The sequence below is a fragment of the Mesorhizobium quangtriensis genome (assembly GCF_040081925.1).
GTDB classification, from domain to species: Bacteria; Pseudomonadota; Alphaproteobacteria; order Rhizobiales; family Rhizobiaceae; genus Mesorhizobium_K; species Mesorhizobium_K quangtriensis.
The window spans coordinates 169717-400402 of record NZ_JBEBMF010000004.1; the positions used below are offsets into that span (position 1 = coordinate 169717).

General features: G+C 62.8%; 206 protein-coding genes, 1 tRNA gene and 1 pseudogene (2 of these 208 running past the window's edge). 80 read left to right on the forward strand and 128 right to left on the reverse strand.

Features of this window, described 5'->3' with window-relative positions; genetic code table 11:
- Positions 1–191 carry the 5' portion of a DNA topoisomerase IV subunit A gene (locus ABMA32_RS20405; protein WP_349015641.1) on the reverse strand. Its footprint begins 2164 nt before the window's first position, so only the first 191 of its 2355 coding nucleotides appear in the window; the start codon lies at positions 189–191; the stop codon falls past the left edge of the window.
- Positions 192–385: 194 nt separating this feature from the next.
- On the opposite strand from ABMA32_RS20405, the gene ABMA32_RS20410 reads away from it, so the two are divergent.
- Positions 386–1597 carry a hypothetical protein gene (locus ABMA32_RS20410; RefSeq protein ID WP_349015642.1) on the forward strand — a complete coding sequence of 404 codons (1212 nt, stop codon included), beginning with the start codon at positions 386–388 and terminating at the stop codon, positions 1595–1597.
- Positions 1598–1637: 40 nt separating this feature from the next.
- Here the strand turns inward: ABMA32_RS20410 and ABMA32_RS20415 are convergent, their stop codons facing one another.
- Together ABMA32_RS20415 and aspS are read right to left on the reverse strand one after the other, a co-directional pair.
- Positions 1638–2291 (reverse strand): pyroglutamyl-peptidase I, encoded by a 654-nt coding sequence (locus ABMA32_RS20415; RefSeq protein WP_349015643.1) that lies wholly within the window; start codon positions 2289–2291, stop codon positions 1638–1640.
- 1 nt (position 2292) lies between these two features.
- A complete protein-coding gene (gene aspS / locus ABMA32_RS20420) occupies positions 2293–4083 on the reverse strand; it encodes an aspartate--tRNA ligase (RefSeq protein ID WP_349015966.1) in 1791 nt (596 codons plus the stop codon).
- Positions 4084–4275: 192 nt separating this feature from the next.
- Between aspS and ABMA32_RS20425 the strand changes: the two genes are divergently transcribed.
- Together ABMA32_RS20425 and rnd are read left to right on the forward strand one after the other, a co-directional pair.
- Positions 4276–5523: an MFS transporter gene (locus ABMA32_RS20425; RefSeq protein ID WP_349015644.1), complete on the forward strand. Its 1248-nt coding sequence runs from the start codon at positions 4276–4278 to the stop codon at positions 5521–5523.
- Positions 5524–5604: 81 nt separating this feature from the next.
- A complete protein-coding gene (gene rnd / locus ABMA32_RS20430) occupies positions 5605–6762 on the forward strand; it encodes a ribonuclease D (protein ID WP_349015645.1) in 1158 nt (385 codons plus the stop codon).
- Positions 6763–6793: 31 nt separating this feature from the next.
- Here rnd and guaB read toward each other — a convergent pair whose 3' ends face one another.
- Positions 6794–8290 (reverse strand): IMP dehydrogenase, encoded by a 1497-nt coding sequence (guaB, locus tag ABMA32_RS20435; protein WP_349015646.1) that lies wholly within the window; start codon positions 8288–8290, stop codon positions 6794–6796.
- 269 nt (positions 8291–8559) lie between these two features.
- Between guaB and ABMA32_RS20440 the strand changes: the two genes are divergently transcribed.
- Positions 8560–9969: an MFS transporter gene (locus ABMA32_RS20440; protein ID WP_349015647.1), complete on the forward strand. Its 1410-nt coding sequence runs from the start codon at positions 8560–8562 to the stop codon at positions 9967–9969.
- A gap of 2 nt (positions 9970–9971) precedes the next feature.
- On the opposite strand, the gene ABMA32_RS20445 is transcribed toward ABMA32_RS20440, so the two are convergent.
- Together ABMA32_RS20445 and ABMA32_RS20450 are read right to left on the reverse strand one after the other, a co-directional pair.
- Positions 9972–10667, reverse strand: coding sequence for an RlmE family RNA methyltransferase (locus ABMA32_RS20445; RefSeq protein WP_349015648.1), 696 nt, complete (start codon positions 10665–10667; stop codon positions 9972–9974).
- A complete protein-coding gene (locus ABMA32_RS20450) occupies positions 10664–11998 on the reverse strand; it encodes a Ppx/GppA phosphatase family protein (protein WP_425475570.1) in 1335 nt (444 codons plus the stop codon). The genes ABMA32_RS20445 and ABMA32_RS20450 overlap by 4 nt, the downstream gene beginning before the upstream one ends.
- 247 nt (positions 11999–12245) lie before the next feature.
- Between ABMA32_RS20450 and ABMA32_RS20455 the strand changes: the two genes are divergently transcribed.
- From ABMA32_RS20455 to ABMA32_RS20465, 3 genes are all read left to right on the forward strand, one after another.
- A complete protein-coding gene (locus ABMA32_RS20455) occupies positions 12246–13904 on the forward strand; it encodes a dihydroxyacetone kinase family protein (RefSeq protein ID WP_349015649.1) in 1659 nt (552 codons plus the stop codon).
- A gap of 145 nt (positions 13905–14049) precedes the next feature.
- Positions 14050–14123 (forward strand) — tRNA-Gln (locus ABMA32_RS20460).
- Positions 14124–14360: 237 nt separating this feature from the next.
- The gene (locus ABMA32_RS20465) at positions 14361–15056 is read left to right on the forward strand and encodes a VIT1/CCC1 transporter family protein (RefSeq protein WP_349015650.1); all 696 of its coding nucleotides are present in this window, start codon (positions 14361–14363) and stop codon (positions 15054–15056) included.
- Positions 15057–15077: 21 nt separating this feature from the next.
- Here ABMA32_RS20465 and ABMA32_RS20470 read toward each other — a convergent pair whose 3' ends face one another.
- Positions 15078–16328, reverse strand: coding sequence for a histidine kinase dimerization/phospho-acceptor domain-containing protein (locus tag ABMA32_RS20470; RefSeq protein WP_349015651.1), 1251 nt, complete (start codon positions 16326–16328; stop codon positions 15078–15080).
- Between the two features lie 56 nt (positions 16329–16384).
- On the reverse strand, positions 16385–17044 hold the full coding sequence (locus ABMA32_RS20475; RefSeq protein WP_349015652.1) for a response regulator: 660 nt from the start codon (positions 17042–17044) through the stop codon (positions 16385–16387).
- Between the two features lie 65 nt (positions 17045–17109).
- On the opposite strand from ABMA32_RS20475, the gene ABMA32_RS20480 reads away from it, so the two are divergent.
- Both ABMA32_RS20480 and ABMA32_RS20485 read left to right on the forward strand, forming a co-directional pair.
- On the forward strand, positions 17110–17397 hold the full coding sequence (locus ABMA32_RS20480) for a PepSY domain-containing protein (protein WP_349015653.1): 288 nt from the start codon (positions 17110–17112) through the stop codon (positions 17395–17397).
- Positions 17398–17400: 3 nt separating this feature from the next.
- Complete coding sequence (locus tag ABMA32_RS20485) at positions 17401–17961, forward strand: cytochrome b/b6 domain-containing protein (RefSeq protein WP_349015654.1); 561 nt, start codon at positions 17401–17403, stop codon at positions 17959–17961.
- 126 nt (positions 17962–18087) lie between these two features.
- On the opposite strand, the gene ABMA32_RS20490 is transcribed toward ABMA32_RS20485, so the two are convergent.
- Positions 18088–19785 carry a phosphoethanolamine transferase gene (locus tag ABMA32_RS20490; protein ID WP_349015655.1) on the reverse strand — a complete coding sequence of 566 codons (1698 nt, stop codon included), beginning with the start codon at positions 19783–19785 and terminating at the stop codon, positions 18088–18090.
- A 347-nt stretch (positions 19786–20132) separates the two neighbouring features.
- Between ABMA32_RS20490 and ABMA32_RS20495 the strand changes: the two genes are divergently transcribed.
- Complete coding sequence (locus tag ABMA32_RS20495; protein WP_349015656.1) at positions 20133–22262, forward strand: HAD-IIB family hydrolase; 2130 nt, start codon at positions 20133–20135, stop codon at positions 22260–22262.
- A gap of 8 nt (positions 22263–22270) precedes the next feature.
- Here the strand turns inward: ABMA32_RS20495 and ABMA32_RS20500 are convergent, their stop codons facing one another.
- Complete coding sequence (locus ABMA32_RS20500) at positions 22271–23344, reverse strand: glycoside hydrolase family 68 protein (RefSeq protein WP_349015657.1); 1074 nt, start codon at positions 23342–23344, stop codon at positions 22271–22273.
- A gap of 110 nt (positions 23345–23454) precedes the next feature.
- Between ABMA32_RS20500 and ABMA32_RS20505 the strand changes: the two genes are divergently transcribed.
- Positions 23455–24078, forward strand: a complete 624-nt coding sequence (locus ABMA32_RS20505) for a hypothetical protein (RefSeq protein ID WP_349015658.1) — start codon at positions 23455–23457, stop codon at positions 24076–24078.
- Between the two features lie 84 nt (positions 24079–24162).
- On the opposite strand, the gene ABMA32_RS20510 is transcribed toward ABMA32_RS20505, so the two are convergent.
- The 9 genes from ABMA32_RS20510 to ABMA32_RS20550 form a co-directional block, all read right to left on the reverse strand.
- Positions 24163–24936 carry an SDR family NAD(P)-dependent oxidoreductase gene (locus ABMA32_RS20510; protein WP_349015659.1) on the reverse strand — a complete coding sequence of 258 codons (774 nt, stop codon included), beginning with the start codon at positions 24934–24936 and terminating at the stop codon, positions 24163–24165.
- Between the two features lie 13 nt (positions 24937–24949).
- The gene (locus ABMA32_RS20515) at positions 24950–26650 is read right to left on the reverse strand and encodes a GMC family oxidoreductase (protein WP_349015660.1); all 1701 of its coding nucleotides are present in this window, start codon (positions 26648–26650) and stop codon (positions 24950–24952) included.
- 2 nt (positions 26651–26652) lie between these two features.
- The gene (locus ABMA32_RS20520) at positions 26653–27378 is read right to left on the reverse strand and encodes an SDR family oxidoreductase (RefSeq protein ID WP_349015661.1); all 726 of its coding nucleotides are present in this window, start codon (positions 27376–27378) and stop codon (positions 26653–26655) included.
- 92 nt (positions 27379–27470) lie between these two features.
- The gene (locus ABMA32_RS20525) at positions 27471–28166 is read right to left on the reverse strand and encodes a ribulose-phosphate 3-epimerase (RefSeq protein ID WP_349015662.1); all 696 of its coding nucleotides are present in this window, start codon (positions 28164–28166) and stop codon (positions 27471–27473) included.
- On the reverse strand, positions 28163–28975 hold the full coding sequence (locus tag ABMA32_RS20530) for an alpha/beta fold hydrolase (protein WP_349015663.1): 813 nt from the start codon (positions 28973–28975) through the stop codon (positions 28163–28165). The genes ABMA32_RS20525 and ABMA32_RS20530 overlap by 4 nt, the downstream gene beginning before the upstream one ends.
- Positions 28975–29793, reverse strand: coding sequence for a sugar phosphate isomerase/epimerase family protein (locus ABMA32_RS20535; protein ID WP_349015664.1), 819 nt, complete (start codon positions 29791–29793; stop codon positions 28975–28977). Before ABMA32_RS20535 ends, ABMA32_RS20530 begins: the two co-directional genes overlap by 1 nt.
- Positions 29793–30869 (reverse strand): Gfo/Idh/MocA family protein, encoded by a 1077-nt coding sequence (locus ABMA32_RS20540; protein ID WP_349015665.1) that lies wholly within the window; start codon positions 30867–30869, stop codon positions 29793–29795. The genes ABMA32_RS20535 and ABMA32_RS20540 overlap by 1 nt, the downstream gene beginning before the upstream one ends.
- 15 nt (positions 30870–30884) lie before the next feature.
- Positions 30885–32135: a class II D-tagatose-bisphosphate aldolase non-catalytic subunit gene (locus ABMA32_RS20545; RefSeq protein ID WP_349015666.1), complete on the reverse strand. Its 1251-nt coding sequence runs from the start codon at positions 32133–32135 to the stop codon at positions 30885–30887.
- On the reverse strand, positions 32132–33064 hold the full coding sequence (locus tag ABMA32_RS20550) for a sugar kinase (RefSeq protein ID WP_349015667.1): 933 nt from the start codon (positions 33062–33064) through the stop codon (positions 32132–32134). The genes ABMA32_RS20545 and ABMA32_RS20550 overlap by 4 nt, the downstream gene beginning before the upstream one ends.
- A 200-nt stretch (positions 33065–33264) precedes the next feature.
- Here ABMA32_RS20550 and ABMA32_RS20555 point away from each other — a divergent pair, with 200 nt between their 5' ends.
- Positions 33265–34284, forward strand: a complete 1020-nt coding sequence (locus tag ABMA32_RS20555) for a LacI family DNA-binding transcriptional regulator (protein WP_349015968.1) — start codon at positions 33265–33267, stop codon at positions 34282–34284.
- Positions 34285–34348: 64 nt separating this feature from the next.
- Here the strand turns inward: ABMA32_RS20555 and ABMA32_RS20560 are convergent, their stop codons facing one another.
- The 5 genes from ABMA32_RS20560 to ABMA32_RS20580 form a co-directional block, all read right to left on the reverse strand.
- A complete protein-coding gene (locus ABMA32_RS20560) occupies positions 34349–35095 on the reverse strand; it encodes an ATP-binding cassette domain-containing protein (RefSeq protein WP_349015668.1) in 747 nt (248 codons plus the stop codon).
- Positions 35088–36167, reverse strand: coding sequence for an ABC transporter permease subunit (locus ABMA32_RS20565; RefSeq protein WP_349015669.1), 1080 nt, complete (start codon positions 36165–36167; stop codon positions 35088–35090). Before ABMA32_RS20565 ends, ABMA32_RS20560 begins: the two co-directional genes overlap by 8 nt.
- Before the next feature lie 115 nt (positions 36168–36282).
- Positions 36283–37272: an ABC transporter substrate-binding protein gene (locus ABMA32_RS20570; protein WP_349015670.1), complete on the reverse strand. Its 990-nt coding sequence runs from the start codon at positions 37270–37272 to the stop codon at positions 36283–36285.
- A 74-nt stretch (positions 37273–37346) separates the two neighbouring features.
- Positions 37347–37586, reverse strand: coding sequence for a hypothetical protein (locus ABMA32_RS20575; RefSeq protein WP_349015671.1), 240 nt, complete (start codon positions 37584–37586; stop codon positions 37347–37349).
- Complete coding sequence (locus ABMA32_RS20580) at positions 37583–38422, reverse strand: sugar-binding transcriptional regulator (protein ID WP_349015672.1); 840 nt, start codon at positions 38420–38422, stop codon at positions 37583–37585. Before ABMA32_RS20580 ends, ABMA32_RS20575 begins: the two co-directional genes overlap by 4 nt.
- A gap of 169 nt (positions 38423–38591) precedes the next feature.
- On the opposite strand from ABMA32_RS20580, the gene ABMA32_RS20585 reads away from it, so the two are divergent.
- Positions 38592–39506 carry a tagatose-bisphosphate aldolase gene (locus ABMA32_RS20585; RefSeq protein WP_349015673.1) on the forward strand — a complete coding sequence of 305 codons (915 nt, stop codon included), beginning with the start codon at positions 38592–38594 and terminating at the stop codon, positions 39504–39506.
- Positions 39507–39514: 8 nt separating this feature from the next.
- Positions 39515–40936 (forward strand): ROK family protein, encoded by a 1422-nt coding sequence (locus tag ABMA32_RS20590; RefSeq protein ID WP_349015674.1) that lies wholly within the window; start codon positions 39515–39517, stop codon positions 40934–40936.
- A 38-nt stretch (positions 40937–40974) separates the two neighbouring features.
- Here the strand turns inward: ABMA32_RS20590 and ABMA32_RS20595 are convergent, their stop codons facing one another.
- From ABMA32_RS20595 to ABMA32_RS20640, 10 genes are all read right to left on the reverse strand, one after another.
- Positions 40975–41904: a carbohydrate kinase family protein gene (locus tag ABMA32_RS20595; protein WP_349015675.1), complete on the reverse strand. Its 930-nt coding sequence runs from the start codon at positions 41902–41904 to the stop codon at positions 40975–40977.
- Positions 41904–42398 carry an ureidoglycolate lyase gene (locus ABMA32_RS20600; protein ID WP_349015676.1) on the reverse strand — a complete coding sequence of 165 codons (495 nt, stop codon included), beginning with the start codon at positions 42396–42398 and terminating at the stop codon, positions 41904–41906. The genes ABMA32_RS20595 and ABMA32_RS20600 overlap by 1 nt, the downstream gene beginning before the upstream one ends.
- Complete coding sequence (locus tag ABMA32_RS20605; RefSeq protein WP_349015677.1) at positions 42395–43144, reverse strand: BtpA/SgcQ family protein; 750 nt, start codon at positions 43142–43144, stop codon at positions 42395–42397. Before ABMA32_RS20605 ends, ABMA32_RS20600 begins: the two co-directional genes overlap by 4 nt.
- A 49-nt stretch (positions 43145–43193) precedes the next feature.
- Positions 43194–44576 carry a M24 family metallopeptidase gene (locus ABMA32_RS20610; RefSeq protein ID WP_349015678.1) on the reverse strand — a complete coding sequence of 461 codons (1383 nt, stop codon included), beginning with the start codon at positions 44574–44576 and terminating at the stop codon, positions 43194–43196.
- 48 nt (positions 44577–44624) lie between these two features.
- Positions 44625–45674, reverse strand: a complete 1050-nt coding sequence (locus ABMA32_RS20615; protein ID WP_349015679.1) for an ABC transporter ATP-binding protein — start codon at positions 45672–45674, stop codon at positions 44625–44627.
- Position 45675: 1 nt separating this feature from the next.
- Positions 45676–46674, reverse strand: a complete 999-nt coding sequence (locus tag ABMA32_RS20620) for a dimethylarginine dimethylaminohydrolase family protein (protein ID WP_349015680.1) — start codon at positions 46672–46674, stop codon at positions 45676–45678.
- Positions 46675–46730: 56 nt separating this feature from the next.
- Positions 46731–47528: an ABC transporter permease gene (locus ABMA32_RS20625; RefSeq protein ID WP_349015681.1), complete on the reverse strand. Its 798-nt coding sequence runs from the start codon at positions 47526–47528 to the stop codon at positions 46731–46733.
- Entirely contained in the window at positions 47525–48367 is an 843-nt protein-coding gene (locus ABMA32_RS20630) for an ABC transporter permease (RefSeq protein WP_349015682.1), read from the reverse strand. The genes ABMA32_RS20625 and ABMA32_RS20630 overlap by 4 nt, the downstream gene beginning before the upstream one ends.
- Before the next feature lie 82 nt (positions 48368–48449).
- The gene (locus ABMA32_RS20635) at positions 48450–49547 is read right to left on the reverse strand and encodes an ABC transporter substrate-binding protein (RefSeq protein ID WP_349015683.1); all 1098 of its coding nucleotides are present in this window, start codon (positions 49545–49547) and stop codon (positions 48450–48452) included.
- On the reverse strand, positions 49544–50671 hold the full coding sequence (locus ABMA32_RS20640) for a LacI family DNA-binding transcriptional regulator (protein ID WP_349015684.1): 1128 nt from the start codon (positions 50669–50671) through the stop codon (positions 49544–49546). Before ABMA32_RS20640 ends, ABMA32_RS20635 begins: the two co-directional genes overlap by 4 nt.
- Positions 50672–50938: 267 nt before the next feature.
- Between ABMA32_RS20640 and ABMA32_RS20645 the strand changes: the two genes are divergently transcribed.
- Both ABMA32_RS20645 and ABMA32_RS20650 read left to right on the forward strand, forming a co-directional pair.
- Positions 50939–52555 carry a 5-guanidino-2-oxopentanoate decarboxylase gene (locus tag ABMA32_RS20645; protein WP_349015685.1) on the forward strand — a complete coding sequence of 539 codons (1617 nt, stop codon included), beginning with the start codon at positions 50939–50941 and terminating at the stop codon, positions 52553–52555.
- Positions 52552–53277: an MBL fold metallo-hydrolase gene (locus ABMA32_RS20650; protein ID WP_349015686.1), complete on the forward strand. Its 726-nt coding sequence runs from the start codon at positions 52552–52554 to the stop codon at positions 53275–53277. The genes ABMA32_RS20645 and ABMA32_RS20650 overlap by 4 nt, the downstream gene beginning before the upstream one ends.
- 98 nt (positions 53278–53375) lie before the next feature.
- Here the strand turns inward: ABMA32_RS20650 and ABMA32_RS20655 are convergent, their stop codons facing one another.
- Positions 53376–54707 carry an FAD-binding oxidoreductase gene (locus ABMA32_RS20655; protein WP_349015687.1) on the reverse strand — a complete coding sequence of 444 codons (1332 nt, stop codon included), beginning with the start codon at positions 54705–54707 and terminating at the stop codon, positions 53376–53378.
- Between the two features lie 114 nt (positions 54708–54821).
- On the opposite strand from ABMA32_RS20655, the gene msrA reads away from it, so the two are divergent.
- Positions 54822–55346 (forward strand): peptide-methionine (S)-S-oxide reductase MsrA, encoded by a 525-nt coding sequence (gene msrA / locus ABMA32_RS20660; RefSeq protein WP_349015688.1) that lies wholly within the window; start codon positions 54822–54824, stop codon positions 55344–55346.
- 93 nt (positions 55347–55439) lie between these two features.
- Here the strand turns inward: msrA and ABMA32_RS20665 are convergent, their stop codons facing one another.
- Together ABMA32_RS20665 and ABMA32_RS20670 are read right to left on the reverse strand one after the other, a co-directional pair.
- Positions 55440–56921, reverse strand: a complete 1482-nt coding sequence (locus tag ABMA32_RS20665; protein ID WP_349015689.1) for an NAD-dependent succinate-semialdehyde dehydrogenase — start codon at positions 56919–56921, stop codon at positions 55440–55442.
- A gap of 18 nt (positions 56922–56939) precedes the next feature.
- Positions 56940–58166 (reverse strand): iron-containing alcohol dehydrogenase, encoded by a 1227-nt coding sequence (locus ABMA32_RS20670; protein ID WP_349015690.1) that lies wholly within the window; start codon positions 58164–58166, stop codon positions 56940–56942.
- Between the two features lie 216 nt (positions 58167–58382).
- Between ABMA32_RS20670 and ABMA32_RS20675 the strand changes: the two genes are divergently transcribed.
- On the forward strand, positions 58383–59093 hold the full coding sequence (locus ABMA32_RS20675; RefSeq protein ID WP_349015691.1) for a GntR family transcriptional regulator: 711 nt from the start codon (positions 58383–58385) through the stop codon (positions 59091–59093).
- 99 nt (positions 59094–59192) lie between these two features.
- The gene (locus ABMA32_RS20680; protein WP_349015692.1) at positions 59193–59816 is read left to right on the forward strand and encodes a DJ-1/PfpI family protein; all 624 of its coding nucleotides are present in this window, start codon (positions 59193–59195) and stop codon (positions 59814–59816) included.
- 73 nt (positions 59817–59889) lie between these two features.
- On the opposite strand, the gene ABMA32_RS20685 is transcribed toward ABMA32_RS20680, so the two are convergent.
- Together ABMA32_RS20685 and hemN are read right to left on the reverse strand one after the other, a co-directional pair.
- Positions 59890–60795: a S1C family serine protease gene (locus ABMA32_RS20685; protein WP_349015693.1), complete on the reverse strand. Its 906-nt coding sequence runs from the start codon at positions 60793–60795 to the stop codon at positions 59890–59892.
- A 134-nt stretch (positions 60796–60929) separates the two neighbouring features.
- Positions 60930–62276: an oxygen-independent coproporphyrinogen III oxidase gene (gene hemN, locus ABMA32_RS20690; RefSeq protein WP_425475577.1), complete on the reverse strand. Its 1347-nt coding sequence runs from the start codon at positions 62274–62276 to the stop codon at positions 60930–60932.
- A 165-nt stretch (positions 62277–62441) separates the two neighbouring features.
- Between hemN and ABMA32_RS20695 the strand changes: the two genes are divergently transcribed.
- On the forward strand, positions 62442–63164 hold the full coding sequence (locus ABMA32_RS20695; RefSeq protein ID WP_349015695.1) for a Crp/Fnr family transcriptional regulator: 723 nt from the start codon (positions 62442–62444) through the stop codon (positions 63162–63164).
- Here ABMA32_RS20695 and ABMA32_RS20700 read toward each other — a convergent pair.
- The 3 genes from ABMA32_RS20700 to cydD are packed head-to-tail and all read right to left on the reverse strand — an operon-like array spanning position 63145 to position 67069.
- Entirely contained in the window at positions 63145–63633 is a 489-nt protein-coding gene (locus ABMA32_RS20700) for a hemerythrin domain-containing protein (protein WP_349015696.1), read from the reverse strand. The genes ABMA32_RS20695 and ABMA32_RS20700 overlap by 20 nt on opposite strands.
- Positions 63630–65285 (reverse strand): thiol reductant ABC exporter subunit CydC, encoded by a 1656-nt coding sequence (gene cydC / locus ABMA32_RS20705; RefSeq protein ID WP_349015697.1) that lies wholly within the window; start codon positions 65283–65285, stop codon positions 63630–63632. Before cydC ends, ABMA32_RS20700 begins: the two co-directional genes overlap by 4 nt.
- Positions 65282–67069 (reverse strand): thiol reductant ABC exporter subunit CydD, encoded by a 1788-nt coding sequence (gene cydD / locus ABMA32_RS20710; RefSeq protein WP_349015698.1) that lies wholly within the window; start codon positions 67067–67069, stop codon positions 65282–65284. The genes cydC and cydD overlap by 4 nt, the downstream gene beginning before the upstream one ends.
- Positions 67070–67192: 123 nt before the next feature.
- Here cydD and ABMA32_RS20715 point away from each other — a divergent pair, with 123 nt between their 5' ends.
- Genes ABMA32_RS20715 through cydX form a run of 3 tightly spaced genes read left to right on the forward strand, consistent with a single transcriptional unit; the run spans position 67193 to position 70066 of the window.
- Positions 67193–68773: a cytochrome ubiquinol oxidase subunit I gene (locus ABMA32_RS20715; protein WP_349015969.1), complete on the forward strand. Its 1581-nt coding sequence runs from the start codon at positions 67193–67195 to the stop codon at positions 68771–68773.
- A gap of 21 nt (positions 68774–68794) precedes the next feature.
- On the forward strand, positions 68795–69940 hold the full coding sequence (gene cydB, locus ABMA32_RS20720) for a cytochrome d ubiquinol oxidase subunit II (RefSeq protein ID WP_349015699.1): 1146 nt from the start codon (positions 68795–68797) through the stop codon (positions 69938–69940).
- A gap of 12 nt (positions 69941–69952) precedes the next feature.
- Positions 69953–70066: a cytochrome bd-I oxidase subunit CydX gene (gene cydX / locus ABMA32_RS20725; RefSeq protein WP_292772610.1), complete on the forward strand. Its 114-nt coding sequence runs from the start codon at positions 69953–69955 to the stop codon at positions 70064–70066.
- Between the two features lie 98 nt (positions 70067–70164).
- On the opposite strand, the gene hydA is transcribed toward cydX, so the two are convergent.
- Complete coding sequence (gene hydA / locus ABMA32_RS20730) at positions 70165–71622, reverse strand: dihydropyrimidinase (protein WP_349015700.1); 1458 nt, start codon at positions 71620–71622, stop codon at positions 70165–70167.
- Positions 71623–71824: 202 nt separating this feature from the next.
- Between hydA and ABMA32_RS20735 the strand changes: the two genes are divergently transcribed.
- The gene (locus ABMA32_RS20735) at positions 71825–72130 is read left to right on the forward strand and encodes a DUF982 domain-containing protein (RefSeq protein ID WP_349015701.1); all 306 of its coding nucleotides are present in this window, start codon (positions 71825–71827) and stop codon (positions 72128–72130) included.
- 18 nt (positions 72131–72148) lie between these two features.
- Here the strand turns inward: ABMA32_RS20735 and ABMA32_RS20740 are convergent, their stop codons facing one another.
- The 4 genes from ABMA32_RS20740 to ABMA32_RS20755 all read right to left on the reverse strand — a co-directional run bounded on the left by ABMA32_RS20740 (position 72149) and on the right by ABMA32_RS20755 (position 77857).
- Positions 72149–72457 (reverse strand): hypothetical protein, encoded by a 309-nt coding sequence (locus tag ABMA32_RS20740; protein WP_349015702.1) that lies wholly within the window; start codon positions 72455–72457, stop codon positions 72149–72151.
- Positions 72458–72546: 89 nt separating this feature from the next.
- Complete coding sequence (locus ABMA32_RS20745; protein ID WP_349015703.1) at positions 72547–75675, reverse strand: efflux RND transporter permease subunit; 3129 nt, start codon at positions 75673–75675, stop codon at positions 72547–72549.
- A gap of 9 nt (positions 75676–75684) precedes the next feature.
- Complete coding sequence (locus tag ABMA32_RS20750) at positions 75685–76833, reverse strand: efflux RND transporter periplasmic adaptor subunit (RefSeq protein WP_349015704.1); 1149 nt, start codon at positions 76831–76833, stop codon at positions 75685–75687.
- A gap of 196 nt (positions 76834–77029) precedes the next feature.
- Positions 77030–77857 carry a MurR/RpiR family transcriptional regulator gene (locus ABMA32_RS20755; protein ID WP_349015705.1) on the reverse strand — a complete coding sequence of 276 codons (828 nt, stop codon included), beginning with the start codon at positions 77855–77857 and terminating at the stop codon, positions 77030–77032.
- A gap of 167 nt (positions 77858–78024) precedes the next feature.
- Here ABMA32_RS20755 and ABMA32_RS20760 point away from each other — a divergent pair, with 167 nt between their 5' ends.
- The 15 genes from ABMA32_RS20760 (at position 78025) to ABMA32_RS20830 (ending at position 92493) form a co-directional block, all read left to right on the forward strand.
- On the forward strand, positions 78025–78828 hold the full coding sequence (locus tag ABMA32_RS20760; RefSeq protein WP_349015706.1) for an N-formylglutamate amidohydrolase: 804 nt from the start codon (positions 78025–78027) through the stop codon (positions 78826–78828).
- A complete protein-coding gene (locus ABMA32_RS20765) occupies positions 78825–79370 on the forward strand; it encodes a TRAP transporter small permease subunit (RefSeq protein WP_349015707.1) in 546 nt (181 codons plus the stop codon). The genes ABMA32_RS20760 and ABMA32_RS20765 overlap by 4 nt, the downstream gene beginning before the upstream one ends.
- Positions 79367–80692, forward strand: coding sequence for a TRAP transporter large permease (locus ABMA32_RS20770; RefSeq protein WP_349015708.1), 1326 nt, complete (start codon positions 79367–79369; stop codon positions 80690–80692). The genes ABMA32_RS20765 and ABMA32_RS20770 overlap by 4 nt, the downstream gene beginning before the upstream one ends.
- A gap of 26 nt (positions 80693–80718) precedes the next feature.
- Positions 80719–81783: a TRAP transporter substrate-binding protein gene (locus tag ABMA32_RS20775; RefSeq protein ID WP_349015709.1), complete on the forward strand. Its 1065-nt coding sequence runs from the start codon at positions 80719–80721 to the stop codon at positions 81781–81783.
- A 94-nt stretch (positions 81784–81877) separates the two neighbouring features.
- Complete coding sequence (locus ABMA32_RS20780) at positions 81878–83248, forward strand: glutamine synthetase family protein (RefSeq protein WP_349015710.1); 1371 nt, start codon at positions 81878–81880, stop codon at positions 83246–83248.
- A gap of 87 nt (positions 83249–83335) precedes the next feature.
- Positions 83336–84724 (forward strand): aldehyde dehydrogenase family protein, encoded by a 1389-nt coding sequence (locus tag ABMA32_RS20785; protein ID WP_349015711.1) that lies wholly within the window; start codon positions 83336–83338, stop codon positions 84722–84724.
- 17 nt (positions 84725–84741) lie between these two features.
- Entirely contained in the window at positions 84742–85914 is a 1173-nt protein-coding gene (locus ABMA32_RS20790) for an iron-containing alcohol dehydrogenase (protein ID WP_349015712.1), read from the forward strand.
- Positions 85915–86163: 249 nt separating this feature from the next.
- Entirely contained in the window at positions 86164–87273 is a 1110-nt protein-coding gene (locus ABMA32_RS20795) for an ABC transporter substrate-binding protein (RefSeq protein WP_349015713.1), read from the forward strand.
- A 115-nt stretch (positions 87274–87388) separates the two neighbouring features.
- Positions 87389–88222 carry an ABC transporter permease gene (locus ABMA32_RS20800; RefSeq protein ID WP_349015714.1) on the forward strand — a complete coding sequence of 278 codons (834 nt, stop codon included), beginning with the start codon at positions 87389–87391 and terminating at the stop codon, positions 88220–88222.
- Positions 88219–88998 (forward strand): ABC transporter permease, encoded by a 780-nt coding sequence (locus ABMA32_RS20805; RefSeq protein ID WP_349015715.1) that lies wholly within the window; start codon positions 88219–88221, stop codon positions 88996–88998. The genes ABMA32_RS20800 and ABMA32_RS20805 overlap by 4 nt, the downstream gene beginning before the upstream one ends.
- Positions 88998–90056 (forward strand): ABC transporter ATP-binding protein, encoded by a 1059-nt coding sequence (locus ABMA32_RS20810; protein ID WP_349015716.1) that lies wholly within the window; start codon positions 88998–89000, stop codon positions 90054–90056. The genes ABMA32_RS20805 and ABMA32_RS20810 overlap by 1 nt, the downstream gene beginning before the upstream one ends.
- A 918-nt stretch (positions 90057–90974) precedes the next feature.
- Positions 90975–91460: a MaoC family dehydratase gene (locus ABMA32_RS20815; protein WP_349015717.1), complete on the forward strand. Its 486-nt coding sequence runs from the start codon at positions 90975–90977 to the stop codon at positions 91458–91460.
- A 20-nt stretch (positions 91461–91480) separates the two neighbouring features.
- Positions 91481–91837 carry a putative quinol monooxygenase gene (locus ABMA32_RS20820; RefSeq protein ID WP_349015970.1) on the forward strand — a complete coding sequence of 119 codons (357 nt, stop codon included), beginning with the start codon at positions 91481–91483 and terminating at the stop codon, positions 91835–91837.
- Positions 91838–91902: 65 nt separating this feature from the next.
- The gene (locus tag ABMA32_RS20825; protein ID WP_349015718.1) at positions 91903–92112 is read left to right on the forward strand and encodes a hypothetical protein; all 210 of its coding nucleotides are present in this window, start codon (positions 91903–91905) and stop codon (positions 92110–92112) included.
- 72 nt (positions 92113–92184) lie between these two features.
- Positions 92185–92493 (forward strand): hypothetical protein, encoded by a 309-nt coding sequence (locus ABMA32_RS20830; protein WP_349015719.1) that lies wholly within the window; start codon positions 92185–92187, stop codon positions 92491–92493.
- Positions 92494–92498: 5 nt separating this feature from the next.
- Here ABMA32_RS20830 and ABMA32_RS20835 read toward each other — a convergent pair whose 3' ends face one another.
- The 5 genes from ABMA32_RS20835 to ABMA32_RS20855 form a co-directional block, all read right to left on the reverse strand.
- Positions 92499–93044, reverse strand: a complete 546-nt coding sequence (locus ABMA32_RS20835; RefSeq protein ID WP_349015720.1) for a sarcosine oxidase subunit gamma — start codon at positions 93042–93044, stop codon at positions 92499–92501.
- Positions 93037–96030, reverse strand: a complete 2994-nt coding sequence (locus tag ABMA32_RS20840) for a sarcosine oxidase subunit alpha (RefSeq protein WP_349015721.1) — start codon at positions 96028–96030, stop codon at positions 93037–93039. The genes ABMA32_RS20835 and ABMA32_RS20840 overlap by 8 nt, the downstream gene beginning before the upstream one ends.
- Positions 96030–96425: a sarcosine oxidase subunit delta gene (locus ABMA32_RS20845; RefSeq protein ID WP_349015722.1), complete on the reverse strand. Its 396-nt coding sequence runs from the start codon at positions 96423–96425 to the stop codon at positions 96030–96032. Before ABMA32_RS20845 ends, ABMA32_RS20840 begins: the two co-directional genes overlap by 1 nt.
- Before the next feature lie 13 nt (positions 96426–96438).
- Complete coding sequence (locus ABMA32_RS20850; RefSeq protein ID WP_349015723.1) at positions 96439–97692, reverse strand: sarcosine oxidase subunit beta family protein; 1254 nt, start codon at positions 97690–97692, stop codon at positions 96439–96441.
- Positions 97693–97843: 151 nt separating this feature from the next.
- The gene (locus ABMA32_RS20855; RefSeq protein WP_349015724.1) at positions 97844–99055 is read right to left on the reverse strand and encodes an MFS transporter; all 1212 of its coding nucleotides are present in this window, start codon (positions 99053–99055) and stop codon (positions 97844–97846) included.
- Positions 99056–99303: 248 nt separating this feature from the next.
- Here ABMA32_RS20855 and rpsU point away from each other — a divergent pair, with 248 nt between their 5' ends.
- The 4 genes from rpsU (at position 99304) to ABMA32_RS20875 (ending at position 101755) form a co-directional block, all read left to right on the forward strand.
- Complete coding sequence (rpsU, locus tag ABMA32_RS20860; protein WP_349015725.1) at positions 99304–99564, forward strand: 30S ribosomal protein S21; 261 nt, start codon at positions 99304–99306, stop codon at positions 99562–99564.
- A gap of 150 nt (positions 99565–99714) precedes the next feature.
- Positions 99715–100563: a tetratricopeptide repeat protein gene (locus ABMA32_RS20865; RefSeq protein ID WP_349015726.1), complete on the forward strand. Its 849-nt coding sequence runs from the start codon at positions 99715–99717 to the stop codon at positions 100561–100563.
- Between the two features lie 142 nt (positions 100564–100705).
- Positions 100706–101188, forward strand: coding sequence for a DUF992 domain-containing protein (locus ABMA32_RS20870; RefSeq protein ID WP_349015727.1), 483 nt, complete (start codon positions 100706–100708; stop codon positions 101186–101188).
- Between the two features lie 81 nt (positions 101189–101269).
- Positions 101270–101755 carry a DUF992 domain-containing protein gene (locus tag ABMA32_RS20875; RefSeq protein WP_349015728.1) on the forward strand — a complete coding sequence of 162 codons (486 nt, stop codon included), beginning with the start codon at positions 101270–101272 and terminating at the stop codon, positions 101753–101755.
- A gap of 25 nt (positions 101756–101780) precedes the next feature.
- On the opposite strand, the gene ABMA32_RS20880 is transcribed toward ABMA32_RS20875, so the two are convergent.
- From ABMA32_RS20880 to ABMA32_RS20935, 12 genes are all read right to left on the reverse strand, one after another.
- Positions 101781–102182 (reverse strand): phytanoyl-CoA dioxygenase family protein, encoded by a 402-nt coding sequence (locus tag ABMA32_RS20880; RefSeq protein WP_349015729.1) that lies wholly within the window; start codon positions 102180–102182, stop codon positions 101781–101783.
- A 274-nt stretch (positions 102183–102456) separates the two neighbouring features.
- A complete protein-coding gene (locus ABMA32_RS20885; protein ID WP_349015730.1) occupies positions 102457–103854 on the reverse strand; it encodes an NAD(P)(+) transhydrogenase (Re/Si-specific) subunit beta in 1398 nt (465 codons plus the stop codon).
- 1 nt (position 103855) lies between these two features.
- Positions 103856–104278, reverse strand: coding sequence for an NAD(P) transhydrogenase subunit alpha part 2 (locus ABMA32_RS20890; protein ID WP_349015731.1), 423 nt, complete (start codon positions 104276–104278; stop codon positions 103856–103858).
- Positions 104278–105552, reverse strand: coding sequence for a Re/Si-specific NAD(P)(+) transhydrogenase subunit alpha (locus ABMA32_RS20895; RefSeq protein WP_349015732.1), 1275 nt, complete (start codon positions 105550–105552; stop codon positions 104278–104280). Before ABMA32_RS20895 ends, ABMA32_RS20890 begins: the two co-directional genes overlap by 1 nt.
- Before the next feature lie 90 nt (positions 105553–105642).
- A complete protein-coding gene (locus tag ABMA32_RS20900; protein WP_349015733.1) occupies positions 105643–105870 on the reverse strand; it encodes an aa3-type cytochrome c oxidase subunit IV in 228 nt (75 codons plus the stop codon).
- Positions 105871–105975: 105 nt separating this feature from the next.
- Complete coding sequence (locus tag ABMA32_RS20905) at positions 105976–107301, reverse strand: ABC transporter substrate-binding protein (protein ID WP_349015734.1); 1326 nt, start codon at positions 107299–107301, stop codon at positions 105976–105978.
- 92 nt (positions 107302–107393) lie between these two features.
- The gene (locus ABMA32_RS20910; RefSeq protein WP_349015735.1) at positions 107394–107543 is read right to left on the reverse strand and encodes a DUF3096 domain-containing protein; all 150 of its coding nucleotides are present in this window, start codon (positions 107541–107543) and stop codon (positions 107394–107396) included.
- Positions 107544–107641: 98 nt separating this feature from the next.
- Positions 107642–108361, reverse strand: coding sequence for an N-acyl amino acid synthase FeeM domain-containing protein (locus tag ABMA32_RS20915; protein WP_349015736.1), 720 nt, complete (start codon positions 108359–108361; stop codon positions 107642–107644).
- 241 nt (positions 108362–108602) lie between these two features.
- Positions 108603–110912, reverse strand: coding sequence for a putative bifunctional diguanylate cyclase/phosphodiesterase (locus ABMA32_RS20920; protein WP_349015971.1), 2310 nt, complete (start codon positions 110910–110912; stop codon positions 108603–108605).
- A gap of 141 nt (positions 110913–111053) precedes the next feature.
- A complete protein-coding gene (locus ABMA32_RS20925; RefSeq protein ID WP_349015737.1) occupies positions 111054–114521 on the reverse strand; it encodes an indolepyruvate ferredoxin oxidoreductase family protein in 3468 nt (1155 codons plus the stop codon).
- A 201-nt stretch (positions 114522–114722) separates the two neighbouring features.
- Positions 114723–115268 carry a hypothetical protein gene (locus ABMA32_RS20930; RefSeq protein ID WP_349015738.1) on the reverse strand — a complete coding sequence of 182 codons (546 nt, stop codon included), beginning with the start codon at positions 115266–115268 and terminating at the stop codon, positions 114723–114725.
- On the reverse strand, positions 115261–115866 hold the full coding sequence (locus ABMA32_RS20935) for a CGNR zinc finger domain-containing protein (RefSeq protein WP_349015739.1): 606 nt from the start codon (positions 115864–115866) through the stop codon (positions 115261–115263). Before ABMA32_RS20935 ends, ABMA32_RS20930 begins: the two co-directional genes overlap by 8 nt.
- An 89-nt stretch (positions 115867–115955) precedes the next feature.
- Here ABMA32_RS20935 and ABMA32_RS20940 point away from each other — a divergent pair, with 89 nt between their 5' ends.
- The 3 genes from ABMA32_RS20940 to ABMA32_RS20950 all read left to right on the forward strand — a co-directional run bounded on the left by ABMA32_RS20940 (position 115956) and on the right by ABMA32_RS20950 (position 119299).
- Positions 115956–116867, forward strand: a complete 912-nt coding sequence (locus ABMA32_RS20940; RefSeq protein WP_349015740.1) for a branched-chain amino acid ABC transporter permease — start codon at positions 115956–115958, stop codon at positions 116865–116867.
- 114 nt (positions 116868–116981) lie between these two features.
- The gene (locus ABMA32_RS20945) at positions 116982–117566 is read left to right on the forward strand and encodes a TRAP transporter small permease subunit (protein WP_349015741.1); all 585 of its coding nucleotides are present in this window, start codon (positions 116982–116984) and stop codon (positions 117564–117566) included.
- Complete coding sequence (locus tag ABMA32_RS20950) at positions 117563–119299, forward strand: TRAP transporter large permease (protein WP_349015742.1); 1737 nt, start codon at positions 117563–117565, stop codon at positions 119297–119299. The genes ABMA32_RS20945 and ABMA32_RS20950 overlap by 4 nt, the downstream gene beginning before the upstream one ends.
- A gap of 71 nt (positions 119300–119370) precedes the next feature.
- Here the strand turns inward: ABMA32_RS20950 and ABMA32_RS20955 are convergent, their stop codons facing one another.
- Entirely contained in the window at positions 119371–120480 is a 1110-nt protein-coding gene (locus ABMA32_RS20955; RefSeq protein WP_349015743.1) for a TRAP transporter substrate-binding protein, read from the reverse strand.
- A gap of 265 nt (positions 120481–120745) precedes the next feature.
- Here ABMA32_RS20955 and ABMA32_RS20960 point away from each other — a divergent pair, with 265 nt between their 5' ends.
- Positions 120746–121519, forward strand: a complete 774-nt coding sequence (locus ABMA32_RS20960) for a gamma-glutamyl-gamma-aminobutyrate hydrolase family protein (protein ID WP_349015744.1) — start codon at positions 120746–120748, stop codon at positions 121517–121519.
- A 1-nt stretch (position 121520) separates the two neighbouring features.
- On the opposite strand, the gene ABMA32_RS20965 is transcribed toward ABMA32_RS20960, so the two are convergent.
- The 4 genes from ABMA32_RS20965 to ABMA32_RS20980 all read right to left on the reverse strand — a co-directional run bounded on the left by ABMA32_RS20965 (position 121521) and on the right by ABMA32_RS20980 (position 125132).
- Positions 121521–122498, reverse strand: a complete 978-nt coding sequence (locus ABMA32_RS20965; RefSeq protein WP_349015745.1) for a 2-hydroxyacid dehydrogenase — start codon at positions 122496–122498, stop codon at positions 121521–121523.
- Entirely contained in the window at positions 122495–123517 is a 1023-nt protein-coding gene (locus ABMA32_RS20970; RefSeq protein ID WP_349015972.1) for a LacI family DNA-binding transcriptional regulator, read from the reverse strand. The genes ABMA32_RS20965 and ABMA32_RS20970 overlap by 4 nt, the downstream gene beginning before the upstream one ends.
- 87 nt (positions 123518–123604) lie before the next feature.
- A complete protein-coding gene (locus ABMA32_RS20975) occupies positions 123605–124489 on the reverse strand; it encodes a DMT family transporter (protein ID WP_349015973.1) in 885 nt (294 codons plus the stop codon).
- A 172-nt stretch (positions 124490–124661) separates the two neighbouring features.
- Entirely contained in the window at positions 124662–125132 is a 471-nt protein-coding gene (locus tag ABMA32_RS20980) for a MarR family winged helix-turn-helix transcriptional regulator (RefSeq protein ID WP_349015746.1), read from the reverse strand.
- Positions 125133–125404: 272 nt separating this feature from the next.
- Here ABMA32_RS20980 and ABMA32_RS20985 point away from each other — a divergent pair, with 272 nt between their 5' ends.
- From ABMA32_RS20985 to ABMA32_RS20995, 3 genes are read left to right on the forward strand one after another with little or no spacing between them, the layout of a single operon-like run.
- Positions 125405–126421: a CobW family GTP-binding protein gene (locus ABMA32_RS20985; RefSeq protein ID WP_349015747.1), complete on the forward strand. Its 1017-nt coding sequence runs from the start codon at positions 125405–125407 to the stop codon at positions 126419–126421.
- Between the two features lie 8 nt (positions 126422–126429).
- Positions 126430–126825 (forward strand): Imm45 family immunity protein, encoded by a 396-nt coding sequence (gene imm45 / locus ABMA32_RS20990; protein ID WP_349015748.1) that lies wholly within the window; start codon positions 126430–126432, stop codon positions 126823–126825.
- A complete protein-coding gene (locus tag ABMA32_RS20995) occupies positions 126803–127774 on the forward strand; it encodes a WD40 repeat domain-containing protein (RefSeq protein ID WP_349015749.1) in 972 nt (323 codons plus the stop codon). Before imm45 ends, ABMA32_RS20995 begins: the two co-directional genes overlap by 23 nt.
- A gap of 15 nt (positions 127775–127789) precedes the next feature.
- Here ABMA32_RS20995 and ABMA32_RS21000 read toward each other — a convergent pair whose 3' ends face one another.
- Entirely contained in the window at positions 127790–128254 is a 465-nt protein-coding gene (locus ABMA32_RS21000) for a hypothetical protein (protein WP_349015750.1), read from the reverse strand.
- 164 nt (positions 128255–128418) lie between these two features.
- Between ABMA32_RS21000 and ABMA32_RS21005 the strand changes: the two genes are divergently transcribed.
- The 6 genes from ABMA32_RS21005 (at position 128419) to ABMA32_RS21030 (ending at position 136179) form a co-directional block, all read left to right on the forward strand.
- Complete coding sequence (locus tag ABMA32_RS21005; protein ID WP_349015751.1) at positions 128419–130041, forward strand: ABC-F family ATP-binding cassette domain-containing protein; 1623 nt, start codon at positions 128419–128421, stop codon at positions 130039–130041.
- A 72-nt stretch (positions 130042–130113) separates the two neighbouring features.
- Complete coding sequence (locus ABMA32_RS21010; RefSeq protein ID WP_349015752.1) at positions 130114–131496, forward strand: aspartate aminotransferase family protein; 1383 nt, start codon at positions 130114–130116, stop codon at positions 131494–131496.
- A gap of 31 nt (positions 131497–131527) precedes the next feature.
- Entirely contained in the window at positions 131528–132916 is a 1389-nt protein-coding gene (locus ABMA32_RS21015; protein WP_349015753.1) for a glutamine synthetase family protein, read from the forward strand.
- Positions 132917–132975: 59 nt separating this feature from the next.
- Entirely contained in the window at positions 132976–134211 is a 1236-nt protein-coding gene (locus ABMA32_RS21020; RefSeq protein ID WP_349015754.1) for a putative DNA modification/repair radical SAM protein, read from the forward strand.
- A gap of 2 nt (positions 134212–134213) precedes the next feature.
- Positions 134214–135680 (forward strand): UdgX family uracil-DNA binding protein, encoded by a 1467-nt coding sequence (locus tag ABMA32_RS21025; RefSeq protein WP_349015755.1) that lies wholly within the window; start codon positions 134214–134216, stop codon positions 135678–135680.
- A 115-nt stretch (positions 135681–135795) separates the two neighbouring features.
- Complete coding sequence (locus ABMA32_RS21030) at positions 135796–136179, forward strand: NirD/YgiW/YdeI family stress tolerance protein (RefSeq protein WP_349015756.1); 384 nt, start codon at positions 135796–135798, stop codon at positions 136177–136179.
- A 56-nt stretch (positions 136180–136235) separates the two neighbouring features.
- On the opposite strand, the gene ABMA32_RS21035 is transcribed toward ABMA32_RS21030, so the two are convergent.
- Genes ABMA32_RS21035 through ABMA32_RS21045 form a run of 3 tightly spaced genes read right to left on the reverse strand, consistent with a single transcriptional unit; the run spans position 136236 to position 140084 of the window.
- Complete coding sequence (locus ABMA32_RS21035) at positions 136236–137513, reverse strand: glycerate kinase type-2 family protein (protein ID WP_349015757.1); 1278 nt, start codon at positions 137511–137513, stop codon at positions 136236–136238.
- A 41-nt stretch (positions 137514–137554) separates the two neighbouring features.
- Positions 137555–138865 carry a guanine deaminase gene (gene guaD, locus ABMA32_RS21040; RefSeq protein ID WP_349015758.1) on the reverse strand — a complete coding sequence of 437 codons (1311 nt, stop codon included), beginning with the start codon at positions 138863–138865 and terminating at the stop codon, positions 137555–137557.
- 1 nt (position 138866) lies between these two features.
- Complete coding sequence (locus ABMA32_RS21045; protein WP_349015759.1) at positions 138867–140084, reverse strand: urate hydroxylase PuuD; 1218 nt, start codon at positions 140082–140084, stop codon at positions 138867–138869.
- A gap of 123 nt (positions 140085–140207) precedes the next feature.
- On the opposite strand from ABMA32_RS21045, the gene ABMA32_RS21050 reads away from it, so the two are divergent.
- A complete protein-coding gene (locus tag ABMA32_RS21050) occupies positions 140208–141131 on the forward strand; it encodes a LysR family transcriptional regulator (RefSeq protein WP_349015760.1) in 924 nt (307 codons plus the stop codon).
- A 114-nt stretch (positions 141132–141245) separates the two neighbouring features.
- Positions 141246–141734, forward strand: coding sequence for a DNA starvation/stationary phase protection protein Dps (dps, locus tag ABMA32_RS21055; RefSeq protein WP_349015761.1), 489 nt, complete (start codon positions 141246–141248; stop codon positions 141732–141734).
- 18 nt (positions 141735–141752) lie between these two features.
- Here the strand turns inward: dps and xdhC are convergent, their stop codons facing one another.
- The 4 genes from xdhC to uraH are packed head-to-tail and all read right to left on the reverse strand — an operon-like array spanning position 141753 to position 146822.
- A complete protein-coding gene (gene xdhC / locus ABMA32_RS21060) occupies positions 141753–142598 on the reverse strand; it encodes a xanthine dehydrogenase accessory protein XdhC (RefSeq protein WP_349015762.1) in 846 nt (281 codons plus the stop codon).
- Between the two features lie 9 nt (positions 142599–142607).
- Positions 142608–144974, reverse strand: coding sequence for a xanthine dehydrogenase molybdopterin binding subunit (gene xdhB, locus ABMA32_RS21065; RefSeq protein ID WP_349015763.1), 2367 nt, complete (start codon positions 144972–144974; stop codon positions 142608–142610).
- Positions 144974–146455 (reverse strand): xanthine dehydrogenase small subunit, encoded by a 1482-nt coding sequence (gene xdhA, locus ABMA32_RS21070; RefSeq protein WP_349015764.1) that lies wholly within the window; start codon positions 146453–146455, stop codon positions 144974–144976. Before xdhA ends, xdhB begins: the two co-directional genes overlap by 1 nt.
- A 1-nt stretch (position 146456) precedes the next feature.
- A complete protein-coding gene (uraH, locus tag ABMA32_RS21075) occupies positions 146457–146822 on the reverse strand; it encodes a hydroxyisourate hydrolase (RefSeq protein WP_349015765.1) in 366 nt (121 codons plus the stop codon).
- A gap of 176 nt (positions 146823–146998) precedes the next feature.
- On the opposite strand from uraH, the gene puuE reads away from it, so the two are divergent.
- Genes puuE through ABMA32_RS21095 form a run of 4 tightly spaced genes read left to right on the forward strand, consistent with a single transcriptional unit; the run spans position 146999 to position 150365 of the window.
- Positions 146999–148432 (forward strand): allantoinase PuuE, encoded by a 1434-nt coding sequence (puuE, locus tag ABMA32_RS21080; RefSeq protein WP_349015974.1) that lies wholly within the window; start codon positions 146999–147001, stop codon positions 148430–148432.
- A gap of 9 nt (positions 148433–148441) precedes the next feature.
- Positions 148442–149275, forward strand: a complete 834-nt coding sequence (locus ABMA32_RS21085) for a bifunctional allantoicase/(S)-ureidoglycine aminohydrolase (protein ID WP_349015766.1) — start codon at positions 148442–148444, stop codon at positions 149273–149275.
- Positions 149272–149766, forward strand: a complete 495-nt coding sequence (locus ABMA32_RS21090; RefSeq protein WP_349015767.1) for an ureidoglycolate lyase — start codon at positions 149272–149274, stop codon at positions 149764–149766. The genes ABMA32_RS21085 and ABMA32_RS21090 overlap by 4 nt, the downstream gene beginning before the upstream one ends.
- Complete coding sequence (locus ABMA32_RS21095; protein WP_349015768.1) at positions 149763–150365, forward strand: nucleoside deaminase; 603 nt, start codon at positions 149763–149765, stop codon at positions 150363–150365. The genes ABMA32_RS21090 and ABMA32_RS21095 overlap by 4 nt, the downstream gene beginning before the upstream one ends.
- Here ABMA32_RS21095 and ABMA32_RS21100 read toward each other — a convergent pair.
- The 7 genes from ABMA32_RS21100 to bcoG all read right to left on the reverse strand — a co-directional run bounded on the left by ABMA32_RS21100 (position 150362) and on the right by bcoG (position 158597).
- Positions 150362–151945: an MFS transporter gene (locus ABMA32_RS21100; RefSeq protein ID WP_349015769.1), complete on the reverse strand. Its 1584-nt coding sequence runs from the start codon at positions 151943–151945 to the stop codon at positions 150362–150364. The two genes, ABMA32_RS21095 and ABMA32_RS21100, sit on opposite strands and share 4 nt — an antisense overlap.
- Positions 151946–152114: 169 nt before the next feature.
- A complete protein-coding gene (locus ABMA32_RS21105; RefSeq protein WP_349015770.1) occupies positions 152115–152897 on the reverse strand; it encodes a carnitinyl-CoA dehydratase in 783 nt (260 codons plus the stop codon).
- Between the two features lies 1 nt (position 152898).
- Complete coding sequence (locus tag ABMA32_RS24340) at positions 152899–153240, reverse strand: DUF7683 domain-containing protein (protein ID WP_425475571.1); 342 nt, start codon at positions 153238–153240, stop codon at positions 152899–152901.
- Positions 153237–155363 (reverse strand): acetate--CoA ligase family protein, encoded by a 2127-nt coding sequence (locus ABMA32_RS21110; RefSeq protein WP_349015771.1) that lies wholly within the window; start codon positions 155361–155363, stop codon positions 153237–153239. The genes ABMA32_RS24340 and ABMA32_RS21110 overlap by 4 nt, the downstream gene beginning before the upstream one ends.
- Entirely contained in the window at positions 155360–156523 is a 1164-nt protein-coding gene (locus ABMA32_RS21115) for an acyl-CoA dehydrogenase family protein (protein WP_349015772.1), read from the reverse strand. Before ABMA32_RS21115 ends, ABMA32_RS21110 begins: the two co-directional genes overlap by 4 nt.
- A gap of 5 nt (positions 156524–156528) precedes the next feature.
- A complete protein-coding gene (locus tag ABMA32_RS21120) occupies positions 156529–157665 on the reverse strand; it encodes a carnitine 3-dehydrogenase (RefSeq protein ID WP_349015773.1) in 1137 nt (378 codons plus the stop codon).
- A gap of 14 nt (positions 157666–157679) precedes the next feature.
- Complete coding sequence (gene bcoG, locus ABMA32_RS21125) at positions 157680–158597, reverse strand: 3-dehydrocarnitine:acetyl-CoA trimethylamine transferase BcoG (RefSeq protein WP_349015774.1); 918 nt, start codon at positions 158595–158597, stop codon at positions 157680–157682.
- 70 nt (positions 158598–158667) lie between these two features.
- On the opposite strand from bcoG, the gene ABMA32_RS21130 reads away from it, so the two are divergent.
- Positions 158668–159654, forward strand: a complete 987-nt coding sequence (locus ABMA32_RS21130) for a GlxA family transcriptional regulator (RefSeq protein ID WP_349015775.1) — start codon at positions 158668–158670, stop codon at positions 159652–159654.
- Between the two features lie 3 nt (positions 159655–159657).
- Here the strand turns inward: ABMA32_RS21130 and ABMA32_RS21135 are convergent, their stop codons facing one another.
- From ABMA32_RS21135 to ABMA32_RS21165, 7 genes are all read right to left on the reverse strand, one after another.
- Positions 159658–159894 carry a hypothetical protein gene (locus ABMA32_RS21135; protein ID WP_349015776.1) on the reverse strand — a complete coding sequence of 79 codons (237 nt, stop codon included), beginning with the start codon at positions 159892–159894 and terminating at the stop codon, positions 159658–159660.
- 147 nt (positions 159895–160041) lie between these two features.
- Complete coding sequence (gene xylA, locus ABMA32_RS21140; RefSeq protein ID WP_349015777.1) at positions 160042–161352, reverse strand: xylose isomerase; 1311 nt, start codon at positions 161350–161352, stop codon at positions 160042–160044.
- On the reverse strand, positions 161352–162803 hold the full coding sequence (gene xylB, locus ABMA32_RS21145) for a xylulokinase (RefSeq protein WP_349015778.1): 1452 nt from the start codon (positions 162801–162803) through the stop codon (positions 161352–161354). Before xylB ends, xylA begins: the two co-directional genes overlap by 1 nt.
- Positions 162804–162974: 171 nt before the next feature.
- Positions 162975–164300: a tetratricopeptide repeat protein gene (locus tag ABMA32_RS21150; protein ID WP_349015779.1), complete on the reverse strand. Its 1326-nt coding sequence runs from the start codon at positions 164298–164300 to the stop codon at positions 162975–162977.
- A 44-nt stretch (positions 164301–164344) separates the two neighbouring features.
- Positions 164345–164968 (reverse strand): LysE family translocator, encoded by a 624-nt coding sequence (locus ABMA32_RS21155; RefSeq protein ID WP_349015780.1) that lies wholly within the window; start codon positions 164966–164968, stop codon positions 164345–164347.
- Between the two features lie 69 nt (positions 164969–165037).
- Complete coding sequence (locus ABMA32_RS21160) at positions 165038–165772, reverse strand: MBL fold metallo-hydrolase (protein WP_349015781.1); 735 nt, start codon at positions 165770–165772, stop codon at positions 165038–165040.
- A 77-nt stretch (positions 165773–165849) separates the two neighbouring features.
- A complete protein-coding gene (locus tag ABMA32_RS21165) occupies positions 165850–165972 on the reverse strand; it encodes a hypothetical protein (protein WP_349015782.1) in 123 nt (40 codons plus the stop codon).
- Between the two features lie 223 nt (positions 165973–166195).
- On the opposite strand from ABMA32_RS21165, the gene ABMA32_RS21170 reads away from it, so the two are divergent.
- Positions 166196–166936, forward strand: coding sequence for a L,D-transpeptidase (locus ABMA32_RS21170; RefSeq protein ID WP_349015783.1), 741 nt, complete (start codon positions 166196–166198; stop codon positions 166934–166936).
- Positions 166937–167059: 123 nt separating this feature from the next.
- Here ABMA32_RS21170 and gabT read toward each other — a convergent pair whose 3' ends face one another.
- From gabT to ABMA32_RS21210, 8 genes are all read right to left on the reverse strand, one after another.
- Positions 167060–168346 (reverse strand): 4-aminobutyrate--2-oxoglutarate transaminase, encoded by a 1287-nt coding sequence (gene gabT / locus ABMA32_RS21175; RefSeq protein WP_349015784.1) that lies wholly within the window; start codon positions 168344–168346, stop codon positions 167060–167062.
- A 93-nt stretch (positions 168347–168439) separates the two neighbouring features.
- The gene (locus tag ABMA32_RS21180; protein WP_349015785.1) at positions 168440–169606 is read right to left on the reverse strand and encodes a diphosphate--fructose-6-phosphate 1-phosphotransferase; all 1167 of its coding nucleotides are present in this window, start codon (positions 169604–169606) and stop codon (positions 168440–168442) included.
- Positions 169607–169704: 98 nt separating this feature from the next.
- Positions 169705–170514 (reverse strand): endonuclease/exonuclease/phosphatase family protein, encoded by an 810-nt coding sequence (locus tag ABMA32_RS21185; RefSeq protein ID WP_349015975.1) that lies wholly within the window; start codon positions 170512–170514, stop codon positions 169705–169707.
- Between the two features lie 227 nt (positions 170515–170741).
- On the reverse strand, positions 170742–172262 hold the full coding sequence (locus ABMA32_RS21190; RefSeq protein ID WP_349015786.1) for a phospholipase D family protein: 1521 nt from the start codon (positions 172260–172262) through the stop codon (positions 170742–170744).
- 59 nt (positions 172263–172321) lie between these two features.
- Positions 172322–173176 carry an amidohydrolase family protein gene (locus ABMA32_RS21195; RefSeq protein ID WP_349015787.1) on the reverse strand — a complete coding sequence of 285 codons (855 nt, stop codon included), beginning with the start codon at positions 173174–173176 and terminating at the stop codon, positions 172322–172324.
- 90 nt (positions 173177–173266) lie between these two features.
- Positions 173267–174034 carry a FadR/GntR family transcriptional regulator gene (locus tag ABMA32_RS21200; protein ID WP_349015788.1) on the reverse strand — a complete coding sequence of 256 codons (768 nt, stop codon included), beginning with the start codon at positions 174032–174034 and terminating at the stop codon, positions 173267–173269.
- Between the two features lie 82 nt (positions 174035–174116).
- On the reverse strand, positions 174117–175112 hold the full coding sequence (locus ABMA32_RS21205; RefSeq protein WP_349015789.1) for a substrate-binding domain-containing protein: 996 nt from the start codon (positions 175110–175112) through the stop codon (positions 174117–174119).
- Between the two features lie 50 nt (positions 175113–175162).
- Complete coding sequence (locus ABMA32_RS21210) at positions 175163–176143, reverse strand: NAD-dependent epimerase/dehydratase family protein (RefSeq protein ID WP_349015790.1); 981 nt, start codon at positions 176141–176143, stop codon at positions 175163–175165.
- Between the two features lie 214 nt (positions 176144–176357).
- Here ABMA32_RS21210 and ABMA32_RS21215 point away from each other — a divergent pair, with 214 nt between their 5' ends.
- The 3 genes from ABMA32_RS21215 to ABMA32_RS21225 are packed head-to-tail and all read left to right on the forward strand — an operon-like array spanning position 176358 to position 178910.
- Positions 176358–177119, forward strand: a complete 762-nt coding sequence (locus ABMA32_RS21215; protein WP_349015976.1) for an ATP-binding cassette domain-containing protein — start codon at positions 176358–176360, stop codon at positions 177117–177119.
- 14 nt (positions 177120–177133) lie between these two features.
- Positions 177134–178132 (forward strand): ABC transporter permease, encoded by a 999-nt coding sequence (locus ABMA32_RS21220; protein ID WP_349015791.1) that lies wholly within the window; start codon positions 177134–177136, stop codon positions 178130–178132.
- Between the two features lie 13 nt (positions 178133–178145).
- Positions 178146–178910 carry an SDR family oxidoreductase gene (locus tag ABMA32_RS21225; RefSeq protein WP_349015792.1) on the forward strand — a complete coding sequence of 255 codons (765 nt, stop codon included), beginning with the start codon at positions 178146–178148 and terminating at the stop codon, positions 178908–178910.
- A gap of 61 nt (positions 178911–178971) precedes the next feature.
- Here ABMA32_RS21225 and ABMA32_RS21230 read toward each other — a convergent pair whose 3' ends face one another.
- Both ABMA32_RS21230 and ABMA32_RS21235 read right to left on the reverse strand, forming a co-directional pair.
- Positions 178972–179877, reverse strand: a complete 906-nt coding sequence (locus ABMA32_RS21230; protein WP_349015793.1) for an NAD-dependent epimerase/dehydratase family protein — start codon at positions 179875–179877, stop codon at positions 178972–178974.
- A 68-nt stretch (positions 179878–179945) separates the two neighbouring features.
- Entirely contained in the window at positions 179946–181382 is a 1437-nt protein-coding gene (locus ABMA32_RS21235; protein ID WP_349015794.1) for an aldehyde dehydrogenase family protein, read from the reverse strand.
- Between the two features lie 1159 nt (positions 181383–182541).
- On the opposite strand from ABMA32_RS21235, the gene ABMA32_RS21240 reads away from it, so the two are divergent.
- Both ABMA32_RS21240 and ABMA32_RS21245 read left to right on the forward strand, forming a co-directional pair.
- Positions 182542–183162, forward strand: a complete 621-nt coding sequence (locus ABMA32_RS21240; protein WP_242220731.1) for a peroxiredoxin — start codon at positions 182542–182544, stop codon at positions 183160–183162.
- On the forward strand, positions 183159–183554 hold the full coding sequence (locus tag ABMA32_RS21245) for an ArsR/SmtB family transcription factor (protein ID WP_050746378.1): 396 nt from the start codon (positions 183159–183161) through the stop codon (positions 183552–183554). Before ABMA32_RS21240 ends, ABMA32_RS21245 begins: the two co-directional genes overlap by 4 nt.
- Before the next feature lie 140 nt (positions 183555–183694).
- On the opposite strand, the gene ABMA32_RS21250 is transcribed toward ABMA32_RS21245, so the two are convergent.
- From ABMA32_RS21250 to glgP, 6 genes are all read right to left on the reverse strand, one after another.
- Complete coding sequence (locus ABMA32_RS21250; protein ID WP_050746407.1) at positions 183695–184036, reverse strand: carboxymuconolactone decarboxylase family protein; 342 nt, start codon at positions 184034–184036, stop codon at positions 183695–183697.
- Between the two features lie 73 nt (positions 184037–184109).
- The gene (locus ABMA32_RS21255) at positions 184110–184889 is read right to left on the reverse strand and encodes a sulfite exporter TauE/SafE family protein (protein ID WP_242220729.1); all 780 of its coding nucleotides are present in this window, start codon (positions 184887–184889) and stop codon (positions 184110–184112) included.
- Between the two features lie 3 nt (positions 184890–184892).
- On the reverse strand, positions 184893–185321 hold the full coding sequence (locus ABMA32_RS21260) for a YeeE/YedE family protein (protein ID WP_050746380.1): 429 nt from the start codon (positions 185319–185321) through the stop codon (positions 184893–184895).
- Positions 185318–185737, reverse strand: coding sequence for a YeeE/YedE family protein (locus ABMA32_RS21265; RefSeq protein WP_242223715.1), 420 nt, complete (start codon positions 185735–185737; stop codon positions 185318–185320). Before ABMA32_RS21265 ends, ABMA32_RS21260 begins: the two co-directional genes overlap by 4 nt.
- Positions 185737–187038 (reverse strand): bifunctional sulfur transferase/dioxygenase Blh, encoded by a 1302-nt coding sequence (blh, locus tag ABMA32_RS21270; RefSeq protein ID WP_242220727.1) that lies wholly within the window; start codon positions 187036–187038, stop codon positions 185737–185739. Before blh ends, ABMA32_RS21265 begins: the two co-directional genes overlap by 1 nt.
- Positions 187039–187593: 555 nt before the next feature.
- On the reverse strand, positions 187594–190098 hold the full coding sequence (gene glgP / locus ABMA32_RS21275; protein ID WP_242220725.1) for an alpha-glucan family phosphorylase: 2505 nt from the start codon (positions 190096–190098) through the stop codon (positions 187594–187596).
- A 660-nt stretch (positions 190099–190758) separates the two neighbouring features.
- Here glgP and ABMA32_RS21280 point away from each other — a divergent pair.
- Complete coding sequence (locus ABMA32_RS21280) at positions 190759–190995, forward strand: DUF2934 domain-containing protein (RefSeq protein ID WP_082342741.1); 237 nt, start codon at positions 190759–190761, stop codon at positions 190993–190995.
- 277 nt (positions 190996–191272) lie between these two features.
- Here the strand turns inward: ABMA32_RS21280 and ABMA32_RS21285 are convergent, their stop codons facing one another.
- The 16 genes and pseudogenes from ABMA32_RS21285 to adhP all read right to left on the reverse strand — a co-directional run bounded on the left by ABMA32_RS21285 (position 191273) and on the right by adhP (position 212723).
- On the reverse strand, positions 191273–191833 hold the full coding sequence (locus ABMA32_RS21285; RefSeq protein ID WP_050746385.1) for a DUF1269 domain-containing protein: 561 nt from the start codon (positions 191831–191833) through the stop codon (positions 191273–191275).
- Positions 191834–191923: 90 nt separating this feature from the next.
- Positions 191924–192748, reverse strand: coding sequence for a universal stress protein (locus ABMA32_RS21290; protein ID WP_349015795.1), 825 nt, complete (start codon positions 192746–192748; stop codon positions 191924–191926).
- A gap of 182 nt (positions 192749–192930) precedes the next feature.
- Positions 192931–195336, reverse strand: a pseudogene (locus ABMA32_RS21295) (phosphoketolase family protein); the annotation flags it as partial.
- Between the two features lie 110 nt (positions 195337–195446).
- Positions 195447–196748 carry an alpha/beta hydrolase gene (locus tag ABMA32_RS21300; RefSeq protein WP_242220718.1) on the reverse strand — a complete coding sequence of 434 codons (1302 nt, stop codon included), beginning with the start codon at positions 196746–196748 and terminating at the stop codon, positions 195447–195449.
- Positions 196732–199782, reverse strand: coding sequence for an efflux RND transporter permease subunit (locus ABMA32_RS21305; RefSeq protein WP_349015796.1), 3051 nt, complete (start codon positions 199780–199782; stop codon positions 196732–196734). Before ABMA32_RS21305 ends, ABMA32_RS21300 begins: the two co-directional genes overlap by 17 nt.
- Entirely contained in the window at positions 199779–200759 is a 981-nt protein-coding gene (locus ABMA32_RS21310) for an efflux RND transporter periplasmic adaptor subunit (RefSeq protein WP_242220714.1), read from the reverse strand. Before ABMA32_RS21310 ends, ABMA32_RS21305 begins: the two co-directional genes overlap by 4 nt.
- Before the next feature lie 107 nt (positions 200760–200866).
- Positions 200867–201940: an efflux RND transporter periplasmic adaptor subunit gene (locus ABMA32_RS21315; protein WP_242220712.1), complete on the reverse strand. Its 1074-nt coding sequence runs from the start codon at positions 201938–201940 to the stop codon at positions 200867–200869.
- 201 nt (positions 201941–202141) lie between these two features.
- Positions 202142–202855: a DUF3313 domain-containing protein gene (locus ABMA32_RS21320; protein WP_242220710.1), complete on the reverse strand. Its 714-nt coding sequence runs from the start codon at positions 202853–202855 to the stop codon at positions 202142–202144.
- Positions 202856–203038: 183 nt separating this feature from the next.
- Complete coding sequence (locus tag ABMA32_RS21325; RefSeq protein WP_242220709.1) at positions 203039–203692, reverse strand: SH3 domain-containing protein; 654 nt, start codon at positions 203690–203692, stop codon at positions 203039–203041.
- Positions 203693–203816: 124 nt separating this feature from the next.
- Positions 203817–204587, reverse strand: coding sequence for a Crp/Fnr family transcriptional regulator (locus ABMA32_RS21330; RefSeq protein WP_242220707.1), 771 nt, complete (start codon positions 204585–204587; stop codon positions 203817–203819).
- Positions 204588–204617: 30 nt separating this feature from the next.
- The gene (locus tag ABMA32_RS21335; RefSeq protein WP_349015797.1) at positions 204618–205730 is read right to left on the reverse strand and encodes an ABC transporter permease; all 1113 of its coding nucleotides are present in this window, start codon (positions 205728–205730) and stop codon (positions 204618–204620) included.
- A 3-nt stretch (positions 205731–205733) separates the two neighbouring features.
- Positions 205734–208520: a ribosome-associated ATPase/putative transporter RbbA gene (rbbA, locus tag ABMA32_RS21340; protein ID WP_242220703.1), complete on the reverse strand. Its 2787-nt coding sequence runs from the start codon at positions 208518–208520 to the stop codon at positions 205734–205736.
- Complete coding sequence (locus tag ABMA32_RS21345; protein WP_242220701.1) at positions 208517–209587, reverse strand: HlyD family secretion protein; 1071 nt, start codon at positions 209585–209587, stop codon at positions 208517–208519. The genes rbbA and ABMA32_RS21345 overlap by 4 nt, the downstream gene beginning before the upstream one ends.
- Positions 209588–209846: 259 nt before the next feature.
- Entirely contained in the window at positions 209847–210161 is a 315-nt protein-coding gene (locus ABMA32_RS21350) for a phasin family protein (RefSeq protein WP_242220699.1), read from the reverse strand.
- A gap of 266 nt (positions 210162–210427) precedes the next feature.
- Entirely contained in the window at positions 210428–211624 is a 1197-nt protein-coding gene (gene gltS, locus ABMA32_RS21355; RefSeq protein ID WP_242220697.1) for a sodium/glutamate symporter, read from the reverse strand.
- Between the two features lie 70 nt (positions 211625–211694).
- A complete protein-coding gene (adhP, locus tag ABMA32_RS21360) occupies positions 211695–212723 on the reverse strand; it encodes an alcohol dehydrogenase AdhP (protein ID WP_242220609.1) in 1029 nt (342 codons plus the stop codon).
- A gap of 336 nt (positions 212724–213059) precedes the next feature.
- Here adhP and ABMA32_RS21365 point away from each other — a divergent pair, with 336 nt between their 5' ends.
- From ABMA32_RS21365 to ABMA32_RS21410, 10 genes are all read left to right on the forward strand, one after another.
- Positions 213060–213662 carry a TetR/AcrR family transcriptional regulator gene (locus ABMA32_RS21365; protein ID WP_242220607.1) on the forward strand — a complete coding sequence of 201 codons (603 nt, stop codon included), beginning with the start codon at positions 213060–213062 and terminating at the stop codon, positions 213660–213662.
- A 71-nt stretch (positions 213663–213733) separates the two neighbouring features.
- A complete protein-coding gene (locus ABMA32_RS21370) occupies positions 213734–215455 on the forward strand; it encodes a PHA/PHB synthase family protein (protein ID WP_242220605.1) in 1722 nt (573 codons plus the stop codon).
- Between the two features lie 8 nt (positions 215456–215463).
- Positions 215464–216873 (forward strand): bifunctional enoyl-CoA hydratase/phosphate acetyltransferase, encoded by a 1410-nt coding sequence (locus ABMA32_RS21375; protein ID WP_242220603.1) that lies wholly within the window; start codon positions 215464–215466, stop codon positions 216871–216873.
- Positions 216870–218048, forward strand: coding sequence for an acetate/propionate family kinase (locus ABMA32_RS21380; RefSeq protein ID WP_242220600.1), 1179 nt, complete (start codon positions 216870–216872; stop codon positions 218046–218048). The genes ABMA32_RS21375 and ABMA32_RS21380 overlap by 4 nt, the downstream gene beginning before the upstream one ends.
- Before the next feature lie 720 nt (positions 218049–218768).
- Positions 218769–219221, forward strand: a complete 453-nt coding sequence (locus tag ABMA32_RS21385; RefSeq protein WP_242220598.1) for a phasin family protein — start codon at positions 218769–218771, stop codon at positions 219219–219221.
- Positions 219222–219227: 6 nt separating this feature from the next.
- Positions 219228–219971 carry an acetoacetyl-CoA reductase gene (gene phbB / locus ABMA32_RS21390; RefSeq protein WP_484534582.1) on the forward strand — a complete coding sequence of 248 codons (744 nt, stop codon included), beginning with the start codon at positions 219228–219230 and terminating at the stop codon, positions 219969–219971.
- A gap of 71 nt (positions 219972–220042) precedes the next feature.
- Positions 220043–221227, forward strand: coding sequence for an acetyl-CoA C-acetyltransferase (locus ABMA32_RS21395; protein ID WP_242220594.1), 1185 nt, complete (start codon positions 220043–220045; stop codon positions 221225–221227).
- Positions 221228–221278: 51 nt separating this feature from the next.
- Entirely contained in the window at positions 221279–223624 is a 2346-nt protein-coding gene (locus tag ABMA32_RS21400; RefSeq protein ID WP_242220592.1) for a DUF3141 domain-containing protein, read from the forward strand.
- 81 nt (positions 223625–223705) lie between these two features.
- Entirely contained in the window at positions 223706–225445 is a 1740-nt protein-coding gene (locus ABMA32_RS21405) for a PHA/PHB synthase family protein (protein WP_242220590.1), read from the forward strand.
- 329 nt (positions 225446–225774) lie between these two features.
- The gene (locus tag ABMA32_RS21410; RefSeq protein ID WP_242220588.1) at positions 225775–226710 is read left to right on the forward strand and encodes a LysR family transcriptional regulator; all 936 of its coding nucleotides are present in this window, start codon (positions 225775–225777) and stop codon (positions 226708–226710) included.
- On the opposite strand, the gene ABMA32_RS21415 is transcribed toward ABMA32_RS21410, so the two are convergent.
- The 5 genes in view from ABMA32_RS21415 to trbL are tightly spaced (at most 2 nt apart) and all read right to left on the reverse strand, a layout consistent with a single transcriptional unit that may run on beyond the window.
- Complete coding sequence (locus ABMA32_RS21415) at positions 226698–226934, reverse strand: DUF2274 domain-containing protein (RefSeq protein WP_242220586.1); 237 nt, start codon at positions 226932–226934, stop codon at positions 226698–226700. The genes ABMA32_RS21410 and ABMA32_RS21415 overlap by 13 nt on opposite strands.
- Before the next feature lie 2 nt (positions 226935–226936).
- Complete coding sequence (locus ABMA32_RS21420; RefSeq protein WP_242220584.1) at positions 226937–228094, reverse strand: TraB/TrbI/VirB10 family type IV secretion system protein; 1158 nt, start codon at positions 228092–228094, stop codon at positions 226937–226939.
- Positions 228091–229074, reverse strand: a complete 984-nt coding sequence (gene trbG, locus ABMA32_RS21425) for a P-type conjugative transfer protein TrbG (protein ID WP_242220582.1) — start codon at positions 229072–229074, stop codon at positions 228091–228093. Before trbG ends, ABMA32_RS21420 begins: the two co-directional genes overlap by 4 nt.
- Positions 229071–229760 carry a conjugal transfer protein TrbF gene (gene trbF / locus ABMA32_RS21430; protein ID WP_242220580.1) on the reverse strand — a complete coding sequence of 230 codons (690 nt, stop codon included), beginning with the start codon at positions 229758–229760 and terminating at the stop codon, positions 229071–229073. The genes trbG and trbF overlap by 4 nt, the downstream gene beginning before the upstream one ends.
- Positions 229757–230686, reverse strand: partial view of a P-type conjugative transfer protein TrbL gene (trbL, locus tag ABMA32_RS21435; protein ID WP_242220578.1) — the 3' portion only. It continues 432 nt past the right edge of the window; the window shows 930 of its 1362 coding nt (coding positions 433–1362); its start codon lies off the right edge, out of view; the stop codon is at positions 229757–229759. The genes trbF and trbL overlap by 4 nt, the downstream gene beginning before the upstream one ends.

A 230686-nucleotide genomic window follows, 5' to 3' on the forward strand; every position in this document is an offset into this window, starting at 1 on the left:
CGCAAAAGGCGCATGGCGTGCATGATCCGCCGGTGCACTGGCTTCAACCCGTCGCGGACGTCCGGCAGCGCCCTGTGCATGATGGTCGACAGCGCATAGGCCAGATAGCGCTCCTCGAGCGCCGCCTTCAGATCTACCGGTTCAATGTGGTCGCCGCCATCGGAAGGCGGCGGAACAAGGCGTTTTCCCATGCGGCCGGGTTAGCCGAGCGGCTGATTCGCGGCAAGTGCCGCAAAGTCACCCGCTCTTCACCATCATGCCAGCCGGCAAAGACCGGGAGATTGCCAGAACACCGGTTTTGCGGGCATTGTGCGCCGCGCGCCTCTTTCCGGTCCAGTTCGTGGCTGATTGTCGGGCGGAGGAATCAACTGTCTCAGGGGCAATCATGACCAGACACCACGCGGCCTTTCGCACGCTCGCCTTTTCGGCGGTTCTGCTGGCATTTCCGATCAACGCCGCGTACGCGCAGGATGTAACCTCCATCGGCGACCGCCTGAAGGCGCTTGTCGTCAAACAGGGGTTGGACATAGGCTGGTCGAACATCACCGGCGATGCCTCCAGCATGGTCCTCGAAGGCGTAACGCTAAAGGCGCTGGGCGAAAGCGAAGCTCTCCCTGTCGGCAACGTCACGCTGACCGGTGTCACCGACCTAAACGGCGGATTTCACGTCGATACGCTGTCGACGTCGCCCTTTTCCCTGAACGAACAGGGTCTTGCTGTCGATATAAGCCCGATCGTCTTCAAGGGCCTGTCGCTGCCTGCTGAGAACGCATCCGATGCGATGTCCTCGCTGATGATGTACGAAAGCGCCGCCGTCGACGGCCTGTCGGTCAAGATGGCCGGCAAGACCGTGTTCGAGATGCAGAAGGCCTTCGGCCAGATGACGCCACTCGACGGTTCCAACCCTATGGCATTTTCCGGTGGTGTGGAGAAATTCAGCACTGACCTCTCGGTGATCGAAGATCCCAGCGTGAAGGGATACGTCCAGGCTCTCGGCTACAGCCAGCTTGACGGTGACATCAAGATGACCGGTTCGTGGCAGCCCACGGACGGTCGCTGGGACATGTCGCAATACGACATCACCATCAACGATGTCGGGACGCTCGGCATGACGATCGACCTGAGCGGACTGACGCCGGAATTCCTGAAGGCCGCCAACGAAATCTCTACCAAGATGTCGGAAGCACCGGCGGGATCGGACACTTCGGCTGAGCAGGCCAAGCTCATGGCCATGCTTTCGGACGCGACATTCAACGGCGCGAGCCTGCGCTTTGGCGACGACTCGCTCACCAGCCGGATCATAAACCTGGTCGCGACGATGCAGGGTGCGCAGCCGACCGACGTGGTCAACATGGCGAAGGGCGCGATCCCCTTTGCCCTGATGCAGGCTCAGATGGCCGACCTCGCAGGCGAAATCACCCCTGCCATCAACGCCTATCTCGACAACCCCAACAGCATCGAAATCATCGCTACGCCCCCGAAGCCGGTTTCCTTCGCGGAGATCGGTGCGGTCTCCATGGCATCGCCTGACAACAGCGCCGCGACGGCCAAGGCGCTTTGGTCGCTGCTCGGCATCCAGGTCAAGGCGAACCAGTAGATCGCGCCGGAAATTAGCCCGGGCCTGTCCCGGGCTAATTTTATGCCCGTTCTCGCCACGCCTCTATGCATGCGTCTATGACGACGTGTGCTACGGCCACAAGCGCGTCGAGACTCAGCGTCCCCACCGCCCCATTTTTCTGCAGCAGCGGAACGTGGATAAAGCCTGACATCGCCGGAGCAAAGCCTTCGCATGCATGGGCAACAGACAGGGTGAAGACGGTGTTGCAGAGATAGCCGCCCGCATCATCGGACCATTCGACGGGTTGCCCTGCCTCTTCCAGGCGCGATGCGATAAGGTCCAGCGGCAGTGTCGAGACAAAGGTTTCCGGCCCGGCGCAAACCTGGGCGCCTACAGGCAGGCAGCCGGCCTGATCCTCTCTGGCATTGGCGTGGCTGTTGCGCGCGATCCGTTCCAGCCGGAACCGGGAACACGTGCTCGCCAGGCCGAAATGGATCGCGATATCAGGCCGAAATTCTCGACCGATGGCCGAAAGCCGTTCGGCGACAGCAGCGTACTCGACCGCCAGCACCTCGGCGCGAAACGCCTCTATCCCATTCTCCGGAGGCGCGTCGCGAAGCGCGAACACCAGCGCTTCGGTGGGATTGACCGGAGCGCCCGGGAAAACAGAAAAGCCGGTGACGAGAATGCGCGGCGGTCGGATCGGCGCTGCCGAACCCGACCGCCCAAGCAAATCAGCCGTCCTTCTTTGGCAACGCCGTGCGCAGATGCAGTTCGCGCAACTGCGCCGGCGTCGCTTCCGAGGGCGCGTTCATCAGCAGGTCGTAGGCCTGCTGGTTCATCGGGAACATCGTGATCTCGCGCAGGTTCTTCGCACCTAAGAGCAGCATGACGATACGATCCACACCGGCCGCCATGCCACCATGCGGTGGCGCGCCATACTGGAAGGCGCGATAGAGGCCGCCGAAATTGGTCTCCACCGTCTCGCGATCCAGACCGACCAGTTCGAAGGCCTTCACCATCGTCTCCGGCAGGTGGTTGCGGATGCCGCCCGACGCGATTTCGAAGCCGTTGCAGACCATGTCGTACTGGAACGCCTTGATGGACAGCGGATCCTGCGACGACAGCGCCTCAATGCCACCCTGCGGCATGGAGAATGGGTTGTGGCCGAAATCAATCTTCTTCTCGTCCTCGTTCCACTCGTAGAAAGGGAAATCGACGATCCAGCAAAGTTCGAACCGGTCACGGTCGACGAGGTTCAGTTCCTCGCCGGCGCGGGTGCGTGCAGCACCCGCAAATGAGACGAACTTCTTCGGGTCGCCAGCGACGAAGAAAGCCGCGTCGCCATCTTCCAGACCAAGCTGGGTGCGGATCGCGTCAGTGCGCTCCTCGCCGATGTTTTTGGCGACGGGGCCTGCGCCCTCCAGCTTCTCGCCTTCCTTGCGCCAGAAGATGTAGCCGAGGCCCGGCTGGCCTTCGCCCTGCGCCCACGAATTCATGCGGTCGCAGAAAGCCCTGCTGCCGCCGGTCTTCGCGGGAATAGCCCAAACTTCGGCCTTCGGATCGTTCGCAAGGATGTTCGCGAACACCTTGAAGCCCGAGCCACGGAAATGCTCCGATACTTCCTGCATCTCGATGGGGTTGCGCAGGTCGGGCTTGTCGGAGCCGTACTTGCGCATCGCCGTGTCGTAGGGAATGCGCGGAAAGTTCTGCGTGACCGGCTTGCCTTCGGCAAACGTCTCGAAGACGCCGCGCAGCACGGGCTCCATCGTGCCCAGCACGTCGTCCTGCTCGACAAAGCTCATTTCCAGGTCGAGCTGGTAGAACTCGCCGGGCAGGCGGTCGGCGCGCGGGTCCTCGTCGCGGAAGCAGGGCGCGATCTGGAAGTAGCGATCGAAGCCCGACATCATGATCAGCTGCTTGTACTGCTGCGGCGCCTGCGGCAGCGCGTAGAACTTGCCGGGGTGGATACGCGACGGCACCAGAAAGTCGCGCGCGCCCTCAGGAGAGGACGCGGTCAGGATCGGCGTCGAGAACTCGGTAAAGCTGACCTCGGCCATGCGTCGGCGCATTTCGGCGATGATGCGGGTGCGCGCGACGATGTTCTTGTGCAGCGTCTCGCGGCGCAGGTCGAGGAAGCGGTATTTCAGGCGGATGTCTTCCGGATAGTCCGGCTCGCCGAACACCGGCAGAGGCAGTTCCTTTGCCGTCGAAAGCACCTCGATCTCGCGCGCGAAAACCTCGATCTCGCCGGTCGAAAGGTTCGGGTTGACCGCTTCGGCAGTCCGCGCCTTGACCTCGCCATCGACGCGGATCACCCACTCGCTGCGTACGGTTTCGGCCATCTTGAAGGCCGGCGAATCCGGGTCGGCGACGATCTGGGTCATTCCGTAATGGTCACGCAGGTCGATGAAGAGCAGCCCGCCGTGATCGCGCACACGATGGACCCATCCGGAGAGGCGCACGGTCTGGCCGGCATCGGTTCTGGTCAGTTGTGCGCAGGTGTGGCTGCGGTAGCGGTGCATCGTCATGGCTCGTTCCGGGATATCGCTTCGCCGACGCATGCGCCGGCCCAAAATTCGCGCGGAAAAGCGCATGAGGACCCCGATTTGTCAAGGAGAAGGCGGTTTTGCCAAAGTTGCTGGCGGGATTGCGCTGGCAATCGCCCGCGCTATGTCCCATAAGCGCTTCGCCCCAAAGCGGATTCTTCCGTTGAAATGTCCTCCATCCGCCCGCTGATTCCCCTTCTCATTGCTGCAGGCATATTGCTCGGCGGCAATGGGCTGCAAGGCACGCTGATTGCGCTGCGCGGCGCACAGGAAGGGTTTTCGCCAAGTGTCATCGGCATGACCGGAACTGCCTATTTCGGCGGCTTCCTGCTCGGATGCATATTCATTACGCGCATCATGAACGCCGTCGGCTATGTGCGGTCATTCTCCGCGCTCGCGGCGGTGGCATCATCTGCGACGTTGCTTCTGGTTCTGGTCATCGACCCCGTTTCCTGGTCGATCATGCGATTTGTCAGCGGCTTCTGCTTCGCCGGGCTATTTACGGTGATGGAAGCCTGGATGAATTCGAGCGTGCAAAACCATGACCGGGCACGTGTACTGGCGCTCTATCGCATCATCGACATCGGATCGGTAACGGGCGCGCAGTTCCTGATTCCGTTTTTCGGCGCTGACGGTTTTGCGATCTTCGCCATCATGTCGATTATGATCACGCTGTCGCTTGTGCCGGTGTCGCTGGCCGACCGATCCAATCCGCCAGCACCCGAGCATGTCAAACTCGATCTGGCGCGTGTCTGGCGCATTTCGCCGCTCGCCTCGATCGGATGCATCGCCATCGGCTTGACCAACAGCGCCTTCAGAACCCTGTCCCCGGTCTATGCGGAACAGATCGGCATGTCGGTGACCGACGTCGTCACGTTTGTCAGCATCGGCATCATCGGCGGAGCGGTGATCCAGTATCCGCTCGGCCATCTGTCGGACAAATGGGACCGACGCAGAATCCTCCTGGTCACCACCACCTGCGCAATGCTCGCCGCACTCGCCATCGTATTCCTCGCGGGAACCCGGCCACTTTCCAACTTCGTGCTGGTGTTCATCTTCGGTTCCTTCGCCATGCCGCTCTACTCGCTATCGGCGGCGCATGCGAACGACCGCGCCGGCAAGGGTGAGTTCGTTCTCGTCAACGCCGCGCTGATGATGTTCTATTCCTTCGGTGCCATCGGCGGACCGTTGATCGCCTCGTTTTTCATGCAGAGCTTCGGGCCGCGCTGGCTTTTCGTGTTCTGCGCCACGGTCTATGCGATTTTCATCCTGATCATCCTCTACCGCATGCGCGCCCGCGCGGCGGTGCCTGCCGGCCGGCGTGGCCCGTTCACGGCGTTGCTGCGAACATCCACAATATTCGCGCGATTGACGCGCCGTCACGGCGGGCAGGGCAAGAATACGCCCGAGGAATGATCACACGCGCCGCGCTTGCACCGCTTGACGAATGCTTCGCCGGCTGGAATGAACGGATCACACTGTCGATCGAAGATTTTGATGCATGTGATTACCACCCAGGCGGAACTCGAAGCCGTCATCCACGAATTGGCGAAATCCGAATTCGTCACCGTCGATACGGAATTCATCCGCGAAACGACATTCTGGCCCGAACTCTGTCTGATCCAGATGGCGTCGGCCGATGTGACCGCGCTCATCGATCCGCTCTCGCCGGAAATTGACCTCAAGCCATTCTTCGACCTGATGGCGAACGAGGCAGTGCTGAAGGTCTTCCATGCCGCACGGCAGGACATCGAGATCGTCTTCCACCTTGGCGGGCTGATCCCACATCCGGTCTTCGACACGCAGGTTGCCGCGATGGTGTGCGGCTTCGGTGAAAGCGTCTCCTACGACCAGCTCGTGCAGAAGGTCACCGGCACCCAGCTCGATAAGTCGTCGCGTTTCACCGACTGGCGTCACCGTCCGCTCTCGGAAAAGCAGCTTGTCTACGCGCTGGCAGATGTGACCCACCTCATCGACGTCTACAAGCACCTCAAGGTCGAGCTTGACCGGGAAAACCGCTCGCACTGGCTGAACGAGGAGATGGAGGTCCTGACCTCCCGATCTACCTACGACCCCAAGCCCGAGGACGCGTGGAAGCGCCTGAAGATGCGGCTGCGTAAACCTCAGGAACTGGCGGTCATGCAGGCGGTGTCGACGTGGCGTGAGCACGAGGCGCGCGAGCGAAACGTCCCGCGCGGCCGCGTCTTGAAGGACGACGCCATCTACGAGATTTCTCAGCAGCAACCGCGTGACGCCGCAGCGCTCGCCAAGCTCAGGACGACGCCCAAGGGCTGGGAACGTTCCGGGCCCGCCGGTTCGCTGATCGCCACGATAAATACGGCGCTTTCCCTGCCGAGGGAACAAATGCCGCGTCTGCCGAAGGCGCCACAGCAGGCCGAGGGATCGAGCGCGGCGGCGGAACTCCTGAAAGTCCTGTTGCGGCTGGTCGCCGACAAGGAGGGCGTCGCGGCCAAGGTGCTGGCATCGAGCGACGACATTGACCGAATCGCGGCGGAAGGCGAGGCGGCTGATGTCCCTGCCCTGCACGGCTGGCGGCGCGCGGTGTTTGGCGAACAGGCGCTGCGCCTTGTTCGCGGCGAAATCGCCATAAAATTCGAACGCCGCCGGATAACGGTGTTCGAGATCAAAGAGTAAGCGACCGATCCCGGCCGCTCACCCTCTCCAATCAGGCGGAATAATTCGGGCTTTCGCGCGTGATTGTGACGTCGTGCGGGTGACTTTCGCGCAGGCCGGCTGCGGAAATACGAACGAAGGTGGCGCGATCGCGCAGTTCGGTCAGGGTCTTGGCGCCGACATAGCCCATGGCCGCTTTAAGACCGCCCGCGAGCTGATGAAGCACGCCGGACACCGGCCCCTTGTAGGGCACCTGTCCCTCGATACCTTCCGGCACCAGCTTCAGCGTGTCGCGCACTTCAGCCTGGAAGTAGCGGTCAGCCGACCCGCGCGCCATGGCGCCGACGGAACCCATGCCGCGATAGGCTTTGAACGAACGGCCTTGGTAAAGATGGACCTCGCCGGGGCTCTCGTCCGTACCTGCGAGTAGCGAACCGACCATCGCGCCCGTTGCGCCGGCGGCAAGCGCCTTGGCGAGATCGCCGGAATACTTGATGCCGCCGTCGGCGATGACCGAGACGCCAGCGCGATGCGCCGTCTCGACTGCCGACATGATGGCGGAAAGCTGAGGCACGCCCACGCCCGCCACGACGCGCGTGGTGCAGATCGAACCCGGGCCGATGCCAACCTTGACCGCATCCGCTCCGGCGTCGATCAGCGCCTGCGTCCCATCGGCGGTGGCGACGTTGCCGGCCATGATGCGCACCGAATTGGACAGCTTCTTGACCCGCGCCACCGCGTCCAGAACCCGCTGCGAATGCCCGTGGGCCGTATCCACGACAAGAAGATCGACTCCGGCATCGATCAGGCGTTCGGCGCGCTCGAAACCGTCGTCTCCCACGCTCGTGGCCGCAGCTACGCGCAGGCGACCCTGCGAATCCTTCGAGGCATGCGGGTTGAGCTGCGACTTCTCGATATCCTTGACGGTGATGAGGCCGACGCAGTTGCCAGCGGCGTCCACGACCAGCAGCTTTTCGATGCGGCGCTGGTGCAGGAGGCGCTTGGCCTCGTCCGGATCCACATTCTCCTTCACCGTGACAAGGTTTTCCTTTGTCATCAGTTCGTGGACAGGCTGGTCCGGGTTCGAGGCGAAGCGGACGTCGCGATTGGTCAGGATGCCGACGAGCCGGCCGACGGTCTGTCCGCCCTTGCCGCCGTTCTCGACGACGGGAATGCCGGAAATGCCGTACTGCTTCATCAAAGCCTGGGCGTCCGCCAGCGTGGCATTCGGGCCAATGATGACGGGGTTCACCACCATGCCGGATTCGAACTTCTTGACCTGGCGGACCTGCTCGGCCTGCTCGATCGGCTTGAAGTTGCGATGGATGACGCCGATGCCGCCGGCCTGCGCCATGGCAATCGCCAGCCGCGCTTCGGTTACCGTGTCCATCGCAGCCGAGAGAATCGGAAGGTTTAGTTCGATATCGCCGGCGATGCGCGTGCGGATATCGGTCTCGCCGGGCATGACCTCTGAATGTCCGGGCTGCAACAGCACGTCGTCGAAGGTCAGCGCGGTTGCGCCGGTTGCGGTCTCAATGATCCTGGCCATGCCGATCCCTTCAAATACGAAACGGGCGCGGAACACGCTGGACCGCGCCGACTCGGATATTCCCTTTCAGGATTGGCAGCGGCTGGTACCACGTTCGTCAGGCGAAGGAAAGCACCTCAAAAGGCGATTCTGCCTTGCGTTGAGCGCATGACCGGCAGCGCTCGAACGCACGAAGAATTGCTCGAAACGACTTCGGGACAGACTCGCCAGCCCGTGCTACCGCGCTATTTGCCCTTTGAAACTTGGCTTGCCGATCTACCCGCCTCGACGTGAACCGCACCGTTCCTCTCATCCTCGCCGTCGCCCTGTTCATGGAGAACATGGATTCGACGGTCATCGCGACATCGCTGCCTGCGATTGCAGAGGATATCGGCACCTCGCCCATCGCGCTCAAGCTCGCCCTCACCGCCTATCTGGTATCGCTGGCGATTTTCATCCCGGTCAGCGCATGGGTGGCCGACAAGTATGGGGCCAAACGGGTTTTCCGCATCGCGATTGCCGTCTTTGCCATCGGTTCGATCGCCTGCGCATTCTCCGGTTCACTCGCCGAGTTTGTAGCCGCCCGCTTCCTGCAGGGCATGGGCGGAGCGATGATGACGCCGGTGGCCCGTCTCGTGCTTGTGCGTTCGACCGAGAAGCGCGACCTTGTTTCCGCCATGGCGTGGCTGACCATACCCGGCCTCATCGGACCGCTTGTCGGCCCGCCCGTCGGCGGCTTCATCACCACATTCTTTTCCTGGCACTGGATCTTCCTGATCAACGTGCCGATCGCGCTTATCGGCATCCTCTTGTCCGGGCGCTATCTGCCCCACGTTGAGCCCGCCGGCGTAAAGCCCATCGATGGAACAGGATTCGTCCTGTCGGCACTCGCGGCCTCTGGCGTGGTGTTTGGCCTCTCGGTCGTCAGCCTGCCCGCGCTGCCGCCTGTCGTCGGCGTCATCGTGCTGGCGGTAGGTGTCTGCAGCGCCTTCCTCTACGTTCGCCACGCAATCGGGACCGAGCATCCGATCCTCGATCTCAGGCTGTTCCGCAATCCCGTTTTTCGCGCCGCCATCAGCGGCGGGTCGATCTACCGCATCGGCGCGGGCGCGACGCCCTTCCTGCTGCCACTTCTCTTTCAGCTCGGCTTCGGCCTGACGCCATTCCAGTCCGGCATGCTGACTTTCGCATCGGCTTTCGGGGCACTGGCGATGAAATTCTTCGCTCCGACCTTATTGCGCGTCGGCGGCTTCCGGACCGTTCTGATCGCCGCTGCCGCTCTTTCGAGCTGCTTTATCGCGGCCAGCGCGTTGTTCACGCCACAGACCTCACATCTCATCATACTCGCGGTGCTGGCTGCGTCGGGATTCCTGCGCTCGCTTTTCTTCACATCGTCCAATGCGCTCGTCTTCGCGGAGATCGACAACAAGGAAGCGAGCCAGGCCACGGCGATCTCGGCTGCCCTGCAGCAGATCACGGTCGCGATCGGCGTGGCCGTCGGAGGCGGCATTCTGGAAAGCGTGCACCACATCACCGGGGAACCCATCGGCCCATCGGCGTTTACCATCGCCTTCGTGATCGTCGGGACGATCAGCCTGCTTTCGCTGATTCCTTTCCTGCGGCTACCAGCAGGCGCGGGCGCCGCCGTTTCCGGCCAGCGCGTCCGCAATTCCCCGGATGAGCCGTCCGGCTCGCCCTAACCTCAGGACCGGCCCTTGAAGTCCTTGGCGAGCAGGTAGAGTTCGACCGACTCATCGCGCGAGGCCGGCGGCTTCACGTGATGGACCGAGCGGAAGTGCCGCTTCAGGAGGTCCAGCACGGTGTGCTCGGTTCCGCCCTGGAAGGTCTTGGAGAGAAAATGCCCGCCCGGTTTCAGCACGGAAATCGCGAAATCAGCGGCGACCTCGCACAGATGCTCCGTGCGGATATGGTCCGTGCGGCGGTGGCCCGTCGTCGGCGCCGCCATATCCGACAGCACGATATCGGGTTCGCCGCCCAACACGTCGACAAGCTTCGCCGGCGCGGCATCGTCCAGAAAATCCATCTCCAGGACGGTCGCGCCAGGCACCGCGTCCATGCCCAGATAGTCGATACCGACCACCTGCGGATTTTCGGCGCTGGACTTCGTCCGCGCGGCAGCAACCTGGCACCAGCCGCCGGGGGCTGCTCCCAGATCGATCACCTTCATGCCTGGCTTCAGCAACTTGTAGCGATCGTCGATCTCGATCAGCTTGTAGGCTGCGCGCGAGCGGTAGCCGTCGGCCTTGGAACGCTGCACATACGGGTCGTTCATATGCCGCTCAAGCCAGCGGCGCGACGATTCCTTCAGACCACTCTTCTTCTTGACCTTGGTGCGCAGAACGCGCGTCGCACCGGGCTTTACGGGTTTTTTCGTCACGGGCGTGCGCCCCCGCGCCAGCCGCGCCGCCAGACACCGGCATCGCCCATCAACTCGGACAGGATCCCTTCGCGTAAGCCCCGGTCAGCCACTCGCAACCGGTCCGAAGGCCATTCTGCGCGAATGGCCTCAAGGATTGCGCAACCAGCCAGCACGAGGTCCGCTCTGTCGGCGCCAATGCACGCATTGCGGACGCGCTGCTGGAAATCCCAGCCGAGGAGCTTCTCCACCATCAGGTCGACGCTGCTTGCGTCCATCCAGAGGCCATCGACGCGACGTCGGTCGTAGCGGTCGAGATCGAGATGAACGCCTGCAAGTGTCGTCACTGTGCCTGACGTTCCCAGCAGGTGGAACCGTGCGCTCTGCCTGACATGGTCCAGCCGGTTGCGATCGACAAAACCGTCGAGCAGGCCTTTTACGTGATCGACCATCGCCGCAAACGTCTCGCGCGTCACCTCGCGTCCGCCAAACCGCTCGGCGAGCGTCACCACGCCGACCGGCAGCGAGGTCCAGGCCACGATATGACTGGCCAAGCGCGGCGACCGCTGTCCGCGCACGTCGATCAGCGCGATCTCGGACGATCCGCCGCCGATGTCGAACAGCACGACGCCGTCCGTCTCCCGCTCGACCAGCGAGCCGCAGCCGGACACAGCAAGCCGCGCCTCAGTCTGTCGGTCGATGATCTCCAGGTCGAGACCAGTCTCGGACCGCACGCGCGTCAGAAATTCCTCGCCGTTGGCGGCAGCCCGGCACGCTTCGGTCGCCACCAGGCGCGCATTCTCGATCTTGCGCACCCGCAACTTGTCGCCGCAAACCTTCAGCGCCTCGACCGCCCGCCCCATGGCGGCGTCGGAAAGCCGGCCGCTGGCCGCCAGTCCCTCGCCAAGGCGCACAATACGCGAAAAGGCGTCGATAACCCGAAACTGCCCGGGACGGCCGGGCACGGCAACAAGGAGCCGGCAGTTGTTGGTGCCGAGATCCAGCGCGGCAAAAATCGGTAGGTCGTTCTGTTGCGGCTTGCGCGCCTCACGAAGCGCTACAGGCTTCACGACCGGCTCTGGACTTACACGCTTGGCTTGGAAACCCTGATCGGCCTCCGTCGGCGCACCCGCAGGGCCGTTGACCGGCGGTCCCGCCGCGTCACGCGCGAAAACCTTGCGCCTGCGCTTGCGGCGTCTCTTGCCCCTGGTTTTCGGGTGCTGGCCGCTTTCCGACCCCGCGCCGGGCGAGAACGCCTCGCCAGTCAGTCGAGCTTCTGGGCCATTCGCGGACCGGAAACCTTGACGCACACCCGCCGTCGACGCACTCGCGCCGAATTCGCGGTCATCCACCTTGCAGTCCTCATGCGCCGCGCGAACCCTTCGGACGCTGCAGGCGCTTTATTCTTCAGTTAAGGCAAAGATAGCAGCGGAAACGGCAATCACCAAGCGCCGCCTCGCCGATTTCAAAAATTGTCGGTGCTATCCGATCCGCCGGACACGCGCGATGGCGTCCAGCGCTTGCGCAGTCGCCGCCGATCCGGCAAATGGCGATCTCTAGGGCTCTTTGAGCGTCCGGGTGCCTGTCAGGGAGGACTTCGTGAAGAAACTCATCAACGACCCGCGCCGGCTTGTGCGCGAGCTTCTCGAGGGAACCGTCGACCTCTCCCCCCGCCTGGCGTTGCTGGAGGATGAGGACGTGGTCATAAGCGCCGATCTGGCTCCACTCTCGGAGCGCAAGGTCGCGATTATTTCCGGCGGCGGCAGCGGACACGAGCCGGCGCATGCCGGATATGTCGGACGCGGGATGCTGACAGCCGCCGTCGCCGGCGACGTCTTCACTTCGCCCAGCACCGACGCGGTGCTCGCCGCCATCCTGGCCGCCAGCGGGCCGGCTGGATGCGTACTCGTGGTCAAGAATTACACCGGCGACCGGCTCAATTTCGGCCTTGCCGCCGAGCTCGCCCGCCAGCAGGGCATTCCCGTCGAGGTAGTGATCGTGGCCGATGACGTGGCGCTGCGGGATGTGGTCGCCCGCGATCGCCGGCGCGGCATCGCCGGCACGGTCCTCGTGCACAAGCTGGCGGGGGCCGCTGCGGAACGTGGGTTGCCTTTGGCGGAAGTCGCTGCCATCGCGCGCGCCGCCGCCGCCGGCCTGGGGTCTATGGGCGTCGCGCTCGGCGCATGCACAGTCCCCTCCGTCGGCAAACCCGGTTTCGAGCTCGGCGACGACGAGATCGAGTTTGGCCTTGGCATTCACGGCGAGAAGGGCGTCGACCGCACCGCGATCCAGTCGGCCGCCCGGGTGGTCACCTCGCTGCTCGACGCCATCGTGGCCGATCTCGGCCTGAAGTCGGGCGCAAAGGTCGCTCTGCTCGTCAACGGGCTGGGCGGTACGCCGCCGATGGAACTGGCCATCATTGCCCGCGAAGCGCTTGCCGACCTGCGTGGACGAGGCATTGCCGTGGAGCGCGCCTGGTGCGGCAACTTCATGACCGCGATCGAGATGCCGGGATGCTCGCTGAGCGTCCTGCCGCTTGACGACCAGCGCAATTCCCTGTTCGACGACATCGCCGATGTGCCGGTGTGGCCAGGCAACGGACGCATTACCCAACGCAAGATGGTCTGCAGCCCATCGCAACCTGCTTCTGCAAAAGCGACGCCGGGCCCCCTATCGCCAAAGCTGAAGGCGGTGACGCACGCCGTCGCCGCCGCGCTTGCCGCAGCCGAAGCGGAACTTGGAGACCTCGACGCCAAGTCTGGCGACGGCGACCTCGGAGCCAGCATGGCGCGTGCCGCCAAAGCCTTGAACGCACTCGGTGACGACAGCTTCTCGACGCCCTCTCGGCTCTTCTTCGACGCCGGAAATGCGCTCCGCCGAGCCATTGGCGGCAGTTCCGGTCCCTTCTACGCAACTGCCTTGCTGCGCGCCTCAGCCAGCCTCGCCGACAAGCCTGCTCCTTCTTCGCAGGACTGGCTGCAGGCCTTCGACGCGGGCACAAGCGCCATCATGGAGCTTGGCGGGGCCAAGCCTGGCGACCGGACCATGGTGGACGCGTTGACGCCTGCGGTGGATGCATGGCGCTCGAGTGGCTTCGCGGAGGCATCCGCCGCCGCGGCGGCCGGTGCGCAAGCGACGAGCGACATGTTCCCCGCGCTGGGCCGCGCCAGCTATCTGGGCAAACGCGCAGTCGGCCATCCCGACGGCGGCGCGGTCGCAGTGGCGATCTGGCTCTCGGCAATCGCAAAGGCCTTGTGACGACAACAATCCTCTCAGGCCACCAGCCACATTGAATGTTCCTGCGGGCTTGACTATTTCCGGCGCGCGGCTACAAGGCAGCCGTTCTGGCCGCGCCGACCTGCGGAGCCTCGGCTCCCTGTCACCATTCGTCGCCAGGCCCTGTTGGGGAATAGGTTAACGGTAGACCCACGGACTCTGACTCCGTTAGTCCTGGTTCGAATCCAGGTTCCCCAGCCAAACAAAATCAAGCACTTGAGACAAAGAGCAGCTTGGCGATTTACCGTCATGTCACATTGGCGGCAGAGCGACGTTTTGTTTGGCCGTCGCGAGTGCATCAGAATCGTTCGTGCTCGGAAAGAGGTGGCCGTAAACGTCCATCGTTATCGGAGGCGCCATTGATTGCCAAAGCGTTCTCCCAGCTTGTGAAGGGTCAGAGTTGCTTGTCCGTCTTGATTTTGAATGCAATGGTGCCAAATGATCAGACCGCATACCGAAAACCATATGGTTTCGCGCATCGGGTGGCTACGCGCGGCCGTGCTGGGTGCGAATGACGGGATCGTCTCAACCGCCAGCCTGATTGTTGGCGTCGCTTCAGCCGCCGCAGGCAGCAAGGAAGTTCTGGTGGCAGGCGTTGCTGGTCTTGTCGCGGGCGCGATGTCGATGGCGGCCGGCGAGTACGTATCAGTCAGTTCGCAGTCGGATACCGAGAGCGCAGACATTGCCCGCGAACGGCTGGAACTCGCGACCGAGCCTGAGTTAGAGCGAGAAGAGCTTGCCCAGATCTATGTCCAGCGGGGCATCGCTCCCGACCTGGCGAGACAGGTGGCAGATCAACTGATGGCCAACGATGCCTTGGGCGCGCACGCCCGCGACGAACTTGGAATATCGGACATCACAACGGCGCGGCCAATCCAGGCGGCGCTCACGTCCGCGGCAACATTTTCCGTAGGCGCCGCCATGCCTCTGGCGATGGTACTGGTGGCCCCAGTCAGCTGGCTGGTCTGGGTGGTTTCTGCGGCGTCCTTGCTGTTCCTCGCGCTGCTTGGCGCAATCGGTGCCGCGGCGGGCGGTGCGAACATCGCGAAGGCGACTCTACGGGTCACGTTGTGGGGAGCGATCGCGATGGCGATCACGGCGGGCATCGGCGCATTGGTCGGAACGGCCGTGTAGACTGGCGCGCCTCTCCGACGCCTAGACCGGCGCAAACAGCATTCGCGCTTCGAACCCGTTCTGCTCGCCTTCGGCTGGGGAATGCAGCTCAAGCCTTCCGCCGCACTGGCTCATGATGTGCTCGACGATGGAAAGGCCTATGCCGCTGCCGCTTCCCGTGTCCGTCCCGCGTACATGACGTCGCTTGAGTTCCACCAGCAAATCCGGCGGCACGACTGCGCCTCGATTGACCACCGAAAGCCGAGGCCCGGGACCCGCACGGATATCGATCTGCTGGCCGTCGCCATAGGCAAGAGCGTTCTCAATAAGGTTTCGCAACGCGATCGCCAGGACATCCCGATCGATCCGCACGGTCTTGTGCACATCGTCGCCAACAGAGACCTGGATGTTTGAGCCGTATTCGCGCGCCACAGCCTTTGCCACGTCGTCGATTGCGGACAGGCGTTCGGAGCGCCCATTGTCGGCGCGAGCGAGCTGAAGCAGTTTTTCCGTGACCTGGGAGAGTCGGGTCAGCGACGTATGGACGAGTGCGGCTCGCTTGGCGGCAGTTTCCGCAAGTGGCTGAGCGAGGAGCCGCTCCGTCTGCGCCAGAGCTCCCGCTATCGGCGTCCTCAATTCGTGCGCGGCGTTGGAAGCAAACTCCCGTTCGGACTCGAGCGATTTGCGCAGCCTGGCCATGAGGTTGTTGACGGTTTCAACGGCAACGTCGAGTTCGGCCGGATACTTGTCCGTCTGGATCGGCTCCAGATTGTCGCCGTGCCTCTCGCCGATCTCGGCAAGCAATCTGTTCACCGGGCGGAACGCCCGATTGGCCAGAAGCCATGCCAGGAGCCCGCTCAGCGGAACAAAAAGCGCCAATGGGACAAGGAAGCCCGACGCCGCCTCGAACAGCTCTTCGTCGCGTTGTTCGATGGGTTCGGCAACCTGAATGTACAGCGAACGGCTGACGAGCGGCAGGGTAAAGAGCCGATAGGCATCTGTCGTTGCGAAGCCTTCCAGGATGGCGTCAGTGAAAGGTTCTGCCGGTGCGTCGTGTGACTGCATGAGCACCCGACCGCCGTCATCCCTGACCTGGTAGAACAGGGAGGCGGCAGCCTGTTCCGACGCGCGCGGCGCGGAGATGATGCTGCTTTGTTTCTCTTTCTCGAACAATGTCTCCACGGCGAGCGGCGCAATGCGTCCCGCAGCCTCTTCCATCGAAGCATCCATGGCTTCGTTCAGCTCGTATCGGATTGTCCACAGCCCGAACATCCCGGCGATGATGCTGGACACGACCGTCAATCCCGTCAGCATAAGGACAGCGTGACGGACGAGTGCCGGCGGGGTCCTCAACGGACGTTCCATTTATAGCCGAAGCCCCTCAGCGTCTTGATCCGGTCCTTGCCGATTTTTGCGCGCAGGCGACTGACATAGACCTCTATCGTGTTGCTCTCGATCTCGGCCCCGAATTGATAGAGGGCGTCTTCCAGCTTTCGCTTCTCGAGAATCTGGTTGGGATGGGCGACCAGCTGGTCGAGAATTGCCCATTCGCGCGACGTCAGCTCGATCTCCCGATCTGAGATCGAAACGCTTCTGGCGCCGCGGTCGATGATTAGGTCTTCGAAACGGAGCTGAGAGCTGGGTTGGCCCGCATAGCGGCGCAAAACGGCAGCTATGCGCGCGGACAGTTCCGCAAGGGCAAACGGCTTGACCAGATAATCATCCGCGCCGCTGTTCAATCCGTGAAGCCGGTCTGAAAGCTGGTCGCGGGCCGTGACTATGATGACGGGAACAGACTCCCCGGAATTCCTCATCTTCCAGAGCAGCGCCTCGCCTGCACCATCAGGAAGCTGAAGATCGAGCACCACCAGTTGATAGGGAGCGACGCTCAGGAAGTCCCTGGCTTCCTCGATGCCCCTGGCCCAATCCACCGCGTGCCCTTCAGATGCGAGGTGATCGCAAACGGCGTCGCCAAGGATCTCGTCATCTTCCACAAGAAGCACACGCACGCAGAAAGTCCTCCTGCTTCACCGTATCATTCAGCTTGCCGTCAGCAAAAAGGATCAATCCAGGCTTGCACAGTCTCAAAACGGAGCGAGCAAAGATGAGAATCATGATTGTAGCCGCAGTTTCGCTGATCGCCGCAGGCGTATCACAGGCTGCAGAACGCTGTGATGTGCCAACGGATCAGTGGCAGCCGCGCGAAGCCCTTCAGAAGAAGCTCGAAGCGGAAGGTTGGACGGTCAAGAAAATCAAGACCGAAGACGGCTGCTACGAAGCCTACGCCACCAACGCCGCAGGGGAGAAGATGGAAACCTTCTTCAATCCCAAGACCTTTGAAGCCGTTGGCAACGACGGCTGAGCCATGCGAACAGCCGGACCTCCCAATCACCTCGTCTATGTCTGGAGCTTGAGGGTAAGGTTGTTCCACTGGGCGCTCGCGACTTCCGTCGCGGGCGCCTGGCTGCTTTCGGAAGACGTCCGCTGGCTCCACGAATATTCGGGCTACGCGGCGGTTGCGCTCGTGGTGGTCCGGATCCTTTTCGGATTCTTCGGTACGGGTTACGAGCGGTTTGCAAACTTTGTCCGGGGACCAAGCGCGACACTCGCCTATCTCGGCGATATCGCGCGACGGCGGGAGAGACGGCATCTCGGTCACAACCCCGCCGGCGGTATCATGATCGTCGGCTTGCTATGCACCATTGCCCTGATCGCCCTGACCGGCTGGATGATGACCACGGATACTTTCTGGGGCGACGAACGCGTGGAGGCAATCCACAAGCTGCTGGCAAACGGACTGGTCGTTCTTGTCATATTGCACGTCACCGGCGTCCTCGTTGCGAGCCTCAGTCACAGGGAGAACCTTGTGCGGGCCATGATCACCGGCTGGAAACGGCCCAACCCGGATGATGAACGGAGCCATTGAGATGACCAGGCATTCCCGGGACATGTTGGTGATGACGGCGCGCGTCTTGCTACTTGTGGGTCCGCTGGCCATTGCTGTCCTGACGTTGCATGTAGCAACCTTGTACCGCGCGCCGGCTCATGCGGATTATCGCGTTGAACCAGCGTTGGGGTCGCCTTCCGGGATGTAGGCCAGCGGGCTGAAAGTGGCATCGCTTGCGACCCGGCACTTCCGCAGCGAGTCCAGTGCCGGGTCGTAGACCGCGGTCGATACGTCCATCATCCCCAGGACCGTGTGAAAAAGATTATCATGGGACTGCGGCTCGCTGGCGGCCGCAGCAAGGCAGTCTCCGTCGATTCCCGACCTTGCCGACTGTCCAAGCCATACAAGATAGGGAATGTGGGTCTGCTGTGACGGCGCCATGAAATAGGGGGCTCCATGCAGATAGAGCCCGTATTCCCCGAGCGACTCGCCATGGTCCGAAACGAAGATCAGCGACGGGTCGACAGTCCCGTCGTGCCGCTCTAGTGCTGAAATCGCCGAGGCCACAATATGATCGGTGTAGACGATCGTGTTGTCGTAGGCATTCACGATCTCTTCATGCGTGCATTCCGAGAACTCGGCAGTACGGCAATCCGGCGCGAAACGCCTGAACGCCTCGGGATAGCGATCGTGGTACGACGGCCCGTGGCTGCCCTCGATGTGGAGGACAAGCAGGCTGTCTTGGCTAACCCCATCGAGCCACCCATCCAGATCCCGTAGCAGGATCGCGTCGATGCATTCCCCTCCCTTGCAAAAGTCCGGGTCGTCGGAGGTGTAGTATTGCCGATAGCCCTTCAGACGATCGGCGACGGATTTGCTGCCAAGGTCATTGTCCCACCACGCCACATCGATGCCGGCGTGGCCGAGGACGTCGGTCAGGTTTTCCGTGCGGACGGCTTTGTCGTGGCTGTATTCGCTCCGTGGGTAGACGGAGAACATGCATGGAACCGAAACGGCCGTTATCGTGCCGCAGCTCGACGTGTCGCTGAAGTAGGTGACATTCTTCTTCCGCTGCAATTCGGGATTGGTCGGTTTGCCATACCCGCCTAGCGAGAAATTCTCGGCTCTTGCCGTTTCTCCAACGACGACAACGAGCACCCGAGGCTTCCTGCCCGGGATTTGCGCAACGTGCGCATCCATTCCAAGCGGTTGCACGACGAGCTTGCGTTCGTTGTCCGACCGCAACGCGAATTTGACCACGCTCGCGATCGGCACGACGGGATTAAGCAGGCCGGTCATTTCACGATGCTGTCGAATAGCCCAGAAAAGGGTGCCCGATTGTGAGAACACGGCCCCTGCGGCAACGGCCAGGCACACGGATATGACGAGACTGTTGTGCAGCAGTTTGGCGCCAAAGCGCCGATGATCGATGCGTACCCAGAGGAGCAGCAAAGTGGGGATTCCGGCATAGATCAGCATATGCAGCACGAAAGAACGCGTAAGCAGATTCCCGGCTTCGGCACTGGACGTGTCAAAGGCACTGTCGACCATGTCGACGCCTATGACGGTACCGAAGGAATCCATGAACCATGCCGCTCCCGCTGCGATGAAGACAAGCATGATGAAAAGCGGCCGGATCGCGTATTTCACCGATAGCGAGATGCAGAATGCAACGTAAAGGGCACTGAGCGCCACCGCACCGGCGGCAAGTGCGTAAGGCGAGTCTTGACCGATCTTCTGCGCCATTGCCCAGAAGGCCTGATTGGTGGCGAATAGCAGATATATGGCGACGACGAACGCCAGTACGATGCTGCCTATCCGCGGTCTCCGGAATACAGAGCGAGGCCTTGTGACAAAGTCCATGGGTTCATTCCGTTTGATCCTTTCCGGTCGTTTCGGAAATGAACCTGACGGCTCGCTGAAACATGGGGCTGTTTGGGGTAGCTATTGCCTTCACCTGAGGACGCGCGGCCAGTTTCTGGGTGGCTTGAACGGCAGCTTACCGCTGAGCGCCTCCCGCCCGGAACTGCAACGTCAATCGCGCGTGTAACCTGGTCTCGCAATACGATGATAGAGCGATGCTCAGGCTCGCGGCATCGCCATCAGGACGGCTACGACGGAACCTAGCCGGTTCCGCGGCCTTTTATTCCACCAGCCAACAGGGTTATGAGTGGGCTATTCATAAAATATCTATGGGAGGCAGCGGGTCGTTGGCCGACAATCAATTGTATGTCATGCACCTTTCCATTCACGGACTTTTCCGCGGCACCGAACCGGAGGTCGGAGCCGACATCGATACTGGCGGGCAGGTCCGCTACGTGCTCGACCTGATTGAGGCGATGGGCAGCCACCGCAGCATCCGCAAGGTCGATCTGCTTACGCGCAGGATCACAGATGCCAGGGTCGCTTCCGACTATGCCGTAGACCGCGAATCTCTTTCCCCTAAGGTCAGCATCCGGCGCATTCCTTGCGGGCCCGGCCGCTATATGCGCAAGGAGCTTTTGTGGCCCTATCTCAGCGAGTTCACCGATGGCGCGCTGGCGATGATCCGCGAGCAGGGGGAACTGCCCGACGTCCTGCATGCGCATTACGCCGATGCCGGGCTGGTCGCGGTGCGGCTGAGCAAGGCACTCGGCATCCCCGTGGTCTTCACCGGCCATTCGCTCGGCCGCTTCAAGCTTGCCAACCTGATGGCGCGCGGCATGGAGCGAGAGAAGGCCAACCAGACTTTCAACCTGCCCGAGCGGATCGAGGCGGAAGAAGAAACCATCGAGAACGCCGCGCTCATCGTCGCCAGCAGCAAGAACGAGGAGCTTGAGCAGTACCGGCTCTACGATCATTACGAGCGCAAGCGGATCATGGTGAACCCGCCCGGCTGCGATCTGGCGAAGTTCGGCGAAAAGCCGGGCAAGGCAGCGAACCAGGCGCTCCATAAAACGCTTGCTCGCTTTCTCGACGATCCGGCCAAGCCGGCGCTCATCATGCTGGCACGCCCAGACCCGCAGAAGAATATCCTCGCCGCCATCGAGACGTTTGCCAAAGCGGGTTTGCGCGGCATGTGTAATCTGGTGCTGTTCCTCGGCGCACGCGACGATATCCGCGAGCTCGAGCCGCCGCAGAAGAATCTTCTGCAGGATGTGCTCTACCTCATCGACCGGCACGACCTCTATGGCAGCGTCGCCTACCCGAAGACGAATCCGCCCGAAATGGCCGCAGCACTTTTCCACTATGCCGCGCGCAGCGGCGGCGCGCTGCTTGGACTTTCTCGTCACGAGAATTTCGGCCTCACGCTGGTGGAGGCTGCAGCCGCTGGTCTGCCGGTCGTCACCTCCGGCGCCGGCGGTATGTCGGACATTCTCGACATCTGCAAGAACGGCATTGTCGTCGATCCCGATAATCCGGCGGAAACGGCTGGGTGTATCCACGAACTCCTGCTCGACCGGACACGCTGGAAACAGATGGCCGAAAGCGGCAAGTCGGCCAGCCGCGCGAACCTCAGCTGGGAGAGCCATATAGATCGCTATCTCGGCGAGGTTCGCGAGATCGTGCGGGCGCAGTCTACGCCGGAAGTGCGGAGCGCGCAGCCCAAGCCGCTCTCGAAGAGCACGAGGCTTTTGATCTGCGATATCGACGACACGCTGACCGGCGACCGCGACGCCATCGGCCGGTTGAACAGGATCATCGCGGAGCGCGACGACATCACCTTCGGGATCTCGACCGGCCGCAACCTCAAGGGTGCAATGGAGACGCTGCGCTCATGGTCGGTCATCGAGCCGCAATTCCTGATTACCTCAGTGGGCACCGAGATTCACACCAATTTCGGTGAGCTGATCCTCAATGGCAGGTGGTCGCGACATCTGCAGTTTCGCTGGAGCCCGCAACGTGTGCGCGATGTTTTGGGCAAGGTACCATGGCTGCGCCCACAGGAAGACGAAGCACAAGCGCGCTACAAGATCAGCTACTATTCCAAGGATGCGGACGCGACGACGGTCGTGAAAGTAAAGACCCTGCTTCGGAAAAACGGATTGCAGGCGCGCGTCGTCGTTTCGCGAAACTATTGCGTCGATGTCCTGCCGGTGCGTGCATCGAAGGGCCATGCCCTGCGCTTCCTGGCAGCGCAATGGAGCATCGATCTCGGTAACATCTTCACCGCCGGCGACTCCGGTAATGACCTCGACATGCTTCGCGGACTCGTCAAGGCCACCGTGGTCGGCAACCATAGCGGAGAGTTGGAAATGCTGCGCGACGATCCTAATACCTGGTTTTCATCACGCAACTCGGCGGCCGGCATTCTCGACGGACTGGCGCACTACGGTCTAATTGAGCCGACACAATTATGAAAAAAGAGCTAGTCACGGAGCGGCACACCGTATCTGCTGGCATCGACCCGCAGATAACCTTCCGATGTGGTCCAGAGCCGCATCGGGCTTGTGATCTCGCCGACAAAGCTGCCATCGGGTCGATGATTGAGGAAGGTCATGAGCGCAAGCCGGCCATCCGGACCCTCGATCACCCGACCTCCGTAGAGATGGCCAACGGCGTCGCCGGCGAAGAACAGTTCCTCTGCGAGTTCAAACGGCCCATCGGGTTTGCGCGAGCGGACATAGTGGGTACCAGTGCACATGCCGCATCTGCCCGTAGCCAGGTAGGCGGGATCGCGCAGGCGCGATGAGTTGCTGAAAAGGCAATACCACCACCCGTCGAGCTGAAAGAGTTGTGGCACCTCCATCTCGCCATAATAGCCAATCCGGAAAAGCGGCGGCTCAACCGTCCAGTTGGTCAGATCGGGTGACGAGGCCTGCCCGATCACGCCTGCGCCGCGCGCATTGATGTCGTTATCTCGCGCAGTGAACAACATGCGCCATCCGCCGTTCGCGGCGTCTTCGAAGACCCATGGGTCGCGAAATGACTGGTCGTGCCAGCGCGATGCATTATAGGATTCGTAATATTGGGCATCCGCTTCCAGCAGCGCTTCGGTTCCCAACTTCTGCCAGTCGTGAAGATCGTCAGACACCGCCGCGCCGATGCGCTGGATCTTGCAGTCCTCGGCTTTCTGGGTTCCCGTATAGAACATCATCCATTTGCCGTCCGGACGCCTCACGACCGAGCCCGTCCAGGTCGTGCCGTCATCCCATCCGGGCCCGATCGCAGGTCCCAACACGACGCCATGGTAGTCCCAATCTTCGAGATTGGCCGATGTGGCATGATAGATCCGGGCGTGCGGATGACGGAGATCTGGATGCTCCTGGGTGCGAGGCGCCGTCAGGCAGTAAAGATGGTACGTGCCACTGTCCTTCGCAAACCAGAAGTCCCAGACATAATGCCCGGGTAAAGAAAACCCCATCGCAACAATCCTGTCATTTATGGCGGGAAACCTGGGCAATCTATTCGCCGCCCAATGCGCTTGCACAACGTCGCCCAAGAATGTGCCGAACTTAAGGATGCCGTCGGCGGTAGGAGGGGCCAACCAGAAAGTCTACAACTTCGCCGTCTTATCTGGTCTAACCCGTCACAGCACCACATATTCGGTCCATGCCTGCACGCCGAAAGACCGAGGTACCCGCCAGACTCGTAAAGGAGTGGAGGCTGACGCCGGCTGCGACGCTCGGTTCGACTGTCCGCGCAAAAGGCATCCTTCTGGAGGTTCGTGCGCAGTTGCCGTCAGCGATAAAGAAGCTGGTGAACCTTGAGCACAACATGCTCACCTTGCGTGTGGCCGAGGATGCAGACGATGCGAGTCTCCGCGCCATCGCAGCGACCGTGTCGAAAACGTTGGCTCGCATCGAATACCTGCCGGTCATACCGCGCGAGATCGAAGATATCCTCACAATATCCGCAACCGAGCGTCATCGATGGCTCAAGGACGGCCGCCTCAAGAGCGCCGGCACGCGAACCGTTAAACTGCGGGGGCGCACCAGGAAAATTACCTTTCACGTCTTCGATCCCCGCCATGTCGAAGACGTGCTCGATCGGGACCTGGTCACGGTGTGGCGTCAGGAGGATGCGATGACAGCGGCGGAAAACACGCGACGCGCTGCCGGGAAGGCGGCATTGGCACGCGCCAGAAAATCGGCAGCTGATGGCGATATCGTCGAGCCGTCAGATGAAACACCCGCCGGTTGGGAGGAGTTCGAAAGCGAAGGGTTCCTGAGGTAGCGGTGCTTGCCCCATGTTCACCCACAGGCCGCGCATTGTGGGCTTTGGGCGGCAGACCGATGCCGCCATGCTCTGGTCACCTTGTTACCGAACGCCAATGCCGGCGGTCAGCCCACCATCCACGATGTAGTCCGAGCCCGTGATGAAGGCGGCCTTCGGCGAAGCCAGGAAGGCAACCAGTTCGGCGACTTCCTCCGGCTCGCCGATGCGGCCGAGCGGATGAGCCGCCCCGAACCGCGAAAAAACGGCGTCGATATCGGCGTCAGGCCCATCGAAAGTGCGGGCGGCAAGCTCGAGTATGGGCGTCCGCACCGACCCGGGGCTGACGGAAACGACACGAATCCCGTCGGCGGCGAAATCCAGCGCCATGGCCCGCGTCAGAGCATGGATCGCGCCCTTTGACGCCACATAGGCAGCAACGCCCGGCTGGCAGGCATGGCCCTGGACGCTGGAGATATTGACGATGACGCCGCCACCACGTTTGCGCATCAGCGGGACGCCCCAATGGGCGGTCAGATGGATCGAGCCGACATTGACCGCCAGGCAGCGCATGAAGGTTTCCGGATCGGTGGAAACGGCGTCTCCATATGGATGGACGGCTGCCGCATTGACGATCGCGTCGAGGCCACCGAACTCCTGCTCAACCTCGCACAAGGCCGCTTCGACCTGCGCCGGATCGGCGACGTCGGTTTCACGCACCCGGACTGCGTGGTGCGCGGCGTCGAGTTCGGCATTGCCTTTCCCGTCTATGCCAAGCGCGACAACCGATGCGCCATCTCGTGCAAGGCCGAGCGCCACCGCGCGTCCGATACCCGTTGTGCCCGTGACGAGCGCGACCTTGCCGGCAAAATCCGACATTTTGGTTTCCTCCTCAGGCGGCTTTCAGGACCGCCCTATCTTCAGCTTTTACCAAATCGGCGCCCTTTTCGGCGAGGCAATAGGTGGCCGCGACGGTGTTGGCCGAAACGATCGTCGGCATGATGGATGCGTCAACTACACGTAGACCGGCAACCCCGTGCACCCTGAGCGTCTGTGGATCGACCACCGCCTGCTCGCCGCGACCCATCGCGCAGGTGCCCACGGGATGGAACAGCGTCCCGACCCGCTCTCGTATGAAAGCGTCGAGAGCGCCGTCAGACTGGACATCCGGACCCGGATCGACTTCCGCATCGAGATGCGGCTCAAACGGCTTTTGCCCCATTATGCGGCGAGCGAGCCGTATGCCCTCGCGCAGGACATCCATCGTGCTGTCACCGCGGAAGAAATTATAGATGATGGAAGGCTTGTCGTCCGGGCTGGCGCTCTTCAGGCTCACGCGCCCGATGCTGCCCGGCCGAAGCTGGCAGACATGCATCAGGAAGCCATGCCCGGTGAACCCCGACGCAGCCTGGGTATTGGCGCGTCCCGTGCAGAAGAAGAGCTGGACATCGGGACGCTCGCTCGCGGGATCAGTGGAGACAAAACCCCCCCCCTCGCCCGTCGTCGACGAGAACAATCCGCGCCGGCGAAACAGCCAGTCGCCGACATGCAGCGCGTTGCGTGGAAGCGCCTTCCAGGACAGGCCGTAGGGCATGGCCGACTTCGCCCGGTATTCAAGCGTAACGTCCAGATGGTCCTGAAGGTTCTGGCCGACAGCCGGCAGGTCCTGAATGACCTCTATCCCGTGCCGCTTCAGATTGGCCGCAGGACCAACTCCGGACAGCATCAAAAGATGGGGAGACACGAAGGAGCCGGCGGCGAGAATGATCTCGCGCGCCTCCAGCGTTCCGGTCTCGCCGCCACGTCGCCATGTCAGACCGGTCGCCTTCCGCCCGTCGAAGACGATCCTGGTTACCTCTGTCTCCGAAAGGACTGTCAGGTTCGGCCGATTGCGCACCGGGTCCAGATACGCACCTTCGGCAGTGACGCGCTCTCCGTTCTTCTGCGTGAACGTGTACAGGCCGACGCCATTCTGGCGTTCCCCGTTGAAATCAGGATTGAGCCGATGGCCGGCCAGACGCGCCGCTTCGAGATAGGCGAAGGCAAGCGGATTGACACTGCGCAGCGGCGCAATGTTCAAGGGCCCGTCCGTACCGTGATAGGCGGGATCGATACCGGTATGGAACGGCTTCCCGTCGAACCGGATGCGCTCCCCCGAAATCCTGTCGGCCAGCGGCTCGAAGCGCTCCAGCTTGCGAAAATAGGGCAGCAGGTCGTCAAAGCCCCAGCCCGGATTGCCGAGGTCGCGCCAGCCGTCGAAGTCTTCGCGCTGGCCCCGGATGAATATCTGTCCGTTGACGTTCGTGGAGCCACCCGTTCCCTTGCCGCGCGGCAGCGCGATGGACCGTCCCTGCAGGCCGGGTTCGGGCTCGGTTTCGAACCACGACATGAATTTCGGCCCGCCGAGAAAGGCGAGCGCTGGCGCCATGAACGTGACCATCGCCAACGGTATGCGCACGATTGCCTTGCGCGCATTCCTGTCAGGGCCGGCCTCGACCAGCGCGACGCGAACCCTAGGATCTTCGCTTAGGCGATTGGCGAGCACGCAGCCCGCGGCGCCTGCGCCGACGATCACATAGTCGAACCGGTCCACGACTAGATGTCCTGGTTGTGCGGCAGGATCACCAGGTCGCGAATGTTTACGTTTGCTGGACGCGTCAGCATGAACAGGACCGCGTCGGCGACGTCTTCGGAGCGTAGCCCCTCGCGCGCCTGCACCTTGGCGTCGATCGCTGCGGGATCGGTGTATCCCCACAACTCGTTGAGGACGACGCCCGGAGCGATCTCGCCGACACGGATGTTGTGCTTTGCCACCTGCCGCCTCAATCCGTGCACGAAGGATTGGATGGCATGCTTGGACGCCGAATAGATCGGCTCCCAGTGGATCGCCTCGTGTCCGGAGATCGAGGACGTGATGAGGATGTGACCGCCATCCTGCTTGATCATGCCGGGAAGGACGGCGTGGACCAGCCGAAAGACGCTGTTCACGTTGATGGCCATCAATTCGTCCCAGGCATCCGGGTCGCCTTCCGAAACTTCGCCCGGAATGTAGATGCCCGCGTTGGGCAGCAGGATGTCGATCCGACCGAACCGGGCAACCGTCTCGTCAACGACACGCCGGATTTCTGCCGGCTTGGTCAGGTCGGCGGCGAGGGGCAAGGCCTCATTGCGCAGCCCTGACGCGACTTCATTCAGCCGTGCGGCTGAGCGCCCTGCAAGCGCAACCCGCGCCCCCGCCGCATCCACGGCGCGGGCCATGGCCCGGCCGATGCCGGAACTGCCGCCCGTGACAAGCACGACCTTGCCTGAAAGCTCTCCCATTCATTCCTCCCTGACGATGCTTTTCGCACTCTGAACCGAGACTATGAACGATGCTTCTGCCCGTCAATTAAAATGTTATCTCGCGTAAAAAATTAGAGATCGTGCAGCCACTTCATGCGCGCGGCGAGATCCTCCACGGCGAACGCGAGTGATCCCATCACGACAGTCTCCGCACCGGCAGCGCGCAGTTCCGGCACGGTATGCTCGCGAATGCCCCCGTCGGCGGCCAGAACGATGCGGCGGCCGCTGTCCCAGATGAGCGACTTGGCCTCCAGCAGCCGGTCGGTCGCGGCGGGGTCGAGCCCCTGCCCCTTCACGCCGATGGCCGTGCCGAGCAGCGTCAGGAAATCAACGCGGTCGAGATAGGGCTTGCAAGCGGACACAGGCGTCTCGACGCGCAACACGATCCCGGCCGCAAGCTTGCGGGCCTTGATCACCGTCAGCGCCTCGTTGGCGACCGAGGTATTCTCGGCATGGATGCTGATCAGGTCGGCGCCAGCATCCGCGAACTGCTCGACCTGAGACACCAGCACGGCGTCGGCGACCATCAGGTGGACGTGGATCGGTATATCCGTCGCACCGCGAAGCCTGGCTACGAGGTCTGGGAAGAACAGCAGCGCCGGCGCGAAGTGCCCATCGGCGACATCGATGTGCAGGATGTCGGCGTGTCCCTCGATGCGCACGACATCGTCAGCGAGGCGGATGAGGTCGGCCGACCACATCGAATATTCCGCGATCAGGCGGTCGGTTGGCAGTCTGGCGAGCCAGTCGGTGGCCGGCATGGTCAAAATCCTTTCAGGAAGGCGCTGAGCGCCGCATGGAATTCGGAAGTATAGGCGGATTTGTCGATGCCCTTCGGAGTGATCTCGACGAGTTTCGCCCCCTGTATCAGGGCTGCCAGTCGCTCCGCATGCGCCATCGGGTGGATCACGTCGCGCGCGGTCGCGAGGACCATCGTTGGCACGGCGAGAGCGGTCAAATCTTCCTCGGAGATGCCGGGACCGTCAGCCGAAATGCGCATCAGAAGCTGCGCCGTAACATCGGTTGGCTCACGGTCGAAAAATCCCATCAGCGACTCCAGATTGTCTGGCGCTTCCCGCGCCAGCATCTCATGAGTTTCGCTCGCTTCGAACGCAGCGCGCGCCATGTCTGGCGAAAGTTTCTCCAGCAGCGCACCGACCTCGGCATTCGGCCGCATGTTCTCCGGCCCGGCCTGCGCCACCCATGCCGGCCGCGCCAGCACCAGCCCGTGCACCAAATCCGGCCGCTTCACCGCGATGCGACTCGATATCGCCGCCCCCATCGAAATGCCCCCGAGCACCACCGGTGCTCCGATCGTTTCGATCAGCGCGACCACGTCATCGGCAAACAACGCGATCGAGACGTCATGCCCAGCCTGCGATGCGCCATGGCCACGGCATTCAAGCCCGATGAGCCTGAGATAGCGTTTGTCCGGAAACGCTTCCGCCACCTGCCCGATGTCGCCGCAAAGGCCGTGCTGGAAGACGACAAGCAAACCATCGCCGCCTGAATCGTAGGCAGCAAGCGCAAGTCCCTCGCGCTCGATCGTGAACCGCTTGAGCTCGTCCCGTTTCATCACAGCAGATCGCGCAGGAATGTCGCGACTTCAGGCGCCTCACCCGCATCCAGCCCATGCGCGACGAGATCGCCATCGAAACCCGAAGACCGCAGCCGGGCGATATAGTGCGGAAAATCGATCACGCCTTTGCCGGCCGTCGCGAAACTGCCGTCGGCATTGCGGTCCTTCGCATGACCCATCGCGATATCGGGCGCCAGCAAGTCGACCGCCTCGTCGATCAGCCGGTGCTGCTCCGGGATATTCGCAACCTCGAACAGGTTCGCCGGATCGAGCACGATGACCAGCCTGTCGCCACCGATCTCGTCAAGCAGTCGCCGCGCAAGAGGGGCGGAGGAAACGATGTTGGCCAGCTCCGGCTCGATGCCCAGTCGGATGCCATGGCGCTCGGCGATCGCTGCTGCCTTCTCCATCTCCGCAACCATATCGCGCCAGCCCTCCCGCGAGCCGTTGTCCGGGTGGTGCCGCCATTGGTCTTCGGGGTCGCGCGTGCCGGTACAGAGCGTGATGATGTCGGTCCCGATCGGCGCGCAGGAAGATGCGATCACCTCAAGCCGCCGCAGTCCGTCTGCGCGCACGTTCGGATCGGGATGCGCCATATTGTAGGTACCCGAAACGGCGCAGATACTCACCCCGCTTTTCGCGGAAGCTTGCGCAATGGCGGCCGCCACTTCCGGCGACACGGCTTCCGGCATGGAGGGCAGACCTGAACATGCAAAATTATACTGCGCGGCCGAAAAGCCAGCCGCCCTCACCCCATCTAGGACGACCGCCGGCTCGCTGCCCGGAAATATTTTGGCGAAAATACCGAGCCGCATCAGACTTCGCCCGACACATCAGCCAATCGCACAGGCTTGCGGCTTTCGGCAGAGCGCGCGATCGCAACCATCGCCCGCACCGAGGCGACACCGTCTTCGGCATCCGCTCCGGTCATCGGCGCACCGTCGAGGATGACCGACGCGAAACCTTCGAGCTGCCGCCGGTAGAAATGCCCATCGGCGCCGAGCACCCGCCGTGACCCGCCCTCGGCCTCGTGGAAAATGTCGACCTCGCTCGTCTTGTAATACCAGGGGTTATAGGTCTTGCCGATCACCGAGCCGTTCTGGCCGTAAATCTGGAAACCCTCGTGCCAGTCCATGCGCACGGCAACCGTCAGGTCGAGGTGGCCCAGCACGCCGTTGGCGAATTCGACATCGACAAACCAGCAGCGCATGCCGCCGCGCAGGCTGAGACGCGCATCGACTGCAACGATCTCGCCGGCGAAGTAGCGTGCCGTGTCGACCAGATGGCTGCCATGCGCCAGCATGTAATAGCGATCGAGATTTGCCTTCGGATCTTCCTTGGGCTTTCTGGCATTAGCGCTCGTCACCATCAGCGGCTGCACGGCGTCGGTCATCGGGTAACGGTGCGTGGAGTCGCAATACCACGCCTTCAGCGCGCTCATCTCGCCCATGCCGTTATCGATGAAGTCGCGCGCCGCCTGTAGTCCGGCGTCGAAACGCTTCATGTGTCCGACCTGAACCACCTTGCCGCTCGCCGCGACAGCAGTCGCCAGTTCCTCCGCAGCCTCCACGCTCGTCGCCACCGGCTTCTCGCACAGCACATGTTTGCCGGCCTCCAGCGCACGGATCGCCGCGGGGACGTGAAAGGCGTCCGAGGTCGCTATGATCACTGCTTCGAGGTCTGGATCGGCAAGCATGACGTCATAGTCGGCATAGGATTTTTGCGGCGCGTGCGTCGCGGCCATACGTGCACGCAGGTCGTCAGCCACATCGCATATGGCGTAGAGATCGGCATTGGCCGCCTTTGTGCAACTTTCGAAATGCGCGGCCTGTGCGATAGGTCCACACCCCAAAACGCCGACGCGCAATCTCCGATCCGCTTTTCTTGGCACGCCTACGTCTCCTGATCACACGTCACCAGCGGCCGCACGATACTTTCGCACGACATCGCCCACCATGTTCCTTGCCATCCATCGCGGCAGTTCGTCCGCCGAAATTGTGGGATCGACGAGACCGCCGGTCACCTGCGCCACGATGCCCGGCTCCGGCCGGGCCGCGATAACATTTTTCTGGAGCCGGTCGAGCGCCGCCTGCACCGCGGGTCGCGGCCAGTAGTAGCGCACCCTGTCCGAAAGCCCATAGAGCATCATTTGGCTCTCGCGTTCGCCAGTCGCCACGTAGGCGCGCCAGTCGCGCGGGTTGGCCAGCATTTCGTTGCGCAGCACCGTGACCAGATTCGATGGTTCCGGGACCGCCAGAAGCTCTTCGATTCTGGCAAGCGCGAACATCGCCTGACGAAACGCGAATGTCAGTTCCGGCCCGACCTTGAGAATCGCGAAATGGCTGCGCACGAGATCACCCAGCGCCTGTTGGGACTGGTAGTCGGTGGAATGCGCCTCGAAGACAATTCCGGGCAAGTTGGAAACCGACGCCGACAGCGCGACGGTCTTCGCGGCATAGAAGGAAAACACCATGTCGTTGCCGAAATCGACGCCCGGCTGGACAACCATTCCAACGGCGCGTTCGAGCGCTGCCGAAACCCCACTGGCTGCAAAGGCCTTCCGATGCTGCGACCACGTGTCGGCGACCGCTTCAGCGGACGTGACTGCCAGGGCGTCGAGGACCTCGGTCTCGCCGCCGGGGATCGGCACCTCGGTCCCCACGACATAGACAAGATCACTTTTGCCCCGCCCCTCTGCCACGGCGCAAAGATCGGCGGCGCGAGCCGCGATCGTCGCCTCCGCCAGCACGCCGTCGTCAGCGCAGGCCATGGAGGCGTCGAGATGTATCTTGCGGAAGCCTGCATCGACATAGGCGGCGACCAGATCGCGCGCATTGGCCATGGCGCTCGCTGCCGATTCCGCTTTCCATGGATTGGGACCAAGATGATCGCCGCCGAGAACAAGTCTCGCTGGATCGACTCCTTCGTCCCGAGCAAGTGCTTCAACGAAGACGCGGAACGCTTCCGGCGTCATGCCGGTATAGCCGCCGAACTGGTTGACCTGGTTGCAGGTGGCTTCCACCAGGATCGGGCTGTCATTGTCCCGATAGGCATGGAAAATCGCGCTCAGCGTCTGCGGGTGAGCTGTGCACCACGACGGAATGCCGCGCGGCTCGCCCGCCCGATTGGCCGCAACGATTTCGCCGAGGCCCATCATGCCCGGCTCTCGAGAAACGCTTCGATGTCCCGGAGCGAACTGTTGCCTTCCATCGGACCTACTTTACCGACCGCCAGCGCTCCCGCCGCATTGGCAAAACGAAGCGCGTCGCGGAAGGAGAAGCGTCCAGACGTCGCCAGTGCGACAAAGGTCGCGCAGAAACAGTCGCCCGCGCCTGTCGGATCAACCACCTCGACCGTATGGGCGTCGAACGCCTCGATGCTCCCGCCGGCCTCCGAACCGATGCACCCCGCCTCACCGCGCTTCAGCAGGACGTAGCGTGCGCCGGCTTCGTGGAAACGCCCGGAGAACGACTCGAAACTCTCTCCCGGGAAAAGGACTTCTGCATCCTCGACGCTCGGCAGCACGAACGTAGAGATTGCAAGCAGCGCCCGCACGGTATCCATGTAGGCAGGGTCGGCCAGCAGTTCCTTGCGCACGTTCGGATCGAAGGAGATCGCGACGCCGCGCTCATGGAGTGCAGTGCAGACATGCAAGGCGGCAGCAGCCATCCGGGAATCGCCGAGCGTCGAGCCGGAGATGTGAAACGCATCGAGACCGAAATCCGCGAAGGCGTCGATCGCCTCTTCACCGACAGGCAGATGCGCGGCGGCCGAATGCGCGATGTTGAAAACGAAGTCGCGGCTGCCGTCGGAATTGTAGGACACGAAGGCCGAACCGGTCGGTATGCCTGCGACGGTGCGGACAAGCGCCTGCGAAACGCCGACCGAGCCGAAGCGGTCGAGCAGGACGTGCCCGAACGCATCGCCGCCGACTGCTCCGGCGAAAATCGTGCTTGCGCCGACGCGCGCTGCCTGATCAATGAAGATACCTGGCGCACCGGACGCGTAGGGTCCGGCATAGGTCGAGGCGCGGAGATTGTGCCCGTCCTTTTCTGCGCAGACGAACTCGACGAGCAGTTCGCCCATCGACCCGATCGCTGGACTTCGATTGCTCTTACCAGTCACGAAAGCCGCCAATTTTGTTGATCCGCGCCAATTTTTTTATTGTCTCGCGACAAAATAGTTGATCGTTTTGCAAACGAATGGCAGCGTTGCCTGCGACACGCGCGGGATGCACGTCGCGAAGCGCAGAGGCAAGAGCCGTGAAACCCAGACAGATCCGGACGATGGAGGAATTTGCCGAGGCGGTCGGTCTTTCGCGGCCGACAGTGTCGAAGTATTTCCAGAACGCCGCTTCGGTCCGCCCCAAACTGCGCGAAAAGATCGAGGCCGGTCTCAAGGAGACGGGTTTTCGCCCCAACCTGTTCGCGGTCAACCTCAACCGGCGACGCACCAAGATCCTCGGGCTTATTCTCCCGAGTTCCCTCGACCCGTTCTACACCGGCCTTCGCCGTCGCATCGAATCCCAGGCCACTGCGCTGGGCTACCTTCCCTTCGTGCTGTCTTCGGATGGAAAGGCCGAACTCGAGGCCGAAGCGCTGGAGACGCTGTCCTCGCTCAACGTTGCGGGCGTCATCATGGCGCCCGTTGGGGGAGACCCCGCGCACAGGAATAAGGTCAAGACGCTCGCCAGGAACATCCCGGTAATCTTCATCGACGCGCCCTTTGACGAAGAGGAGGATTTCGTCGGGACGAACAACGGTCAGTCCATGGCGCTGATAACCGACTACCTCACACGGTTCGGGGAGCCGCCCTGCTATTTCGACATGCCATGGGTGAACTCGAACGCGCCCGGTCGACGCAACGCCTATGTCGAGACCATGCGGCGGCGCGGTCTGGAGCCCGTCATCATTCCGGTCGCACATTCCGAGGACTGGGACTTCGAGCGCTACGCCTTCGACGAGGCCTCGCGCATCCTGCGCGAGGGCGGGTTCCCGACGAAGGTCGTGCTCTGCGGAAACGACCGTATCGCCTTCGGCGTGCTCGCAGCGCTCAACCAGGCAGGCTTGAGGGTGGGGATCACGCCCGACTGCGACCTGCGTGTTGCCGGTCACGACAACCAGCCGCTCTCGGAATACATCTGGCCGCCGCTGACGACGGTGCAGCAGAACACCGCCGAGATGGGCCGCCTCGCGCTCGACATGCTGCTCACCCGCATTGACATCGCGCATACGCCTGGAGAGACGCGTCCGCCCGGGGAGCATGTCCTCGTGGACGGCGATCTGATCCTGAGGTCGTCGGCATAGCCCGCCGTTCCAGACGGCAGGCAACGTGGCCGACGATCCCAACTTGCGGCCGGACGCCAGCGCTTCAGCCGCCGACCATGAGCTTGACCACTTCGTCATGGGTCGTTTCGGAAATCTTCCGCTCGCCCGCCTTTACGCCACGGCGCAGAACAATGATGCGATCGGACACGGCGAAGATGTCCTGCAGATTGTGGGATATGAAGATCACGCCTCGGCCTTGCGCCTTCAATTGATGAATGAGCGAAATGACCTTGCGCTGCTCGGGCACGCCGAGCGCCGCGGTCGGCTCGTCCATGATCAGGATTTGCGCATCCCAGTAGACTGCCCGGCCAATGGCGACCGCCTGTCGCTGGCCGCCTGAGAAATTCGAGACGGGGGCCTCCGTGCGCGACACGTGAAAATCGAGCATGGCCATCGTCTTGCGCGCAGCATCCGCCATTTTTTTGCGGTCGAGCACGGGCAGGAATCCGAACGCGCGCCGCATCGGTTCGCGTCCGAGGAAGATGTTGCCGCCGATCGTCAGATTGTCGGCGAGCGCAAGGTCTTGGTAGATCGTCTCGATCCCCTTGTCGCGCGCCTCTTGCGGCGTGCCGAACTCGACCGTCTCGCCCTTCAGCCTGACCTCGCCGGACGTCGGGCGGTAGACGCCTGAGATCGCCTTGATGAGCGTGGTCTTGCCGGCGCCGTTGTCGCCGGCAAGCGCAACCACCTCTCCGGGGTGCACTGCCATCGACACGTCATGCAAGGCGCGAACCGCGCCGAAGTGCTTCGACAGATTGGCGACTTCGAGGAGAGGTGCGACGCTACTCATCCTGGCGGCCTCCGCTGAACCGGCGCTGTGCCTGATCGATCAGCACCGAGATGATGATGACGATGCCGACGCTGATGAACTGCCAGAACGGCTCGACGTTCACGAAGACGAGGCCGTACTGGATGACTGCGATGACGAACGCGCCGGCAACAGTGCCGATGATCGTGCCCGACCCGCCGAACAGGCTCGCTCCGCCGATCACCACGGCAGCCACGCTATCGAGCAGCAACGGTTCGCCGGCCTGTGCCGCGCCGGCGTTGAAGCGCGCCGCGTAGAGCACGCCCGCAAGTCCCGCGCAGCATGCCGACAGGATGTAGAGACGCAACAGATGCGACTTGATGTCGATACCGGCCCGCCTCGCCGCCTGCGTGTTGGCGCCGATCGCATAGTTGTGCTGGCCGAACCGGGTCTGGCTCAGCAAATAGTGCATGATGAGCACGAAGACGGCCGTGATGATCACGATATACGGCACGCCCATGAAGCGGCCGTTGCCTATGGTCGCGAACAGCGAATTCTGCACCGGCACTGTCGTTCCGCCCGCGAACAGGAAAGCCACGCCACGCGCCACGCCGAACATGCCGAGCGTGCCGATGAACGGCGGCACGCGCAGGCGCGATACGAGCAGGCCGTTGATCGTGCCGGGCACTGCTGCCACCAGCACGGCGACCATGAATCCAAGCAGGACAGCCAACGGCATGCCTAGGCCCGGCGTGAAGGCGTTGATCGTGTGCGCTGCAACGACGGCCGCAAGCCCCATGATGAAGCCCAGCGAAAGGTCGATACCGCCCGAGATGATGACGAAGGTCTGCCCGGTGGCGAGCAACAGCGGCGCAACCGCGAAGATCGCGATGGACTGGAGGTTGAACGGATTCAGGATGAACGTGCCGCCGAAATCGATGCGCGCCCAGGCCTCGAACCCAAGGATCAGCGCAGCCAGGAACAACCATGCCCGGAGATCGGCTATCCGCTGGACCAGCGTCTTGGCGCGATCGGCGTGATCGGCCTGCGGACGGGCGTGATTGTCCTCGCCTGTGGCGCCTGATGTCGATGCGTGTGGTTCGGAAGCTGCCATGGGCTCCCCTCTTCGGAGCAGCGGATGCATTCAGGAATCCGCGCTGACAAGGCAGCGGAGTATTCCAACGTCGGCCCCTCGCGAGAAATGCGAGGGGCCGGATTCGGGAGGTGGATCAGTCGGAGTAGATGAACTTAGCTACATCCGGATTGTCGACATTGTTCTTGTCGATGACCGTGAAGCCCGTGCCGATGGCAACCGGAATGGCCTGGCCCGTCAGATGCGCGAAGGCCGACACCACGCCGTAGTAGCCGATCGTAGCCGGATGCTGGGCGATAGCGACGTCCACGAGGCCCGACTTGATGTTCTCGACGATCGAGGTCGGTGCGTCGAAAGCCACGACCTTGATGTTGCCCGTCTGCCCCGCCTGCTGCACGCCATTGCCTGCGCCGAGCGCGGAGAACAGGTTGGCGCCGAACACGCCCTTGAGGTCGGAGTTGCGGGCGAAGACCGCCTGCATCTGGCTTGCGGCCTTGTTTGCGTCGTTCTCGTTGAACTGCGTCTCCAGCACAGTGATCTTCGGGAACTCCTCGGCCATCGCGGTCTTGAAGCCCGCTTCGCGCTGGTCGGTCGTCGAGATGCCGGGCTTCACGTTGGAGACGTAGACCTTACCCTCTCCACCGATAGCGGCTGCGAGCGCACGAGCCGCCATCTTGCCGCCGAGAATGTTGTCGGAGGCGATGTAGGACAGCGGGAAGTCTGCGTCGCCGGCTCCGGTCTGGTAGTTACCGGTGCCGATGAACGTGTCGACGGTGATCACCGGAATGCCGGCGTCGTGCGCCTTGCGCAGCGGCTCGACCAGCTGGGTCGTGTCGGTCGGCGCGATCAGGATTGCCGACGGCTTACGAGCGATGATCGCGTCGAGCACAGGCACCTGAACAACCGGGTTGAACTCCGGACCGCCCTGGAAGATCAGCTCGGCGCCGAGCGCGTCGGCGGCAGCCTGCGCACCCTTGCGCATGGTGATGTAGAACGCATCGGTGGTCAGGCCCGGAATCAGCGCAATGGACTTTTTGTCCTGCGCGAATGCCGAGGTGGTGCCTGCACCGACTGCCGCGACGGCGGCCAACGCCACTGCGGACTTGAGAACTGAACGACGCTCCATGGTACTCCTCCCTTTCGTAAGCTTCAGACCGGCGGACTGCCGGCACATCAATCAAACCTGACGATTTGGCCGGATCATCCCGACCGCGATATTCCTCCGAAACACTCATCGCCGCTGATGGTGCGACCACTTGCGGCCGCACTATTGACCTTACCGATGGTGCTGTCTTCCTCCGATGCACGCAGGGTGCCAGTTGCGCTTTCGTATCCTCCACTCGGCGCTATCGAATTAAGGCGCAGTCCCGACACCACTGTCAATCGCTTTGTGCGGGCAAACATGAAAATTTCCGCGCCGCAAAATTCGACAGCCTTCATATCGGCGTCTCCAGCAGCTTTTCCGCAGTTCGGACGTCAGTCACCAGCGCAGAAATAAGCTTCGCCTTTGCGGCGCCGCGGATCGCCGCCACCTTCGCCTCGCCAACCGCTACGCCGATGACCAGTGGCGTCCGGCGCAACTGGTCGACCGACATCGCGATCATGCGTTTCTCGTTGCCGCGATCGAGAAGCGTGCCGTCGGCGTCGAAGTAGTGGCGCATCACGTCGCCTGCCGCGTTGGGATGGCGCGGCGTCTCGACATTCGCCGGTTCGCCGGGCAGTCCGATACCAACGATCGCCAGATCAACCCTGTCCCAAAGCGCCACGTTGTCGGCCACGACGGGGTCCGAAAGATAGGCCCGGCGCGATGCCGCCGCAGGCAGGTAGGGAGCGTGGACGAAACGCGGGGTGCCACCCATCTGGAGCGCCGCGAGTCGAACGAACTCGTTGACCTGGAAATGCGGCTGATGTTGCTGCATGCCGCCCGTCACGGGCACCGTCAGCACGCCGGGAAGTTCCGGCAATCCAGCTTCGATGACCGCCCTCACTGCGCGGCCCCAGCCGATGGCGAGCACCGATCCATTCGACAGCCCGGCATCCCGCAGCATGGTCCCGACCGGACCCGCCAGCGAGGCGAGCGCTCCCGCTCCCGTCCCTTCCACGACCGCTACACGTTTCAGCGACTGGGCCCGCGCCACTTCCTTCGCCAGTTCGTCGGGCTCAATAAGGTCCATCACCTCTATGCGCACAACGCCCTCCGCACGCGCCTTCTGAAGCAGGCGCGAGACGGTCGCCGTCGACAGCGAGAGGCGCCTGGCAACGTCTACCTGGCTCAAATCCTCGACGTAGTGCAGCTTCGCGACCGTATGCAGAAGCGCGCGGGACGGGACTTGGCTCTGGGTGGAGCTAGACGACAGCTTGAAATTCCTTTCTGTAATATGTTACACTCTAGATCGAAATTTAGAGTTACGCAATCGCAGCCGAGAAAAAATGAAGGACCGAAATATGGCTCCCATGACGACAGCCGAGAGACGCGGCTATCAACAAATCTGCGGCAACGACGGCGCGATGATGGTGATCGCCTGCGACCAAAGGGGGGGCATGCGCACCCTTCTGTCGGCAGACCCCGCCGAACAGGCAAAGATCGGCAATGACGTCCTCGGTCATACGAAGGCGGACATCACCAGCCATCTGGCGAGCCGCGCGTCCTGCGTACTGGTCGACCCCATCTGCGCGGTGCCGCAACTCGTTGACGACGGTGTCATCGATCGCAGCACTGCGCTCCTGATCGGTCTCGATGCGTCGGGCTGGGATACCTCGCCTGAAGGGTACAGGCTCTCGAAACTGGTGGAAGGCATCGGCGCAAGACAGGTCCGGTCGCTTGGCGGGACGGGAGGCAAGATCATGGTCTACCTGCGGTCGGATATTCCGCAGGCCAATACACACAACATCGACATCCTGAAGCAGGTGATAGCGGACTTCGCGCAGGAGGATCTTCTTCTCGTCGTCGAGTTCCTGACCTATCAGGTCGAAGGCGAAAGCAAGGCCGAGTATCAGGCCAAGATCCCCGAACTGATCCAGGGCGGCACGAAAATCTGTCTCGACCTCGGGTCGAAAGTCCTGAAGCTGCCGTACCCGGGTTCGGCGGAGTCCTGCGCCGCGGTAACGCGCCTCTCCGGCAACGTTCCCTGGGCGGTGCTTTCGGCTGGCGTCGACCACGAAACCTTCCTGACCCAGGTCGAGACCGCCATGGCCAATGGCGCTTCGGGCGTCATTGCGGGCCGCTCGCTGTGGAAGGATTGCATCTCGCTTGACCGCGCCGTCACGCGCCAGAGGCTGGAGACGATCGCCGTGCCCAGATTGCGCGAACTGCAGGCGATCATCGCGCGTCATCGCGCGCCGGCAGCAAAAGTGGCCTGACCGCAGCCATGACGCGCACCGCAATTGGCGTGGACATCGGCGGAACGAACATCCGTGCCGCACGGGTGGCCGTCGATGGCCGGATACTTGCGCGCGCCCGGTCGGAAAGCTCTTCCAATCCCGAACAGGTCCTCAGCCGGGTAGAGTCCCTGATTGCGGAAATCGACGATCCGACCGTTGAGGGGATCGGGATAGGCGTACCGGGTCAGGTGGACTTCGCCGCGCGGTGCGTTCTGTCCGGCGGATATGTGGATCTGTCCGGTCTTCCAGTCTGCGAACGCATCGAAACGCGCTTCGGGCGCAAAGTCGTGATCGACAATGACGGCAGCATGGCCCTGGTCGCGGAAGCGCGGTGCGGAGCCGCTGCCGGAAAGCACCATGTGGCCATGCTGACGATCGGCACGGGCATCGGCGGAGCGGTGCTCGCCGATGGAGCCATATTCAGGGGCTCAGGCGTGGCGGGCCAGCTTGGCCACATCGTCGTCGACCCGTCGGGACTGCCATGCAAGTGCGGTCGGCGGGGCTGCGTGGAAACGCAGAGTTCGGGCACGTCGCTTCGCCGTCACATCCAGGATGCCGGCCTGCCCTCTTCAACGACGGCGGCCGATCTTCTTGCAGGCCGAGCCGCCGGCGATGCGGTGGCAACGCAAGTGTTGCGGGCATGGGCTTCGCCGTTGCGCGCAGCGATCAACGGTCTTGCCGCGGCTATTGCACCCGAAATGTTCGTCATCGGCGGCGGGCTCGGCAACGCCATGGTGTCCGCCCTTGCGGATGATGTCGAAACCTCGCCCTGGTTCACATACGCAATCGTCGGGGCCACGCTCGGCGACGACGCCGGCGTGATCGGCGCAGCGCTCGCGACTCTGCCCCAGCCTCTACCAAAGCGACTGGTGATGGTGAACGGCGTCCCGGCAAGCGGAAAGAGCAGCATTGCCGCTACCCTTGCCCGTGAAACGGGATGGCCTCTCCTGTCGCTAGATACCATCAAGGACCCGTTTCTGGAGGAGATCGACGGCGTTGACCGCCCGTTCAATCGCAAGCTCGGGCGCGCGAGCCTGAAGGCGATGTTCGCGATCCTGCGCGACGCTCCCGCCGGGACCACGGTGATCATGGACGCCTGGTTCGGCTTCCAGCCACGCGAATTCGTTCAGGAGCTTCTCGAAAATTCCGGTGTGAGCGAGGTCGCAGAAATCTGGTGCTCTGCGCCACCGGAAACAATCGGCGCCCGTTACGCCTCACGCGCATCGAACCGGCTTCCCGGACATCCCGGAGCCGAATATGCTCCCGAGCTTGTCGCGCTCGCCGCCCGCGCCGAACCCTTCGGCTACGGTCCGGTCCTCACGGTGGACACAACCGGGCACTTGGACATTCAGGCGGTGCAGAAATTTCTGGAACGAAACTCGTTCCCCGGCCAAAAAATCAGCAACTGATCCTCAGCTCCGAGCGGCTCTGCTTCCGCCAGACTCGATTATCTGTTCACCTGCTCCCGGAACGCGGCGATTTCCGCGTGCGTCGCGATGCCGCCCGCCGGCCCGCGAATCGTCACCGCGCGTGCGGAAGCTGCCACCGCCAGGTCGAGAGCCTCCCCGAGATCGCCGCCCTGCCCGAGAACATGCACCAGCGCGCCGCCGAACGTATCGCCCGCGCCGGTCACGTCCTCGACACCAACCTTGTAGCCCTTCACGTCGTACCGTTTTCGGCCGTCGAAGGCCTCCGCACCCTCGGCCGCGCGCGTCCTGACGATGGAGCCGACCTCATGCTCCTCCATCCAGCGCCCGAGTTCGTCTACCGGCCTGTCGCCGAACGCACTCGCATAGCCGACCTGGTTCAGGATCAGCACGGCCGCGCCGCGCAGATAGGGAAGATCGGCCTCTCCGAACCCACCCACATCGAGATCGAAGACGGTGCGCCGGCCATGGGACCGCGCGTCCTGCAGAAGACCAGCTTGCGCAAGCTCACCGTGCCGCAGCCGTCGCGAACGATAGAGCGTCGTGTAAAGAAAACCGGGCTGACGCAGGTCGCGCATCAGTTCCCTCGACAGTTCCATCGGCTGGAACCCCATGTCGACGGTAAACACCACATGTTCGCCATCGGCAAGGAAGATGAGATTGCGCGATTCCGCGATCCCATCCTGGCGCAACATGTGCCTGACGGACACGCCGCGTGCCTGCAACTCAGCGATCAGGCGGTCGGAAATCACACTGAAGTTCAGCAGCGAAACGAATTCCGTCGCCGAACCTAGACGCGCGTGAACCGACGCTGCGTTGGCGATGCTGCCGCCGACATAATCGCCGAGGAAATCGACGAAACCCTTGTCCGCAAGTCCCGGCCAGCGCTCCGACGCATAATATTCATCGAGCGAAACGTCGCCGATGAAGAAGGCCGCGGCATCGCTCATTAGACGGCTTCCACCACGACTGGGACCGGCCCTCCGGCAACGTCGCGCCATTCCGTCCCGGTGCGCACCGTCGCCATCCAGTAGTAGCTTGCCGGGCCATACAGTCCGCGGCAGGCGTCATGCCATGTGCCGGGACGCATGACCGCGACCGTTCCCGGCTGGATCGAAAACGCGCGCACGCCGGATATATCGGGCTGGGCCTCCGGACCAGCCTCGGCGACGACGAGGACGATCGGCGCCTCAGCGCAGAAAATAGCCTCCTGCGTATTCGGATGTCGCTCCATCTGCCGCACCTCGAACGGCATGCCGCCGGCACGCGTCATGCCTAGGCTGGCATTGGTCGAGAGCAGCGGATCGTGCGTGTAGGCGTCGGCCCAGCCCGGACCGTCGGTCCGCACGACGGCCTCATCCAGTCCGCCTGACGCGCCAATCTCGAAAATCCTGCCGAAAGGCGCGAAACCATCTGGCGTGATCGGCTCGACACGGATGGTCATGGCCTGCTTTCCCCGCGCACCTTGCGAACCTCGTCCATCAGTTCGCGCACATGCGCCACTTCGACGATGCCTGTATCCTTGTGGGTATCCTTGAAGTAGGAGCCAACAACCGCGCCATCGGCGATCCGCATCTGCTCGGCCGCTGTCGCTGCCGTCATTCCAGCGCCGACGATCAGCGGATAATCTGGCCCCACGACCTGGCGGAAGCGCAGGATCTTCGCGTTGTCGGTCCCCTGCCCTGTCGCTTCGCCCGTCACCACGAGCGCATCGGCGCGCGCCATGCCAAGGCGAATATCCTCCTCGTCGCTGCGACCGGATTTCACCGGCTGGTATTTGAAGCGCACACCCCCGAACACAAGTGCCTCGGTGGCTGCGCGCCGCTCCGCAAGCTCAGCTGCGTAGTCGGCGTCCTCATCGGGAGGCAGATGGCCGCAAACGGAATCGATCTGGAGGAACGCGACATCGAACTTGCGGAGAAGGTCGAATCCGAGCCTGAAGTCGCGCAACAGGTTGAGCCCGACCACGACGCCCGGCGGGTTCGCCTCGAAAGCTTCAAGGACACGAATGACATCATCGGGTGTGCCGAAATAATTCTCGACAAGCACCGCATCGACTCCGCCCGCGATCATGTCCCGGGTCTCGCTCAAGGCGCGGGCGAGACGCTCCTCCGGCGTATCACCGCCCAGATGCAGCATGCCGAAGATGGGCTTGCCTGCCGGAAACAGCGTCTGGAGCGTCTGCGTCATCCAATCCTCCATATTAACAACGGGGCGGCTCATCGCCGCCCTGTTTTCGTCAGGCCCGCGAGATCGCAAGGCCGGGGTTGAGCAGGTAGGCTGGCAGCCAACCCGCCAGATTGCTGAACGGCAGCACCTCGGGCTTCATCAGGATGCCAAGCCCGTCGGCCATGAAGGCGCGGCGCGCCTCGATGCGGCCCCATGCTTCCGGGAAGCGCTCGGCGAACTCCGACCGTCCCCGACCGTCCAGCAGGGCAATGCCATCTTCGATGTTGGTGGTGAAATACGCGTTGCCCGCAGCCGGGATCATGTCGAGCTGGACCGCTTGGCCCGAGCGGAAGGTTTCCGTGCTGCCCGGGCGTACCGGAGAGTGCATCCACTCGTCGATGTGGATGAGGTGGCCGGGATTCAGCGCCAGCTTGAAGAAGTCATTGTCCAGTCGTGCGCGCATCTTCCTGTCGATCTCGCCGCCGCTGACGCCTATGCCAATGGTTTCATACCACTCGGCGGCCGCCTCCCAGTAACGGGCAACAAAGGCGTCGGCATAGTCTTTCGCCCCCGCCGGCAGTTCGTCGGCAGTCTCGACCACGAAGCCGGCGCGGGCCGTCAGCGAACCCTGATAGCCGAAGGCGGCGGTGAACATCGCGCCTCTCTCGATCACCGTGTCGGACGGGCTTCCCAGCCCGAAGCGCGCTCGCTCGCCGGTCGAAAGCATGGGATGGCAGCAGACCGGATAGCCGAGCGGCTGCATCAGGCTCGCCGCCTCGAACTCGGTCATGCCCGGCTTCAGGCCAAGGATTACCCGCTTGATCGCCTCGGACGAATGCGTGGCGAGAAATTCGAAACGCGCCAGTTCCTCGATCTCGATCTGTGAGCGCAGCCCGTCGATTGGGCTCGCCATGATGCCCGTCGCATTCGCAACAGGGCCGATCGCGGCGAGCATGCCTGCGACATAGGCGGGGAGGTCAGTCGCAACGCCGGCGCTCTCGACCTCGTTGGCGAGAAAATATTTCCAGCCGATGGCGCCGATCTTGTGTCCCTTCTGCAGGCCAGCCTTTGCAAGCAGCTCGGGCAGTGGAATAGCCTTGGTCCTGTCCTGACCGAGCAGGCCGAAGCCTGGCCACAACAAGGAGGTTGCGCCGAGCGGCGTGATGGCGGCAAGGCCGACATTCTCCGGACCTGTGATGATGACAGGGTCGTTGCCGCGCACAGCGACCAGTAGCGCTTCCTCGAAGCGTGGATCGAAGCCGGTCAGCCACGAAATGTTGGCGCAGTGTTCGCGATCGGCATAAACCACGGCGGCATCGAAACCCTTGGTGGCGATAGCGTCCATGAAGCGGGCGAAACGCGCCTGATAGGTCTGCGCCGCGATCTTGGGGATATAGCGCGGAACCCCGTAGTCTGGGAGGGCAACGGGCTTCAGGCTGGCAGTACCAGTCACGATGATCTTCCTTTCAGTTTTCGGAGGTCTTTGGCGGACCGCCTCTTGTTATTTCAATACGCCCACGGCATCGCGCCGGGCATGGAATGTCTGCTCCGACCCGACAATGTCGTCGGGCAGGAGATCGGCGGCGATCGACGCGAACACGATCTCGCCTGTCTTGAGGCGCAGCGTCAGACGGCTCTGCGTGCCGCCGAAGACGAAATCCTCCACCGTGGCCGTAAAGCTGATGTCGCCCTCGCGCCCCTGCCCGAAGCCGATGTCGCCCGGACGCAGCCACAGAGTGGCCTCTGCGACATCATCGCCGCCATCGCGCGCGTCAGGCAACACGAAGCCGGTCCCGAAAGCCTGCCACTGGCCGTTTGCTCGGCTTCCCTTGACGAAATTGTTCTCGCCCAGGAACTCCGCGACGAAACGCGTCGTCGGCGACTTGAATAACCGCGCCGGGGAACCCTGCTCGACGATCTTGCCTTTCTCGAAGACGGCGATCCGGTCGGACATGGTCAGCGCTTCCTGCTGGTCATGCGTGACATAGAGGAACGTCACCCCGGTCTCCCTGTGAAGGCGGCGCAGCTCCGTCTGCATCTGCTCGCGCAGCATGCGGTCGAGCGCGGAGAGCGGCTCGTCGAGCAGCAGCACGCGCGGCCCGAAGGAGAGCGCACGCGCCAGCGCCACGCGCTGTTGCTGCCCGCCCGAAAGCTGGCGCGGCTTGCGGTCGGCGAAATTCTCCAGCCCAACGAGGGCAAGCATCTCGTCGACGCGCTTCTTGATGCGTGCGGCGCCCCATTTCCGAACTTTCAGAGGAAAGGCGACATTCCCCGCGACCGTCAGGTGCGGGAACAGCGCATAACCCTGAAACACCAGGCCGAAATTGCGGTCCTCTGGCTCCCGGTGGGTGATGTCCTGCCCATCGAGAAGGATCCTGCCTGCCGTCGGGATGTTGAACCCCGCGATCGACATCAGCATCGTGGTCTTGCCGGAACCCGATGGACCGAGGAGGGAGATGAACTCCCCCTCCTCGATCGTCAGCGACACGTCGTCGAGCGCCCTGAGCGGTCCGTAGTGCATCTCCAGGCTGTGAACGACGAGGAAGGACATCTCAGACTGCATCCCGTGCCAGTGGCGCCGTCGAGCAGTGTATGCCACCGCCACCGGCTTCAACCGGCTCGTAGTCGGCGGTGATAAGCTCCACGCCCGCGTCGCTCAGCCTGTCTTCGAGGCGCTTCGAACGGCTGCCGTGCATCACGACCCTGCTCGGTGCGATGGCCAGCGAGTTCAGCGAGAACGCATTGTCCTCGGGCGGAAGCTCGATGAGCTTGATGCCGCGCTTCTGCAGGTACTCGATGAAGAACCAGGGCAACTCGTTGAGGTTCACGATCGCCTTGTCGACGTCGATCATGTTGAACGCGCCGTCGATGTGGATGCGGTAGCCCATGCCCGGAAGTGTGATCAGTTCGATGCCGTGATAGGCGAGGATCGCCTGCATCTGCCGCACACCTTCCTCGTTACACGCAACCGAGACGCAGCACACGGCCGTCTTGTCGTCGATGTTGGCGTAACCGCCGCCCTCGAACACCGAGTTGCCGGTCAGCGTGGCGACGATCGGGCAGCCAACGCGGGCCAGCGCACGGGTCACCGGCAGTTCCTCGCCACGGCGTACCTTGCGGGCAAGACGCGTGACGATCGCGCCGCTCTTGATGGCCACGCAGCTGTCGCGGGTATAAACCTGCTTCATGCGGCCCGGCGCGGCGTCGCCGACGAGCACAACATTGACGCCTTCCTTGCGCAGGATGTCGGTGAACTGGTCATGCGCCTTCTGCATGGCGGGCAGGTCGGGCATGTCCTTGCCGATCCAGTACCAGCCCTTCTCGGGATCACCGTAGCCGCCGACTTCCGGCATCTTCTTGTCGGCGGTGACGACCTTAACCTCGTCGCCCGGTCGGTGCATCAGCACAGCGCGCAGCTTGCCGACGTCATTGGAGCAGCCCCAGACGCCGCCCCAGACTTCCTGCTGTTCCGCCGGGTCGTGGAACGCCGGTTCCGGCACCGATCCGAAAGTCGAGAAGAAGACCTTCTCCCGGTACTCGTGGTCACTCATTGCATGCGCTTGGCTCATCATATTTCCTTTTCGTTGGATGAGTTGGTGGGGGCCTGTCACGGCGACCGGGGTTTCCCGCGTCCGGCGATCAGGCTCTGGGTGATCAGGACCGCCATCGTGGCGATCAGCAGGACGGCGGCAATGGCGGCGAGCGCCGGGTCGATGGAATCGGTGATCGAGGTGTAGATACGTCGCGGCAGCGTCACGAAGCGCCGCGCGGTGATGAAGAGCGTCACCGTGATCTCGTCCCATGACGTGATGAACGCCAGGAAGGCGCCGGCGCCCAGGCCCGGTGCGATGTTGGGCAGGATCACGCGGGCGAAGATCGTCATCGGCCTTGCGCCGAGGCTGCGCGCCGCAGTCACCATCCTGTTGTCGAGGTTGGAGAGCGACGCCGCGATCGCCAGGAACGCCATCGGCAGCGACAGGACGACATGCACGACCAGCACGCCCCAGAACGTATCCAGCATCGACATCTTGGACAGCACCCGCACCACGCCGACGGCGTAGATGATCGGCGGCACGATCAGCGGCGACAGCATCAGCAGGCGCACCGAAGACGGCCACCAGCCGGCGCGGATCCAGGCCCCCACCGCGAAGGCGGCCGCGATCGCCGTGGCGATGATCGATGTCGCGATCGCCGCGATGATCGAGTTGCGGAAACTCGGAATCCAGCCGCGCGCCGGGTCGGCAAGCGAAGCGTAGTGCTCGAAGGAGACACCGTCGACCGGAAGCGACAGATAGCTCTTGTCGGTGATCGACACCGGGATCACCACAAGGACCGGCAGGAACAGGAACAGCAGCAACAGCCAGACAAGGGCCATCAGCAGGCGATTGCGCGTCCGGGCGCTCATTTCGAGCCTCCCCCGAAAGCCGCGCGCATCGTCGGGCTGCGCAAGGCGAGTGCAAGCAGCAGTCCGACGACGATCAGCAATGCCGTCGAAAGCGAAGTGGCAAGATCCCAGCGGCCAGTGTTGGATATCTGTACCGAGATGTATTCGGCGACCATCAGGGTGCGCCCGCCACCGAGCAAGGCCGGCGTGATCAGGAAGCCCAGCGAGAAGACGAGGATGAACAACGAGGCGACGCCAATGCCGGGCAAGCTCATGGGAAGCCAGACGCGGAAGAACACCGTCATCGGACGTGCGCCGAGCGAACGCGCGGCCTGAACCACGCGCCGGTCGATGTCGGTCAGGTTGGCGTAAAGCAGCAGCACCGCGAACGGCACCATGTAATGTACCATACCGATCGTCACGCCGACGCGGTTGTAGACGAGCTGAAGCGGCTCGGTGATCGCGCCGATCGACATCAGGCCGCTGTTGAGCAGGCCCTGCGACCGCAGGATGGTGATCCAGGCAAAGGCGCGCACAAGAACCGAAACCCAGAACGGGATCGACACCATGAGAAGCGCGAGCTTCCTCTGTCCGCTGCTCATGTGGATCATGCCGAAGGCGATGATGTAGGCGATCACCATGGTGATGAAGGTGGTGCTGATGGAGACCACCAGCGTCGTCTGGACGACCTTGGCCACGGCGCGGCTGGTGAACAGGCGCTCGTAATTGGCCACCGCTCCGCTGCCCTCCGTGAGGGAGAGCGCCAGGACCTGCAGGATGGGGAGAGCGTAAAGCAGGATCACCAACAGGCCGGCAGGCACCGTCAGGTACAATGCAAAACGTTCAAAGCGCGACGACATGTCCGCCTTCACTCGGCTTGAGAATAGAAAAGTTCTGCCGCCTGCCTGCCGGGAGTCCGCAGGCAGGCGGCCTTCGACCAGATCAGGTTGCGATCAGGTCGAGGAACTTGTTCTGCACGTCGGCTTCATGCTCCGCATACCAGGCGGGATTCACGAGAACCTGGCCCGTCGTGTTGGCCGGCGAAGTCGGGTTGAAGACGCGGTCTTCGTCCGTCATCAGGGCTTCCGCCGCCGGGTTGGTCGGGCCGTTGCCCATCAGGCGCAGCAGCGTGATCTGCGGCTCGGGGTCGAGTGCGGAGTTGATGAACTCGAACACCTTCTTGCCGGCCGGGTTGCCCTTCGGCACGGACCAGGCGCTGATCAGAAGCGTGTTCTGGTTCCATGTGATGGCATAGTCCGGGTTCTCCTGCACGAGCAGCTTGGCACGGGTGTGCCAGATGTTGCCCATCACGACTTCGCCATCGCGGAACAGCTGCTGGCTCTGCGCGCCGCCTTCCCAGAAGATGATGTTGTCGAGATGCGGCTGAAGCTTGGCGAAGGCGCGGTCGACGTCGAGCGGATAGAGGTCCGCAGGCGCGACGCCATCGGCGAGCAGCACGAACTCGAGCTGGCCCTGGATCCACTTGCACATCGTGCGCTTGCCCGGGATCTTCTCGAAATCGAAGAAGTCCTTCCAGTCGGTCAGCGTCTCGACGCCGGTCGTCTTCTTGTTGTGGAAGAGCACGTTGGCGAAAGCGTAGTTGCCGACGCCAAACTCCTGCGAGAACTGCGGGACCTTGTTCTTGTCGACGATGGTGTAGTCGATCGGCTCGACATAGTTGCCGGTCGCAAGAACCTGTGCGTCGATCAGGCCGTTGTCCATGACGTCCCAGATGACGTTGCCGCTGTCGACCATGGTGCGGACCGAGCCGATGGCCGGGCCGGCGCCGTCGATCACGAGCTTCATTCCGGTCTTGGCGGTGAACGGTCCGCCGAAAGCCTCCTGGAAGGCGTCAACGGCGACGCCGCCCCAGTTGCAGAGCACGATCTCGCCGTCTGCTGCCTCTGCGTTGCCGGCGCGCAGGCCGACGGCCAGGCCGAGTGCGGCCAGACCGGCAAGGAAGCCGCGACGATCGACGTGACCGGCCTGGAATTTCTGCAGCAGTATCTCTGCCGAATCTTTTGAGAAGCGATTGCTCATGTCTTTTTCCCCATTGATGTTCGTTTCGGTCGCGCATCCGCTTTTGGAGCGGTTTGCGCACTTCTCGATGCGGTGCGCCAGTGACGGCGCAGGCGCGGCGGAGCGACGGAGCCTCGTTTAACGAGCTCGACATCGACAAACTCGATTGTCTCTTCTTCCAGGTCGCCCTTCAGCAGGCCAACCAGCAACTGGACACCGCGCACGCCGAAGGCTTCTGCGGACTGGCGTATGGTGGAGAGCGGCGGGTCGATGACATCGACATTCGGAATGTCATCGAAGCCAACGAGCGAGAGGTCGCGCGGCACGGAAAGGCCGGCCGCCCGCGCTCTCCTGATGATGCCGAGGGCCACCACGTCGGCCGCCACGAAGATCGCCGTCGGCGGCTCGTTCAAGGCATCCAGAACGGCAAATGCCGCCTCTCCATTCTCGGCCTCGTAGCCGGGAAACAGGATCAGCGCCGGATCGACAGGAATTCCCGCAGCTTCAAGCGCCTCGCGGTAGCCCGCCAATCGCTCCGAACTGGAGATCAGCCGCTCGTGACCGCCGACATAGGCTATGCGTCGATGCCCAGCGGCAAGCAGATGTTCGGTCGCCAGCCTGCCGCCTTTTCGGTTGCGCGCGTAGAGGCGCGGCGCCTGTGCGTTCGGCACGTTCTCGTCGAGCAGGACGACATTGCGCACCCGGTTGATCGTATCGGCTATATCCGGCGCCGCTGGATGGTTGGTCATGAACAGGATGCCGTCCACCTGCGCGTTTTCAATGCGCCTGAGATGGGCGATCTCGTTGTCGGCCAGGTTCCTGCTGTTGAAGATCACGAGACTGTAGCCGAGGCGCGCGCATTCGGCTTCGGCCGCGCTCGCAATAGAGGAAAAGAACGGATACGCGATGTCGGAGAGAACGAAGCCTAGGGACTCACTGCTTCCAAGGCTCAGCCTTCGCGCCGTCACGTTCGGACGGTAGCCAAGCTCGTTCGCAGCCGCCTCTATGCGCGCGACCGTATCGGCAGGCAGTACGATCCGGTTGTTGAAGTGCCTCGACACCGCCGTCACCGACAGCCTGGCCGCCGCCGCGACGTCACGAATCGTCACGGCAGCAGGGCGGCGCTGCGGTGCGCGAGACACCATCAAACCGTCCTCGGCTCGTCGCTTAGCCGGGCAAGATCGAGGCTGGACTTCCCCTTCGTTTCCACGTTCTGTCCTCTTTACAGGGCGATAATAAAGTCGATATTCGGCTCTTTGTAAAGCGCTTTACTAAACCGCTTTATCAATGGAGTTTCTTTAGGCAGCCTGCTGTGGATTGATGCAGCCTGAAGCAGAGCTTGCCCTTGAATTGAGCTGTCAGGGTCGATTCGACCCTTCTATCGGTGACGACGGCCCCAAACGGAGATCGGAATGCGAAGCCTTGCGACTTATCTGGTGGAAATCCTCGAGGCGAACGGCGTCGATACCGTCTTCGGCATCCCCGGCGTCCACACCATCGACCTCTATCGCGGGCTGGAAGGCTCGGGCATCCGCCACGTAACGCCGCGTCACGAACAGGGCGCCGGCTTCATGGCAGACGGCTACGCGCGGGTGACAGGAAAGCCCGGCGTCTGCTTCATCATCACCGGGCCGGGCATGACGAATATCGTCACTGCCATGGGACAGGCTTACGGCGATTCCATCCCGATGCTGGTGATTTCCAGCGTCAATTCGGTTGGGGAGTTGGGGTCCGGGCGCGGCCACCTCCATGAATTGAAGGATCAAAGCAGTCTGATCCGCGAGGTTTCGGCCTTCAGCCACACCATCCTCGACGTCTCCGAGGTCGAGCCGGTGTTGACGCGCGCCTTTGCGCTTTTCGCGGCAGGCCGGCCACGCCCCGTCCACATCGAAATTCCGGTCGGACTGCTGAACACCGATGCCTCATCGATGCCGGCAGCGCGCCGCTTTGTGCTCCCCGGCGCTCCCGCTCCTGCCCCCCAAGCCGTCAAGGAAATCGCCACGCGTCTTTCGGCCGCGAGCCGCCCGCTGATCGTCGCCGGCGGTGGCGCGATCCGCGCCGCGTCTGCCATACAGACGCTGGCCGAACGGCTCGGCGCTCCGGTTGTCATGACCGTGAACGCACGTGGCGTTGTGCCGGGCGATCACCCGCTCGCGGTTCCGCTGACCGGAGACTGCGCCGCGGTCACCGCGCTGCTCGATGGCTCGGACGCAATTCTCGCCCTCGGCACGGAGTTCGGCCCGACCGATTTCGCCGACCGCCTGCCCAGGAACGGCCGCCTGTCCGGCTGGCTCGCACGAGTCGATCTGGATGCCGAGCAGTTAATGCGCGGCCTGCAAGCCGACCTCCCAGTCCTCGCGGACGCAAAGCATACAGCAACGGAGGTGCTGGAAGCCCTGCCCGAACGAGAACCTCGCCAAGCGGGCGCAGACCTCGCGCGCGCTGCACGGCAGGAAGTCGAAGGCGCGCTGAACCCCGTGATTGCTGCGGGTCTGCAGATGCTCGACACGTTGGCGCACGATGTTCCCGATGCCGTCATGGTCGGCGACTCTACGCAACCGGTCTACGCCGGCTGCACCGCCTTCGGTGCACCTCGTCCCGGAAGCTTCTTCTGTTCGGCGACGGGCTTCGGCACCCTGGGATACGCACTCCCGGCAGCGGTCGGCGCGGCGCTCGGCTCCCGCGGCAGGCCGGTATTCGGCATCATCGGCGACGGCGGCCTGCAATTCACCATCGGCGAGATGGCGAGCGCTACGGAAGCGGCAACGTCGATTCGCCTGATCGTCTGGAACAACTCAGGCTACGGCGAGATAAAGACCTACATGATCAACGCCGGCGTCGCCCCAGTCGGCGTCGATACCTACACCCCGAACTTCGAAGTCCTCGCCCCGGGCTTCGGCTGGGGTTACCGCAAGGCCTCCAGCATGGCAGCCTTCCGCGCGGCCATCTCCGACCCCTCCCCGGGCAATCTCGTCATCGAAATCGACGAAGCCTCGTTCGTCGCCAGCAGCGCCGGGAAACAACTTTGAGCACCGTTGTGAAAGACGACTGGTTTGCCGTCGACGATCTGGGCGGCGGCCTTTTCAGGATACTCGAGCCGAGCGTCCACCGCTTCTTTCGTGGCAACATCTTCCTGCTGCGCGGCCGCGATGCCGACCTGCTCATCGATTTCGGCATGGGCCTGCGCCCCCTTGCCCCGCTGATCGCCAGCCTCTCCAGCGGCGCGCCGCTCATCGCGGTCGCCACCCACACCCACGCCGATCACATCGGCGGCTTCCACGAATTCGCTGACCGCCGCGCGCACCTATCCGAAGCCGCCGCTTCGGCCTTGATGGCGGACCACCAGACATACGCGGATATGTTCCGCGCGCTGGACGAACCGGTCACCAAGCTGCCTCAAACCGACTGGCGCAAGGATGCATATCGGATCGCGCCCGCGCCGCTCACGGCAACCCTTCAGGAAGGCGACGTGATCGATCTCGGCGACCGTCGGTTCGGGGTGCTGCATCTGCCCGGCCACTCACCCGGCGGCATCGGCCTGATCGACCGGGAGAACGGCACATTCTTCTCAGGCGACGCCATCTACCGCGGCACGCTGGTCGACGACCTCCCCCACAGCGACAAAGCGGTCTATCGCGCGACCATGGCGCGCATCGCTGCCCTCGACGTCGCCACCGCACACGGCGGACACGGTCAGGCGCTGTCGGCTGAGGAGATGCGCGCGATCGCGCAAGCCTACCTCTCGGCCTGACCTACAGCAATTCCAGGAAAAGTGCGTAGCGGTTTTCCGTTCGGAATTGCGTAGAGACATAGAGCGGGTCTGCGATTCAACGAAAAGCAGAACCGCCCCTACAGCACCTTGCCCGGATTGAGGATGCCCGCCGGGTCCAGCGCATGCTTGATCGCGCGCATGGCCGCCAGTTCGTCCGCGCTGCGGCTGTGGCCCAGCCACTCGCGCTTCAGCGTACCGATGCCGTGCTCCGCCGAGATCACGCCGCCTGCGTCGCGAACGAGATCATAGGCAATGCGGTCGACCGTATGCACGTCGGCGTCCGAATACCCCGGCACCTCCACCATGATATGCAGATTGCTGTCGCCGATATGGCCGAAGAACAGGGCACGCGCCGAGGGTAGTGCCGCCGCGATCGCTTCCCGGCAGGCGCGCGCATAAGCGTCTGCCTTGGCGATCGGCAGGCTCACGTCGAAATTCACGATGTCCGGCAACTGCGCCTCCGGCAGCGCCGCCTCGCGCACGTCCCAGAACCGCCGAGCATCGGCGCGCGACTGCGCGATCAGCGCGTCCGTGATGATCCCGCCCTCCAGCGCCGCCTCCAGCAGCGGAACCAGACCACCGCCTTCCGTTTCGATGATGACGGCGAATGGCGGAATCTCGTTGAAGAGCCTGCGTCCTCCGCACACGTCGAAAAAGTCCGCCCACATCGCCTCGAAGGCCGACAGCGTCACCTGCCTGCGCGCCCTGTCCATGAGCCTAAGCACCGCGTCATAGCTATCAAGCGTACAGATCGCCGTCTCGATATCGGCCGGCAGCGGGTGCAGCCGCAGCACCGCCCGCGTAATGACCCCGAGCGTTCCCTCCGACCCGGCGAAGAGGTTGCGCAAATCGTACCCGGTATTGTCCTTCTGCATCCGCGACAGATGCGACAGCACCGCGCCTCCGGCCTGCACCACTTCGAGGCCGAGCAGATTTTCGCGCACGGTCCCGTGCCGGATCACGCGCAGGCCCCCGGCATTGGTGGCGATGTTGCCACCGATCTGGCAGGAGCCACGCGCCCCGAGATCGATCGGCAGCAGGAACCCCGCCTCCTCCGCCGCGTTCTGCGCCGTCTCCAGCACGGTTCCGGCGCGCACGACCATCGCGCCGGCGACAGTATCGATCTCCTCCACGCCCTGGAACCGCCCCAGCGAAAGCGCGATGTCGCCGGGGCGGCAGTTCGCTCCGCCGGCCAGCCCCGTCATGCCGCCCTGCGGCACGACGGGCTGTCCGCGCCGATGGCAGATTTCCAGCGCCTTCGCGATGTCCGCTACCGAACCCGGCCTCAGCAGGGCGAGCGGCAGATGCCGGCCGGTGCCGCTCGCGTCGGAACGATGGGCCTCCAGCGCGTCGCCCGTCAGACATGCTTCGGCGCCAAGTGCGGCATTCAATTCTGACAGGACATCCATTGAAAGCGATTTCCGTTCTTGAAATGGCGGGCAGCGCACAAGCCTGAATGCGCCGGATTGGTAGCTTGGCGAAAAGCACCTATATTTGGGGAAACGCAACCGAGGATTTTCACGATGAGCATCGAGACCGAGCGCGCAGTCCTGGCGGGTGGCTGCTTCTGGGGAATGCAGGATTTGATCCGCCGCATGCCGGGCGTGATCTCCACCAGCGTCGGATATACCGGCGGCGAAGTGCCCAACGCCACCTACCGCAACCATGGCAGCCACGCGGAAGCGATCGAGATTTTCTTCGATCCGTCGAAGACCAGCTACCGCGACATTCTGGAGTTCTTTTTCCAGATCCACGATCCGAGCACCAGGAACCGCCAGGGCAATGACGTCGGCGCGAGCTACCGTTCGGCGATCTTCTACGTCAACGACGAGCAGAAGCAGATCGCCGAGGACACGATCGCCGACGTGAACGCCTCAGGCCTGTGGCCGGGCAAGGTCGTGACCGAAGTCGTTCCGGTCAGCGATTTCTGGCAGGCCGAGCCTGAGCATCAGGATTATCTGGAGCGATATCCGAACGGATATACCTGCCACTTCCCGCGGCCGAACTGGAAGCTGCCGAAGCGGTCGGAACTCCTTCGCGCGGGCTGACATCTATCGAGCTCGCGACAAAAGCAGACTTCGCAGCCTGCAGCGTCTGCGGATCGTTCGCCAATCACTACGGCGAACGATCCGCGGCAAAAACTAAAGCGTCACGGCCACATATTTCGGCTCGGTAAACTCCAGCACGCCGTGCGAACCACCCTCGCGTCCGAGCCCACTCTGCTTGACGCCACCGAAAGGAGCCGCCGGGTCCGAGACAAGCCCACGGTTGAGGGCGATCATGCCTGCCTCGATGCGGCGAGACACTTTCAGCCCGCGCGCGATGTCCTTGGTGAACACGTAAGCCGCGAGCCCGTATTCGGTATCATTTGCGCGCGCGACCACCTCGTCCTCGGTCTCGAACCGGGTGATCGGTGCCACTGGCCCGAAGATCTCCTCATGCGCCATCTCGGCGTCGGCGGGCACGTCGACCAGCACCGTCGGCGGATAGAAGAAGCCGACACCATCCGGCTTCTTGCCGCCGCAAAGCACTTTCGCGCCACGGCTGACCGCGTCCTCCACAAGCCGGTCGATCTTGTCGACGGCCTTCGCCGTGATCATAGGGCCGCATTCCGACGCCGGGTCGGTTCCCGCACTCACCACCAGACCCTTCATCCTCTCTGTCAACGCTGCGACGAAGCGGTCATAGATGCCTGACTGGACGTAGAGCCGGTTCGCGGCCGTGCAGGCTTCGCCGGCATTGCGCATCTTGGCGACCATGGCGCCTTCGATTGCCGTATCGAGGTCGGCGTCGTCGAACACGATCAGCGGTGCGTTGCCGCCGAGCTCCATGGAACTGCTGATCACCGTCTTGGAAGCCTCGGCGAGCAGATTGCGCCCGACGCCCGTCGAGCCGGTGAAGGAAAGCTTCCTGACTCGCGGATCGGCAAGCATGGCCGATGTTACCGGGCCGGGCGATTTCGTCGTGATCACGTTGACCACACCGTCGGGCACGCCCGCCTCCTTGTAGAGCGCGGCCAGCGCATAGGCCGTCAGTGGTGTTTCGGTCGCCGGCTTCAGCACCACCGTGCAGCCGGCGGCCAGCGCCGGAGCGATCTTGCGCGTGGCCATGGCCGCCGGGAAGTTCCACGGCGTGATCAGCACGCAGATGCCGATCGGCTCGTAGTCCACCAGGATGCGGTTCGCGCCGGCCGGCGCCATGCTATAGTCGCCGACTATGCGCACCGCTTCTTCCGCGTTCCAGCGGAAGAACTCGGCCGCGTAGGCCACCTCGCCGCGCGCATCGCGCAGCGCTTTGCCGTTCTCCAGCGAAATCAGCATGGCCAGCGTCTCGGCCCGCTCGGTCATCAGTTCGAAGCAGCGCCGCAGGATTTCGGAGCGCTTGCGCGGCGCGGTCTGCCGCCAGCCTTCGGCGGCTGCGGCGGCGGCATCGACGGCAGCGAGCGCGTCCTCTACCGAGGCGTCCGGGACGGCCGCGATCACCGCTTCCGTCGAAGGATCGGCGACCGGGATCTGGCGGGCATTGCTCGCCTCGACCCATTTGCCGCCAATGAAGAGCCCATGAGAAAAGCTGTGAAAGTCCACGTCATCGTCCTCTTCAATGTGCTGGTGCATCATGTTCATCGGATTGCTTCCGTTGTCTCAAAGGGCAGACGCCCCGACATCACCGTCATAGGCGGCGCGCAGCAGCCGTTTCATCGCGGCGAGGTCTATCGGGCGTGGGTTGTTCTTGATCAGGCGCTCGATGCCGACCGCCTGCTCGGCGGTCCAGTCGAGCTTGTCTTCGGGCAGGCCAAGCTTGGCCAGCGTCGGCGTGATACCGATTGCCGCGAAAAGCCGCGTGACCTCGGCAATCGCAGCATCTGCCTTGGCCTCGGTTGAAAGCCCCGCCGTCTCGACGCCGAGCGCTTCGGCGACCTGCGCCATCTCCTCAAGTGACGCCGGCCGGTTGTAGGTCATCACATAGGGCAGCATGGTCGCGACGCCGAGGCCATGCGCCGTGTGCGTCACCGCGCCGACCGGATACTGGATCGCGTGGGCAGCAGCGGTGCCTGCCGTACCGAAGGCGCAACCTGCTGCAAGCGCGCCCATCATCACGTCCGCCCTCGCATCCTCGTCAGCGCCGTTTTTGCACGCACGCTCGAGGCTTCTGCCGAGCAGCTTGATCGCCAGCAGCGCGAAATGGTCCGACAGCACGCTCTTGCCGATGAAGACATGCTTCAGCGCCAGTTCCGGGTCCGCGCCGCGTCGCGCCGCCGTGAACGCCTCGATCGCATGGGTCAGCGCATCGGCGCCAGCGATCGCCGTCAGCAATGGCGGACACGTCATCGTCAGATCCGGGTCGCAGATGGCCGCGACAGGGATGAGGTAGGGGCTCGATATGCCGACCTTCAGCGTCCGGCTGGAATCAGAGATCACCGCCACCGGCGTCGCCTCCGAACCGGTCCCCGCTGTGGTTGGGATGGCGATCACCGGCAGGATGGGGGACGGCACCTTGAACTCGCCGTAGTAGTCGCGAAGCGCTCCGCCATGCGAAAGCAGCAGCGACGCGCATTTCGCCATGTCCAGGCAACTGCCGCCGCCGATACCGATCACCATATCGGGTGCAAACGAGCGCGCTGCCTCCACGCAGGCCGCGACGCTGTCATAGGGGACGTCAGGCTCGACGCCGTCATGAACGTGCACGGCAACGCCAGCGGACTTTATCCCCTCGACGATCGACGCAAATGCCTGCGTCCCGGCGAACCGCGCATCGGTGCAGATAAGGGCGCGAGAGCCATGGCGCGCCGCGACCTGCCCGGCCACGGAAGATTGCCCCTTGCCGAACAGGATTTCCTTCGGTGGCCGCAGCGCTGCGAAGAGGCTCATCGGGCGACCCTCCCCGAACCGGTCGTCGGCCGGAGGCCCTGCGCGACAGACAGGCACTCGCTTGTCTGCCGGCAGTGTTCACGCACCCACGTCGTACAAGCGAACGACGCCACTCCCTGATCTCTCAAACTCATCTCCCGATATTAAATCATATAGGATATAGGATTGACTGGAGCGAAGCATCGCGATATGGGTTCGTCCTGTCAAGGGGTAAACATGAACAGCCTGCTCCCACCCGATGTCTTTAACGATGCCCGCCAGTCGGCGGGACTTAAGGCCATCAACCGTCATCACGGCCTCGCCGAGGAGGCCTACGAGGCCATCTTCGCGCAGTTGATGGCATTGAAGATCGCGCCGGGATCGCGCATCACGGTCGACAACCTTGCCCGCGAGCTCAACGTGTCGCAGACGCCTATTCGCGAGGCGCTGGGCCGGCTCGAAGGCGAAGGCCTCGTGGTCAAGACCCACCTGATAGGCTACAGCGCCGCGCCGCAGATCGCGCGCCGCCGTTTCGACGAGCTTTACGACCTGCGCCTGCAGCTCGAGCCGGAAGCTGCCCAGCGCGCGGCGCGTGCCATGGACGCACAGCGGCTCGCGATATTGCGCGACGTCGCTGGTGTCATGTCCCGCCGCGGCGGCGGCGACGAGCACTACCGCTATTCATCCTTTGCCCGTTTCGACGCGGTCTTCCACGATCGCATCCTCGAATTCGCCGGCAATGGGCTGATCCGCCAGACTCTGGCGCACCAGCACACCCATTTCCACATCTTCCGCCTCATGTTTCACTCCCGAGTGACCGAGGAGGCTCTCGACGAACACGAGGCGCTGCTCCTGGCCTTTGAAGCGGGAGACGGAAAGGCGGCGAAACGGGCGATGCGCGACCACATCGAGCGGTCGCGTGACAGGTTGCTGCCGGCATTCGAATGACGGACGCCGGGTGACCTCACAAGCAATGGCTGCCGGATGGGCCGGCGGATCTGGACTGGAAATCCGGGGGCGAGCCCCGAACCAACGGAGGAACTGAAAATGGCTGGCAAGAAAATCTTGATGCTGACAGGCGAATTCACCGAGGAATACGAGATCTTCGTGTTCCAGCAGGGGATGGAAGCCGTTGGCCACACCGTCCACGTGATCTGCCCGGACAAGAACGCAGGCGACAAGATCCAGACGTCGCTGCACGACTTCGAGGGCCACCAGACCTACATCGAGCGCTACGGCCACTTCGCCGACATCAACAAGACCTTCTCGGAAGCGGAAAAGCAGCTCGACCAGTATGACGCCGTCTATTGCGCCGGCGGCCGTGGCCCGGAATACATCCGCACGGACAAGCGCATCCAGGCGATCGTCAAGCACTTCCACGACACCAAGAAGCCGATCTTCACCATCTGCCACGGCGTGCAGATTCTCATCGCGGTCGACGGCGTCGTTCGTGGCAAGAAGGTCGCTGCACTCGGCGCCTGCGAGCCGGAAGTGAAGCTCGCCGGTGGCACCTACATCGACGTCAAGCCGACCGAAGCCTATGTCGACGGCACCATGGTTTCGGCCAAGGGCTGGACAGGCCTCGCCGCCTTCATGCGCGAATGCCTCAAGGTTCTCGGCACCGAGATCCGCCATGGCGCAACGCAGGGCAGCGAGAAGGCCGCCGCCTGATCGGCAAATGCCGACCGAAATAGAAAAGCCGCCGGGCGCGAACCCGGCGGCTTATCTTTTTAACTGCTCGGTTCTACTGAAGCTGAGGCTTCTTCAGGAAACTGTTGCGATCGGCGGTCTTGATGCGCAGCCATGTCTCGCGCCCATCGCGCACCACGCGCATCGGCACTTCCGCACCGGCCGGCCCGCTCGCCCACAGCTTGCGATAGAAGTCGCTGAGCCCTTCGACCTCGCCGTCGCGCACGTCGGAGATGATGTCGCCCTGCCTCAGGCCCGCATGCGCCGCCGGGCTGCCTTCCGACACGCTCATGACGATCACTTCGCCATTGCTCTCCGCCGAGAATGCGCCCAGCCACGGACGCGGCGGCTTGTTCACCCGTCCCCGGCTGACGAGGTCATCCAGGATCGGCGGCAGCAGGTCGATCGGAACGATCATGTTGATGTCGGACACTTCCTCGCCGCGAGCCATCTGCAGCCGCAACGACCCGACACCGAGCAGGCGTCCCTCGGGGCTGATCAACGCTGCCCCACCCCAGGAAGGATGCGCCGGCGCCGTAAAGATCGCGTCCTCCAGAAGGTATTCCCAATAGCCGGCGAATTCCTGCCGCGCGACGATCTTGGTCTCGACAAAATCGCCACGCCCATCGGCAAGCACCGCGTCGTCACCGACCTGCACGACAGAGGCATCTCCGAGTTCGACAGCCGGAAGGTCGAGCGCACCGAGCGCCTGCACGAGACCAAAACCGGTTTCCTGGTCGTAGGAAAGCGGATGCGCCGGCACCACCTTGCCATCGTGGCGGGTCAGCCAGACCTCCTCGGCCTCTGTGATCAGGTAACCGATCGTCAGCACCAGCCCGTTCTCGCGGATGACGACGCCGCTTCCCTCGCGCTGGTTGCCCAGCGTTCCGGCTGTGAAAGCATCATCGGGAACGGAACTGCGCACGGCCACTACGGACCGCAATGTGTTTTCAAGCGTCATGCCTCTATCCTGATCCATGCCGGCCAAAGGCTCAACCCGCCAGCGGCCGGAATTTCCATACCCTATAGCTAGGAAATTGCCGTGCGATCGCAAGCCGGTCGTTTTTGCCGGCCACCCACGGGGTCAGGAAATGCCTAAACGGCGATCGAGTGCCGCTGGTCGTCCCTTTTCAGGAAGGCATCGAAACGCGACGCAACCGCCCGGACGAATGGCCTGCCGCGTTGGGTCACGCGGAAATCGTCACCGTCCCAACCCACGAAGCGGTCCAGGTCGTTCTGCGCAATGCCAGTGGCTTGCGCCAGCAGATGCGACGCTTGCCCCGGAAACCGACGCCGCAACTCGGCGGCGGAGAAGCCGAAACCGCACATGATCTGCTCGATCAGCCAGGCAGCCGCCCTGTCGGAATCGTCCAACGCGTAACCACGCGCCACCGATAACTTTCCGGCCAGCGCCACGCGGCTGTATTCAGCGGTCGCCGCGACATTCTGCACATAGCCCTGCGGCAGCCGGCCGATCGACGATGCGCCGAGGCCGATCAGCATCTCCGCGCCATCAGTCGTGTAGCCCTGAAAGTTTCGATGCAGGCTGCCATCAGCGAGCGCTTGCGCCATGCTGTCTTCCGGCAGCGCAAAATGGTCGAGCCCGACGGCGACGTAACCTGCCTCTTCAAGCATCGAAGCACCCAGCCTCGCCTGCGCGAACCGCGCGTAACCATCAGGCAACTGCGTCTCGTCGATCAGCCGCTGGTGCTTCTTCATCCACGGCACATGCGCATAGCCAAACAGCGCGACCCGATCCGGCCGCAGCGAGATCACCTGCTCGACCGTCGCAGCCAGCGTCTCGATCGTCTGGTGCGTTAGACCGTAGAGCACGTCGAGATTGACGGAGCCGACGCCGCGCGCCCGAAACCCCGCCACCGCTTCCGCCGTATCGACGAAGCTCTGGAGCCGGTTGATCACGCGCTGCACCGTCTCGTCGAAATCCTGCACGCCGAAGCTGGCGCGGGTCACGCCGAACCGCGCCCACGCGTCCAGCTTGTCTTCGCTGATGTCGTTCGGATCGACCTCCAGGCTGATCTCGCAGTCGCCTGCGAACGCGAATCCCTGCCGCAGCGCCGCCGCCAGCCGGTCGACATCGTCCGCCCGCAGCATGGTCGGCGACCCGCCGCCGAGATGCACGGCCTTCACCTTACGTCCACCAAGCAGTGCGCCGACAGTCGCAATCTCCGCATGCAGTGCCTCCAGATAGGCCGAGATCGGATCGTAGCGCAGCACCTGCTTGGTGTGGCAGGCGCAGAACCAGCAGAGCCGGTCGCAGAAGGGGATGTGCAGGTAGAGCGACAGCGAGGCGTCGGCCGGGCTTTCAGAAAGCCAAGTCGCATAGGTCTGCGCATCGACGCCAGCATGGAAATGCGGTGCTGTCGGATAGCTGGTGTAGCGCGGCACCGGCGCGGAATGGCGCTCGATAAGGTCGCGATCGATCTCTTTTCTGTTCATTGCGACATTCTGCCGACTCCCCGGCAAAACGCCTTGATCTCGGTCAAGGGGCGAAACCCATCGGGCGCGGCACTTTGACCATGCGTCAATAGAGGCTATGGATAGGTCTGCGGATTTGCCTCACTCGTTGTTGAATTCGCGGATGGAACCATGGACGCCTCACGCAAGGACATTCACAACTCGGACATTCCCGTGCTGTGCCAGAGCTGCGAGGCGCGGCACAAGGGCATGTGCGGCGTGCTGGATGCTTCCGAACTAACGGCACTTGCCCGCAGCACCCGCATGGTCCGGCATGAGGCCGGAGCCGAACTCGCGGCCGAATCCATGCCCGTCGAATCCTACGCCAACGTCATGCGCGGCGTCGTCAAGCTCTCGAAAGTCCTTGAGGACGGTCGCCAGCAGATCGTCGGGCTGCAGTTCGCCCCGGATTTCCTCGGCCGCCTGTTCAGCAAGGAAAATGCCGTGACGGCGGAGGCCGCGTCGGACGTCGATCTCTGCCGTGTGCCCAAGCCCGCGCTCGAACGGCTGGTGCAGGAAAACCCCGCGCTCGAACATCGCCTGATGGAGCAAACGCTGCGCGAGCTCGATGATGCGCGCGAATGGATGGTGACGCTCGGCCGCAAGACTGCTGCCGAAAAGGTCGCGAGCTTCCTCTATCTCATCGCCACGCAGCTCGACCCGACCGCCGCCGGAGGTCGCCGGGTCTTCGACCTGCCGCTGACACGAACCGACATCGCCGACTTCCTGGGCCTCACCATCGAGACGGTGTCGCGCCAGCTCTCGAAGCTTCGCGCCGATCGCGTCGTCATCATCAGCGGCATCCGACACGTCGAGATCCCCGATCTCGCGGCACTCAAGAGGCGGTGCGGCTGAGTCTACCCGCCTCGGCCTTGCGCAGCGCCAGTTCCATCAGCGGCGACAGCATCTCGCGTTCGAACGCAACGTGCCGCCTCACACTCTCGAAAAATCCGCGCAGCATATAGCCGGCCGCTTCCGGGGTCATGGTCGGTTCGCCGCGCCCGATCGCCAGCAGCGCATCGTGCAGCTCCTCGGCGAAGCACATGTCCTCGAAATGCTCCCAGCGAAGGCGCTCAATCATCGAGTCGATGTCCGGCAATGTCGTCGACAGCGTCTTCACCGCAGGAAACAGCACGCGTTCCTCCACCTCATGCGCGGCAGCCACCGTCGGGCATACTGCCCGTGCAAGGTGCAGGCAGAGTTGAAGGTTCACATTGCTTGGCAGCCCGTCGGCAATCACCTCGAGGTCGTCGCACAGCGACATCTGCCGCGCATGGCTCTGCGAAATCAGGGCTAGTCTATCCTCGGACACAGGCGCAATCATGATCTCTCCTCCAGCTTGCCGCCCTTGAGCGTCAGGGCTCGCATGCCCGATCCTGCCGGCAGTTCCGCATGGGTCACGAGAACCACGGAGCGGCCCGCCAGCGACTCCTCCATGTCGCGCAGGAAGGCGTATTCCATCTCACGGTCGAGCCCGCTCGTCGGCTCGTCGAGAAGCACGATACGCGCAGGCGAAAGCAATGTGCGGGCGAGGCACAGCCGCCGCGCCTGTCCGGCCGAAAGCGTGCGCCCGGTCTCACCGAGCATCGTGTCCAGCCCATGAGGCAGGCTGCGGACGAAATCGGCGAGCTTCGCCGCCTCCAGCGCCTGCCACAGCTTGCGATCGTCGGCCGCCGGATCGCCGATCAGCAGATTGCCGCGCACGCTGTCGAGGAACACAGGCGCATTCTGCTCCAGCAGCGCAACCCTCCGATGCAGGTCGGAAAGCGCTAGTGTGCGCAGATCTTGGCCGCCAACCCGCACGACGCCGCCGCGTGGGTCGTAAAGCCTCAAGAGGAGCTGCAGGATCGTCGATTTGCCCGACCCGCTCGGGCCACGGATGGCAATGTGTTCGCCTTCCAGGACCTCGAGGTTGCAGTCCGACAGCACGTCGGCATTGCCATAGCCGAAGCTGACGCCATCGAAGGCGATGTCGAAGCGCGTGGGCATCGGTGTCGGCCGCACAGGCTCCGCGACGCGCGGCGCCGAGACTTCGATGTCGCGCAGGCGCCCTGCCGCGGCCGCCGATGCCGAGAACCGCCCGAGATTGCGCGACAGCATCGCCGGTGCCTCGAAGCTGCCGATGATGGCGAGCAGCAGACCGGCAAGCGTCGGTCCGCCGATAGCGCCCTGCTCAAGCGCATCAAGCCCGATCCACAGCACCGTCACGAAGGCCGCCGCGCCGCACACCTGAACCAGCGCCTGCGCCGCAGCCGATCGCCGCGCCGTCGCACGCTTGGACGCGGCCAGCCGTCCGGCGGCGTCATCGAAACTCCGCAACGCTTCGTCCGTCAGGCCGAAGGCGACGAGGTCGGCGTGCCCGCTGACGCCGTCGAGCACCGCGCCCCTCAGATCGGAGGCCTGCTCCACCATGGCGAGCCCCGCGCGGCGCGTCGAGCGGATCAGGAACCACGGCACCACGAACATCGAGATAGCGAACACCGCCGCATAGAAAGGCGCGGCGTCGGGCACCAGGAGGAAGACGACGAGCGTCATCACAGAGCCGGCCGCAAACGTACCGAGCAGCGGGATCGCCGCCGACAGGAAGGCCGTGTTCAGCGCGTCGATGTCGGCCGTCAGCCTGCTGACCAGATCGCCATGCCGGGGGCTGAGGCTGAGCGGCAGCTTGGGAAACAGTGTCGCGAACAGCCAGCCGCGCAGGTCGGACAGCATGCGCAGAGTCGCATCATGCCCGGCCAGCCGCTCCCCGTAGCGCGACACAATGCGGAGCATCGACAGTCCGCGCACCAGCGAGGATGGAACGAACAGGTTGAACGCCGCACCAGAGGCCGCAAGTGCCGCGGCTGTGATGAACCAGCCGGAGACGCCAAGCAGCCCGATCCCGGCGAAGATCGCCGTCAGCGCGAGCAGCAGCGTCAGCGTCAGGCGCGCCTTTTGCCCTGCAAGAAGCCAGCGGAAATGCAGAAGCGCGCTCATGCCGCTCCTCCCGATTTGACGGCACGTTCCTTGCGCCCGCCGAGAACCGGCAGGAGCTGGCCGCCCGCCACCCGCACCGAGCGTCCCATCCGCGAAGCGAGCGCGCGGGAGTGCGTGGCGACCAGAAGCGTGCGCCCAGTGGCAAAGCCGAGCATGCCGTCGATGACTCGTTCCTCCGTGGCAGCGTCGAGATGCGCTGTCGGCTCGTCCAGGATCACCAAATCCGGATCACGCAGATAGATGCGCGCCAGCGCCACCCGGTGCGCCTCGCCGCCCGAAAGGCCGAGACCGCCCTCGCCCACCGGAGTCGCGAGGCCAAGCGGCACGAGATCGGAGAATTCGGTCACGGCGGCACGTTCCGCCGCTGCCCGCACGGCCTCATCCGAGGCGTCGCGCCGGCCGAGTCTTATGTTGTCGGCGATGCTGCCGTGGAAAAGCCGGGGTCGCTGGCCGAGAAATGCGATCTTCTCGCGCAGCGCGGGCTCGGGCAGCGTGGCCGCGCCGCCGATGGCGATCGATCCTTCGTAGCCCCGCAGCCGCGCGACCGCTTCGAGCAGCGTGGATTTGCCTGAACCGCTTTCACCGACGATCGCGACATGCTCGCCCGCCGGAACGATCAGCGAAACGCCGTCGAGGACGGCACCCGAACGACCAGGAGGCCTGACCGTTAGGCGGCTCACCACGATATCGGCCGCATCACCACCTGTGCGAACAACCGGAGCCGTCACCATTGAAACCGGCGCCCTCAGATCGGGAAGTCCTTCGAACAACGCGTCGATTTCAGCGATCGTCGCCTTTGCGCCGGCACGGTCGTGGTAGTGTGCCGCCAGCAGCCGAAGCGGCTGGTAGACCTCGGGCGCCATCAGCAGGCAGAACAGCCCCGCCTGCAGCGTCAGCACGTCGCCGCGCATGTCCACCATGCCAAGGAAGGTCAGGCCGATATAGAGAGCCGTGCCGGCGACGCCGAGCGCGGCAAAGAATTCCAGCACAGCCGACGACAGGAAGGCGATGCGCAGCACGCGCATGGTGCTTTGGCGTAGGCCCTCGCTTGCCTCCATGACGGCGCGCGTCTCCTCTTCGGCACGGCCAAAGAGCTTCAGGGTTAGGATACCCCGCAAGCGGTCGGCGAAATAGGCCGACAGCCGGGCGAAGGCCACCGCCTCCGAACGCTTCGCCGCCTCCGCGCCCCAGCCGGCCAGCGCCATGAATAGCGGAATGAGCGGCGCGGTCACGAAAAGCAGCAGACCGGCTATCCAGTCGATCGGCATGACGACGACCGCGAAGGCCACCGGCAGCAGCGTCGCCTGGATCATCGCCGGAAGGAACCGGCCGAGAAACCCTTCCAGCGCGTCGGCCTGGTCGACGATGGCCGCGCTGACCGCGCCGCTGGCGCGCTCTGCCGACCAGTCCGGCCGCGATCCAAGCACCTTGGCGAACAGCGCCAGCCGGACGCGCTGGATAACGGCCTCCGCAGCCGCGCTCCCGCTTGCTTCGGCCAGATAGGTAAGCCCGGCCCGCGCAACAAAGATGAATACGATCAAGGCGATGCTTGTTGCCAGCTCCGCGCGCCCGACATTCTCGCTGATCGCCTCGCCCAGCACGCCAGCGACCAGCCAGGCCTGCACGACCAGCAGGGCGCCCGCCACGACCGGCGCCGCGATGGCGACCGCCATGGCCCGGCCGCCCTGCCGGCCCAGGCCCGAGAGCCAGCGCGACTGCTTGCGGTCCCGCTGTTCGGCGTCGCGTCCGTTATCCACAGCCAGTTCCGTAGGGATCGGGTTCATGGCATCTTGCTACCGTCGGGCCGCTCGCTTCGCCTTGACCTGGATCAAGGCACGGTCGCAGCCGCCCGTCTAGAAGGCAGCGTGACCGGCAAGAGCCGGCAAGGAGAGAGGCGCTTTGCCATGATCGACATGACTATCGTCGACTTGTCGCGGCTGCAGTTCGCTGCAACTGCGATGTACCATTTTTTGTTTGTTCCGCTGACGCTCGGGCTGTCGTTCCTGATGGCCATCATGGAAAGCGTTTATGTCATGACCGGCCGCGATATCTGGCGGCGCATGACCCTGTTCTGGGGCACGTTGTTCGGTATCAACTTCGCCATGGGCGTCGCCACCGGCATCGTCATGGAATTCCAGTTCGGCATGAACTGGAGCTACTACAGCCACTATGTCGGCGACGTGTTCGGCGCGCCGCTGGCGATCGAGGGCCTCATGGCCTTCTTCCTCGAAGCGACCTTCATCGGCCTGTTCTTCTTCGGCTGGGGCCGGATGAGCGCCCTGGCGCATCTGATCGTCACCTGGCTCACCGCGCTCGGCGCCAACCTGTCTGCACTCTGGATTTTGGTCGCCAATGGTTGGATGCAGCATCCCACTGGGTCGACCTTCAATCCCGACACGATGCGCATGGAGGTGACCGACTTCATGGCGGTCATTTTCAACCCGGTCGCCCAGGCCAAGTTCGTTCACACCGTGAGCGCGGGCTACGTCACGGGTGCGATGTTCGTGATGGCGATCAGCGCGTGGTTCCTGCTCAGGGGACGTCACATTCCGCTGGCCAAGCGGTCGATGGCGGTTGCCGCCAGCTTCGGCCTCGCGTCGGCGCTTTCGGTCGTGGTTCTCGGCGACGAGAGCGGCTACGTCGCGACAGAGCAGCAGAAGATGAAGATCGCGGCCATGGAAGCCATGTGGCACACCGAGCCGGCTCCGGCGCCGCTGACGGTATTCGCCATTCCCGGCGACGGCGAGAACCGCTTCGAGGTGCAGATCCCCTTCCTGCTTGGCCTTATCACCACCCGTTCGCTGACGCAGGAACTGCCCGGCATCTTCGACCTCGTCGAGCGTGCCGGCGAGCGCATCGCCAACGGCATCGTCGCCTACAAGGCATTGCAAGACATCCGCGCTGACCGCACGAATACCGAGGCGCGCGCCACGCTCGAAAAGACATGGCCAGACCTCGGCTATGCGCTTTTGCTCAAGCAGTACATGGACGACGTGGAGAACGCGACCAGCGAGGACATCGCCAAGGCTGCACTCGACACCATTCCAAATGTGCCCGTGCTGTTCTGGTCCTTCCGCCTCATGGTCGGACTCGGTTTCTACTTCATTGCCTTCTTCGGAGTCTTCTTCTGGATCGCCAGCAAGCACAGGCTCGGCGAGAACCGGACACTACTGTGGATCGCGCTGTTCAGCCTGCCGCTGCCATGGGTGGCCATCGAGGCCGGCTGGCTTGTCGCCGAATACGGGCGGCAGCCATGGGCGGTCGAAGGTGTGTTGCCGACCTTCTACGCGGCATCGGGCCTCACACTGTTGGATCTTGCCATCAGCCTGACCTTCTTCATCGCGCTCTACACCGTGTTGGCTGTGATCATGGTGTTCCTGATGCTGAAGGTCATCCGCAAGGGGCCACTGATGTACAACCCGCTGGTCGAGGAGCCGGCCGGCTCCTCCTTCCTCCCGCGCGGCGTACATGCCGGGCCGGACCGCTGACACCAGACAGAGGTAAAAACCATGACCATTCCCTTCGACTATGAAATCATGCGTCTTATCTGGTGGCTGCTGCTCGGCGTCCTGCTGATCGGCTTCGCCATCATGGACGGCTTCGACCTCGGCATCGGCGCTCTTCTCCCCTTCGCTGCGAAAACGGAGGAGGAGCGGCGCGTGCTGATCAACCTGATCGGTCCGACCTGGGAAGGCAACCAGGTCTGGCTGATCCTCGGCGGCGGCGCGATCTTCGCGGCGTGGCCGGCCCTCTACGCGGCGTCCTTCTCGGGCTTCTACCTCGCCATGATCGCTATCCTGCTGGCGCTGATCCTGAGGCCGGTCGGCTTCAAGTTCCGCGGCAAGATCAACGACCCGCGCTGGCATTCGCTGTGGGATTGGGGCCTGTTCATCGGCGGCTTCGTACCCTCGCTGATCTTCGGCGTCGCCGTCGGCAACGTTCTGCTCGGCGTCCCCTTCCGCCTCGACGATTCGCTGCGGGCGTTCTACGACGGCAATTTCTTCGGCCTGCTCACCCCATTCGCCCTCCTGTCCGGGCTGGTCAGCCTCGGCATGCTGGTGGCGCATGGCGGCGCGGTGATCGCGATGCGCACGATCGGACCAGTGCAGGAGCGCGGCCGCGCCTATGGCAGGCTGGCGGCGCTCGTCACCTTCGTCCTGTTCGGCCTCGCGGGTCTCTGGGTGGCCTTCGGTCTCAACGGCTTCGTCGTGACCAGCGTGGTTGATACGCTTGCGCCGTCCAATCCGCTGGCCAAGACGGTGGCGACCGCACCCGGCGCGTGGATGGCCAACTATTCGGCTCATCCCTGGATGATCATCGCACCGGTGCTCGGCCTCGGCGGCATGCTCGTTGCGTGGTGGGCGCTTGGCGCAGGCCGCTACGTGACCGGCTTCCTGGCCACCAGCGCCGGCATCTTCGGCATCATCTCGACGGCCGGCCTGTCGCTCTTCCCGTTCCTGATGCCGTCCTCGGTCATGCCGAATGCCAGCCTCACGGTGTGGGACGCTTCGTCAAGTCACCTGACGCTATTCATCATGCTGCTGGCCACCGTCGTATTCCTGCCGATTATCCTGGCGTACACGACCTGGGTCTATCGCATCATGCGCGGCACGGTGACTGCCACCACAATCGACCGCAACCCGAACGCCTACTGAGAGGAACAGAAAATGTGGTATTTCTCCTGGATCCTAGGCATCGGCCTAGCCTGCTCCTTCGCCATCCTCAACGCCATGTGGTACGAGGCGAAGGAAGACCGGCTGAACGGCCAGAAGCCGGAATAAAGGCGTTCTATCCAGCCGGAATGACAAAGGGCGGGACCGATCGGTCCCGCCCTTTTCTTTTCTGAGCCTGTCGCCAGTCTCTCTACATGCCGATCGCCCTACACCCCGATCGGCATGTGCTCGGCCGAGCGCGTGACGGCGCGTGGCGCGGTCAGTTCCTTCCAGGTCGACAGCGCCTTGCTGGCGGCGGCGAACGGCTTGCGCTTGACGAACTTGCCGCGACCAGGCTGGGGCTGTGAGTTCTGGCCGTGCTGCCACACCACCTCGCCGCGCGACAGCGTGTAGCGCGGCAGGCCGCTCACCTTGAAGCCCTCGAACACGTTGTAGTCTATGATCGACTTCTGAGTGCCCGCCGAGATCGTCTTCGACAGCTTCGGATCCCACACGACGAGGTCAGCGTCCGAACCGGGCAGGATCGCGCCCTTCTGCGGATAGATGTTGAGGATCCGCGCGATGTTGGTCGAGGTCACCGCGACGAATTCGTTGGGCGTCAGCCGCCCGGTCTCGACGCCGCGCGTCCACAGCACCGGCATGCGGTCTTCCAGCCCGCCCGTCCCGTTTGGGATCTTGCGGAAGTCTGAGAGGCCCATTGTCTTCTGTTCGCTGGTGAACGCCGCGTGGTCGGTCGCCACCACCTGCAGCGAGCCGCTCGCCAGTCCCGCCCACAGGCTGTCCTGGTGTTTCTTGTCGCGGAAGGGCGGGCTCATCACGCGCCGCGCCGCATGCATCCAGTCGGCGTTCTGGTATTCGCTTTCATCCAGCGTCAGGTGCTGGATCAGCGGCTCGCCATAGACGCGCATGCCCTTCTGCCGCGCACGGCGGATCGCCTCGTGACTCTGCTCGCAGGAGACATGCACGATATAGACCGGCACGCTGGCAGCATCCGCGATCATGATGGCGCGGTTGGTCGCCTCGCCCTCCACCTCCGGCGGCCGCGAATAGGCATGCGCCTCCGGTCCCGGAATGCCGGCATCGATGTATTTCTGTTGAAGCGCGGCGACCACGTCGCCGTTCTCTGCATGCACCAGCGGCAGCGCGCCGAGGCTGGCGCAGCGCTGGAACGAGGCGAACATCTCGTCGTCGTTCACCATCAGCGCGCCCTTGTAGGCCATGAAATGCTTGAATGTATTGATGCCGCGCTCCACCACCTTGGGCATCTCGTTGAAAACCTGCTCCGACCAGCCGGTCACACACATATGATAGGAGTAGTCGGCAGACGCCTGCCGCGTCGCGCGTCCCTCCCATTCCGCCATCGCCGCCAGCATCCCGTCCGGTCCCGGGATGACGAAGTCGACATTCATCGTCGTGCCGCCCGAAAGCGCTGCGAAGGTACCGCTTTCCCAGGTTTCGGCCGCGGTCGTGCCCATGAACGGCATTTCGAGATGCGTATGCGGGTCGATGCCGCCCGGCATGATGTAGGCGCCCCCCGCGTCGACGACCTTCTCGCCCTTCAGATCCTTGCCGATCGCCGCGATCGTCTCTCCCTCGATCAGGATATCCGCCTCGTAGCTGCGATCCGCGGCCACGATTGTTCCGCCCTTGATGACAACCGACATTGCTGTTCGTTCTCCATGTTTTAACGCATTCTGACTCGGTCTGGCGCAAATGTCAGCCACGATCCGGTAGTCCACGCTGCCGGCTTGCTCTGCGGCATTTTAGCCGGCTCCATTGAATTGCCTTACTCTGGGGAACATATCGAGAGGATCAGCGTTAATTCATGTTCTGCGGCTCTCGCGGAAATGTCCCGTGGAGGAAACCATGCGCAAAATGCTTTTTGTCGAGCCCGTGTGCCTCAATTCGCGCGATGCTGCCGGCAATGACATCGAGGATGTCGAGCAGGCCCTGCACTTCCTGCGTGGCTGGCCGGCCGACAGGCGCGGCCCGGTCTATCAGGCCGCCTATAACGCCTGCACAGCCGCCCGCGAAGGCTATCTGACAGTGGAGGAAGCGCGCCGTTCGCTGTCCGGCTTTGCCCGCATCACTGGCATCCTGCGCGCCTCGCACATGGCGTCACCGCCTGGCCAGAATCCGTCCCCCGGCGCCAAGGCCAGTCTCGCTCACTGAGGGCTGGCCAGCTATCGCCTATTTCTGGTCGTTGTAGTACTCCTTGGTCTGCCCGACCATGCGAGCAAGCTCGGAGAACCCGGGCACATCGGCTTCGCCTTGGCTGAGATTGGCCATTTGCAGTAGCCGGATTGGAAAGCAAACTGCGTCTCGGTGTGCCGGCGACAAGTCCTCGAACAATCTTTCTTCCCCCGTCAGACTCGCCTCAGCTTTGCGCAACGCAAGATCGATGTCATCAATGCTCAGCAGCCCTTTGTGCACGAGCGTGTTGTTGATCGACGCGACCGCGAGGAGAAATCCCTGCATCTGAAGGTTGGCGGTATTCATGGCTGGCCTCCGTTTGTCAGGCAACGAGCTTGTCGCCGCATGCGGTCAACCGCAAGCACCCGGCAAAGGTTCCGCTTCCCAGCTCAGGACTATTCGGCGGGTTCCACCCCGGTATATGCGGCTTCTTCGAGTTCGCGCTTGAGCCGCGCTTCCTCGTGCACCTTCGGCGTCACGAAGCGGCCGAGCAGCAGGTAGGCTACCGGCGTCAGAAACAGCGTCGAGGCCGTCGCCAGCCCAAGGCCGCCGACGATCACCCAGCCGAGCGCAGCCCGAGCCTCCGCGCCCGCGCCGGACGCCAGCACCAGCGGCAGGCCGCCTAGGATCGTGCAGATCATCGTCATCATCACCGGCCGCAGGCGGATGTTCGCCGCTTCCTCGATCGCCTCGCGCACGCCCAACCCCCGGTCCCGGAGTTGGTTGGCGAACTCGACGATCAGGATGCCGTTCTTGGCCATGATGCCCACCATGAGCACCAGCCCGATCTGGCTGTAGGCGTTGAGACTGGTTCCCGTCAGCAACAGCGCAAAGACCGCGCAGGCGAGTCCCAGCGGCACGGTCGCCATGATGATCACGGCGCTCATGAAGCTTTCGAACTGCGCGGCCAACACCAGCAGGATGATCACGAGCGCGAAAGCGAATACCACCATGATGCCGCTGTTGGTCTCACCCAGCGTCGCCGCTTCCGCCAGCGGCAGGATGCGGCTGCCCGACGGCAGCAGCGGCGCTGCGATCTCGAGTACCTCTTGGTAGGCGTCACCCAATGCGAAATCGGGGGCGAGGTTGGTGGTCAGCGCCACCGACCGAAGCTGCTGTTCGCGCGAGAGCGACGGCGGCACTGCGCGTTCGGTCAGCGTTGCGATCGAAGCCAGCGGCACGAAGCGGCCATCGGTCGTGCGCAGGAAGATGTTCTCCATATCCGTCGGGTCGTTGATCGGATTGGTCGTCGAGACCAGCTTCACCGCATAGGACCGGTCGTTGATGAAAACCTGGTCGATCTCGTTGCCGTCGAGCATCGCCTGGATGGCGTTCGACAGCCCGGTGATGTCGATGCCGAGGTCCGACGCGCGCTCGCGGTCGATCGACACAGAAAGCTGCGGCTGCGTCGGGTCCGTCGTCAGGCGTGGCTGTCGGAAGCGCGGGTCTTCCTCCATCTTGGCGATGATGGCGTTCGCCGCATCGCCGAGCTCCGTGTAACTGTTGGACCCGATCACGGCGAACTGCAGCCCGCTACCAGCTCCGCGGATGCCAAGGCTGTTCGGCGAAACCGGGAAAGCACGCACCCCGGGCACCTCTGTGACCAGCCTGGAGATGTCGTCCATGATCTGCTGCTGCGAACGGCTGCGCTCGTCCCACGGCGCCAGCGCCATCACCATGAAGGCGCTGTTGACCGATCCGCCCTGCCCGACATTGGCGAAGATCGATTCGATCTCGCCGGAATCGCGCAGCGGCTGCAGCAGTTGTTCGATCCGCTTGATCTGCTCCACCGTGTAATCGAGGCTCACGCCCTGCGGGGCGGTTATACGCAGCATCGCACGCGACCGATCCTCGGGCGGCGTCAACTCCTGCCGGATCAGCCCGAAGGCGCCATAGGCGGCACCGGCAAACAGCACCGAAACGAGCACCACGATCAGCGGTGCATTCAGGCAGGCGCGCAGGCACCGCCGGTAAAGGCCGGCAAGCATAGTGCCGATTTTCCCCATGGCTCCGCCATGATGATCGCCGGCGTGTTCCTTCAGCATGCGCGAAGCGAGCATCGGACAGAGCGAAAGCGCCACGACGCAGGACAGGATCACCGAGATCGCCAGCACGAAGCCGAACTCGCGGAACAGACCGCCGGTCTGGCCGGGCAGGAATGACAGCGGAACGAACACCGCGACCAGCGTCGCGGTCGTCGCCACCACGGCAAAGAACACCTCCTGCGTACCGAGCACGGCGGCGGCGCGCGGACCCATGCCCTCGTTGCGGCGTCGCACGATGTTCTCCAGCACCACAATGGCGTCGTCGACGACGAGGCCGGTCGCCAGCACCAGCGCCAGCAGGGTCAGGATGTTGATCGAGAAGCCTACGAGATAGATGGCCGCGATGGTGCCGATCAGAGCCACGGGCAATGCCAGTCCGGGGATGAGCGTAGCGCGCAAGTCCAGCAGAAACAGGAAGATAACGAGCAGCACGATGGTCGCGGCGATGATCAGCGCGATTTCCACCTCGTGGACCGCCCCGCGCACGAACACGGCATCGTCGCTGTTGACGGAAATAGTCATGCCTTCGGGCAGCGATTGCTGAATCTGGGCGACAGCCGATCTCACCCCGTCCGAAATGTCGAGCGTATTGGATTCCGCCTGCCGGATGATGCCGAGGCCGATGCCGGTCTTGCCGTCGGAACGCAGTGCTGATTGAGCAGGGTCGGGCCCCAGCGTCACGGTCGCCACGTCGCCGAGCCGGTTCTGATCACCGATCATCAGGCTTTCGAAAGCTTCCGGCGTAGTCACGTCCGCTGTCGCGCGCACGATGATGTTCTGGTCCGCGGTGGTCAGCGCGCCTGCCGGCGTATCGAGCGCGATGGAGGAGAGCGCGTTGCGAATGTCGGCGATCGTCATGCCGAGGCTTGCCAGCTTGCTCTGGTCTATATCGATCCTGAAGATCTTCTCCCGGTCGCCGTAAATCTGGACGTCTGCGACGCCCGGAACCGCCGAAAGCGTGTCCACGATCTGGTCCTCGATCAGGATCGTGATGTCCTCGACGGATAGCCGGTCGGAGGTGACAGCCAGCCGCATCACCGCATCCGCATTCGCGTCGGCCTTCACGATGCGCGGCGGATCGGCATCGTCGGGCAGTTGGTTCGTTACCCGGCCAACGGCATCGCGCATGTCGGAGGCTGCGACGTCGAGATCGACGCCGTCGTTGAACTCCACGGTAACGCGGCTGCGCGCGTAGGATGAACTCGAAGAGATCGACTTCACGCCGGAAACGCGCGAGACCGCTCCCTCCAGCACCGCCGTCAGTTCGCGGTCGATGGTTTCGGCCGCAGCACCCCGGTAGTCGGCATTGATAGTGATGACCGGGCGGTCCACGTCTGGCAGTTCGCGCACCTCGACGCCGAACAAGGCTGCAAGACCCGCTACCGCGATCAAGGTGTTGAGCACGAACGCCAGGATCGGGCGCCTTACGAACAGCGCCGTCATGCCGCTCTCGGGATGGGCGTTTCGTGCTTCGGACATCGGCCGCGCCTACGAACCGCTGCCGGCGGCGACCGGCACGCTGTTGGCGATCAGCACGTCGGCGCCTTCGCGCACGGCGTGCACACCCTCCGTCACAACGCTATCGCCCTGGTCAATCCCTTCCGCCGCCACCAGCACGCTTTCCGTGTTTCGCTGGACGACGCTCACCGGCACACGCTTCGCCTTGCCGTCGCGCACGACCCAGACGAACGCGCCGTCAGTGCCCCACTGGATTGCAAGCGGATCAACCGAAGGGAAGGCGTCTCCGGGGAAACGAACCTCGACCTTGAAGGACATGCCGGCCCGCAGCGTATCGCGCTCGTTGGGAATCTGCGCCTGCACCAGCAGGGTGCGGCTCTTGTCGTCGACGCGGTTGTCGACCGCGCTGACCTCACCCTCGAAAATCTCGTCGGGGCGGGCGATCGGCGATGCAGTCAGGTTGCCGCCAACCACCATGTTGGCGGCGAAACGTTCTGGTACGTAAAAATCGATCTTGATGCTGGAGCGATCGTCGACCGTCGCGACCACGGTTTCCGTGGTCACGTAGTTGCCGGCTTCGACCGGAAGGATACCGACGATGCCGGCGATCGGCGCCGTTATCGCGCGACGGTCGAGGTTGAGCTGCGCGTCGCGCAGCGCCAGCCTGGCATTGCCCACGGCAAGCTCGGCATCGGTCACCTGCACCTGTGTCGCCGTATTCGCCTTGCGCAACGATTGCATGCGTTCCAGCTTGGCCTCGGCGTCGGCAAGCGCGATCTTGGCGCGGTCTAGCGATATCTCCTCGACGTCCGAGTCCAGCCTGGCGATGACCGTGCCTGCTTTGACCCGCGCACCCGAGGCGACGTCGATGCTGTTCACTCGGCCGGACGTGTAGGGCTTCACCGTGACGGAATTGTTCGCCCGTCCGGTCCCGATTGCCGAAAGCCTGTCGTTGATGACTGCCCGCTTCACGGTCGCGGTTACGACAGCCGTTTGCGGTCCGCCCGCATCGCGCCTTTGACCGGTCTCCGCAGGCCGGCCCTCCGCGACTGCGTTACTCCCGATGTTGATGCCCCAGCCTGCCAGTATCTCCGGCGCTCCCGGAAAGAACCGCGCCCACAGGCCAGCCGCGACGACCAGCATGACCACGGCGAGAAGAAGCTGTTTCCAGGCGGCCATCCACACTCCGGTCCAGGCACTAAGCTAGCCGCATTTTACGGCATTCGGTCGGTGATGGCGAACTCCCCACGCATCCCGCCACGACTCATAGTCCGGACTTATGACAATATCTCGGCCCGGCCACCTCGCTTATCATTAAATATCGGTAAGGTTGAGCTGGGATCGGCCGTCCAAGACCTTGATCACAAAAGCTTGTTCAGCGCAGGTCCTCCATTTCACCGATCCGGCGCTGGCTCTCGTCCGCGGTGCGTGCCGTCAGCTCGCCGATAAACGTCTCGGCAACCACGAAAAGCGCGGCTGACGAATCCCATGCAGACGGAACCTCCGTCCGGCCTGCCACGACATGGCGGGCAAACCGCGCGATCGGCGACAGCCACTGGTCCGTGAACAGGATGATGTGGACCCCGCGCCGATGCGCCTTTTCTGCGAACGCCAGCAAATTGTCCTGATAGCGCCTGATATCGAAGATCAGCAGCACGTCGCGCTTGCCCATGTCGATCAGCCTGTCGCGCCAGTTGCCTTCCTGGCCGGGCAGGTGAAGAACATGCGGCCGGATGATCGACAGGTGGGCTGCCATGTAGCCGGCTATAGGATCGGTGAAGCGGCCGCCGACGAGGAAGATGCCGGCCTTCGGTTGCGCCAGCAGTTCCACGATGTCGGATATCTGCCGCGCCGACAGATGACGGAACGTCTCGCCAATATTGGCGACCGTCGCCTCCGCCGTGACGGGCAGCGACCCCTGCCGCACCGGCTGCTTGCGTCCGGCACGCGAAGCCGGCGACTGGAGCTGCGCCGCCAACTCGTCCTGCAGCGCGGCCTGGAATTCGGGATAGTTCTGGAAGCCCAGTCTCGCGACGAAGCGCAGGATCGTCGGCGAACTCACGCCAGCGGCCTGACTGAACTCGGCGACCGTCTTCAAGCCCGCGAGCGGATAGCTTGCGATCAGCGTCTGCGCTGCGCGGCGCTCGCTGGCGGACATCGATCCACTGCGATCCGAGATCAGTTCGGAAACGCTTTGCCGCATGCAGCCCAACCTCCGGTCACAACGCCCACTGTCCTCATGGAAACGGGACCAACCAGTGCTTTCTCCAAAACACGTTTGACAAAGCTTCGAAAGCTGTATGAAATCATCCAAGAGAGCGCAATCCTATAAAAACCGTACCATAACATACAGCGCTTCAAGGGGACCGGATGCAGGCAGGACAGGCGACACGCGCCGGTTCAGGCGTGGATGGCAAGGGTTTGGTTCGCGTTACGAACCGCGCCGGTACGTCGCCCTACGTGCTCGTCTGCGATCACGCCTCCAACTGGCTGCCGTCGGAATACGGAACGCTCGGCCTGCCCGAAATAGACATGCTGCGGCACATCGCGTGGGACCCCGGCGCGCTACCGGTCGCCCTGAGGATGGCCGATCTGCTCGATGCCTCCTTGGTGGAAGCTGGCGTCTCGCGCCTCGCCATCGACTGCAACCGGCCGCTCGACGCGCCCGATCTCATCCCCCAGATCAGCGAAACCACCCTTATCCCCGGCAATGCGAGCCTGTCCTCGAAGGACCGCGCCGAACGCATCGCGCTGTCCTGGCAGCCTTTCCATGACGCCATCGAGAAGCTGGTCGAGGAGCGCGTTGCCGCCGGCCGCGAGACGCGTCTTGTCACCATCCATTCCTTCAACCCGGTTTACAGGGACGTTCCACGCCCTTGGGAAATCGGCATCCTCCACGATGACGACGAGCGCCTCTCCGCGCCACTGATCGCGGCGCTGGAAGCCGAAGGCCGCTTCACCGTCGGCGACAACCAACCCTATTCGCCCGCCGACCGCGTCTACTTTACGCTGGAGCGCCACGCCCGCACGCGCGGCCTGGCTTGCGTGATGATTGAAATCCGCAACGATGAGATCGCCGATGGGGAGGGGCAGCGGCATTGGGCCGAACGTCTTTCGGCGCATCTCGACAACATCGCGACGGGAACGAGAACCGAGTTGGAGCAGGCGTCATGAGCGACACGGCTCCAGGCACGCCAAGCGGGAAGGTCCCCGGTATCGTCAAGGCCTATGTAAGAGCCATTGACCGGATCAGCGGCATTACTGGTCTCTTCGCCATGTATCTCGTCTTCGCGATGATCTTCGTCCTTGGCTACGCGACCGTCATGAAGGTTTTCTTCCTGCCCGCGAATTGGACCATCGAGATGGCCCAGTTCATCATGGTTGCCTACTTCACGCTCGGCGGCGCTTGGTCGCTGCGCGAGAATGAGCATGTCCGCATGGACCTTCTCTACGCCGGCTGGCGTGTCAGAAAGCGGGCCGGCGTCGATCTCTTCACAGGGCTGGCGATGATCTTTTTCCTTGTCATGCTGCAGATAGGCGGCATCGCATCCCTGACCTACGCGCTCCAGTACGGCGAGAAGAGTTTCTCTGCCTGGGCGCCATTGATGTGGCCGGTCAAGCTTGTCATCAACATCGGGCTCTTCCTGACACTGCTTCAGGCGGTCGCCATCTGGTTCAAGGACTGGGCCATATTCAAGGGTGAGCCGATCGCATGAGCTACGAGATCATCGCCGCACTGATGTTCTCCGGAATGATGCTGCTGCTCCTGACGGGGCAGCGGGTTTTCGCGGTTATTGGCTTCGTCGGCGCCTTCATGGCGCTGCTGCTCTGGGGCGAGGGCGGCGCGGAGATGTCGTTCGCCGCGCTGATGAAGCTGATGAAGTGGTATCCGCTGCTGACGCTGCCGCTTTTCGTCTTCATGGGCTACATGCTGGCCGAGTCGCGCATCGCCGACGACCTCTACAAGATGTTCCACGTCTGGATGGGTCCGGTTCGCGGCGGCCTCGCCATCGGCACCATCTTCATGATGGTCATCATCTCCGCGATCAACGGGCTGAGTGTCGCCGGCATGGCGGTCGGCGCGACGATTGCCCTGCCCGAGCTTCTTCGACGGGGCTACGACAAGGTGATGGTGACCGGCGTCATCCAGGCCGGCTCCACCCTCGGCATCCTCATCCCACCCTCCGTAGTGCTGGTTCTCTATGGCATGATCGCGCGCCAGCCGGTCGGCAATCTCTGGATGGCAGGTGTCTTTCCCGGCCTACTGATGGCAGCCCTATTCGTGCTCTATGTCGTGATCCGTTGCTGGTTGCAGCCCAACCTTGGACCACCCTTGCCGAAAGAAGAACGCCAGCAATACAGTTTTGCCGACAAGGTGAGGCTCGGGCGCGCCGGGCTCGTGCCCCTGGCGATCTTCGTCGCGATGACCGGATTGTTCCTGACAGGCGTCACGTCGCTCGTCGAAAGTTCTGCCGTGGGTGCCGTAGCGTCTATTGTTGCTGCCTGGGCGCGCGGGGGCCTGTCTTGGAAAGTCTTGCACGACACCACACGCAAGACACTCGGCATCTCCTGCATGTTCTTCTGGATCATAACTGCCGCGCTGTGCTTTGGCGCCGTGTTCGATGGACTTGGCGCGGTGAAGTCCATCGAACGCCTGTTCCTCGGCGAATGGGGGCTGGAAGCATGGATGGTTCTGGTGCTGATGCAGCTTACCTTCCTGCTGCTCGGTATCTTCCTCGACGACACCGCCATGCTGGTGATCGTCGCCCCCCTCTTCATCCCGCTCGCCGGTGCGCTCGGCTTCGATCTCGTCTGGTATGGCGTACTATACACCATCACCTGCCAGATCGCTTATCTGACGCCACCCTTCGGCTACAACCTCTTCCTTATGCGGGCCATGGCTCCGCCTGAGGTGACCCTGCCCGACATCTACCGGTCCGTCGGACCGTTTGTGGGGATCATGGTGTTCACGTTGCTTATCATCGGCATCTTTCCGGGTATCGCGACGTGGCTGCCTAACTACGTTTATTCGAAGTAAGCGCAACAACCTCAAAGAGGGAAGCTATGACAACGAAAGTGCACAGCAGACGCAACTTCCTGAAGCGTGCCGGCCTCGTCACCGCGGGCGCCGCCAGCGCCACGACGCTCGCCGCACCGGCGGTCATCGCGCAGGCGCCCATCAAGTGGCGTCTCCAGACATACGCCGGCGCAGCCCTTGGGCCGCACGTCACAAAGCCTGCCGTCGACATGTTCAACGCCGCCGCCAAGGGCGAGATGGAAATCGAGCTGTATTACGCCGACCAGCTCGTCCCGACCGGCGAACTCTTCCGCGCCATGCAGGCCGGAACGATCGACGCGGTTCATTCCGACGACGACTCAATGGCGGCTCCTGTCGACATTTCGGTCTTCGGCGGCTACTTCCCCTTCGCCACCAAGCACATCCTAGATGTACCGGTGCTGTTCAACCAGTACGGCCTGGCAGACATCTGGCGCGAAGCTTATGCCAAGGCAGGCGGTGTCGTCTGGATTTCCGCTGCGGGTCAGGACCCCTGCCACTTCAATACCAAGAAGGCGCTGAACAGCCTTTCCGACCTGCAGGGGCTTCGCCTCTACACCTTCCCGACCGCCGGTCGATTCCTCGCCCAGTTCGGCGTGGTGCCGGTTTCGCTTCCGTATGAGGACGTGCAGGTTGCCGTGCAGACCGGCGAACTCGACGGCATGTCGTGGTCGGGCATCACCGAGGACTACACAGTCGGCTGGGCCGACGTCACTGATCACTTCACCACCAACAACATCTCCGGTGCGTGGATCGGCTCCTGGTTCGTCAATGAGAAGAAGTGGGCGGACACGCCGGAGCACCTGCAGAAGCTCTGGCTTGCCAGCGTCGACGCCGGTCATACCTACCGCAACCAGTGGTACTGGGGCGGCGAGGCAAAGCTGCGCGCTACCGGCGACAAGCTCAAGCTGACCACGATTCCCGCTGCCGAATGGGCCGAGGTCGAGGCGGCTGCGCTCAAGTTCTGGGACGAGATCGCCGCTGAAAGCGAGACCCGAGCGAAGGTGGTCGGCATCTTCAAGGAGTACAACGAAATCCTGAAGAAGGCCGGCGGCGTCTATACGCAGGGCTGATGAAGCCGGAGGGTCGGCGAAGCCGGCCCTCCACATTATCGTTGACTCCATATTTGATGACCGCAGGTGAACACGCGGCAAAGGACTTTAAGAAATGGCCGGAAACCTCTCTTTCGAGCAGTTGAAAAAAGCTGTCGGCAGTGGCGAGATCGATACGGTGCTGGCCTGCGCCGTCGACATGCAGGGCCGTCTCGTCGGCAAGCGCTTCCTGGCGAAATATTTCGTCGAGTCCGGCTACGACGAGACGCACGGCTGCAACTACCTGCTCACCGTCGACGTCGATATGGAAGTCGTCCCCGGCTACAAGGCGGCCAACTGGGAAAAGGGTTATGGCGATTTCGTCTTCAAGCCCGACCTGGCGACTCTCCGTCACATACCCTGGCTCGAAAAGACCGCGCTCGTGCTGTGCGACCTGCTCGACCATCACAGCCATGACGACGTGCCGCATTCGCCACGCGCCATCCTGAAGCGTCAGGTCGCCCGGCTGACCGAGCGCGGCTGGAAGGCCTACATGGCCTCCGAACTCGAATTCTATCTCTTCGACGAATCCTTCGCCGCCGCGCGCGCGAAAAACTGGAAGAACGTCGCTACTGCGTCGCCTTATATCGGCGACTACCTGATCGGCATCACCACGCAGGAAGAGACCGTCATGCGGGCGATCCGCAACGGCCTCGAGGCGGCGGGCATCCCCGTCGAAAACTCCAAGGGCGAGGCCGGCCCCGGTCAGGAAGAGATCAACGTCCGTTATGCCGAAGCGCTCGAAATGGCGGACCGTCACGCCATTCTCAAGAACGGCTGCAAGGAGATCGCGCACGGTCTCGGCAAGTCGCTGACCTTCATGTCGAAGTACAATTATTCGCTCGCCGGCAATTCCAGCCACGTCCATAATTCGCTGTGGAGCGCCGACGGCAAGAAGCCGCTGTTCTACGACCCGAAGGCGGAGCACACCATGTCACCGCTGATGCGCTCATGGGTCGCCGGCCAGCTCAAATATGCCAGCCAGTTCACGCTGATGCTCGCGCCCTATATCAATTCCTACAAGCGCTTCCAGGTCGCCACGTGGGCACCAACCCGCATCGCCTGGAGCCGCGACAACCGCACAGCGAGCTTCCGCCTCTGCGGCGAAGGCACGAAAGGCATCCGAACCGAATGCCGCATAGGCGGCGCCGACCTTAACCCCTACCTCGCCTTCGCCTCGCTCATCGCCGCCGGCCTCGCCGGCATCGACGAGAAGCTGGAACTCGCTAAGCCTTTCGAGGGCAACGTTTACCAGGCCCAGAAGGTGCCCGAGATACCGAAGACCTTGCGCGAAGCGACTGACATCTTCGCTAGGTCGAAGATGTTGAAGTCCGCCTTCGGCGAGGACGTGGTCGAGCACTACGTGCACACGGCGAAGTGGGAGCAGTTCGAATATGACCGCCGCATCACCGACTGGGAACTGCAGCGCGGGTTTGAGCGGTACTGAACCGCCACATGGCACGACCGCCTCTCCCCGACGGCGCAAATAAAGAGTAAGGGCTGCGCCAACAGCCTCGTTACAAGGAATATCGGCATGACCGAAACAATAAAACTCATCTCACCCATCGATGGCTCGATCTATGCCGAGCGCCCCGTCGCGACCGACCAAGCGGTCAACGCCGCCGTCGAACGCGCGAAGGCCGCGCAGGTCGAGTGGGCAAAGACCTCCATCGCCACCCGCGGCAAATACATGCTCGCAATGCTAGAAGCGCTTGTCGACATGACCGACGAGATCGTGCCCGAGATCGCCTGGCAGATGGGTCGCCCGGTACGCTATGGTGGCGAGTTCGGCGGCGTCAGGGAACGCACGCAGTATATGGTCGAGATCGCCGAGAAGGCGCTCGCGCCCGTTCCCGCCACCAATCCGAAGGACGGTTTCCGCCGATACGTGAAAAAAGAACCGCTCGGCGTCGTGATGGTCATCGCGCCGTGGAATTATCCCTACCTCACAGCCGTAAACACGATCGTGCCGGCGCTGATGGCGGGCTCCACCGTCATTCTCAAGCACGCCGCGCAGACATTGTTGGTCGGCGAACGGTTCGCACAGGCCTTCGAGAAGGCTGGGCTGCCGAAGGGCGTCTTCCAGAACATCGTGCTCAACCACGGCCAGACCGAAAAGCTGCTCGGCTCGGGCAAGATCGACCACGTCAATTTCACCGGTTCGGTCGCCGGCGGCCGCGCCATCGAGAAAGCCGCGGCCGGAACCTTCATGACGCTCGGCCTGGAACTCGGCGGCAAGGACCCGGCCTACGTCCTGCCCGACGCCAAGATGGACCACGCCGTCGCCAACCTCGTCGAAGGCGCCTTCTTCAATTCCGGACAGTGCTGCTGCGGCATCGAGCGCATCTACGTCCACGAGAAGGTCTATGACGATTTCGTCGACGGCTTCATCGCCGAAAGCAGGAACTGGAAGCTCGGCAACCCGCTTGAAAAGGACGCCATCATCGGCCCGATGGCGCAGGCCCGGTTCGCCGACCTGATCCGCGAGCAGAAGGCCGAGGCGCTGCGCAAGGGCGCCACCGCCCACATCAACGCGAAGGACGAGCGCGACAAGGCCGGCTCGCCCTACCTCCCCGTCGAAGTCCTGACAAATGTCGATCACCAGATGTCGGTCATGCGCGAGGAAAGTTTTGGTCCGATCGTCGGCATCATGAAGGTGCGCAACGACGAGGAAGCCATCGCCCTGATGAACGACAGCCCCTACGGCCTCACCGCATCGATCTGGACCGCCGACACCGAGCACGCCATCGCCGTCGGCGACCGCGTCGAAACCGGAACCGTCTTCATGAACCGCTGCGACTATCTCGATCCCGCGCTGGTCTGGACAGGCGTCAAGGACACCGGCAAGGGCGCAGCGCTATCAGCCATCGGCTACGATAACCTTACCCGGCCGAAGTCCTACCACCTGCGCGAAAAGATCTGAGACCCGAGGCGACAACCATGTCCAAATTCGTTTCCAAATGGAACTATCCGACCACCGTCCGCTTCGGACCGGGCCGCATCAAGGAACTGCCCGAGGTACTGGCGGCGGCCGGCATCAAGAAGCCGCTCTTCGTCACCGACCCCGGCCTCGCCAAGCTTCCCTCGACCGCCTCGGCGCTGAAGGTGCTCGACGACGCGAAAATCCCCTACGGCGTCTTCACCGACGTGAAGCCGAACCCCGTCGAAGCCAATCTCACCGCCGGCATCGCTGTCTTCAAAAAAGGCAAGCATGACGGCGTCATCGCCTTCGGCGGCGGCTCCGCGCTCGACCTCGGCAAGCTGATCGCCTTCCAAGCCGGCCAGACGCGCCCGATCTGGGACTTCGAGGACATCGGCGACTGGTGGACGCGCGCCAATTCCGACGCCATCACCCCGATCATTGCCGTGCCCACCACCGCCGGCACCGGTTCCGAAGTCGGTCGCGCCGGAGTCCTCACCAACGAAGCGACGCACACCAAGAAGATCATCTTCCATCCCAAGCTCCTGCCGGTGATCGTGATTGCCGACCCGGAACTCACCGTCGGCATGCCGCCCTTCATCACGGTCGGCACCGGCATGGACGCTTTCGCCCACTGCCTCGAAGCCTATTGCGCGCCCGGCTTCCACCCGATGGCGGACGGCATCGCGCTGGAAGGCATGCGCCTCGTCTTCGAGAACCTGCCCAAGGCCGCGAACGACGGCAAGGACATCGCCGCGCGCGCAAACATGATGGCCGCCGCCGCGGCGGGCGCTACCGCCTTCCAGAAAGGCCTCGGCGCCATCCATTCGCTGTCGCATCCGATCGGCGCCTTCTATGACACCCACCACGGCATGACCAACGGCGTCTTCATGCCCTACGTGCTCGCCTTCAACCGTCCGGCCATCGAGGAGCGCCTGACCCGCGCAGCCGCCTATCTCGGCATCAAGGGCGGCTTCGACGGCTTCTCGAAGGCCGTCCTGAAGCTAAGGAAGGACCTCAAGGTTCCGCACACGCTCCCCGAACTGATCAAGGGGCTGAAGATGGACGCGAAGCGCAAGGATGAGATCTCGGCAATGGCGGTCGAGGATCCCAGCACCGGCTCCAATCCGGTCAAGTTGACGAAGAAGGCAGCACGCACGCTGCTCGACAACGCAATCGCCGGCAAACTCTAAGGGTCGCCGACCCCGGGTCTGTCGCTGCGGGAATGCTGCCGGTCGCAAACAGGAGGAGGTTGATCAGCGACCGGTCGATCACGAACATTTAGCCGAGAAATAAACCGGCCGCCAATTGCTACGGTCCGGAAAAAGGGGTTAACTTTTCACGCCTTGGGGGCTTGGCGGTCCGGACATTCATCGGACTGTCACATGACAGCGATACCGCATCCGAGGCGTCCAATGGCGTCAGTTCAACGGAGAGAACACATGTTCAAGTTTACGGGGAAGCTGCTTTCCCTCACCGCCGCGTCGCTGATGGTGACGACGGCTTTCGTCGCGGCCGAACCGTCGGCCGAGCTCGTCGCCGCCGCGAAGGCGGAAGGCAAGCTCAGCACGATCGCGCTGCCGCACAGCTGGTGCGGCTATGGCGACGTAATCGGTGCGTTCAAGGCCAAGTATCCGGAAATCACGGTCACCGAACTCAACCCGGACGCTGGCTCTGCCGACGAATTGGAAGCCGTTCGTGCCAACAAGGACAACAAGGGTCCGCAGGCGCCCGACGTGCTCGACGTCGGTCTCGCGTTCGGTCCGGCTGCCCAGAAGGAAGGCCTGCTCCAGCCGTACAAGGTCTCGACCTGGGACTCCATCCCTGCCGATGCCAAGGATCCCGACGGACACTGGTACGGCGATTACTACGGCGTGATGTCGTTCCTCGTGAACACCGATATCGTCGAGAACGTCCCGACCTCCTTCGCCGATCTGCTGAAGCCTGAATATGCCGGCCAGGTGGCGCTCGCGGGCGACCCGCGCACGTCCAACCAGGCGATCCTGGGCGTTCTGGCCGCCGGCATGTCGCGGGGCGCTGCGCCCGGCGCGGACTCGGCCAAGGCCGGCCTGGAGTTCTTCAAGGAGCTCAACGCCGCCGGCAACTTTGTTCCGGTCATCGGCAAGTCTGCCTCGCTGGCGCAGGGCACCACGCCTATCATTATTGCGTGGGACTACAATGCTCTCAGCTGGCGCGACGGCCTCCAGGGCAATCCGGCGACCCAGATCGTGGTTCCATCCGATGCGGTTCTGGCCGGTGTCTACGTTCAGGCCATCAGCGCCTATGCGCCGAACCCGAACGCCGCCAAGCTGTGGATGGAGCACCTCTATTCCGACGAAGGCCAGATCGGCTGGCTCAAGGGCTACTGCCACCCGATCCGCTTCAACGACCTTGTCGCCAACAAAAAGGTTCCGCAGGAGCTTCTGGACAAGCTGCCTCCGGCGGACGCATACGAAAAGGCCGTGTTCCCGACCGTCGAGCAGGTCAACGCCAATGGCGATGGCGTGAAGGCTGGCTGGGACGCTACCGTCGGCGCGAACGTCGTCGAGTAGTAGTACGCGTCAGGCAGGCCGGGCGCCACGCGGCGCCTGGCCTGTCCGCCCGTTGCAACCGCACCTTGATGGAAGGCGGGGACATGAACACGGTCCGGCATGAAAAGGGGTGCTCATGCGTTGGTTAGGGGTCCTGCCGTTCTTCGTTTTCACGGCGCTTTTCCTGATTTTCCCGACGCTTTACATTATCATCGGGGCGTTCCGGACTCCTGATGGCGCATTTACGCTGGCCAACATCGCGTCGTTGAACACGCCCGGGATAATCAACGCCTACCTTCTTTCAATCCGCGTCAGCTTTTTCTCGGCAGTGCTGGGCTGCCTGATCGGCTTCGCCATGTCCGCCGCCATCACGTTCGGCGGACTTCCCAGGCGGCTCCGTTCGCCACTTCTGACCTTCTCCGGCGTCGCGTCCAACTTCGCCGGCGTGCCGCTTGCCTTCGCCTTCATCGCCACGCTTGGTCCAGTCGGGCTGGTCACGGTTTGGCTTAGGACCGAATTCGGCATCAACCTGCGCGCCATGGGCTTCAACCTGCTTAGCACTCAGGGGCTGATCGTCACCTATCTCTTCTTCCAGATCCCACTGATGATTCTGATCATCACGCCGGCCCTTGAGGGCCTAAAACGGGAGTGGAAGGAAGCGGCCGCGATCCTTGGCGCAAGCACGTCGCAGTACTGGCGGATGGTTGCCTTCCCGATACTTTTCCCGTCCCTTCTGGGAACGCTGGCGCTTCTGTTCGCCAACGCATTCGGTGCGGTCGCGACAGCCATCGCGCTGACCGGCTCCACACTCAATCTCGCACCCATCCTGCTGTTCGCTCAGATTCGCGGCGACGTGCTCGGCAACCCGCACCTCGGCTACGCCCTGGCCTTCGGCATGATCGTCATCACCGGCATCGCCAACACGATCTACATCGTGCTTCGCACCCGTTCGGAGAAGTGGATCAAATGAAGGTATTCGCCTGGGGTGCTTTCCTCTTCGGCTGCCTCTTCTTCGCGCTGCCGCTGCTCGGCCTGACCGAGTTTTCGCTGTCGATGCGGCGCGAGGGCTATACTTTCGACGCGTACCGCGTCGTGCTGGCCGATCCGCAGTTCCGCTCGACGTTTCTTTATTCCGTCACGGCAGCGATCGCGACAATTGTCGTGGGAATATTGATCGTCGTTCCCACCGCTTACTGGATTCGCCTGCGAATGCCCTGGCTCCGGCCGATCGTCGAGTTCATCACGCTGATGCCGCTTGTCATTCCGGCTATCGTCATCGTCTTCGGCTACATCCGGCTCTACAACACGTCCTCGATCCTGCCGCTCATGGGCACGACGGCGGGCACCACGCTGCTGCTCATCTGCGGATTTACCGTACTGTCGCTGCCTTACATGTACCGCGCGGTCGATACCGGTATGCGCACGATCGATGTGGGCACGCTGACAGAGGCCGCGCAGAGCCTGGGCGCGGGATGGTTCACCATCCTGTTCCGCATCATCCTTCCCAACGTGCTCGTCGCGGTGTTGTCAGGCGCCTTCCTGACCTTCGCCATCGTTATCGGCGAGTTTGTGTTTCCCGCTTTGCTCAACCTGCCGGCCTTCGGCCCGTACATGCAGATCGTCGGCGCCAACAAGGCCTACGAGCCCATGGCTCTGGCCGTCATCGCCTTCGGCATCACCTGGGGCTGCATGGGCCTCATCCAACTCGTCACCCGTCTCCAGAAACACACGCAGGTAAAACGCTGATGGCATTCCTGGAACTCAAGGGCTTGCAAAAAGACTTTGGCCCGCTGCGCGTGGTCAAGGACTTCAATCTCGATATCGAGCAAGGGGAATTCGTTTCCTTCCTCGGACCTTCCGGCTGCGGCAAGACGACCGTGCTGCGTATGGTCGCCGGCTTCGAGGAGCCCAGCGCCGGATCGATCTCGGTCGGCGGCAAGGAAGTCACGCGGCTGAAGACCAGCCAGCGTGACATGGGCATGGTGTTCCAGGCCTATGCGCTGTTTCCCAACATGACGGTGGCGCAGAACATTGGCTTCGGCCTCAAGGTGCGCGGCGCCTCGTCCTCCGAAATTTCTGCCCGGGTCACCGAGATGCTGAAGCTGATCCAGCTCGACCAGCTTGCCGACCGCTACCCCTATCAGATGTCCGGTGGCCAGCAGCAGCGCGTGGCGCTGGCGCGTGCGCTCGCACCGCAGCCCAAGGTGCTTCTGCTCGACGAGCCGCTCTCGGCCCTGGACGCCAAGGTGCGCGTGTCGCTGCGCGACGAAATCCGCGCTATCCAGAAGCGGCTCGGCATCACCACGATCTTTGTCACGCACGATCAGGAAGAAGCGCTTTCGATCTCCGACCGCGTCATCGTGATGTATCAGGGCAAGGCCGAGCAGGTGGGCACGCCGTTCGAGATCTACAACCGTCCGGCAACAAAGTTTGTCGCCAACTTCGTCGGTACGCTGAACACGCTGGAAGGGACGGTTACGGACCCCTCTGCCGGCACTGTCAGGGTCGGAACCGGAGAGGTGGTCCTCAAGGGCAAGCTCAACGGCTCGAAGGCAGGTGATCCCGTGTCGCTCGCGCTGCGCCCCGAAGCCATTTCGCTCGGGCGCCAGCCCGGCCGTGACGCGATGCTCGGCGGCGAGATCGCCGAGGTCAGCTTCCTGGGCTCCGTTATCCGTGTACGCGTCGGGCTCGGCCAGGAATCCGTCTCGCTCGACACCTTCAACTCGCCTGCTTCCCCGCCGCCCGCGGTGGGCGACAAGGCTGAAATCAGCTTCTCCCCGGAGGACGTTCTGGTCCTGCACTGACGACCCGCCGCTTCGTCTGCGGGCCTTCGCACCGCCCCAAACGGTTCTCAAGTCAGTGCTCTGGCTTCCGGGTTCCGCTTCGCGGCCCCGGAATGACGGAGGGGATGAGCCGCAACGCCAAGCGTGGATAGTTTTTCGCAACTGGAAACACAGGCGACTGAAATCGCGCGCTTTTCGATTTTTCCTTCGCAACTGGATTCACGCCGTTCCCGCCTCAGGCATACTCACCCCATCGCCCTCACGGGAACCTGGTGCGCACCGGGTATCAGGGAGGGTGGCGGTGCCGGATCGGTCAACGCTGCGGTCGCGTTGGCTGGGTGATGAACCCCCAGGTCCGGGCCCTCATGGAGACCAGCGGCAACGGCCGTGTCCTCCTTGGGGGCAAGAACACCGGCGGGGCGCGGGAGACCGGCCACGTAAACAATAAATTGAGAGGCAAGGCCCCGTGCCCCGCTTCCCGACTACTCCTTGCACCCACAAGGAGCGTTCTTTGAAACAGCCAGACTGCGAAAGCAGGGCGTGGCAACGATGAAGTGCGCGGATATCCCACCCCCTTGCGGGGAGGCTGGACGACTGCCGCAGGCGGTCGGACGGGTGGGGTAGCCAGAGGCAGCGCTACGACATTCAAATCTCCGCGTTTCGCCTGTGAGAAGCGACCCCACCCGGCCGGACTACATATGGCCGACCTCCCCTCAAGGGGAGGTTAAGTACCGCGCTCAAAGCCCCCCTCTCCGTCCGCTTCGCGGCCACCTCTCCCCCACTTTGCGGGAGCGAGGATTTGCTGCCTCGCCAACAGGCCGCCAAACCGTCCGGAAACGACACCTCTACAACCAGGGAACCCGACCAAGGTTGAAATGGTTGGTGCATCCGCGATAGGGAAGCGGAAGCGCAGCGCAGCGCGCAGAGAGGGAGTATCGCGTGAAGACAGTCAGGCTCGACGAATTGGAAGGGCTGGTCGGCCAGGAGACCGGCCTGTCGCCCTGGCGCGAGGTAACGCAGACCATGATCGACCAGTTCGCCGACGCAACCGACGACCACCAGTTCATCCACTGCGATCCCGAGCGCGCCGCCGCGGAGACGCCATTCGGCGGTACCATCGCGCACGGCTTTCTCACGCTCTCCCTGCTTTCGACCTTTGCCTACGAGGCGCAGCCCTCTCTGGAGGGTGCCGACATCGGCATCAACCACGGCTTCGATACCGTTCGTTTCGTTGCCCCGGTAAAAACCGGCTCGCGCATCCGCGCACGCTTCAAGCTCGCCGAAGCCAAGATCAGACCTTCCGGATGGGTTCAAGTGGCCAACGACGTGTCCATCGAGATCGAGGGATCGGCCAAGCCGGCCCTCACGGCGCGATGGCTGACCCTCGCTTTCGTTCCGCCCGAGAGCCGGCGCGCGCAAGAATAAGGAGACGGCCCGTGCCGCAGATGAGCGTCATCGTCGAATACGAGATCCATGACGGGCGCGAAGGAGACTTCGCCGCCTTGATGAAGGACCACGCCCGCCGCACCCTTTTCGAGGAGGACGGCTGCCTGCGCTTCGAGGTGCTGGAGCCGGTTGACCAGACAGGGGCGCCGATCCCCGGTCGCCTCATGGTGAGTGAACTCTACATCGACCAGGCTGCGCTCACCGCGCATATGGAAAGTCCGCGTCTGGCAGCACTGCGTTCGACGCTCGGGCCGCTGCTCAAGTCCCGCCGCTTGCTTGTGTCCCAGGTGGTCAGTGCGCAGGCGGAGGAGACAGGCCTTGCACCGGACGAACTGAACGCAGCAAACGACGGCTGACGCGATTGGGGCTGGTGTAGCTCGCCGCATTCCCTATCTTGTAAGGATACAGCGAGGACAAGCACATGGCCCCTGCAAAGCCCTTCGGTACGAACAGAAAATCCGCGGCGGTGAAATCGCTTGAACGAGAGCGCGCCGCGCAGGAGCGTCTTTCTCCAAAACAGGAACTGGACGAGGAACTTGAGGAGGCGCTGGAAGACACGTTTCCGGCCAGCGATCCGATCTCCGTCATTTCCTCGTCGATCCCAGGAAAGCCCAAGCAGAAGCGTCCGTAGGACTGTACTTCAGCGGAACCGGATGACACGACGGACGTTGTCTTAGGCTCCCAACTTGCAAGGACAAAAGACATGCCCGCATTCTCACGCTTTCGTAGCGACGTCGAAGACGACCTCGAAACACAGGTCGCGAGGCTGTCGAAGGAACTCGCTGCCCTGAAGAAGACCATGTCCCGGCGCGGCTCCGACGCGTATGACGCAGCCCGAGAGGCGGCCGACGATGTCTACGGCGATCTCAGGGACCGGCTTCTCGACGCGCTGCCGCACGTCCGCAAGCGTGCCCGCGCGGCCGAGCAGGCGGCGCGCGATAATCCGGCGATGGCGGCTGTCGTCGGCTTGGCCGTCGTGGGTCTTCTGGCGGCAATGCTCGTCAGGCGCTGAACTCGTTAGGCGGCAGCGTCGCGCGCGGCTTCCGTAAGGAAGCCGTAAACATAGTCAGAGAACGACCTCCAGCACTCGACCCGGAACGCATCCTCGGCCGTGCGCAGCAACACGATTTCCGCCTTTCCAAGCACCGTGCGCGCGCACGCGCCGACCGGAAACACCGCCAGCGAAAGATCCTGCGGGCATCCGGCGGCGATGGTGTTTTCGGCGCCCGCACCCGTCACCGAGAAAGCCACGTTCCGGTGCGAGATTCCGACGGCGGAATGCAGGGTATCCACGGAGGCGCAGGCGTCCAGAGGATCCTTCGCCCCCTCGTCAATCACCAGCCACTCGTCCGGCCCCAGCCACAGCGCCGTTCGCGTTGCCTTGCTGGCTGACGCCTTCGGCTTCTGCGGCAAGGTCAGCCCCAGCGCCTTCGACAGGGCCGCCAAAGACTGAGTTGGTGCACGCAACGATATCCGGTGCGCTGGCGGCAGCACGGCCACCTTCACGCCGGCCGCCGAAAATTCCCGTCCCACCAATGCCGGGTTGCGCACAGCGTCAGCCATTGAGGCGGCCCCCCTTTTCGTCGAAGAATACCGGCGAGCAGACCTCGACCTCGATCGTCTCGTTCTGCATCGGCACGAACAGCGTGTCGCCCATGCGCGAGCGCCCGTCCATCAGCAGCGCCATGGCGATCGACCGGCCGCAATTCTCCGACCAATAGCTCGACGTCACATGGCCGAGCATCTTCATCGGCTTCGGCTGGCTCGGGTTGCCGACGATCTGCGCGCCCTCCTCCAGCACGGTCTTCGGGTTCCTGGTCTTCAGCCCGACGATCTGCTTGCGGCCCGCCGCGACAAGATCGGGCCGCGCCATGCCGCGAATGCCGACGAAGTCGGTCTTCTTCTTGCCGACGGCCCAGTCCAGACCGGCATCGTTCATGGTGACGGTCCCATCGGTATCCTGCCCGACGATGATGTAACCCTTCTCGGCGCGCAGGACGTGCATCGCCTCCGTGCCGTAAGCGCAGGCGCCGTGCTTCTCGCCTTCGGCCCACAGCGCCTCCCAGACGGCGAGCCCATAGTCGGCCGGCACGTTCACCTCGAACCCGCGCTCGCCGGAAAAGGACATGCGGAACAGCCTTGTCGGCACGCCGCAGATCTTGCCCTCGCGCACGGACATGTGTGGCAGCGCCTCGTCCGAGAGGTCAATGCCTTCGACCAGCGGCGCGATGATCTCGCGCGACTTCGGCCCCTGCACGGCGATGACCGCCCACTGCTCGGAGACCGAGGTCAGCCACACGTTGAGATGCGGGAACTCGGTCTGGAGATAATCCTCCATGTGGTTCATCACGCGCGCTGCGCCGCCTGTCGTCGTCGTGACATGGAAGCGATCTGCCGCGAGCCGGCCGACGACGCCGTCGTCATAGATGAAGCCGTCCTCGCGCAGCATCAGGCCATAGCGGCAGCGGCCGGGCTCAAGCTTCTCCCAGGGGTTGGTGTAGATGAGTTCCATGAACTTCGCGGCGTCGGGGCCGACGACCTCGATCTTGCCGAGCGTCGACGCATCGAACAGGCCCGCCGTCTTGCGCACGGTCACGCATTCGCGGTCGACAGCCGCATGCATGTCCTCGCCTGACTTCGGGAAATACCAAGCGCGCTTCCACTGCCCGACATCCTCGAACACCGCCCCCCGCGCCTCGGCCCACGGGTGGATCGGCGTACGCCGGGTCGGGTCGAACAGGGCGCCGCGCGAATGGTTGATGAGCGAGCCGAAGGTGACCGGCGTGTAGGGCGCGCGGAAGGTCGTCAGCCCGACCTCCGGCATCTCCTTGCCGAGCGCTTCCGCCGCGATCGCCAGCCCGTGGACATTCGACGTCTTGCCCTGGTCGGTCGCCATGCCGTTGGTGGTGAAGCGCTTGACGTGCTCGATCGAGCGCATGCCTTCGCGCACCGCCTGGCGGATATCCTTGGCGGTGACGTCGTTCTGGAAGTCGATGAACGCCTTGACCGTCGTGTCGGCGCCGGCCCCGGGCGCGGAGCCCAGCATCCCGCCGGTCCAGTTCTCGCCGGCATCGACCTTCGGCTTGCTGCCTTTCGCAGCCTTGCCACCCGCTTCCTTCGCCAACCGTGACCCGGCCGCATAGGCTTCGTCCACCGCAGCGGCCAGACTGTCGGTGCCGTTGCAGGCGCCGACCGAAACGCAGTCCTGCGCATAGACGCCCGGCAGGAAGCGACGCGTCTCCTGATCGAAAGCCACCTTGCCCCGCGACTGCGAGAACATGTGCACCGACGGCGTCCAGCCTGACGAGGTGATCAGCGCATCGACCGGTATCGTGCGCTCGGCGCCACCGTTCTTCGGCTGCACGACGATGGAGGACACGCGCAGCTTTCCGCGCGCCTTCACCACCGCGCGCCCGTGGTTGATCTCGATGCCGAGTGCGCGCGCCTCGTCCACCAGCGGCCCGGCGGGATTGTCGCGGAGGTCGACGATGGTGGCGATGGAGACGCCTGCCTTCTTCAGGTCGATCGCGGCCGCATAGGCGCTGTCGTTCGCCGTATAGACGCCGACATTGCGGCCAACCGCGACGCCCTGGTGGTTCAGGTAGGAGCGCGCCGCCGAAGCGAGCATGACGCCCGGCCGGTCGTTGTCGGCGAACACCATATGCCGCTCGATCGCGCCGGTCGCGATCACCACCTTCTTCGCCCGGACCTGCCACAGCCGCTCGCGCGGAAGGTCGTGTCCCGGATTGGACAGATGCTCGGTCACGCGCTCGGTGAGGCCGACGAAATTCTGCGCGTAGTAGCCGAACGCCGTGGTGCGCGGCAGCAGCCGCACATTTTCCATGGCCGCCAGTTTGGCGATCGCCGCCTGCGCCCAGCCCCAACCGTCCTGCCCCTCGATCTTCGCGCCGCTCTCGAAGCGCAGCGCACCGCCGAACTCGCCCTGCTCGTCCGCGAGGATCACGCGCGCGCCAGTGTCGGCAGCGGCGAGCGCCGCCGCGATGCCCGCCGCACCACCTCCCAGCACCAGCACCTCGCAATGCGCGTAGCGTGAGGAATAATGATCCGGGTCAGGCTGGTCCGGCGATACGCCGAGACCAGCGGCCGCGCGGATGTTCGGCTCGTAGAGGCTCTTCCATGCCGCCTTCGGCCACATGAAGGTCTTGTAGTAGAAGCCGGCCGAGAAGAAGGGCGAGAACACGTCGTTGATCGCGCCGACATCGAAGGAAAGCGACGGCCAGCGGTTCTGCGAGCGCGCCGTCAGCCCGTCATAGAGTTCCTGCACCGTCGCGCGCACGTTGGGCGTCCTGCGCGCCGCGTCGCGCGCGATCTCGACCAGCGCATTGGGCTCTTCGGCGCCAGCCGACAGGATGCCGCGCGGGCGGTGATACTTGAAGGAGCGGCCGACGAGATGCACGCCATTGGCCAGCAGCGCCGAGGCGACCGTATCGCCCACCAGCCCGGTGTACGGCTTGCCATCGAAGGTGAAGCGCGCGGTGCGCGCCGGCGTCAGTCTGCCCGAGCCCAAAATGCGGAAAGGTTCGGCCATCACGCATCACCCTTCTTGGCCGGCGTGCGCCGGGTTTCTTTTTTCTTTGGCTTCGGTTCGCCGGCGTCCGGATCGCTTGCGACAGACGCGGCAGCCGGCTTGTCAACGCCCAGCTTGTCCAGGTCCGGCTTCGGCTCGCCGGCCTTGTAGGTCATCAGGAACTTGTCGGTCACGGTGTTGCGCGCGGCGTTGAAGAAGCGCCCGCAGCCATGGATATGCCGCCAGCGTTCGAAGATCACGCCTTTCGGGTTCGAGCGCAGGAAGAAGAACTGCTCGAACTCCTCGTCGCTTATCGCGGCGATGTTTTCCGGCCGCGCGATATGCGCTTCGCCGGCGTTGCGGAACTCCAGTTCGGAGCGCTCTTCCTCGCAATAGGGGCAATGGATCAGAAGCATCTTTGCCCTCCCCTCAGTGCGCCACAGCGGCGGCGGCCGCCTCGTCAATCAGCCGACCGGAGCGGAAGCGGTCAAGGGTCAGCCCGGCGGCGAGCCGGTGCGGCTCGTCGCGCGCGATGAGATGCGCGAACAGATGCGCCGATCCCGGCGTCGCCTTGAAGCCGCCGGTACCCCATCCGCAATTGACGTAGAGGCCGGGAACCGGCGTCTTCGACTGGATTGGCGAACGATCCGGGGTGTTGTCGGTAATGCCGCCCCACTGGCGCATCATCTTCACCCGCCGGAAGATCGGGAAAACCTCACAGATGGCATCGAGCGTGTGGGTGATGATCTGCAAACCGCCGGTCTGCGAATAGGAGACATACTGGTCGGTGCCCGCGCCGATGACGAGCTCGCCCTTGTCCGACTGGGATATGTAGGCATGCACTGTGTTCGACATGACCACGCACGGGAAGATCGGCTTCAGCGGCTCAGACACCAGCGCCTGCAGCGGGTTGCTTTCCAGCGGCACGCGAACGCCGGCCATCGCCATGACGACCGTGTTGTGGCCGGATGCCGAAACGCCGATCTTTTTCGCGCCGATGAAGCCGCGCGAGGTGTCGACGCCGGTCACGCGCCCGTCAGGCCCGCGGCGGATGCCAGTCACTTCGCAGTTCTGGATGATGTGGACGCCGCGATCCGAGGCCGCCCGCGCATAGCCCCAGGCCACAGCGTCATGCCGCGCGGTGCCGCCGCGCCGTTGCAGCGACGCACCGTTGATCGGATAGCGAGCCGAGGCCGAAATATCGAGCGGCGGGCAATAGGCCTTGGCCTGCTCTGGCGTCAGCCACTCATTGTCGATGCCGTAGAGGCGGTGCGCATTGATATGCCGATGCAGCGACTGCCGGTCGTGGGTGTTGTGCGACAGCATCATCACGCCGCGCGCGGAATACATGACGTTATAGTTTAGCTCCTGGCTGAGGTTTTCCCACAGCTTCAGCGAGTGCTCGTAGATGTCCATGCTCTCTTCGTAGAGATAGTTCGAGCGGATGATCGTGGTGTTGCGGCCGGTGTTGCCGCCGCCGAGCCAGCCCTTCTCGATGACCGCGACATTGGTAATGCCGTGCTCCTGGGCGAGATAATAGGCCGCGCCAAGCCCATGACCGCCGGCGCCGATGATGATGACGTCGTATTCCGACTTCGGCTCGGGCGAGGTCCATTGCTGTTCCCAGCCCTTGTGGCCGCGCAAGGCTTCCCTGGCGATGGCGAATACAGAATATTTCCGCATGCTGCTTCGATGGCCTCGCAATGCACAGTGGACCGGACGCCGGATGAGCTGTCCGGCGGCGAGGTGTATCACTAGCGAAAAGCCGATGTCACCCTTGCGCTGTCTGCGACGGCGCTTGCCGTTTTGCGCCGTGCGACAGCCTAGGCCACCGTTATCTGCGGTGACCCCTGTTCATGTCGGGCAGGAAGATCGTCAGCAAGCCCAGCAGCGGCAGGAACGAGCAGATCCAAAACACATATTCGATGCCCCTGCTGTCGGCCAGCACACCGAGTGCTGCCGCGCCGATGCCGCCGAATCCGAAGGCAAGGCCGAAGAAGATGCCGGCGATCAGCCCGACGCGACCCGGAACGAGTTCCTGCGCGAACACGACGATCGCGGAGAAGGCCGACGACAGGATCAGGCCGATCAGGATGGCGAGCACATTGATCCAGAAGAGGTTGGCGTAGGGAAGCGCCAGCGTGAATGGCAGCACGCCGAGGATCGAGAACCAGATGACAGTCTTCGCCCCGAACCGGTCGCCGAACAACCCGCCCAGCACCAGCCCGGCCGCCGAAGCGCCAAGGAATCCGAACAGCATCAATTGCGATCCCTGAACGGAGACGCCAAAGCGGTCCATTGCATAGAAAGTATAGTAGCTCGACAGCGACGCCATGTAGATGTTCTTGGAGAAGGTCAGGATCGTCAGCACGACGAGCGCCGTGACGATGGTCCGCCGCGGCAGGGCCGGGAACATCGGCGCCGGCATCTTGCGACCCATGCGGTCGCGCAGGTGCCCCGCATACCATCTGCTCACCCGCCACAGCACGACAATTCCCACCATCGAGCCAATCGTGAACCAGGAAATGCTCTGCTGGCCGAACGGTACGACCACGAACGCGGCCAGAAGAGGGCCTATCGCCTGGCCGAAATTGCCGCCTAGCTGGAAAACGGATTGCGCCAGACCAAAACGCCCGCCAGACGCAAGGCGCGCAACGCGCGAGGATTCCGGATGGAAGATCGCCGATCCAAGGCCGATCAGCATCGAGCCAATCACCAGCACCGCATAGCTGTGAGCGAAGGCGAGCACGATCAGGCCGACGAGCGAGGACAACATGCCGATCGGCAGCGAGTAAGGAAGCGGGCGCTTGTCCGTATAAAGGCCTATGACGGGCTGGAGCAGCGACGCGGTGCCCTGGAAGGCCAGCGTCAGGATGCCGATCTGCCAGAAGTCGAGATTGTAGCCATCCTTGAGCAGCGGGTAGATCGCCGCCAGCAGCGACTGCATGACGTCATTGATGAAATGGCAGAGGCTGACGGCGATGATGATGGCGGTCACGGTGCCATCGACTGCTGGCTGCCGTGCCGGTATGGTTGTGTCAGCCACTGCTCGATCCGGTATGTTGATTTGCGCGTGGCAGTTGCACTACGCTTCGTCGCAGTCAAGATGATGGTGCAGCTGCGTTGAGCTTTGGTGCCAGCGCTGGGGCGGGTCCGTTTAGGCAAGCCGCGATACGCACTCGACAATCCGCCCTGATTCTGCTATCAGCCGCCACAATTCGCGGTGGTGGCCGCCGCGGAGCTGTTTGGCTTTAAGCCAAGGCTTTGTTTCTGAACACGAAAGTAGGATCGCCCGTGCAGGTACTCGTCCGCGACAACAACGTTGACCAGGCGCTTCGCGCCCTGAAGAAGAAAATGCAGCGTGAAGGCATCTTCCGCGAGATGAAGATGCGTGGACACTATGAGAAGCCTTCGGAAAAGCGCGCCCGCGAAAAGGCTGAGGCCGTCCGCCGCGCCCGCAAGCTGGCTCGCAAGCGCGCGCAGCGCGAAGGCCTGCTGCCGATGACGCCACGTCCGGCTCCGGGTGCCGCTGGTGCGGGACGCCCGGCGCGCTGATCGCGCCCATTTTTCGTCTTTTTCCGGCGGTACGAGTTTCAAGGTGGGGGCGATGAGCATCGCCGCCACCTTTTGTTCATCGCGACTGGAGACGCGATGCGGGGACCAAAAAAACCGGCATCTTCGGTCCGGCATCTGAGGTAGAACGCGATGAATGCAGCCATTGTCGACCGCAAGCCGGCGATGCGGAGCGGCGCGATTGTGGCGGTACTTCTCGCCGGCGCCCTTCTCTCCGCCTGCCAAAGCTCCGGCCCGAGTGGCGAGCTGGCGACGATCGACACCGCCCAAGGCTCGCAGCAGAACATTGCGTCGCTGACGGCGGTCATCCAGCGCAACCCGCAGGATCCTGAGGCCTATAACGTACGCGGCTCGGCCTATGGACGCGGCGGCAAGTATCAGGATGCGCTGAAGGACTTCAACAAGGCCATCGAGTTGAAGCCGAACTTCTATCAGGCCTACTCCAACCGCGCGTTGATATACCGCTTCATCGGTGATCAGAACGCCGCGCTGGCCGACTACAATCGTGCGATCCAGCTCAATCCGAACTATGACGCGGCCTATATCGGTCGCGGCAATCTCTATCGCCGGGCCGGCCAGACAACTCAGGCGTTCAACGATTTCCAGAAGGCCATCCAGCTCGACACGACGGACGCCCGCGCCTACCACAACCGCGGCCTGATCTATCAGAGCCAGGGGCAGCACGCCTTCGCCATCGAAGATTTCTCTATGTCGATCTCCAAGTCCCCGGAGTCGCCCGAACCGTATAACGGTCGCGGCCTTTCCTATCTGGCGATGAACGATGACGACAACGCTTTCGCCGACTTCAACCAGGCTATACGCCTCGACGGCCGGATCGCCGAAAGCTGGGCCAACCAGGGGCTGGTCTACGAAAAGCGTGGCGAAAAGGCGAAGGCAGCCAAGTCTTACCAGCAGGCCGTGCGGCTCGACCCCAACTACAAGCCGGCCGTGGACGGACTGGCCCGCACCAAGGCTGGCTAGCTCCGTTCAGCGCCTGTTCCCTAAAATTGGAACCGGTTTCGCGAAAAACACTTAGGATAGTGGGTGCATAACAGCATCCGGCCCGGATTTTGCCGAAATGTTGCGGCCTATCCAGATTTCAACTTCAAAGCAGGATTTCCCCATGTTCAAGAAGCTCGCTTCCCTATTTGCCGCAGCCGCCATGACCGGCTTCCTCGCCGCTCCGGCCAGCGCGGGCGAAGGCGTCAAGCTTGGTGTGCTGACCTGCGAGATCGACGGCGGCGTTGGCATCATCATCGCGTCGCACAAGGGCGTTTCCTGTACCTTCAAGTCGTCCAAGGGCGGCGGCCGCGAATATTACACCGGCATGATCTCCAAGATCGGCGTGGATGTCGGCGTCACCCATCAGGGCACGCTGGCCTGGGCGGTCTTCGCCCTCAGCAGGAAGCACCAGGACGGCGCCCTTGCCGGCAACTACGTCGGCGCGACGGCCGAGGCGAGCATCATCACAGGCGGCGGCGCCAACCTGCTCGTCGGCGGATTCCAGCACTCCTTCACGTTGCAGCCGCTCAGCGTCCAGGCGCAGACCGGCCTCAATGCGGCGCTGACCGTCACTGCGATGAACCTAGTCCATTCGCTGAAGTAACAGCTCCAGAAGGAGTTGCCCGATCGGCGGCGGAACTCTCGGCTATGATCCGAGTTGTTGCGGGAACTTAAGGAGATCATCATGAGACCTTTTCTGATCCTCGCAGCCTCCACGGCAATTCTTGCGGCTGTCGCCACGGCCAACGCGCAAAACGAGGGCATCGAACTCGGTGTCCTCGACTGCACCGTCGAGGGCGGCGCGGGGTTCATTATCGGCTCGACGAAGGATGTCACGTGCGCGTACACGCCGGCCGATGCGAATTTTGCCGCCGAGACCTATAGCGGCAGCATCGACAAGTTCGGCCTCGACATCGGCACCACCGGCGAAACCAAGATCACCTGGGCGGTGCTTGCGCCGAGCAGGGATATCTACGCTCCCGGCGCGCTCGCTGGCGATTATGTCGGCGCGAGCGCCGAGGCCTCGGTGGCGGTCGGCGCGGGAGCCAATCTGCTGGTCGGCGGTTCGAACAAGTCGTTCACGCTGCAGCCGCTCAGCCTCCAGACCCAGACGGGGTTCAATCTTGCCGTTGGTGTCACCCAGTTCAAGCTGCGCGCGCCAGCCGGCTAGGGTGGTCGCCTGAAGCTTTAAGAGGTCATAAAAGCCAAGTCAGCGGCGGCGGAAGCTTATCGCCGCTGTAGTCGGCATGTAGGACCCGCCGGCGTGTGGGGTTAGCGGACCTTTCCGACTTGTGGATCGTCGTCAGGCGCATCGCCAAGATCTCACCCGCTACCGCTTCGCAGCAGATGGCTTCAACAGCGCGGGCGAATCCCAGCACCTTATTGGCGGGCACGCGGCCGAGCTTGTGAGACCCCGGCACAATATCCAGTGCACCATTGTCGGCACCCGTGTCGTCGAGATGAAGCCTGAGGGTGAGCATACCCTGGAGCAACACCTCTGGCGGCTCGACATGGTTCATTCCATTCTTGACGTTCCAGTTGCCAAAGCCTTCGACGTCATGACGCTCGGCGACCGCTATCGTGCGGTCCGATGCCATGGAACGGCCCAGTTCATCTCAGGTGTCTTGTCGAAGAAGAGCACGCGAACTGGATGCGCCAAGCGGCCAGCAAGCCGTGAAGCAATCGCTCCCATAATCCCCTCGGGAGCGATCAGCTTTTTGACGGCCGGCGGGACGTCTGCAGTTCTAATACCGGGACGTCCAGACAAACCGGTGTCGAAGGCCGCCGCCACCGTTGCCAATTCGGACGAAGAGACCACCTCGCCTACAAGTTCGGCCCCGTGATCGTCAAAACTCAGATCTGCTGCGCGCCTCAGTGGTCCAGAGCCTTGACGATTTCCTCGGTCATCTTCTTGGCGTCGCCCAGCAGCATCATGGTGCCGTCCTTGTAGAACAGCGTGTTGTCGATGCCGGCATAGCCCGAGCCGAGCGAGCGCTTGACGAACAGGCAGGTGCGCGCCTTGTCCACGTCGAGGATCGGCATGCCGTAGATCGGCGACGACTTGTCGTCGCGGGCCGACGGGTTGGTGACGTCGTTTGCGCCGATGACATAGGCGACGTCGGCCTGCGCGAACTCTGAATTGATGTCCTCCAGCTCGAATACCTCGTCGTAGGGGACATTCGCTTCGGCGAGCAGCACGTTCATGTGGCCGGGCATGCGGCCCGCGACCGGGTGGATCGCATACTTCACTTCGACGCCCTTGGCCTTCAGCTTGTCGGCCATCTCGCGCAATGCGTGCTGCGCCTGCGCCACTGCCATGCCGTAGCCCGGCACGATGATGACCTTCTGCGCATTGGCCATCAGGTAGGCAGCGTCATCCGCCGAACCCTGCTTGACCGTGCGCTCGATGCCATCGTCGGCGGCGGACGCCGTCTCGCCGCCAAACCCGCCGAGGATAACCGAGATGAACGAGCGGTTCATGCCCTTGCACATGATGTAGGACAGGATCGCGCCCGACGATCCGACCAGCGCGCCGGTGATGATCAGCGCCAGATTGCCGAGCGTGAAGCCGAGTGCCGCAGCCGCCCAGCCCGAATAGGAGTTCAGCATGGACACGACGACCGGCATGTCCGCGCCGCCGATCGGGATGATCAAGAGGACGCCGAGCAGCAGCGACACCGCTACGATCAGCCAGAAAATGGTGAAGCTTTCGGTCGAGACGAGCATCACGATCAGCACGACCAGCGCGATGCCGAGCACCGCGTTGAGGAAGTGCCGGCCGGGCAGCATGATCGGCTTGCCCGACATGCGGCCATCGAGCTTCAGGAAGGCGATGACCGATCCGGTGAAGGTGATCGCGCCGATGGCGACGCCGAGGCTCATCTCGACCAGCGCCTGGCCGTGGATGTCACCAGGCACGCCTATGCCGAAGCTGGCCGGCGCATACATGGCAGCCGCCGCGACCATGACGGCGGCGAGGCCGACGAGGCTGTGGAAGGCGGCGACAAGCTGCGGCATCGAAGTCATGGCGATGCGCCGCGCGATCACCGCGCCGACACCGCCGCCGATGGCAAGGCCGAGCACGATCAGCCCCAGACCCTTGGCGCTCGGGGTCGCCAGCGCCAACGTCGTGCCGATGGCGATCGCCATGCCGATCATGCCGAACAGATTACCGCGCCGGCTTGTCGTCGGGTGCGAAAGCCCTCTCAGCGCCAGGATGAACAGGATGCCGGAGACGAGATAAAGGAAGGAGGCGACGTTCTGGCTCACGTCACTTCTCCTTCTTCTTGTACATCGCAAGCATGCGCTGCGTGACGAGGAAGCCGCCGAAAATGTTGACGGCCGCCAGTACCAGCGCCACAAAGCCGAAACCGGTTGCGAGCCCTGACGCCGAAATGCCGACTGCGAGAAGCGCGCCCACCACGATAACCGAAGAGATCGCGTTGGTGACGGCCATCAGCGGCGTATGCAGCGCCGGCGTCACCGACCAGACGACGTAGTAGCCGACGAAGATCGCCAGCACGAAGATGGCGAAGCGGAATATGAAGGGATCGACGGCGCCGCCCGAAAGCGCATGCGCCGCATCGCCGGCCGCCACGGCGGCACCGTTGTCTATGTTGGCCACCGCCGCACGGGCAACCTCCATCGCGCGATCGATCTGGTCGAGCGCCTGTTCCAGCGCGGTCTTTTCCATCACGCCTCTCCCTTTGCAGTTCCAGGCTTTTTGGGCGCTGCCGGCTTCTTGGCTGCCTTCTTGGGCGCAGTAGCGGCATCGGCTACCAAGGTCGTCGCGGGGATAGCGGCCGGCTCAACGACGGGTTCTGCTGGCGACGCCGCCTTGGCGAAGGCCTGATGCACGATCTTGCCGCCATCGGTCAGCATCGTCGCCTTCACCAGTTCGTCCTCGCGATTGACCGCAAAAGTCTTGGTCGCCTTGTCGACCATCGTCTCCACGAAGGCATAGAGGTTCTTGGCGTAGAGAAGCGACGCCGATGCGGCCACGCGGCCGGGCATGTTGAGATGGCCGACGATCTTCGCACCATTGGCGGTGGTGACGACCTTGCCGGCTTCTGAGCCCTCGACATTGCCACCGCGCTCGACCGCAAGATCCACCAGCACCGAACCCGGCTTCATCGCGGCGACCATCGCGGCCGACACCAGTTTTGGCGCAGGCCGGCCGGGGATCAGCGCCGTGGTGATGACGATATCCTGTTTGGCGATATGGTCGGCCACCAGCGCCGCCTGCTTGGCCTGGTATTCCTTCGACATTTCCTTGGCATAACCGCCGGCAGTCTCGGCCGCCTTGAACTCGTCGTCCTCGACCGCCAGAAACTTCGCGCCAAGCGACTGTACCTGCTCCTTCACCGCCGGACGCACGTCGGTCGCCGTAACTACGGCGCCAAGGCGCCTTGCTGTCGCGATGGCCTGCAGGCCGGCGACGCCGACGCCCATGATGAAGACTTTCGCGGCAGGCACCGTGCCCGCAGCCGTCATCATCATCGGTAGCGCGCGGTCGTATTCCGCGGCCCCGTCGATCACCGCCTGATAGCCGGCCAGATTCGCCTGGCTCGACAGCACGTCCATGACCTGCGCGCGCGAGATGCGCGGCATGAATTCCATCGCGAAGGCGGTAACGCCGGCTGCGGCAAGGGCTGCCACGGCGGCCTCGTTGCCATAGGGGTCCATCGTGGCAATGACCGCCGAGCCCTTCTTGTAAACCTTGAGGTCCGAAGCGGTCGGCCGCCTGACCTTCAGCACGAGGTCGGCGCGGCTGGCGTCAGATGCCTTGCCGATCAAGCCGCCCGCCTTGACGAATTCCTCGTCGACGATCCGCGAACCGAGACCCGCGCCGGCCTCGACGATGACCTCGAACCCAAGCCCGACAAGCCGCTTCACTGTATCCGGCGACGCCGCGACGCGAGGTTCCCCGCCCTCGGTTTCCTTGGGGATAAATGCAATCTGTCCCACCGCAAAATCCTTTCGGACGCAACCTTACCCAACGTTAGGCGCCAGACGGACTAAGTCGTCGCGCCGGCCGGAAAAACCGGCTACCGGAAGCTAGCGCAGCAGCGCCCAGCCGACAGCGTAGACAAGGATGAGGACGATTGTCGCCGAGAAGAAGCCGGCGCTTGTGAAGAAGCCGAACGCCATGGCGATCAGCAGCGCCGCACAGAACAACGCTCCATATTTGGAAAGCGCGATGAACATGGAATAGGTCTTCTCATGTTCGGGGTAGTCCATCTGCGCGCCCGTTTCCACGGGTCCGGTCGGCGAGTGGTCGGCCATTTGATCCTCCGGGAGTCCTTAACGGCACATAACGAAAAGCTGCGCCAAGGGCAATGGCAGGATGGCCATCGCGACCGCGACAAAAACCACCGTCCGTCGGTGCTTCTACAATCGGCATTCGTCGTTCATGGCCCAGGGGGCGTTGGCCTGCGCAAAGGCGTTGGCCTCCTGATCGACGAGCGAGGCAATCCCGGCCTGGTCAGCATGCAGCAGGTCCGAAGCCTTGACGAACCTGCTGCCATCCCATTCGAGCATCCAGGCGCCGGAATGGCCCGTATGATCCTCGCAGGATGTGGCGAAGGGAGCGATCATGCCGGTAATCCCGATCTGCGCCAGCCGGTCCTCGTCGAGCTTGAGGTTCTCGAACCCCCAGCGCAACTGCTCCGCATTGACAAGCCTTGTGTCGAATTGCTCCTGCGCGGCTCGGATGGCCTCGACGGTGAACATCGAGATAAGAACGCCGCGCTGGTAGAAGACCGAGTCGAACTCGCCCTCCCCGATCTCGGTCTTCTTCGGATCGAGGACATACTTCCTGATGTCCTGCATGGCCTGTGCGTCCGGGACCGGAAAGTTCCAGGACAGCGCCCTGTACCCCTTTCCGGCCTCGCCGACGGTCTTCAGGTCGCCGTCATGGCCCGACCACCAGATACCGACGAACCTGTCCATCGGGAATTTCGTCTTGACCGCCTCGGCAAGCGCGCCGGCGTTCATCGCACCCCAACCCCACATCAGCACGTAGTCCGGGTTCTCGCGCAAAATTTCCTGCCATTGCGCCGCCTGGTTGAGCATCTCGCGCGGCGCGACCGGGACGAAAAGAAGGGTGAAGCCGTGTTTGGCGGCAAGCGCCTGCAGGAACGGGATGGGTTCCTTGCCATAGGGCGCGTCCAGATAAAGCAGCGCGATCTTCTTGTCCCGCAGCGTGTCGAGATTGCCGCCAGAAAGATGGCGCAGGATCATCGACGCGCCGTCCCAATAGGACGCCGGCATGTTGAACGCCCATTTGAAGGTCTTGCCATCGGCCATCGCGGAGAAACCATAGCCTGGCGCCAGCAGGGGAATGCGGTCGGCATTGAGCCGGGGCAGGATTTGGGACGTTATGCCGGTCGACCAGGGCTGCACGACAAGACCAGTCGCCTTGGTCTTATCGTAACATTCCACGCCCTTTTCCGTGGAATAGCCCGTTTCGCATTCCTCATAGCCGAGCCTGACGCCGTTGATGCCGCCGTCGCGCTCGTTGATCATCATCATGTAGTCGCGCTGGCCATTCATCAGCGGCGTGCCGGTCGAGGCAAAGGGGCCAGTCCTGTAGGACAGGTTCGGAATGCCGACGATGTCCTCGGAAGAGGCAGAGCCGATCGAAAAGCTTATCGCGGACATCGCGACCAGCACAGAGGCCGCAAACGACCCGAGAGCGTTCCTAACGCCTACCATATAACTTTCCCAATCGCCGCCGTTTCGCGAATGTCCTTAGACCAAGGCAGCGGAATAGAGAATGCTTGCCGACGCCTTTCGGGAGCTGGAAATCAGCTCGCCAGTTGCGGGAACAGCCCCAGCAGACCGACGATGATCAGGTAGAGAGCGACGATGTAGTTGAGGAGGCGCGGCATGATCAGGATCACCACGCCGGCGATCAGGGAGATCAGCGGGGTGAGCGGCAGGTTGCCAATGTCCATCAGGATAGCTCCGAACTGCGGCGCGAAAGATTCCAACGCCTGTCAGCGGCATCTATAGCGCCGGCATCGGCATAGCCGCAATCGCCGGCGAGAGCGCGTCAGGCTGCCTGATTGTAATATTTGGCTGTCGGCAGGATCGTCAGAGGAGCCAGTTCGCCCTTCGCCGGCTTGGCGAAAAGCATGCGCTGCTCCACGGCCGTCGACTTGAAGAACGGAAAGCGCTTCAGGACAGTCTCGCGATTGATGGCGCAGTTGGCGTCGTAGAGCATCACCGGCACGCTGAACGGCGGATAGGCTCTCGGCTCTCCGACCTGAACTGCACCAAAGACGCGCCGATAGAATGCCGTGTGTTCCTGCCGCACCACGCCGATGCAACTCGTCGCATCGAAATGGACGCTGGCGACAAGGCCCAGCCGCAGCGTGAGATAGGGCAAGGCCCTGAAAGGCGAGCGATAGTGGGGCTCGCCGGCGAAGAGCGTCGGATTGATGAAGCTTTCCCCGCGCTGCAGGCGTGGCCCGATCACATCCGGGAACGTCTTCATGATCGGACCGTAGGGTTGGTCCTTGGTGACGTGATGGATGCGGACCGTGCTGGCGAGCTCTCCGTCGATGAAGACGCCGAACCTGTAGCAGTTCGGCGCATCGTCGAGGTCGTCAGTCACGGTCTGCGCGCTGGATTCCTCGATGAAGCCATGCACGCGATAGGCCCTATAGCGAAGCCTGTAGATCGCCTCGATGTCCTCAGCCGCCTCGCAGCGACGATACTCGGTCCTCTCGAGCAGTTCCGTGACCTTGTCGGCAAAGGATGCTTCACCCACCGCCGCATTTCCGAATTGGTTTTCGCCCGTGACCGCGCGAAGTGACCCCGACTGCAATGCCATACTCAAACAAGCCTCGTATGCCCGCCCGAATTCACGGTACGGCAATCGCTAGATATGTAAACTTTTAATTTAGATGCAACGCATTTACGCGAGGTTAACCTTAACAAGGCGTAAATTGATTAAAATACAGGGCAAATGGCGTTAACCATTCCCTTACTCGCAATTCAGACTGTTGGGATTAGCGCGCGCCTTCGCGCTTGGCGTTTTGCATGTCCTTGGCGAAAGGCCATACGGTCGTCGACATCGTCTCGATGCCTGACGCTGTAAGCGCGGAGCCGAACAGGAAGCCCTGCACGAGATCCGGCTTCACCTCATGCGAAAGTATTCGCAGTTGTTCAAAAGTCTCGACGCCCTCCATCGTGACCGCCAGCCCCAGCGAACGCGAGACGTTGACGACGCCCTTCAGCAGCTCGAGCGAGCGCGAGTTCTGGCCGATGTCCATCAGGAAGCTGCGATCGATCTTGACCTTGTCGAGCGGCAGCTTGTGAAGATAGCTGAGGCTTGAATAGCCGGTTCCGAAGTCGTCCAGTGCTATGCGCACGCCGAGCAGCTTCAGTTCCTCGACATATTGGCGCGTCAGTGACTTGTCGTCGAGCAATGCCGTTTCGGTGACCTCGATCTCAAGCCGGTGCGGAGCCAGGCCCGAGGTCGCGAGCGCATTGCGCACCCTGTCGATCACGGCGCGGCTGCGGAAGTCCTTGGCCGAAAGGTTCACGGAAACGGTGATCTTCTCGGGCCACCGGGCGCATTCCGCGCAGGCCGCCTGCAGCACGAAATGGCTGATCTCAGAGATGATACCCATCTCCTCAGCAAGCGGGATGAAGACCGCTGGCGATATTGGCCCGAGGTCGCGATGCTCCCAGCGGCAAAGCGCCTCGCAGCTTGCGATGCGCATCGTGTCCATCGCCACGATGGGCTGGTAGACGACACGCAGCGAGTTTGTCTCGACCGCCGCCCGCAGGTCGGCCTTCATCAACTGGCGGCTGCGGAACGCCTCGTCCATCGTGGCTTCGAAGAGCCGCCATCCGTTCTTGCCCAGCTCCTTGGCCTTGTAGAGCGCAAGGTCGGCCTTCACGATCATCGCGTCGACATCCGTGTCTCTTACGCGCGAGATGACCGCGCCGCCGCTGGCCTGTATCCGCAACGCGTGTCCGGCGACGTCGATCTCACCCTGGAGCCCGGCGAATATCCTGTCGATGATGCCGGACAGGTGGCTTTCATCCTCGACGTGGTCGATGAAGATCATGAATTCGTCACCGCCGAACCGGCTGACCTTGACCGTGTCGCTTGCAAATGCCGCAAGCCGCTCGGCCACGGCATAGATCAGGCCGTCTCCCACCGGGTGGCCCAGCGTGTCGTTCACGCTCTTGAAATCGTCGAGATCGAGAACCGCCAGTCCGCAGCAGCGATCGCGATCTCCGGTGAAAAGCGTTTCGACCACCAGTTCGTGGAAATAGGCGCGGTTCGGCAGGCCGGTCAGGCTGTCGTAACGCGCCATGGTGCGGACTTTCTCCTCCGCCTCGACGCGCTGTGTGACATCCTCGAAGGTGATGACCCCGAGCTGCTGGCTGCCCTCGCGGGCGGAGAACTCGAAATACTGGCCGTTCGAAAGCGAAACGAGGACCTTTCGGTCCCGGCCTTCGCTCAGTGCTCGTGTCAGTTGCCCTTCGATGAATTTGCAGTCCTTCAGGGCGAGCATGCCTCCCGCCACGCCCCGCATCAGCAATGAGTGGATCGTTCGCCCGAGCAACGCGTCCGGCGAATTGAAGGACATCAGGTGCGCCGCTTCCGCATTGGCGACGACCACCCTGCCGTTCGAGCTGAGCATCACCAGCCCGTGCGACATGGTGTTCAGCGCCCGGTTGAAGCGTTCGGCAATGCGATTGGCCTTCTTCTCCTCACTGAGCGCGGTGAAAAGCACTGTGCGCACCAGGTCGCCCATCTTGTTGATGGTGAAGATGAACGGAATGATGAAGAGCCCGAGCATGAAATTGTAGAAGTCGCCCTTGAGCATCAATCCGAACGAGATCGGCAGCAGCACCGAGAGCGACAGGATGATGACCATCTTGCGCGAGCCGAAGTTGCGCCCGGCGATGGTGATCGTGCTGGCCAGCACGACCGAGATCGCGGCGATCTCGCCGAAGCTGTCCGGCACCACGTAAAGGCTGACAAAGGCGAAGATGCCGACGCAGAAGCCCTGCACCGTGCCCCAGAAGATGTAATAGCGCTCCCAGCGCTGGGCCGCCTCGTATCCGACGATCGTTTCCCGGTCGACGCGCAGGATCGACAGATAGCGGCCAAGGCTGGCAGCCGCCATCAGGATCGCGAGGACGATGTAGATCGGTGCGCCGGTCTTCCAGTAGACGAGAAGGCCGATCAGTCCCTGTGTCAGGGCGCCAAGCAACAGGATGACCGCGCCGGTAAACAGCGACCGGACGAAGCCGAGATAGATGTCTTCCGATATGTCGTCGGGCTTGTTTGTTTTCATGACCTGCGGGGCCGAACTCGCCGAGGTCATGCCATATTCGCCTTAAGAAAGGCTTAGAACTTGCCTTTCGACAAGGGGCAAACAAGCCTGAACCCATTGCAAATCAAGGAATCTTCGGTTCCGGTAAACAAGCCGTATCCGTCATTCCGCAGCCTGCAGCGCAGAGGCTGTGGCAGGCTCTGAAAGCCGCTTGATCAGCCTTCCCCGCTCGACCGAAGCCGTATCGGCGCTCGCCCGTTTGACATGGCCGTAGCCCCGGATGAGCGACGGCACGGAGGCAAGCGCCACAGCCGCATCCAGTTGCTTCGCCGAGAGCCCCTCAAGGATAAAATCGATGTCCTGCTCGTATTGCGCAAGCAGGTCGCGCTCGAATCGACGCTCCTCCGTGTAACCGAAGATATCGAACGCGCCGCCCCTGAGCCGCTTCATCTTTGCCAGCAGCTTGAACGCCGGCATCATCCATCCGCCGAAGCTGGATTTCCTTGGCTTGCCGTCATTGCCCGTGCGTCCCAGAATGGGCGGCGCCAGATGAAATTCGAGTCGGTCAAACGACTGAAATTCCTTTGAAATCTGTCTTTCGAAGGAACCGTCCGTATAGAGCCGGGCGACCTCGTATTCATCCTTCACGGCCATCAGCTTGAAGAGATTCCGGGCGACCGCTTCGCTCAGGTCGGCAGAGCCTGCGACAGCCCGATTTTCCGCCTCACGCACCCGTTCAAGACGCTCGACGTAGCGCCCGGCGTAGCGCGCGTCCTGATAGGCGGTCAGGAATTCGGCGCGGCGTTGAACAATCTGGTCCACGGACTGCGAGGGCGACGCTTCCATCCCTGTCTTGCCAACAAGTTCGTTAACGAACTCCGGTTCGTGCGCGGCGCGGCGGCCCCACCGGAAGGCGGCGATGTTCATCTGCACAGCCTCGCCGTTCAGCTCAATCGCCTTTTCAATAGCCTCGGTCGTGAGTGGCAGCCCGCCATACTGGCAGGCGAAGCCGAGCATGAACATGTTGGCGCCGAGCGTGTTGCCGAAAAGGGCGGAGGCCGTCCGCGTCGCATCGAAGAAATGCGCGTGTTCCGATCCCGCCGCGTCCCGGATCGCCTTCTTCAGCCGCTCCACCGGCAGCGAATAGTCGGCCGAGCGCGTGAAGTTTCCAGGCATCACTTCCGCCGTGTTGGCGACGAAGATCGTGTGGTTTTCACGGACGGCCGCCAGAACCTTGCGCGCGCCGGAAACAACGAGGTCACAACCGAGGATCAGGTCCGCCTTGCCGGCGGAGACGCGGATCGCGTGGATGTCCGCTGGCGTACTGGCTACCCGCACATGGCTGAAGACCGACCCGCCTTTCTGGGCAAGGCCGGCCATGTCGATCATGCCGCAGCCCTTGCCTTCAAGATGCGCGGCCATGCCGAGGATGGCGCCGATCGTCACCACGCCGGTGCCGCCGACGCCATCGACGATGCAGGCCCAGCCGTCGCGGTCGAGCGGAAAAATCTCTGCGTCCGGCACCCCGTGGAGCGGATCGGCATCGCCGGCACGCCCCTCGGACTTGCGCAGCTTCGCGCCATGCACGGTCACGAAAGACGGGCAGAAACCGTTCAGGCAGGAAAAATCCTTGTTGCAGCTCGACTGATCGATCCGGCGCTTGCGCCCGAACTCCGTTTCCAGCGGCTGGATCGACACGCAGTTGGACTTGACGCCGCAGTCGCCGCAGCCCTCGCAGACGAGTTCGTTGATGATGACCCGCTTGTCCGGATCGGGATAGGCGCCGCGCTTCCTCCTGCGCCGCTTTTCCGCCGCGCAGGTTTGGTCGTAGAGCAGCACCGAGACGCCCTTGATCTCGCGCAGTTCGCGCTGGATCAAGTCGAGATCGTCGCGATGGCTGAAGGTCGCGCCCGCAGGAAACATCCTGCGGTCGTATTTTTCGGGATCGTCCGACACGACCGCGATGCGCTGCACGCCCTCGGCGTGGACCTGTCGTGCAACCATGTCCACCGTCAGCCCGCCCTCAACCGGCTGGCCGCCGGTCATGGCGACCGCGTCGTTGTAGAGGATCTTGTAGGTGATGTTCACGCCCGCCGATATCGCGAAGCGCAGGGCCAGCACGCCGGAATGGTTGTAGGTTCCGTCGCCGAGGTTCTGGAACATGTGCTCGCGCTTCGAGAAGGGAGCCTGCCCGATCCATTGCGCGCCCTCGCCGCCCATCTGCGTGAAGCCGATGGTGGAGCGATCCATCCACAGCGCCATGAAATGGCACCCGATGCCGGCGCCCGCCACCGAGCCGTCAGGCACTTTTGTCGACGTGTTGTGTGGGCAGCCCGAACAGAAGAAGGGCGTACGCGACCCGATATCCTTCGTCTCGGCCAGCATCGCCTGGTATTGCCTGAGCCGCGACACGCGCGCCGCGATTTCCTCCGACGGCCCGATCACACGCAACACGCGCTCGCCAAGCGCGATGGCGATGTCGTTCGGATCGAGCGCGCCCTTCACGGGGAAAAGCCAGCCGCCAAGTTCGTCCTTCTTGCCGATCACGGTAGGCTGCATGGCGGTGCCGTAGAGGTCCTCGCGGACCTGCACCTCGATCAGCGACCGCTTCTCCTCGACCACCACGATCATGTCGAGACCGCGCGCGAAATCCTTGATGTGCTCGATATCAAGCGGCCAGGGGCACCCGACCTTGAACAGCCGCAGGCCGATCTCGTTCGCCCTCTCTTCGTCGATACCGATGTCCTCCAGCGCCTGGCGAACGTCGAGATAACTCTTGCCGACGGTGATGATGCCGAGCTTCGGCCTGCTGCCGCCGGAATAGACGATGCGGTTGATGCCGTTCGCTCGCACGAAGGCCGCCGCCGCCGCACGCTTGTATTCGTGCAGCCGCGCCTCCTGCCCGATGAAGTCGATCTCGTGGCGGATGTTCAGCCCGCCGGGCGGCATATCAAATTCGGGGATGATGATTCCCAGCCGCTCCAGCGAGGCATCCACCGAAGCCGTCGATTCGATGTTGTCTTTCACGCATTTGATCGCAGCCCAGGTCCCCGCGAAACGCGAAAGCGCGAAGCCATAGAGCCCGTAGTCGATCAGTTCCTGCACGCCGGCAGGATTGAGGATCGGGATCATCGTGTCGACGAACAGGAATTCCGTCGCGTGTGCGTTGGTGGAGGATTCGGCCGTATGGTCGTCGCCCATCAGGGCGACCACGCCGCCATGCTTCGAGGATCCGGCGAGATTGGCGTGGCGGAAGACGTCACCGGATCGGTCGACGCCCGGCCCCTTTCCGTACCAGATGGAAAACACGCCGTCGTGCTTGCCTTGGCCCAGCAGTTCCGTCTGCTGCGATCCCCAGCACGCGGTGGCGGCCAATTCTTCGTTGAGGCCGGGCTGGAAGACGACGTCGGCAGATTCAAGCTGTTTTCTGGCGCGCCAGAACTGCTGGTCGAGACCGCCGAGCGGCGAACCCCGATAACCGGAGACGAAGCCTGCCGTGTTGAGCCCGGCCCGCCTGTCGCGTTCGCGCTGCATCAGGAGCAGGCGCACGATCGCCTGCGTGCCGGACAGGAAGATGCGCTCCTTGCCGAGGTCGAACTTGTCGTCCAGCGTCACGTCGTGAAGCGTCATCGGTCACATCCTCTGCGGAGGTCTGCCTCGAGAACTCGGGCAGGCCAGCGTGGGTTGCGTCGGGTGAAGTGTTTCCCCGCAGCACGGCGAGGTCAAATGAATTCGCGGCGAGCCTAAAAAGAGCAAGAGCAGGCGTGCCTTTAGGCTGGCGGCCGAAACAAAATGTCCGGCGGTCGACCGTTCGCGCACGATTCGAGCCGACTAGCCAGCCTGCTTGCCGGCCGCGTCGGAAGGACAAGGCAGTTTTTCGAGATTTGGCAGCTTGCCGCCGGGGTGTCCGGCAAGCTCGGGATTCGGCGTATAGACCGGTCCGACCACCAGCGGCTTGTCCGGCAGGATGCTCTGGTCCTCGGACGAGGTCATGGTCGTCTCGATCGTCTGCCGCACCGAACCGTCTGCCGCCTCGATCCGGATTGACACCTTGTACGGCCTGTCCTTGACCACGCAGCGCAGGGGCGGGCTTTCGATCGTCGCCTTCTGCAGTTTTGGCCAGATCTTCTGTTGCACGACGATGTCCTCGCCGCCGGCCGGATCCTCGAAACTGGCAACCGCCGTTTCCCCCTCCTGCATCGGCTGCAGCGGCGCGAGCCTGACGAGGTAGGTCGCGGTCGCCACCCGGTAGTTGAAGACGAAAAGCTTGCCGATGATCTCGTAAGGCTCGCTCCCCGTATCGCGGCACGCCGCCGCGCCGAGAAGCCCTATGAGGGTCAGCGCGGCGACCACTTTGCAAAACCACTTCTCAGCCATGCGAAACCTCGGTCGCCTTGCTCCGCTCATAGTGCCTGCGGGCTTTATGACGGTTCCCGCAGACAGCCATGTCGCACCAGAGCCGGCTGGCGTTGCGGCTCCTGTCGACGAACAGCCAGTTGCAGTTCGGGCAGATGCGGATCTTCCGCCATTCGTTTCCCGAAAGCAGCGACAGGGCCGATACGCCGAGCGCCGTCTCGAACCGCAGCGGCGTCGCCGGATCGCCATAGGGTCGCTCCGCCCCGCCGACCATCTCGCTTGCGCCATCGAGGCAGGACGCCGCCGCCCTCAGCACGGCGGGCAGCAACGCCGTATCCAACTGGCCAGACAGCACCGCTTGCCGGAAAAGCCTGTCCGCAGCTTCCCTGAGCGCGATCACCCGGCCAGCCGCCGCCTCGGAATTTTCGAACACCGGCGCCCGGCCACCAAGCTCGGCTGGCCGGAAAGTCCTGGCCGCCTCGGCAAAGCGTGAAATCTCGGCACGATCCTCGAACCGGTCGAACGACCGGTCGGCATGTCCGCGCAGGACGAGCGTGTTGGTCGTATCGAGCACGAGCACGCCGCCCGAAAACCGATGCTTGTTCCAGAGAACTGCCATGTCTCAAATTCTAACCGGTAATATGCATTTGACAAGTTAGGTTTCCTGCGATCAATCTCCAGCTTCGCCCGCCGGGAATCCCGGAAACGATGCCCTATTTTTTCCAGCAACTGCTGAACGGCCTGCACTCCGCAGCGCTCTATGCGTTGCTGGCTTTCGGCTATGTCCTGATCAACGGCATGCTGAAGCGTACCAACCTCGCGCACGGTCCCGTCTTTGCCTTCGCCGGGCAAACACTCATCTTCGCTGCCGTCTTTGGCTGGAACGTCCTGTGGCTGACGCTTCCTGCGGCGGTGGCGCTCGGCGTGTTCGCGGCCTTCGCCTATTCGGCTCTGGTCGCGACAATCCTGTCGCGCAGCGTTTTCCTTCCACTCGCGAAGAGTACACCCAACGCCATCGTCGTCGCCACGCTCGGGCTCGCGCTGGTGCTGATGGAACTGGCGCGCATCGCCGCCGACACCCGCGACTTCTGGCTTGCGCCTGTCCTCGCGACCCCCATCGTCTTCTGGTCCCACGGCGGGTTTCAGGTCACGCTCACCCTCATGCAACTCGTCAACTGTGCGCTCGCAGTGGTGGCCATTGCCGCGGCAGCACTCACCCTGGCGCATTCCAGCTTCGGCCGGCACTGGCGTGCGGTCAGCGACGACCCGGGCGCGGCCGCGCTTTGCGGCGTCGACACCGCAGACGTCTTCCGCTGGTCAGTACTCGCCGGGTCGATGTTTGCCGCACTCGCGGGCGTCATGGCCGCGCTTTATTACGGCAACATGAGCTTCGGAACCGGCATGGTGTTCGGGTTGAAGGTTCTGTTCGTCACGGCTGCCGGCAGCTATCGCGATCCCGTCCGAGCCGCGGTCGGCGCGGCCTTGTTCGGCGTCGCCGAGTCCCTTTGGGCCGGTTATTTCCTCATCGAATGGCGCGACGCCTGGATGCTGGGCTTCCTCGTAGCGCTGCTTGTCCTGACTCGTACAGGAGAAGAAACACACGACCGGCAGCCGCGCTGACCGTACGTCATAGACTATCGCCTTAGGCGCTTCTTGTTGACGCTTGGCACACCGGGCGGCATACCGATGATGGCCGGCGATCCACAACGGACCCGGTCGACAAGGGAGGATTTCATGTCGGGCTTGCTCGCTCTGTCCCGCTTCATCGATCGATTCAACGAGATTGTCGGCAAATCCGTTTCCTGGCTGATCCTGGTTGCCATTCTGGTCAGCGCCGCAAACGCTGTCGTGCGCAAAACCCTCAACACATCGTCGAACGCCTGGCTGGAATTGCAGTGGTACCTTTTCGGCGCCGCCTTCCTGCTGGCTGCCGCCTACACGCTGAAGCAGAACGAGCACATCCGGATCGACATCGTTTACGGCGCGTTCTCCCGCCGCGTGCAGCATTGGATCGATCTTCTGGGGCACATCTTCTTCCTCATGCCCTTCACGATCCTGATGATCGCGTACTTCATTCCCTATGTCGGACAATCCTTCAGGTCTGGCGAAATGTCATCCAGCGCCGGCGGCCTAATCATATGGCCTGCCAAGGCGTTGCTTTTGGCAGGCTTTGTCCTGCTGGGGCTGCAGGGCATTTCTGAGATCATCAAGAAGATCGCGATAATGCGCGGTGTCATTGAAGACCCGACACCGTTCATCTCGGCGCATGAACAGGCTCAACTCGACGCCAAGGCACTCGCTGAGGAGGTGCGCAAGTGATCGAGTTCATCGCGCAGAACATGGCGCCGATCATGTTCGTTTCGCTGATCGTCTTCCTGTTGATCGGCTACCCGGTCGCCTTCTCGCTTGCCGCCAACGGCCTGCTCTTTTTCTTCATCGCGGTCGAACTGGCGCCGTACTCGAACGACACCATCACCCTGTCCTGGCCGTTGCTATACGCGCTGCCCGAGCGCTTCTGGGGCGTCATGTCCAACGAAACGCTGCTGGCGATACCCTTCTTCACGTTCATGGGAATCGTGCTCGAGCGCTCCGGCATGGCGGAAGATCTGCTCGACACGATCGGCCAGTTGTTCGGCCCGATCCGGGGCGGCCTCGCCTATGCGGTCATCCTTGTCGGTGCCTTGCTTGCGGCAACGACCGGCGTTGTCGCAGCCTCGGTCATCGCCATGGGATTGATCTCGTTGCCTATCATGCTGCGCTACGGCTACGACAGGCGCGCAGCATCCGGCGTCATCGCAGCCTCCGGCACGCTGGCGCAGATCATTCCGCCATCGCTCGTGCTCATCGTTCTTGCCGACCAGCTCGGCCGGTCGGTCGGCGATATGTACAAGGGCGCGCTGATCCCGGGCCTCGTCCTGACCGGCATGTACATGGGCTACGTCCTCAGCCTTTCTTTCTTCAAGCGTGACTCGATGCCGGCCCTGCCGCCCGAGGCACGTACGCTCGGCCACGGCGTCACCTCGCTGGCCGTCGCGCTGCTGGTCTGCGTCGCGCTGGCCTACGGCGCCCACGTTTATCTTTACCCGACACAAGGGGCGAACGCCGACATCCTCGGCGCGACGGTCGGCGTCATCATCATCTACATCTTCGCGCTGATAGATCGCGGCATGAAACTGAACATCATGTCCCGCCTCGCTCAGCAGGTCATCATCGTTCTGATCCCGCCGCTCGCCCTGATATTCCTGGTGCTCGGCACCATCTTCCTCGGCATCGCCACCCCAACGGAAGGCGGCGCGATGGGCGCAGTCGGCGCGCTCGTCATGGCCGCTGCGAAGGGACGGCTTACCCTTGACGTCATCCGGCAGGCCCTGGCCTCCACGACGCGGCTGTCGGCCTTCGTCATGTTCATCCTCATCGGCGCGCGCGTCTTCTCGCTCACCTTCTACGGCGTCAATGGCCACCTGTGGGTGGAACATCTTCTGGTGTCGCTTCCGGGCGGTGAAACCGGCTTCCTCATCGCCGTAAACTTCCTCGTCTTCTTCCTCGCCTTCTTCCTCGACTTTTTTGAACTCGCCTTCATCATCGTGCCGCTGCTTGCGCCGGCGGCCGACAAGCTGGGCATCGACCTGATCTGGTTCGGCGTCCTGCTCGGCATCAACATGCAAACCAGCTTCATGCATCCGCCCTTCGGCTTCGCGCTGTTCTACCTGCGGTCTGTCGCCGCGCGCGTACCCTATCTGGACCGCATCACCGGCAAGCAGATCGCGCCAGTCACCACGGGGCAGATTTATTGGGGCGCGGTTCCCTTTGTCTGCATCCAGATCGTGATGGTGGGCCTGACCATCGCCTTCCCGCAGATGGTCATGCACTACAAGGGGCCGGTCGTGGATCCCGGCGATGTGGAGATCGTCCTGCCTCCGCTTGGCGGAAGCGATGTGCAGCCGGGACTTCCCGACCTCGGATTGCCGCCCTTGGGCTCGCCTCCCGTGGATGCGGTGCCACCGCAGGCCTCGCCACCGGCCAACGACCTGTCCGCTCCGCCGAAATTCTGATCTCTCGCCGGAGGCAAAAAAACCCCGGATGGCTTCCATCCGGGGTTTTTCTTGATCGGTGCGCCGGCAGACTAGAGCTTGGAGCTGCGCTGCTGCATCATCATGAAGGTATCGTAGTTGTATTCGGCGATCTGCATGTTGAGGTAGTATTCCTTGCGGAATGCCACGATGGAGTCCCAGATCTTCTTGAAGTTGGCGTTGCTCGCCATCATCTCGGCATAGACCTCGTTCGCCTGCTCGAAACAGGCGGTCAGGATCTCGTTGCTGAACGGACGAAGCTGGGCGCCGTTGGCCACGAGGCTGCGAATCGCGGTCGGATTGAGATAGTCGTACTTCTGCAACATGTTCGCGTCCGCTGCCTGTGCGGCTGTGTGGACCAGCGACTTGTAGTTCGCCGGAAGCGCTTCGTACTGCGCCTTGTTGAACATGAGATGCACGGTCGGGCCGCCTTCCCACCAGCCGGGATAGTAGTAGTAAGGCGCAACCTTCTGAAACCCGAGCTTCTCGTCGTCATAGGGTCCGACCCATTCGGCGGCGTCGATGGTGCCCTTTTCGAGCGCAGGGTAGATGTCGCCACCGGCAATCTGCTGAGGCACCACGCCGAGGCGCTCGACCACCTTGCCTGCGAAGCCGCCGATGCGCATCTTCAGGCCCTTCATGTCAGCGACGGTGTTGATTTCCTTGCGGAACCATCCGCCCATCTGCACGCCTGTGTTGCCACCTGGCAGACCATAGAGCCCCTGCGTCGCAAGGAACTCGTTGAACAAGTCGATGCCGCCGCCATGATAATGCCAGGCGTTCATGCCCCGGGCGTTCAGCGCGAACGGCACTGCTGCGCCGAGAGCCCATGTCGGGTCCTTGCCCCAGTAGTAGTATGCCACCGTATGGCAGGCTTCGACGGTTCCTGCCGCCGCAGCGTCCGCGGCCTGGAGGCCGGGGACGATTTCACCTGCCGCAAACACCTGTACGGTAAAATTCCCGTCGGTCGCCTCCGACAACATCTTCGAGAAGACCTCGGCGCCGCCATAAATGGTATCGAGCGACTTCGGAAACGAAGACGTCAGGCGCCATGTGATCTTGGGGCTGGACTGGGCTATTGCCGGTGCGGCCAGCGCCGCAGTGGCGGCGGCGGCACCGATGCCGGCGGTGCCGGCCTTCCTGATGAATGAACGACGATCCATGTAAAAACCTCCCGGAATTGGATCCTCCCGGCCTAACCCTGCGGAAACCCTTGATTTCCTTGGGCGGCGGTAGAGGCCGACAATACACACGGCCTATCCCAAGTCCAGCATGGCAGGACTGTCCGACCGCCTGTTGGCCGGCATCTAGAACTATAGTAGTGCATCCACAGGCGTCGTATTCGTCCAGCGATCAAGTTGAGATGGATTTGGTGCGCCCTATCGCCTATTTGATAGGCAATTGAACATCATGACTTGAGCGCCACCGATGCTACAGCCCCTCGTCGCCGTCTCCACCGACGTCAAGCATGTCGACAATTACGATTGGCACGCTGCGCCCAAGCAATATCTGGAAGCGGCGATCAGCGCTGCCGGCGTTTTCCCCGTTCTGGTGCCTTCCTTTGGCGATCGCCTCGACCTCGACCAGCTCCTGGCTTCCGTCGACGGCGTGCTGATGACCGGCTCCCGGTCCAATGTCCACCCATCGCTCTATGGCGCCGAGGCGACCGAAGCCAACGGCCCGTATGATCCGGCGCGGGACTCCACAACCCTGCCCCTGATCCGCAAGGCGATCGAGTACGGCGTTCCGCTTCTCGCCATCTGCCGGGGCATCCAGGAATTGAATGTGGCGCTTGGCGGCACACTCGCAACAGAAATCCAGGAGCGTCCCGGCTCGCTCGACCACCGTGCTCCTGTGTCCGAAAACCAGGACGAGCGCTTCGGCATCCGCCAGAGCGTATCGATCAAGCCCGGAACCTGCCTCGCCGGCGTCTTCGGCGCGGGCGACATCATGGTCAATTCCGTGCACCGCCAGGCGATCGACCTGCCGGGCTCTCGCCTTCAGGTGGAGGCCGTCGCCGCGGACGGCACCGTGGAGGCCGTATCTGTCAAGGATGCGCGCGCCTTCGCCGTCGGCGTCCAGTGGCACCCGGAATACTGGGTGCATTCGGACAACAACTCGGCAAAGATTTTCCGCGCCTTTGGCGATGCGGTCCGCGCCCACGCGCTGGCGCGAACCGGCGTACAGACTGCCGCCGAATAAGCTATTTCGGCTTGACGTGGGCGGTCTCAGGAACCGCCGTAACCGGCTTGCCCTCCGCGAACCACGAAATCAGGTTGTCGACGACGAGATCGGCCATCGCGTTGCGCGTGTAGATCGACGCCGAGCCGACATGCGGCAGGAGCGAGGCGTTGGGGACATCCAGCAACGCCTTGGGCACGTTCGGTTCATCGGCGAAGACGTCGAGCCCGGCCGCGAAGATCGTGCCATCGGCCAGCGCCTTTGCCAGCGCATCCTCGTCGACCGTGCTGCCGCGACCGATATTGATGAAGACGCCGTTCGGCCCGAGCGCCTTCAGCACCTCGGCATTGACGGCCTTGGCCGTCGATGCCCCGCCCGGCACAACGCAGATCAGCGTATCCACGGCCTGCGCCAGCGAGACCAGCGTCGGATGATAGTCATAAGGCAAGCCCTCGACCTGCCGCCGGTTGTGATAGGCGACCGACAAGCCGAACGCCTCCAGCCGTCGCGCGATCGCCTGCCCGATGCGGCCCATGCCGAAGATGCCGGCCTTGCGGCCGCGCAGCGTTCCCGGTGTCAGCCGGTACGGGCCTTCCTTTACCCAGCGGCCCTCGCGCAGGTAGTTTTCCGCCTTCGGGAACTCGCGCACCGTGTTGATCAGCAGTCCAAGCGCCGTGTCCGCCACTTCCTCGGTCAGCACGTCAGGCGTGTTGGTAACCATCACGTCGGTTTTGCCGGCATGCGCTGCATCGACCGAATCGTACCCGACGCCAAAGCTGGCGACGATTTCGAGCTTCGGCAGCTTCTCCATGAACGCGGCGCTGATTCCGCCAAAAGCGGCGATCCCGCGCACCTTGCCCGCCACCTCCGCCGGTATCTTGCCGGGATCGGCGGTATCCATCGTTACCATGTCGAAGGTCTTGCGGATGCGCCCGGCCGCATGCTCGTTCAGCTTGCCGGGCACGAGGATGGTGATCCGGCTTAGGTCTTTTTCGGTCATTGGCGTTCCACTGGTTTCGCGGTTGATTGCCGGACATGCAGTTCCGGCCTGATGAGTTCCTGCGAAGGGTTCACGGGCTGTCCCGAAAGCTTGTCGAGCAGCGCCCGCGCCGCCCGTCTCCCCACTTCGCGCTGGCCATTCCAGACCGTTGTCAGCGCCGGCGTCGCAATCGCCGCTTCCTCGAGGTCGTCGTACCCGGTCACCGAAATGTCGATGCCAGGGACGAGGCCGGCGCGCGCGATCCCGTTCATCAGCCCGATCGCAACGAGGTCGTTCCAGCAGACGGCGGCGGTGGGATGATCCTTCAGCGCCAGAAATTGCCCGGCCGCCTCGAAGCCTGCCTGCTTGGTGCGCGGCCCGGAGATACGCCAATGCGGCTCAATCTTCAGGCCGGCGGCGTCCATTGCCCGGACATAGCCCTGGTAGCGGTCGCGTCCAGTCGATGTCTGGTCGGTTCCGCCGATCATGGCGATGCGCTTGTGGCCGAGCGAGATCAGGTGGTTGGTGGCCAAGCCAGTGCCATAGGCGTCATCACCGCGAAAAACCGGCACCGCCGCCCCTTCCACGCTACGCGCGATCAGAACCGCCGGCAGCCCGTTTTCCTCGGCAACGACGATGTCCTCTCGCGGCGTCCCAATAGCCGGCGACATGATAACGCCGTCGGCCCCAAGCTGCAGCAGCGTGTCGATGAAGGTGCGCTGCTTTTCGAGCTGGTCGTAGTGGTTGGAGAGGATGAAGGTTTGCCGGCTGCGGTCCAGTTCACTTTCGATGGACCGCAGGATTTCGGCGAAGAACGGATTCATGATGTCATGGACCACGACACCGACGATTCCCGATCGCGAGGTGCGAAGGCTGGCGGCGCGGCGATTGTAGATGTACCCGATGGCGCGGGCGTGATCCTTGATCTTGTCGCGGGTCGCGTCAGCCACCAATGGGCTGTCACGCAGGGCAAGCGAGACGGTTGCCGTCGAGACGCCGAGCGCATCGGCGATGGTCGAGAGCTTGATCTTCTGTGCCAGTGCGCCCTCCCTTCCCGGCCCCCGAAGCCTTTAAAAACCGTCTTTAAACTGTTTAAAGACGCGCATAGGCCATCAGGGGCGGTCGGGTCAAAGCTTTTTTGCCAGTTCCTCGTCCTCGGCGTTGGGGACAGCCGTTTTGCTCAGGCGCAGGCGGTGTTCGCGATGGATGATGTAGAGCCCGCTGGCAACGATCACCGACGCTCCAACCAGCGTCCAGATGTCGGGCAGTTGGTCGAAGACAAGCCACCCGGCGGCAATCATCCAGACCATCTGGAGATAGGGGTAAGGCGCAAGCGCGGAAGCCGTGGCAATACGATAGGCCTTGATCAGGAACCAGTGTCCCACGGCTCCAAACAGGCCCAGCGACAGCAGCACCACCCAGTGCATCACGTCATGCGGCAGCGTAACCGCAAAAGGCAGCGCCGGCAGCAGCAGGACAACCGGCACGAGCGCCGAGTAGAGGATCATGCTTTCAGCCGTCTCGGTCGCTGACATTCGCCGCGTCATGATGACATAGAGGCAGTAGGACAGCATTCCGCACAGCGCGTAGAGGTGTCCCACCTCGAACGTTCCAACACCCGGACGCGTGATGATCAGCACCCCGACGAAGCCGGCGAGGATCGCTATCCACCGCCGCCATCCCGCCCACTCGCCGAGCAGTGGCCCGGCAAGCGCAGTCACGACCATCGGGCCAAAGAAGGCGATCGACGTGGTTTCGGCGAGCTGCAGCGTCTGCAACGCCATGAAATTGAAGATGGTCGAGCCGAAAAGCATCGCGCTGCGCATTACCTGCGCCGGAAGGCTAACGGCACGAAATCGCCCGGGGTTCTGCCATCCCCGCAACAGGAAAGGCACGGCTATGAGATGGACCGCATAGCGCATCCACGCGACGAACAGCGGCGCGATGCCGGCAAGCACGAGATATTTCGCGCCGGTATCCAGGAACGTGAACAGGATGAAGACCACGATCATGTAGAGGATCGCGGCAGGCGGTGTCGCCAGATCGGGAGGTGTCGGTTTGCTCAAGGCGCGGCCGCTTTATGCCAGTCGCCGTCTTGTGGTCGAATCCGCCTCGCCCCGCAACCGACAAATGTTGCGGCCTGCCATGCAAAATTTCGCGATAGGCCGGAGCCGGATTCGGACGCTACTCCTCGGCTTCCGGCTCGTCGTCGATTTCGACGAGTTCGGAGTTGGAAAGATTGGCCTCGACGCGCGCCAAAAGCTTGGCGAGCGCCTTCTGGTCTTTCTTGTCGAGCCCTTTCAGAGCCTGCTTTTCCGTCTTGCGCACTGATTTCTCGATCGCCTTGATCGTTTCCTGACCCGCCTCGGTCAGGAAAATATGGGCTTGGCGCGCATCGTGATCGGAAGCTCGCTTGTCGAGGAAACCCTGCGCCTGCAACCTGTTGATGGTCTTGGTGATGGTCGGCGGGCGTACCCCGAGCCGCGACGCAAGCTGGCCTGGCGTCTGGCCGTCCTCGCTGCTCAGCGCCAGCATGATTTGGTCTTGGCCCGCATAGAAGCCGTGCGTCAGCAGCCTTGCAGCGAGTGCGGTTCTCGAAAGCCTCGCCGCCGATTGCAGCCGGCTCATGGTCTGGCTCTTGTTCGTCTTGGACATATGCGTCCCCCAATCGACCCGTCCACCCGGAAAATCGCCGAAACGCGCCTTTTCGGGCAGTTCACGAAAATCTTTGCCGGCAAGCAAAGCTTGCGACCGCACGCTAATGCCAGAGCGAGATAACAGTTAGATGACAAACGAAAAGCGTATCGAGAATTTCGACGCCTTCAAGCGGTTTCGGGACTTGAAAAACGGCCTGTACCGCCCTCGGTGGGACGTGCAAAACGAAAACCGCCACACTATATGGAGCGTCTGATCGAGCGAGGCATGCCATGAGCGAAGCGCAAACCACCATCCCATCCCAGATTCCGGTGACCGTCCTGACCGGCTATCTCGGTTCTGGCAAGACGACCCTTCTCAATCGCATCCTCTCGGAAAACCACGGCCGGCGCTATGCGGTCATTGTCAATGAGTTCGGCGAAATCGGTATCGACAACGACCTGATCGTGGAATCCGACGAGGAAATCTACGAGATGAACAACGGCTGCGTCTGCTGCACGGTGCGCGGCGATTTGATACGCGTTGTCGAGGGCCTGATGCGCCGTCCCGGCCGCTTCGACGCCATCGTGGTCGAGACCACTGGCCTTGCCGATCCTGCCCCCGTCGCCCAAACCTTCTTCATGGACGACGACGTGCGCTCCAAGACCAAGCTTGACGCTGTCGTTGCGCTGGTCGACGCCAAGCACCTGCCGCTGCGCCTCAAGGACTCCAAGGAGGCCGAGGACCAGATCGCCTTTGCCGACGTCGTCGTGCTGAACAAGACCGATCTGGTGACGCCGGAGGAACTGGCAAAGGTCGAAGCGACGGTGCGCGCCATCAACCCGTCCGCCCGCATCCACCGCACCCAGCGTTCAGGCGTCGACCTGAAGGAAGTGCTGGATCGCGGCGCGTTCGACCTGAAGCGCGCGGTCGACAACGATCCGCACTTCCTCGATGCCGACGACCATCACGATCACCACGGGCATGACCATGATCACGCCTCGCCCATCCATGACGTCGGCGTGAAGTCCGTCTCGCTGCGAGGCGGCGAGATGGACCCGAAGAAGTTTTTTCCCTGGATCGAGAAGATCACCCAGATGGAAGGCCCCAACATCCTTCGTCTAAAGGGCATCATCGCGCTCAAGGACGATCCGGATCGTTACGTGCTGCAGGGCGTTCACATGATCATCGAGGGCGATCACCAGCGTCCCTGGAAAGCCGACGAGAAGCACGAAAGTCGGCTTGTCTTCATCGGACGCGATCTCGATGAAGCAAGGCTGAGGACCAGCTTCGAGGCCTGCCAGACTTAGCCTGCCGCATGCCGCGCCTGCTGACCGAACTGCCGCACGAAAGCCTGTGGGCTGGCGACATCATCCGCCTCGTCCACAACTACGACCTGGGGCCAGAGTCCGGGCCCGTCGATCTCATGATCTACGATCCGCGCGACAGCGACGTCGGAATGGGCCTCATGGTCGTTTCCGGCTACAAATCGGGCCTGACGCTCTCGGTCTTCCCCAAGGCAAGTTGCGGGAAAGGCAAGCGCAGCCTTGAAACATCGTGGCTGCTCAGCCATTGGAACGACTGGTTCTGCTACACCTACGTGACCGATGAGCTCGGGAAGCCCGCCCCCGTTCCCGTCGAGGGTACACAGGTCATTCAGTGGGACGAACGCGAGATCGTGATCAAAGACAATGCCGACAGTCGCCCCGCTTGATCTTGAAGGCCATTGCATCGCCGCCGTCTTTCTCGGCGGCGTGCCGCATTTCGCGATGGCCGATGGCTCGGTCCATCGACTCGACAACGGCCACAAGACGCTTCAGGTCCATGACGGGCTGCTCGCGGCGACGCTCGACCAGACGAAATCGCGGCTAGTGACAGGCGGCGAGGACGGCAAGGTCTGCTCCACGGCCGGCGACGTGAGCGAGACGCTCGCCGAAGCCGGACGCAAATGGATCGGCGCGGTCGCCTCCGGGCCGCAGGGTGCCATCGCCTACGCAACCGGCCGCTCCGCCTTTGTCCGCTTTGCCGACGGCAAGACCAGGGAGTTCCAGCACCCGCGCACCGTCGAGGGTCTGGCCTTCTCGCCGAAGGGCATGCGCTTTGGCGTTGCCCGCTACAACGGCGTCACCCTGCATTTCCCGGCCGCCGACGGCAAGCCAACGGAGCTTGAGTGGGCCGGCGCGCACACCGCCATCACCTTCTCGCCCGACGGCAATTTCGTCGTCACCGCCATGCAGGAGAACGCCCTGCACGGCTGGAAGCTTGCCGACGGCAAGCACATGCGCATGACCGGCTACCCCAACAAGGTGAAGAGCCTGTCCTGGAGCGCGAAGGGAAAATGGCTGGCGAGTTCTGGTGCGTCAGCGGCGATCGTCTGGCCGTTTCAGGCCAAGGACGGCCCCATGGGCAAGGCGCCGCTCGAACTCGGCACGCGTGGCAACGCGCTCGTCACCTGCGTCGCCTGTCATCCCAGCCAGGAGGTCGCGGCGATCGGCTACAATGACGGCATGGTCATGGCCGTGCGTTTCGCCGACGCCAAGGAAGTTCTGCTGCGCCGTCCCGGCAAGGGGCCGGTCACGTCGATGATGTGGGACGACGAGGAGCGCCGCATAGCCTTCGGTACCGAGACCGGCGACTGCGGCGTCATCGATATCACCGGCTGACAGACAGGCTTTCGCCTACTCCACGAAGCAAGAAACCTTGCCCTCGTAGCTGGATGTTACGGCTTCGACGGTGTTCTCGTCTAACGTATCGTATGTGCTCAACTGATATCGGCCAGCATATAGGCCTTCGTCGTCATCTCCCGTACGCGCCTTGGTCAGGATCTCGAGTTCGACATATCCGTGCGGCTTGTCGCCCACCCGCTCGCGATAAAGCCGCAGCCTCAATTCTTCTCCGTCCAGCCAGTATTGCGCGACGTTGTCCAGCTCGAATTTCGTGTTCGTAAGATCGGGTGCGATTTTCGGGTCCTTGATCGTCACCGTTCCGTCGAAGCTGAAGATCGCCGCGCCCATGCCTCGCGAGACCCCGGCGCCGACATCGAACGTAACCACCTCGTCCTTCGCCTCGCAATTGATGCCGCCGGACGCCAGCGCTTCCGCGCCACACATCAACAGGACCGCGACAGCAACAAGAAGACGCATTTAATTCCCCCTCACATCCGGGCGGCATTCACGCTCAAAAGCCCGATGGGGTCAACCGGCCCGGTAAACTGGCCCGATCAAGCCGTGCGGCTGTTTGTGGGCTTTCGCGGACGAGGCTCATCGCGTATGGGCGCGGGCAACACACTCCCGAACCTGCAGAAACCATGATTCGTCTCGAAAACATCAGCAAGCAGAACGGCAAGCAGATCGTCTTCATAGAAGCGTCTGCCGCCATCCAGAAGGGCGAGAAGGTCGGCCTCGTCGGTCCCAACGGCGCCGGCAAGACGACGCTGTTCCGCATGGTCACCGGACAGGAGCAGCCCGACGAAGGGCAGGTATCGACCGACCGGGGCATCACCATCGGCTATTTCAGCCAGGATGTCGGCGAGATGGCCGGCCGCAGCGTGGTCGCGGAGGTCATGGAAGGAGCTGGCCCCGTAAGCGCAGTGGCAAATGAGATGCGCGACCTCGAAGCGGCGATGGCAGATCCCGACCGCGCCGACGAGATGGACGCGATCATCGAGCGCTACGGCGAACTCCAGGCGCAGTTCGAGGATCTCGACGGCTACGCGCTCGACGGCCGCTCACGCGAAGTGCTCGCCGGTCTCGGCTTCAGCCAGGAAATGATGGACGGCCCCGTCGATGCGCTCTCCGGCGGCTGGAAGATGCGCGTCGCGCTCGCCCGCATCCTCCTCATGCGCCCCGACGCCATGTTGCTCGACGAGCCGAGCAACCATCTCGATCTCGAAAGCCTTATCTGGCTGGAGGAATTCCTGAAAGGATACGATGGCGCGCTGTTGATGACCTCGCACGATCGCGAGTTCATGAACCGCATCGTCACCAAGATCGTCGAGATCGACGGCGGTTCGCTGACGAGCTATTCCGGCGACTACGAATTCTACGTGCAGCAGCGCGCGATTGCCGAAAAGCAGATGCAGGCGCAGTTCGAGCGCCAGCAGGCTATGCTTGCCAAGGAGATCGCCTTCATCGAGCGCTTCAAGGCGCGTGCCTCGCATGCCGCGCAGGTGCAGAGCCGGGTCAAGAAGCTCGACAAGATCGAGAAAGTCGAGCCGCCCAAGCGCCGCCAGACCGTCAAGTTCGAATTCCAGCCCGCGCCGCGTTCTGGCGAGGACATTGTGACGCTCAAGAACGTGCATAAGCGCTACGGTAGCCGCACCATCTATGACGGCCTCGACTTCCAGGTCCGCCGTCGCGAGCGCTGGTGCATCATGGGCGTCAATGGCGCCGGAAAGTCGACGCTGCTGAAACTCGCCACCGGCGCGGTCGAGCCCGACCAAGGCACGGTCGCGCGCGGCCCGAGCGTCAAGATGGCCTATTTCGCCCAGCACGCCATGGAAGTGCTGGATGGCGAGCGCACAGTCTTCCAGTCGCTGGAAGATGCTTTCCCGCAAGCGGGCCAAGCGCCCCTGCGGGCGCTCGCTGGCTGCTTCGGCTTTTCAGGCGACGAGATCGACAAGAAATGTCGTGTGCTGTCCGGCGGTGAGAAGGCGCGGCTCGTCATGGCCATGATGCTGTTCGACCCGCCCAATTTCCTCGTCCTCGATGAGCCGACCAACCATCTCGACATGGCGACGAAGGAAATGCTGATCGCCGCGCTGGAGCAGTACGAAGGCACCATGCTTTTCGTCTCGCACGACCGCCACTTCCTCGCCGCGCTCTCCAACCGCGTGTTGGAACTCACCGACGACGGCATCCACGCCTATGGCGGCGGCTACACGGAATATGTTGAGCGCTCCGGCCACGAAGCGCCCGGACTGCGCAGTTAGTCGCCCGGTAGCTTCAGGCTCATTGCCTGTCTGCTTTTAGCCCGCTAGGAAATCTCCGACGGGAGGATGGCGATGGCAAAGGCGGGAAGTGAGCGGCAGGCACAGGGCGGCATTGGTCTCGCCCGTATCCGAAAGCTGCGCGCGGCCGAAGCCGAAATCTTCCGTGCCGCGCGCCCAAAATCCGAAGCGTCTTACGGCAAGGGCATCGCTGGCTTCTTCGGCGGCGTTCCCATGCACTGGATGAACGACTGGCCGACGCCGTTCCCGATCATCGTCGACCGCGCGCGCGGCGCAACCATCCTCGACATCGACGGCATCAGGCTCGACGATTTCTGTCTCGGCGACACCGGCTCCATGTTCGGCCATTCGCCGCTGCCGGTCGCCCGCGCCATCCGCAGGCAGGCAGATCGCGGCCTCACCTACATGCTGCCCGACGAAGACACGCTCGTCCTCGGCAGGCTGCTGTCCGAACGTTTCGGCCTGCCCGAATGGCAGATCGCTACCACAGCTACCGATGCCAACCGTTTTGCGCTGCGCGTCGCGCGCGCCGTCACCGGCCGACCGAAAATCCTCGTCTTCAACGGCTGCTACCATGGCTCCGTCGACGAGACGATGGTGCGGCTGGTGAATGGCAGGCCGGTCAACCGGCCCGGCCTCTCCGGCGAGTTCCGTGATCTCACGAAGGCGACGAAAGTCATCGAGTTCAACGATATTGCGGCGCTCGAAAAGGCGTTGGCGAACAAGGACGTCGCCTGCGTCATCACCGAGCCCGTCCTCACCAATTCCTGCATGGTGCTGCCCGACCCCGGCTTCCACGACGCCCTGCGCCGCATTACTAAGCAGACCGGAACGCTGCTGCTGATCGACGAGACGCACACCATCTCGACCGGCCCCGGCGGCTACACGAAGCGCTTTGGCCTGAAGCCCGATCTCTTCGTGCTCGGGAAGCCCGTAGCCGGCGGCGTCCCTGCATCGGTCTGGGGCATGAGCGCCGAAGTCGCGCGCCGCTACCGCGCCTACGAGCGCGCCAAGGAGCCGGGCTATTCCGGCATGGGCACGACGCTCTCGGCCAACCCGCTCCAGTTCGCCGCCATGCGCGCCACGCTGGAAGAGGTGATGACCGAAGAGAACTACGCCCGCATGGAGACGCTGGCCGAGCGCCTCGCAACCGGCCTCTCCGCCGCGATCGCCGACAACGCCTTGCCGTGGCACGTCGCCCGCGTTGGCGCGCGCGTGGAATTCATCTGCGCCCCAGGCCCGCTCCGCAATGGAGCCGAGGCGGAGAATGCCCACGCGCCCGCACTAGAGGCTGCCATTCATGTCACGCTGGTCAATCGCGGCGTGCTGATCGCGCCGTTCCACAACATGATGCTGATCTCGCCCGCCACCACGGCGCGTCAGGTCGACCGCCTCGTCCGCGCCTTCGGCGAGGTTGCCGCGCAACTCGCGGCATGACAGAGAAACGCATGCGCTACAGGATCTCCCGATGACATCCCCCTCAGGCTCGACACCCGAAGAGGCCAAGGCGTTTCTCGACGCCCATCCCGAAATCGAGGCGTTCGACATCGTGCTCACCGACGCCAACGGCGTCGGGCGCGGCAAGATCATCCGCCGCCACGAACTGCTCGGCCTCTACGAGAACGGCCGCCATCTTCCGATCTCGATCCTCGGTCTCGACATCACCGGCGAGGATGTCCACGAAACCGGTCTTATCTGGGATTCCGGCGACGGCGATCTGCGCGCATGGCCGATCCCCGGCACGCTGAAGCCTCTGCATGGCACGCTGCCGGCGCGCGGGCAGGTGCTGATGTCGATGTATCTCCTCGACGGCGCACCCATGACCTCGGACCCGCGCCATGCGCTCGCGCGTCAGGTCGATGCTTTCGCCGCGAAAGGCCTGTTCCCGGCCGGAGCCTTTGAGCTCGAATTCTTCCTGCTCGCCAACGATCGCGACGCGGAAGGCCACGTCCAGCCCGCCACTGCGGTGCTCGACGGACGCAAGAGCGGCAAGACCGAAGTCTATTCGGTCGACCACCTGCACGGCATGGAGCCGCTCTTCTCCGACATCTACGCCGCCGCGAAGGCGCAGGGCATTCCCGCCGAGACCGTCATCTCCGAATATGCTCCCGGCCAGTACGAGCTGACGATGAACTACCGCAAGAACATCCTGCAGGCCGCAGACGACTTGCTCATGTTGAAGCGCCTCGTCCGCGCACAGGCCCGCCGCCACGGCGTCACCGCCTGCTTCATGGCCAAGCCCATCGAGAAATATGCCGGCTCCGGCATGCATCTCCATGTCTCGATGCAGGACGCGAACGGCAAGAACGTCTTCGCCGAGGAACGCGAAGGCACGTGGTCGCCTGCCCTGCTGCATGCCCTCGGCGGGCTCTCGGCCACGATGGCCGAGTCCATGCTCGTCTTCGCGCCGCACGCGAATTCCTGGCGGCGCTTCGTGTCGCAGTCCTATGCGCCCGTCGCCCCGACATGGGGCGTCAACAACCGCTCGGTCGCGCTGCGCGTTCCGGCCGGCAGCGTCGCCGCGCGCCGTATCGAGCACCGCCCTTCCGGCGTCGACGCCAATCCCTATCTGGTAGCCGCGACCGTTCTCGCAGGCATCGCGAAAGGGCTCGACGAAAAGCTCGATCCTGGCCCGGAAGTCTCCGGTAACGGCTACGAGGTAGCGCAGGACACGCCATCTACCATGCCGTTCGACTGGCGCTCGGCCATCGAGGCGGCGAAAGCTTCGGCTTTCCTGAAGCAGGCGCTGGGCGAGGACATGCACCGCACCTTCACCGCCATCAAGCAGGCGGAATATCTGCGCGTCGCCCGCACCGTCAGCGAACTCGACTACCACCTCTACCTGCACGAGGTCTGACCGCCGGTCGTTTAACAAATGATATAGCGTATCTTACGACAAGAACATATCATGAACAAATGGCAGTCCTCCACACCCGCGAAAAGCTGGCGATCCTCTCAGACGCCGCCAAGTACGACGCTTCTTGCGCCTCTTCCGGTGCGGAAAAGCGCGATTCGCGCAAATCCGGCGGCATCGGCTCGACCGAAGGCATGGGCATCTGCCACTCCTACGCGCCGGACGGCCGCTGCATCTCGCTGCTGAAAATCCTGCTCACCAATTTCTGCATCTACGATTGCAGCTATTGCATCAACCGCTCTTCCTCCAACGTCCGCCGCGCCCGCTTCACGATCGACGAGGTCGTGCAACTCACCGTGTCGTTCTACAAACGCAATTATATCGAGGGCTTGTTCCTGTCGTCCGGCGTCATTCGCTCCCCCGACGAGACGATGACGGAACTGGTGGAGGTCGCGCGCCGCCTGCGCGAGGAGGAAAACTTCGCCGGCTATATCCACCTGAAGACAATACCGGAATGCTCGCAGGATTTGCTCGACCAGGCCGGCCGCTATGCCGACCGCCTGTCGATCAACATCGAGTTGCCGACCGACGAGGGCGTGAAGAAACTGGCGCCGGAGAAGAAGCCGGAAACCATCCGCCTCTCGATGGCCGCACTCCGCTCCCGGATCGAGGAAAAGTCCGAGCCAACGCTGAAGACGAAGAAACGCCAGCGTTTCGCCACCGGCGGCCAGTCCACACAGATGATCATCGGCGCGGACGCCACGCCCGACGCCGGCATCCTGCAGACCAGCGCGCGGCTCTACGGCAGCTATCGCCTGCGCCGCGTCTATTACTCCGCCTTCAGCCCCATCCCGGACTCTTCTTCATCGCTGCCGCTGAAGAAGCCGCCGTTGATGCGCGAACATCGGCTCTACCAAGCCGATTGGCTGATGCGCTTCTACGGCTTCGCTCAGGGCGAGATCCTCGACGGTCGTCCCGACGGCATGCTCGATCTCGAGATCGATCCCAAGCTCGCCTGGGCGCTTCGGCACCGCGCCATGTTCCCCATCGACGTGAACAAGGCAGACAAGGAGGCGCTGCTGCGCGTACCCGGTCTCGGCGCAAAGGTCGTCGGTCGCATCCTCCAGACCCGCCGCCACCGCCGCCTTCGGCTGGAAGACCTCGGACGCCTCTGCCAGTCCATCGCCAAGGTCCGCCCCTTCATCGTCGCCGAAGGCTGGTCGCCCGGCGGCCTCACCGATCAGCCCGCGCTGCGTGAAAAGATCGTCTCGTCCTGCGAGCAGCTTTCGCTGTTCTGACCATGCATCGTGCCCTCCTCGACCTCTCCACCCACACCATCCGCCTCGCAGACGAGACCGACTTCGCAGGTTGGCGCGACGCCGCCCGGCGTCTGGCGCTGGCAGGTGTGCAGCCAGAGGAAGTCGCGTGGATCGTTGGTTCAGGCGGCGCTGGAGAACATGGCCCGCCCCAACCTCCTGTAGGAAAGTCACTCACTGTCCCCCGCGAATTCGTCGACCGCGCCGAGACGATCATCTGCCACTCCGATCCCGAGCGCTTCTCCCTGCTCTATCGCATGCTCTGGCGCATGCGCGACGAACCATCGCTCCTGAAGATCGCATCAGACCCTGAGGTCCGCTGCTCCGAGGCGATGGAGAAATCCGTCCGCCGCGACATCCACAAGATGCGCGCCTTTGTCCGTTTCAGGAAGATCAGCGAAGGCGAGGACGAACGCTACATCGCCTGGTTCGAGCCGGACCATTTCATCGTCGAGCGCAACGCGCCCTTTTTCGTGCGCCGGTTTGCCGGCATGCGCTGGTCGATCCTGACGCCCTGCCTCTGCGCGCACTGGGACACCGGCGAACTGACTTTCGCACCCGGCGCGGAGAAGCGCGATGCACCTGCCGACGATGCCGCCGAGGAGCTGTGGCTGACCTACTACGAAAACATCTTCAACCCGGCGCGTCTCAAGACAAACGCGATGCAGAAGGAGATGCCGAAGAAATACTGGCGGAACCTTCCGGAGGCTCCGCTCATTCCGGCTCTGGTAGCCGGCGCGGAGACGGCCTCCAGAGAGATGATCGCAAAGATGCCAACAGCCCCTGCCCCCCACCACGCGAAGCTTCAGGCCAGGCACTGGCCGGCCAGCGCGTCGATTCAGGGAGACGATGGCGCGGACGCCGCCTCCATTGTCGAACTGCGCGAGGCCGCGAAATCCTGCCGCCGCTGCCCGCTGTGGCGCGACGCCACGCAAACCGTCTTCGGGGAAGGTCCGGACAATCCGCGGGTCGTCTTCGTTGGCGAGCAGCCAGGCGATCAGGAGGATATTGCGGGGAAGCCTTTCGTCGGCCCGGCGGGCAAGGTGTTCGATGCGGTGCTGGACGAGGCGCAGATCGACCGGCGCAAGACCTACGTCACCAATGCCGTAAAACACTTCAAGTTCGAGCCCCGCGGCAAGCGCCGCATCCATTCGAAGCCCAATGCCGGCGAGATCCAGGCCTGCCGCTGGTGGCTCGATAAGGAATTGGCCCTGACCAAGCCGGACCTTATCGTCGCGCTTGGCGCGACAGCCGCGCAGGCCCTGCTCGGCGAGGCCATTCCCATCACCAGGATGCGCGGACAGGTGGTGACGCGCGACGACGGCCTGCGGGTTTTTCTGACCATCCATCCCTCCTTCATCCTGCGCATCCGCGAACAGGGCGAAAAGGACGCCGAGCGCACGCGTTTCCTTCAGGATATGCTTGCGGTGAAGGAATTTCTTGCTAACTGACCCCACGTCAGCGCTCAGGCCAACAGGACCGCCATTGACTCAGGTGGGCTTACTTCGCCTTTATTGTCTTGCCGGAGCAGTTAAGCTTCGAGCCCGACAATAGAGGGATTATCACGTGAACACGTTGCAGAATTTCTCGCGCCGTTCAGCCGCGAAAATGTTCCTGGGCATCTCTGTAGCATTGGTGATGGCGACGTCCGCCAGCGCCCAGTTCACCGGCGACAGCGTCGGAAGTTCCCGGGTTGCGAAGACCGTGGAACAGGCCAAGTCGGGCCGTATCGGCCGCGATGTTTCGCTTACCGGTCATATCGTCAAGCATCTTCACCGCGACCACTATCTCTTCCGCGACAACACCGGCGAAATCCGGGTGGAGATCGAGCCGATACTGTGGCGCGGTCGGAGGGTCAACCCGGACATGACGGTTCGGCTGCGTGGCGACGTCGACCGCGATTTCCGGGGCCGCTACATCTCGGTCGAGCGCATGCAAATCCTAAAATAGATTAACATCCTCATAGGGGGCAGCAATGCCGCCTGTCAGGACATCAGCGAGGCCGCTCAGTCGTGACGCGCGTCGACAAGGATCGCCCGCAAATCGTTGACGTTCGTTCCGGTCGGCCCGGGTACGAAGAGGTCGCCGACGGCATTGAAGGCCGACCAGGCGTCATTTCGCGCCAGCATCGCCTTCGCATCCACGCCCGCCGCGCGCATCCGTCGAACGCTTGTCCCGTCAGCAAACGCCCCGGCATTGTTTTCCGAACCGTCGATGCCATCGGTATCCGCCGCGAGCGCATGGATGCCCTCAACCCCGTCGATGCCGATCGCGAACGCCAGCAGGAACTCGCTGTTGCGCCCGCCCTTGCCGCCTTTCGTGCGCAGCGTCACCGTTGTCTCGCCGCCGGACAAGATCAAGACAGGTTTGCGGAACGGCCGGTCCTTCGTCGCGACCTCGCGCGCGATCGCCGAATGCACCGAGCCGACATCGCGCGCCTCGCCTTCGAGGGCGTCAGACAGGATCATGGCCTCGACGCCCTGCCGTTTAGCCTCCGCCGCCGCAGCCTCCAGCGAAACAGCGGCCGACGCGATCACATGAACCTCATTACCCGCCAGCCCGTCGTCGCCGACCGCGGGCGCATCTGCCGCCGATGAACTCAAATGCGCCATCACTGCGTCCGGCAGCTTCATCCCGTACGCTTTGATGAAATCCAGTGCCTCAGTGCGGCTGCCAGGGCCGGGGATAGTCGGCCCGGAGGCCACCAGCGCCGGGTCGTCGCCGGGAATATCCGAGACCACCAGCGAAACGACCTTTGCCGGCGATGCCGCCGCCGCCAGCCGCCCGCCCTTGATCGTCGAGACGTGCTTGCGGATCGTATTCATCGCCGAGATCGGCGCGCCCGACGCAAGCAGCGCCTCGTTGACGGCGATCTCGTCGGCCAGCGTCAGTCCCGATGCTGGCGAAGGCAGCAGGGCCGATCCGCCGCCGGAGATCAGTGCCACGACCAGATCGTCCTCCGTCAGGCCCGACACCATGTCCAGCAGCCGCTTCGCCGCGACCAACCCCGCCTCGTCCGGTACTGGATGCGCTGCCTCGATGACCTCCAGGCGGTCGCAGGGCGCACCATAGCCGTAGCGCGTGACGATCAGCCCTTCCAGCGGCCCGTCCCATGCCTTCTCGAAGGCCGCCGCCATCTGCGCGGAGCCCTTGCCCGCGCCGATGACGATCGTGCGGCCCTTCGGTTTCGCTGGAAGATGGTTCCGGATCGTCCGCCCGGGATCGGCGGCAGCGACCGCAGCCTCGAAGATCGAGGTCAGGAAGGTTTTCGGGTCGAGGCTCATGCCAGCGTTGTACGTGGCCGGCGCGCGCGGTCAAGCACACGTCAAACGAGCGCGCTCTTCGCCTGCTTTCCGGCAACATAGACCTCGACCACCGACCGGTCGTCGCCCAGCGTCTGCAGCACGAATAGCTCTTGCGCCAGCGTCTTCACCGTTTCCATTCGCAGCCGCATCCCCGGCGTGGCGCCCGCGTCGAGCACCACGACATCGGCGTCCGTCCCCTCCTCCAGCGTCCCCGCCTTGTCGACGATCATCAGCGATTCGGCATTGCCGCGCGTGATCTGCCAGAACGAGGCGAAGGGGTTCAGCTTCTCGCCATTCAGCGCGATCACTTTGTAGGCTTCGTCCATCGTGCGCAGCATCGAATAGTTGGTGCCGCCGCCGACATCGGTGGCGGATGCGATCAGCAACGGCTTCGCGCGCTTGCGATAACGCTGGTAGTCGAACAGGCCGGAGCCAAGAAACAGGTTTGAGGTCGGACAGAACACCGCGACCGATCCGCTCTCGGACAGCGCGTCGGCCTCGCGCTGCGACAGATGGATGCAGTGCCCAAGCAGCATGCGCTCGCGCAGCAGCCCGTAATGTTCGTAGACGTCCGTATAGTCACGCGACCACGGGTAGAGCTCCTGCGTGAACGCGATCTCGGCATGGTTTTCCGAAAGATGCGTCTGGATATGCATGTCGGGAAATTCGCGGGCCAATGCCCCGGCCATCTCCATCTGCTCGGGCGTCGAGGTAATCGCGAAACGCGGCGTGATCGCGTAGAGCTGCCGGCCCCTGCCATGCCACTCCTCGATCAGCGCCTTAGTATCGTCATAGCTGCTCTCAGGCGTGTCGCGCAGCGCCTCCGGGGCGTTGCGGTCCATCATCACTTTGCCGGCAATGTTCAGCATGTTGCGCGCATGCGATTCCGCGAAGAAGGCTTCCGCCGACTGCTTGTGCACCGAGCAATAGGCCGCGACTGTCGTGGTGCCCTGCCTGATCATTTCGTCGAGGAATAGCCGGGCGATACGCCTGCCATGCTGCGCGTCGCGGAACTTCGTCTCCTCCGGAAATGTATATGTGTTCAACCAGTCCAGCAGTTCCGTCCCGTAGGAAGCGATGACCTGCATCTGCGGAAAATGCACATGCGCGTCGATGAAGCCCGGCAGGATCAGATGCGGCCGGTGATCGATGCGCGTCGCGTCGGTATCAGCTTCCGCCGCCACCTCGGCGTAAGGGCCCGCAGCGACGATCCGCCCACCTTCGAACAGCAGCCCGCCATCTTTCTCGTAGCGGTAGGCGGCGTGGTCGTTCGTATCGTCCGGCCAGCGCACGAAGCTTAGTGTGCGGCCACGGAGAAGCGTCTGTGTCATGCTACCGCCGCGCCTCTTCGAACCATGCGACCAGCAGCGCGCGTTCCTGTGGGCTGATCTGCGTCACGTTGCCGGGCGGCATGGCGTGGCTGCGGCCCGCCTGCAGGTAGATTTCGCGCGCATGCTCGCCGATCTCGGCGTCCGTTTCCAGCTTCACGCCCTTCGGCGCGAAATGGATGCCCTCGAAGGAGGGCTCGCCCGCGTGGCACATGGCGCAGCGCCCAAGGACCGTATCGCGCACCGCCGGGAAATGCGCCGAGACGACGAAGGTCTCGGCCACGGCGGAAGCTCGCGGCTCGCCCGTCACCACCTTCGGCACCGTCGAAAGCCAGATGATGATGATGAACAGGATCGTCGTCACCAGCCATGTCCAGTAGGGTTTCCCCTTCCGGGCATGCATCGTGTTGAAGAAGTGCCGGATCAGAACGCCGATCAGGAATACCAGCGAGGCGATGACCCAGTTGAACTCCGTCGCGAACGCCAGCGGATAGTGGTTCGACAGCATCAGGAACAGCACGGGCAGCGTCAGGTAGTTGTTGTGCGTCGAGCGCGTCTTGGCGATCTTGCCGTATTTCGGATCGGGCTTCCTGCCCGCGATCAGGTCGGCGACCACGATCTTCTGGTTCGGTATGATGATCAGGAAGACATTCGCCGACATGATCGTCGCGGTCACCGCGCCGAGATGCAGGAACGCGGCGCGCCCGCTGAAGATATGCGTGAAACCCCACGCCAGGAACACGAGGATGGCGTATAGCACCAGCATCAGCAGGGTGTCGTTATTGCCCAGCGGCGATTTGCACAGCGTGTCGTAGAGCAGCCATCCCAGCACCAGCGAGGCAATCGACAGGCCGATCGCCGTCAGCGGCGCGATGTCGAGCACGTTGGGGTCGATCAGGAAGAGGTCGGCGCCAGCGTAATAGACGATGGCGAGCATCGCGAAGCCCGACATCCACGTGGCGTAGGATTCCCATTTGAACCAGGTCAGGTGCTCCGGCATCTCGGCCGGCGCCACCAGATATTTCTGGATGTGGTAGAAACCGCCGCCATGCACCTGCCACTCCTCGCCATGCGCGCCCGCCGGCAGCCCCGGACGTTGCCGCAGCCCGAGGTCGAGCGCGACGAAATAGAACGACGAACCGATCCAGGCGATGGCGGTGATGACGTGCAGCCAGCGCACGGCGAAGCTCAGCCAGTCCCAGGCGATGACGAAATCGAGCATTCAGACCCCTCTGTTCTTTTGAAGTTTAAGGGCTCTGCTCCAAACGGAAAGAGGTGAGATAGCCGATGACTTTCAAAAAAAAATCGAAAATACTGAGAACTCCCTCGAATTTCCGAAGGTAGCATGGCCTATCTCGACAACATCGCCGTTTTCGTCCGCGTCGTCGAACTGGGAAATCTCTCGGCCGCCGGCCGCGACATGCGCATTTCGCCCGCCGTCGCGTCCAACCGCATCAAGGAACTGGAAAAGCATCTCGGCGTCCGGCTGTTCAACCGCACGACTCGCCAGTTGATGCCGACCGAGCACGGCACGGTCTTCTACGCCGGTGCCAAGCAGATTCTCGAGGCCATCACCGAGGCCGAGGCCGCCGTCAGCGCGCTGTCTGGGCAGCCGCGCGGCACCATCCGCGTCACGGCGCCGCTCGGCCTCGGTCGCCGCCTGATCGCCTCCGGCATACCGGAGTTCCGCGACCGCTATCCCGATATCGAAGTGCGGTTGCGCCTGTCGGACCACCATGTCGACATCATGAAGGAAGGCATCGATGTCGCGTTCCGGCTCGGCGTTCTCGAGGATTCGAGCCTGACGATGCGCAGCATCATGGAGTGCGAGCGCGTACTCGTCGCCGCGCCCGCCTATCTGCAGGCGCGCGGCGAGCCTGTCGAACCCCGCGACCTCCTAGCGAAGAAACACGACTGCCTCATGCTTCGCTATCCCGGTATCCGCGAGCATTTCTGGGCCCTCAAGACTCCGGCAGGGTTGGTGAAGGTCGAGGTCAGCGGGCCCTTCGATTCAGATGACGGCGATGTTCTGACAGGCTGGGCGCTGTCCGGGCGCGGCATCATCAACAAGCCGCGTTTCGAGGTCGAGCCCTTCATCCGTGACCGGCGGCTGAAGGTGATCATGCCGGACGCTCCGCCGACGCCGGTTCAACTCGCCGCCGTCTACCCGCATCGCAAGCTGCAGGATCCGAAAGTGCGCCTGCTGCTCGATTTCATGGCCGAACGGTGCCAGCGTCTGATCAGGGACGTTCTTGCCGGTAAGTGGTAGCTCGCCGCAGGCTTCATCGGGCTGCGATATTTGCGGGCTAAAATCCGGACTTGCCTTATATTAGGCAGGCAAGGCGGACATGGTCCGCGCAAAAGTCATTATCTGGAGAGTCTCATGGCCGGCATTCCCACCAAGAACAACCTGAAATCCAACACGAAGACCGCGTCGATCGAACTGCTTAACGCGCGCCTGGCCGATGCGATCGACCTGGCCCTCATCACCAAGCAGGCGCACTGGAACATCAAGGGCCCGCAGTTCATCGCCATCCACGAGATGCTCGACGGCTTCCGCGCCGACCTGGACGGCCATGTCGATACCATGGCCGAGCGCGCGGTGCAGCTCGGCGGAACCGCTCTCGGCACATCGCAGGTCGTGGTCAAGGAGACGGCGCTGAAAGCCTATCCGACCGACATCCACAAGACCAAGGACCATCTCGCGGCCCTGATCGACCGTTATGCAGCCGTGGCGAACTCCATCCGCAAGGCGATCGACGAGTCGGACGAGGCCGGCGATGCCGGCACCGCCGACATCTTCACCGCCTTCTCGCGTTCGCTCGACAAGTCCCTCTGGTTCTTGGAAGCCCATACCCAGGAAAGGGAATAGTACCGACGCGAGAACCGGTCAGCGCACCGATGCGCTGGCCGTCGCTCGCTGGAAAGCCGCAAGCGCCGTCATCACCTCGGCGGCGGCAAGTGCGGCAATCACAGCCGGGCGTTTGTCCTTCACGGCATCGCCACCGATCGGCGAGACCAGGCGCGCGAATTGCGCCTCGCTCCCACCAGCCGATTTCACGAACCAGGTTCTGAACGTCGCCTTCTTGGTCTTCGACCCGATCATGCCGACATAGGCCGCGTCATCCCGCTTCAGTGCCTCCGCAACGATCAGGAAATCCAGGGCGTGGTCGTGTGTCAGGACGATAAACGCGGCGCCGGCGGGTGCGCCTCGCACGATATCCTCGGGCACAGCCGTCAACATCGTTTCCACGCACAACGGCATCCCCTCAAGCGCCTCGGCGCGCGTCTCAACGATCATCGTTCTCATTGGCAGAAGCGACAATGCGCCTGCCAGCGCTTGTCCGACATGACCGCCGCCGAAAACATAGATATGCGGCATCGCGGCAGCCTCGGTCTCAGCCGCCTTCAGCAGTTCCGTTTTTATGGCGTCGGTCACAAGCCGTATCGCTATCTCCACCCGCCCGCCGCAACATTGCCCGATCTCGGGCCCCAGCGGAATGTCGAGGATGATCCGGTCATCGCGCAGCCTCCCGGCCAGCATCTGCCTCGCCTTATCGATGGCCATGTATTCGAGCTGACCGCCACCAATCGTGCCGTGCATCGCAGATGCCGAAACCAGCATGAAGGTTCCGGTCTCGCGCGGTACCGACCCTCGGGTGCGCACGACCTCGGCGATTGCGATCGTGTCATCCACAGCCAGAAAGGCGTTGAGGCTTTCGTCGCGCGAACTCATCGTCCGCTCCTATGCCCCTACGGCCGAACCCGCCGCCTTCAGCCGCTCGATCGCCATCAGCACTTTTTCCGGCGTCGCCGGCGCGTCGAGGCGCGGGCATATCCTGTGGCCGGCGACACTCGCCACCGCGTCGGACAGCGCATGCAGCACGGAAATCGCCAGCGGCAGCGGCGGCTCGCCGACCGCCTTGGAGCGATGGATGGTCGGCTCGTAGGCCTCGGACCATTTCGTCAAGGCGACGTTGAAGATCTTCGGCCGGTCGGATGCCAGAGGTATCTTGTAGGTCGACGGTGCATGCGTGCGCAGCCGGCCCTTGTCATCCCAGACCAGCTCTTCCGTGGTCAGCCAGCCCACGCCCTGGACAAACCCGCCCTCGATCTGCCCGAGATCGATCGCCGGATTGAGCGACCGGCCGACGTCATGCAGGATGTCGGTGCGCTCCACGACATATTCGCCGGTCAACGTATCGACCGACACCTCGGAGCATGCCGCGCCATAGGCGTAATAGTAGAAGGCGTGTCCCTGCCCCTTGGACCGATCCCAATGAATCTTGGGCGTCTTGTAGTGGCCCGCAGCGGACAACTGCACACGAGCGACAAAGGCCTGCCTGGCCAGTTCGTTGAACGCGATCTCCTGATTGCCGACGCGCACCCGGTTGGGCAGAAACACGATCTGGTCGCGCGGCACCTGATAGCGCTCGGCCGCAAAATCGATCAGCCTGTCCTTGATCTGCCGCGCCGCGTTCTGCGCCGCCATGCCGTTGAGGTCCGCGCCCGACGACGCCGCCGTCGGTGCCGTGTTCGGCACCTTGTCAGTAGTGGTCGCCGTGATGCGCACACGATCGAGATCGATCTGGAACTCCTCGGCCACCACCTGCGCCACCTTGAGATGCAGCCCCTGCCCCATCTCGGTCCCGCCGTGGTTCATGTGCACGGAGCCGTCGGAATAGACATGCACCAGCGCGCCGGCCTGGTTGGATTCCGTCTTGGTGAAAGAGATGCCGAACTTCACCGGCGTCAGCGCCAGCCCGCGCTTCACATATTTGCTGTTGGTGTTGAAGGCGGCGATCTGCCGACGGCGACGTGCATAATCCGAGCTTTCCTCGAGCTCTGCGACGATGCGCTGGATGATGCAGTCCTCCACCTTCTGGTGGTAGGGCGTGACGTTGCGCGTCCCCTCGACACCCATGGCGTCATAGAAATTCAGCTTTCGGATTTCGAGCGGGTCCTTGCCTACGGCGAAGGCAATCTCCTCTATCACGCGCTCCGCGCCAACCATCCCCTGCGGCCCGCCAAACCCGCGAAACGCCGTGTTGGATACCGTGTTGGTGCGAAAAAGCGCCGACCCTGCATGCACGTGCGGGAAGAAATAGGCGTTGTCGCAATGGAACAGCGCGCGATCCCCCACCGGTCCCGACAGGTCGGCCGAAAAGCCGGCGCGCAGCGCGAACATGTAATCGACGCCAAGGATGCGACCTTCCTCGTCGAAGCCGACATCGTAGTCGATGACGAAATCGTGCCGCTTTCCCGTCGCGACCATGTCCTCGTCGCGGTCGAGCCTGATCTTGACGGCGCGGCCGAGCTTCTTGGCGGCGATAGCCGCGAGCGCGGCGCACTGGTTGGCCTGCGTCTCCTTACCGCCGAAGCCGCCGCCCATGCGCCTCACCTCGATCGTCACCGCGCTTGAAGGAACGCCCAGCGCATGCGCGACCATATGCTGCGTCTCGGTCGGCCCCTGTGTCGAGCAATGCACCGTCACCTCGGTATCCTCGCCGGGAATGGCCAGCGACACCTGACCCTCGAGATAGAAATGGTCCTGCCCACCGAGCCGCATGCGGGCTGTCACGCGCTTAGGCGCAGCGGCGATGGCCGTCGCGGCATCGCCGCGCGTCAGCGCCAGCGCGGGAAAAACCTGCCCGTCTGTCTTGGGATCGAGCGGCCAGATGTCGAGGGTCGCAGGCAGTTCCTCATACGTGATCTTCGCCAGTCGAGCCGCGCGCCGCGCCTGATCCCGCGTCTGTGCTATCACGCAGAAAATGGGCTGGCCGTGGAACATGACCTTGCCCTCGGCGAGAACCGGGTCGTCATGCATGCCCGAAGGCGAAATGTCGTTCTCGCCGGGCACATCGGCCGCCGTCAGCACCGTCACCACGCCCGACGCAGCACGAACCGCCGACAAGTCGATCGATCTGATGACGCCATGCGCGACCGTCGACAAGCCAAGCCCCGCATGCAGTGTGCCGGCGGGCTCCGGAATGTCGTCGATATAAACGGCGGTGCCGGCGACATGCTTATGCGCGGAATCGTGGCGCTGGTCGGCGTGGACGCCGCCCTTGATGCTGGCCGCCTTGATGTCCGGCACGGTATGTTTGTTCATCACGCCGCCTCCTGCCGGGAAACCGTGATGGGGGCCTTCGTGCCTGTCGTTTCCAGATAGAAACGCATCAGCAGGTTCTTTGCCACAAGTGAACGATAGCCCGCCGTCGCCCGCATGTCCGTCAGCGGCGTGAAATCCATGTCGTATGCAGGAAGCGCAGCTTGGACGTTCGCTTCCGTCCATGGCTTTCCAAGCAATGCCGCCTCGACGGCAACCGCTCGCTTCGGCGTCGCCGCCATGCCGCCATAGGCGATGCGGATCGCTTTTACGGTTCCGTCCTTCGCCAGCGTCAGGTGGAATGCGCCCAGCGTAGCGGTGATGTCCTCCTCCCGCCGTTTGCTGATCTTGTGAATGGCGAAGTGCGTTCCCTTCACCGGCACCGGAACATGCACGGCCTCGACGAATTCGCCATGCTTCCTGTCCTGCTTGCCATACGCGATGAAGAAGCTTTCCAGCGGGATCGTCCGGCGCTTCTTTCCACGGCGAAGTGTCAGCGTCGCGCCGAGCGCAATCAGCGGCGGCGGCGTGTCGCCGATCGGCGAGCCGTTGGCAACGTTGCCGCCGATCGTGCCCATGTTGCGCACCTGCTCGCCGCCGATACGGTCGATCAGCCTGCCAAGCGCCGGTATCCGCTTTGCCAGCAGCGAGAACGCTTCCGAATAGGTCACGCCCGCACCAATGCTGATGACGCCCTTATCCGTGGAAATGGTTCGCAATTCCTCGATGCCGCCGATGAACACCGCTGGAGATATATCGCGCATCTGCTTCGTCACCCACAGCCCGACATCGGTCGAGCCCGCGACGACCGTTGCGGTCGGCTCCTTCTCCAGCAGGGCAGCGAAATCATCGACCGAGGCCGGCACGATCAGCCGCCGATGGCCCCCGCCGATAACGACACGCGCGCCGTCGCGCATTGCGGCCAGCGCCTTCGTGACGCGCTTGCGTTCCGCCGCCAGCGGGTCCTTCGCAGCCTGCCCATAGGTGGAGATGGCGCGCGCCGCCCGCACGATCGCCTCGTAGCCGGTGCAGCGGCAGAGGTTGCCCTGCAGCGCCTTCTCGATCGCCACAACGGAAGGATCGGGCGAACGCATCCACAGCGCATAAAGCGACATGACGAAGCCCGGCGTGCAGAAGCCGCATTGCGAGCCATGGAAATCGACCAGCGCCTGCTGCACGGGATGCAACTGTCCACCCTCGCCGCGCAGATGCTCGACGGTCACGACATGGCACCCGTCGAGCGAACCCATGAAGCGGATGCAGGCATTGACGCTCTCGTAGACGAGCTTCCCGCCAGCAAGCTTGCCGACCAGCACCGTGCACGCGCCGCAATCGCCTTCCGCGCAGCCTTCCTTGGTGCCGCGCAGCGACCGGCGCAGCCTGAGATAGTCAAGCAGCGTTTCGTCCGGGCCGACATCGGCGAGCGCGACCGTCTCGCCGTTGAGCAGGAAGCGCAGTTCCGAGCGGACCTTCACTTTGGCCATCTCAACTGCCCCGATAGGTGGAATAGCCGTACGGCGAGAGCAGCAGCGGCACGTGATAGTGCGTCTCCTCCGCCATGCCGAACCGGATCGGAATCTGGTCGAGGAACGGCGTCTCCGGAAGCTTCACGCCGGAAGCCCGCAAATAATCGCCGGCGAAAAAAATCAGCTCGTAGGCGCCGGTCTGGAAGTCCTTGCCCGCGAGCAACGGCGCGTCGCAGCGGCCGTCATCATTCGTGACGACCTCCTTAACCTTGCGATGTGAATTGCCGCTGACGCGATAGAGCGCGATCTTCAGCCCCGCCGCCGGCAGGCCGGTCGCCGTATCGAGAACGTGGGTCGTCAGGCTGCCGCTTTCGGCTTTCGCCATCGGCGCCTCCTTCCTGCGAGGATAAACGTATGGTTTTCCGACATTAAAGGCCATGCTATCCCAACGGTGAAGCGAAAGGCCACAAAAAGACTTTCAATTTTTTTCGGGGGAATGCCCCCGACATCCTTTGACTATCCTGAAAGTAACGCGGAAAGCCGCTTCGGCCCGGAGGAATGGTGCGCTACGTCAGAGACATGCGCGGTTACGGCCGCAATCCGCCCGATCCGAAATGGCCTGGCCAAGCCTTTGTGGCGGTGCAGTTCGTCGTCAACTACGAGGAAGGCGGCGAGAACAACGTCCTGCATGGCGACGCGGCGTCGGAGGCGTTCCTGTCCGAGATCGTCGGCGCGGCCCCGTGGCCGGGCATGCGCCACTGGAACATGGAATCGATCTACGAATACGGTTCCCGCGCCGGTTTCTGGCGGCTCCACCGCATGTTCACCGAGGCCGATGTCCCTGTCACCTGCTACGGCGTGGCGACCGCGCTCGCCCGCTCGCCCGACCAGGTCGCGGCGATGCAGGAAGCCGGCTGGGAGATCGCCAGCCACGGGCTGAAATGGATCGACTACCGCGACTATTCTCCCGATGAGGAACGCCGCCACATGGCCGAGGCGATCACGCTGCACCGCGAGGTCACCGGCGAACGGCCGACGGGCTGGTACACGGGCCGCACCTCGGTCAACACCGTCGCGCTGGCGGCCGCCGAAGGCGGCTTCGAATATGTTTCGGACACCTATGACGACGAACTGCCCTACTGGCTGGACCATGACGGCCACGGAAACACCATCCCGCCGCAGCTCATCATCCCCTACACGCTCGACGCCAACGACATGCGTTTCGCGACACCGCAGGGCTTCAATTCCGGCGACCAGTTCTTCGCTTACCTGAAGGACAGCTTCGACACGCTCTACGCCGAAGGCAAGGCAGGCAGGCCGCGAATGATGAACATCGGCCTGCACTGCCGGCTGGTCGGCCGTCCCGGACGCGCCGCGTCGCTGAAGCGGTTCATCGACTATGTGAAGAGCCATGATCGCGTCTGGCTGGCGCGCCGCATCGACATCGCGCAGCACTGGAAGGAAACGCACCCCTTCCGGCTGCCGGCGGTCTGCCCGTCGAAGATGGACCGCGATGCGTTTGTCGGGCTGTTTGGTGGCATTTTCGAGCATTCGCCCTGGATCGCCGAACGCGCCTATGAGCTTGAACTCGGCCCGGCGCACAATTCCGCGGGCGGCCTCCACAATGCGCTCTGCCGCGTCTTTCGTTCCGCCACCGACAAGGAGAGGCTCGGCGTTCTCAACGCCCACCCCGACCTGGCCGGCAAGCTGGCCGCCGCCAAACGGCTCACGCCGGAATCGGAAAAGGAACAGGCGTCCGCCGGTCTCGACGCACTGACCGACGCCGAACGCGAACTGTTCTCGAAACTTAACGCAGCCTATGTCTCTACCTTCGGCTTCCCCTTCATCATCGCGGTCAAAGGCAAGACCAAGGACGAGATACTCGCCGCCTTCGAAACCCGCATCGGCAACGATCGCGCCACCGAATTCGACACCGCATGCAGGCAGGTCGAGCGCATCGCTCTTCTGCGCCTGCGAGAAATCCTGCCGGAATAGAGGAGTTCGATGGCTGGCCCGCAATATGTCGCCCCGAGAGGCGGCCACCCGCCGCAGACCGATCTTCTGACCGGTCGCGCCGTCTTCACCGAAGCCTATGCCTTCATCCCGAAAGGGGTGATGCAGGACATCGTCACGTCCTACCTGCCTTGCTGGGACAAGACCCGCGCCTGGATCATCGCGCGCCCGCTCTCCGGCTTCACCGAGACCTTCTCGCAATACATCATGGAGGTGGAGCCCGGCGGCGGCAGCGCTCGCCCCGAACCGGAAGCAGGTGCCGAGGGCGTGCTTTTCGTCATGGAGGGCGAGGTCACGGTAAAGCTCGGCAAGAAGAGCCAGCGCCTCCTCAAGGGCGGCTACGCCTACCTCCCGCCATCAAGCGGCTGGACGCTCGTCAACAAGGGCAGGGTCCCTGCGCGATTCCACTGGATCCGCAAACTCTACGAACGCGTCGAAGGCATCGACGTGCCCGAGCCCATCTTCCGCAACGAGCAGGACGTCGTGCCGCTCTCCATGCCCGGCACAGCCGGCCGCTGGGCGACGACGCGCTTCGTCGATCCCGAAGACCTGCGCCACGACATGCACGTCAACATCGTCACCTTCGAGCCGGGCGGGCTGATCCCGTTTGCCGAGACGCATGTCATGGAGCACGGGCTCTATGTCCTGGAGGGCAAGGGCGTCTACCGTCTCAATCAGGATTGGGTCGAGGTCGAGGCCGGCGACTTCATGTGGCTGCGCGCCTTCTGCCCGCAGGCATGTTACGCTGGCGGCCCCGGTCGCTTCCGCTACCTGCTCTATAAGGACGTGAACCGCCACGCCAAGCTTGGTGGTTTTGGCAGGTGACGCGCATCATCACCGCCCGTCGCCTTACCCGCGAAAACTTCGCGCCCTTCGGCGACGTGCTCGACACCGCCGGCGACGGTCACTACCCGATCAACGCAGGCAAGTGCGAGCGCTACCACGCGCTTGCGAGGCCGGAAGCAGCCGGCCCCGGCGGGCATGTCCTGATCTCGATCTTCAAGGCAACGCCCTACGCCTTTCCCCTGAAGCTCACCATGGTCGAGCGCCACCCGCTCGGCAGTCAGGCCTTCATGCCACTGTCACCTCGCCCGTTTCTCGTCGTCGTCTGCCCTGACGACAATGGCGTGCCCGGCGAACCCCACGCCTTCCTCACCGAGCCCGGCCAGGGCGTGAACTATCCGCGCAACCTCTGGCACGGCGTCCTGACGCCGATCGGCGAGCCTCAGGATTTTCTGGTTGTCGATCGCGGCGGCGCGGGCAACAATCTCCAGGAATTCTTCTTCCCCGAACCCTACGAGATCGCCCTGCCGTGACCCAAACGACCGACATCTCGCTGATCGACCGGCTGCTCGACGTGATCGAGCAGGACATCGTGCCGAAGACGGCCGAGGGCGTCGCCAAGGGCAACAAGCTGTTCGGCGCGGCGATCCTGCGCAAGAATGATCGCTCGCTCGTCATCGCCGAAACCAACAACGAGATGGAAAATCCGCTCTGGCACGGCGAGGTCCACTGCCTGAAGCGCTTCTACGAAATGCCGAAGGCCGAGCGTGTCGACACGAGGGACGCGCTCTTCCTCGCCACCCACGAGCCCTGCTCGCTCTGCCTCTCGGCAATCACCTGGACCGGCTTCGACAACTTCTACTACCTCTTCAGCCACGAGGATTCGCGCGACAGCTTCGCCATCCCGCACGACCTCAAGATTCTGAAGGAGGTCTTCACGCTGGAGCCAGGCGGCTACAACGCCGAAAACGCCTACTGGAAAAGCCGCTCGATCCGCAAACTCGTCCGCGAACTGCCCGAGCAAGAGCGCGCACGACTCGAAGCACGTATTGACGCCTTCGCCGCCACCTACGACCGCCTTTCATCGACCTACCAGTCGGGCAAGTCGGACAACGACATCCCGTTGAACTAGGCTGCCTCGACTACGCATTCCTTGTCGTCGCATTCCTGTCCGGCGTTCGGCTTGATGCGGCCAAGAACCAGCAAGGCGACCAGTCCGGCGAGCAGGGAAACCACTGCGCACACCAGTGTCACCACCTGAAACGCATTTGCGTAGCTCTCCCGCGCCCCGGCAAGCAGCAACTCGCCTGCTGTGCCGCCCGCCCGCTCTGCCTCAGCAACCGCACCGCCGATCGTTTCGCGTGCGATTGTCATCGCTTCATCACTGAAACCGCTGCCTCCGTCAAACAGGGCCATGCCGCTCGCATAGAGGGCCGTCACGATGCTGCCGAGCACGGCAATGCCGAGCGCGCCGCCAAATTCGGAACTGGTTTCGGCAAGACCGGCCGCACCGCCCGCGCGTTCCGGCGGCGCACTTCCTATGATGAGATCGGTCGATAGCGTGAAGATAGGCGCCAGCCCGAACGACATCAGGATATACGCCGAGATCAGCAGATGAAGCGATGCCATCGAAGCCGCCTGCGCCATGATCAGGAAGCTGATGGCGGTGACCGCGTAGCCTCCGGCCATGACATAGGCAGGCCGCATGCTGCCCAGCAGTTTTGGTGCCAGCAGCGATCCGACGATGAAGCCTATCGACGAGGGCGCGCTCCACAGACCGGCCTCAAGCGGAGATAGGCCGAGCACGAGTTGCAGGTACTGCGCGGTCAGCAGGAAGATGCCGAACGCGGCGAAGAAGCCGAGGACATTGATGCCGAGAGACGCTGAAAACGTGATGGACGAGAAGAGGCGAAGGTCGATCAACGGTTCTGCAAGCCGGCTTTGCCGTCGCACGAAAACCACGCCGATCGCCAATCCGGCCAGCATCGCCAGCACCGCCCTCGCGTCGAAGGCCTGAGACGCCGCATGTTTGATGCCGTAGATCAATGCCAAAACCGCGGCCAGAGAGAGCACGGCGCTCGTCAGGTCGATCCGTCCTGCATTCTCGTCCTTGTATTCCGGCAGCAGGATGGGCGCCACGATCAGCAGCACCACCATGACCGGTACGGCGATCAGGAACACCGAGCCCCACCAGAACCATGTCAGCAGGATGCCGCCGATAACGGGGCCGATTGCCCCGCCGGCGGAGAAGCTGGATATCCAGACGCCGATGGCGAAGGTGCGCTCCTTCGGATCTGGAAACATGTTGGAGATCAGGGAGAGCGTCGATGGCGCCAGCGTCGCCGCCGACAGTCCGAGGATAGCGCGCGCCACGATCAGCATTTCCGCGCTCGTCGAGAAGGCCGCAAGGATCGACGCGAGGCCGAACGCAAAAGCGCCGATCATCAAAAGCTTCCGCCGGCCGATACGGTCACCGAGGGTTCCCATCGTGATCAGCATGCCGGCGATCATGAAGCCGTATATGTCCACGATCCACAGAAGCTGGGTGGCGCTTGGATTGAGGTCGGCGGTTATCGCCGGCACGGCCAGGTTCAGCACCGTCAGGTCCATGGAATAGAGCAGACAGGGCAGCGCGATCACGCCAAGCCCGACCCATTCGCGGCGTGTCGCCTTGCGCGGAATGCTCCCACCGCTTGCTGCAGACTGATCCATGGCTCACTCCTGTCTTCGCATAGGACGAACCAGCACCGGCAAAGCCGACACTCAGGCCCTCGACACGTCAGATCGCGTTTTTGGCGCGATCCTGCAACGTATCGGCGAGATCGTTGGCGGATCGTCCTGACAGCCTTCCGTCAGGAGTGCGATTTAGCCGTCCTAGGGGTCAGCGACCCTTCCAGACCGGATCGCGCTTCTCCGCGAAAGCCTTGAAGCCTTCCAGATTGTCTTCCGAGCCATAAAGCACGTCCACCGTCGGTAACTGACGCTTGGTGACGCGGTTCATGATCTCCTGGAACTTCACGCCTTCCGCCTCGCGCGCTGTTTCCTTGATCGCGGCGAACACCAGCGGCGGTCCCGACGCCAGCAGCCGCGCAATCTCCCAGACGCGATCCTCCAGCTTTTCCTTCGGCAGCACCTCGTTGACGAGGCCCCAGCGATGCGCCTCGGCGACGTCCATCCAGCGGCCGGTCAAGAGCAGGTCCATGGCGACGTGATAGGGAATGCGCTTCGGCAGCTTGATGGTAGCAGCGTCAGCCAGCGTTCCGGCGCGGATTTCCGGCAGCGCGAAGCTCGAATGGTCCGACGCGTAGATGAGGTCGCAGGAGAGCGCCAGCTCGAAGCCGCCGCCCACCGCCATGCCATTGACGCACGCGATGACTGGCTTGTTCATGTCGCGCAGTTCCTGCAGGCCGGCAAAGCCGCCGACGCCATAGTCGCCGTCCACCGCGTCGCCGCCCGCCGCCGCCTTCAGGTCCCAACCGGCGCAGAAGAACTTGTCGCCGGCCGTCTTGACGATGGCGACACGCAACTCCGGATCGTCGCGAAACGCCTTGAACGTCTCGCCCATCAGTCGCGAGGTCTTCAGGTCGATGGCATTCGCCTTCGGCCGGTCGAGCGTGACTTCGAAGACGCCGCCCTTGCGGCGCGTGGTGATCACGTCGGTCATTTTAGCGGTTAACCTCACTATAGTTGAGGGCGCTCGCCCCGATGAAATAGGTATATCGACGGTGATCGAGCTTTTGGCCCGTCAGCGCTTCAATCTGTCTGCGATGTTTCCCGGTAACAGGCCAAACTCCCCCGACCATCGGGTCGCTCGGGGGCCTACGGAACAATCGCTTGAGCACCTTGACGTCAAAGTGCTCCAGTATGACCTCAGCCACCAAGCTCTCGTTCGTCTTGTCAAAGACTTCCAAGGACCAGACAAGACGGTAAGGCGGACAAGTAACACGGTCGATGGCTCCTTCCGGCAGATCGCTCTCGCGGTAGCCTGAAGGTGGTGGATAGATCATGACCTTTGCACCAGCAAAGCATCCGCCACCCAGGCGCCCTTGCCCTCGCCGCAGACGATCAGCGGATTGACGTCGAGTTCCGCAAGCGCGTCGCGGTTGGCGAGCGCAAACTCGGAAATCTTCAGGACCGCCTCAATTGCGGCAGCGAGATCGGCTTTCGGCCGTCCCCGGAAGCCGTCGAGCAGCGGGAAAAGCTTCAGCCCGCGCAGCGCCGTTTCCACATCGTCGCGAGACGCCGGCAGAAGCAGCGTCGCGCTGTCCTTCAGCAATTCCACCAGCACGCCACCCGTGCCAACGGTCATCACCGGCCCGAACAGCGGATCACGTGTGATACCAACAATGAGTTCGGCAACGCCGCCTTCCACCATACGCTCGACATACAGCCCATCGCCCAATATGACGAGTTGCTCCGCAACCCCTCGCACCGATGCCTCGTCGCGCAGGTTGAGCTTCACCGCGCCGGCTTCCGACTTGTGCGCCACACCGAGCGCCTTCAACGCCACCGGATAGCCGAGCTCGTTCGCTGCGGCGACGGCCTCTACCACACTTGCCGAGCGCCGCCCCGCCGGTACGGATAGTCTTGCATCTGCAAGCATTGCTTTTGCAGCGGCTTCATCGATCGCGCCGGGGAGCATGATCTCCCCCCTCGTGGCGGAGATGGCCGGCAGGCCAGAGGGGGGCGCGACACCCACAGCCCTCGCCGTTGGCCGCCTCCAAGCCTCCCCCACAAACGCCGCGGCCGCCGCGGCATCCATCGCCTCGGCAATTCCCAAAATCGGCACGATGCCACGCCGAAGCAATTCCTCGCCATGTCCCTCAGGAATGTTCTCGCCCATCGAGGTGACGACCGCGCCCTTGGCGTCGTTTGCCTTCACGGCCGCCTCGAAGGCGTTGATCGTCCACCACCAGTCGGCATCGGAGCAGCGGTCGGTGCGCGGGAAATCCAGCACCAGCATGTTCAGCCCGAAGCCGCCGGAGACCATCGCCGAGAACGTCGCCGTCATCGCCGGTTCGTTGGCCCAGATATAGGTGTTGTAGTCGAGCGGATTGGCCACCGCGACGAGCGGCCCCAAAGTCTCCTGAACGCGCGCGCGGTGCTCTTCAGTCAATCCGGGGAAAGACACCGGCCGCCCCTCCGCAGTATCGGCCATCACCGACGCCTCGCCACCCGAACAGCTCATCGAGGACAGCGTATAGCTGTCCAGCGCGCCGACGCCGTGGAAGAGTTTCAGCGTCTCGAGGAATGCTGGGATCGTGTCGACGCGCGGAATGCCAAGCCGCTTCAGGAACGCGTCCGACGCCGAATCCGACCCGGCGAGCGAGGCCGTATGAGACACCGTCGCCGCCCGCGCCTGCTCCGAGCGCCCGACCTTCATTGCCACAATCGGCTTCTTCAATTCTCGCGCCCGCGCCGCCAGCCGCTCGAAACCTTCTGCCTTGTCGAAGCCCTCGATATGCAGGCCGAGGCACGACACGCGCGTATCCTCGATCAACCCGAGCGCCATCTCGGAAAGTCCGGTCTGCGCCTGGTTGCCGGCCGTCATCATGTAGGCGAGCGGCAGGCCGCGCGTCTGCATGGTCAGGTTGCAGGCTATGTTGGACGACTGCGCAATGATCGCCGCCCCCGTCTCGCCGTCCTTCAGCCGCCGACCGCCATGCTGGTCCGGCCAAAGAAGCGCACCGTCGGCATAGTTGATGAGGCCGTAGCAGTTCGGCCCGATGACGGCCATGTCGCCGGCGGCTTCCACCAGCGCCTGCTGCAGGCGCTCACCGTCGGCATCGTAGCTTCCCGTCTCGCGAAAACCGGCAGCGAAGCAGATCGCCCCGCCCGCACCGAGGTCGCGCAGCTCGCGCACGATGTCGATGGTCAGGTTGCGGTTGACGCCGATGAAGGTCGCATCCGGCGCAGCCGGCAGGTCTGCCAGCGAGCGATACGCCTTCACGCCTTCGATGGAATCCTTCGATGGATGCACCGGCCAGACGCCGCCGGCAAAACCCATCTTCAGGCACTGCTTCACGACGTTGGGCGCAAAGAAGCCACCGCCGACGACGGCGATCGACTTCGGCCGCAGCAAACGATCCAGCCTGCCGGCGCGAACCGCCGGTGTGGGAGTTTCACTCATCCGCCAACTGCCCTGAGCAGCGCGCGCGAAATGATGTGACGCTGGATTTCGCTCGTCCCTTCCCAGATGCGCTCCACACGCGCGTCGCGCCAGATGCGCTCCAGCGGCAGGTCGTCCATCAGGCCCATGCCGCCATGAATCTGGATCGCCTCGTCGGCGACGAAGGCCAGCATCTCCGTGGCCTTCAGTTTGGCCATCGCCATGTCCTGGTCGGTCACCGTGCCCTGGTCGTATTTCCAGCCGGCCTCGAGGATCATCAGCTCGGCTGCCTTCAGTTCGGTCGCCATGTCGGCAAGCTTGAACGACACACCCTGGAACTTGCCGATCTGCTGGCCGAACTGCTCGCGCTGTGCAGCATAGTCGATGGCATGGCCGAGCGCGCGTTCCGCTCGCCCGAGACACGTCGCACCGACCTGCAGCCGCGTCGCACCGAGCCAGCTGTTCGCCACCTCGAAACCCTTGTGCACCTCGCCGAGGACCTGGCTCGAAGGCAGCCGGCAATTGTCGAACTCCAGCACCGAGTTCGTGTAGCCGCGATGCGAGACGTTGCGATAGCCATCGCGCACGGTGAAGCCCGGCGTACCCTTGTCGACGAAGAACGCCGTGATCTTCTTGCGCTTGCCACGCGGCGAATCTTCCTCGCCCGACGCCATGAAAACGATCGCGAAATCCGCGATGTCGGCGTGAGAGATGAAATGCTTGGTGCCGTTCAGCACCCAGTCGTCGCCGTCCTGCACCGCGCTCGCCTTCATGCCGCGCAGGTCAGAACCAGCGCCCGGCTCGGTCATGGCGAGGCAATCGGATTTCTCGCCGCGAATGCAGGGGAACAGGTACTTCTCGCGCTGCTTGGGAGTGCCCGCAAGCAGGATGTTCGAAGGACGCGCCACGCAGGTCCAGTGCAGCGCATAGTTGGCGCGGCCAAGTTCCTTCTCGTAGAGCAGCCACGTCACCGTATCGAGCCCCGCGCCGCCGACATCGGCTGGCATGTTGGCGGCATACAGCCCCGCCTCGATCGCCTTCGCCTTCAGTTCCTCGATCAAGGCAGGCCGCAGCACGCCGGTGCGCTCCACCTCCTGCTCATGCGGGTAAAGCTCGTTCTCGACGAACGCACGCGTCGTCTCGACGATCAGCTTCTGTTCTTCCGACAGGCCGAAATCCATCGCGGTCAGCCCTTCTTCTTTCCGGCTTTCTTGGCCGGCTTCGCAGCGGACTTCTTCGCCGCCACCTTCTTCACCGGCTTCTCCGCCTTGGCCTTGGTCGCGGACTTCGCTGCCTTGCTCTTCAGCGCCGGCTTCGCCTTCTTCGAAGCCAGCTTGGAGAGCTGCTTCGTATAGTCGTTGTAAAGCTCGCCGGCGCCCCAGCCCTTGCCCTTGTTCTGGCGGCTCAGCGCTTCCATGATCGCGACCAGATTGTCGTCGCGGATTTTTTCCAGCTCGCGGATCGACCATTTGTCCGACTGCTCGTCGGATTGCGTGGCGATGAGGTCGACCAGCTCGTCGTTGAACTCCGGCACGTCCATCAGCTTCGTCCACGGCCACTTCAGGCAGGGCCCGAACTGCGCCATGAAATGGCGCATGCCGGCCTCGCCGCCCGCCACGCGATAGACCTGGAACATGCCCATCTGCGCCCAGCGGATGCCGAACGAGTAACGCATGATGTCATCAAGCTCTTCCACGGAGCAGATGCCGTCCTTCACGAGCCAGAGCGCCTCGCGCCATGCGGCCTCCAACAGGCGGTCGCCAACGAACGCCTCGATCTCCTTGCGGATCACAACCGGCTTCATGCCGATGGAAGCATAGATTTCCTTGGCGACCTCGATGGCCTCCGGAAACGTCTGCTCGCCGCCGACGATCTCGACCAGCGGCAGCAGATAGACCGGGTTGAACGGATGGCCGACCACCAGCCGCTCGGGATGTTTCTTCATCGCCACCTGCATGTCGGTCGGCTTGATGCCCGAGGTCGACGAGCCAACGATCGAGTTGGCCGGCGCGTGCGTGTCAATCTCCGCCAGCACCTTGTGCTTCAGGTCGAGCCTTTCCGGCACACTCTCCTGGATGAAGTCGGCATCCTTCACCGCTTCCGCGATCGTCTTGGCGAAGGTCAGCTTGCCTTCCTTCGGCAACCCTTCCGGCAGCATCTTCTTGTAGGCGCGGCGCGCACCCTTCATCACCTCGCCCACCTTGCGCGAGGCCTCCGGGTCCGGATCGTAGATCGCGACATCAATGCCGTTGAGCAACAGCCGGGCAACCCAGCCTGCCCCGATCACACCGCCGCCGATCGCGGCCGCCTTTGCGATGGTCATCTTCCGTCTCCCGGTCAGGCGGCCAGCGGCGCGCGCTTGGTGAGGTTCAGTTTCTTGCGCACTTCATCCGGCCCGATGACCCTCGCGCCGAGGTTCTCGACGATCGTCACTGCGCGCTCCACCAGCTGCGCGTTGGTGGCAAGAACACCCTTGTCGAGCCACAGATTGTCTTCCAGACCGACGCGCACATTGCCGCCAGCCAGCACCGCGGCAGCGGCATAGGCCATCTGGTTGCGGCCAAGCGAAAAGGCCGAGAACGTCCATTCCTGTGGCACGTTGTTCACCATCGCCATGAAGGTGTTGAGGTCGTCCGGCGCGCCCCACGGCACGCCCATGCAAAGCTGCACCAGCGCATCGCGCTTCAGCACGCCTTCCTCGACAAGCTGCTTGGCGAACCAGAGGTGCCCGGTATCGAACGCCTCGATCTCCGGCTTCACGCCCATCTCGGTCATCATGCCGCCCATGGCGCGCAGCATGCCGGGCGTGTTCGTCATCACATAGTCGGCTTCGTTGAAGTTCATCGTGCCGCAGTCGAGCGTGCAGATTTCCGGCTGGCACTGGCGCACGTGCTCGACACGATCAGACGCGCCACCCATGTCGGTTCCCGGCGTCCTCAACGGCAGCGGGTTCTCGACATCGCCGAACACCATGTCGCCACCCATGCCGGCGGTGAGGTTGAGCACGACATCGACGTCGGCGTCGCGGATGCGCTCGGTCACCTCGCGGTAGAGCGAGACGTCGCGACGCGGCTTGCCGGTCTCGGGGTCGCGGACATGGCAATGCACGATCGCAGCGCCCGCCTTCGCTGCAGCGATCGCGGAGTCGGCGATCTGCTTTGGCGAGCGCGGCACGTGCGGGCTGCGGTCCTGCGTGCCACCCGATCCGGTGACGGCACAGGTGATGAAGACCTCGCGGTTCATGGCTAGCGGCATGTTTCTCTCCCTGAATGAGCGGAGTCTGACTCGCCTTGTCCGGCCATGCTTTTCGTTTTACGAAGGCGTCATGGCAAAAAGCGAAAAGCCCGATGTGTTTCGCGTCGAGCGCACAAAGCTCGACGTGACCGTGCTCGTCTTCTCCGGCGCCTCCATCATGTGCGTCGCTTCCACCATAGACCCGCTACGCGCCGCCAACCGCGTGTTGGGCGAAACCCTGTTCGACTTCCGTTTTGTCTCGGTCGGCGGCGAGCCGGCAATGACCACCTGCGGCCTGCCGGTGGCCGTCAGCGGCAAATTCGATCCAGCGCGGCAGACCGACATGATCGTCGTCGTCGCGGGCTTCGGCACGCAGGGCTACGCGACCGCGAGCTTCCTCCATGGCCTGCGCCGCGCGGCCCGTTCAGCGCGCGCCTGCGGTGGCGTGGAGGCCGGCACATGGTTGGTCGCCCGGGCCGGCCTGCTGGAAGGCCGCGCCGCCACCACCCACTGGGAGGACATGGAAGATTTCTCCGCCGCCTTCCCCGGTACCGACGTGCGGCCAGATCGCTATGTCATCGACGGCCCGGTCTTCACCTGCGGCGGCGCCTCACCGACCTTCGACCTGATGCTGCATCTCGTCCGCTCACGCCTCGGCATGGCGGTCGCGCTCGATGTGGCCAGCGTCTTCATCTACGACCAGTCACGCGCCGCCACGGACGCACAGCCGCTTGTGTCGCTTGGCCGGCTCGACGGCTACGATCCGCGCCTAGCACAAGCTATCCGCCTGATGGAGTCACATATCGACCAGCCGCTTTCGACCGCTGCCATCGCACGGCGCGCGGGCGTCACCGCGCGAACACTCGAAAGCATCTTTCGCAACTCGATTGGAGAAACTCCGGGAGCCTATTATCTGCGCCTGCGCCTGACCGCCGCCCGCAAGCTGGTTACCGACACACGAATCCCGATGGCCGACATCGCCGCCCGAACCGGCTTCTCGTCCGCTTCGTCCTTCTCGCGTGCCTTTGCCAAGGCTTCGGGCAAGGCGCCGACGGAACTCAGAAAATCCGTGACTTAGCGGTCAGGCGCTTTCACGGGTCTGTTCTTCGGATTCAAGGATCGAACGCATCGCATCCACCAACCGACGTTCCAGCCGGCGCGTCACGGCCGCATCCCATTCCGGGGGCGCGTCGCTTTTGCCTGGCAGCGGCATGGCCATCAGGCTGTCCACGATCGACGCCGATTCATGGACACGGTCGAGCAGTGCGCCGACCTGCGCGTCGAAAGCGTTCGGGGATATCGGGCGCTTCGTTTCCATGCCCGCGAACATAGCCGCGCTTCATGACGGCCAGAAGGCAGGCATGTGTCGGGCAGAAGACAAAACAGCCGCACCCTTTGCGAAGGATGCGGCTGTTGCGGAAAGGCATTTCGCCGTCAGGCAGGTCTGCTCGACTCGCCTGTTTCGTCAGACGTAGCGGTTGACCACGTTTTCCAGATATTCCTGCCGGCCCGACTTCGGCTGCGGCTCGATCTTCTTGGCGACCACGCGCTCGGCGATGTCCTCCAGCGAACGCTTGCCGGAAAGCATCGCTTTCGCTTCCGCCGACTTCCAGCCGGCATAGCGTTCTTCCAGCGGTCCTGTCAGCGCCTTGTCCTCGACCATCTTCGCCGCCGCCTTCAGGCCGCGTGCGCAGCAGTCCATCGCACCGATATGGCCGATCAGCAGGTCCTGCGGATCGATCGACTGGCGGCGGATCTTGGCGTCGAAGTTGGTGCCGCCCGTCTTGAACCCGCCGGCCTGCAGCACGTAGTAATAGGCCAGCGCCATTTCCGGCACGTTGTTCGGGAACTGGTCGGTGTCCCAGCCGGACTGGTAGTCGTTGCGGTTCATGTCGATCGAACCGAAGATGCCCAGCGACGAGGCCAGCGCCAGCTCGTGCTCGAACGAATGGCCTGCCAGGATCGCGTGACCCTGCTCGATGTTGACCTTGACCTCCTTCTCGAGGCCGAAATCCTTAAGGAAGCCGTACACGGTCGCGACGTCGTAATCGTACTGGTGCTTGGTCGGCTCCTGCGGCTTCGGCTCGATCAGGATGGTGCCCTTGAAGCCGATCTTCTTCTTGTAGTCGACGACCAGCGACAGGAAGCGGCCGGCCTGCTCGCGCTCGCGCTTCAGGTCGGTATTCAGCAGCGTCTCGTAGCCCTCGCGGCCCCCCCACAGCACATAGTTCTCGCCGCCGAGCTTCTTGGTCACGTCGATGCACTTCTTCACCGTCGCCGCGGCATAGGCGAACACATCCGGATCGGGGTTCGTCGCGGCGCCCGACATGAAGCGGCGGTTGGAGAACAGGTTGGCCGTGCCCCACAGCAGCTTGATGCCGGTCTGCTTCTGCTTCTTGGCGAAGATGTCGGCGATCTCGTCCAGGCGTCCGGCGCTCTCGGAGAACGTCTTGCCCTCTGGGCGCACGTCGGCATCGTGGAAGCAGTAATAGGGAACGCCAAGAAGGGAGAACATCTCGAAGGCCACATCGGCCTTCAGCTTGGCGCCTTCCATCGTGTCGTTGAACCACGGGCGGTCGAAGGTGCGGCCGCCGAAGGGATCGCCGCCTTCCCATGCAAAGGAATGCCAGTAGGCGATCGCGAAGCGCAGATGGTCTTCCATGCGCTTGCCGGCGACGACCTCGTCCTTGTTGTAGAAACGGTAGGCCAGCGGATTGTCGCTGTCCGGTCCCTCATATTTGACCTTCTTGACGTCGCCGAAAAAACCGGTGGGCATCACGATACTCCTCTGATCGCGGGATAAAGTGCGCGGTAGCGCTGATAGGCTTCTGAGAATGCGTGTGTCTGGGCTTTGTCCGGCTCGACCGTGCCTTCGGTTTCGGGCGCAGTGCAGACGGCGAGCGGATCGGCCTTCTCCGCAGCGATGAGGCCGAGGCGCGCCGCGCCGAACGCCGCGCCGAAATCGCCGTCGGCTGGAATATCGACCGGCATTTCCAGCGCCGTCGCCATCGCCTTCAGCCAGTAGCGCGAACGCGAACCGCCGCCGATTGCGGTGACCCGCGAAAGCTCCGTGCCTGCGGCGCGCAAAGCCTCCAGGCTGTCGCGGAAGGCGAAGGCGACGCCTTCGAGCACCGCCTGCGTCAGCACCACGCGATCCGATTCATGGCCAAGGCCGGTAAACGACCCGCGCATTACAGCGTCGTTGTGCGGTGTGCGCTCGCCTGAGAGGTACGGCAGGAAGGTGACACCCGTCGGCGCCTTCAGCGTGTCGCCGAGTTCCGCCGTTAGTTCGCCGGCACTTTTTCCGGTGACGCCCGACAGCCAGTTCAGCGAATCCGTTGCCGACAGGATGACGCCCATCTGGTGCCATGTATTCGGCAGCGCATGGCAGAATGTATGCACCGCGCTTTCGGGGTTGGGCAGATAGGAGCCGTTGGCAGCGAACAAGACGCCGGACGTACCGAGCGAGGCAAAGGCGTGACCCGGCTTCACCGTGCCCATGCCACAGGCCGACGCCGCGTTGTCGCCCGCGCCGCCCGCAACCGGGATGCCTGATTTCAGACCCCATCGGGACGCAAGCTCCGCGCGCAGTGTCCCGGCGGTGTCAGTGCCTTCGACCAGACGCGGCATCTGCTTTTCGGTCAGGTCGGTCGCAGCGAGCAACTCGCCGGACCAGCGGCGCTCGGCGACATCCAGCCACGACGTGCCGGCGGAATCGGACATTTCCGACATGTGCTCGCCGGTCAGCCACAGCCGCAGATAGTCCTTCGGCAGCAGCACCATCGCCACTTTGGCGAAGATCGCAGGCTCGTTATTCTTCACCCATGCCAGCTTCGGCGCGGTGAATCCGGGGAACACGATGTTGCCGGTGATCTTGCGGAACCGCGGATCGGCATCGAGCTTCGCTGCCTCCGCATGGCTGCGCGTATCGTTCCACATGATGCAGGGCCGCAGCACCTTGTCGGCAGCATCGAGCAGTGTCGCGCCATGCATGTGGCCGGACAGGCCGATGCCCCTCACGGCTGCGAGTTCTGCGCCGTGCTTCGCCTTCAGTTCATCCAGCGCCTTTTCCGTTGCCGCAATCCAGTCGGCCGGGTCCTGCTCGGACCAGCCGGGATGCGGCCGCGACAGTTCGACGGGGGCAGAAGCGGACGCGATGGCCGTCTGGTCGGAATCGATGAGCAGCGTCTTGACGCTCGACGTGCCGAGATCAATGCCGAGATACATGCTCTTCCTCCCGACCGTTTCGTCGGCCGTTATGCGGGAACGCCGGTATTCCGGCGTCGCGTTTCCTCGGGCGGAATCCTACAGCGCAAAATCAGCAAGCTTGCAACAGGCCGCAAGCCATTTTTTTCGCGTTTCGCAAAAAATCAGACAGAATGATAGATTTTGATGCCCCTAACCCGCTTGCATCGACGCCGCCCTGCGCATGAAGAGTTGCGACAGCGGGCTGTCCGGCCGCGCGGCTGCGCGTTCCGCCGACAGAGCCATCGCCAGATGCGCGTCGGCAGCCCTGAACGCCGCCTCGATCAGCGTCAGGTCGATCACGTCGCGCTGCGCATGGCTGCCGCCGAAGCGCTGGGCAATGCCGCGGATCGGCCTCAGCAACTCGACCGTCCGCGCATAATCACCTTCGCCGAAAGCGCTGATCGCCCGCGTCACCGGGCTGCCGACGTCACGCGTGAATCCGGCATTGTCGCCGCCGACCGCCATCGCCTGCTCCTGCGCTTCCAGCAGCAGTCGTGCCGGCTCGTTCAGCCCCGCGCCGACGAAGGCCATCATCGCGTGCATGTCGTTGAAGGCGTAGTTTCCATCGGTCGCCTTGTTAGCCCAGTTTTTGGCCAGCGCCTGCCAGCGATCGCCAACGTCGACGCCGCGCAGGTGCAGCCGCCAGAGCAGCGCCGAGGCATCCAGCATGTTTAGCGCCAGTGTCGAGGGCGTGCCGTAGATCGGCGCGTCGAACAGCGCCAGCGCCTGGTCCGTCTCGCCAAGGTCGTAGTGGAACAGCGCCAGGTGCCACCAGTTATGCACCTGCAGGAAGCTGTCGCCGGCCCAGTCGTCGGTATTGTGGCGCATCCAGGCGATGCCATCGCGCTGGCGGCATTGCATCTCCAGCACATGCGCCACCGCATGCTGTCCCCAGCCGTCGCGCGGCTCCAGTTCGACAGCGCGTTTGCCAAGGCTTTCAGCCTGCGCATAGTCGCCCATCTCCTCCAGCCCGAAGGCATGCATTCCGAGCGTGGAGTGATAACCGGCCATACCTTCCGACCAGGCCGGCAGGGCGCGCGCGATGCGGTCGCGCAGCATGCGCGAATTGCCGGTGAAGAAGTCGATCTGGTGTCCGGCGAGCAGGCCGAGCGCGTCGCGCGGTTCCTCGATCGTTAGGTCTTCCAGCACCCGTCCGGCCTCGTGCCAGCGCCCGTCCGCCAGATGGCCGAGCGCGGCGACATGCGCCTTTTCACGCGTGGTGGCCGGCAGCGCGAGCGCGGCCGCGTGGCAAGCCTGCACCACCGGCGTCGCCTCATGGTCGGTCGAAAGGCCAAAGAGATAGCCCTTCAGCACATGCGCCATGACGAAGCCCGGACTCTCCACGATCGCTGCGTCCACCGCAGCGACAGGATCGCCGATGTAGCACTGCAACTGGTGCAGAGCCTTTTCATACTGCGCTGCCCCGGCAGCATCCGCGCCGGACAGCGAAAGACCGAGATTATCCCTGACTGCCACGATGGCCTCCGAGCCCATTGCCCGAATTCAGTTACCCGCCAGATTCAGTTCCCCGAACGTATCGCCACTGTCGCCACGCCGGCACCCACCAGCAGCGAGCCGCCGGCGCGGTTGAAGATGCGGATGGCGCGCGGGTTGCGCACCATGTCGCGGGCCCGCGCAGCGACCAGAGCATAACCGAACGCATTGGCGAAGGCGAGCACGAGGAACGTCGCTTCGAAGATCAGCATCTGCGTCCAGAAATCGCCGTGGCGGTCAAGGAACTGCGGCAGGAACGCCACGAAGAAGGTGATGCTCTTCGGGTTCAGCGCCGTCACCAGCCAGGCATGCGCCATCATCTTTGCCGACGACGCGGCGTCCGTGCGCGGCTCGGCGCTCAGCGTGCCGCCGGACCGGAACAGCTTTATCCCGAGATAGATCAGGTATGCCGCGCCGATCCACTTCAGCACGGTGAACACGGTCGCCGAGGCCGCCAGCAGCGCACCAATGCCGAGCATGGAAAGCGTCATTGCCGTGAAGTCGCCGAGCGCCACGCCGATCGACATCGGCAGCGCGGTGCGCCAGCCCTGCCCCAGCGCGTAGGATACGACCAGCAGGATCGTCGGCCCCGGGATGATCAGCAGGATCGAGGAAGCGGCAACGAAGGCCAGCCAGGTTTCGAAGGTCATCTTGGTCTCTCCGGTAAAGGAGAGGATAAATCTCCCATGCACGTCGTTTGTAAAGCCCCTTGGCCGCGCTCAGGTGCGGTCCAGATAATCCCGTGCGATCTCCTTCAGCCGCTCTTCGCCGAACGGCTCGCCATGCCCGCCATAGACAACCCGTACCGGCAGGTCGATCAGCCGGCGCATCGTGGCGCGATACTGCTCCTTGTCCGAACACCACATTTCGTCCAGCAGCGTGTCGTCATAGACGGCGTCGCCCGAAAAGAGCACCCCGTCCTTCTCGTCGTAAAGCCCGATGCAGCCGAAGGAATGTCCCGGCAGGTGCAGCACGGTGAAGGTGCGGTCGCCAAGGTCGATCCTGTCACCCTCGTCGAGCACGCGCGTCAGGGGCGCAGGCGCGATTGCGTAGTCCTTCGCCCGCCAGCCTTCATGCGGAAGCCTCAAGACTGGCTCGTCCAGAGCACGGAACTCGTCGGCAAAGGTCCAGCGGTTTTCCATCGTCGCGAACGCGTCCGCCTCCCATTTCGGCCCGGCGCGATCCGCGAACTCGAACAGCGAGCCGACATGGTCGGCATGGATGTGGGTCGCGACCGCCAGAACCGGCTTGCCGGGAGTCAGGTCCAGCACGGGCGTCAAAGGCGCGAGCCCCATGCCGGCGTCAACGACGAGGTCGAGATCGCGGCCTTTGAGGTGATAGAAATTCGCCCTGAAGTAGTCGTTCAGGAACGGTTCGGTAAATGCGCTGAGGCGCACGTCGATCTGTGCCTTGGAAAACCATGGCGTGCCTGCTGGTATTGGCTGCGGCTGCATTCTTTTCTCCACGAGAAACGCGCAGCCGGATTAGGAACGGAAAGGCGACGGCGGGCAAGCCCGCCTAGTTCTCGAGCTCAGCGAGCGCCGACCATCGCACTCAAGATCTCGGCGAAGCTGGAATTCGCTCCCAGCACAAGGACAGCCGCAACGAAGGCCGCGGCGAACAGCGCAAGGTCGGTCTTCAAATTGTGGCTCATCTTTCCCTCTCTCGTTGGAGCCGAAACTAGCCAGCGGTTTCGGGAGAGATTGTGACGGCCAAAAGGTCTTTGTGTGCCGCAATCGACTGCCATTTGCGACGCAGGCATGCGAAAAACACCGCAACACCTTGCAGCACTTGGCTTTCATATTTCGTAAACTACGAATCCCTAAAATTGAGGAAGCTCCGGCAATGTGCCGCAGTGTGTTCGAGTGGTCGTACCCGTGTCCAAAGCGTCCGTTGCCCAGCTTTCCGCCTCGCAGGAATCTCGCCAGTCCATCTCGCGCCGTACCGCGCTTCTGGGTCTCGGCTCGACGGCGTTGCTCGCCGGCGCCGGATGCTCCACGATGGAGATGCCAAGCCTCCAGCTCGACGACATGTCGACCGGTTCCATCCGCCCGAAGATCAGCGTCGACCGGAATGTAACGACACCGCAGCTTATGTACGCATCCTTCACTGATGAAGGCTTCACGCTGCCGGAAATCCCCTATCAGAAGATCGAGCCAAAATGGCGGCGGCAGGTCGTGGTGGACCCGACCGGCGAGGCGCCCGGCACCATCGTGGTCAGGCTGCAGGAGCGTTTTCTCTACTACGTGCAGCCCGGCGGCGACGCCCTGCGCTACGGCGTCGGTATCGGCCGCGAGGGCTTCCTCTGGAACGGCCGCGCCAATATCCAGTACGGCAAGAAATGGCCGCGATGGACGCCGCCGCCGGAGATGATCCAGCGCAGGCCGGACCTTGAAAAATGGCGCGGCGGACAGCCCGGCGGCCTGGACAATCCGCTCGGCGCGCGCGCGCTCTACATCTTCCGCGACGGCCAGGACACAGGCTACCGCATCCACGGCTCTCCCGAGTGGTGGACCATCGGCCAGGCCATGTCGTCCGGCTGCGTGCGCATGATCAACCAGGACGTCATCGACCTCTACAACCGCGTCAACGGCAAGACGCCCGTGGTGGTGGGATAGACATCGTTCCACGGGGGGTTCTCAAAAACCTTCTCATACGGGCACGTTGCGTCGTTACCACGCCCTGCAATCGCAGTCTGGCTTTTGGTTTTCGTTTGCCCATGACGGAGGCGGGAAACCGCCCTACCCGTTCGCGATCACCAGCGCGCGCTCCAGCTTCGCCATGCCTTCCGCCAGCACCTCGTCGGAGATGGTGAGCGGCATGAGGATCCGGATCGTGTTGGCGTGGACACCGCAGGACAGCAGCACCAGCCCTTCGGCGAGTGCTGCCGAGGTCACGCGCTTCGTTGCGTCCGCATCCGGCTCCTCGCCGCCACGCGCCTTGACCACGTCGAAGGCGATCATCGCGCCCGGACCGCGGATCGCCGACATGGCCACCGTGTCGTTGCGCTGGGATATGCGCTGGAGATCGTCCTTGATCTTCTTGCCCAGCGTGTTGGCGCGCTCGACCAGCTTTTCCTCCTCGATCACGTCAAGCACCGCGAGTGCCGCCGCGCAGGCAAGCGGGCTGCCTGCATAGGTGCCGCCGAGACCGCCCGGCTCCGGGCCGTCCATGACATCGGCCCGGCCGACGACGCCGGACAGCGGGAAACCGCCGGCAAGGGACTTGGCGATGGTCATGATGTCAGGCTCGACGCCGGAATGCTCGATGCCGAACAGCTTGCCGGTGCGCGCAAAGCCGGTCTGCACCTCGTCGGCGATGAGCAGGATGCCATGCTGGTCGCAGAGCTTGCGAAGGCCCTCGAGCAGTTCCGTCGGCGCGGGATGGAAACCACCCTCGCCCTGCACCGGCTCCAGGATGAAGGCGGCGACATTGACCGGATCGACATCGGCGCGGAACAGATACTCGATGGCGCGCAGCGAATCCGCGACCGTGACGCCGAACTGCGGCACCGGGAACGGCGCATGCCAGACGCCACCGGGCATCGGCCCGAACTTCTTCTTGTAGGGCGCAACCTTGCCGGTCAGCGCCGATGCCATCAGCGTGCGGCCGTGGAAGGAGCCGGAAAAGGCGATGACATTGGTGCGGCCGGTAAAGGCGCGCGCGATCTTGACCGCGTTCTCGACGGCCTCAGCGCCGGTCGAGAACAGCAGCGACTTCACCGGGCCGGAGATCGGAACGAGCTTGTTCAGCCGCTCGCAGAGCTCGATATACGGCTCGTAGGGCACGATCTGGAAGGCGGTGTGGGTGAAGGCGTCGAGCTGCTTCTTGACCGCCGCGATCACCTTGGGATGGCGGTGGCCTGTATTCAGCACCGCAATGCCGCCGGCAAAATCGATGAAGCGCTTGCCGTCCTTGTCCCAGAGCTCAGAGCCTTCGGCTCGTTCGGCGAAGACCGGATAGGCGGTGGCAACGCCACGTGGAATGGCCGCAGTGCGCCGGGCCTGAAGGTCCGAATTGGTCGACATGGAAATCCCTCTACTAAGACAAGTAGGCTTCATCCTACAGGCGACAGCGCGCCAGCGAAACGAAGATCGATTGCGCCAGACGACAGTTGCCCGTCAGACAAACGGCTTGGCGACGTCGAATTTCCTCGGCACCAACCGATTCATATACGCCATGCCCTTGTCGGTCAGGCCAGTCCCCTCGGCGGTGATGAAGTCATCGGGCATGTGGCGCGTCTTCGCCGCCACGTTCGACAGCGGCACGATCTTCAGGACGGTCTTGGTCCCGTCATACTGCAGCGCCACGGACCCGCCGCCCTGCGCAGCCGCCTCGACCGCATAGACGCCAGCGTCGAACGCTTCCTGCTGATCGACCTTGCTGATCGCGCCGACATAGCCGCGCGGCATGTAGCCGAGCGCATCAACGCGGGCGCGCTTGCCCGGCAGGCCTTCCGCCAGAGCCGTCTCGAAGGCGCGGTTGAGGTCGGAGCCCGAAAGCTTGACGTTGCCATGCGCGTCGCGCTCGACCCTGTCCGGGCCGACGATGCTCTCGACCAGCGACGTGCCTTCGGCTGTCTGGACACCCTCGGACACCGCGACGATGCAGCGCTTGTGCTTGTCGAGCCTGGACTTCACGTCGTCGAGGAAACGTTTCACGGAGAAGGCACGCTCGGGCAGGTAGATCAGATGCGGCCCGCTGTCCTCGTCGATGCGCCATGCCGCCGACGCGGCGGTCAGGAAGCCGGCATGACGGCCCATGACGATGGCGACATAAACGCCCGGCAGCGCGCGGAAATCGAGATCGACCGAGAGGAACGCGCCGGCGACGAACTCGGCGGCCGAGATGAAGCCCGGCGTATGGTCGTTTTCCATCAGGTCGTTGTCGATGGTTTTTGGCGCATGCACGAACGCAATCGAGCCGCCGGATGCATCTGTAAGGATCTGCTGCGTGCCGGAGGTATCGTTGCCGCCGATATAGATGAACGCCTGCGCATCGACCTTTTGCAGCCCCTTGAGCACGAGATCGCAATAGGCTGCGTCGGGCTTGTCACGCGTCGAGCCGAGGCCGGAGCTCGGGGTGCCGGCGAACAGCTGCAACTGCTGTTCGGAGAGGTCGGAGAGTGTGACGAAATCGCCATCGCGCACGCCGCGCACGCCAAAGCGGGACCCCAGCACACGTGCCTTCGGATAGCGCTTCATGATTTCCAGCGTGGCGCCGGCGACCGTCTGGTTGATCACCGCCGTCGGCCCGCCGCCCTGCGCGATCACGAAGGTCTCTGCCATGTCGAAAATCCTCTCAATAATGCCCTGATGAGCAACCAATGCCTGCGTTTGGCGACGAGCGCAACAGGCCGGAGATCATGCGATTCGATTGAAAGCCGCTACGAGCCGACCTCGTTCAGCACGAGTTCTTCGTGCCCGCGCATTTCCTTCAGCGCCGCTGCTATATCGATGGTCGCCTTCAGGGGAAGATGGTCGGACGCGACCTTGGCCAGCGCACTGTCGTGAACCTGCATCGCCGTTACCAAACCGGGCGACCCGATGACGCGGTCGAGCGCGATGAAGGGGAAATAGGACGGAAACGAAAAATGGTTCTGACTGAGGGGACCGAAGACGGGCTTGAGCTCAAGCAGGGATGATTTCCGGCCCGGCCGCCACTCGTTGAGGTCGCCCACCAGCAGGATCGGCACCTGGGGTCCCTGTTCGATGGCGTCGAGGATAGAGCGCACCTGCCAGCGCCGGCTCCGGCGCAACAGCCCGAGATGGGCGGCAACGAGGCGAAGCGGCCCGGCGGGAAGGTCGAGATCAACGACCAGCGCTCCGCGTGGCTCGGCGCTTGGCAGCGCAAGACGGCGCATGTCACGGACCTCGCCCTTGCGCAGGAAGAGCGCATTGCCATGCCAGCCATGACCATCCGCTTCCTCGGATGTCGGGATGAGCGTCAGCCCCGCATCGCGCTCCAGAGCCTTGAGATCGAGCAGGCCCGAGCGGCGGCCGAACCGCTTGTCGGCCTCCTGGATGGCCACCACGTCTGCGCCCAGTTCCGTGATGACGGATGCGATGCGGCCCGGATCGAACCGCCCGTCTGTGCCGATGCATTTATGCACGTTGTAGGAAGCGATGACCATTTCGTGGTCGCCATTCGCTTTCACGCCGCCCTTCGGGGCGCGCTCGTCGCCGGCCGCCTGCATGGTTTGAAGACGTGTCCTGAGCCGCGCCTTCAGCGCGGTGAAGCGGGATTTCCTCCTCAGCCGTGCGAGCAGCACCGGATCGAGAAACGTACGGCGTTTGGGCATCCGTTCAACCTGCCGGGCATTTAGGACATGTGTTTAGCGCTACCTTTCAGGGAGGAAAAGCCGTCAAAGCACTGAAGGTTTCGTTACCGACAGGGAACCGGTCCAGACCACGGCCGCAGGCGTCAGAGCTGGCTCTCGACAGGCAGCATGCTGACCAGTCCGGCCAGCGCTCGACGCCGCACGGTGGCGTCCGGTTCGTGATCGACGATGCCGCTGTCGTCATGCCACAGCGTCGCGCCGTCGCGCAGGACAACGCGGTAGCTGTGGGTCGCTTCTGTTTCTTCCGCGAAGACGGACTGCATCTCGCGCGCTAGCCCGGCGTGGTCGAAAAGTACGCCCATCTCCGTGTTCAGGGACGCGGAACGCGGATCGAAGTTGAACGACCCGATGAAGCCGCGCTGTCCGTCTACCACGAACGCCTTGGTATGAAGGCTGGCTCCCCGCGACCCAAACAGGGAAACATTCTTCTTACCATGCCGCGCGCGCAGTTCGAACAGCCTCACGCCGCCCTGCAGCAGCTTCTTCCGGAAGCGGGAATAGGCTCCGTGAACAGCTGTGACGTCCGTAGCGGCAAGCGAATTCGTGAGCACGGATATTCGCACTCCCTTTCCAGCAAGGTCGAGGAACATGCGCACGCCACTTTCAAGCGGGATGAAATAGGGCGAGGTGATCTGGATGCTCCTCTCGGCCCGGGAGAGGATCGGACGGATAGCGGGCACCAGCCCGCCATCGCTGCCTTTTTGCACGCACTTCTCCGGCGGGTCCGAGACTATGGCCGCATCGGCAGTCCAGTGCATGCCCGAGCCGGAGGCGACTGAACGGAGCGCATCGTCTACTCGCCCGAGATACTCGCCACTGCGCTTCGACAGGACGCGACGCTGCAAGCGCCTGCGCAAGCGAGCCAGGTCTGCGCGGTGCAGCCAATCCGCCAGGTTGCGTATCGGCGAAACCATCTCGCTGTTCCAGAAGCGATCGAACATCTGTTCTGCTTCCTGAACGGCAGGGCCGACCAGGGACACGTCCATGTCGCGGAAATTCGATTCTTCCGAGGCGTCGAAATAAGCGTCGCCGATGTTCCGTCCGCCGACGATCGCGACCCGCCCGTCGGCAATCCACACCTTGTTGTGCATGCGGCGATTGACGCGCCAGAAGCGTACGACCATTTCCAGCCCGCGCAGGAAAGCGCCTTCCCGGCAGCGAAGCGGATTGTAGAGACGCACCTCGATATTCGGGTGCCGGTCCAGCGCGCGGTAGTTTGAATCGCGGCCGAGCGCATTGATGTCGTCGAGCAGCAGGCGGACCCGAACGCCGCGATCCGCCGCATCCAGCACCTCGCTGGCAAGCAGCCTTCCTGTGAGGTCGTCTTTCCAGTAGTAATATTGCAGGTCGAGACTGCGTTCGGCCATGCGCGCAACGGCAGCGCGCGTGGCGAAGGCCTCGACATTGTCGGTGAGCAGGCGCAGGCCCACCTTGTGGGGATGTCGGGACGTGATGGCCGAGATTGTCCGGTCGAGCAGTGTAGTGGGTACGTCCGTACGGAAAGCGGTGGAGGCTGAACCAACCGATCTTGTGGCCATGCGGCCGTAGAGCATCACTGCGAAAAACGCGGCAGGGGTGATGAGGATAATGACCCACCAGAACATGCGACGCGACCGGAGCTCCCAGATGACCAGTCCGGTCGCGTTTAGGCGTCCGGGACTCCCTAACGCTCGACAGCCAGTCCGAGTTTCCACAGACGGTCGGCATTTTTCCAGAAAAGCGAATCCCGCTCATCGTTGGAGCAGCCTTCGAGGATGGCATGCGTGGCTGCCACCCAGGCGAGCAGGCCGCCGCCGAGCGTGCAAACCGGCCAATCGCTGCCCCACACGACGCGGTCCCAGCCGAAGCAGTCGATGACATGTTCAGCATAGGGTCGCAGCGTTTCCGCCGTCCAGGTTTCCCTGTCCGTATAGGCGACGATGCCGGAAATCTTGGCCATCAGGTTCGGCCGCGCCGCCAGTTCGGTGATGCCACGCTTCCAGCCGTCGAAATCCCCGCTTTTGATGTCGGGAACACCGCAATGGTCGAGGATGAAGGTCACGTCCGGCGCGAGTTCAGTCAGCGCAAGCGCCAGCGGCTGCTGGCGCGGGAACATGCAGATGTCGAAGGTCAGCCGTGTACCAGACAGCCGCTTCACATTCTGGCGAAACAGCGCGCCCTGCGAAATGTCGTCGGACACCGTGTGCAAGATGCGCCGGAAACCCTTCACGAACGGATCGGCGAGCGCACGCTCAAGCATCTCGGGAAAGCCCGGGTCCTCCGCGCGGCAGGCTGAAATCGCACCCCGGATAAGGCTGCCGGGCTTGCCCGATTGGTCGCGGACATACTCGATCTCGTCGGAAATCAGCTGCGGCGCGACATCGACCTCCATGTGCAGCACGTCGGTGATGCCGGATCGCAGGGCGTCCCGCGCATATTCGCCGTAGAGGAAGTCGCGATCGAGAGCCGGCTCGCCGGAAACCCAAGGATAATCAAGTCTTGATTTGTCAATGATATGCAGATGCGTGTCGACGAGCACTATGTCCTCCCACTGATGTATCGACACCATTCATGCGACGCGGCGGCGCCGGGAATCAACCCCTCGCCGGGCATCGAATGATGGACGGCGTCAGCGCCGGTCGCGCCCGATGACTTCGTCGGTGTTGGCGAGCAATTTTCGCACAGCTGCGCGGGCGGCATCGGGCCGCTTCAGCCGTACATTGCGCTCGATTGCCTCATGCAGCTTCTGCGCATGGTGCACGTCGGCCGTTTCACGCGTCACCACGACAAACAAATTGTTGAGCGCTGATTCGATCAGCACGCCGAGCGGCACGAGAAGTTCGTTGCCGGAGGCGCGCAGGATGGCGAGATGAAACCGCGTGTCGGCCTGTGTCCGTATGGCGAGCGAGCTTGCCTCGCCCATCTCGCGGCAGGCGGCGCTTATCTCTTCCATTTGCTCGTCGCTGCGGCGCTCCGCCGCCAGCGCCGTCGCCTCTGGCTCGATGATGTGGCGGAATTCCTGAACGGTGCGCAGGAAAGCTTCGCGATCGGGCGCCGACGCATACCAGCTCAGCACATCGCGATCGAGCAGGTTCCAGCGCTCGCGCGGCTCGACCCAGCTTCCGACTTTGGGACGGGACGAAAGCAGGCTCTTCGCCATCAGCATCTTGATGGCCTCGCGCACTGCGGACCGGCTGACGTCGAAGGTTTCGGACCATTTGGCTTCGTTGGGCAGGATCGTGCCCGGCGGGTAATCGCCCCGCACGATCCTCGCCCCGATCTCGTTCGCGAGCGATGCATGTACGCTCGCCCCGGCGACCAGTGATCCCCCGAACCCCTTGCCCCGATCCGACTGAACAGATCCGGGTACCGATGTGTTGTGTGGCTTTCGCCTCATGAACTGTCCCCCGCCCTGCCTAACCAGTTCTGGCTGTCCGGGCAAGGTGAGGACGCGCCCTTTCGGGCGCGTCCTGCCTGACCTACTTCTGGATGCAGGTGTCGGCGTTATCCTTGGTGCACTCGTCGAGACCCGTGAACACCGGATCGGCAACTTCCTTGCCCTGGATAAGGTCGATCATGACGGATGGTGCCTTGTAGCCCATCTCGAAGGGACGCTGACCGACGAGCGCCGAAACGAGGCCCTCTTTCGCGATCGCGACCTCTTCGCCGATCGTGTCGGCGGCAGAGATAACGAAATCACCGCTGGCCAGACGATCGGCCAGAGGCTTGGTGAAGTCGCGATAAGGCTGCGGCGCCATGAACAGCGGCCAGCCGCCCATGATGCCGAAGCCGTCGAGCTCCGGATTTGCGGCCATGATATCGACCATTGCCTGCACGCCCTTCACGCCGTCGTCGTTGGTGAAGACCGGGCAGCCGGCGACTTCGGTCCAACCGCCCTCACCCGCCAGCGCAGCGAGTCCCTTCTGGCCGGACAACGCATCGCGGAAGCCCTGCGCACGCTGCAGGATGTTGTCGGCAGCCGGGTTGCCCTGAATGGTGCAGACGGTGCCGCCGTTCGGCTTCGACTTCTTGAAGTACTCGCCGATCCGGAAGCCCATCAAATAGTTGTCGGTGCCGAGATAGGTCTTGCGCAGGCCGGCGTCTTCCTTGGTCAGGTCGGCATCAAGCGTCATGACCGGGATGGACGGGTTGGCGTTCTTGATCGTCTGGGCGATCAGCGGCGCGTTGGATGGCGAGATCGCGATCGCAGCCGTCGAAGGCTTGGCGAGCATGTCGGCGACGATCTGGGCTTCGCCCGCCTCGTCGGACGTCGATGCCGGGCCGGTGTAGAAGCACTCGAATTCCGAGTCAGCGTTCTCGGAGTTCCACTTCTGACAGCCCTGATTGATCGATTCGAAGAAGGCGTTATCAAGCCCCTTCACGACAATCACGAGCTGCTTCTTCTCCTGGGCCACGGCCTGGCTCACGCCAAGCGCCATCGCCGCGGTCGCAGCAAGCAACAAAAGTTTCCTCATGGACTTCCTCCCTTTGAAAAAGACGGGAGCGGATGCTCCCGCCAACCACATCAACCCGGATAGTAAACGACACGCGGATCTTCACTCCCGCGCTCGTACTCCCACGCCGAATCGACAAGCATTTCGAGATCGTATTCCGGCTCCCAGTCGAGCAAGTACTTTGCCTTGCTGTTATCCATCCAGTTGGAATGGAAGGAACTGGAGATCTCGATCGAATCCAGACCGCGCGTGCGCGCGAGATAGTCCGCCAACTCGCCGTAATCGACGGGTCGGTCCATTGAAATATTGAAGAGCTGGCGCTTGGCGCGCGGGTTGTCGATGGCCGCCACGATCGCTTCGACGAGGTCGTTGACATGCACGAAGTTGCGTCGCAGCGGTCGTCCGTCGGCGTCCTTCAGCAACGGCACGGTGCCTTTCGCGGCATAACGCCGGGCGTCCTCCGCCGGGACCATCTTCTTCCAGTCCGGCCCGCCGAACAGGTCGTCGCCGAAGGACAGCGTATGGCGGAAATCGTCCTTCTCCATGATCCACGGCGCGCGCAGGCAGCAGCCGTTCAGATCGTACTGGATGCCGAACTGCTGCAGCATCACCTCCTCAAGCACCTTGGAGAGCGCGTAGCAGCCCGGGTACGCCATATGCGGCGCATGTTCCGTCAGGGGACCATCGTGCCGGTAGAAGAAATGTCCGACGCCCGCGTCGCCGCCGATCAGGATGAACTGGCGCGCAGCCTTCGACATCCGGAACTCCTCGAGCAGCCAGAACAGCCCCTTCACAGTGACATCCATGACGTCTTCGGGAATCTCCTTGCAGGTGGCAAGGTGAATGACGTGTGTCACATCCTGAAGGGCGCGGGTCACGACAGACCTGTCGGCAATGGAGCCCTTCACGACTTCAAGCCGGTCGCTCTCCGGCATACTGCGATTATGGCAAAGCGCCCGAAGCCGGGCCCGGTCGAAAGACGAGTCGGACAGGAGCCTTGAAACAAGGCTTCGCCCCACCTTCCCGGTTGCGCCAGTAATCAGGATCAGCATGCCTTCCTCCCGAAGGTGGGCTAACCTAATAACCACGCGTTCTCCGCGTCAACTGCTATTGTCCTATTTGTCTTACAAAATATTGACTGGGGCTTCCCGCATTCGATTGACGCCCGCCTGCCTCTCGGCATAAATGCCGTGCGACGCGTCTCCCGGAGGATAGGGGAAGACGGCGACCGGCACAGCCTCGCGACACCACGGCGACCGGTATGCGATACAGGGAGGTAGGCAGGTGGCGGTTCTCGAACTGACCAATGTTTCCAAGCACTTTGGGGCAATCCAGGCGGTAAACGATGTGTCGTTTTCGCTGGAGCCCGGCGAAGTCGTTGGCCTGATGGGCGACAACGGCGCGGGCAAGTCCACGCTTGTGAAAATGATCGCCGGCAATTTTCGCCCCAGCGAAGGCAAGATCAGCATGGAGGGACACGAACTGGTCATGCACAAGCCCGTCGATGCGCGCCATCACGGCATCGAGATCGTGCACCAGGACCTCGCCCTTTGCGACAACCTGACGGCTGCGGCGAACGTCTTTCTCGGACGCGAATTGCGCAAGGGCGTCTGGCCCTTCGCCATCCTCGACTACGGGACCATGTACAAGCGCGCCGGCGAAATCTTCAAGGAACTGAAGTCCGAGACGCGTCCGCGCGATCTCGTCAAGCAGATGTCCGGCGGTCAGCGCCAGGCAGTGGCCATTGCACGAACGAGACTTTCGCAGGCCAAGATCGTGCTGATGGACGAGCCGACCGCCGCCATCTCGGTGCGACAGGTGGCCGAGGTCCTGAACCTCATCCGCAATCTTCGTGACCAGGGGATCGCGGTTATCCTCATCAGCCACCGCATGCCCGACGTGTTCACGGTGGCGGACCGGGTGATCGTCATGCGGCGCGGCCGTAAGGTTGCAGACAAGAAGATCGCGTCGAGCTCGCCGGAGGAGGTTACGGGCCTCATCACCGGCGCAATCGAACAAGCGGCCTAGGCAGGGAGGCGACCATGGCTGTGACACTCGAACAGACGATCGATCACAAGCAGCACAGCTGGGGAAGCAGGCTGGTCAACAGCCAGACCTTCTGGGTTCTGCTTGCCGTGATCGCTGCCTGTATCTTCCTGTCGTTTGCGACCAACGCATTCGCAACGAAGGCGAATTTGTTCAACATCACCCGCAACGTCACCTTCGTTGCGATCATCGCGCTCGGCATGACGCTGGTCATCATCACTGGCGGTATCGACCTTTCGGTCGGCTCGGTGCTCTGCCTGTGTTCGATGGTGCTCGCGGTCGTGATGCATGCCGGCTACGGCATCGAGGTCGGCATCCTCGCGTCGCTGGCGACTGCGATCCTCGTCGGGACCTTCAATGGCGTGTTGATCGCCTATCTGGGCTTCCCGCCATTCGTGGTCACACTCGGAATGCTGTCCATCGCGCGCAGTCTGGCGATGGTCGTCTCGGGCAACACAGTCGTCTTCCAGTTTGGGCCGGACCACGACCTGCTCCTGTCGATCGGCGGCGGCGCATGGTTCTTCGGCATCGCCAACCCCGTCGTCTTCATGGTCTTTTTCGCGCTACTCACCGGTTTTGTGCTGCGCTGGACGAAGTTCGGACGTCACGTCTACGCAATCGGCGGCAACGAGCATGCCGCGACGCTGACAGGTGTTCCGGTCAAGCAGATCAAGGTCGCGGTCTATATCATCTCCGCCTTGTCGGCCGGCGTTGCGGGCATCATACAGACTGGCTGGCTCGGTGCGGTGACGACCAATATCGGCGCAGGCATGGAACTGCAGGTAATCGCCGCTGCCGTCATCGGCGGCGCCAATCTTGCAGGCGGCGTGGGCACCGCTTTCGGCGCGATAGTCGGCGCGGCGCTGATCGAAGTGATTCGCAACAGCCTCGGTCTGCTCGGCATCAATGCCTTCTGGCAGGGCACCTTTATCGGTGGCGCCATCGTGCTGGCGGTGATGTTCGACCGCATCCGCAACTTCAGACAAAGCGATTGATCAAAGCAGGACAATGACGGAACTTTTCAGCCTGAAGGGCAAGCGCGCTCTCGTCACCGGGTCAGCGCAGGGCATTGGCTATGCCCTGATAAAAGGGCTTGGCGAGAGCGGCGCTGAGCTCGTCGTCAACGGTCGTACGGCGGACAAGGTCGAAAAGGCGGTCGCCAGCCTGCGCGAAACAGGTCTCACGGCGGAAGGATCGATCTTCGATGTGGTCGACTCGGCCGCCGTCGAAGCCGAAGTCGCCCGTATCGAAAAGGACATTGGTCCGATCGACATCGTCGTGAACAATGCCGGCATGCAATACCGCATGCCGCTCGAGGAATTCCCCGACGACAAGTGGCAGCAGATCCTGCAGACCAACGTGACCGGCGTCTTCAATGTCGGCAAGGCCGTGGCCAAGCGAATGATCCAGCGCAAGCGCGGCAAGATCATCAACATCGCTTCGGTGATGAGCGAACTCGCACGGCCGACGATCGCGCCCTATACGGCGACCAAGGGCGCCGTGCGCAATCTGACGCGCGGTATGTGCGCCGACTGGGCGAAGCACGGCATCCAGATCAACGCCATCGCTCCCGGCTTCTTCCGCACGGAAATGAACACTGCGCTGTCCGAGAATCCGGAATTCACGGCCTGGTTGGAAAAGCGTACGCCGACCGGCCGCTGGGGAGAGGTGAAGGAACTGGTCGGCGCGGCCGTCTTCCTGGCCTCCGACGCCTCTTCCTTCGTCAACGGCCACACGCTTTATGTCGATGGCGGCCTGACAGCTTCGGTGTAGCGAGCAACTGCAAGCGTCCTCCCTCGGTTTCGAAGGAGGACGCTGCAGGTTTGCGAAGAGTCTATTTCTTCTTTTTCGGCGCGTATTGGCGCCAGTTATGCTGCTGCTTGAAGCCGAGAACCTTCTTCACCTTGCGGTTCGAGAACAACGTCTCGTACTTGCCGAGTTTCCCCTTGACCGGCACCTTCGGATAGAAGCGATCGAGCAGTTCCTGCGTCGTCAGGTCGGCTGACGGATCGTCGTTGGCGGCGTTGAACACCTGGTAGCCGAGCCCGTCCTTCTTGACGGCAAGATCGACGATCTGGCCGAGGTCGCGCGCGTCGATATAGCTCCAGGCGATGCGCTTGCGGAACGCCGGATCCTTGATCCAGTTCGGGATGTAGCCTTCATATTCATGCGGCTCGATGACATTGCCGATGCGCAGCGCATAGATGTCGAAGCCACTCCGGAGCGCAAAGGCGCGCGCCGTCTTCTCATTGATGACCTTGGAGAGCGCATAGGAATCCATCGGGTCGACGTCGTAGTCCTCGTCGAGCGGGAAGTAGGCCGGATCCTTCGGCTCGTTCGCGAAGACGACGCCATAGGTCGTCTCGCTTGACGCCACGACGATCTTCTTGATGCCCAGCTTCACCGCCGCCTCGATGACGTTGTAGGTGCCCATTGTGTTGACGCGGAAAAGCTCGTTGTCCGGCGTGATCATGATGCGCGGGACGGCGGCGAAGTGCACGACGGCGTCGACCGGCTGCGCGCGCAGTGACGGGTCGAACTCGTGCAGGCCCATGTAGCTGGTGAAGGCGTTGAACACCTGTCCGCTGTCGGTGATATCGGTGATCAGCGTCCGGACCTTCGGATTGTCCAGCGGCTTGGTGTCGATGTTGAGCACTTGGTGCCCCTGATCGACGAGATATTTGACGACGTGGCGGCCCGCCTTGCCGCTGCCGCCAGTGAACATGATTCGCTTACCCAATGCTTCCTCCAATATTGCGAGCGAGACCGGTTACTTCGATCAAATCCAAGTAACCGGAAGACTTGTAATTACGGCAGCGTGTAGGCCGTCTTGACGATGGTGAAGAACTCCGCTGCATAGCGGCCCTGCTCGCGCGGCCCGAAAGAGGACGCTTTGCGTCCGCCAAACGGAACATGATAGTCGACGCCGGCGGTCGGAAGGTTGACCATCACCATGCCGGCTTCGGAATTGCGCTTGAAATGGCTCGCGTGCTTCAGGCTGGTCGTGCAGATGCCGGCCGACAGGCCGAAGATTGTGTCGTTGGCGGCGGCGAGTGCGGAATCGTAATCCTTCACCCGCATGACGCTGGCGACCGGCCCGAAAATCTCCTCGCGGTTGATCCGCATGTCGGCGGACGTTTCGGTGAAGAGCGCCGGCTGCAGATAGAAGCCGGGCGTCTCGCGGCTGAGCAGCTCGCCGCCGAATGCGAGCTTTGCACCCTCCTTCTGGCCGATGTCGATGTACGACGTGTCCTGGTCGAGCTGCGACTGATCGACGACGGGGCCGATCTGGGTGCCAGCCTTCAGCGCGTCGCCGACGACCACAGCCTTCAGCTTCTCCGTGACGGCGGCGACAAACTTGTCATGGATACCCTCGGTCACGATCAGGCGCGACGAGGCCGTACAGCGCTGGCCGGTCGAGAAGAAGGCGCCGTTGACCGCGACGTCCACGGCGACGGCGAGATCGGCGTCATCAAGGATCACGAGTGGATTCTTGCCGCCCATTTCGAGCTGGAACTTGCGCATGTGTTCGACGCAGGCAACTGCAACTTTCTTGCCGGTCCCGACCGAACCCGTGAAGGTGATCGCGTCGATGCGCGAATCGTTGAGCATGGCATCGCCGACGACCGATCCGCGGCCCATGACAAGGTTGAAAACACCCTCAGGCACGCCGGCGCGGATGATGATGTCGGCGAGAGCCCAAGCCGAACCCGGCACGAGGTCGGCTGGCTTGAAAACCACGGTGTTTCCATAGGCGAGCGCCGGCGCAATCTTCCAGGCGGGAATCGCGATCGGGAAATTCCAAGGCGTGATGATTCCGATGACACCGACGGGTTCGCGCGTCAGTTCGACATCGATGCCGGGGCGCGTCGACGGGAGCTTTTCACCGCAAAGACGGAGCGTCTCGCCAGAGAAGAAGTCGAAGATTTGGGCGGCGCGCAGGACCTCGCCAACGGCCTCGGGCAGCGTCTTGCCCTCTTCGCGCGCAAGCAATTTGCCGAGTTCGTCCTTCCTGGCAACGATCTCGTCCGAAACCTTCTTCAGAATGTCATGGCGCTGCTGGATCCCGGAGCGCGACCAGGCGGGAAAATCCGCCTTGGCGGCTGCGATCGCCTGATCGGCCTGTTCGCGTGAGGCACGCGCATAGTTTCCGACGACGTCGCCGGTGTTGGACGGATTGATGTTCTCGGCGGCTTCCGCGCCGTCGGTCCAGCTTCCCGCTATAAAATTCTGATGCAACGTCATTTGTCTGATAAATCCCTGTTTGCGCCAGAAGCTAATTGGGCCTGCCGGGCTCGAACTGCAAGCCCGAAAATCGTGGCCGAAAGACAGGAAGCCGATTCGGTCGCGATGGACCGATGACGTGCTGCCAAGATCTGGCTTTCTTGGCGACGACGGCGGAAGAGCGGACGCTATCCGCTTGTCGCAATAGGCAGTGCGAACTCGAAGAGCCGATTCGGAATATGACTTCTTCCAGAAAACAAAAAAGCCCGGACGAGCCGGGCTTTCTGTTTTTGGTTGCGGGGGCAGGATCTAATCTTCACTTGCGCCCCGAGCAAGTAAAGATGGTTGCGGGGACTGGCGTCGATCATAACTTGCGATCGACGCCAGAAAAGATGGTTGCGGGAGCATGCACCCATCTTCACTTGCTGTTCAGGACCGCGGCATAAGTGCCGATCCTTGCCAAGGTTGGGGTCGAGCGTTCGAATCGCTTCACCCGATCCAGTTTTCACCAAGAAACTCAAATACTTAAGAAGTGCCCTACGGGACGCTTCTTGCTGACAGCTTCGATGACGGCGCGTTGTCAGCAGATCGTAAGCGCTGACCTGCCACTAAGCTGTCATCCAGCGGCGATTAGAGCCTCGGCCGTTTCGCGAGGAAGGAATTTTCGGATATTGTGGCGTAATGCTTCTGCCCCACGATCTGGATGGGGACATAAGCCAGTGTCGCCACGACGCAATTTTTGCTGACATCTATAAAAATTGGCGTTGCAATCTCGGGACAAGCCGAAGGTCAGAATTTGGACCGACTGCAAGGCCAATAGAGCGTACTGGAAAGATGAAATGGAAGCTGACAATGAAGCCCAATTGAATTCTTACCGACAGCCGGGCATCAAACATCGCGCTTCTCTTTCCATCGAGGGACGCACGGATGCCGGGCAAGCAGTGGACTTCCAATATCTCATCATAGGGCCTCTGTCCGCTCAGGGCTCGAGATCAGATCGGAATGCCAAGGTCCTGAACGTTATCGTTCGTTCCCGAACTGCTGCGAACGGACAGCCATACCACCGTCAGGCGATCGCTATTTATCTGTTTATCAAATTGTGTAATTGTGTAATCGTATTGCATCAACCCGACGGGCGTGTGACAAACTCCGTCATGACGCTTTCGAGACCATGACTTCAATGAACGACGTATCGACCAGTATTTCCTCTCCCACTTTGCGAATGGGCGACGCCGCCCCGGATTTTGAAGCCCGATCCACCCAGGGCCCGGTTCGGCTTTCCGACTTCAAGGGCCGGTGGCTGGTCTTCTTCTCGCACCCGGCCGATTTCACGCCCGTCTGCACGACGGAGTTCGTTGCACTCGCTAAGGCGCATGACCGGTTCGCGGCTCTCGACTGTGCGCTGTTGGGACTATCGGTCGACAGTCTCTATGCGCATCTCGCCTGGAGCCGCGCCATCCGCGAGCTGTTCTCGGTCGACATTCCCTTCCCAGTCATCGAAGATCCCTCGATGCTCGTAGGCCGAGCCTACGGCATGATCGACGAAGCGTCTGAAGACAGCGCTGGCGTTCGGGCGAGCTATTTCATCAACCCAGAAGGCGTGATCCGGGCGATCACCCATTACCCTCTGACGATCGGGCGTTCGGTCGACGAGATGGTGCGGATGGTGGCGGCCTTGCAAGCCACCTATTCGGGCGAGAAGCTGGCGCCGGCCGACTGGCAGCCGGGCCAGCCACTGCTTCATCCCGGCGACGAAAAGGCTCAGGATGAAGCCGACTGGTTCTGTCGGAGGGATGGATGAAGACGCTCTGGCAATCGCGGGCGCAAGCGGATATCGCGGCCGACAAGCTTCGCAGGTTCGCTCAGCCGCAAAGATTGATGATCTTGTCCCTTCTGCTCGAAGGTGAAAAATCGGTCACCGAAATCGACATGGCGAGCGGGATCGGCCAGCCAGCACTCAGCCAGCAGCTCGCCGAACTCCGCAAGGCAGAACTCGTGACAACGCGCCGGCAGGCGAAGCAGGTTTATTACAGCCTCGCCGATGACACCGTCGTCTTGTGTGTGCGCAGCATCGAGGCGGTGTTCGGCGCCGGCGATCCTGAACAGGCGCTCTTGAGCATGGTCAAACCGGACGTCCGGCCGGAGCGAAGCGGGATCGTGCGGGGCGCGGCCAACTTCGTGCGAATACGTTGACCGGAAGGCATGCCTTAAACCACTCTTAAGTGTGCAGGCGGGGCACTCTCTCCGAGCATTGAATTGCCGCAGGAGCGCGTCACAACGGCAGAAAGGATACGCTACGATATCGCGCTTCTACAGGTCAATGAGATGCACAGCTACCCCGTGAGTTGATCGCAGGCTTCAAGAGCCTGGGCCGCGTACATGACCGACGGCCCCGCGCCCATATAGACGGCCATGGCCAAGGTCTCGCTGATCTGCTCACGGCTCGCGCCGGCTTTGACGGCACCTTCGGCATGATAGGCTATACAAGGCTGACACCGCGTCGCGACGCCAATGGCGAGTGCAATCAACTCCTTCGTCGTCTGGTCGAGCGCTTCGCCGCCATGGGCGGCCCGTGACATGTCGCTGAAGGCTTTCATAACATTGGGCGCATCCTGCCGGAGGGACTTTACGCCGCCATTCATATTCTCGATGAGTTTTTTCCAGTCTTCGATCATGGTCATCTCCTGTGTTCAAGCATATTGCTGCGCGGCTCCAAACCGTTGGAAGCCGCGAAAGTACGAAATGGACTCAAGTCGTGAAGGCGCCAGCGCTGCGATAGAGCACGTAGGCCGCGACGACAAAGATCAGGCCCGCAAAGATACGATTCAGCGTGTTCTTGCCCGTCGACAGGCGATTGGCGATCATCATGCCAGCAACGCCGCCGGCGAGCCCTCCTGCGATGAACTCGAAGGCAACGGGCCAATCGACGAGGCCGGAAGCGGCATAGTTGAGCGCCGTGGCGAGCCCGAAGCTACCGACCGCCAAAAGTGAAGAGCCGATCGCATTGATTATCGGCATGCCGGTTGCCAGAATGAGCGCGGGTACGATCAGGAAGCCGCCGCCGATCCCGAAGAAGCCAGATGCCGATCCGGCGACAAATGCGACGGCGGCCGTGGCGAGGCAGGTGCGCAGATCCGCAGGACGTTCCGGAGCGCTTCCTGGCTCACGCGGACGCAGCATGAGGATGCCGACGAGGACCATCAGCAGGCCAAACAAGAAAAGCAGCCGCTGACCGTCGACGAGTTTGCCGAGGGTCGAGCCGGCGAGCGCGCCGAGCGTACCGATGCCTGCGAAGATGATCGCACAGCGCCAGCGGACATTGCCGCTCTTCGCATGGCCGATGAGATTGGCGAAGGCGTTGACGGATACGGCGAGCGCGCTGGTTCCTATGGCAATATGCGGTTGGGTTACTCCGACCACGTAGAGCAGCAAAGGCGTCGCCAGGATCGAGCCACCACCCCCGACGAGACCGAGGGAGAAGCCGACGAGGCCGCCCGAAGCGAATGCCGGGCCGAGATTGGCAAGCATCGCTCACACCTTCCCGGCCAGAAATCGATCATGGGTGACCATTCCGATGAACATGGCGACGGCGAAGATCACTGCGGGCAGCAGACCAAGCGAGAGGGATGCGATTGCAGGACCGGGGCAGAAGCCGGCCAACCCCCAGCCGACGCCGAAGATCGATGAACCGATGATGAGCGGGCGGTCGATGCGGGTCTTGGTCGGCAGATGAAGCTGATCGTCGAACAGAGGCTTTTTGATCGCGAAGGCCATCCTGTAGCCGATGAAGGCGACGACGACGCCGGCGCCGAGAACGAAGATCAGGCTCGGGTCCCATGCACCGGTGACGTCGAGGAAAGCTTTCACCTTTGCGGGATTGAGGAGGCCGGAGATCGCGAGGCCGAGGCCGAACAGAAGACCGGCGGCAAGGCTCATCAGGATGCGCATGGCCGCTGTCATAGCCAGCCTCCGAGCCACATGACGAGCACGGTCAGGATCGCGGTCGCAAGGAAGGTCAGCACCGCCGTGAAGGACCGGGGAGACAGTCGTGCCAGTCCCGAGATGCCATGTCCGGAGGTGCAGCCGGAACCCATGCGCGTGCCGACGCCGACAAGCAGGCCGGCGACGATCAGCAACGGCCAGGACGCTGTCACGACCACCTGTGGCGCAGTGCCGAAGATGACGAGATAGGTCAGCGGACCGAGAAGAAGGCCGGCGACGAAGGCGATGTCATGACCCAAGCGCTCGCCACGATGGCCGAACAACCCGGCGACGATGCCGCTGATTCCGGCGATGCGGCCGTTGAGCAGCATGAGAAGACTGGCCGACAAGCCGATCAGCACGCCGCCGGCCAGGGGAGCGAAATAGGCGTCCATCACCAGACTGCCCCCTCGAGCACGTCCAGCGGGATCTTCAGGTAGCGCTTGCCGTTACCCTCTGGCTCGGGAAGCCGGCCGCCGTTGATGTTCACCTGCAGCGCATGCAGGATGAGCTTGGGCATCGGCAGGGTCGCGTCGCGCTCCTCGCGTAATTTGACGAAGCTTTCCTCCGTCTGGCCGGCGATATGCGGATTGGAGCGCTTCTGCTTGCCAATGGTGCTTTGCCACAACGGCTCGCGCCCACCGGGCTGATAGTCGTGGCCGGTGAAGACGCGGGTTTCGTCAGGAAGGGCGAGTATGTCCTGAATCGACTTCCAGAGCACTTTTGCGCTGCCGCCCGGGAAATCGGCGCGTGCAGTTCCGGAGTCCGGCATGAACAGCGTGTCATGGACGAAAGCGGCGTCGCCGATGACATAGGTGACCGAAGCAAGCGTGTGCCCTGGCGAGAACATCACTCTCGCCTCGGTCGTGCCGACCTTGAATGTGTCGCCTTCGGTGAAGAGCCGATCCCATTGGCTGCCGTCAGCCGGGAAGTCAGGCCAGTTGTAGAACGCCTTCCAGAGCTTCTGCACATCGACGACGTGCGCGCCGATCGCTGTCGGAGCGCCGGTCTTGTCCTTGAGGTAGCGGGCCGCGGAAAAGTGGTCGGCGTGCGGATGGGTGTCGAGGACCCACTCGACGGTAAGGCCCTTCTCCGCAATGTAGGCGAGAATCGTATCGGCCTGCTCGGTGCTGGTCGATCCTGACTTCTCGTCATAATCGAGCACCGGATCGATGATGGCGCATTTCTTCGTCGCGGGATCGTTGACGACATATTGAATGCTGCCGGTGCGCTTCTCGTAGAAGCCCTTGATCTCTGGCTTGCCGGTGTGTCGATGCGCGGCCAGCCAGTCGCGGGCACTGTCGGGCGCAATGCCGATCTCGCTGGCGACGGCAATCAATTCGTCGTCGCTGAGGCCCACGACGTCGGCGTCACCGGCCAGAACCCACATGTAGAAGGACCGGGCCCCGGATCGGCAGTGCGCAAGCACCGGACCGGCCGACACAACGATCGCCTCTGCGAAGCGTCGGACGTCTTCGGGCCGCATGTTGCTGCTCGTCACCGGGATGAAGACATAGTCGAGACCTGCCGCTCTCGCGGCGGCTTCCTCTGCCGCTGTCCCCGGCTGCGAAGCCTCTTCACCATCCGGCCGGTTGTTGATGATCGTCTTGAAACCGCGCCGGGCGAGCTCAACGAACTCTTCGGGTTGAAGCTGCCCTATGACGGAAACCTTCTCTGTGACCGGTATCGGTTTCATCGGGCGGCTCCTTGACACCTGCAAATACGAATTACACACTTACATAAAACCAGATATGTAATTCTGCAAGTGGGAGGAGCGCCTTGAATGGCCGTTCAGGATGTCCGAGCAGTTCAGGTGTCGGAGTTGAGGCGCGGGATCATTATCGTTGGTGAAGGGGCAGCAGCCGTCACGGCTGGGGCCGCGCTAAAACGACACGATGGAAGTCGATATCGACGCCAACGTAGTTGCCGGCATATCTGTGGCCGAACCTTTTTCGCGAGCTAAGTATCACTCCGCCTCTTCCGGCATCGCCCAGGAGCGGAACACCGATGCGTCCCTCACATCCGCCTTCGCGGCGCTTCTGTCTTGCCGGCGCTGGATGGTTTGCGAGGATGCATCATTTGGACGCACGAGCCTCTTTTTCGGCTTCCTGACTTCAACAATGAACTGGCCGGATTTGTCACTCTTCTTCGAAGATTTGGAACTGAACATCATCACATCTCCTCTTTTTGCGTCACTTGTTCGATATTTGCGTTGTCTTACGTGCGTATCGCGCCCATTGCCGACCCTTCCCTATCGCTGCCAGGCGATCCTTGTATCTTCCAGAGGCAGGAGGGCGAGCGGGTGGTGGGGGACGATGCGCGGCGTGAAGTCGGAGACCGGTCGGTTCGGGGGAATGGAGGCGCGGTATCGATAAGAGCCCTGACCCGAATCCTGTCCCGTCATCACCGCGGCGAACGCCTTTTCTCCCGCCGCCGGTTCGGCGTAGAGTTCCACTCTGACCATCTCCGGCGGCAGTTCGCCGAGATACACTTCAACGGAGAAAAAGCGGCTGTCTTCAGCCTCTTGCGTATTCACGGCACCGAAGCGCACATGCGGCCAGAGCCTGTTGAGGTCCTGTTTCCATCGCGCCAGTTCGCGCGCGACCTTGTCGCCTTCCGCCGTGCGCGCCTCATAGGCCACGGCGGCCGGAAGATAGAATTTCTCCGCATATTCCCGGACCGTGCGATTTGTCGAAAACCGTGGCGCGAGGCGGGCCATGCTTTCACGGATACGCTCGATCCAGCGAGTGGGAATGCCATCCTGATTGCGGTCGTAGAATTCGGGAACGATGACGTCCTCCAGGAGCGAATAGAGTGCATCCGCTTCCGCCTCGTCAACAGCCGGATCGTCTCCGTGCTCTTCGCCGTCGCCTATGGCCCACCCAACCTCGGGTTCATAGGCCTCCGCCCACCAGCCATCGAGTTCCGACAGATTGAGCCCGCCGTTGGCAAGGATTTTCATGCCGCTGGTGCCGCTGGCTTCCCAGGGCCGGCGCGGTGTGTTGATCCACACATCGACCCCTTGAACGAGCCATTCGGCCTGGCGCATGTTGTAGTCGCGCAGGAAGATGAGCCGGGATGCCAGCTCCGGCCGCTTGGCGAATTCGTTCCAGGCCTTGATCAACGCCTGGCCTTCGGCATCCTGGGGATGCGCCTTGCCGGCCAGCACGAGCTGGACCGGGTGCCGGGCATCGGTCAGGATGCGGGCCAGCCTGTCGGGATCGCGCAGCAGAAGAGCAGGACGTTTGTAGGTTGCGAAGCGGCGCGCAAATCCGAGGGTAAGAGCATGCGGATCGAAGATCCCACGGGCGGCGTCGAGCCCACCGCCGATCTCCGCGTCTTCCACGCGCTGGCGCAGATATTGCTTGCGAACCTGATCGCAAAGGTTTTGCCTCGATTCATTGCGCATTCGCCAGATTTGCTGGACGTCGAGCTTGAGGATGCCGGTTTCCAGCCCGGTCAGATCGCCACGCCAGCGATCCTTGCCGGCGGCTTCGGTCCACAGGGCGTCGGACTGAACCGAGTCCCATGTCGGAACATGTATGCCGTTCGTTACATGCCCGATGGGCACGTCGTCGGTCGGCCAACCAGGGAAGAGAGGTTGAAACAGCGACCGGCTGACCTTTCCGTGGAGCGCACTGACGGCGTTCACTGCGCCGCTCGCACGGATCGCGAGGTAAGCCATGTTGAACGGCTCAAGATCATCGTTGCGATCCCTCCTGCCGAGGGCCAGAAAGTCGGCGATGGCGATGCCGAGATGATTTTCGGCATAGGACCGGAAGTATTTTGTGATCAGTTCAGGAGCGAAGCGGTCGAAACCGGCTGCAACGGCGGTATGAGTGGTGAAAATATTGCCGACCCGTGTTGCTGCCAGAGCCTCGGCAAAAGATACGTCATGGTCGACCCGGAAGCAGCGGATGCGCTCCAGAGCAGCGAAGGCCGCATGCCCTTCATTCAAATGGCAGACCTGCGGTTCGAGCCCGAGTGTGCGGAGAAGCTGCCAACCGGCCATTCCCAATATCATTTCCTGCATCAGGCGTGTCTCGGGGCCGCCGCCATAAAGCTCGCTGGTGATGCATCGATACGTCGCGGGATTTGCGGGATCGTTCATGTCCAGCAGGTAAAGCTTCAGCCGTCCGATCTGGACTTCCCAGGTTCTGATCCAGAGCTTGCATCCGGGAAGGTCGATTTGCAGTCGCAACCATTCGCCATCGGCGGAACGCAACGGCTGGATTGGGAGCTGATCCGGCTCGTTGACCGGGTAGAGGGCTTCCTGGCTACCGTCCCGCCCTATCGATTGGCGGAAGTAGCCTTGTGAATAAAGCAAGCCCACCCCGACGACCGGCACGCCGAGATCGCTGGCGGTTTTCAGCTGATCTCCCGCCACGTTGCCCAGCCCGCCCGAATAGATCGGCAGGGCTTCGGTCAGCATGAACTCCAGGCTGAAATAGGCTGCGGTTTTCAGCGGCGAGGCTGGGTGTGCTTGTTGGAACCATCTCGATTCGTTTGCAGCCTCCCGCTTCTCCTTCAGCAATGCTTCGATAGTTTGCCTGAAATCGGACTGAGCAAGAAGAGCCCTTGTTTTGGAGCGCGAGACGGTGTGGAGAACACCCCATGGATTGCCCGTGGTTTCCCACGTTTCGGCATCGAGCTCCCTCCACAGCCGGTCGGAGGCGCGGTTCCAGGACCAATGCAGGTCGAGCGCCAGCTCCCGAAGGGCGAGCAACCCGCTTGTCTCTTCCGGCTGCCCGTCCATGCACTCCTCCGAAACTAGAAAAACTGAAAGCGAACTCTTCTGCGGATCTCAATATCCGTCCGTCTTAAAGCACCTTGAACTCTATAGATGGCTTTGTCATCAGTCGTTGACTAAAATCAATCAGAAAGCGCGGAGGGGATCGCGAGGGTAGCCACATGACGGCAGTCGCGTCCGTGGAAGGCCGAAATGTTCGGCGATCGTCGCTCATCTACGCGCTCATGGGCGAAGACATCCTCGAACAGTGATTCTTCCTATCACTGGGCACGAAATCCTTGTTCCGCTCCCACTGGTCGCCGCCAAGCGCATCACCACTGACAAAGATTCATATCGTTGGGCGCTTGGGGCCAAGGCTCCGCGACAGAAGTTATCATCGGCCGATGATTCCTGTTGTCATCGAGTGATGATTAATCTAAATTGCCGTCAAATAAGGATGTTGGCAATTTCCTGTGAAGACCTTTCCAACACCAGCTTGGCGGGGTTCCGATTTAGATTCTGTCACATCGATGACTTGCTCGAAGGGGCAGGCTAGCTCCCTTTTCCAATCGACCGGTGGGCGGTGGCGCAGATATTCCGAGAAAGTGGAGGCGCATGACCGGATATTGGCCTGCCTGATCCGTTACAACCGCAGTAACAATCCAAACACTTGAGGAAGAAGATCAGATGTCGGACATTGATGAGAACTGGATTCGCAATCGCGCACATGAGCTATGGGAAGCGGAAGGGTGCCCGAACGGAAAAGAACTCGACCACTGGTTTCAAGCCATGGATGAATATCTGTCTTTGGTCAAAACAGATGGAGAGAGCTCGCCCAGTGCCCCTGTCCCGGTTCAGGATACCGGTAGTGGGGAGGCGGCCGTCAAGAGACAGTCCAGATCGCCAGGAAAAACGCCGGAATAGGAAAACGGCTTCTTGAGGCGTGCACGCAGGCAGTCGGCGAACGGAGCCGCCCTTTCATCCAGACAGGTGATCGTGAGGTCTGCGCCGACAGCACGGACTGCCGTCGCGCAGCCGACAGCAATGGGCATCTCATTTGCTGGCAGACGACGAGCCCACGTTTCCCGCACAAATCGAAGACCGCCTCCATATCTCACCTACTCAGGAAGCGCATAGCATCGGTGGCTCTGCTCCTCGTTCGTCGCAATGATGATCACCGGGATCTGGCTCGCGGCGCTTGTTACAATCGACTATTGATGGCGTTCGCGGCGGGATCGGCACCCGAACCTGGCAAGCTTTCCGACAGCGCGATTTTCAGTTTCTCCTCCTGTTCTGGCGAAAGGGAGGTCTTGAGCACCCGGCCCCGCAAACCTTCAAACTCGGCCAGGACCTTCTCAGGCTGAACCTTCCGTACAAGAACGAACAGCGCAGAGGAATTGTTTGGAATGGTCTCACCCAGCGACCTGATGAAGGCATCATCGATCCCGTAGTCGGCAAGCGACCCGGACAGGGCGCCGAGACCGGCCCCGGTCAGGCCGCCGATTGCGATGCCGGCAAGAGGATTGAGGAACAGCAGGCCGACCAGGCCGCCCCACAGCGTACCCGACAGGAGACCTGATGTAGCGCCGAGAGCTGTCAGGTTGATGCTCTGCTTGAGATGGACCTTCCCGTCGCCGTCACGAACGACGATCACGGCGTCTTCCAGATCGACCAGATATTCCTTCTTCAGCGCAACGAGTTTGAGAAGCACCTTGTCGGCTTCATCAACCGTGTCAAAACCGATGACAACGAGATCGGACATTATTTTCTACTCCTCTGGTATAGTCTGTTTTTTTGAATACCGCCTTGAGCTCGAGTATCGGGCGAACTCGATCATGCCTGGTGGCAAGACTTATCGTGAAAGGAAGATCGGAACCTTCGGACTGGCTAACAGCGTGCGTGTAGCACTGCCGAAGACGAACTCGGTGATCCGCGATTGCCCATAGGCGCCCATCACAACCATCTCCGCCCTGAGGTCTTCCGCGTGGGCCAGAATAAGCTCGCCGGCATTGCCGCCTTCCAGGTGGTCGAGCGTCACTTTTATGCCGTGGCACGCAAGATGAAGAGAGATATCGCTGCCGGGGTCTTCTCCCAAAAGCCGCGCGACCTTGGGCTCGGGAACAACGACGACGTGCACGGCTCGAGCGGCAGCAAGGAAAGGCATGGAATCGGCGACGGCGCGGGCCGCTTCCCGGCTGGCATTCCAGCCAATGACGATGGTTTCGGGCAAACCGGTCTTTTGCCACGAAGGAGGCAGAAGGATCGACGGACGCCCGGATGCGAAGATGATATCTTCCGAAACCGTGAGAGCCGTTTCCGCGCGAGCGGGTTCCCGTCCGGTTCCGACTATCGCCAGAGAGGCATGACGAGCATGCAGCATCAGCGCCTCACCCGTTTCGCCGGAACATATCCTCAGTTCACACTGGACACCGGTTGCAGCCGTCACCTCCGCCAGGAGTGCGCGCAGCCGCTCGTTGGCCTCGTGCCTGCGTGCTTCGTAGGCGGCGAGCATGCTTTCAATCGCAGCCCCTCGGGCAAAGCCATGCGAGGGATTGGAGATTAAATCTTCTGGTACGAAAGCAACGATCACGTGCGCGTCCCATGAGCGCGCGAGATCTACAGCATAGTCGATATGGATCCGGCAGATCGAAACATCCGCCGTATCGATATAAACCACAATATCTTTTGGCCTATTCATTCCATCCTCATGCCGCCGGAAACAGAGCTAAACTAACGATCATCCCCCATGAGTCAACAACTGATGATCAATGGCGCTGTGAAAGCCGCCTGCATGGCGCTCAGATGCTGCTGAAGGCGGTCCATCGCAGACCCTTTGCCGATATCAGTCTCGAACCATCGTCAACCCGCCGTGCGTTTATAAGGCCACTTCCAGTCACGGATTTCCGGCATGTCCTCGCCGTGTTCATGCACATAGGCTTTATGTGCGGCGAGCCGCTCCCTCAGGCTTGCCACGAGGTCCGCAGCCTTGTCTTTCAGCGCCGGCAGGCGTTCGATTGCCTCTATCGCCAGATGGAAGCGATCGAGTTCGTTCATGACAGCCATATCGAAGGGCGTCGTCGTCGTGCCTTCCTCGATGAATCCCCGCACATGGACGTTGGGGTGATTGGTGCGTTTGTAGACCAGCCTGTGAATGAGATACGGGTAGCCGTGATAGGCGAACACCACCGGCCGGTCGCGTGTGAATATGCTATCGAACGCGTCGTCCGAGAAGCCGTGCGGGTGGTGCCGGGGCGATTGCAGCGCCATCAGATCGACGACGTTGACCACGCGGATGCGCAGGTGCGGCAGGAGCTGGCGCAATATGTCGACGGCGGCGAGCGTCTCCATCGTCGGAACGTCACCGGCGCAGGCCATCACGATATCCGGGTCGAGCCCCTCTTCCGTGCCGGCCCAGTCCCATATGCCGAGCCCTGCCTCGCAATGTTGCTCTGCCTCCTCCATGGTCAGCCATTGCGGCGCAGGCTGCTTGCCCGCCACGATGACGTTCACGCGATCCCAGGTCTTCAGGCAATGGTCTCCGACCCACAGGAGCGTATTGGCGTCGGGCGGCAGATAGATGCGGACGATTTCGGCGCTCTTGTTGGCGACCAGATCGACAAATCCGGGATCCTGATGGGAAAAGCCATTGTGATCCTGACGCCAGACGTGGGAGGTAAGCAGGTAAGTGAGCGACGAGATCGGCTTGCGCCATTCGAGATCGCGCGAAACCTTCAGCCATTTGGCGTGCTGACTGAACATCGAATCGACGATGTGAATGAAGGCTTCGTAGCAGGAAAAGAAGCCGTGCCTGCCGGTGAGCAGGTAGCCTTCGAGCCACCCCTGGCAGAGATGCTCGCTCAGCACCTCCATCACCCGACCGTCGGGTGACAGATGATCGTCGCTCTCCAATGTTTCGGCCATCCAGACCCTGTCGGTGGCTTCGAACACACTCTGAAGCCGGTTCGAAGCGGTCTCATCCGGCCCGAAGACACGAAAATTCCGCTCACTCTCGTTGAGACGCAGAACGTCCCTCAAATAGTCGCCGAGAACCTTGGTCGCCTGTGCTTCAGCAGCACCCGGGCTCGATACCGGCACCGCATATTGCCGAAAGTCTGGTGTATGCAGTTCCTTACGCAGCAAGCCGCCATTCGCATGCGGATTTGCGCCCATGCGGCGCGCACCCCGTGGCGCGAGGGCTTTCAGGTCCGGCTTGAGCGCTCCGTTCTCGTCGAAGAGATCAGCCGGATCATAGCTTCTGAGCCAGTCTTCGAGAATTGTGCGGTGGCCCTCGTCCTCACGGCAATTTGCGACCGGGACCTGGTGGGACCGCCAATGATTTTCGACCATCTTGCCGTCGACGACTTTCGGCCCGGTCCAGCCCTTCGGGCTGCGCAGGATGATCATCGGCCAGCGCGGCCGCGCTGCTGACACCAGGGCCTGCTTGCGGATTTCAGTCAGCCGGTCGAAGACGGTGTCGAGTGCGTCCGCCATCTGGCGGTGCATCTCGGCAGGCTCGCTGCCCTCGACGAAAAGCGGCTCATAACCGTAACCGATGAAGAGGTGCTCGAGTTCGGCATCGGACAGCCGGGCAAGCACGGTTGGATTGGCGATCTTGTAGCCGTTGAGGTGCAGGATCGGCAGCACCGCGCCATCGCGCGCCGGATTGATGAATTTGTTCGAATGCCACGCCGCCGCGATCGGACCGGTTTCGGCCTCGCCATCGCCCACCACGCAAGCTACGACCAGATCGGGGTTGTCCAGCGCCGCCCCATAGGCATGCGCGACGGCGTATCCGAGTTCGCCACCTTCATGGATGGAACCCGGCGTTTCAGGTGCGACATGGCTTGGAATGCCGCCCGGAAACGAGAACTGCCGAAACAACCGTTTCATGCCCGTCCCGTCCTGGCCGACCTCCGGATAAATCTCGGAATAGGTGCCTTCCAGCCATGTATTGGCCACCATGCCCGGGCCGCCATGGCCAGGCCCGCAGATGTAGAGGATATTCTCGTCGCGCTCGGTGATGATCCTGTTGAGATGCGCGTAGATGAAGTTCAGGCCCGGTGTCGTGCCCCAGTGACCGAGAAGCCTGGGTTTGACGTGTTCTGGCTTTAGAGGCTCTTTCAGCAACGGATTGTCGAGGAGATAAATCTGGCCGACGGACAGGTAGTTGGCCGCTCGCCAATACCGGTCGATCAGTGAAAGATGTCCGGTATCAAGCGCCATATTTGCCTCCTGGTGTGAACTTTTTCTCCGTGCATTCTTCCTTTAACGGCGGCAAAGTTGCGGGTCAACACTTGATGACTAAAGCGATATGGCTGCTGGTCCAGTTTCTAGTTTGAAGATCGCAAACGGGTTCGGCTAATCACGTCAAAACCTCAGTAGGCGATCTGGCCGTCAATAAGTGCAGCCGGTTTTCCATAAAATTCCTGCCGCAACATCTTGCGTGCCTCGGGGCTGACCACCGACATTGGCGCCGCGACGACGGTCCTGGCTGCGGATCCGGCCAGATTGACCGTGCCGATTGCGGCAAGACCGACATGATCGGCCAGCGTCACCTGACCACCCTCCAGGGACTGGCCGGCGAGACGTTTGCCGAGGAGCGATATGATCTCAGGGCTGTCGGCAAAGGCGTTGTGACCGAGCGCGTCGTTGGACCCGGCGGCGCTCGTGTCGATCACCGTGATCCCGAGTTGCTTGAGCATGCCGGCATAAGGGGTGGTGTCGACGCTGCCGACCCGGCTGACACCCCCTGAGATCCGCTGCGACACCTGCAAGGCCCGGTCGCGGGTTGAGGCGAAGATCGTGAACTGCGGTCGCTTAGGTCCCATCTCGATCAACTGCCGTCGGAACACATCGACATCGATATCCGGCGATGCCAGAACCACATTGCGGACTTTTACCGGTATCGCTTGTTCGCGCATGGCGACCCCGCGCAGAGCCTCCGTCGTCAACCAGCTTCCCATGGAATGGGCAAGGATGGTGATGTCGCCGACGTCAGGGCTTGAAGACGCCTGAATAATCAGATCCTCGAGCGCCCTGCGCGAATAATTGGTGCTTTCCTTGTCGTAGATATAGCCGAAGACGCTGGCGCGGGAGGGCCAGGTGAACAGGATGGGGGCAGCGTCCGTTCCCGCGTCATGGGCGATTTGCGCGAAACGAAAGACCGCATCGGCATAGGTGTTGTTGAAACCGTGCACGAAGATAATCACCTGCCGCTTCGCGTTCCGGTTCTTGCGAAACCAGCCGAGCGCTTGCTGTTCGGAGGCGACTTTCTCGACCTTCAGCACGGCAAACTCTTTCTCGGGATCCGCAGGCACGCGCTTTGGCCATTGGACCTCGCCAACCTTCCTCCTTGCGTCCGGCGGTATGGAAACGGTGAGGTTGTTGAGCGAGATCGCCGTGCCGCGCTCGCCGGAATAGAGCCGGCCGGGATCGTCGGCGGGCTTTCGGGTGGTCGCGACCAGCATGTCGACACGGCTTGTATCGTTGCTCGTAAGGGCAACGGGCTGAAGGACATTTTCAGGGCGTCCCGCGCAGCCCGCGAGCAATGACAGTACAAGCGGGAGCGCCAGGACGCGCCGCCAGGCAAAGGCGTTGAGGGGGCGGGCTTGCCGCACATCAAGGATATCCAGCTGCAGAGGTCGCCGCGGCGGCGCGAGTTCACTTGCTTTCGACATCGCGCGGGATCCTGAACCAGGTCACATAGAGGGCGGGAAGGAACAGCAGGGTCAGGACGGTTCCTACGACGATGCCGCCCATCATGGCGTAGGCCATCGGCCCCCAGAACACCTCATGCGAGATCGGGATCAGCGCCAGGGTTGCCGCCGCAGCCGTTAGCATGATCGGTCGCATGCGGTGTTCGGTTGCCTCCACGACGGCTTTCCAGGGCGGCGTTCCGGCCTTGCGCAGGTCTTCTATCTGGACGATCAGGATCACCGAGTTGCGGATCAGGATGCCGATCAGGGCGAGAACGCCGAGGATCGCGACGAAGCCAAGCGGCGCACGGCTCAGCACCAGAGCGCCGACAACCCCGATCAAGGCAAGCGGCGCGACCGAGAACACCAGGAACAATCGGTGGAAGCTTTGAAGCTGGGTCATCAGGAGCGTCGTCATGACGAAGATCATGACCGGGACCACCTTGATAATCGGCGCCTGCGATTTGGCGCTTTCTTCCACCGTCCCGCCGACCGCGACATCGTATCCCGGCGGAAGCGACGCTTTCAGTTCGTCGATCTTCGATCCAAGTTGCCCGACGACCGTCGCAGGCTGGGTGCTGTCGTTGATGCCGGCCTTGATCGTGATCGTGGGGATGCGGTTGCGCCGCCAGATCGTCGGTTGTTCGAGATCGTAGTCGAAGCGGGCGACGGACGAGAGCGGGATGGCCTTGCCGCTGCTTGTCGGAAGCTGCAGGTCGACGAGGCCGTCGATCGAGGCCCGCTCGGCCGCCTGGGCACGCCCGACGACATTGATCAGGTAGATCGCGTCGCGCACCTGGGTTACGGTCGCGCCCTGGACGACGCCGTTGAGAGCGGTCGCGATGTCTTCAGACGAGACGCCGAGTTGGCGCGCCTTGTCCTGGAGAACATCGACCTTGACGACGCGCGCCGGCTCGTTCCAGTCGAAGACGAGCCCGGTCAATGACGGGTGCGACATGACGATGCCCGCCGTTTTCTGCGCGAGTTCGCGGACTTTCTGGATGTCTGGACCGGAGATGCGGTACTGGACGGGTCGTCCGACCGGCGGTCCGATATCCAGGACCTTCACGAAAGCGTCGGTGCCTGGAAAGGTCTTATGAAGATAGGCCTGCAGGTCGGTTTTCAGACGGTCGCGAGCCTCAAGCCCCTTTGTGACGATGACCATCTGGCCGAAGGTCGGATCGTCAGGCTGGACATCGAACGTCAGAACGAAGCGCGGCGCTCCGCGACCGACAAAGCTCGACCAGTGATCGATGTCGGTGTTCCCGACAAGCTTTTCACGCTCGAAGACGGCCATCTGCCGATTTGTTTCAGCAATGGAGCTGTTCTGCGGCAGGTTCCAGTCGACGATCAGTTCCGGACGATCCGACGTGGGAAAGAACTGCTGCTGGACAAGCGACATGCCGGCGACGGACAGGCCGAACGCGGCGATCGTCACGATGATGGTGGTCCTGCGGAAACGCAGGCAGAGTTGAAGCAGCCAGGAGAAGACGGCGCCGAAGCGGCTCTTGTGCTCGGCGTGTTTCTTCATCGTCTTCGGCAGGATCGTCACGCCGAGTAGCGGCGTGAACAGGACGGCGACGATCCAGGACACGGTCAGCGAGACCGCGAGCACGACGAAGAGCGTGAACGTGAACTCGCCGGCATTGCTGTTGTTGAAGCCGATCGGCAGAAAGCCCGCGACGGTGACAAGCGTGCCGGTGAGCATCGGGAAGGCGGTCGAAGTGTAGACGTAGGTTGCGGCTTTTCGCAATGTGTCGCCCGCCTCGAGCCGGGCAACCATCATCTCGACGGCGATCATCGCGTCGTCGACCAGAAGGCCGAGAGCGATGATGAGGGCGCCGAGCGAGATGCGTTGCAGGGAAATGCCTGAATACTGCATCACCATGAAGGTGATGGCGAGCACGAGCGGAATGGAGATCGCGACGACCAACCCGGCGCGTAGGCCAAGACTGATGAAGCTGATGGCGAGCACGATTGCGACGGCCTCGAACAGCGCCTTGGTGAAACCTGAAACGGCCTGGTCGACCACCGCGGGCTGATCGGACACATGATCGACGGACACTCCAAGAGGGAGGTCCTGGACAATACGGGTCATCATCGTGTCGAGCGCGGCGCCGAACTCCAGCAGATTGCCGCCGGTCTTCATGCCGATCGCCAGCCCGATCGCCGGCTTGCCGTTGAAGCGGAACAGTGAGGATGGAGGATCGACATACCCGCGCGTCACGGTTGCGACGTCGGTCAGCGGAAAGAAGCGGTCGTTGATGCGCAGATTGATGGCGCGCAGGCTCTCTTCGGAGATGAAACGTCCGCCGACGCGCAATGCAACCCGTTCCGGCCCCGCCTGGACGATACCGGACTGTGTGACGGCGTTTTGTTCCCTGAGTGTCTCGACGATGTCGGATTGATTGATGCCGAGGGCTGCGATCTTGCGCGGGGAGAATTCGAGATAGATCACTTCGTCCTGCGCACCGATGATGTCGACCTTGCCGACATTGGGCACGGCCAGCACGCTGGTGCGGGCGTCCTCGACCAGATCGCGCAATTGTCTCTGGTTGAGGTTTTCAGCGGTGAAGGCGAAGATGTTTCCATAGACGTCGCCGAACTGGTCGTTGAAAAACGGTCCGACGACACCGGCGGGAAATTGCTGCTGGATATCGCCGATCATGTTGCGAACGCGCTGCCAGGTGGGCTGAATTTCCCTCGCTTTTGTGGTCGGAAGCAAGTCGACGAATATCGTCGTTCTGCCGGCCGTCGTGAGACTGCGCGTCCGGTCCAGGCTGTCGAGTTCCTGGAGCTTCTTTTCGATGCGGTCGCTGATCTGCTCTGCGACCTCTTCAGCCGACGCGCCGGGCCATTGCGCCTGGATCACCATCGTCTTGATGGTGAAGGAGGGATCCTCCTCCCGTCCCAGGCTGAGATAGGCGTACATTCCGGCGATCGAAAAGGCGATCATGAAGTACCAGACGAAGGAGCGGTGTTCGAGCGCCCAGTCGGAAAGATTAAAGTTTTTCACCGGTGCATCTCCTGTCCAAGTCTGGTTTTCTGTCCCTCCTGAAGTTGGTCGCCACCGGCAACAACGACCTTTTCGCCAGTGTCGAGTCCCCTGTTAACCCTGACCTGGGAGCTGCCCGCTTCGCTTGCCTCGAGCCCGACCGGTCGACGTGAGACGGTGAGCGTCGCCTCATCGATGACCCACACGTCCGCGGCGCCATCCCTGAAGGTGATCGCGGAGCGGGGAAGGACGATGGCGCTGTCGCCGGCCCCGTTGGAGAAGGCGGCGGTCACCACCGAGCCGAAGCGGAAGACGGCGGGAGCCTCGTCCACGGCAATCTTCACCCTGTGGGTGCGGGTTTCGGCATCGGCTTGCGGGGCGATCTCGCGGATCGATCCGGAGGTACGCAGCCGCCCGTCGAGCTGGAGCGCCACATCGACGCGGTTTGCCGAGCGGATCTGCGCGAGCTGCCCCTCGGACACGTCGATCACGACATCGCGCTGATCGAGACGCGCAAGCTTCAGGACTGCCTGGCCGGCCGTCGTCGTCTGTCCGACTTCCACGGAGGTCGAGGTAATGACGCCGTCGAACTCGGCCTTCAGCTCCGCGTAGCCAAGTTGTTCCCTCGCCTTGGCGAGATTCGCCTCGGCTTTCGTCATGTTTGCCTGCGCTGATTTGAGGCCCTGCTCGGCAAGTTCGAGATCGGCGGAGCTTGCACTGTTGGTGGAGACGAGCACGCGCTTGCGCCGCTCGGTGATCGTCGCGTTCTCGAGTTGCGCGCTGGCGTTGCGCAGCTCGGCCTGGGCGCCGGTGACGGCAAGCTGCAGCGCAAGCGGATCGATCAGTGCGAGCACGTCTCCCTTTTTGACGACGTCGCCTGCCTCGACCTTTCTCGCAATGACGCGGCCCAGCGTGCGGAAAGCGAGTTCGGTCTCGACGCGCGGCTGTATGACGCCGGCGAAGCTCAAGGTGCCGGCCCGTTCCGGCGTGGCCGTCATCCAGATCACCGGTCTTGGCACAACATCCTGTGGGGCATCAGAACGGGATACTGAGGGCGACAGGATCGCCGCTGCGCCAAGAAGCACAATAGCTGGAAGGAGCCGCCTCATCGACTAGCCTCCCAGGCGACTGTCTGGCCCGGCCGCAGGAACTTTCCGCCTTCGGCGACGACGAGCTCGCTCGCAGAAACACCTTCGGCGATCGAGAATTCACCGGTCCGGTAGTCCGCAACGGTGACCGGCCGCAACTCGACGGCGCGGGTCTGTGCATTGACGATCCAGACGGCAGGCTTGCCATCGGTGGACGTCATCGCGCTCCAGGGCAAGGTGATGGCTGCGACAGACGGCGTTCGGAAGCGGCCGACGACGGGCGTTCCCAGCGACCAGGCAACATCGGGCGCAAGCGCCATCTTGACCCGGATCGTTCCGGTGGTGGTGTCGATGACGGGGGCGATCTCGCGAAGTGCTGCGGTGACGCCGCCGTCGGGATCGGAAACTGGCGCGATCGTCGCCTTGTCGGCTGGCTGGCCGGACAGGAAAAAGGCCTCGAAGACATCGAACCACGCCTCGCGCGGCCCGTCATGGGCGAGCGTGAAGGCAGGCTGTGCGGCGGACACGACCTGGCCGACTTCGATGTTACGGGCGATGATGATCCCGTCCGCGTCGGCCTTGAGCTCAGTGTGGGAGAGTGCGTCCTGCACGATCGCCAGCGATGCCTGGGCAGATTCCAATGTGCCCTGCGCCGTCGCCAGTTCTTCCTTCGCCTGATCGTAGGTCGCCTGGGCGATTGCGCGCGATTCCACGAGCGCTGCATAACGCTGGTAGGCGAGCGTCTTTTGATTGAGTGTCGCCTGTGCCGCCACGAGGCCGGCTTGCGCCGATAAAACGTCAGCGCGTTGCTCCGTGTCGTCGATGCGCGCCAGCACATCTCCGGCACTGACACGGGAGCCGACATCTGCCCGCCTGTCCACCACCTTCCCGGCTGCCCTGAAGGCAAGATCCGTCTGGATACGGGCGCGCACCTCACCGGTGACGTCAGCGCCGCGCTGCTGCTCACGCACGGCGGCTTTAATCACCCGGATCGATTGGGGGGAAGGCTCTGCCGTCCTGGCACCATCGTCGCATGCGACGAGCAACATGCCGGTCAGGCAGATACCGAACAGTCGGGTCAGGCCGATCAATCGGCGCCAGGTTTCAGGGCAGATTGCAACTGGGCGTTCCTGCGTCTTCGAATAAGCTCCGGTCAGAACGTGGTCTCCTGTCAAAGGCTTGGATGCGCCGGATCGGCGTGGAACGGCAGAAGCCGATCCGCCAGGCCGATCGTGGCGCGTTTTGCGCGTGTTCGCGGCCATCCGGCGAAGCGGATCGGGCGCCCATTGTCGTTATCGCGTTGCGCCGGCGAGCTCCTTGTCCAGCTTGTCGGCTGCCGAGCGCACGCCCGCCTTTGCCGCGTCGAGCGGCCCGAAATTGGCGGTGATGTCGAGCGCGTTGGCGCTCCTGTTGGCGACATGGGCATAGAGCAGAGTGCCGGTATGGGCGTCCTCGATCTCGACGGCGTAGGAGACCCAGCCTGAGAATGTGCCGCGCCCGCCGGTCGCCTGCGCGCCCGCATTGACGACAAGGCCGACTGGCAGAACATGCGAGACGGTGGACAGAACCGGCGTGCTTGCTTCCGCTCCGGTCAAGGTCAGCCTTGCGCGCAACGTGCCCGGGCCCGGCTGCCCGGCGATTTGAAGCCGACGACCGAGCACCCTGGAAAACTCCTGATGCATGTAGACGGCGAGCGCTTGACGATCGGCAGCCGACATCTTGCCGAACTGCGCATCCGGACCGGCGTAAATCTCTGTGGGCGGAACGAGGACGCGACCATAGGCTGCAAAATTCACATCCGCCCGGCGATAGGCGTAGGGCTTGCTCTTGTCCGAGGTCGGACGCAAAAGTGCAGAGGAGGACAACGCAACCGAGGGCGGCGGCGTGGTTGCGCAGCCAGAGATGACGGCGATGGCCGCGAAAGCCACCAGGCCGCGCATCCGGAAAGTCGGACCCGTTGGCCGGCCGCCGCAGGCGCGTCTGATGGAATGGTCGGTTCCTGTCATCGGCAATCTCTTCTTTCGGTTCAGTTGTTGCCCGACGGCACGACGTGCCGTTTCAATGGTCGGCCCTGGCCGAGCGCAAAGGTTTGCCCCAATGGCCCGGCTTGATGGCTGGGTTGCATGCGAGCTGAGACCTAACGCGGAGAGGCGCAGTTTTGGCGAGCCCTCCGGCCACGCCTCAATCATTCAACGGTCGATGATGCCGCGACGGACTTCGAAGCCGCCGCCCGGATAGCGGCCGATGGCGCCCCCGGCGCAACGGTCCGGACCGCAGATTCCACGTGCGGCCGCGCCTCCGCCGTAAGGGCCGCGAACGACGGCCGAACCGCCGCATGCGGCTCCAACGCAGCCACCTCGGCCAGCACCACCATAACCGGGGCCACCATAAGCAGCGCCGCGTCGATAATAGGTGTTCCAGTTTCCATGCCACGGCTGGCTGGCGTAGTGGTTGTTCCAGTAGGCTTGGTTGAAGGCGACAACGGTCAGGCCGATCATCGGAATGATCGCTGGCGACAGTGTCACGTCCTGCCCCTGGTAACGGATGCCGATATAGTTCGAGGAAACCCATCCACGTGCGCCCGCCCAGGAGACATCGCACCAGGGACCTGAATCGATGCATCCGTAGATGGTCAGAGCCGCGCTTGGCGGCATGGTGATGACCACCGGATACCACGTGCCAGGCCCGGCCCGCAGATTGACGTTTGCGATCGTCGCGCCACGTGTTGCCGCATGAGCCGTAACAGGAGCCAGGGCGAGCGGAACCGCCGAAAGCAACATCAGAAGAAGGGTGCGGAGCGACAAGGCCCGGCGCAAGGCAGTAAAAGCATTGGAATTGAACATCGATAGACCTCCCGATGTGCGGCCTGAAGCCGGACCTCAGATAAAAGAATTGTCATCAGTTGATGACCAATCTAGCGGAAGATCATTGCAATGATTGTACCGATCGGGACAATCTCGTCGAGATTTATGCGCCAGTCGCGGTCATCTCACCGCCACCGCCGCGACCCGACAGCTGCGGCATTGCATCCGCAGAGCATATCAGGGCTTCGAGCGCCCGCGGTCGAAGGATCCTGATCTCGCGATAGCCGCGCTGGATGACGCCGTCTGCCTCGAGCCTTGCCAGATGGGCATTGACGATTTTCCGGGCAAGACCGCAAAGCTCGGCAAGATCGGACTGGCTCACCGATGCGACGCCGTTAGAGGCGACCTGATCGAGACGATAGGCAATGCGGCCGAGCGGTGGCGAGACCAGAAGATGCGCCGCCAGTCGCACGAGCATGCCCAGTTGCTGCCCTTGCAGGTCATTGAGCGCCTGCGTGGTTTGAGGAAACCGTGCCGCCAATTGCTCAAGCGCGCTGTTGGAAAACAGGAGGACCGTGGTCTGCCGTGCGGCGCGCGCCGTTGCCAGGCGCGAGGTTAATCCGCTGTTTGTCGTGAGGCCGAATATTGCCGGCGGCGAAAGGATCGCCAGAAGAGCATCATGACCGCACGCAAGAGGCGCCTCGAGCCTCAAGGCCCCTTCGAGCACGGCGCAAAGTCCGTTGGTTTCGTCGCCCTGGCCATAGATCCATTGGCCGGGCGCCAGTGCGACCCGCCGTCCGGCGCGGCAGAGTTCGCGCTGCCATTCGAGAGGCTTCGATGCGAACCAGCCATTTGCGGAGAGAATGCCGACTGCATGTTGCGTGCGATGGCAGTGCGACAGGGGCTGCTCACCGCCAAAGTCTGGTTTTTGCATCGAAGGGGGCATCGCCAAAGGCCTCAATCTCTAGCGCAGGAACTGTCTGAACCGGTGCAGCGAGAAGGCGAACAGCACGACCCCGATGATCAGCAACGCCAGGAACTGCGGCCAGACGACATCGAGGCCGGCTCCACGAAACAGGATCGCCTGCGCAAGGATGACGAAGTGGGTGTCGGGTGCGGCGAGCATGATGTCCTGGATGATCTGCGGCATGCTCTCCCGCGGCGTGACACCGCCCGACAGGACGCGCAACGGAAGAAGGGTCAGCATCAGCAGAAGACCGAACTGCGGCATGGATCCGGCAATGGTGGCCAGGAAGATTCCCAGTGACGTTGTGGCGAAGAGCTGCAGCACCGTGCCCGCGAAAAACAGGATAAGCGACCCTTGAATGGGCACCTTGAGCAGGCCCTGTACGATGAAGACGAGCGAAACTGTCGAGGCGACCAGCACCACCAGGCCCATCGACCAGATCTTGCTGATCATGATCTCTGTCGGGGTGATCGGCATGACGAGCAGGTGCTCGATCGTGCCGTGCTCGCGCTCGCGGATCAACGCCGCACCGGTCAATACGATCGACAGCATGGTGATCGAGGAGATCACGTTGTTGATCGCCCCGAACCAGCCCTTGTCGAGCGAGGGATTGAAGCGGGAGCGCAGCGCCAGATCGACCGGAACGGTCGTGTTTCCCCGGTAGCGGTTCAGGTACTCGCTCACTTCGCCAGAAACAATCGACTGGACGTAGCCGCCGCCGCTGAAGGCCTGGGTCATGCGAGTGGCATCGACGTTGAGCTGGATCGTCGGCGCCTTGCCGGCGAGCAGGTCGCGCTGGAAGTTCGGCGGGATGTCGAGGGCGAAGGTGTCGAGGCCGCTGTCCATCCGGCGGTCCATCTCATGCTGCGAGATGATCTTCGGAATCGAGAAATAAGGCGGATAGAATGCCGTGAGGATGCGCGAGGAGACCGGCGACTGGTCCTCGTCGACCACGGCGATGGCCGCGTTGTTGAGCGTCTCCGGCATCGCTGTCGATGCCGTATAGATCGACAGCGTGAAGGCGTAGACGATCAGGACGGCAAGCATCGGATCGCGGGCAAGTCCGCGCAGTTCCTTGACGCCGAGCTGGATGATGTTGGCAAGACGCATCGATCAGGCCGCCTGTTTCTTGAGGAAGGCCACGGTCATCCCGGTCAGGACCGGAATGGCGATCAGGAGAGGAATGAAGGAGGCGGCAAGATCGTTGAATCCGAGCGCTTTGGAAAACGTGCCGCGGGCGATCGTCACGAAATAGGTCGCGGGATAAATCTGGCCGATATAGGCGCCCATGCCCTGGAGCGAGGAAACCGGATCGATGATGCCCGAATACTGGACCGCCGGGATGAGCGTGATGAGGGCCGTCCCGAAGATCGCGGCGATCTGGCTGCTGATGAAGCTTGAAATCAGCAGTCCTATGCCCGTGGCGGTGACGACGTAAAGCAGGGCCGCCAACGCGAGGGTCAGGAAACTTCCCGTTAGCGGAACCCCGAACACGATCACCGCGAATGCCGTCAGCATGACGAAGTTCAGCATCGCAAGGGCGACGTAAGGGAGTTGCTTGCCGAGGATGAACTCGAAGCGCGTTACCGGCGTCACGTAGAAATTGACGATGGATCCGAGCTCCTTCTCGCGCACGACGCTCAAAACGGCGAGCATGGACGGGATCAGCATCAGAAGCAGCGGGATGACGGCGGGCACCATGGCGATCAGACTGTCGACGCCTGGATTGTACCGGTATCTGAGCGCGATCTGGAACTGGCCGACCGTCGCCGCGCCGCCATAGAGTTCACGCGCCTTCTGGGTCAGCCAGGTCTGGTGCATGCCCTGCACGTAGCCGCGGACGGTCTCGGCGCGCGACGGTGAGGCGCCATCGATCCAGGCACCGATCTCGACACTCTTGCCGCGCGAGACATCGCGTCCGAAGCCGGGCGGGATCTCCAGCGCCAGGCTGAGTTCGCCATTGCTCATGCGCCGGTCGAGGTCATTGTAGTCGGTGATCGGCGCCTTTTCTGTGAAATAGCGGGAGCCGGCGATCTGAAGCGTGTAGTCGCGGCTGATCGTCGTATCGTCGCGGTCGAGCACGGCGAAGGACAGGTTCTCGACATCCATGTTGATGCCATAGCCGATGACGAACATCAGGATGACACTGCCGAGAATGGCAAGCGTCGCGCGGATCGGATCGCGGCGCAGTTCCAGGGCTTCGCGCTGGGTGTAGGCGAGCATGCGGCGCGGATCGAAGGCGCGGCGGGTGGCGGATGGAGCTGTGGGGGGCGCCACTGCTCCATCCGCCTCTTCACGCTGCGTGGGTCGGGGGGACGCAGGTGGAGACTGTTTTCCGATCGCTTCCTCCAGATAGGTGATGAAGGCTTCTTCGAGACTGGCTGCGGATTTCTGCTCGACGATCCCTTTCGGCGTATCGCTGACCAGCACCTTGCCGGCATGCATGAGCGAAATGCGGTCGCAAAGCTCGGCCTCGTTCATGAAGTGGGTGGAGACGAAGATGGTGACGCCGTCATTGCGCGACAGGTCGGACAGGATCTGCCAAAAGCCGTCGCGCGCGACCGGATCGACACCGGAGGTCGGCTCGTCAAGGATCAGGATGTCGGGGGCGTGGATCATCGCCACGGCGAGCGACAATCTCTGCCGGATACCCAGTGGCAGCGCGTCAGGCAATGCGTCCATGATCGCCTTGAGATCGAACCGCGCCGCCATGTCGGCGATGCGCGCCGGGATCGTGTCCGGCGGCAGGTTGAACAGGCGGGCATGCAGGTCGAGGTTCTGGCGAACCGTTAGCTCGGAGTAGAGCGAGAAGGCCTGGCTCATATAGCCGACCTTTCGCCGCACCTCGATATCGTTCGGATCGACCTCATGTCCGAACAGCTTCGCCGTTCCTTCACTTGCCGCTAGGAGACCGGTCAGCATTTTCATGGTGGTGGTCTTGCCGCAGCCATTCGAGCCGAGGAACCCAAAAATCTCGCCGCGCGGAATCTGGAAGCTGACATTGTCGACAGCCGTGAAGTCGCCGAAGCGCATGGTCAGATGCTCGGCCTCGATCGCAAACTCGGTCTCGCCCTTATCGGGCCTCGGCGGTATGACGACCTCGTGATGACCCTGCCGCCTTTCTTCTGGCAGAAGAGCGACAAAGGCGGCGTCGAGATTGGCGGCTCCGGTTCGCGACAGCAGTTCGGCCGGCGTTCCTGTCGCAAGCACGCGCCCGGCATCCATCGCGACGAGCCAGTCGAAGCGTTCGGCTTCTTCCATGTAGGCGGTCGCGACGATCACGCTCATTCCCGGGCGTTCGCCCCTTATATCGTCGATCAGTTCCCAGAACTGCCGGCGCGACAGAGGATCGACGCCCGTCGTCGGTTCGTCGAGGATGAGAAGATCGGGATCGTGGATCAGCGCGCAGCACAGACCGACCTTCTGTTTCATGCCGCCCGAAAGTTTCCCCGCGGGGCGATCCGGAAAAGGGGCAAGGCCCGTGCGCTCGAGCAGATCGTCGATGCGGCGCTGCCGCTCCTGCCTGTCCTGGCCGAACAGGCGGCCGAAGAAATCGATGTTTTCGAATACCGAAAGCGTTGGATAGAGGTTCTTGCCAAGCCCCTGCGGCATGTAGGCGATCCGCGGGCAGGTCAGATTGCGGTGCTTCGTGTCGGCAATGTCGCCGCCCAGCACCTCGACCCGCCCCTGCTGGACCGCGCGGGCGCCGGCGATCAGGCTAAGGAGGCTCGACTTGCCAACGCCATCGGGACCGATCAGGCCGACCATGATGCCGGGCGGAATATCGAGGCTCACATCGTCGAGCGCTCTCGTCTTGCCATAGGACAATCCGACACGCGCCAGGCTCGCGACCGGTGCGGCCCGTGTGTTGTCGTTCGAGCCATCGGGCGCTTTCGTCATTGCACAAGCGCCCTCGTCAGGTGTTCCGGCCACTCGGCAGCGGGATCGACGCGAACATAAGCCATGCCCGGAAGTCCGGTCTTGACCTGCTGGATGTATTTGCGAAGCAGGTCCGGGGAGACTTTCGCCTTGATCCTGAACATCAGCTTCTGCCGCTCTTCCTCCGTTTCCACGGTCTTCGGCGTGAACTGGGCGACATCGGCAACGAAACTGACGCTTGCCGGAATAACGACCTGCGGCGCCGCGTCGAGAACGAGCCGCACCTCGGAGCCGATCGCAATGCGCCCGGCCTGGGCGGTCGGAAGAAAGAAGGTCATGTAGACGTCGCTGAGGTCGACGAGGTTGAGGACACGGCCGCCGGAGGACAGGACCTCGCCGGGCTGCGCGACGCGATATTGCACGCGTCCCTCACGCGGCGACCGGAGCGTGCTGTCGTTGATATCGGCAGATATGCTTTCGATTGCCGCCTTTGCCGCGACGACCGCTGCCTCGGCATCGATGATTTGCGCTTTTGCCGCGCCGATCGCCGCGTCCGACGCGGAATGCGATGCCTTCGCAGCAGCGACGGCTGCCCGTGCCCGTTGTGCGGCGGCCCGATCGTCGTCGAGTATCTGCTGGGAGGTGGTATTGGTCTTGATCAACTGTTCCGTTCGGGCCAGCTTTCGTTCCGCTGCGTCCAGCTCGGCCTCGCGTTGCCCGATTACGGCGGCGGCGGCTTCTTTTTCCGCCTCGCGCTGGGCAAGCAGGCTCCTGGCCGTATCGATGCTGATGACCGCGCGCTGCAGCGACGCTTCGGCCTGCCGGCGTTGCGCCACAAGCTGGTCGGTGTCCATCTGCGCCAGAACCTGTCCTGCCGTCACGAGGACGCCTTCGTCGGCGAAGATGTCCTTGATCCGACCGGCCGTCCTTGCGGAGATATCGATTTCCGTCGCCTCGATCCGGCCGTTGCCGGCGACGATCCCGGCCGGCAGCCCCGAACCGTCATACATCCGCCAACCATAATAGCCGCCGGCGATCGCGCCGGCTGCAAGAACCGCCAGGATCCATTTTCTCGCTGACTTCACCATTGCGTCCACCCCGCGGTTTTTCGGTTGCAAAAAAGTATCTGAAGTTGGGTGAGCGCCGATTTGCGACGTCGCGAGACGTTGTCCGCCATGAAGTCCTGCCGTGCGTTTAAAGCGGGGCGCGGCCGATCGCGGACTGCCCCTCGTTGAAAGAAGTTATGCTGCGGGCGATCTGCAATCAGGGCCTATATCCCCTCCTGCCCCTTCATCCCCCGCGCCAGTGTCCGGCCCCCTCGCACCGCGCAACGACCTCGCGTTCGGATCATGCGTCAGGTTTGAGATCGGCCATGCCCCGTTCGAAGATGTGCCTGCCCTCATCCGCCCATCCGGCCAGGACCTTGCGGACGTGATCGCCGTGAGCGGCCATCATCTCGGCGGGCTGGTCGATGGTCGATAACTGGTGCAGATAATCTGCCTGCTGCTGGAGCAGTCGTGCCGTGGCATCGAGGCCTGCGCGATACAGCCCGGAATAGAATTTGACGGGCACCGACGAGACCGCCTTCATGAAATCGAATGAATTCATTCCAAAACCAGACCCGGTTGAATTGGAAGAAGACGTCTCCTTGCCAGCATCCATAGCCACGTGCTCCGATGATTTCTTTGCCAGATGCAACAAAAGGGCTGCGTGCCGAAGCACAAGCGTTGCGCGCGCATATCATCAAACGATGACCTTTTTGTCAACAAGTGATGATGCAGTTAGTCATCGATTGATGATTAACTCGAAAAGCCGACCCAACTGGCCCCTTCAACATTGCCAGACAGGTCAACGAACGCAGGTTGCGACGACAAGCGATCGAGGGCCGTCGCATGCGGTCTGCCGGCGCGGCACCCCAACAGTCCTGTTCAGCCGACAAAGGCGGAAATGATCAACGCGTTGACGATATCGATGAAGAAGCCGCAAACGAGTGGAACGATGATGAACGCCCGGTGGGCGGCCCCGTGCTGCTGCGTGACAGCCGTCATGTTGGCGATCGCGGTGGCCGTCGATCCAAGCGTGATGCCGCCGAAACCGGCCGATATGACGGCCGCTTCGTAGTCCCGGCCCATGAGGCGAAACACGACGGTGATGGTGAACAGCACGGTCAGGGCGATCTGGATCGCAAGCGCTGCGGTGATGAAGACAAGGACGCCGTCGAGCTGCCACAGTTGCAGTCCCATCAGCGCCATCGTCAGGAACAGGCCGAGCGCCAGATCGGACACCAGCGCCAGCCCATCCTCGACGCCTGGCCAGATCCGCCGCACCGCTGCACCGACAGCGAGCGGCATGAGATTGCGAATCAGGATGCCCGCGGCCAGGCAACTGACGAAGGTCGGGACGGTCAAGCCGGTCAGTGCGATCAGCTTTTCGATACCGAATCCGAGCATGAGCGCGACGTTCAGCGCCAGGATGGCCCAAAGGACGCAGAAATAATCCAGCCTGGTCTGCGCCTGCTCGAACGGCGCGCCGATGTCGAGGTCGCCATCCTGGTTGCCGGCGATCCGGTGGCGCTTCATCAGGTAGGCGGCGATCGGTCCGCCGATAATGCAGGCGGCGATGAGCCCGACGGTGTTGGCGGCAATCCCGAGCTCCAGCGCATTCTCGATCCCGAGCCGCTGCGTGAAAATCGGCGCCCAGGCGAGCGTGGTTCCGACGCCTCCCGTCAGCGAGATCGATCCGACCATCAGACCGGCTTTCGGCTCGAGCCCGAACAGGGACGCAAGCGACAGGCCCGCGAAATTCTGCAACAGCATGAAGACGATGGCGAGCGCAAGCAGGACCGCCAGCGGCTTGCCTCCGGCCAGAAGGCTCCGCACATCAGCCTTGAGGCCAATGCCGGCAAAGAACAGCAGCAGCAGAAAGTCGCGCATGCCCAGTTCGAAGACGATCTTCTCGCCGGTAAAGGCAAAAACAAGTGCGACGGCTGCCGTGCAAAGCAGGCCGCCGACAACCGGCTCCGGGATCGCATAGCGGCGCAGGACCACGGCGTTCATGGTGACGATTTTGCCGGCGAGAAGCAGGATCACTGCGATCGTGAAGGACAAAAAGGCATCGACCTGCATCGATCACCATCCGGCTCGCCGCGAAAGATCGAGGCCCGCGCCGCCCCTGTCGGTCATGCCTCGCAAATGGCTAGCCCTCGAAATCGAGCACGACACGGCCCTGGATGTCGCCCTTGTGCATTCGGGCGAACACGTCATTGATATTGTCGAGCGTTTCTGTCTCGACCGTCGCCTTGACCTTGCCTTGGCCGGCAAAATCGAGCGCCTCCTGCAGGTCGAGCCGGGTGCCGACGATGGAGCCGCGGATCGTGACGCCGTTGAGCACCGTTTCGAAGATCGACAGCGGAAATTCGCCGGGCGGAAGGCCGTTGAGCGACAAGGTGCCTCCGCGCCCGACCATGCCGAGCGCCTGCTCGAATGCCTTGGGCGACACGGCGGTGACGAGGACGCCCTGGGCCCCGCCGATTTCCTTGCGAACGAAAGCGACAGGGTCTTCGCTGCGTGCATTGACGGCAAGCGATGCCCCCAGGCGCTTGGCCAGATCGAGCTTGGCGTCATCGATATCGACCGCCAGCACATTGAGACCCATGGCCCTGGCATACTGGACGGCGAGGTGTCCAAGCCCGCCAATACCGGAGATGACGACCCAGTCACCCGGTTTCGTGTCGGTCACCTTCAGACCCTTGTAGACAGTGACGCCGGCGCAGAGGATCGGCGCGATATCGACGAAGGAGACATTGTCCGGCAGGTGGCCGACATAGTCAGGGTCGGCGATGACATAGTCCGCGAAGCTTCCATTCACCGAATAGCCCGTGTTTTGCTGCTCCTCGCAGAGCGACTCCCACCCGCCCAGGCAATGCCGGCAATGGCCGCAGGCGCTGTAGAGCCATGGCACGCCGACCCGGTCACCTTCCCTGACATGCTTTACGCCTGACCCGACCGCAACGACGTGGCCCACGCCCTCGTGTCCGGGGATGAAAGGCGGCTTCGGCTTGACCGGCCAATCCCCTTCGGCCGCATGCAGGTCGGTGTGGCAGACGCCGGCGGCGGCGACCTTGACGAGAATCTGGCCGGCTCCAGGTGTCGGCACCGCCGCTTCCTCGATGACGAGCGGTTTTCCAAACTCCCGGACCACCGCAGCCTTCATTGTCCTGGTCATGCTGTTCTCCTTCACCATGGATACGCCGGGCGCCGTAAATCGAGTGCAGCGCTGTCGAAATTCGTATGGCGCCGGGCACTCGACCTGCGATCGTGACGGAAAGACGATCGAACCGCGCGGCATCCTTGTTTTGTCGTTACCGCCCCTATACAGCCTGGCCGCCTGGCCTGAGTGACGATACCTTCAACAATTCTTTGCCTAAGGGTTGGACAGGAGAGAATTCGCCATCCTTCCCGAAGGAACAACCTTAGTCATCAATCGTTGACTGATGTATTCTATGAAGCTAAACCTGACAGCCGGTCAAGAGGCCGCGAGGAGAAAAAAATACCCAACCGAGTGATCAGCCCGGACGCCAGCGACACGACGCGCGACCGCATCCTGAAGGCCGCCATCCTTCGCTTCTCGGCCCATTCCTATGACGATACCGGCCTTCGCGACATCGCCGCCGATGTCGGGGTGGACATGGCCTATGTCCATCGCTCCTTCGGATCCAAGGAGAAGCTGTTCTACGAGGCCGTCAAGGCGAGCGGCCGGCCCGAGCAGCTGTTCGCCGAAGACGATGGCTGCCTGCCCTCCACCCTGGCGAACCAGATCCTGTCACGCAAAGGCGCCAACGAGATCGGTGCGCTCGACATCGTGGTGCAGTCCTTCGCCAGTCCAGCAGCCTCGCGGGTGCTCAACGAATTCCTGGAGGAGGATTTCGTTGCTCCGCTCGTCAGGAAGCTGTCGACGGTATCGAGAAGGCGTGCCGCGCTGGTCGCAGCATTTCTGGCGGGTGTCGGTATTCTCAAGGACGTGATCAAGGCCGAGCCCCTGCTGGAAGGCGAGCGCAGTGCTCTGGAAGAGGATGTCAAGCAGGTGATCGCCACGCTGCTCGAGGTCGAAGTAAGGGACTGCGACTCTCCTCGCGAACATGTCCCGCACGAGACGCGCCGCTGATGGCGGGAACGGTGCAGAGCGGGCTTAGCGCGGCCACTTCCCCACCTGGCGGCTATGATCACGATGCCCGCATGGAAGCATATCGTGCCCTGGACCGGTTGCGCGAGGCCTGTACAGCCCGATTGACGGCCGGACTGTCGCCGGCGGCGCTCACGCTCGCCTTGTTCGACTGGTCGCTGCATATGTGGTCCGCCCCCGGAAAACGCCTGGAGCTGGCCGACACGGCCATTCGCCAGGGAGCGCGCCTTTCGGCCTATGTCGGCGCCGTCGGTCTTCACGGCCAAGCACCGGCGTGCATCGAGCCGCTCGCCTCGGACTATCGCTTCAAGGCCGAGGGCTGGGACAAGCAGCCGTTTGCCGCATATGTGCAGACCTTTCTTCTCGCGCAGCAATGGTGGTCCGATGCAACGCGCGCCGTGCCGGGGGTAACACCCCATCACGAGGAGGTCGTTTCTTTTGTGGCCCGCCAACTGCTTGACGTGGCGTCGCCCTCGAACAGCCCGTTCACCAATCCCGAGGTGATCGAGCGGACGATCCAGAGCGCAGGCTCGAATTTCGTCTCGGGCTTCCAGAACTGGATGGAGGATGCCACCCGGCTCGCCAACGCTCAGCCCCCGATTGGCGCCGACGCCTTTCTTCCCGGCCGCGACGTCGCCCTCACACCTGGAAAGGTGGTCTATCGCAATCACCTGATCGAGCTGCTTCAATATTCTCCTGCGACCGGGACGGTGTTCGCCGAGCCGGTGCTGATCGTGCCTGCCTGGATCATGAAATTCTACATTCTCGATCTTTCGGCCCACAACTCGCTCGTCCGCTATCTCGTAGAGCGGGGACACACGGTCTTCTATGTCTCCTGGCGCAATCCGACGGACGCCGACCGCGACCTTTCGCTCGACGACTACCGGCGACTGGGCGTGATGGCGGCACTGGATGCGATCGCAGCGATCGTGCCCGGCCGCAAGGTGAATGCGGCCGGCTATTGTCTGGGAGGCACGCTGCTTTCCATCGCCGCCGCCGCAATGGCCCGTGTGGGCGACGACCGCCTTTCGACCGTCACCCTCCTGGCAGCCCAGACGGATTTCAGCGAGCCCGGAGAACTGGCGCTCTTCATCGATCCCAGCCAGATGCACTTCCTCGAGAGCATGATGTGGAACCGGGGCTATCTGTCGTCAGACCAGATGTCCGGAGCCTTCCAGATCCTGCGCAGCAACGATCTCGTCTGGTCGCGTCTCGTGCGCGACTATCTCATGGGCGAGCGCACTCCGATGACCGATCTCATGGCGTGGAACGCGGATTCAACCCGCATGCCCTACCGCATGCATACGCAATACCTTCAACGGCTCTATCTCGATAACGAACTCGCCACCGGCCGCTTCATGGTCGATGGCCGCCCGGCAGCACTCCAGAACATCCGCGTGCCCCTGTTCGTTGTCGGCACCGAGCGCGATCATGTCGCTCCGTGGCGATCGGTCCACAAGATCCACCAGATCACCGATACCGACGTCACATTCGTATTGACCAGCGGCGGACACAATGCCGGCATCGTCAGCGAACCCGGTCATCGCGGCCGACGCTACAGCGTCGCCTTAAAGCGGACAGCCGATCTCTGCCTCAGCCCGGACGAATGGGTTGGCGCCGCCACCCAAAAGGACGGGTCGTGGTGGGAGCAATGGCAAGGTTGGCTCGAGGCGCATTCGTTGTCTGAACGCATTGCCGCGCCTGGGATGGGCGCTCCCGACGCAGGATTTCCACCCATCTGCGATGCTCCCGGCACCTATGTTTTTCAGAAGTGAGGCCACCCGTGGTTCCCAGCACGCTCAGGAATCGAACATTTGACGAATTGCAGCTCGGCGACACGGCCTCTCTGGTCAGGGTCGCAAGCGGCGACAAAAGCGAGAGTGACACGCCGGTGGCAACGGGTGATGGCGATCTGCCGCCCGACAACGCTGCCGAAGCGACGAGCATGTTCAATCGCGCCGTCATGAATGGTGCATGGGCCGGAACCCTGATTTCCGAAGTGCTGGGTTCGCAACTGCCCGGGCCCGGGACAAGCTATCTGGCACAGGAGTTCCGCTTTCTGAAGCCGGTCCTGTCAGGTGACACTATCACCGCGACGGTTCGCGTCACCGAAAAATCGCCGGCAAGCCGGGTTGTCGTTCTCGACACGACATGCTCGAACCAAAAAGGCGAGCAAGTCCTCACCGGCACCGCGACCGTGATCGCGCCGGCACGATCCATTGAATGGCCGGCCACGCCCCCGTCCACGCCTCCAACCGCACACCACGATCGATACGACGCCTTCGTCCGGCAGGCCCGTGAACTGCCGATGGTACGCGCGGCGATCGTGCATCCATGCTCACCCGAGGCAATCCTTGCCGCCGTCGAAGTGCGTGAAAAAGGATTGTTCGAACCGGTTCTTGTCGGGCCCGAGGCGAGGATCCGGGCAGCGGCGGACGCCGCCGAGGTCGACCTCGATGGGATCGCAATCGAACAGGCGCTCCATAGCCATGCGGCGGCAGCGCGTGCCGTGGAACTGGTAGTTTCAGGCGAAGTGGCCGTCCTTGTCAAAGGCAGCCTGCACACCGACGAGTTGCTGGGCGCCATCGTCGCGCCTGGATCCTTGCTAAAGACCGAGCGCCGCATCAGCCATGTCTTCGCACTGGACGTACCAGCCTACGGGAAACCATTGATCGTTACCGACGCGGCGATCAACATCCAGCCGACGCTCGACCACAAGCGTGACATCTGCCAGAACGCGGTCGATCTGCTGCGAACACTCGGCGTCGACAAACCACGCGTCGCAGTGCTTGCCGCCGTCGAAACCGTCAACGCCAAGATGCCGGCAACCCTCGATGCGGCCGCCCTGACCGTGATGGCGGCGCGCGGTCAGATTGCCGGCGCCCTTGTCGACGGGCCGCTCGCATTCGACAACGCGATCAGCATCGCTGCCGCGCGCACCAAAGGCATCGTCTCCGATGTAGCCGGCGAGGCCGACATCCTGCTTGTCCCGGACCTTGAGGCAGGCAACATGCTTGCCAAGCAGCTTATCTATTTTGCCGGAGCAACGGCGGCCGGGATCGTGCTGGGGGCGCGCGTGCCAATCGTACTCACCAGTCGCTCCGACCCTTTATCCGCGCGGATCGCTTCGGCAGCCCTCGCAAAACTTCTCGTGTGCCGCGGCAAACAATCCATGCCGGGGGCGGCAGCATGAGCGATCGACTTCTGATCACTTTCAACGCCGGCTCGTCGACCGTCAAGATCGGCCTGTTCGCCGTGGAAGGCCGGCATCCCAAGCGTCTCGGCAAGGGTATCATCGACTTTCGCACCACGCCGCTACGTTTCCGGCTTCTGGAAGGAGAGCGACAAGTCGATATGGAACTCAAGGCACAGCCGGGCGAGGAACTGGACGAGGTGCTCGGCGAAGCGTTCACGCATTTGGCACGCATCTACAGGCTCGACGACCTGGCCGGGATCGGCCACCGCGTGGTGCATGGCGGCGACGTGTTCTCGGGCCCGGTGCTCATCGATGACCGTTCGCTACGTCAGATGGAGGCGCTCGTTGCGTTGGCCCCGCTGCATCAGCCGCAAGCTCTTCGTTTGATCCGCGCCATCGCAAGGCTGCGGCCGGACCTTCGCCAGACAGCCTCCTTCGACACGAGCTTTCATCGCACCAATGACGATCTGGTGCGCCGCTTCGCCTTGCCCCGTGCACTCCACGAGCGCGGGATCAAGCGCTACGGGTTTCACGGGCTGTCTTACGCATACATCGCCAGCGAACTCGCCCGCAACTGGCCGCAACTGGCCGGCGGCAAGATCGTCGCTGCCCATCTCGGCTCGGGCGCCAGTCTTTGCGCCATGCAAGGCGGCCAAAGCGTCGATACCAGCATGGGGTTTTCGACGCTGGACGGCGTGCCGATGGCGACACGGTGCGGCGCGCTGGATGCGGGCGTGCTTCTGCATTTGCTATCGCAGGAAAGGATGCCGGTCGCCGATCTGGAGGACATGCTCTACCACCGCTCCGGACTGCTCGGCGTTTCGGGCATCAGCCCCGACAGCCGCGACCTTCTCGCCAGCGAGGCGCCAGAGGCAAAGGAGGCGCTGGAGCTCTTCACACTGCGCATAGCCGGAGAAGCTGCGCGTCTGGCCGCGACGATGGGGGGTCTCGACGCGATGGTGTTCACGGCCGGCGTCGGCGAACATCAGCCAGCGATCAGGGCCGACATCTGCAGCCGGCTGATGTGGCTGGGCATCGATCTCGATCCCGCCGCGAACGCCACCAATCATGCGATCATAACAAGCGCCGCGAGCCGGATCCCTGTGATCATCATTCCGACGGACGAGGAGCAGGTGATTGCTTCCGAGGCTTTGCCCGGCTTGATGCCGTAGACAGGCGGAAGTCTGCGATTTCTGGACTGGGTTGCCGTCGGCGATGCACGTGACGCGCCCACGACAGCCGTTGCGCGATGACGTCCGTGCTGCCGGCGAGAGCCTCGTGATCATCCATCTGGCTGACTGGGTCGCGCCGCTCGTCCGGCCGACTGCCCCGGGGCGTCACAGCCCACAGCGGACCAGATGAAGGCGTCGCGTTGGTTTCCCGCTGAACAACACTTGATCAAGTAATGGCCTTGGTTTCGTAGGGGGTCGATATCTCAAGCTTGCCCACCGAGGATCTCCGGGCCACCACGCCTGACGCTTGGGCAGCCCCTGACGTGCCGCTTATGAAGCGTGCTGGCTTGGCGCCGCCGTAAAGACGTTAGTTGCTATTGACAAACTCCTGCATGCCCACTTAATTTCAGGATCAGTCATCATATGATGACATAGATGTCAACCAAAGATTACAAAGAGTATAATGGGCCGTAGCTAAACACGATTTCACATATATTGAAATCAACGGAGGTAAGCGCTTTGTAAAATGAAATGAAGCCGGATGTGATCTGTTACTTCGATCTAATAATACTGAATATAACTAAATTTTGAGGGCATCTAGGGGCGCTCGTGAAGGCACGGCTAGCTTGCTCGACCACTCACCGCAGCAACTTTCGCTCGGCTTTTGCAGCGGCCCAGTTACGCCCGTAGGGGTCATTCACGAAGTAAAGGAAAGTGAAAATGAATACCGATGCTGTGCCCTTGAAACTCTATAAGGCCAACGCCGAACTGCAAATCCAGATCGGTCGCCTCCTGCAGGAGGGTGGCCATCGCTGGCTTGATGTCGCCTCCCAAGCGAGTGATGAAGCCATCGCGGAATCCAGGTCGGAGATCGAAAGCCTGCGCAAGGCCGAAAACTGGCAAAACCTTGCCACCCTTCCAGGTGAAACTTTCTGGCGCGCACTCCAGCAACGGGCCGGCGACACGCAAGAGTTGACGAAGATCGCCATCAAAAACCAGACGGAGTTCACGAACGGTCTGCGTGAAGCCATTGAGGGCTGGCAGAGGGCGGTCAGCGAAGCCGTCGGCGGCGCAACGTCAGGGCAGCCGATCCAGGACATCTTCAAGCAATGGGGCGCCTTGTTCCCGATCCCCGGCGGGAAAGATGCGCCAAAGGGCGGAAAGGCGGCCTGATTCATGATGCCTGAACAAAAGACCGCCCTGGTTACGGGCGGGATGGGAGGCTTGGGCGAGGCGATCGCCCGGGCGTTCCATGATGCCGGAATCAGGGTGCTGGTGACGCACGCCCGCGATGAGGGTCCGGCCAAGGAGTGGCTCGCAGCGGAGCGGGACAAGGGTTACGGTTTCACCTCCTATGACGTCAACGTGGCCGACTTCAAATCCTGCCAGCGCATGGCCGAGCGTCTTCACGCCGATGGTCATCAGGTCGATATCCTCGTCAACAATGCCGGCGTCACCCGCGACGCCACTCTGGGCAAGCTCGACAAGGAGAACTGGGACGCTGTCCTTCGCGTCAATCTCGATTCCGTTTTCAATGTGACCAAACACTTGATCGATGGCATGACGGATCGCGGCTGGGGCCGGATCATCAACATCGCGTCGATCAACGGCATCAAAGGGCAGTTCGGGCAGACCAATTACTCGGCGGCCAAGGCCGGCATGCACGGCTTCACCAAGGCGCTGGCGCAGGAAGTTGCGAAAAAGGGCGTGACCGTGAATACGGTGTCGCCCGGCTATCTCGCGACCACCATGGTGACTGTGGTTCCCGAAGATACCCTTGCCAGGATCGTCGCCGGCATTCCCGTCGGACGCCTCGGGCAGCCGGACGAGATCGCCGCTCTCGTCGCTTTCATCGCCAGTGACGCCGCGGCGTTCATGACCGGCAGCAACATATCGATGAATGGCGGTCAGCATATGTACTGACACGCTCGGCGCGCGCGGGACATCATCAGGTTCTGCGTCGTCTCTCGCGTGCCATCGCCAAGGAAAATTTGATGACAAGAGACATTGCCATATTGGCCGCGACCCGAACCGCGATCGGAAGTTTCCAGGGTGGGCTGTCAGGCCTTCCAGCCTCCGCTCTCGGCGCAATCCTGATCAGGAAGGTCCTCGAAACCACGGGCATCTCGCCCGAAGAGATCGATGAGGTTGTCCTCGGTCAGGTCATCACCGCCGGAAGCGGACAGAATCCGGCACGTCAGGCGGCGATCGGGGGCGGCATACCGCATGCCGTGCCGGCTCTCACCGTCAACAAGGTATGCGGCTCGGGTCTCAAGGCAGTGCACCTTGCTGCACAGGCGATTACCTGCGGCGATGCCGATCTGGTGCTGGCCGGTGGACAGGAGAACATGTCGCTCGCCCCTTACATCCTTGCGAAGGCGCGCACGGGCCTGCGTCTCGGCCACGCCCAGCTCGAGGACAGCCTGATCCGCGATGGTCTCTGGGACGCGTTCAACGACTATCACATGGGCATCACGGCCGAGAACCTGGCGGAACGCTATGGGCTGACACGCGAGGAACAGGACGCTTTCGCCGCCACCTCACAGAAGAAGGCCGCCGATGCTGTCGCTTTCGGCCGCTTTCGTGACGAGATAACACCCGTCGATGTTCCGCAGCGCAAAGGCGGTTCTGTCAGTTTCGACACCGACGAGCAGCCGCGCGCCGACACGACCTGCGAGGCGCTCGCAAAGCTGAAGCCGGCCTTCAAGAAGGACGGGACCGTCACGGCCGGCAACGCGTCGACGATCAACGACGGAGCCGCCCTGCTTCTGCTTTCAAGCGCGGACAAGGCAAAGAGCCTGGGTTTGCCCGTACTCGCATGGATCAAGGCCTACGCCAGCGCCGGCGTCGATCCAGCCTTCATGGGCATCGGCCCGGTCGGCGCGACCCAGCGTACCCTTCGACGGGCCGGCTGGAACCTCACCGATCTCGATCTCATCGAGGCCAACGAAGCGTTCGCGGCCCAGGCACTCGCAGTCGACCGCGAACTCGGTTGGGACACGTCGAAAGTCAACGTCAACGGCGGCGCCATCGCACTCGGTCATCCGATCGGAGCGTCGGGCGCACGAATTCTCGTGACCCTCATTCACGAAATGCGACGCCGCCATGCGCGGAAAGGTTTGGCCACGCTGTGCATCGGAGGCGGTCAGGGCGTCGCGCTGGCGCTTGAAGCAGACTGAGGGCCAACGGCAGCTCTCATACATGACGGGTAACTGCGTCAGGAGGACACCATGACCCAAACCACGACCAAAATACGGCAATGGTCCGAACTCCTCGCGGACCCGTGGGCGCTGGCCGAAGCCGGGATGGCCTACGGTGCCGACGCCTGGCAGCGTACTATCCTTTTTGCCGACATCGAGCGTGAAGTCGGTGATCAATATCGCCAGAAGCTGCGCGAGGGCAGCCCTGGTGTCCTCAACTTCACCAGTGAGCCGATTCTGTCAGGCCTCGATCTGCCGCGGCCGACCAACTACCGGCTGGTTCGCATCACACCACCGGACGGAAACGTGGTCGACGAAACCAGGCGCCCGTTCGTCGTGATCGATCCCAGAGCCGGCCATGGGCCGGGCATCGGCGGCTTCAAGCCGGACAGCGAGATCGGTGCCGCGCTGAAGGCGGGACACCCTTGCTATTTTGTGGGCTTCCTCCCGGATCCGGTCCCTGGACAAACCGTCGAAGACGTCATGCGGTGTTTCGCGGCCTTCGTCGAGCATGTCGCGCAGCTCCATCCTGGCAGTGAGGGCAAGCCTGCGGTGATCGGGAACTGCCAGGCAGGTTGGCAATTGCTGATGGCCGCCTCCGTCTGGCCGGAGCTGTTCGGTCCACTCATCGTCGCGGGCACACCGCTGTCCTACTGGGCCGGTGACAACCCGATGCGATACGCCGGAGGGCTACTCGGTGGCAGCTGGCTGACGGCCCTGACCAGTGACATGGGAGCAGGCCGCTTCGACGGCGCGTGGCTCGTTCAGAACTTCGAAAATCTCGATCCGGCTAATACGTTATGGGTAAAGCAGTACAACGTTTATGCGAAGGTGGACACCGAGCGGGAACGCTATGTCGGCTTCGAGAAATACTGGGGCGGGTACGTTTTCCTGAATGACGTCGAGATGCAATACATCGTCGACAATCTGTTTATCGGAAACAAGCTCTCCACCGCGCAGTTGCTGACATCCGATGGGCTTCGAGTGGACTTGCGTAACATCCGCTCGCCGATCATCGTGTTCTGCTCCTATGGCGACAACATCTCACCGCCACCGCAGGCGCTCGGATGGATCACGGACCTTTACGACAGTGACGAGGATGTTCTCAGCAACGATCAGACGATCGTGTACACCACACACGACAGTATTGGCCATCTCGGCATCTTCGTCTCCAGCAGCGTCGGCCAAAAGGAGCACCGCAAGTTTGCCAGCTTGATCGATCAGATCGATCTCTTTCCGGCAGGCATCTATCGTGCGACCGTCAGCGCTACGCCCGAGAACGCCCCCGACGTCACGGATCCTTATCTGATGTCGGTCAGGCGCAGCAGTGTCGAGGAGGTTCGTGAGATCGTTCGCCCGGATCCTGAATCGGATCGCCGCTTCGCTGCCGCCGCTCGCGTTTCGGAAATCAATCTCGCTCTCTACCGCAATACCCTCCAGCCTTGGGTACGCGCGTTTGCGACATCGTATTCCGCACGGTGGCTGCAGGCGTTGCATCCCTTGCGAATGTCGTTCGAATCCTGGTCCAGCGATCACCCCCTCGGCGCGGAAGTGCGTGAGCTTGCCGCCGAAATCGGAGACAAGAGACAGCCAGTTCCGTCCGACAATCCGTTCTTGCAGATGCAGAAGGACTTCTCCGATGCACTTGTGCATTTTCTGGATCGCTATCGCGACCACAGGGACGAAATTTACGCGCTTTCATTCGGCCTCATGTTCGGCTCTCCCTGGCTAAAAGCGCTCGCAGGACAACCACTTGCAGATGATCGCCCCGCGAGGTCGCACCCCGGGGGAACACCCGAACACCGCAGGACGGTCCAGGCGTCGATGGCTGGGCTGGAGGCGAAGGTCGAGCAGGGAGAGTTGCTGGAGGCATCGCTGCGCGCGCTTTTCCATGTGCTGAAACATCGTGGTGGCGTCGATGAACGTCTCTACCATCGTGCCGCCCGCCTTTGGGACGATCCGGAGATGCCAGGACCCAGGCAAGCTGACTTTCGCGTGCTTGTCCGCGAACAGGCGCTTTTGCTCTCCCATATGGGAGATGAAGCGATCAAGGCGATCCCAGCTTTGCTTGAAGGATCTGATGCCGAGCATATCGAAAAGGCGGCCCTCGCCATAGGCGAACTTGTCCGCCTGGATGATGAAGCCCTGCCTGAAGCCGCCGCAAACGCGCTGGCCTATGTCACAGGCTTCTTCGAGCAGGCCGCTTTGCACGCGAAAACGACGGCGCAACGCGAGGCGTCACCGGATTCCACCCCGACCGAAGAACCGAGCGCGCCGCCCCAAAATCAAACAGACGGTTCTGAGCCTGGTTCTGACAATTCGGCAGCGCGCAGGACGCCAAATCCTCGGGGTCGTGCACGCAAGCGCCAAAACTGAAGCGGGTTGCCGCTTCGTTTGAAATAATGCCGTTTTCCCTATGCGCCACCCGGACACCGTGGCGTCGATAAAGTGATCGTCATGAAAGAACAAGAAGAATCGCAGAGCCGCAACAAAGATGAGGACGTTCATGCGGCATGGTCGCAGATATGGTCGTCGATCTCGCCCGAATCTCCCTTGCTGGCGTGGATGGACTGGGCAAGCCATCTCGCGACAAGTCCTGGCAAGCGGGCCGATCTGTCTCGCCTGGCTTTCGAGCAAATGGAGCAGATCCATGCGCTGCTGAACGCGGGACTGTCGTCGGAACACAACGCTGGCCTTGCCTCGAAGATGCCGCCGCTTACCGATCGCCGCTTCAGCGATCCAGCCTGGACGCAGTGGCCGTTTAACGTCCTCGGGCAATCGTTTCAGATGCAGACGAGATGGTGGGAGGAAGCCACCCGCGACGTCTGGGGTGTCGATTCTCATCATCAACGCCTCGTCGCTTTCGGCGCCAAACAGTGGATCGAAATGCTGTCGCCGACCAATCTCGCGACGCTCAATCCAGAGGTGATCAAAAAAAGCATCGACGAGGAGGGAGCGAACCTTGCTCGCGGGCTGTCGCATTTTTTTGACGACGTTGCCCGGCGCATGTCCAACCTGCCCCCGGCCGGTGCTAAGAATTTCGTCGTCGGAGAACAGGTCGCCACCACTCCTGGCAAAGTCGTGTTTAGGAACCGGCTGATCGAACTGATCCAGTATGCGCCGACCACTGACCAGGTCCATCCTGAACCGATCCTGATCGTTCCGGCCTGGATCATGAAATACTACATCCTCGATCTATCGCCCCACAATTCCCTGATCCGTTATCTCGTCGATCAAGGGTTCACCGTGTTCTGTATTTCCTGGAAGAACCCGGACGCCGATGATCGCGACATGGGGATGGCGGAGTATATCGAGCTCGGGTTTCAGGCCGCGTTTAATACCGTCACGGCGATCACGGCGGCGAGGAAGGTTCACGCCGCAGGCTATTGCCTCGGTGGCACTCTGCTTTCGATCGTCGCTGCGGCCATGGCGCGAGACAACGACGATCGTCTTGCCTCCGTCACGCTGCTTGCCGCCCAGACGGATTTTACCGAACCTGGCGAGCTGGGCTTGTTCATCAACGAAAGTCAGATCGCTCTGCTGGAAGCGCAGATGGCCGAAGTCGGCTACCTGCATGCCGAGCAGATGAACGCGGCTTTCCAGATGCTGCGCTCATACGACCTGTTCTGGTCACGCATCATAAACGAGTATTTCCTCGGCGAACGACGGCCGATGAACGACCTGATGGCCTGGAATGCGGATGGAACACGGCTCCCGGCAAAGATGCATTCGGAATATCTGCGACGGCTCTATCTTCAGAATGATCTCTCTTCCGGTCGCTATCAGGTTGGAGAGCACCCGGTTTCGCTCGGCGATGTGCGTGTCCCGATCTTCTGCGTGGGAACGACGACGGACCATGTCGCTCCCTGGCGTTCAGTCTACAAACTGCATCTCCTCATCCCCACCGAGATCACCTTTGCACTGACAAACGGCGGCCACAATGCCGGTATCGTCAGCGAGCCTGGGCGTCCGCGCCGCCACTATCAGATCATGAAACGCGTGCCGGGCGACGCCTATGTCTCGCCGGACGAATGGGTCCGGCTTGCACCAACCCGCCAAGGCTCCTGGTGGCCGGAATGGACGGCATGGCTTGCGAGCTATTCGGGCGACCGGGTGATGCCCCCTCGGCTCGGCGGGACAAGCAACATCGAGACGCCGGCCGCTGACGCTCCTGGAGAGTATGTGAAAGCATCCTGATCGTTTCCTTCGATCAGAGAAGCGAAGAACAGATGAGGCGTTCGGTAGCTCGGAAGCCTGGAACTAGCACTACTTTGGAAGATTTTTAGGCGATGCGGGTTTTGGGATTCCCGCGATGCGATCTGCGTGATTCATGGGTTTAACAGGAGTTATGTTTGCAAAGTATGCAGGCTGCCGATTTTGGCGCGCGAAGATCCTTCAAGGATAAACTGGTCGTTTGCCTGCGGCTGGCATATGGCATGCATGTTTTCATCTTAAACTATGCACTCATCTCGAAGGAGGTAGGAAAGCCTTCTGCCCGACCGCTAGAACGCTGGGAGTCGCGGTGAGTGCTCGGTCTTGATCGCCATTCCGAAATCCAGCTTCGTCAGCTTCATTATGTGATCGCGGCAGCCGAACACGGCAGCTTCCGGCAGGCGGCGATAGCGGTTGGTGTGCAGGAATCGGCAATCAGCCGACGCATCCGCGATCTGGAAGACGAGGCTGGCGCGGCGCTGTTCATCCGCTATCAGCGTGGTGTCTTGTTAACCGAAGCCGGTAGAAATTTCGTGAAACGAGCGCGACGGGTCATCAATGAACTCGATCTAGCCGTAAAAGAGGTTCGGGCAGCAGGCAGGGTTGAGGTGGGCGTGCTGCGGATTGGGATATTCACGTCGCTCGCGTCAGGATTCATCGCCGAACTTCTCGAGCGATATCGCGCACAGCATGCTGGCGTCCGCACAAAGTTTGTCGAGGGCGCACCCGCTGTTCACATCGCCGCCGTCCGGCTGCACGAGATCGATATCGCCTTCCTTACCGGCTATCCAAGAGCGATGGGATGTGAAGTGACGAGGCTCTGGTACGAGCATGTCTTTGTAGTCTTGCCGGAGACACACGAGCTGGCCGCGAAGCAGCAGATCGAATGGGCCGACTTGCGCGGCCAACACTTCATCGTGAGCGAGGCGGATCCAGGCCCAGAAATTTATGACTATCTCTTTAAGCACCTATCGGAGCTAGGTCATGCTCCAAGCGTCGAGCGCTGCCCCGTCTACAACAGGGATACACTGATCCGAATGGTGGCTTTGGGCGCGGGCATCACGCTGACCAGCGAGGCGACGACGGGGGCGAAGTTTCCCGGCGTAACCTATCGGCTGCTGGTGACAGAGGATTTGCCCTTCAGTGCCGTCTGGTCTCCGCGCAATGATAATCCGGCACTGAGAAGGATGCTGAGCCTCGCCAGAAGCCTGTCGGTGAAGAGCACCGGAAAGCCCGGTCAGAACCGATGATCGGGCGAGAGGGTGCGCCGAGCTTTGGCGAAGCCTCGATCCGTAGCGATGAACCGTTTCAGCATCGGCACAATTAGCTTGACTGGATCGGTGGCGGGTTGCCCCGTCTCACGTGCAATCACGTTGGCATAAGCAATTAAATCGCTATGCAGTGACGCAGGCAGCGCAAGCGATACCTTTACTGGCCTATCGTCGGCAATTGGGCCAAGTTTCAGCTTTGTCATGGTCAGCCTCTGTAGGGTTCGAGGACGAGATCGCGCGTGACGATAACGCGAACGGGGAAGCCTGGCCGGATGGTCAACGTCGGTGCGACCTGCAATTGGCGCCGGACGATCTGCTGCCCGGCGTCGTTGATGGTGTCCTGTGCGCCGTCGCGGATAGCACGGACCAAGCGGTCCTCATCGCTGACCGCTAGTTCCGTGCCGACCGCGAGCAGCGTGGAGAGACCGGCCGCTTTGGCGAGATCCCACCAGTGATAATCGACCCCATCCTCAAGACCAGCGTATCCTTGCGTGTCGGCGCCCGGCTGGCGTTCGAGGACGATGGAGCGGCCGTTCGGGAAGATCAGCCGGTTCCAGACCAGCAGCGCCCGTCTTTGGCCGAACTGGACGTTGTTGTCGTACTGGCCGACAATCCGCGTGCCTTGCGGAACGAGAAGGCTGCGACCGGTCGGGCTATCGTAGATATTTTCCGTCACCTGGGCCGTGATTTGGCCTGGAAGATCGGAGCGTATCCCGGTGATGAGCGCAGCCGGGATAACCGCGCCGGCCTGGAGCACGAAGGGCGAAGCGGGTGCCAGGACGCGATCCGACGAGGTTGTGCGGCGGTCGGCCGGCCCATTGAGGAAAGCGTTCTGTCGATCCTGGGCGGTTTGCCGGCCTACTTGACCCGCAAGGCCGGCGAGATCGACATCGGGAATGCCAGGTGTGGCCAGACCTACCCGCGCCGCCGCGGTCGTGCCCGGCTGGGTCTGGAAGAAGACTCGCGACGTGCGCGCGGCCTCTTCCTCCTCAATTCGCCGTTGTTCGGCTTCGTCGACACCCGACGTCGCGATCGTCGGAGGAACGACGGGCTGGCCTCGGTTCTGTGCATCCAGAATAGGTCGTCCGAGATCGCCCGGTAAGGGCGGGCCGAGAACAGGGCCGGTGTAGTCTCGCGGCAATCCGGCGAGACCATCCGCGGTCTGGCGATTAGCGGTCGAGTAAAGCTCCTCTCCGTCGCGGCCGGCGTTCCGGGTTTGGAGTGCGTAAATCAGAGCGCCGCCTATGCCGACCAGAGCGACGGCAGTGACGCTCGCAAGCACCTTGCGCGACAGCCGGGTGACGCGCGGCGGCTCGGCCCGCAGACGCATCGGAGCGCTCGTATTGCTGTTTTCCTCGCTCATGACGCGGGCCTCCCGTCGGTACGGACAATCCTCACCGTTTGCTGCTTATCACCGCTGCCGAGGCGCAATTCGGCCGCGCCGAACAGACGATCGACAATCAGGATGTGTCGGTGGACGCGGGTGTTGGCGATCTGGGCTTCGCCCTCTGGACCGATGACGAAGATCGGCGGCATTTCGCCCTGGACGATCCCGCGAGGAAACTCGACGTAAACCCTGCGGCCGTCGTCATAGACGGAGACTGGTTTCCAGGGCGGATTCCCACCAGTCAAACCGTATCGGTAGTTGCGCGCCGCAACGGCCGCGATGACCGGGGTCGCCGGGATGCTCTGGCTTTGTCCGGCGCGCGTCCGCGGATAGGACCATGCGACGGAGGGCATATAAGGCTTCGTTCCGGAAAGCAGCTCAATCATGTAGACACGTCGGTCAGTGGTAACGACGAGATTGGTCGTGATGTCCGGACGGGAGGGCTTCACGAGGATATGCACGCGGCGGGTCGTGCCGCTGCCGCTCTCGGTATCTCCGATAATCCAGCGGGCGGTATCGCCGGCTGCAATCGGCCCGGCGCCCGTCAGCGACTCGCCGGGTTCCAGCGCGATGTCGGTGATCTGCCCAGGAGCTGCATAGACCTGATAGAGCGCGCCGTCTGACCAGGGATATATCTGGATTGCATTGAAGTAGCCCTCCCGGCGCGGCTGCACGCGAGCGGCTGCATTGGCGTTTTCGACGCGAGCGACTGGTGTACTGGCCGCCGTGCCGCCCTTTGCCGGCGTCCAGGCCGGAGGAATGTGGATCGGACGCGGCCGATCGTCAGTTACGGACACCGGAACGGCTGGCAAAGCCGGAACATCCCGATCGTAGCTGATCTCCGGCGGCTTCTGCGGCGTCGCGCAGCCGGCCAACGTAGTGGCGGAAAGCAGCAGAACCGGAAGCACGGATTTACGGAAAGCCGGAATGGCGTGGTTGCGGAAAGCCGGCTTCATTGGCTCATCTCCCGCGACCAGTTGATGGCGTTGACGTAGATCCCCAGCGGATTGACCTTTATCCGCTCAGCATCCCGCGGTGGCTGGATCACGATGGTCAGGATCGCAGTCCATCGCTGGGTGGAGGAGAGCTGGCCATTCTCGAAATGCCGCTCCGTCCAAGCGACACGGAAGCTGTCGGGCGACGCCCGAATGACGCTGGAGACCTCGACTGCGATCTGCTGCTTGCCGACTTTGGTGAACGGGTCGTTGGCGCGGGCGTAGTCATTTAGTGCCGCGGCGCCGCGATCCGTCGTCCATTCGTAAGCTCGGAGCCAGTTCTGCCGGACGATGATCGGGTCGGCCGGAATGCTCCGCGTCTGTTCGATGAAACGCGCGAGGTGCCAGGCGACTTGCGGATCGGTCGGGCGGAAATCGGCGGTGGCGGGCTCGACCGCCTGCGCCTGGCCGAGATTGTCCACCTGAACAACCCATGGCACGACGGTTCCTCGCGCCGACTGATAGACCAGGGCGGCGGCAAAACCGGCCGACAGGATCAGGGAGCCGAACGCCATGTAGCGCCAGTTCTTCGCCTGCACGCGAGCCGAGCCGATACGCTCGTCCCAGACTTGGCTTGCCCTCTGGTACGGCGTTTCGGGTTGGGGCGTCTTGCCGTAATGAACGGCGGGCCTTTTGAAGAGATTCATGAGCGGTCACTTTCAGAGAGATTGACGGATGCGCCGGACCCGTGGCTGTCGCCGGAACGGACGGCATGCGCGGCGGCGCTGACGCCGTGGGAGACATGGCGGCCGCGCTTCATGCGCTGAGCCCATGCGGGGGGCTGGTCAGTCGTCGTCGCGGGCGCGACGGAAGAAGGCTCCGCCTCGCCGCCGACCGACCCCATGGTGGATGTGCCGCCGGTGGCGCCGAAGCCGGCGCGGGCGCCGTCGGAGAAGCTGGATTTCATGCTCTCCGACGCGCGCGACGCAGCTCGACGTAAAGGCGACGTGGCGGCCGATCCGGCAGCGCGCGCGACACCGCCGACGCCGGACGCCACACCCGAAGCGCCGGACTGTCCCATGGAGCCGAGCGTGTAAGCCGACGATGCCGCTCCGGCCGCCGCAGCTCCGCCACGGGCGACCGCGGCTCCCCCGGAGAGAAGCGCTGCGCCGCCTCTCGCGGCAAGCATAGCGCCGCCGCCGGCGGCCAGTGCCGCGCCGCCCACGGCGAGACCGGTGCCGACCGCGGCGCCAGCGCCAAGCTGCGGACCGCCGCTAACGAGACCCGATGCGATGCCGGGTCCAAAGATTCCGAGGCCGACGAGCGAAAGGGCAGCGAGCACGACCGCCATGGCGTCGTCGATGCTCGGGGTCTGGCCACCGAAGCCTTGGGTGAACTGGCTGAAGAGCGTCGAACCGATGCCTACGATGACGGCGAGAACCAGGACTTTGATGCCGCTGGAGATCACGTTGCCAAGCACACGCTCGGCCATGAACGCGGTCTTCCCGAAGAGGCCGAACGGAATCAGCACGAAGCCCGCCAACGTGCTCAATTTGAACTCGATCAGCGTCACGAACAGTTGGACGCTGAGAATGAAAAACGCGAGGATGACGAGCGCCCAGGCAAAGAGCAG

Coding starts and splice junctions, on each gene's coding strand:
- ABMA32_RS20410 (WP_349015642.1), top strand. CDS start 386: ATGACCAGACACCACGCGGCCTTTCGCACGCTCGCCTTTTCGGCGGTT.
- aspS (WP_349015966.1), bottom strand. CDS start 4,083: ATGCACCGCTACCGCAGCCACACCTGCGCACAACTGACCAGAACCGAT.
- ABMA32_RS20425 (WP_349015644.1), top strand. CDS start 4,276: ATGTCCTCCATCCGCCCGCTGATTCCCCTTCTCATTGCTGCAGGCATA.
- rnd (WP_349015645.1), top strand. CDS start 5,605: ATGCATGTGATTACCACCCAGGCGGAACTCGAAGCCGTCATCCACGAA.
- guaB (WP_349015646.1), bottom strand. CDS start 8,290: ATGGCCAGGATCATTGAGACCGCAACCGGCGCAACCGCGCTGACCTTC.
- ABMA32_RS20465 (WP_349015650.1), top strand. CDS start 14,361: ATGATCAGACCGCATACCGAAAACCATATGGTTTCGCGCATCGGGTGG.
- ABMA32_RS20485 (WP_349015654.1), top strand. CDS start 17,401: ATGCGAACAGCCGGACCTCCCAATCACCTCGTCTATGTCTGGAGCTTG.
- ABMA32_RS20490 (WP_349015655.1), bottom strand. CDS start 19,785: ATGGACTTTGTCACAAGGCCTCGCTCTGTATTCCGGAGACCGCGGATA.
- ABMA32_RS20505 (WP_349015658.1), top strand. CDS start 23,455: ATGCCTGCACGCCGAAAGACCGAGGTACCCGCCAGACTCGTAAAGGAG.
- ABMA32_RS20510 (WP_349015659.1), bottom strand. CDS start 24,936: ATGTCGGATTTTGCCGGCAAGGTCGCGCTCGTCACGGGCACAACGGGT.
- ABMA32_RS20520 (WP_349015661.1), bottom strand. CDS start 27,378: ATGGGAGAGCTTTCAGGCAAGGTCGTGCTTGTCACGGGCGGCAGTTCC.
- ABMA32_RS20530 (WP_349015663.1), bottom strand. CDS start 28,975: ATGAAACGGGACGAGCTCAAGCGGTTCACGATCGAGCGCGAGGGACTT.
- ABMA32_RS20535 (WP_349015664.1), bottom strand. CDS start 29,793: ATGCGGCTCGGTATTTTCGCCAAAATATTTCCGGGCAGCGAGCCGGCG.
- ABMA32_RS20545 (WP_349015666.1), bottom strand. CDS start 32,135: ATGATGGGCCTCGGCGAAATCGTTGCGGCCAATCGGGCGGGCGAGCCG.
- ABMA32_RS20550 (WP_349015667.1), bottom strand. CDS start 33,064: ATGGGCGAACTGCTCGTCGAGTTCGTCTGCGCAGAAAAGGACGGGCAC.
- ABMA32_RS20555 (WP_349015968.1), top strand. CDS start 33,265: ATGGAGGAATTTGCCGAGGCGGTCGGTCTTTCGCGGCCGACAGTGTCG.
- ABMA32_RS20560 (WP_349015668.1), bottom strand. CDS start 35,095: ATGAGTAGCGTCGCACCTCTCCTCGAAGTCGCCAATCTGTCGAAGCAC.
- ABMA32_RS20565 (WP_349015669.1), bottom strand. CDS start 36,167: ATGGCAGCTTCCGAACCACACGCATCGACATCAGGCGCCACAGGCGAG.
- ABMA32_RS20570 (WP_349015670.1), bottom strand. CDS start 37,272: ATGGAGCGTCGTTCAGTTCTCAAGTCCGCAGTGGCGTTGGCCGCCGTC.
- ABMA32_RS20575 (WP_349015671.1), bottom strand. CDS start 37,586: ATGAAGGCTGTCGAATTTTGCGGCGCGGAAATTTTCATGTTTGCCCGC.
- ABMA32_RS20585 (WP_349015673.1), top strand. CDS start 38,592: ATGGCTCCCATGACGACAGCCGAGAGACGCGGCTATCAACAAATCTGC.
- ABMA32_RS20590 (WP_349015674.1), top strand. CDS start 39,515: ATGACGCGCACCGCAATTGGCGTGGACATCGGCGGAACGAACATCCGT.
- ABMA32_RS20595 (WP_349015675.1), bottom strand. CDS start 41,904: ATGAGCGATGCCGCGGCCTTCTTCATCGGCGACGTTTCGCTCGATGAA.
- ABMA32_RS20600 (WP_349015676.1), bottom strand. CDS start 42,398: ATGACCATCCGTGTCGAGCCGATCACGCCAGATGGTTTCGCGCCTTTC.
- ABMA32_RS20605 (WP_349015677.1), bottom strand. CDS start 43,144: ATGACGCAGACGCTCCAGACGCTGTTTCCGGCAGGCAAGCCCATCTTC.
- ABMA32_RS20615 (WP_349015679.1), bottom strand. CDS start 45,674: ATGTCCTTCCTCGTCGTTCACAGCCTGGAGATGCACTACGGACCGCTC.
- ABMA32_RS20620 (WP_349015680.1), bottom strand. CDS start 46,674: ATGAGTGACCACGAGTACCGGGAGAAGGTCTTCTTCTCGACTTTCGGA.
- ABMA32_RS20625 (WP_349015681.1), bottom strand. CDS start 47,528: ATGAGCGCCCGGACGCGCAATCGCCTGCTGATGGCCCTTGTCTGGCTG.
- ABMA32_RS20630 (WP_349015682.1), bottom strand. CDS start 48,367: ATGTCGTCGCGCTTTGAACGTTTTGCATTGTACCTGACGGTGCCTGCC.
- ABMA32_RS20635 (WP_349015683.1), bottom strand. CDS start 49,547: ATGAGCAATCGCTTCTCAAAAGATTCGGCAGAGATACTGCTGCAGAAA.
- ABMA32_RS20640 (WP_349015684.1), bottom strand. CDS start 50,671: ATGGTGTCTCGCGCACCGCAGCGCCGCCCTGCTGCCGTGACGATTCGT.
- ABMA32_RS20645 (WP_349015685.1), top strand. CDS start 50,939: ATGCGAAGCCTTGCGACTTATCTGGTGGAAATCCTCGAGGCGAACGGC.
- ABMA32_RS20655 (WP_349015687.1), bottom strand. CDS start 54,707: ATGGATGTCCTGTCAGAATTGAATGCCGCACTTGGCGCCGAAGCATGT.
- msrA (WP_349015688.1), top strand. CDS start 54,822: ATGAGCATCGAGACCGAGCGCGCAGTCCTGGCGGGTGGCTGCTTCTGG.
- ABMA32_RS20665 (WP_349015689.1), bottom strand. CDS start 56,921: ATGAACATGATGCACCAGCACATTGAAGAGGACGATGACGTGGACTTT.
- ABMA32_RS20670 (WP_349015690.1), bottom strand. CDS start 58,166: ATGAGCCTCTTCGCAGCGCTGCGGCCACCGAAGGAAATCCTGTTCGGC.
- ABMA32_RS20675 (WP_349015691.1), top strand. CDS start 58,383: ATGAACAGCCTGCTCCCACCCGATGTCTTTAACGATGCCCGCCAGTCG.
- ABMA32_RS20680 (WP_349015692.1), top strand. CDS start 59,193: ATGGCTGGCAAGAAAATCTTGATGCTGACAGGCGAATTCACCGAGGAA.
- ABMA32_RS20685 (WP_349015693.1), bottom strand. CDS start 60,795: ATGACGCTTGAAAACACATTGCGGTCCGTAGTGGCCGTGCGCAGTTCC.
- ABMA32_RS20695 (WP_349015695.1), top strand. CDS start 62,442: ATGGACGCCTCACGCAAGGACATTCACAACTCGGACATTCCCGTGCTG.
- ABMA32_RS20700 (WP_349015696.1), bottom strand. CDS start 63,633: ATGATTGCGCCTGTGTCCGAGGATAGACTAGCCCTGATTTCGCAGAGC.
- cydC (WP_349015697.1), bottom strand. CDS start 65,285: ATGAGCGCGCTTCTGCATTTCCGCTGGCTTCTTGCAGGGCAAAAGGCG.
- cydD (WP_349015698.1), bottom strand. CDS start 67,069: ATGAACCCGATCCCTACGGAACTGGCTGTGGATAACGGACGCGACGCC.
- cydB (WP_349015699.1), top strand. CDS start 68,795: ATGACCATTCCCTTCGACTATGAAATCATGCGTCTTATCTGGTGGCTG.
- cydX (WP_292772610.1), top strand. CDS start 69,953: ATGTGGTATTTCTCCTGGATCCTAGGCATCGGCCTAGCCTGCTCCTTC.
- hydA (WP_349015700.1), bottom strand. CDS start 71,622: ATGTCGGTTGTCATCAAGGGCGGAACAATCGTGGCCGCGGATCGCAGC.
- ABMA32_RS20735 (WP_349015701.1), top strand. CDS start 71,825: ATGCGCAAAATGCTTTTTGTCGAGCCCGTGTGCCTCAATTCGCGCGAT.
- ABMA32_RS20740 (WP_349015702.1), bottom strand. CDS start 72,457: ATGAATACCGCCAACCTTCAGATGCAGGGATTTCTCCTCGCGGTCGCG.
- ABMA32_RS20745 (WP_349015703.1), bottom strand. CDS start 75,675: ATGTCCGAAGCACGAAACGCCCATCCCGAGAGCGGCATGACGGCGCTG.
- ABMA32_RS20750 (WP_349015704.1), bottom strand. CDS start 76,833: ATGGCCGCCTGGAAACAGCTTCTTCTCGCCGTGGTCATGCTGGTCGTC.
- ABMA32_RS20755 (WP_349015705.1), bottom strand. CDS start 77,857: ATGCGGCAAAGCGTTTCCGAACTGATCTCGGATCGCAGTGGATCGATG.
- ABMA32_RS20760 (WP_349015706.1), top strand. CDS start 78,025: ATGCAGGCAGGACAGGCGACACGCGCCGGTTCAGGCGTGGATGGCAAG.
- ABMA32_RS20765 (WP_349015707.1), top strand. CDS start 78,825: ATGAGCGACACGGCTCCAGGCACGCCAAGCGGGAAGGTCCCCGGTATC.
- ABMA32_RS20770 (WP_349015708.1), top strand. CDS start 79,367: ATGAGCTACGAGATCATCGCCGCACTGATGTTCTCCGGAATGATGCTG.
- ABMA32_RS20775 (WP_349015709.1), top strand. CDS start 80,719: ATGACAACGAAAGTGCACAGCAGACGCAACTTCCTGAAGCGTGCCGGC.
- ABMA32_RS20780 (WP_349015710.1), top strand. CDS start 81,878: ATGGCCGGAAACCTCTCTTTCGAGCAGTTGAAAAAAGCTGTCGGCAGT.
- ABMA32_RS20785 (WP_349015711.1), top strand. CDS start 83,336: ATGACCGAAACAATAAAACTCATCTCACCCATCGATGGCTCGATCTAT.
- ABMA32_RS20790 (WP_349015712.1), top strand. CDS start 84,742: ATGTCCAAATTCGTTTCCAAATGGAACTATCCGACCACCGTCCGCTTC.
- ABMA32_RS20795 (WP_349015713.1), top strand. CDS start 86,164: ATGTTCAAGTTTACGGGGAAGCTGCTTTCCCTCACCGCCGCGTCGCTG.
- ABMA32_RS20800 (WP_349015714.1), top strand. CDS start 87,389: ATGCGTTGGTTAGGGGTCCTGCCGTTCTTCGTTTTCACGGCGCTTTTC.
- ABMA32_RS20805 (WP_349015715.1), top strand. CDS start 88,219: ATGAAGGTATTCGCCTGGGGTGCTTTCCTCTTCGGCTGCCTCTTCTTC.
- ABMA32_RS20810 (WP_349015716.1), top strand. CDS start 88,998: ATGGCATTCCTGGAACTCAAGGGCTTGCAAAAAGACTTTGGCCCGCTG.
- ABMA32_RS20820 (WP_349015970.1), top strand. CDS start 91,481: ATGAGCGTCATCGTCGAATACGAGATCCATGACGGGCGCGAAGGAGAC.
- ABMA32_RS20825 (WP_349015718.1), top strand. CDS start 91,903: ATGGCCCCTGCAAAGCCCTTCGGTACGAACAGAAAATCCGCGGCGGTG.
- ABMA32_RS20830 (WP_349015719.1), top strand. CDS start 92,185: ATGCCCGCATTCTCACGCTTTCGTAGCGACGTCGAAGACGACCTCGAA.
- ABMA32_RS20835 (WP_349015720.1), bottom strand. CDS start 93,044: ATGGCTGACGCTGTGCGCAACCCGGCATTGGTGGGACGGGAATTTTCG.
- ABMA32_RS20840 (WP_349015721.1), bottom strand. CDS start 96,030: ATGGCCGAACCTTTCCGCATTTTGGGCTCGGGCAGACTGACGCCGGCG.
- ABMA32_RS20845 (WP_349015722.1), bottom strand. CDS start 96,425: ATGCTTCTGATCCATTGCCCCTATTGCGAGGAAGAGCGCTCCGAACTG.
- ABMA32_RS20850 (WP_349015723.1), bottom strand. CDS start 97,692: ATGCGGAAATATTCTGTATTCGCCATCGCCAGGGAAGCCTTGCGCGGC.
- ABMA32_RS20865 (WP_349015726.1), top strand. CDS start 99,715: ATGAATGCAGCCATTGTCGACCGCAAGCCGGCGATGCGGAGCGGCGCG.
- ABMA32_RS20870 (WP_349015727.1), top strand. CDS start 100,706: ATGTTCAAGAAGCTCGCTTCCCTATTTGCCGCAGCCGCCATGACCGGC.
- ABMA32_RS20875 (WP_349015728.1), top strand. CDS start 101,270: ATGAGACCTTTTCTGATCCTCGCAGCCTCCACGGCAATTCTTGCGGCT.
- ABMA32_RS20880 (WP_349015729.1), bottom strand. CDS start 102,182: ATGGCATCGGACCGCACGATAGCGGTCGCCGAGCGTCATGACGTCGAA.
- ABMA32_RS20890 (WP_349015731.1), bottom strand. CDS start 104,278: ATGGAAAAGACCGCGCTGGAACAGGCGCTCGACCAGATCGATCGCGCG.
- ABMA32_RS20900 (WP_349015733.1), bottom strand. CDS start 105,870: ATGGCCGACCACTCGCCGACCGGACCCGTGGAAACGGGCGCGCAGATG.
- ABMA32_RS20905 (WP_349015734.1), bottom strand. CDS start 107,301: ATGGTAGGCGTTAGGAACGCTCTCGGGTCGTTTGCGGCCTCTGTGCTG.
- ABMA32_RS20910 (WP_349015735.1), bottom strand. CDS start 107,543: ATGGACATTGGCAACCTGCCGCTCACCCCGCTGATCTCCCTGATCGCC.
- ABMA32_RS20920 (WP_349015971.1), bottom strand. CDS start 110,912: ATGAAAACAAACAAGCCCGACGACATATCGGAAGACATCTATCTCGGC.
- ABMA32_RS20925 (WP_349015737.1), bottom strand. CDS start 114,521: ATGACGCTTCACGACGTGACGCTGGACGACAAGTTCGACCTCGGCAAG.
- ABMA32_RS20930 (WP_349015738.1), bottom strand. CDS start 115,268: ATGGCTGAGAAGTGGTTTTGCAAAGTGGTCGCCGCGCTGACCCTCATA.
- ABMA32_RS20935 (WP_349015739.1), bottom strand. CDS start 115,866: ATGGCAGTTCTCTGGAACAAGCATCGGTTTTCGGGCGGCGTGCTCGTG.
- ABMA32_RS20940 (WP_349015740.1), top strand. CDS start 115,956: ATGCCCTATTTTTTCCAGCAACTGCTGAACGGCCTGCACTCCGCAGCG.
- ABMA32_RS20945 (WP_349015741.1), top strand. CDS start 116,982: ATGTCGGGCTTGCTCGCTCTGTCCCGCTTCATCGATCGATTCAACGAG.
- ABMA32_RS20955 (WP_349015743.1), bottom strand. CDS start 120,480: ATGGATCGTCGTTCATTCATCAGGAAGGCCGGCACCGCCGGCATCGGT.
- ABMA32_RS20960 (WP_349015744.1), top strand. CDS start 120,746: ATGCTACAGCCCCTCGTCGCCGTCTCCACCGACGTCAAGCATGTCGAC.
- ABMA32_RS20965 (WP_349015745.1), bottom strand. CDS start 122,498: ATGACCGAAAAAGACCTAAGCCGGATCACCATCCTCGTGCCCGGCAAG.
- ABMA32_RS20975 (WP_349015973.1), bottom strand. CDS start 124,489: ATGATCGTGGTCTTCATCCTGTTCACGTTCCTGGATACCGGCGCGAAA.
- ABMA32_RS20980 (WP_349015746.1), bottom strand. CDS start 125,132: ATGTCCAAGACGAACAAGAGCCAGACCATGAGCCGGCTGCAATCGGCG.
- ABMA32_RS20985 (WP_349015747.1), top strand. CDS start 125,405: ATGAGCGAAGCGCAAACCACCATCCCATCCCAGATTCCGGTGACCGTC.
- imm45 (WP_349015748.1), top strand. CDS start 126,430: ATGCCGCGCCTGCTGACCGAACTGCCGCACGAAAGCCTGTGGGCTGGC.
- ABMA32_RS20995 (WP_349015749.1), top strand. CDS start 126,803: ATGCCGACAGTCGCCCCGCTTGATCTTGAAGGCCATTGCATCGCCGCC.
- ABMA32_RS21000 (WP_349015750.1), bottom strand. CDS start 128,254: ATGCGTCTTCTTGTTGCTGTCGCGGTCCTGTTGATGTGTGGCGCGGAA.
- ABMA32_RS21005 (WP_349015751.1), top strand. CDS start 128,419: ATGATTCGTCTCGAAAACATCAGCAAGCAGAACGGCAAGCAGATCGTC.
- ABMA32_RS21010 (WP_349015752.1), top strand. CDS start 130,114: ATGGCAAAGGCGGGAAGTGAGCGGCAGGCACAGGGCGGCATTGGTCTC.
- ABMA32_RS21015 (WP_349015753.1), top strand. CDS start 131,528: ATGACATCCCCCTCAGGCTCGACACCCGAAGAGGCCAAGGCGTTTCTC.
- ABMA32_RS21020 (WP_349015754.1), top strand. CDS start 132,976: ATGGCAGTCCTCCACACCCGCGAAAAGCTGGCGATCCTCTCAGACGCC.
- ABMA32_RS21025 (WP_349015755.1), top strand. CDS start 134,214: ATGCATCGTGCCCTCCTCGACCTCTCCACCCACACCATCCGCCTCGCA.
- ABMA32_RS21035 (WP_349015757.1), bottom strand. CDS start 137,513: ATGAGCCTCGACCCGAAAACCTTCCTGACCTCGATCTTCGAGGCTGCG.
- guaD (WP_349015758.1), bottom strand. CDS start 138,865: ATGACACAGACGCTTCTCCGTGGCCGCACACTAAGCTTCGTGCGCTGG.
- ABMA32_RS21045 (WP_349015759.1), bottom strand. CDS start 140,084: ATGCTCGATTTCGTCATCGCCTGGGACTGGCTGAGCTTCGCCGTGCGC.
- ABMA32_RS21050 (WP_349015760.1), top strand. CDS start 140,208: ATGGCCTATCTCGACAACATCGCCGTTTTCGTCCGCGTCGTCGAACTG.
- dps (WP_349015761.1), top strand. CDS start 141,246: ATGGCCGGCATTCCCACCAAGAACAACCTGAAATCCAACACGAAGACC.
- xdhC (WP_349015762.1), bottom strand. CDS start 142,598: ATGAGTTCGCGCGACGAAAGCCTCAACGCCTTTCTGGCTGTGGATGAC.
- xdhB (WP_349015763.1), bottom strand. CDS start 144,974: ATGAACAAACATACCGTGCCGGACATCAAGGCGGCCAGCATCAAGGGC.
- xdhA (WP_349015764.1), bottom strand. CDS start 146,455: ATGGCCAAAGTGAAGGTCCGCTCGGAACTGCGCTTCCTGCTCAACGGC.
- uraH (WP_349015765.1), bottom strand. CDS start 146,822: ATGGCGAAAGCCGAAAGCGGCAGCCTGACGACCCACGTTCTCGATACG.
- ABMA32_RS21085 (WP_349015766.1), top strand. CDS start 148,442: ATGGCTGGCCCGCAATATGTCGCCCCGAGAGGCGGCCACCCGCCGCAG.
- ABMA32_RS21100 (WP_349015769.1), bottom strand. CDS start 151,945: ATGGATCAGTCTGCAGCAAGCGGTGGGAGCATTCCGCGCAAGGCGACA.
- ABMA32_RS21105 (WP_349015770.1), bottom strand. CDS start 152,897: ATGACCGACGTGATCACCACGCGCCGCAAGGGCGGCGTCTTCGAAGTC.
- ABMA32_RS24340 (WP_425475571.1), bottom strand. CDS start 153,240: ATGATCTATCCACCACCTTCAGGCTACCGCGAGAGCGATCTGCCGGAA.
- ABMA32_RS21110 (WP_349015771.1), bottom strand. CDS start 155,363: ATGAGTGAAACTCCCACACCGGCGGTTCGCGCCGGCAGGCTGGATCGT.
- ABMA32_RS21115 (WP_349015772.1), bottom strand. CDS start 156,523: ATGGATTTCGGCCTGTCGGAAGAACAGAAGCTGATCGTCGAGACGACG.
- ABMA32_RS21120 (WP_349015773.1), bottom strand. CDS start 157,665: ATGACCATCGCAAAGGCGGCCGCGATCGGCGGCGGTGTGATCGGGGCA.
- bcoG (WP_349015774.1), bottom strand. CDS start 158,597: ATGCCGCTAGCCATGAACCGCGAGGTCTTCATCACCTGTGCCGTCACC.
- ABMA32_RS21130 (WP_349015775.1), top strand. CDS start 158,668: ATGGCAAAAAGCGAAAAGCCCGATGTGTTTCGCGTCGAGCGCACAAAG.
- ABMA32_RS21135 (WP_349015776.1), bottom strand. CDS start 159,894: ATGGAAACGAAGCGCCCGATATCCCCGAACGCTTTCGACGCGCAGGTC.
- xylA (WP_349015777.1), bottom strand. CDS start 161,352: ATGCCCACCGGTTTTTTCGGCGACGTCAAGAAGGTCAAATATGAGGGA.
- xylB (WP_349015778.1), bottom strand. CDS start 162,803: ATGTATCTCGGCATTGATCTCGGCACGTCGAGCGTCAAGACGCTGCTC.
- ABMA32_RS21155 (WP_349015780.1), bottom strand. CDS start 164,968: ATGACCTTCGAAACCTGGCTGGCCTTCGTTGCCGCTTCCTCGATCCTG.
- ABMA32_RS21160 (WP_349015781.1), bottom strand. CDS start 165,772: ATGCAGCCGCAGCCAATACCAGCAGGCACGCCATGGTTTTCCAAGGCA.
- ABMA32_RS21165 (WP_349015782.1), bottom strand. CDS start 165,972: ATGAGCCACAATTTGAAGACCGACCTTGCGCTGTTCGCCGCGGCCTTC.
- gabT (WP_349015784.1), bottom strand. CDS start 168,346: ATGTCGACCAATTCGGACCTTCAGGCCCGGCGCACTGCGGCCATTCCA.
- ABMA32_RS21180 (WP_349015785.1), bottom strand. CDS start 169,606: ATGGCAGAGACCTTCGTGATCGCGCAGGGCGGCGGGCCGACGGCGGTG.
- ABMA32_RS21185 (WP_349015975.1), bottom strand. CDS start 170,514: ATGCAGGCGGCCGGCGACGAGCGCGCCCCGAAGGGCGGCGTGAAAGCG.
- ABMA32_RS21190 (WP_349015786.1), bottom strand. CDS start 172,262: ATGTTCTGGTGGGTCATTATCCTCATCACCCCTGCCGCGTTTTTCGCA.
- ABMA32_RS21200 (WP_349015788.1), bottom strand. CDS start 174,034: ATGAGGCGAAAGCCACACAACACATCGGTACCCGGATCTGTTCAGTCG.
- ABMA32_RS21205 (WP_349015789.1), bottom strand. CDS start 175,112: ATGAGGAAACTTTTGTTGCTTGCTGCGACCGCGGCGATGGCGCTTGGC.
- ABMA32_RS21210 (WP_349015790.1), bottom strand. CDS start 176,143: ATGCTGATCCTGATTACTGGCGCAACCGGGAAGGTGGGGCGAAGCCTT.
- ABMA32_RS21220 (WP_349015791.1), top strand. CDS start 177,134: ATGGCTGTGACACTCGAACAGACGATCGATCACAAGCAGCACAGCTGG.
- ABMA32_RS21225 (WP_349015792.1), top strand. CDS start 178,146: ATGACGGAACTTTTCAGCCTGAAGGGCAAGCGCGCTCTCGTCACCGGG.
- ABMA32_RS21235 (WP_349015794.1), bottom strand. CDS start 181,382: ATGACGTTGCATCAGAATTTTATAGCGGGAAGCTGGACCGACGGCGCG.
- ABMA32_RS21240 (WP_242220731.1), top strand. CDS start 182,542: ATGAACGACGTATCGACCAGTATTTCCTCTCCCACTTTGCGAATGGGC.
- ABMA32_RS21245 (WP_050746378.1), top strand. CDS start 183,159: ATGAAGACGCTCTGGCAATCGCGGGCGCAAGCGGATATCGCGGCCGAC.
- ABMA32_RS21250 (WP_050746407.1), bottom strand. CDS start 184,036: ATGATCGAAGACTGGAAAAAACTCATCGAGAATATGAATGGCGGCGTA.
- ABMA32_RS21255 (WP_242220729.1), bottom strand. CDS start 184,889: ATGCTTGCCAATCTCGGCCCGGCATTCGCTTCGGGCGGCCTCGTCGGC.
- ABMA32_RS21260 (WP_050746380.1), bottom strand. CDS start 185,321: ATGACAGCGGCCATGCGCATCCTGATGAGCCTTGCCGCCGGTCTTCTG.
- ABMA32_RS21265 (WP_242223715.1), bottom strand. CDS start 185,737: ATGGACGCCTATTTCGCTCCCCTGGCCGGCGGCGTGCTGATCGGCTTG.
- blh (WP_242220727.1), bottom strand. CDS start 187,038: ATGAAACCGATACCGGTCACAGAGAAGGTTTCCGTCATAGGGCAGCTT.
- glgP (WP_242220725.1), bottom strand. CDS start 190,098: ATGGACGGGCAGCCGGAAGAGACAAGCGGGTTGCTCGCCCTTCGGGAG.
- ABMA32_RS21280 (WP_082342741.1), top strand. CDS start 190,759: ATGTCGGACATTGATGAGAACTGGATTCGCAATCGCGCACATGAGCTA.
- ABMA32_RS21285 (WP_050746385.1), bottom strand. CDS start 191,833: ATGTCCGATCTCGTTGTCATCGGTTTTGACACGGTTGATGAAGCCGAC.
- ABMA32_RS21300 (WP_242220718.1), bottom strand. CDS start 196,748: ATGTCGAAAGCAAGTGAACTCGCGCCGCCGCGGCGACCTCTGCAGCTG.
- ABMA32_RS21310 (WP_242220714.1), bottom strand. CDS start 200,759: ATGACGGCCACGCCGGAACGGGCCGGCACCTTGAGCTTCGCCGGCGTC.
- ABMA32_RS21320 (WP_242220710.1), bottom strand. CDS start 202,855: ATGACAGGAACCGACCATTCCATCAGACGCGCCTGCGGCGGCCGGCCA.
- ABMA32_RS21325 (WP_242220709.1), bottom strand. CDS start 203,692: ATGTTCAATTCCAATGCTTTTACTGCCTTGCGCCGGGCCTTGTCGCTC.
- ABMA32_RS21330 (WP_242220707.1), bottom strand. CDS start 204,587: ATGCAAAAACCAGACTTTGGCGGTGAGCAGCCCCTGTCGCACTGCCAT.
- ABMA32_RS21335 (WP_349015797.1), bottom strand. CDS start 205,730: ATGCGTCTTGCCAACATCATCCAGCTCGGCGTCAAGGAACTGCGCGGA.
- rbbA (WP_242220703.1), bottom strand. CDS start 208,520: ATGACGAAAGCGCCCGATGGCTCGAACGACAACACACGGGCCGCACCG.
- ABMA32_RS21345 (WP_242220701.1), bottom strand. CDS start 209,587: ATGGTGAAGTCAGCGAGAAAATGGATCCTGGCGGTTCTTGCAGCCGGC.
- ABMA32_RS21350 (WP_242220699.1), bottom strand. CDS start 210,161: ATGGATGCTGGCAAGGAGACGTCTTCTTCCAATTCAACCGGGTCTGGT.
- gltS (WP_242220697.1), bottom strand. CDS start 211,624: ATGCAGGTCGATGCCTTTTTGTCCTTCACGATCGCAGTGATCCTGCTT.
- adhP (WP_242220609.1), bottom strand. CDS start 212,723: ATGACCAGGACAATGAAGGCTGCGGTGGTCCGGGAGTTTGGAAAACCG.
- ABMA32_RS21370 (WP_242220605.1), top strand. CDS start 213,734: ATGGAAGCATATCGTGCCCTGGACCGGTTGCGCGAGGCCTGTACAGCC.
- ABMA32_RS21380 (WP_242220600.1), top strand. CDS start 216,870: ATGAGCGATCGACTTCTGATCACTTTCAACGCCGGCTCGTCGACCGTC.
- ABMA32_RS21385 (WP_242220598.1), top strand. CDS start 218,769: ATGAATACCGATGCTGTGCCCTTGAAACTCTATAAGGCCAACGCCGAA.
- phbB (WP_484534582.1), top strand. CDS start 219,228: ATGCCTGAACAAAAGACCGCCCTGGTTACGGGCGGGATGGGAGGCTTG.
- ABMA32_RS21395 (WP_242220594.1), top strand. CDS start 220,043: ATGACAAGAGACATTGCCATATTGGCCGCGACCCGAACCGCGATCGGA.
- ABMA32_RS21400 (WP_242220592.1), top strand. CDS start 221,279: ATGACCCAAACCACGACCAAAATACGGCAATGGTCCGAACTCCTCGCG.
- ABMA32_RS21405 (WP_242220590.1), top strand. CDS start 223,706: ATGAAAGAACAAGAAGAATCGCAGAGCCGCAACAAAGATGAGGACGTT.
- ABMA32_RS21415 (WP_242220586.1), bottom strand. CDS start 226,934: ATGACAAAGCTGAAACTTGGCCCAATTGCCGACGATAGGCCAGTAAAG.
- ABMA32_RS21420 (WP_242220584.1), bottom strand. CDS start 228,094: ATGAGCGAGGAAAACAGCAATACGAGCGCTCCGATGCGTCTGCGGGCC.
- trbG (WP_242220582.1), bottom strand. CDS start 229,074: ATGAAGCCGGCTTTCCGCAACCACGCCATTCCGGCTTTCCGTAAATCC.
- trbF (WP_242220580.1), bottom strand. CDS start 229,760: ATGAATCTCTTCAAAAGGCCCGCCGTTCATTACGGCAAGACGCCCCAA.